Genomic DNA, 225,087 nt, shown 5'->3' with positions numbered 1-225,087 from the left:
CGGCACTCCGTAATGGGAGCGCCGGTCTTCTTTATTACGTTTCTTTCAGAAGGCTTATCGTATGCGGCAGCAGACGGTCATCCCCCGGACTGCCATGCCCCGGAACGACAATGCTGATGTCCTGATATCTTTTCATGACTTTGCGGACGGCGCGCGGCCACTGATCCGGATAAAAGCCGGGAGTAGGCACGATTTCCTTTGTTTCTAAAGCCTTGATTAAGCAACCGCCGAATAAGAGCTTATCCTCAGGCAGCCAGACGGTCATATTGTCTTCCGTATGCCCTTTTCCCGGATAAAACGTTTCAATTTTCATATCGCCAAACTGCAGCTTTGTCACGTTTTTCAGATCTCCGAGCGGCCGGTCATATCCCTGCTGTCGGGCGAAGTCGGCGGTCAGCTTCGTGCTGTGCACCTTTACACCGTATTTGTACAGGGTGTTCAGACCGCCGATACGATCATCATGGGCGTGTGTCACAATGGCATCGGTCATCCTTTTGCCGGGAAACCGCTTTTTTATTTGTGTCATTAATTGCTCTGTGAGACTGTCATTCCACGGAGTATCAATCAGTACGATTCCTTTGGAAGTCTCAAGAAGCAATCCGTTCGCAGGGACGGGACTTCCGTCTGCCGTACCGATGCTTGTATGCATCCAGACATGCGGCGCCAGCTGTGTGAGAGTGACACCTTTTGCTGCGGAGCCCTCCGCCGCGTCTGCCGGTTTCATTCCGGGAGTAAAGAGGCCGAAAAGAAATAACCCCGCAATTAATAATGAAAGCTTTCTCAAATTGAATCATTCCTTTCCGCATCTTTCATATATACGACTCAAAAAAACCCGGATATATCCGGGCTTTTTCACACGTATTGATTTATTAACCGGCCTTTTCCCATGATTTGCGGCAGACGGGAAAGAGAGCGCTTACGTTTTTCCTCATGTACTTTCTTTTCTGCGGCTGCGGTGTTTTCCTGGCGGCGCTCCACCTCTCTGTACACCCTGTCATTGGCGAGGGCGGCCGCTTTCGTAATGCCGGCGTAATCAGGCTTATAACCCGCTGCCCGGTTTGCGTATTGAGAATACTGCTGGTTTTGAATCCGTCCTGCATAAATCATATGTACCCCTCCCCTTCGCTTTTTATTTCCCTTAATCTTACTTTTTGAAACGCGGTTCTTTTGTTATGATATTCTTTGTCTATCAAATGGATGAACACCTTTTAATGGGAGGACCCCTTTTTGAAATGCGCCCGACTGAATAACCGAACGATACATTTACATACATATTCAAGAGAACATTACCAATTCCTTTTTGAAGAAGCCCAAAAAGGGAATATTTTTTGCGCACATTGTGACCAGCCCGTCTTGATGCGGCTTTCGATTTTAGAGCAGCCGGCATTTTATCACCGGCAAAAGGGAGACTTCACCGCCTGTGAAAAAGCATGCGCGGCCAAGGAACCACTAGCGGAGAAAGAAACAGAAGAGTATAAGGAAGCCGGCATGTTCCGCCTGCCGAAAGGAAAAGCGATTTCAGAGAATCCGAAACCGATCGTCTCAGAATGGAAAAGCCCGAAAAAAGTGCCTGCGACCGAACCGTTTTCACCAACATCCGAGGCGGCTGATACATCTTTGTTCCCCGGCATCGGCCTGAACCGTGAACAGATGAAGGCAGTTACTGAAACGGACGGGCCTTTATTAGTGCTTGCCGGAGCGGGAAGCGGAAAAACAAGGGTGCTGACAGCACGCGCCGCCCATATGATTGAACACCTCGGCATTTCACCTGAGAATATGCTGCTTGTGACCTTTACGACAAAAGCCGTCGCCGAAATGAAAGAGCGGATGGCAAATGAGTACGGTCTGGCAGCCGGAAAAGTCTCCCGTCTCGTGACAGGAACATTCCACAGCTTTTTCTATAAAATACTCTATCACTATGATTCTTCAAAATGGAACGGCAGCCAGCTTTTAAAAATGGAGTGGCAAAAAGAGCAATATGTGAAAAAGGCGCTCTATGAAGAACATTTGGATGAAAAAGAGTTTCCCGTCGACCAGGCGCTTCAGCTTATCGGCTGCTGGAAAAACACGTATCTCCCCCATGAGACCATTCCGCTTGCGGACGACTGGGAGAAAAAAGTGTACAGGCTCTACGAACATTACGAACGGCAGAAGCGGGAAAAACGGCAATTTGATTTTGATGACATGGCCCAAGGCTGTTATGAACTGTTTCAAAGCCGGCCTGATATTCTCGCGCAGTACCAAAACAGATTTTCTCATATTTTGATTGATGAATTTCAAGATATCAATCCTGTCCAGTACAACATTATGCAAATGATCGCAAGCCCAGGGAATAACCTGTGCTGCGTGGGTGATGACGACCAATCCATTTATGCGTTCCGCGGCAGCAGCCCGTCTTTCATTCTTGATTTTCAAAAGGATTATCCGGGAGCAAAGACCATTTACTTAACGGCAAATTACCGATCGCCGCATCCGATCGTCTCAAGCGCTCATGCCGTCGTAAAGAAAAATAAAAAACGGTATGAAAAAACACTTTCTGCCGTCAAAGACGGCGTTCACAATCCCGTGATATTTTATCCTTACGATGAAGAAGAAGAAGCGACCATGATCGTTTCGGATATGAAAGAGAAGATTCAAAACGGGGCGAGCCCTGACGATTTTGCCGTGCTTTACCGGACAAACAGCGCCGGACGGGCCATTTATGAAAGACTGCACCAATCATCGATTCCTTACCATGCCGACAGGGGCGTGCAGACGTTCTACAGCCGCAGAATCGTGCGCCAGATCCTCGCCTACTTATATGCGAGTCAGAATGAAGATGATCCGGATGCGGTGAAAGACCTGCTGCCCGCCTTATTTTTAAAGCAATCCGCCCTGCAAACGTTAAAGGCGCTGTCAATCACGGAAGATTGCACGATGATTAAGGCACTGACGAAACTGCCTGATCTGAAGCCTTTTCAAATAGGGAAGATCAAGCAGATCGTTCCGTTTTTCGCAAGCATCCGGACAATGAAGCCGGTTGAAGCCATCACCTTTGCAGAAAGCAAAATGGGTTTTTCCGAGTATTTAAAAAAACGGGGCAATGAGGGAAACAAACTGGAAAAAGGCTCTGATGATCTCAGGGATGTCAAAGTGGCCGCCAAAAAATTCAAAACCATTCCCGATTTTCTTGCGCATGTCGATCATATGCGCGCCGCTGAGAATCTGAAAACCGATGAAAACGGCGTCGAACTGCTGACCATTCACCGCTCTAAAGGTCTTGAATTCAATACGGTCTATATTTTAGGCGCGGCTGACGGCTCTATCCCCCATGACTTCGCGCTTGAGACGGCGAGACAGGGCGATCCCGCTCCGCTCGAAGAAGAAAGACGGCTTCTGTATGTCGCAATGACAAGGGCCATGCAGCATTTATATGTATCTTGTCCCGCGTACAGGCGGGGAAAAACAGCGCGCAGCTCAAGATTTCTCGAGCCCCTTCTTCGGACGGACAGACGGAGCGCACTCAGGATATAAAGAACCCGGCAGATCACTGCCGGGTTCTTCTCACATAAAAAGGCCTTTTTAGCAAGGCCGGCTGACGCCTATTTATTGTTCAGCATTTTAGAAATGGTGCCAAAATCAAGTTTCTCTTTACCGCTTGTAATAGATTGAACGATTTTATCTTCCAATTCTTTCGGAACACGCTTGTTAGCCAGCTGGGACACCTTCTGAATGACGCCTCTCACCGTGTTTTCATCTTTGAAATTGGCATTTTGCAATGATCCTGCAAGGTTCATGACATCCTTCATGCTGACGCCTGTTTTCTTCTCAATATTTTTGAAAAATTGATTATCCATGGTGTGCCTCCTTTTGTGGAGTAATACGATATTGTATGAATAAAGAGCGGAACATGTGCCCGTAAGACAAGGAAAAAATTCCGAGTGCCCCGTCTCTATACTCCTTCATACATCAGGGAAGCACGGGACTGATCGGTCCCGCGCTTATCCAAGGTCTTGCTAAGGTTTAGCCAAAAAAGGATGCACCGACAATGATCAGAAGGATGAACAATACGACAACAAGAACAAATGTTGAGCCGTATCCGCCTCCGACATAGCCGCCGCCGTATCCGCCGCAGCCGCCATAACCGCCGTAGCCGCCGCCGAATCCGCCATATCCGAATCCCATATCTAAGCACCTCCTTTACTCTCTATACTCTATGTGAGCCGACTTGTTTGGCTTGGATAAATGCATAGGGCCGGTGCGGATTTCGTTCATTTTAGTGAGAATGCTCATTTTTCTTCAGTTTTGCTTCTGTTTCGGCGGCAAACACATCTATCCATTCCTCAAAGCGCGATCCCGCTTCATCAAACTCAGACAGCTGCTTTTCAATAGATAAGATATATTTGTCATGCTCCCGCTGGTTTTGATTGTGCCGGCGGTATTTACCGTTTATGAATGATTCAAATATATTCATAACATCCCCTCCTCCTATGATCTATGCCGAACAGAGGCCGGCGTTCGGCAAAAAACAAAAAAACCGGAAGCTCCGGTTTTTTAGAAAACGGCTATTTCGGTTTTTTCTTTTGGCCGCAGCCGCAGCCTTTTTTCTTAATTTTTTTTTCGTAAGGCTGATGCACAGTTGATTTGTATGGAGAATGTTGGGAAGGTTTGCTTGATTGATTCATGGTGATCCTTCCTTTCCTTATGTCATATATGCCAGTTTATGCCGAAAGTGACGGTAAGTTGCTGGTGGAACCGCCTTATTCCTGCAGAAGACGGGAAACCGCAGCTTCAATGATTCCGGCCGCGCCGGCTATGGCTAACAGCAAAATCAGCCATTGTGCGGCCCCGGGTATCACAATCTGCGCCGCAATTAGAAAGGCGGCACACCACACGCCCGTACACCAGTAGCAGCTGAGAAGTTCACCGATAAATGCCCTGATGCCTTTCCCTTTTATGACAATGTAGGTTTCTGTCGTGCCGTCGGGTGCGGTTTCTGTTTTTTCCTCGTGAAAAAGGCTCCGAAGCGGCGCCATAATGGTGTCAAATACGAAAAGCCTGGCCAGCCGGAAAACGGCAAACGATAACAGAATAAATGAAAGCCAATTGATAACCACCTGTTCACTCCTTTTCAAAACTTGACCTCTTTATACATATGCGAAAACCCTGATCTTCATGAATCGCACCTTGTCCGGTAAAAAAATAGGTGCGGTTTAGTTGTTTTTCTTATTCCGCTCGGCGTTTCATTTGCATTATATAAAGTATGAATGAGAAAGGAGTGAAGGTTATGTCGTTTGAAGAAAAAGTCGAAACACTGCAACCGCAAATATACGAACAATTATCCAACGAATTCGAGCAGACGATCGAAGTGATTGATTGCGAAAATGTCACAATAGATACAACACATATAACGGCCGCTCTTTCTATACAAGCCTCAGTTACTACGGCGATTATCCTTGCGACACAGCTCGCGATCGCAGATGAAGACACAGCCGACCAAATAGCAACCGAACTGCTGATCCTGGATGATTGCCAAATAAAAAAGAGGACCGTCATTCAAGTCCTGAACAGCCGCAATATTAAAATCACACTGACTGCAGACGATATTATGGCCTTTGTACAAATTTTGTTTCAATTATTAAATATACTTTTTGCTGAACTAGACATCCTTTAACCTTTCTTTTCAAATATTTAAATAGAGGTGAGAACAAATGGCAGATAACGAAAAATTAAAAAAAGAACTCGAAAATCTACCAGAAGTGGATCCGCTTTTAAAGGTGCTTGTCAGCAATGTCTTCAAAAAACACGGCGTGACAAAAGATAAAATGCGGGAAATACCTGATGAAGAAAAAGAAATGCTGATCGCATTAGTCAAAGACATGCAGGCAAAAACAGAAGCTTTTCTTGAAAGCCAGAAACAGAAAAAAGAGCAGGAAAAAGCGCAAGATCAGCAGACCAATCCGCAAACCCGCAGAGAACAATTAATCGAACAGCTCCGGCAAAGACGCCAAAATCCCGGTCAATAACTAAAAAATAGTGATTTTTATCAGGATAGATGCCTGAGTCAAAGTAAGGGGCCGGCTCATTTAATATTAGTAAAAGAAAAGGAGGAATAGATATGGAAAGCAGACCATACTCTTGGGTTGCACTTGATCCTGAATGCGAACATCCGCGAGAAGAAAAAGAAGAAAAAGAAGGCAGAAGATGCAGTGTTTGCTGTAACGGAAACGGATTCGGCGAAGATAATGCCTTCCTTGACCAAGACCTTGCTCAAGCGAATATCAACAAACAAGTTTCTGAAGAAGCGATTATTATCAGAGACTCTTGTGATATCAACGTAACGTCAACAGACGTTCAAGCAGTCGCTTCAGTCATGACAGCGATTAATGCAGCAGTCGTAACGGCCACTCTCACTTCAATCGCTGACGGAGTCATCGCTGAATTGGTCGCACAAGACTTATTGCAGCTAACAGCTAACAAACAAATCAACCGTCAAAAACTGCTCATCGAAAACTCCCGCGGCGTAAACGTGACAACAGTAGATGCCGATATCGCAGTATTGATCTCAACAGCGACAAATTTACTGATTGCTGTCTTAGTCATCACCCTTGTCCTCTAAAAAGAAAAAGCAGAGCTAAAAATGCTCTGCTTTTTCTTATTTTCTCCGCATATGATGAATATATAGACGTTCACCCACACCAAGTGAGGCTCGCGTACATATGTTGTTAAAGACAAAAGTCAAATACCCTAAAAGAAGGAGCTGAAATCCATGAGCTGCGGAAAACACCATGGCCGAGATGAAAGTTGTGTATGCGATGCAGTCGAGAAGATTTTAGCAGAACAAGAGGCTGTTGAAGAACAATGCCCGACTGGATGCTATACGAATCTTTTGAGCCCGACGATTGCAGGTAAAGACACCATTCCGTTTCTCGTATTTGATAAAAAAGGCGGATTGTTCTCCACATTCGGGAACGTCGGAGGATTTGCGGATGACAGCCAGTGCTTTGAGTCCATTTTCTTTCGTGTAGAAAGACTATGCGATTGCTGCGCAACGCTTTCAGTATTGCGCCCCGTAGATGTGCACGGCGACACCCTCAGCGTCTGCCATCCTTGTGATCCTGATTTCTTCGGTTTAGAAAAAACAGAATTTTGCATTGAAGTTGATCTGAGCTGCTTCAGCGCCATTCAGTGCCTTTCACCCGAGCTTGTTAACCGGCCTGCGCCGCACAAAGAGAAAAAGCATCACGGATAGTCATTGATTCGCATCTTTCCTAAAGAAGAATCCCCTTCCAACCTTCTATTACAGATGCAATCATCAGCCCGCCCGGACTTCCGGGCGGCTGACTCTCCGATATCGTTTAAACCGGTACCATTTAAAACGTGAAGTCAGGAGGGATATTATGAGCAAGCATACAACATACTGTGTGCGTGAAGCGGTAGAAAATATTGAAGACCTGCAAAATGCGGTTGAAGAAGATTGCCCGACAGGCTGTTATTCTAAACTTTTATCTCCGGCTTATACATTAGGCGATACAGTGCCGTTCGCCATCTTCACCTCAAAATCGAAACCGTTCACCGCATTCGGAAACGTCGGCGAGCTGGATAACGGTCCGTGCTTTAATACCGTTTTTTTCAGAGTTGAAAGGGTCTGTGACGGCTGTGCCACATTAAGCCTGCTTATTGCTTTTGACGAGCATAAGCACATTCTTGATTTTACAGATAAAGACTCTCTCTGCGATGTATTCCGTTTAGAAAAAACGAACTATTGCGTTGAAGTCGATCTCCATAGCTTCTGCGCCATCAATTGCCTGAACCCGAGACTGATCAACCGCACACATTCTTAAATCAAAAAGCATAAAAATAAGCTGCCGGATGAAAGAATTCAGGCAGCTTTTTGTATGGTTAAAATCCAAGCGGATGCAGCGAGGTAATATCGTCTATTGCGAGTTCTGCCGGCGCTCCGTTGCTTGTCGTCCGCAGGAAGATCGCATTATTTTTTCTGCCGACGATTACGCCTCTGTAGGTTTTCCCGTTGGCTTCTATCAGACAAAGGGTCCGCGGCATATTATGCGGCAGCTTCGTTAAGAAATCAATTTTTTCAAGAATGGACATTCTGCTCATCGGCTTTTTCACGCGCTTTGGCGGAACCTTTTCCTCTGGGGCGGCATTGTGAACCGCTTCAGGCTCTTTTTTAGCGGCGTCGGGCTTGGCAGTGTCCTGCTCCGCTTGCGCCGGAACTTCTTGAACGGCTTCTTCTGCGCGGCTGTGCTGTTCAGGTACTTGCTTTTCTGGTTCGACAGCCACTGCTCCTTCAGGCTGAGTTTGACATTCTTCCTCCCGCTTTCCATGCATCGGCTCTTCTTCCGGCAGCTGAGGCGCTTTCCTTTTTTTGATTAATATGTCCTGCATTGATGATTGCGTGTCTGAATAATCCGCCTGAACAATATACATGAGCGGTTTTTTTTCCGCGTTTCTGTTTTGTTTTGACATCTTCATCCCTCCGATTCTGTCATGTTTTATTTATATGACGGAATGATTAAAATCAGAAGAAAGAAAAAAGCAATCCCTGAAAGGGACTGCTTGTTATTTAACGTGCGGTAATATGGAATCCTGAATCAACGTGAAGATTTTCGCCCGTGATGCCTCTTGACAGGTCACTGAACAAGAATGCAGCCGTGTCGCCCACTTCTTCAGGTGTTGTCGTGCGGCGCAGCGGCGCGCGCTCTTCAATTTCTTTCAGGATAGAGTTGAAATCACTGATTCCTTTTGCAGACAGCGTACGGATCGGTCCTGCTGAAATGCTGTTGACGCGGATGTTTTCTTTTCCTAAGTCAGCGGCTAAATATCTGACGCTCGCATCAAGAGACGCTTTTGCCACACCCATTACGTTATAGTTTGAAACGACGCGCTCTCCGCCGAGGTAAGTGAGTGTAACGATGCTTCCGCCTTCAGTCATAATCGGACGCGCCGCTTTTGCGACCGCTGTCAGAGAGTAAGAACTGATGTTATGCGCAAGCAGGAATCCTTCGCGGTTCGTATTTAAATATTCGCCGACAAGCTCTTCTTTGTTTGCGAACGCGATGCAGTGCGCGATGCCGTGAATCACGCCGACCTGCTCTTTAATGCTCGCAAAGCAAGTTTCGATCTCAGCGTCATTTGTCACATCACACGGAAGGATGATGGAATCATTTCTTTCTAATGTAGCCGCAAGGTCATGAACTGATTTTTCCAAGCGCTCTCCCGCGTAAGTGAAAATGAGGCGCGCTCCGGCTTCATGCAGCGAACGGGCGATTCCCCATGCGATACTGCGTTTATTGGCAACGCCCATCACAACGATGTTGCGGCCTTCAAGTGAGAAATTCATATGTATAAAGCCTCCTGTAATCGTCTTAAAGACATAGTTTTAGTACCTGATCTTAATTTTTATCATATCATAACCTTGTCCAGATTGAAAGCATGGGAAAAAGACCGCGGATGTTGAAGCGGTCTCTTTTTTATCTCGTCTGCAGACTGTTCCTTTTAAAGGCAAAATGATTGGTCGGGCCGTGTCCCTCTCCAATGCCAAGCGTATGTTCCACGGCTTCCCGCACAAAATTGACGGCTGTCTCAAACGCGGTCTGAATGTTTTTCCCCTTTGCCGTTTCCGCCGTCAGCGCGGCTGCGAACGTGCAGCCTGTTCCGTGGGTGTGTTTGGTGTCAATATAAGCGTGGCTGATTTGGGTAAAAGACGAACCGTCAAATAATAAATCAACGATCCTCCCCTGTTCAGGCTGGTGTCCGCCTTTTATGATGACATGCTTTGCACCAAGCTTGCAAAGGCGTTCGGCCGCTTTTTTCCGGTCCTCAAACGTGCGGATTTCCATTCCCGTCAATACCTCAGCTTCCGGAACATTCGGCGTCACCGCATAGCTGCGCGGAATTAACAGCTCTTTTAACGCGGCCTGAGATTCCTCACGCAGCAGGGAAGCACCTCCTTTGGCAATCATGACGGGGTCGGTGATGACATGATCAAGCCCGTACTGATCCGTTTTTTCCGCAATTTCCGCAATCATTTCCGCGCTCCACAGCATTCCCGTTTTTACAGCGTCAGGCCGCAAATCTTCCGCCACCGCGTCAATCTGGCTGCCCAGCGCTTCCCGGGTGAGCGGATAAATGCCGTGAACACCCAAAGTGTTCTGGGCGGTTACCGCTGTAATGGCTGACATCCCGAAAACGCCGAGCTCCTGAAAGGTTTTGAGATCCGCCTGTATACCGGCGCCGCCTCCTGAATCTGATCCGGCAATCGTCAATGCTTTGCATATGCTCATGATGTTTTTCTCTCCTTTCGCATTATCCGATCCATTTATGATAAAAGGATTTCGCTCTGCTGATATCACTTGTGCCGTGTATTAATGCTCTGCCGTCACGAAACAGTACCATCTTGAAATTGTCTGTGCAAAACGAAATTAAATACGGGTTGGCTGAAACATCAAGCCCTGTCCGTCTGAGCTGTCCCGCAAGTTTTTGCAGATCAACCTGCTCGGAGATCCCCGTTCTGATCTGCACCGTGTTCCGCCCGCACAGAACCGCCGCTTTTGTCTGATTTTCATAGGATAAAAACGGAAAATCGTTTGTGCCGCAGCTTGGGCAATCAGCCGACTTAAGACGGGCGACGTTTATTTCTGACCGTTCATTTTTCCATAAATCAAAGGAACGGAGAACATGCTCGATAGATCCGCCCGTTAACAGCTTCAGCGCATCTGCTGCCTGAAAAACGGCCGTCTGCAATACAGCCGGGCTGATGATTCCCGCCGTATCGCATGTCATACCGCCTAAAGGCAATGTTTCAAGCAGACAGTGAAGGCACGGCGTGACACCGGGAATGACGGTAAAAGAGAGCCCGTAGCTGCCGACACAGGCGCCGTACAGAAAGGGAATCCCTTTCTGTACAGCCGCATCATTCACAATCAGCCTCGTTTCAAAGTTGTCGGCGGCATCCACGATGAGGGAGGCATCACGAATCAATCCGGGTGCGTTTTCCGCAGTGACATCCATGACAAATCCCTCGACCTCTACATCACTATTTATAGATCGAAGCCGTTTTTCAGCCGCCGCGGCTTTCGGCATTTCCTGTCTGACATCGTCTTCGGTATAAAGCTGCTGGCGCTGGAGATTACTCCACTCCACATAATCTCTGTCAGCGATCGTTATCTTCCCGACCCCTGCTCTGACAAGCATCTCCGCACTTGCCGTCCCAAGCGCACCCGCGCCGATAATCACGGCATGAGACGACCGGAGCTTCTCTTGGCCGGAGGGACCGATCGGCTGAAACAGCTCCTGTCTGGAATATCTCTCCGTCATACCGGAAGACCGTCTCGCGGACTGCTTGCAGTTCCGTAATCTTTCACCGGAATTCTCCCGGCTTCATAAGAAAGGCGGCCCGCTTCTACGGCAAGCTTCATCGCCCGGGCCATCTTGACCGGATCATCAGCGCCTGACACAGCGGTATTTAACAGCACGCCGTCTGCCCCGAGCTCCATCGCGTAGGCGGCGTCTTTTGAAGATCCGACGCCGGCATCGACAATGACCGGCACCTTCGCCTGTTCAATGATAAAGGAAAGATTCAGCGGATTTAAAATTCCCTGACCGGAACCGATCGGCGAAGCGCCCGGCATAATGGCATGCACCCCGAGCTCCTCAAGACGTCTTGCGAGCACGACATCATCTGACGTATACGGAAGCACGATAAATCCCTCTTCGAGCAGCTGTTCTGATGCTTTCAGCGTTTCAACCGGATCAGGCAAAAGTGACCGGCTGCATCCGATGACTTCTACTTTTATCATGTCACAAAGCCCTGAAGCTTTGGCAAGCCTTGCGATTCGGACCGCCTCTTCAGCCGTTGCGGCGCCGGCCGTATTCGGCAGAAGCGTGTATTTAGACAAATCAAGCTGTTCGAGAAAGTTAGGCTGAGACTCTTCAAAGATGTTCATCCTCCGCACCGCAAAGGTTAAAATATCTGATTCCGAGACGGCCACCGCCTCTTTCTGAATCTCAAAACTCGGATATTTTCCCGTTCCTAACAGCAATCTTGACTGAAACTGTTTTCCGCCTATTGTTAACATCCTCATCCGCCTCCTACAAAATGGACAATTTCTATGACATCGCGGTCACACAAACTCGTCTTTTCATAATTCTTTTTTTCAATGATTTCTTTATTTCTCTCCACAACTACGATTCTTTGATCAAGCTGGTACGATTCAAGCAAATCCTGAACCGTCCCCTCATTTTGATTCCAATCAATTTGTTTTCCGTTCAGCTGAAGGATCATATATGAACAGCCTCCTTGCGATCAATTCGAAACGCTTCTTCCCATTCCTGTTTAATCTGTCTTTCCAGGATCATATCCCGCACCATTTCAGCAGTTGCCGGCGCCAACAGGATGCCGTTCCGAAAATGGCCGGCGGCGAATATGATCCCGCTGTCTTCAGGATGCCGCCCGATAAACGGCTTTCCATCTCTTGTTCCCGGCCTGAGTCCCGCCCAAAACCGGTCTATTTTCATATGTTCGATGGCGGGAAGCATGGTTTTCGCTTTTGCAATGACGGCCTCAATTCCTCCGATGTCAGGCGTATCGCTCCAGTCGCCCTGTTTCATCGTGGCGCCGATGACAAGCCGGCCGCTTTTTCTCGGGACGACATAACAATGATCATGGTAAAGGGTTTTGGTCAGCGGGGTATCGTCATTCCACACGGAAAGGCATTCTCCTTTTACAGGAAAAAAAGGCTGTCCCAAGCCGAGCTGGCTGAAAAACCGGCCGCTCCATACACCGCTTGCAACTGCGACTTTGTCAGCATAGACATCCCCGCCGGACGTTGTGATGCAATATTCTCCGTTCACTCGTTTTACGGAGGTGACTTGTGTATGCTCATATATGTCAGCGCCATAGCGCCGCGCCCCTTTTGCATACGCTTTGCAAACATAGTACGGTTCGACATGGACATCGTCTTTTATAAAACTTGCGCCTAGAATGTCTTTTGAAGCGTAAGGCTCTTTTTCAAGGGCATCTTCCGCTGAAAGCCAGGTGACGGAAGGTAGATCATCCATCTTCCGCAGACGGGCGATATCTTCTTCGGTATACGCCAGTTTAAGCATTCCGCCGTTATGGCGCCTGATGTCAATGCCGCAAGCTTCCTCAAGCTCTTGCCCCGCCGCTTCATACAGCCTTTGACTGTGCATGGCAAAATCAAAAAACGCATCCCGGTTTTCACATTCCGCATGAGCGCCCAGCATTCCCGCGGCAGCGCTTGTCGTTTTTCGGCCGACTTCTCCGGCTTCAAACAAGACAACGTTTTGCTGCGTCTTCGCCAGCTCATAAGAAATGGCGCACCCGATAATTCCGCCGCCGATCACCGCCGTATCATAGTGCTTCTTCATAATCGGCCTCCCTTACCGCGCGTGCATACCGTTTTGCCGCCTCCTCAGGATTTTCAGCTGAGAAAATGCCTGACATGACGGCAATTCCGTCCGGCTTCGCCTGCTTTGTGTGTCCGATCGTCTGCAGTGTCATTCCGCCGATTGCGATAACGGGGATGGAAAGCGTGCGTTTGATCTCTGAAAGCAGGCTGATGCCTCTTGCTTCAAGTCCTTGTTTACATTCGGTTTCAAATACATGGCCGAACACCACATAATCCGCATCTTCCTTTTCAGCTTGGATGGCTTCTTTCAGCGAATGAACCGAACGTCCGATATGAAGATGGGGAAATCTGCTTCGCACCTGCTTTACGGAAAAGCTGCGGGACGGAAGCTGAACACGGTGTATATTGGCAAATAGCGCGATATCCGCCCTGTCATTGATGATCAATTTGTCCTTATCCGCACCGCCCTTTTTCAAAAGGGACAAAAGCTGCATGATTTCTCCCGCTGTTTTATCCCGCTCACGGATATGGATAAAGCTTACTTCGCGCTGAATCGAAAGAATATCCTCGGCCAGCTCGGCAACGGATTTGCGATTATCAGTTACCGCGTGCAGCTCCAAAAGATTCCACCTCTTTTCCGCCCTTCTCGGACCAGCCTTCTTTTTGATAGGCCATTCCCCAAAATTGATATTCATAATAGCTTGAAATCACAAAATTCTCTTTCATTTTCGCGCGGATGTCCTCTGTGCTGTTTTCAGCAATCTCGTCAAAACGGCTGATCTGTTCTTCGACTTGCTGTCTGAACCAGTCTCCGCCGTATGTACCGATCCATTTTTCATAAATCGGATGCTCCGGTTTGCACTCCTTTAAGTGTTCGCCGACTTCATAATATAGCCAATAACAGGGCAGAAGCGCAGCTAATATTTCTCCAAAATTGCCGCTCATCACCGATCTGTACATATGAGACGTATAAGAATAGGCGGTCGGTGCCGGTTTAAATGCCGCACGCTCTTCTTCCGTAATCCCTAAAAGCTCCGTAAACTCGCGGTGCAGCGCCATTTCCGCTTCATATGTCCCTTGAGCGTGGCCCGCCATCCTGCCCGTCGTAAACAAGTCTTCGGCATATGCGGCGCCGAACGCCTGAACTTTTGCAAAATGCGTCAAATAGTAGGAATCTTGCAGCACGTAATAGCTGAAACGGTCTATCGGCAGGCTTCCGTCACCGATTCCCGTTACAAACGGATGAACAAAACTTCCGTCCCACCATTCGGCAGCCGCCTGTCTGCATTCTTCAGAAAATGTCATTATGTCTTCCCCCCTGATAAAATAAAAAAAACCACCTTCCCGCATCGGAAAAGTGGTTTGGAATTTAAATGGATAAAAGGAACCCCCAAAAAATACCGCTCCACTTCCCTACGCAGGTCTGAACCTGTTCAAGTTATGAGGGTCTAAAAGTCTCACTTTTATCTCAGCCCTTATGAAGGACACCCCTAGTGGTCATACGATTATTGATTTATTTGTTATGCCTTCTATATTATCACGAATTGCAATTTGGTCAAGCTTCAAGGATTTTTCTCAGTTCCGACACGTAGTTGCGCGAGCCCGTGACGATGAGACGGTCTCCTGTTTTCAGCCGCGTGTCTCCGTGCGGAACGATGCTGTCCACACCTCTGAAAATCCGGACGAAAATCACATCGCCCATCAGCGGAAATTCTCGCAGAATGATGCCGTTATACGCCGGGTTTTCCAGATTGATCTGATATAACGAAGACTCCTCATTCGTCAGGAGGCTCATCACGCCCGGCGCCTCAATTAATGCGCGCAAGAGCGTCTTTGTAGACAGAAGGATAGAAAAAATACTGATGCCCTCTTCTTTCAGTTTTGTTTCATGCTCAACCGAGCCGACGCTTGCGATGATACGCTCAGTCCCTTTCTCTTTCGCTATTAAGGCGATTTCAGCGTTCACATCTTCATTTCCCGTCGCCACGACAAGAATATCCGTTTTGAAAATACCGTGCGACTCAAGCGTTCCGGGCTCGTAATCAGAAATCGTGTCAACCGAAAAAACGGATTCCGCAAGCGTTTCCCCGGCATTTTCCTGATACACATGGACGACCCGTACTTCATATTCCTCATCGGGCAATTCCAGCGTAACCGGAAGCGTCATCTGGTTGGCGCCGATAAATGTAATGCGCTTTTTTTCCTGCGGCGCACTTTGCCGTTTGTATAATTTCTTAAAGCCGATCGGCGTGATGATGCTGGCAATAACCGCAACTAAAGTCAGCGCGCCGGACATATTGGCGCTGATAATGTGGAGCCTTTCTCCGATCGTAGCCGCCGCGATAACAAGCGACAGCGTGGACGTCAGCAAAAAGCCCGAAGCAAACACGGTTCTTTTGTCATACCATTTCTTTAAATAAAACACCGGGAACATTTTGCTGATAAACAGCGCAAGCAGAAGCAGCGGAATCATCGTTAACGTTTTCGGATCTTGGAAAAGCGTCCAAATGTCCAATTTCACCCCGACCATGACGAAAAAGATCGGAATTAAAAACCCGTAGCCGAAGGAATCAAGCTGTTCCACCATTTCTTTATTCGGAGACAGAAGCGATACCAGAACGCCTGCCAAAAACGCGCCGAGAATATTTTCCGCCCCGAGAGATTCCGATAAAGCGACAAGCACGATAATCAGTGTGAAAATGGCTCTCGTGCCGATCTGCACGGTGCCTTTAGACATCGACTGCACAAATGAACGGTGTTTAAAGATCCTGCCGAAGAAATACAGCACGACCCCCGCGGCAAAGAGAATCAACAGAAGCCACATATTTCCGCTGTCTTCTCCGTAAAGAGAAGAGAAGAAAGCGAGCAGAATCATCGTAGCCAAGTCCGCGATAACGGCGACAAGCAGGATGATCTGGCCGATATTGGAGTTCATAATCCGTTCTTCCTTTAAAGTCGGGACCACCACACCGAGTGATATCGTCGAAATAATAAGCGTCATTAAAAATGCGTTTTGAATAAAACCGGCTAATACAAAGGCATAGGACAGCAGCAATGATAAAATAAAGATGCCGAAAAAGATAATCAGTGCGGCAGAAAACGTGTTGGGCGCTTCCTTGCCGTTCGGAAGGAATTGTTTTTTCTTCCCTTTCTCAAATGAAGAAAAATCAATTTCCAAGCCGCTTAAAAACATTAAAAAGATAAAGCCGAGAACAGACAGCGTCTCCAGCCACGTGTCTCCCTGAACGACAAGATTCAGGCCGCTTTTTCCGATAATAAGCCCCATGATGATCTCCGCGACGACGACGGGGATGCTGAGCTTAAACCGATGTAAAAGGAGCGGCGTCAAAAAAGCGACGATCAGAACGACGACTAAAGATGCGACTGATGTGTGTTCCATTCGTAAATACCTCCTTAAAACAAGGGTTATAAAAGCCCGCTTTAAGCGGGCGAAACCTTACTTTTTTTTAAAAACATAACGCATATTCTAACAAGGCTGAACGCGAAAAAAAAGTGATAAGGCTTTATTTCTTCAATTCTTTTTTTAATTTGTGCAAAAACAGCGTAATTAGGTATAGGAATTAGCCCCATAATAAATAAAAAACCGTTAATAAGGAGGCTGACACGAATGGCTTACGACATCATCAGCGATATACACGGATGTTATGACGAAATGATCGCGTTAATGCAAAAGCTCGGATATGAAGTGAAAGACGGAACGCCCGTTCACTCTGAAGGCAGGACGCTTGTCTTTGCAGGGGATTTAACGGACAGAGGCCCAAAATCCGTAGAAGTGATGCGTTTTGTGGCAAAAGCATATGAAAAAGGAGCCGTCCGTTATGTCCCGGGAAATCATTGCAACAAACTGTACCGTTACTTAAAAGGAAACCCCGTAAAAGTGATGCACGGACTGGAAACGACGGCAGCCGAACTGAAAGAGCTGTCTCCCGCCGACAGAACGGAAGTCTCCAGACAATTTATCCGCTTATATGAGTCAGCGCCGCTTTATGACATTTTACATAATGGCGATCTCGTTGTCGCCCACGCCGGCATAAAAGCTGACGATATCGGTAAATACTCGCGTAAGGTAAAAGAATTTGTTCTGTACGGCGATATCACGGGTGAAACGCATCCCGACGGCAGACCCGTCAGAAGAGACTGGGCCGCCGCTTATGAAGGCAAGGCATGGATTGTTTACGGCCATACCCCGGTAAAACGCCCACGGATCGTCAACCGTACAATCAACATTGATACAGGATGCGTCTTCGGCAATCAACTGACAGGCTTTCGCTTTCCGGAGCATGAAACCGTCTCTGTGGAAAGCTCAATGCCCTATGATGCCTCACGATTTCGCGAGGATCACGGAAGGCAGGCATGAAAAAAAGCCCGAAACCGGCAAACGGTTCGGGCTTTACATGTGTTCAATTAATGTTTTCATATCGTCAGGCACCGGAGCGTGAAAAACGAGCGTTTTTCCGGTCATGGGGTGTACGAATGAAAGCCGCTCACTGTGAAGAGCCTGCCGGGCAATTCCCTCATTTTTTCCGCCGTACAGTGTATCACCGACTAACGGGTGGCCGAGGTAGCTCATATGCACCCGGATTTGATGCGTCCGCCCCGTTTCCAGCCGCAGGGCTGCAAGCGTAAACGCATGTCCCGCTTTTTCCGTTTGAAAATGCGTCACCGCTCGTTGTCCCTCCGGCGTTACCATCCGCTCAATAATACTGTCGTGTTTTCTTCCGATGGGCGCGTCCACCGTTCCTTCCTTCTGCAGCATGATCCCGTGTACGACAGCGAGATACCGCCTGCTGACAAGCCCCTTTTTCTGCGCTGCCGACAAAAGAGAATGGGAAAGCCGATGTTTGGCGATCAGCATCGCCCCCGATGTATCCCTGTCAAGGCGGGTGACAAGATGAACCGTTGATTGTACGCCGCTTTTTCGGTAGTGGCTGATCACTCCGTTAGCGATGCTTTCCGACGGGTGTTCTCTTGATGGAATTGAGGAGACATACGGCTGTTTATTGACCACAAGCACATGGTCATCTTCATAAAGAATATCAATAGGAACCGGCTCAGGCAAAAGCGTTTCACTCACATGCTCCTTCGGAAATTCAATCTTAAGCACGTCTCCTTCCGCTAACACGGCGCGGACGGTTACATGCTCTCCGTTCACAAGCAGGTCTCCCCCGCCGAATTTAATGTCAGCGAGAAGCCGCTTTGAAATGCCGAGCTGCGCCGTATATTCTTTTACCGTCATGCCGGCTTCCCGGGCAGTCATGTTCTTTTGGATAAAAAAGTTGTCCAATCCGTTTCCTCTTTCTATTCGCCTTTTCCGATAAAGGAGTCCTGCACCCTTTTCCAAAACGGAAAAGGACGGAATCTTGCAAATCTGACTTTTTCATTTGCCACACGGCATAGAATGGACTTGACATCCTTATGCAGCAAGGTTAAATGATCAATTGTGACTTGAAAGTCGACGTCGTTTCTCGGTTTGATGACACAGTTATGATGATCGGGAAGCAAAAGCGGCGAGCCGACAGTCCTGAACACTCTGTTGTTGATGGATGCCATTTCCGCAAGCTGAATCGCTCTGATGGAAGGGTGGATGATCGCGCCGCCTAACGCCTTATTATAAGCCGTGCTTCCGGAAGGCGTGGACAGACATAAACCGTCTCCCCTGAACGTTTCAAACAGCTGGCCTTTAATTTCCACGTCAGCGACGAGACTGCCTTCTATGCTTTTGATCGTACATTCGTTCAAAGCCAGATACCGCTCCTCACGCTCTTCATCATGATAAGTGACAATCACCTCAAGAAGGGGATACTCCACGGTATGATACGGCGTTTTGGCGATGGCCAGAACGAGCTTTTCTATCTCCTGCGGAACCCAATCGGCATAAAAACCCAAATGCCCCGTGTGAACTCCGACAAACGCCGTTTTATCGAGACGGTCGCTGTACCTGTGAAATGCGTAAAGAAGCGTTCCGTCACCGCCGACGGAAATCACGATTTCCGGCTCTTTTTCATCCAAGGTCATATCAAAATCGAGTAAATACGCCTGTATTTTGCTTTTCAATGTATCTGAAACCTCGTCTCCTTTTGAAGAAACGGCAAATTTCATGCCATTCCCCTCCTTTCCTACTGGCGGTCTCCCGCTTTTTTCTTTCGCGAGAACGCGGCTTGGGCTTCCTGGATTTCTCCGCGGATTTCTGACATTTCTTCATCGAGCCGGGATGCGGCTTCTGAGGCCCGCTGCAGCCTCAGCTTTACTTTTTCGGGAATGTTCCCGCTGTATTTGTAATTCAGTGAATGCTCAATGGTTGCCCAAAAGTTCATGGCAAGCGTCCGAATCTGTATTTCCACAAGAACGTGCTTTTCACCGGACGTTGTTTGTAAAGGATATAAAACGACAAGGTGGTAAGACCGATATCCGCTTTCCTTATGCTCTGCTATGTAATCCCGCTTATCGACAACGGTAAAATCTTTTCTGGCAAACAGCATATTTTTGACGATCTGGATATCATCGACAAATTGGCACATGATACGCAGCCCCGCGATATCCTGCATCGTTTCAATCTGATGAAGCGGTATGCTTTTTCGTCTCGCTTTTTCAAGTATGCTCGCCACCGGCTTCACGCGGCCTGTCACAAACTCAATCGGTGAGTGGTCATCTTCATACTCATAAAGGGTTCTGACGCCTTTCAGCTTCACCTTTAATTCTTCAACAGCCTGGCGGTATGGCGCTAGAAATTGCTCCCATTGTTTGTCATCCATCGTACATCCCCCAATTCCGAACCTGTTCTAAAGAAATACGTTTTTCACTTTTTCTTCCATATCTCCGTAGTTTGCATTATCTTTAATATTTTCAAGAAGATAATCGAGTTCTTCATGCAGCCCTGAAAGTTCAACCGTTTTTCCGCCGGCCTCAAGGACCGCCGGTTTTCTTTGGTCTAAGGCTTCTTTCAGATCCGGCCAGACATGTTCTTTTATAATGACATATTCAAAAGAGTCAGCTGATTCAAGTATGTATACAAAAGCAAAGTGATCGGAATCAACAAGCATTTGACCTGAGGCTTTGCGTTCCGCTCCGCTTAAGTCCTCTCCGCACTTCAAGCGGAGCGCGTCTTCTGTTAATGATGCATTTTGGATTTCAATTCTCTTTTGCATAATGTTCTCCTTTTTTAACAAAGTACAGCATTTATTTTATCATATCAAGGTCGATATTGATAAACGTAACCTCTAAAGAGATAATGGGAATTATACAATTTTTCGTCCTGAAAGGAAGACTGTCATGACCCAAGAAATAGAAATTGAATTCAAAAACCTGCTGACAAAATCAGAATTTCTGAAGCTGAGTGAAGCACTCTGCATGAAAGAACATGATTTTAAACAGCAGGTCAATCATTATTTCGACACGAAAGATTTTTCCCTGAAACAAAAAAAATCAGCACTCCGCATCCGAGAAAAAGACGGCGCGTTCGTTCTGACGTTAAAAGAGCCTGCCGCGGTCGGTCTGCTGGAAACCCACCAAGAGCTTGCGGCACCTGATCTTGACGTCTTCAAGATTCCGGATGGCCCCGTCAAACGTCAGCTGGAAGGTCTCGGAATCAACTCAGAACACATTTGCTATTTCGGGACGCTGTCGACCGCACGCGCGGAAAAAGAATCAGAAAAAGGCTTAATCATTTTAGATCACAGCCGATATTTAGAGAAAGAAGACTTTGAATTGGAATTCGAGGCTGCTGACTGGGATGAAGGAAAACGGGCGTTTGAACAATTGCTCAAGCAATTCGGCATCCCAGAGCGAATCACGAAAAATAAAATCCAGCGTTTTTATGAACAGAAACAAAAAAAGGTGGAATGACACAGTGAATATAACGAATTGGGCGGCCCTTCTCCAGCTGCAATCAATGGCGCTGCAATCAATCTCTCATACAAGCACGGCTTCAGGCGGACAATCTTCAGAAAGCCCGCTTGCAAATTTCAGCGCGCTGCTCAGCCAGTATACGGACACAGCCGTCCGGCAGCAGCCGGAATCGGGAATTTTAAACGGTGTGCGGACCGCTCACGCTTCATATTCACCGAGAATTCCCGTTTCATCCGGCTCCGCGGCTGCTTCACAGACCGCTTCCCCGGGCATCAAGTCTCCGGATGCGGCTTCTGATATCAGCACCGGAAACTTTTCAATAGACAGCGCCATTCAGAAAGCAGCCGAAAAATACGGAGTGGACGAAAAGCTGATCCGCGCGGTTATTAAACAGGAATCAGGCTTTAATCCGAAAGCGGTCAGCGGTGCGGGGGCAATGGGACTGATGCAGCTTATGCCTTCCACGGCAGAATCACTCGGGGTGTCAAACCCGCTTGATCCCGTCCAGAACGCTGAGGGCGGCACAAAGTACTTAAAGCAGATGCTCACGAAATACGACGGAAATGTATCTCTGGCGTTAGCCGCCTACAACGCAGGCCCCGGCAACGTAGATCGGTACGGAGGCATTCCGCCGTTTAAGGAAACACAGCAATATGTCAAAAACATAACCAAACAGTATTACGCGTAAACCAGAGAGGCTTCCTTCGCCCTCTGGTTTTTTTGCGGAGTGAAATCTTACACATGAATGAAGGCGATGTGATATGATATGAAATACAAGCGCCTGACAGAAAGGCACTTTGTTTGTAGAAATAAAATGTTATTGCTAAAATATACAGTAACTGAAGATAGTAAAACTGAAAGATAAATTCGCAATGGGAATTATGATTCCTATTAGCCATATAAAGGAGTAGTCAACATGGGACAATCGTTTAACGCACCATATGAAGCGATTGGAGAGGAACTTCTATCGCAACTTGTTGATACTTTTTATGAGCGTGTCTCGTCTCATCCCTTGCTGAAGCCGATATTTCCAAGTGATTTGACTGAAACGGCCAGAAAACAAAAGCAATTTTTAACCCAGTATTTGGGCGGACCTCCTCTTTATACTGAAGAGCACGGACACCCCATGCTCAGGGCAAGGCATCTCCCCTTTCCGATTACGGACGAGAGGGCTGATGCGTGGCTAAGCTGTATGAGCAAAGCGATGGATCAGGTCGGGCTGGAGGGCGATATTCGTGAATTTCTGTACGGGCGTCTGGAACTGACGGCCAGGCATATGGTAAACCAGTCAGAAGCGGAGGATCGATCATATTGACGAATTATCAGCATGAGCAATACTTCGCCCATTGCCACGGACATCCAAAAAAACCGCTCGAAATTTACATGTTTGTCGACCCTTTATGTCCTGAATGCTGGTCGCTGGAGCCCGCCATAAAAAAATTAAAAATCAAATACGGACGTTTTTTTACGCTGCGGATCATAGTTTCCGCGAGCATTACATCGCTGAATAAGCAAAAGCGGAAAAAACACCTCCTTGCCGAAGCTTGGGAAAAAATTGCGAACCGTTCCGGGATGCCCTGTGACGGAAGCCTTTGGCTTGAGCAGGATCAGCCTCTTTCATCGCCCTACCTTGCCGCACTCGCTTTAAAAGCGGCCGAACTGCAGGGAAGAAAAGCGGGCATTCTGTTTCTCCGCAGCATGCAGGAAAGCCTGTTTGTTTCCAAGCAGAATATTACGGATGAAGACGTTCTTTTAGAGATTGCCGAAAAGACGAAATTGGATGTTGAAGAATTCAAGCGCGACCTCCATTCGCAAAGCGCGGTAAAAGCGCTTCAGTGCGATATGAAAATCGCGGCGGAAATGGACGTCACCGTCAACCCGACATTGACGTTCTTTAACAGCCTGCATGATGATGAAGGGCTGAAGGTTCCCGGCAACTATTCTTATGACGTATACGAAGAGATCTTATTCGAAATGCTCGGGGATAAACCGAAGCCTTCTGAAACGCCGCCTTTGGAATGTTTCATTGAATATTTCCGGTTTGTCGCATCGAAAGAAATCGCACTCGTTTATGATTTGAGTCTAGAAGAAGTTGAAAAAGAAATGAAAAAACTGGCATTCGCCAAAAAGGTCGCCAGAGTGGAAGCAAAGCACGGTCTGTTTTGGAAATCTCTGGCCGGCACTCAGGAGGATGTCACCTGTTGTGATCATTAAAAAAGCTGATTCCTTACGGAGCCGGCTTTTTTTTGTACAAATAAAGAAACCGCGCCGGGATAAGCGCGGTTTCATATGTCTTAACGACAACAAAGGGGATGGGAGAAATTTTTCACGGTCAAACAAAGGGGTAATGTTTGTTTGTGATCAATTTCACATCCTTATCATATCAAATCTTGTCGAGTTTTGACAAGCCATAAGATTAATGTTCATATTTTTGTCACAAAACATAACTGACTGCTTGTTTTCATAGAATATATCAATGAAAAACAAGGAGGGAAATCAATGCTCCGCACCGTATTGATCATCGGAATGATTGTGTTTTTCTTCTTTTTAAACCTGCTGGCCATGATGCACATGCTGCCGATTTACATTACATCTCCCCTGCTGTTTCTTTCCATATTGTTTGCCTTGTACCGGCTGAATCACCGAAAAACGTTTAAGGGATTTTAGAAAAAGCCTGCGCATCTAATGCACAGGCTTTTTTGGTTACGAAGGGTTCACTTTCGAAAGAAGCTCTTCCATTTCGTTCAGTTTCTCTTCAAACATTTTGCAGGCCGCCTCGATCGGTTCAGGCGATGTCATATCAACTCCCGCTTTTTTCAGTATGTCGATCGGATATTCCGAGCTTCCCGCTTTTAAGAATTCGGTATAGCGCTCCACCGCAGGCTTGCCTTCTTTTAAGATCTGGCTGCTCAGCGCTTGGGCCGCACTGTAGCCTGTCGCATATTGATACACATAATAATTGTAATAGAAATGCGGAATTCTTGACCATTCCAGACTGATTTCTTTATCAATCACCATGTTGTCACCGAAATACTTTTTATTCAGATCATAATAAAGTTCGTTCAGCAGTTCAGGCGTTAGCGGCTCGCCTTCCTGCGCTTTCGTATGAATCAGATGCTCAAATTCAGCGAACATCGTCTGTCTGAACACTGTGCCTCTGAATCCTTCAAGCATGTGGTTGAGCAGGTACAGACGCTGTTTTTCATCCTTTAAGCTGTTCAGCATATATTCACCGAGCAGCGCTTCATTAGTCGTTGAAGCGACTTCAGCGACAAAAATGCTGTAGTTACCGTACGGATACGGCTGATATTTTCTCGTATAGTAACTGTGCACGGAATGGCCGAACTCATGAACGAGCGTAAACAGATTATTGACATTGTCATGCCAGTTCATCAAGATGTACGGATTCGTGCCGTATGTACCGGACGAATAAGCACCGCTGCGTTTTCCTTTATTTTCGTATATATCGACCCAGCGGTTTTCAAGTCCTTCTTTTAAAATAGACGCGTATTCCTCGCCCAGCGGAGCAAGTCCTTTGAGCATATAATCTTTCGCTTCCTCATATGTGACCTTCATTCCCGAATCTTTTACGAGCGGTGTGTACAGGTCATAAATATGGACTTCATCAAGGCCGAGAACCTTTTTCCGCAGGTCAATGTAACGGTGTAATAACGGAAGATGTTTATTGATCGTTTTAATCAGGTTATCGTAAACTTCTTCAGGGATGCTGTTATTGGATAAAGCCGCTTCCCGTGCTGATTTATACTTTTTCACACGGGCGTAAAAATTATCTTTTTTCACAGTGCCGCTGAGTGTAGTCGCCATCGTGTTTTTATACTGTCCGTATGTTTTATATACGGCTTCAAATGCGTTTTTGCGGACTTCACGATTGCTGCTTTCCAGGAAATTAATAAAGTTGCCGTGTGTGATTTGAGTTTCCTTGCCGTTTTCATCTTTAATCGACGGAAATGTAATATCGGCGTTATTTAAAACACTGAATGTATTGGAAGGCGACGACAGCGCTTCTGAGGCTTCCGCAAGCAGGGCCTCTTCTTGTTCGCTCAGCACGTGCGGACGCTGTTTTGTAATTTCTTCAATTGCATGGGAGTAAAGTTTAAGCTCCTCTTTTTCCAGAATAAACTGGTGCAGCTTGTCCTCCTGAATCGCCAGAATTTCCGGTTCAATGTAAGCAGTCGCGCTGGCAGCCTGGGAATACAGGCTTGCGGCTTTGTCGTTCAGCCCTTGGTAGAAAGAATTTCCCGTATCCTGGTCTGAGCGCATATGCGCGTATGCATAAAGTTTCCCAAGGCGGTTCGTCACTTCATCCTGTGCCGTAAGCGCCGCGTATAAATTATCAGCCGAATGAGCAAGCGTGCCTTTAAAAGAAGATAAATTCGGGATTAATTCTTTAACTGCTTGAAATTCTTTATTCCAGGCCTCATCACTAGGAAAAATATCCTCTAGTCTCCATGTATGCTCTGCCTTTACTTCACTTCTGTCAGGCAGCTGTGCTGCTTTATTTTCCTCAGTCATGGTGATCCCCCTCGTTTTCTTTACTTCAAGCCAATTGAAAAAACGATTGTTTCTCCAAAAACTTGTGTTGTGATTATCTTCCGGCTTTTCACTGCCTTTTGTCAAATCATATGCGGCATATAAGACCGAGCATACCAATAATACAGTGAAAAAACGAAAACAAAATGCTTGTACGCCCCTCACATTCGCCACCACCTTGACGTTAGGGTGAACGAAATGAAGCATTCTCATTCCCCAAAAAAGAGCAGATCCCTCCGGCGCAGCTCTTCTGCCGTTTGAGGGAGCTTCCGTTGAGATGAGGGCATATATACTTCATTCTCAATTTCCCTTAAAAAATCCTGCAAGCATAAGAAATCAGCATATTGTTTTACCGCCATTCTGATAAGGCTATCTTGTGAACCATACCGCATCCGAATCTCCTTACGCCTGATTTTTTGCCGCAAATCATGAACCATGCCGGATAATCGGATCGGCGCGCCTTTTTTAGAAAGTTCCGCAAGCCGCAAGTATAAATGGCTCTGCCACACAAAAACGGGACTGGCAAACACAAAGCCCGCTGAAACGGGAATAAACACTTCAGATGGGAGAAATGGAAATGCAACCTGATGTCTTTCGTAAAAAAGACGCCGGATAAGACCGGCATCTTCAGATAAAAACCGCCCGCTTTTGCTGCGGAAGCCGACTACGGCACGTCCCCACGAGGGAAGTCTGACGCTGTGCCGCCCTTCCGGATGACAGATGTCTTTCAGGTTTGCTTTGTGAAGAGGGATTGTGGTTAAGCCGGCATAAGAATAGCCGGTGTAAAACGGAGTGATGGAATGCAGCCTGTAAAAGGAGCGGGCGTCGGGGCAGTAAAACAGTAAGGAGGAAAATGAATGGACTTCAAAGAACTGCCAGTGAAAAGCAGAAAGCCGGAAAAATTGCGCGGCCATCCGTTTTAACCGTTTTGCCCCGATGATCCAGACCGGCCGGTACCCGGCGTTTTTCAGGCCTGCCGTCCGGCTCTTTAAAGAGTCCGCCGAAAGATTCGCACATTGAAATTCAAAAGCCAGCCTCTCTTCTCCGCTTTCCGCCGTCAAGTCAGGCCGCTGTCCAGCGGAAGTCAGATACGGTTCCAGGCTGACGCTGCACCCTTGTGTCTTCAGCCAGAGAAAAAGCTGTCTTTTTCCCTCCAGATGGTATTCGCTTTCAGGTTCGGATTCCCCGGGACACAGCCTGCTTTTTTTATGAGCGAAGTGCGGCAGTTTCTCCCGCCCCAGTTTGATATCAAGCTCACTTTTGCAAACGGGGCAGAACCAGCGTTTCTTTCTCAGCTCCGCCGCTTTTTCCTTTGAATAGCTTCCGGCCAGCTGAATGAGCCGTCCGTCGGCAGTCACAGCACTGAACATGTTGCATCTTCTCCTTTCCTGAATCTTGTTATATTCAGCAGGAAGAAGATATAATCCTGTTTGCGGATGAGAGCCGTTATACGGTTTTCAGCCGTTCATCCTGTCATTCAGAACAAAAAAAACCGATTTCTGCTGAGAGAAATCGGTTTGTTATGATGCAAAGTGTTTTTTTATTGTATATAACGCATGATCAGCGATCACCAATTTTCCGTATTCTTCAAGACGGTGAATGCTGACTGATGATTCGTGCGCGTACTCCAACAGGATGCTTAGCTGATTTTCAACCTCTTCATCAGTTTGCTCATAAAAATCTGCATATAAATAATATCGGTCTTCAAACGAATACAGGGTCGTTTTGATTCCGTTAAGATTCAATTTTGATAGCGAGATGAGATCCTCAAAATCATCGAACCGCAAAGTGAACTGAAGCTTTTGCTCCTTATCTTCCCGGCTCTCGGCCTGCTCTTCTTTCTGGAAATCATCAAGTAAAGCATCGAGATTTTCATCTGCCGGCTCTTGTTTTTTATCTTCCGGGATCGGCAGTTCGAGTTTTTGTCCGTCCTTGGAAAGCTGGGCTTTTGTTACGATTATTTCCAGTCCTTTGTCCAATGCCTGAACCTGAATCCAAAGAGGACCCTCGACAGCGAATTCCTCTTCATCATGCACTTCATCCATGACTTCCCAGAACAGTTCTTCACTGCGCTCGCGATTGTACCAGATTTCTTCTCTGTCAAAACCGCGATCTTCAATATCACCATAAGACATATAAAATTTTACAGTATGCTCATTAATTCTTTCTATTTCCATTTTGCCAACCTTCCCTTCTTTATAAGATGTTGAAGGGACATCTAAGCTCCCGATGAATAGTACTTTACTACACTTTACCCATTCCGTCCACATCTTAACCTTATAGAGGACAGCGCAAATTCTTTATATTTCTATTTTATGATAAAACAGTTATAAAAGAAATAAAAAAGCATTTTCACACCGAAAAACAGGCTTTCTCCCGGTTCCCATCATAAATAGCGCACTGCTTCATATATTAGCTGTACAAGCAATCGATCTATAAGCGAGGTGTTACCATGCCGCACGATTACCTGCTGTCCCTTCTGCTTATTATCGGGATTGACCTTATTCTCGGCGGTGACAATGCCGTCGTCATCGCGATGGCCAGCCGGAACCTGGCCCATAAACAAAGACAGCAAGCGATCATCTTCGGAACGTTTATCGCAGTCGTCTTGAGAATCGTTCTGACGAGCGCTGCGGTCTATTTATTGAATGTTCCTTTTTTACAATGCGCAGGCGGGGTATTTTTATTGTATCTCGGCTATCAGCTTCTGATTGAGAAGAAAGATGCGCAGCATGTGAAAAGCAGTTCTTCTCTTTGGAAAGCCATCCGCACAATCGTTATGGCTGATATCTTTATGTCGCTTGACAATGTCATCGCAGTAGCCGGCGCTTCTCACGGTGAGCTGACACTTGTAGTGATCGGTCTCTTCATCTCGGTGCCGATTATCATTTGGGGCAGCAAGCTCGTTCATGCCGCCATGGACAAAATGCCTTTATTGATGTACGCCGGGAGCGGCCTTCTCGCATTTACCGGCGGTGAAATGATTGCCGGAGACAGCAAGCTGTCATTTTTCATGGCAGAACACGGCATTATACAAATGACGCTGCCGATTTTGACCGTCGTATTTGTTATCCTCGCCAGTATGATTTACCAGCAGACTGAAAAATAACAAAAAGCCCAAACCGCGATGGTTTTGGGCTTTTTCCATGCTTATCGTAAGCTTATATCAGTTGGCAAGACGCTGTGCTTCTCTTAATTGGAAAGAACGCACTTTTCTTGGCAGGAATCGTCTGATTTCATCTTCGTTATAGCCGACTTGCAGACGTTTTTCATCAATGATAATCGGACGGCGGAGCAGTCCCGGATGCTCATTGATCAAAGTATATAAGTCTTGAAGCGGCATAGATTCAACATTTACGTTCAGTTTCTGGAATACTTTAGAACGGGTAGAGATAATTTCATCCGTACCGTCTTCAGTCATACGCAGAATCTGCTTGATCTCATCAATTGATAACGGCTCGGAGAAAATGTTTCTCTCTACAAACGGAATCTCGTGCTCTTCAAGCCAAGCTCTTGCTTTTCTGCATGACGTACAGCTAGGTGATGTGTATAATGTAACCATTAATCTTCACTCCTCTAATTAGTAGGATGAACATGTTGTATTCTCAAATTGAAATAACTTTAAAAAAGGAATCTTTATAGGTATTATACTATAAAAAAGTAAGTGTGAACAGTCTCCTGAGAAAAAAATGTGTCAATCCGGCAAATTTACGGCTGGCGGATGTTTCCCCATTCTCAATTAGCTCAGCTGATCGAAAATGTTTTTTCGTTTTTTCTCATCAATGACTTTGAGAACTTCATCCGTTTTTTCGTATGATTCTCCGTACCATTTTTCATCTTTATAAGTGTGAATGTTTTCATATGTCTGTTTCATCGCTTCAAACATTTCTTCTTCTGATTCCGTCTTAGGTGACCAGTACAGAATCTCCATTTTGTTCACTTCATTCGTAGCCAATGACCGGCGCCGATACCCGATTGACTGCGCGTGCTTGAAATGCTCTCTTTGATAAAAACGCAAGCGTTTCTGTGTATCCGTGTCATCCTCGTCAACAGGCTCCACCTCAAGCAGAATCGGCTTGTTTTTCTTTTTCAGCCTGCCGATCAGCTTGCTTCCGAGGCCTTGTCCTCTGGATTTCTTTGACACAAACAGGTAATCAATAAAGATGAAAGAGTCAAATTCCGCATACATCAGCACGTGGTACTGCCCCTCTTCTTTATGATAAACATCGCTTTGCTCCTTTAACAGAGCTTCCATATGCGCTTTTGATTTCATTTCTTCAATCGGAAAATATTCACTCAGCTTTTCGTACCAGTTCATTCATTTGCTCCTTATGGGTTCGTTGTCTTCACACTTTTAGATATACCCCATTTCCGATTGTTTAAACAATCTTACATCTATTAAGACGTGTGATCCTTTAACATGGTTTCAATTTTTTTAAAATGGTGTGTAATCGACGTTTTTGGTATAGCGGTTTGCCGCGTCCCACAATAAAAATTCGTCAATTCCTTCATCATGCAGCGCTTTAACCTGGTCTTCCACCTGGCGTTTTCCGTACTTTTGATAATTTCCGCTGCCGAGATATGATGCCGTGAAGTCCTGAAGCCACGGACGCGATACAGGCGGGTGTTTCAGCTTAGACAGTTTTTTATGTTCCACCTTCGCGTATTCTTTGACGACTTTGTAAGGCTCAAGATCCGGTTTATCAATGCCGAAATAGCTTGTCCAATGGCTCGGATAAATCATGGATGAAATGACATCGACCTGTTCTGAAATTTTGCTGAAATTCTGGCCGATCCCAGGCGCTTCCGGCAGCGTGGCTGAATAGCCGAAAATATCAACCGACACATCCGCGCCGTACGGCTTGAGTTTTTTCTTCGCATAACCGACAAAATCGGTGACGGCGTGAACGCGTTTTTGCACATTGCTGTCTGCTGTTTTTCCGTAATCGCCGTGTCCGTATGTCAGTTCGTCATCACGTTTTTCAAATCCTTCAGGAAAACGGACATAATCAAATTGAATTTCTTGAAAACCCATCTTTACGGCTTGTTTTGCAATCTTTACATTGTAATCCCATACTTCTTTCATAAACGGATTGACGAACGATTCGCCGCGGCCGTTTTTCCAGACACTTCCGTTTTTTTCTTTAAAGGACCACTCCGGCTTTTTGTTCGCGAGTTCGCTGTCTTTAAATACGACAATACGCGCGATCGGATAGATCTTTTTTTCCTCCAGCTTTTTCATCATCTTTTTTGGGTCTTTGATGTACGGCTTGGCGATTTTGGCATACTCAGAATGGCCGTCCGGCTTAAAGGTGAGGTTTCCGTTGTCATCCTTGACATCAATCACCATTGTATTGAGCTCCGTTTTGTCCACAAAGTCTGTCAGCTCCCCGAATTTGCTTCCTCCCGCTGAATGCCCTGTGACGTAAATGCCCCGCACCTTATCAGGATGTGAAAAATGCAGCCCTGACGGATAAGCGAACCGTGCATTTGATTTCGGCAGTTCTTTTTCGGCCAGCGCTATTTTTACAAGCGGCTGCTCCTCTTTCGCAGCGGCGTGGGCCGGATAAGCACCTGCACTGATAAACAGTCCCGCACAAATGGCGCACAAAATGGTTTTCATACTGATCTCCCCCTTTTTTTCCATTATAGAAAAACGGGAGCAAGCTTAATAAACTTGAATGTGCGCAAAAAAATCCTCCAAGACTGAGTCTTGGAGGATGATACGTTTATAGGTAGGTTTTAAATTCATCTTCAGTGCACATAACAAAGTGTCCCGGTTTCACTTCTCTGAATTCCATCTTTTCTCCGTCTTGCAGCTGATGAATGGACGGATCGTATTTCTTTCGCGTACGATTTCTTTCATAGTCCGGATCAGGGAGCGGGATAGCGGACAGCAATGATTTCGTGTATGGGTGAAGCGGGTTTTCGTAAAGCTCATCCGCCGGCGCAAGCTCCACCAATTTTCCGAAATACATGACGCCGATGCGGTCGCTGATGTATTTGACCATTGATAAATCATGGGCGATAAACAGGTAAGTGAGCCCTTTTTCTTTCTGCAATTCTTTCATTAAATTGACGACTTGCGCCTGAATGGAGACATCAAGCGCCGAAATCGGTTCGTCCGCGATGATAAACTCCGGATCAACCGCCAGCGCTCTGGCGATTCCGATACGCTGGCGCTGTCCGCCCGAAAATTCATGCGGGTAGCGGTTGGCGTGCTCTTTATTTAAACCGACCGTTTCCAGCAGTTCGTGAACCCGCTGCATCCGCTCTTTTTTCGTTTTTGCCAGGCGGTGAATATCTATTCCCTCGGCAATAATGTCGGCGACTGTCATTCTCGGATTTAAAGATGCGTACGGGTCCTGGAAAATCATCTGCATTTTCCGGTTAAACTCCAGCAGCTTCTTGCGGGATTTTTTCCCGTGCACATTTTCCCCGTTAAAGAGAACTTCCCCGCCGGTTGCCTCATACAGCCGGATAATACTGCGGCCCGTCGTTGATTTACCGCAGCCCGATTCTCCGACAAGGCCGAGCGTTTCGCCTTTATAAATATCAAATGACAAATCATCTACGGCTTTTACCGTTCCTTTTTGCGTGAAAAAATGCTGTTTTAAGTGTTTGATTTCGAGAAGCTTCTCAGTCATTTTTTTCACCTTCCTTCATTAAAACAGGATGCTGATACGTATTCGGAAGCTGACGGATTTTAGCCTTCACCGCTTCAGGCGGCTCGACCTTAGGCGCATCAGGATGCAGAAGCCACGATTTCACAAAATGCGTATCAGACACTTTATACATCGGCGGTTCCTGTTCAAAGTCAATTTTCATCGCATATGAGCTGCGGAGCGCAAATGCATCCCCTTTCGGAGGGTTCGTCAGATCAGGCGGCGTGCCCGGGATGGCCGTCAGTTTTTCCTGATCGGTGCTGTCCAGGCTGGGCATTGAGGCAAGCAGCCCCCACGTATACGGATGGCGCGGATCATAAAAGATTTCATCCACCGTGCCCGATTCGACGACCTGACCCGCGTACATGACAGCGACCCGGTCGGCGACATTGGCGACAACGCCGAGATCATGCGTGATAAAAATGATAGACGTATCAATTTTCTTTTGCAGATCTTTCATCAGCTCAAGGATCTGTGCCTGAATCGTCACATCAAGCGCTGTTGTCGGTTCATCGGCAATTAACAGTTTCGGATTTGCCGCAAGCGCCATCGCGATGACGACACGCTGTCTCATCCCGCCTGAAAATTCATGGGGGAATTGGCCGATCCGTTTTTCGGGCATCGGAATCCCGACGAGATCAAGCAGCTCTATGGCGCGCTTTTTCGCGGCTTCACTTGAGATTTTTTCATGTTTGAAAAGCACTTCCGTAATTTGTTTGCCGACTCTCATCGTCGGGTTCAGAGAGGTCATCGGATCTTGGAAAATCATTCCGATGTCCTTTCCCCTGATGGCCTGCATTTCTTTTTCAGACATCGGCACGATATCGCGTCCGTCAAAAAGAATCTGTCCTCTTTTAAAGTAGCCCGGCGGCATCGGGATCAGCTTCATAATCGCTTGGGAGGTCACACTTTTTCCGGAACCTGACTCCCCCACGATCGCAAGCGTCTCTCCTTTATTCAAATGGAAATTCACGCCGCGGATTGCCTGTACCTCTCCGCCGTATGTTTTAAATGAAATGGCTAAGTCTTTTACTTCTAGCAAACGTGTCACTCATATCACTCCTTATTTGCGTAACTTAGGATCCAGCGCGTCTCTTAACCCGTCGCCGACAACGTTAAAGCCGAACATCGCCAGGCAGATAAAGCCGGCAGGGAAGAACAGACGCCAAGGGTAATAGGTTAATGCAGGCAATCCGTCTGAGGCCATCGTTCCCCAGCTCGCAAGCGGCGCAGGTACGCCGAGGCCCAAATAACTTAAAAACGCTTCTGTAAAAATCGCCGTCGGAACCGTCAGTGTCATCGTTACGAGAATAGAGCCCATCGCGTTCGGAACGATATGCTTAAACAAAAGCCGGCCGGTTTTGGCGCCGAGTGTCTGTGAAGCAAGCACATACTCCTGATTCTTTAATTGCAGCACCTGTCCGCGGACGATCCTCGCCATATTGATCCAGCCCGTGATCGTCATGGCGACGATAATGGTCAGCAATCCTTTCGGCAGGACAACCATCAGCAAAATAACCATTAATAATGAAGGAACAGCCCACAGAATGTCGGCGATGCGCATCATCACTTCATCTGTGCGTCCGCCGCGGAATCCGGAAATGCTGCCCCAGATTACGCCGATTAATAAATCAAGCACGGCAGCTGCGACACCGATAAAGATAGAAATCCGCGCGCCCACCCATGTCCGGACGAATATATCCCTTCCAAGGTCATCCGTGCCGAACCAATGATCTTTCGAGGGCGCTTTATCCGCATTTAATAGATTGGTAGTGGCATAATCATACCTTGAAAAGACAGGCGCAAAAATCGCCATCAGAATAATAAGAACGATCAGAACGAACCCGACCATCGCAAGCTTATTGCTGCGGAAGCGGAGCATGGCGTCTTTCCAGAGGGAAAGGCTTTTTTTATTTATTTTTTCGGCATCGCCGGCATTAGCTGAAGCTGGTTCAAACATATTTTCAGGAATGTTCTGCATGGTCTAGGCTCCTTTCTTTGCTTTGGAAAGCTTGATTCTCGGATCGATTAATCCGTACAGCACGTCAACAATTAATACGCATAAAAGCAGGAGCACGCTGAAGAACACGGTAACTCCCATAATGACCGTATAATCACGGTTTGTAATGCTGTTTACAAAATGCGCGCCTAAACCGGGAATTCCGAAAATGGATTCAATGATGAAACTCCCCGTTAAAATGGATGCCGCCATCGGCCCCATATATGTCACGACCGGCAAAAGCGCGTTTCGCAGCGCATGGCGCACGGTGACTGACGGACGGGAAAGTCCTTTAGCTTTTGCAGTCCGTATGTAATCGCTGTTTAACACTTCAATCATGCTTGAACGGGAGAGTCTGGCAATGAACGCCATCGGCATGGAAGCGAGCGCAATAGAGGGCAGAAAGGTGTATGCCCAGGATTCCCACCCTGCGACCGGGAACAGTTCTAATTTAATTGAGAAAATATATTGCAAAATCGTCGCCAATATAAAGCTCGGAACTGAGATCCCAAAGATCGTTAAAATCGCAATGGTATAATCCTGCCATTTATTATGGTACAGGGCAGCAAGCACCCCGAAAAGCACACCGAACGCTAAAGCGAGGAGAATAGCTTCTGCACCGAGAGTGAATGAGACGGGGAAGCCTGAATTGATTAAATCATTAACACTTTGGCCTTTATATTTAAAAGAAGGTCCGAAGTCCCACATCGCCACAGATTTTAAGTAGCTGACATATTGAACGAAAAGAGGCTTGTCCAGGCCATAGTGTTCGTTTAAGTTTGCCTCAATTTCAGGCGGCAGCTTTCTTTCGCCGGAAAATGGTCCGCCCGGCGCTGCCTGCATTAAGAAGAATGTGGCGGTCACAATCACAAACAGCGTGATGATCATGTAAATGAATCGTTTACCGATATATTTCAGCAAGGTGAACACCTCCATGTTTTTTACAATTTTATACTTAATCAGTAAGAAAGGTATATGGGGACATCCTCCCCATATACCTTGGGTCTTTTGTTTTCAGAACCGTCTTTTATTCAAAAGAAGCATTTCTGAAGTAAACTTCGCCTGTTCCTGTCAAGATCACATTTTTGAGGTTTTTATCCTGCACCCAAGGATCCGTATAGAAATAAACTGGCGCGACCGGCATTGCGTCAATAAAGATCTTTTCTGCTTTTTTCAGCTCTTCGATACGTTTATCCGGATCCGTTTCAAGCTGAGATTGGTTCAGCAGCTTTTTAAACTCAGGATCTTCCCATCCGGTATCATTGTTTCCGCCTTCTTTATCACGGAACAATTCTAGGAAGTTGATCGGATCGTTGAAATCGCCGAGCCAGCCCATACGCCCGATTTGGTAGTTCTGGCTGTGCAGCTTGTCGATGTAAACATTCCATTCGGAGTTATCAAGCTCAACTTTGACGCCCAAGTTCTTTTTCCACATTTCCTGTACGGCCTGCGCAATTTTCGCATGCGCGTCATCCGTATTGTAGGACAGTTTGATCGCCGGAAGGTCAGAGGCATTCTTGACGCCTAATTCCTTCAGTCCTTTATTTAAGAATTCTTTAGCTGATTTGACGTCATTGTCTTTGAAATAACCTTTTGTGTTATCCTTGAATCCCTTCATTGACGGCGGCACCGCAGCCATGGCCGGGATCTGTTCGCCCTGCGTTACATTTTTCACGATGGACGAGCGGTCGATCGCATAAGCAAGGGCTTTACGGATGTTAACATTGTTCAGCGGTTTCGCTTCTGTGTTGAATTTGTACCAATACACGCCTGCGATCGGTTCAACGTGAAGAGATCCGTCTTTTTTCAATGTCGGCAGAGATTCAGTCGGAAGCTGTCCGAGCGGCATTCCTGCCCAGTCAAGCTCACCGGCCTGGAATTTTTTCAGTTCGGTGTTGTTATTGTTAATCATCACCATGTTGATTTTCTTCAATTTCACAGCGTCTTTATCCCAATATTGATCGTTCTTTTCGAGCGTGATGGAACCGCTGTGTTTCCAGGCCGTCATTTTGAACGGGCCGTTTGACACATAATTTTCGCCCGCGTTTGTGTTCCAGTTTTTATGTTTTTCCGCGATTTTCTTGTTGATCGGCATATACGTATAGAATGAAGTTAATTGCGTGAAATAAGGTGTCGGGTTATTCAGTTCAACCTTTAATGTTTTGTCATTTACGGCTTTTACGCCTACATCATCAATCTTGCCTTTTCCTGTATTGGCAGCTTCAGCGCCTTTGATGTAGTAGAGCTGATAAGCGTATTGTGATTCGTTGTTCGGGTCAAGCGCCCATTTCCACGCATATTCAAAATCCTGCGCCGTCACAGGGTCGCCGTTAGACCATTTCGCACCGTCACGAATCGTAAATGTATAGGTCTTTCCGTCTTTGCTTGTTTCAATTTTAGATGCCATTCCTTCTTCAGGCTCACCTTTGGAGTTTACGCGTGTCAATCCTTCAAAAGTCTGGCGGATTACGCCTCCTGACACGGAATCATTCGCTAAACCAGGATGCAGTGAGAACGGCTCGGTTTTAATATTGATATTAAGTGAAGTCTGTCCTTTTGTGTCTTTTTTACCGCCGCCTGATCCGCCGCTGAATCCGCCGCACGCACTTAATACAAGCGAGAAGATAAGCATCAAACCTACAATAGACCAACGCTTTTTCATGCACTAACCCCCTAATCAAATTTTTCAGCCTTTACTACTAAATACTCAGAAATATCAGACAAAATAACTTAATATTTTTCTAAACTTTAATTGTGTTCCGTCTTTTCTGATTATTTTATGTAAAGAAGCTGTAACAATAGAGTGAACAAGTTCATTATAATGAAATGAATAATTTATTGCAATACTATTTTCTCAATTTAAAATATTTAAATTTGGTCAGTTTTTCTGTCAAAAAGGTGATACACTTCTATAGTTTAAAGCATGACCTAACTAAATTTTTTTATTGCAATTTCCAGTTCATATTGCTTTTTACATATAATATTCGTTATACGAAATGTTGATATACGTTATCATTTAAGCATTTTCAGTTCTTTTTGAGGATTTCCAGCCCTTAAGCAAACTGGAAATAAGCTTGTATTCCTCTGATGACATTTGGCTATAATTGATTTATAATAGATCAATCAAATACATTTGTTGTGATTGCGATGATGAAGAGTAGTACACATTTTCATCCGTTTGAAGAGAGTCTGCGGTGCTGGGAGCAGGTAACGGGCGATGTGGAATGGACTTCTGAGCAGCTGACCGAACGTTAGTAGGCCCAGCCGGAGCAGCCTCCGTTACCAACGTCTCGAGCGATTCCATTGTAATGGAATAATCAGGGTGGCACCACGGTTCATTCGTCCCTTTTTTCTACGGGAAGAATGGGCTTTTTTTATTATGTTTTAAGAAATGAGGTAAGAAATATGAAGAAAACGATTTTTTCAGGCATTCAGCCGAGCGGTTCCGTTACCCTCGGCAACTACATCGGCGCAATGAAACAATTTGTCGATTTGCAGCATGACTACAACGGCTACTTCTGTATTGTCGATCAGCATGCGATTACGGTACCGCAGGATCGGCTTGAGCTGCGGAAGAACATCCGCAATCTCGCGGCTCTTTACCTGGCCGTCGGACTTGATCCCGAGAAAGCGACCCTCTTTATCCAGTCGGAGGTTCCCGCTCATGCCCAGGCGGGGTGGATGCTCCAATGCGTCGCATATATCGGCGAGCTTGAGCGGATGACGCAATTTAAAGATAAGTCAAAGGGCAAAGAAGCCGTCGTGTCAGGACTGTTAACCTATCCGCCGCTGATGGCCGGCGATATTTTACTGTACGGAACGGACCTTGTTCCGGTCGGGGAAGACCAAAAACAGCATCTTGAACTGACCCGCAACCTGGCGGAACGCTTTAATAAAAAATACAATGACATCTTCACGATTCCTGAGGTGAAAATTCCTGAATCAGGCGCGCGCATCATGTCACTGGCTGATCCGCTCAAAAAAATGAGCAAATCAGATCCGAACCAAAAGGCATTCATCACGCTGCTTGATGAACCGAAGCAGCTCGAGAAGAAAATCAAGAGCGCCGTGACTGATTCTGAAGGCATTGTAAAGTATGATAAAGAAAACAAACCGGGCGTTTCTAATCTTTTGACGATCTATTCTATTTTAGGAAACACATCAATTGAAGAATTAGAAGCTAAATATGAAGGCAAAGGGTACGGTGAATTCAAAAGCGATTTAGCCGAAGTCGTTATCGGCGCATTGACACCGATCCAAGAGCGCTACCGTGAATTAATTGAGAGCGACGAGCTTGACCGCATTCTCGACGAAGGGGCGGCGCGCGCAAACAAAACGGCCGGCAAAATGGTGAAGAAAATGGAAAACGCCATGGGTCTCGGACGGAAAAGAAGATAAAGAAAAGAGGCGGGAGAATCCCCGCCTCTTTTTTAGTTCACTTTTGATTCCTGCTCCATTTCCCAAAGCTTTTCGAAAAACGGCTGCCCTTTAATCAAATTTTCACAGAACGCAAGATGTTTATCCGACCAGCCTTCAATTGTTTCATTGTAAAGCATGTCCCAGATCTCTTCAAAACTCATCCGTTTGATCTGCTCGTACATATGCGGATTCCACTCCGTGTACCAATACACAATTTCCGCACGGTTTTTCAGCCCTTTCAGCTGGTCGAGCGCCATAAACATCAGCTGCTTGATCTGCCGCTCTTTTCTCGTCAGCCCTCTGACGTGCTCCGGCGCCAATGACAAAATGTGATATTCCTTTGAAGACTCCAATTGCGCCGGCTCAAATTGAAACGATTCCGGTTCTACATCCTTTACCATTTCATAAACAAGCTGCTCCTGTCTCGGAATCAGGCGGCTCTTTCTGACCGGAATGGTATACCCGATCGTATCCACGGCAATGATGCCGATCCCGTCTGTCACGACAAAACAATACTCCAGCTTTGTCCGCTCATGATTTTTTCGCACGTATGACTTTTGGTGGACTTGGTCAAGCAGCTCTTTCGGAAGCTCTGATAAGTCGTTTTCTATGTAATGAAATAATACCGACGGCACTCTGAGCAGCGGCGTCTGATCCAAAAGTTCAACCGTGTCTTCCTTCCGCCATTCATGAAAATGGCATACATTGTAGCCGTTTTCTTCCCCTTCAAACCAATTGACCCATACATCATGAAGAAATAACATATTCGACCCCTCACTTTATAAAAACTGTTGTCCACAGTATAGGCAAGGGATAGATAAATTATTCCATTTCGATATGAGATTTCCGCAATACGGAGCTGGATTTCCGACTGCATCGCAACAAAAAAATCTCCCGTTCCGTCCGGGAGATCATTTCACATTTTTCGGATCAAGCGCATCACGCAGCCCGTCTCCGACAAAGTTAAAGCACAATACGGTAAGAAGAATCAACAACCCTGGGAATAACGGGTACCACCAAGCCTGAATCATAAGCGTAAAGTTCTGTGCATCCTGAAGCATATTGCCCCAGCTTGCGATCGGCGGCTGAATCCCGAAACCGAGATAACTTAATGTAGATTCCGCCAAAATAACCGTTCCTACCTTTAATGTGGCTGAAACAATAATCGGTCCGAGCGCATTCGGCAATATATGAGAAAAGATGATGTGATGATTTTTTGTACCGATCGTCTTTGCAGCTAATACAAACTCTCTGGAACGAAGCGATAAAAACTCCCCTCGGACAAGACGTGCCGTTGTTGTCCAGCCTGTAAGGGAGAAAATTAAAATTAATTTATCCATTCCGGGCTGGAAAATCGTAACAAGTGTAATAAGCAAAAATATATCAGGTATGGATAATACGATATCAACGGTTCTCATGAGAACGGCATCGACAATCCCTTTAAAATATCCGGCAACGGCTCCGACAACTGTCCCGATTGTAATCGCGCCGATCACAGAAGCGAATCCGACAAGCAAGGAGACGCGCGCCCCGTACAGAACCCTCGTAAAGATGTCTCTTCCGAATTTATCAGTTCCCATTAGATGTTTTAAGCTCGGCGGCTTCAAACGATTGATAAGAGATTGACTCTCCGGAGAGTAAGGAGCGATTACCGAAGCGAATAAGGCTGACAAGATGATGATGGTTAATATAACGGCTCCGATTACAGCTAGTTTATTTTGAAAGAACTTTTCGAAAAAAATCTTCGTCATTGTTTCCGGTTTGGATTGAATATTTTCCTTTAATTTTACTTCGCTGGGGGGTGTGCCGGTATTTGGCTGTAACATTTGACCTCTCACCTCTCTTTGTTAATATTCAATGCGGGGATCAACCAGCGCATATAAGATGTCCGCAATTAAATTCCCCACCACAACCAAAACAGCTGAAATGACCGTCATGGCCATGATAACCGGATAATCCCGCGAAAAGGCTGAATCAATAAACAATTTGCCGAGACCCGGCCAAGTAAAAATCTGTTCTACCACTACCGCTCCCCCGATAAATGACGGTATCATCAGACCAAAAATAGTGATGACAGGAAGAAGTCCGTTTCTCAAACCGTGTTTAAAAATCACTTTATTATCTCGGAATCCTTTCGCACGCGCCGTTCGTATATAATCCTGTTTTAACACATCAAGCATACTGGATCTTGTGTATCTCGTTATCCCTGCCATGTCTGCCGTGGCGAGCACAAAAGCAGGCAGAATCAAGTGATGCAATCGGTCAAATATGTTAAAGTCAGCATTCAAAGTGCTTACTCCGCCAGTGGGAAACCACCCCAGATTTACAGATAAAACCATGATTAAAATCAAACCGAACCAAAAATTCGGAATGGCAAGCCCTAAAAATGAAGTAACAGTTATCCCGTAATCCAATTTTGAATAAGGACGCTTCGCTGACAGAACACCAAATGGAATAGAAATAAGAAGAGCGACAAGGGTTGAGAAAAGCATAAGCACAATCGTATTCGGTAAGCGGGATAAGATAAGTTCAGAAACTGGAGTGCCTTTCTTGACGATAGAAGTCCCGAAATCCCCTTGCAGCATATTCCCCAGCCATTTCACATATTGAACAGGTTCCGGATCATTCAGCCCGTATTTTTCAATGAATTTTGCCCTGTCCGCTTGACTGATTGTAGGGTCCATCATAAGTGACATCGGGTCTCCCGGCGCTGCTTTCATGATGGCAAACGACAAAATTGTAATGCCTAAGAGAATCGGCAAGGACATTAATGTTCGCCGTAAAATATATGTAACCATGTTCTTGTCCCCTTTTTAAATAGGATAAGAGAGGAAAGGAACCTCCTTCCCTCTCCAGGGCTTTTGCTATTTTTGATCCAGCCACCATTTTTCAATATTGTACAAGTCATTTTTAGGGTGGAATACATAGCCTTGTAAATTATTCGGCATCGCTCTGTGGTAATTGTAATAGAATAAGAAGCTGTACGGCTGATCTTCAGCAATCAATTTGTATATCTCTTCATACTTCTTTTGGTATTCTTTTCTGTCTGTAATTGTCTTCGCTTCTTCAAGCAGCTTGTCGACTTTCGGGTTTTTATACCAGATATTATTCAGCCCGTTTTTCGATTGGCTTGAATGGAAGATAGAGAACTGATCCGGGAACGTTGCAAGACTCCATCCGAGAAGAAGAGCGTCATAATCCCAATTAGGGGCACTTGTCTGTTCGATTAACGCACTGAATTCAACAATTCGCGGTTTAGCCTCGATTCCCACTTCTTTTAATTGCTGCTGAACGACAACAGCTAAATCTTCACGAATTTTATTGCCTTGATTCGTTTTAATTTCAAATGAGAATTTTTTTCCGTCTTTATCAAGGTAGCCGTCACCGTCATGGTCTTCCCATCCGGCTTCTTTTAGCAGCTGCTTTGCTTTTTTCGGATTATAATCAAATGTCGGCACTTTAGACTTCGGATAATTCCATGACAGCGGACTCTCAGGAACATCCGCTACCTTACCGTCTCCGTTCAGCACTTGATCCACCATTGCCTGCCTGTCAAGAGCGTAAGTCAATGCCTGACGCACTTTTTTGTCCTTAAAGATCTCTTTTTTCTCATTCCAGCCGATATAGCTGTAGTTTAAGCCAAGGTCAGATTTGACCTTCACATTTCCAAACGTTTTAACCGTATCAAAATCTGTGCCCGGCACAACGAAGAAATCAATATCTCCCGCTTTTAACTGAGCCACGGCAGCGTTAGAATCAGGTATTGTTTTTACTGTCACTGTATCAAGGTAAGGTCTGCCGCCAAAGTAATCATCATTTGCTTCCAGTTTGACATACTCGCCCTTTTTCCACTCAACAAACTTAAACGGACCGGAGCCGATTGGATTTTTACGGTTAAATTCATTCTCTCCCAGATCAGCAACCGGGACCTTACCCAATATATGTTTAGGCAAAATGCCGTAACTGTCGAGAACGACATTATAGAAATAGGCATCTTTTTTCTTCATTTTAAACTGAATTTCATATTTTCCTTTTTTCGTTACGGATTTAAGGGACTCAAAACCCGAGCCACGCTCACCGTTGTAATCTTTGTTAAGAGGGATGCTGTAGGTGAAAACAACATCATCGGCCGTCAGCTCTTTTCCATCATGGAATTTAACGCCTTTTTTCAGTTTTACATCATACGTTAATCCCCCGTCAGCTTCTGTTACTTTTTCAGCCAGCGACGGCTTGACGTTTAATTTCTCATCAGTTTCCAATAATGTGCTGTAAAGCATTCCTTCAATATCAGAACTTGCAACATCGGTAGAATAAAGTGGATTAAAAAGTGTGGGTTCCCCGGTTGACCCGACAACCAAATCTCCGCCTTTTTGCGGTTTTCCTGCCGGTTTGGATTCGGTGCTTGTGGATTTTGAGCCGGAGCAGGCTGACAGGAAGATGGCGAGCGCCATAAAAACACTTAGCATCATCAGTGCGCTTTTACGTAATTTCATATCAATTCCCCCTTTGTGATATATATGCAGCAAACTGGTTATGTAATCCGGCATACCCCCTCTCGATGCTTGTCATTTCAGGCATATAAATGGCAGGCAACGTAATGGCCAGGAGCGGCTTCTTCAAATGCCGGGATTTGTTCCTTGCAGATCGGTTTGGCCATCGGGCACCGCGTGTGGAACACGCAGCCTTTCGGCGGGTTTGCCGGGCTTGGCAGTTCTCCTTTCAGGATGATTCGGTCCCGCTTGACGGCGTCTTTTTTTCTCGTGACGGGCACTGAAGACAAAAGCGCTTGCGTATAAGGGTGAAGCGGATTGCCGTACAGCTCGTGTTTATCGGTCAGCTCCATCATTTTTCCCAGATACATGACGCCGACTCTGTCGCTGATATGGCGGACAACACTCAAATCATGAGAAATAAACAAATAGGTCAGGTTGAATTCATCCTGCAGTTCTTCCATCAGATTGATGACTTGGGCCTGAATGGAGACATCGAGTGCGGAAACGGGTTCATCCGCAATAATCAGCTCGGGATTCAACGTCAGAGCCCGCGCAATCCCGATCCGCTGGCGCTGTCCCCCGGAAAATTCGTGCGGATAGCGGTTTGCAAAGCTCGGATGAAGGCCGACTTTCGCCAGCAGCTCCTCCACTCGCTCGTTCCGCTCGCTCATGCTGTACATATGGTGAGTCTGGAACGGTTCTTTAATAATGGAACGCAGCGTTTTCCTCGGGTTAAGGGATGCGAAGGGGTCTTGGAAGACCATCTGGATGTTTTTGCGGACGCTTTTTCTCAGCTTTTCTTCAGATAAGCCGGAGATATCCTGACCCTTAAATAGAATCCGGCCGTCTGTCGGCTTGTATAAACGGATCATCGTCCTTCCCGCCGTGGATTTGCCGCATCCTGATTCACCGACGATGCCGAGCGTCTCCCCGCGCTTCAGTGAAAAAGAAACACCGTCAACAGCCTTTATATCACCGACTTTCCTTTGAAAAAAACCGGAGCGGATCGGGAAATATTTTTTTACGTCTTTCAGCTCTAAAATCGTTTCTTGGCCTGCAGCTGTCATTTTGATTGGGCACCCTCTTCCTCATATAAAAAACATCTTACAGAACGGCCGCTTTCATGCGTTATCAGCTCCGGCTGCCCTGTTTTGCATTTGTCCATCGCTTTTGAACACCTCGGGGCAAATCGGCAGCCTTCCGGAAGATTATCCGGTGTCGGGACACTGCCTTTGATCGCTTTTAATGTATCAATCTCTCCATCTATCACCGGTATGGAGTTTAACAGCCCTTCGGTATACGGATGAAGAGGGTTTAAAAATAAGTCCTCCACACTCGCGCTCTCTACGACTTGTCCGCAGTACATCACGATCACCCTGTCGGCGGCTTCGGAAACCACACCTAAATCGTGAGTGATCAGCAGAATGGAAGTATCGAATTTTTTGCAGAGGTCTTTCATCAGCTCCAATACTTGGGCTTGTATCGTCACATCAAGCGCCGTCGTCGGCTCATCAGCGATCAGAAGCTTCGGATTGCAGCTGAGCGCAATGGCGATCATCACCCTCTGTCTCATCCCTCCGGAAAGACGGTGCGGATATTCTTTCATTACTTGTTCCGCTCTGGAGAATCCGACGAGTTCCAGAAGCTCAACGGCTTTTTTGGACGCTTCTCTTTTATTCATTTTTTTATGGTATTCAAGCACTTCGGTAATTTGTTCGCCGATGGTCAGCACCGGATTCAGGGAAGTCATGGGCTCCTGAAAGATCATAGAGACGTCATTTCCGCGGATTTTGCAATATTCGTTTTCGGTGAAGGAGGCCAGGTCCCTGCCTTCAAGCTTAATCGAGCCGTCCATAATTTTTCCGCCCGAGCCTTGGACAAGTCCCATAATAGAAAGCGAGGTGATGCTTTTGCCCGAGCCGGATTCTCCTACAAGAGCGACGGTTTCGCCTTTGTTAATGTGAAAATCAACCCCGTCGACTGCGGGGATCGGCTGTTTCTTTCTGAAAAAATAGGTCTTTAAATTATTCACTTCTAATAGTGTGCTCATGATACGCCCCTTTCTCATTCCGCTGAAGCAGAGGGAAACATACGTTTCGCTATCACAAAATATAGAATAGTCGAAAAATTTTATAGTTGTATATTATTACATCATTATTACAAAAGCAAGAATTTTTTAGGATAAATGTAATATCCTTAAATAATTTCCATTCTTTTAATCTATTAAAGCGTTGCCTCCAGAAAGGTTTTTGAAGGGATGGCCAATGCTTCTTTTACTGTTTTTTGATGGCCGGTTAAATATTTTTTTACTATATTGAATCCGACGGCATAGCCGAGCATTGAGGGGAAGTACCCTTTTCCGTATAACAGCTGGGAAAACATTCTGCTGTCTCTCGTTAAGCGGAGGTTCGGCTTGACTCTTTTTTCAAACAGAAAATCAAGCTGCTCGGGCGTATAGTAGGACGTCCATTCCGCCGTAAGACTTGAGCCGAACCGCTCATATACAGCATATTCTGCCAGCCCCTCCATCATGATTGTATCAAGAAATGTCTCGTCTTTTTCGTCCTTTGTCACATGTTCTAACCGGCAGACGTGATTATATTCATGTGTCATAAGGGCGGATACAGCTGAATTGGAACTATCCGACGATAGAAAGAGGAACATTTTGTCCCGAAAGGCCAGACCGGATTTTGATCCGAATTCCTGACGGATTTTCCGGTTTCGTTCATCGACGGGCAAAACTACGATCGGCACGTCCGGCCCGTTCCACTTCTCCTTTAAATAGGCTTCCTCCTTTTGAATATGGCTGTAGCATCCTTTTTCTTTCAGCCGTTTACTGGTCCTAACGCCGTCCTTCAAATGGCGGAACATGCCGTGGTTTTGCAGCATCCCGAGTATCGGCTTCCACTCTTTCTTATCGGCCCCTGAAAAAAGCGGCAAAAGATGCGGAGCCAGATCATTTACGGATGCCGCCTTTTCCATCCATTGATATGTCTGCTTGACGCTCATACGGTTCGCCTCCTCTTGTTGTTATCATATGCACACACAAAAAAACCGGCCACCTTTTTCAGGCAGCCGGTCAAAAACTGTATTATTGATATTTTTTAAAGATCAAAGTGGCATTATGTCCGCCGAAGCCGAGCGAGTTGCTGAGAACGATGTTGACATCCTGCTCGCGCGCTTTGTCCGGTACATAATCTAAATCACACTCTTCATCAGGTGTTTCGATGTTAATCGTCGGCGGGATAATGCCGTCTTTAATGGCCATGACGGAGAAGATTGCTTCAATTCCTCCGGCAGCGCCTAACAAATGACCCGTCATTGATTTTGTCGAACTGACGGCAAGCTTGTACGCATGATCACCGAAAACGGTCTTAATGGCTTTTGTCTCGTATTTATCATTGTAGTACGTGCTTGTGCCGTGAGCGTTGATGTAATCAATTTCTTCAGGCTTGATGCCCGCATCTTTGATTGCTTCCTGCATCGCTCTTGCACCGCCTTCCCCGTCTTGGGCAGGTGCGGTAATGTGGTAGGCATCACCCGTTGAGCCGTAGCCGACAATTTCCCCGTAGATTTTCGCACCGCGGGCAAGGGCATGCTCAAGCTCTTCAAGCACGATGATCCCCGCGCCTTCTCCCATGACAAAGCCGTCACGGTTTTTATCAAACGGGCGGCTTGCCGTTTTCGGATCAGGATTTGTAGAAAGGGCTTTATTTGCGCTGAAGCCCGCAAATGACATTCTTGTCAGCGGTGCTTCCGTTCCGCCCGTAATCATCGCATCGGCATCGCCGCGCTGAATGACTTTAAACGCGTCACCGATAGAGTTCGTTCCCGTCGCACATGCCGTCACCGTACAGGAGTTGACTCCTTTTGCTCCGAGAGCGATTGAGATTTGGCCTGTCGCCATATCCGGAATCATCATCGGAACAAAGAACGGGCTGACCCTTCTCGGCCCTTTAGTCAGGAAGATTTCGAATTGGGATTCAAGCGTTTCAAGACCGCCGATTCCGGACCCGACCCAAACGCCGACTCTCGGCGCGATCTCGTCTGTGATATTCAGACCGGCATCTTGAACGGCCATTTTCGCGGCTACGACAGCATATTGCGTGAAGCGGTCCATTTTTCGCGCTTCTTTTTTATCCATGTGATTTTCAATATTGAAATCTTTCAGTTCAGCAGCTACTTTCGCCGGATACTCGTCCGATTCCACACGTGTGATCGGTCCGATTCCGGATACGCCGCCGATTGCATTTTTCCAGCTTGTTTCGGCGTCGTTTCCAAGCGGAGACAGGGCTCCAAGCCCTGTAACGACTACTCTTTTTTTACTCATCTTGTGTGCACCTCACCTTTTTTTATCGTCCCCAGCGTATTGCTATGGCGCCCCATGTCAATCCTCCGCCGAAACCGACCATGACGATGACGTCGCCGTCTTTAATTTTGCCTGCTTCCAGTTCCTCTACTAATGAAATCGGAATGGATGCTGCGGATGTGTTTCCATATTTATGGACTGTTTTAGACATCTTTTCAACCGGAAGCTCCAAACGTTCCCGTGCCGCTTCCATGATGCGGATGTTTGCCTGATGCGGAATCAAAAAGTCTACGTCCTCTTTGGAGAGGCCGGCTTTTTCAATGACATTTACACTCGATTCACCCATTTGCCGGACGGCGAATTTGAATACTTCTCTTCCATGCATGATTGTATGCCCTTTTTCATCTAAGTACAAGTGCTGACCGCCTGTACCGTCTGCTCCGAGCTCAAATGACAGTATGCCTCTGTCGTCGCTGACCGGTCCGATGACCGCCGCTCCGGCTCCGTCTCCGAACAGCACAGCCGTATTGCGGTCGTCCCAGTCGGTAATGCTTGAGAGCTTTTCCACGCCGACCACGAGGACATGTTTGTATGTTTGCGATTCAATGAATTGTTTGGCGGTTACGATACCGTACATAAAACCCGCACATGCGGCGCTGATATCCATCGCGCACGCTTTTTTGGCCCCGAGCTTCTCTTGTATCATACAGGAAACGGTGGGGAAAGACTGGTCAGGAGTAACCGTCGCCACTAGGATCATATCAAGCTCCTCAGCGGAAATGCCGGCCTGATCAAGCGCTTTTTGCGCAGCCTCAGCGGCCATGCCGGATGAATACATATCTTCCGCGGCGATTCTTCTTTCTTCTATACCTGTTCTCGTACGAATCCACTCGTCCGATGTATCTACCATTTGTTCAAGATCATGATTTGTCAGCACTTTTTCCGGGATGTAACGGCCGACGCCAAGAATTCCAGCTTTCATTGGAAAAGACTCCTTTTTTATAATGAATTTAAAACTAATTAGTTATGATCAATTATTAGTATCAGGTACTAATTCTACCCTATTTTTTTTCTGTTGGCAATATATTCGTCTAAACTATCGGACGCTGCTCCTCATAGAATAAAAGGAAGACGAAAGGAGGCTTCACTATGGATATTTTCTCCAAAATGATGTTCGGCGATTCCAGAGACCGGGATAAAGAACCGGAAGAAAACCCGGAGCAGCCTCAGGCTGAAAACGAAGAAGAGATCGATTACAACCACGTGATGAATCAGCTGGGGTCCATCATGAACTCTCTGGATCAATTAAAGCCCGTATTTAAAGACTTCGCGCCGATGGTGTCCGCTATAAAGAAAAAAATCATGTGAAAAGCCACTTCATGAAAAGTGGCTCTCTTTATTTATTCAGCTCCCCGGCATCAGATCTGCCAAGCTCATACGCTTCTGCCATGACCGATGTAAACAGGTCCATAAACGGCTGAATCATTTCCATAGACAGATCTATGCCGGATTTCTCAAGCTCCGCCTTTGCTTCCGGCAGGTATTTCATCGCGATCTGCATAAATTCAAGAGACTTTTCATGCTGCATGTGTATCCACCTCTATTCATTTGACGGCAGTTCATTTGTTCGGTTATACGTTTTTACAAGGTCTGAGATTTTGTCTTGAAATGCTTTGTCCACCAGAGGGCTGAACGTCCCCATTTCAACGACTCCTTCCCTGAAATCAAAGTTGTGATCTCCGCTCTTGAGCGTACCTTTATTATATTGCTCGGCAATTAATGTATAGGCTTTATCTACGTTTTGCACCGTGCTTGTCAGCACCGTGTTTTTGCCGAGATTCGATTGTTCGGCGACATAGCCGATGGCGTAAAGCCCGTCTTTTTTGATTTGCTGAATGACAGGAACATTATACCCGTCTCCGGCCGGATATACAACATCCGTGCCTTCCGCTTTTAACTTCTCGTAAAGATGCAGCGCTTCATTGCCGTTATCCCAGTGGTCCGTAAATTCAGTATTGACGGTGATATCGGGTTTTTCATATTTCGCCCCTTTGATAAAGCCGTCTACTTCAGGCTGCCACAAAAAGGAGGCGATGACGCCGACCTCATTGGTTTTTGACATATGGGCGGCTGTCATTCCCCCGAAAAAACCCATTGCTTCTCCCATAAGATGAACGCTTGTGACATTATCGCTTTTCGCCGTTCCGTTTGCGACGACGAATTCCATGTCGGGATAATCCTTGCTGATCATATTGAAGATTTCCTCGTATTCATTTCCGTGCCCGTATAAAAGATTGACTCCTTTTTTATGAAAATCATCTATCGCTTTTAAAATATCTTCATCGGATCTGATATTTTCTTTATAATAAACGTCAACGTTAAATTCAGATTGTATCGCTAATAAACCTTTGTAACCTTTTGTGCCCCATACCAAGTCACTGATGGTATCGGGAAAAAGCATTCCGACCTTCTCAATTTTTCCTTTAAACGGAGTTTGTGCGCATCCGCTCAATAAAAGGAGGACAGAAAAGATCATGACAAGCCTGGTGATCAAGCCATGTTCAACCCCTTTTCAAACTCATAACATGTATAATTGATATACGTTTATTGTAGCGGTAATGCACATAACATGGAAGGTATTTCTTAAAAAATGTCGAATATTGATGAAAATTGTCTTTTCCATTCTTTAATTTTTTCTTCCGCTTCCGTTTTTTGCGTTTTTTCTTTTATTTCCAGGGTAATAATCTGATTTTCGTCTTCTGTGCCGTCAGCTTCAAGCTGATTCATCAGCCCGCAGACCGCGTCTTCTAAAAAGATCCTGCTTTCGCCATCTTCTTTTTCTTCCGTCCACGGACCGTAAAGGGGAGGAAGGATAATCGCTTTGGCTGTATCCCGCTGAGCGTTTTTCTCCCAGTCTCCGTGATCCTCACTGTAAACAATCCAATATAAAGGCTCAGCCCTTTCTTCAGGCAGACACCCGCTCCCGTATTGAACGCAGATACGATCGTATTCCTTTTCACCGATTTCATCTATTATTTGAAAAAGCCCGTTTCTCGCGAGCCACATTAAACGTTCTTCTAAATACAGCTGCCTCGTTTTGTCCTCCGGTTCTGCCAAAATGACATCAACGTGCACACCCTCATCCATCAACCGTTCGCACAATGAAAGGCCGAGAAATTCATCTGCTCCAATGATCAGCGCTGTTTTCATCACATCTGCCGCCTTTCCGGTTTTTCATTCACACACAAGCCAAACAGCCCTCTGAAAAGAGATGGCTGTTGTATTCTATTCATTACAGGTCTTTTTCATGACTGCGGAAAAACCGGCAGATGGCTCTGTAAATACGCGCAGGGTTCTCAAGCAGGTGATACGTGATATCAGTCTTGCTTCCGGTCTTTTCCCGGGCTTCTTTATACGCGTTCGCATGCAGGGTGTACGGGTACAGCGCTCCGGTCGTTCTTTGCCATATATGTACCGGCGCCCGGGTGCGGCAGCCGGTAATGGTCTGATAGCTCAGTGAGCTTGCCTCTTTTTCAGAAACACCGAAGCTCTGTGCCGTTTCCCTCAGAAACTGCTTATAAAAGAACTTATTTTCTTTCTCTGATTCAAAATGGGCTTGAAGGTCAAGACAAGGATCTAACATTGCGGCTGAACGGATATGCTCCGCTGAAGACTGCAGCAATTGATCGGCGATAAGGGCACCCATGCCTTCTGCGAGCAAGTGTATTTTCGGATTGAGGGTTTCTTGTTTCAGCACATAATGCATCAGCTGTCTGGCGTAAAGGACGGCTTTTTCCGAACCCCAATGCCGCCCGTATAAATTGCTGTTAATAATGGTGTACCCTCTGTCAAGCAGCACATGTAACAGCTGGTTTCTCCCTTCATGTTCGAGCCAAAAGCTTGAGTCCCGGCTGACAAAGTGGGTTCTGTCCCCCAGAATAAAGATACAGAAGCCATTCGGCCGATACGGCAGATGGATGACGTTCAGCTCAGATCCGAATTGGAAAAATCTTTCCGTAATCCCCATGCCTGCCCGCCTCCTTTTACTCCTAATCTCTCTATTGGCTATCATATGTAAGAAGAATGAAAACGGATCGGATAAACTCCTATTTGCTGCTATGTTTTGGCTATTATCCCAAGCACAGGAACCGAATTTTCCATCAGACGGCCGGACAGGCGGGCACATGTCAGTTTCAGGCGCGCTTTTTGATGAGAAAATGACCTTCCGCCCGCGCTTTATGTATGGTATGATACAACGTAGAATAAAATGAAGGACGAGGTGGAAACGTGCGGTTTATTATCGGTTTTATTTGGACGTTCCTTTTAACACATATGGCCTGTTATCTGGTCGCCTCCATGAACAGCGCGGCGTACAATTTCAAGCAATCATCCGTTATTGCCGTGGTTATTGCGGTGCTAGTCTTTGTTCTTGCGGAGATCATGCCTGTCAAACAGGATGCAAACCAGCATTAAATAAAAAAACCTGCTATTCAGCAGGTTTTTTTGTGTTCACGGTTTTCGTTGATACGTCCACAATCTGTTGTGGTTTGAAGTTTCAGGGAACATTTCTCCAACCGTAAGCTTGATTTTTTGCGGGTTTTTGACCATGCTTCCCGTTTCGCCGATTTCAACGTACACACCGTTATTCGGCGCTTTTTGTCCCGGGCGGAATTGATGCTGCTGTCCCACGTCATTTCCTCCTCTTTCTTTTTTATGTAGTATGCGCTTGTATGCGGAGAAATATCAAAAACCGCTGAATGAGATTCAGCGGTTTTTTTGTTCATCCTGTTTGTAAAGAAGAGCTTTCAGGAGCGCTTTTTGCGCGTGAAGCCGGTTTTCCGCCTGCTGAAATACCGCAGAGTTCGGACCGTCGATAATCTCGGACGTGACCTCTTCTTCCCGATGCGCGGGCAGGCAATGCAAAAATGTATAGTCGGGTTTGGCGAGACTGACGAGTGAGGCGTTGACTTGATACGGGGCAAACACATTCAGCCGCTGCTGCGTCTCTTCCTCCTGCCCCATGCTCGTGAAGACGTCGGAGTAAATCACGTCTGCATCCCGCACCGCTTCCTGCGGATTTTCGGTAAGGGTGATTTTCGCTCCGGAAACAGCCGCCGCTTCTTTTGCGGCATTTACCGCCTCTTCCTCTACTTCATAGCCTTTCGGCGAAGCAATCGCAATGTCACAGCCCATTTTTGCGCAGCCGATCATTAGTGAATGCGCTACATTATTTCCGTCACCGATATAGGCGGCTTTTACTCCTTTTAATTTTCCTTTTATTTCTTGTATCGTTAACAGATCCGCGAGTGCCTGACACGGGTGATACCGGTCGGTCAGCCCGTTTATGACGGGAATGTCTGCATGCTCGGCAAGCTCTTCGACTTTTTCATGCTCAAAGGTGCGGATCATAATGGCATCAACGAAGCCGGACAGCACCTTCGCCGTATCCGCGACTGTCTCCCCCCGCCCAAGCTGCAGGTCGCTGCTTGAAAGAAATAGTCCCGTTCCCCCGAGCTGGGCCATTCCCGCTTCAAAAGACACACGTGTGCGGGTTGAAGATTTTTCAAAAATCATCGCCAATGTTTTCCCTTGGAAAATCGGCTGTATCGGATGTTGTTTTAATAATGAAGCTTCTGTCAGAAGCGCATTGATGTCTGACGGGCTGATATCTTTTAAGGAAAGAAAATCTTTGCCGTACAAATGGGTTAATGTGTGTTCCGCTTTTATTGTGTGCATGATGCCACTTCCTTTTGATAAAGATCTTTGAGCGATACAGGCTGAGGTTTGCCGGAGCCGCTTGCTAAAAATGCCTTTACGGTTTCCGGTTCAGTAAAGACCGTCACACCGTGCGTCATGGCTTCAATCCGTTGTTTACGCGCTTCTTCAGAGTGATTGAAATTGATATGGACCGCTTTATCCTTTCGCTCTGCCCATGCCGGGAACGCATCTTTGCATACCGTAAATCCCGCCTCTTGAGCCTGACGTTCCAATTCCGCATCACAGCCTTCCAGATAGATGCTGCCTTTTTTCTCCCAGACGTGCGCGTAGATTTTTTTCAGGGCGCTTTCTGCGTCAAACGCGACACACATGCCTTCTCCGGTCGACTTCATTTCCGGCCCGGGCTTTACGTCCACATCCTGAATGGCGTGCGAAGAAAAAACCGGGAATTTCACTGCCGTTCCGTGCTGATTTTGAACCTCGGGCTTGATGTCTTTAAGGGAAGCGCCGGCCAGCAATCTGGCGGCAAGCGGGATCATCGGCACCCCCATCACCTTAGACACGACAGGAACCGTGCGGCTTGCCCGCGGATTCACTTCAAGAACGAGAATATCCCCTTTGTCATCAATGACAAACTGAATGTTCATGATGCCTTTAAAAGCCAGTTTTACCGCGATTTTTTCGGCGGCCTCTCTTATATTCCGCTGCATATCAGGTGTGACAGACGGACCCGGAAGAATCGCAAAACTGTCGCCCGAATGGACGCCGGCGCGTTCAATGTGCTCTGTGTAAGTCGGCACGAATACTTCATGTCCGTCGGAAATCAGATCGATCTCCAATTCTTTTCCTGTAATGTACTGATCGATCAAAATCGGATACGGCATGCCCGCTTCATTTTCCAGCAGTTCTGACATTTGCGCTTCTGAATCAACGATGATCATGCCCATCCCCCCGATGACATAAGACGGACGGATCAGCACGGGGTAGCCGATTCGGCTTGCTTTTTCCGTTGCTTCTTCTTTTGAATAAGCGGTTTCGCCTTTGGCATGTTTCAGGTCAAGGTCATCAAGCAGCTGATAAAACAGATCCCGATCCTCCAGCGCATCAAGGGTTTCAAAGGATGTTCCGAGCAGCGGAATGCCCGCTTTTTCCAGCGGTTCAGCGGCATTGATCGCGGTCTGCCCCCCAAACTGGACGATGGCAAAATCAATGTTTTCATGTTCCGCCACGTTCAAAATATGTTCTGTCGTCAGCGGTTCAAAATAAAGCCGGTCAGCGATTTCATAATCCGTGCTTACTGTTTCCGGATTGTTATTGATCATAATCGTTTCATACCCCAGCTTTTGCAGGGTCAGAACGCCGTGGACGGCACTGTAATCAAATTCCACTCCCTGACCGATGCGGATCGGGCCTGAGCCGATGATGAGGGCGCGTTTTTTCTCTTTTCGGCTGATATCTCCGTCGCTTTCCCCGAGGTAGGTGGAGTAGAAATAATTCGTCTTGGCATCAAATTCAGCGGCGCATGTATCTACGATTTTAAACGACGGGACGATGCCTGATTTCTTTCTGAGAGCACGGATGTCTTCTTCCGTTTTTCCCGTGAGAGATGCGATCATGACATCCGTGAAGCCTTTTACCTTCGCCTGCTTTAAAAGCGGCATTGACAGATGATCCCCTTCTTCCATCAGCTTGTTTTCCAATGTGATGATATTTCGGAATACATGGAGAAAAAACGGGTCAATTTTCGTTTTGGCATGGATGTCTTCTATCGTTTCACCGCGGCTTAACAGTTCCATGACGACGAAAAATCTCCGGTCATCCGGCGTTACCGCTAATTCCCACAGCTGATTGATCGTACAGCCGCCGAGTTCAGGCAGGCGGGTGCCGATCGTTTTCAGCTCAAGGGAGGCCGCCGCTTTTTGAATGGCCGCTTCCATATTTCTTTCGATCGCCATGACCTCTCCCGTCGCTTTCATCTTCGTTCCGAGCGTGCGGTCGGCATGTTTAAATTTATCAAACGGCCAGCGCGGGAATTTGACAATGACATAATCAAGCGCCGGTTCAAAGCTTGCATAAGTAGAGCCCGTCAGCGGATTTTTCAGTTCGTCGAGCGTATAGCCGACGGCAAGTTTCGCCGCCATTTTGGCAATCGGGTAGCCGGTCGCTTTTGACGCGAGGGCCGATGAACGGCTGACACGCGGGTTCACTTCAATGACATAGTACTGTTTGCTGAACGGATCCAGCGCAAATTGAATGTTGCAGCCGCCGACCACATCCAGCGCCGAAATAATCGCCAGGCTTGCTGAACGCAGCATCTGATATTCTTCATCCGTTAACGTCTGGGATGGTGCGACGACGATGGAGTCTCCTGTATGCACGCCGACGGGATCGATGTTTTCCATATTGCAGACGGTGATGCATGTATGATTGCTGTCACGCATGACCTCATATTCGATTTCTTTAAATCCGGCGATGCTTTTTTCGACGAGGCATTGGCTGATCGGGCTTGCTAACAGCGCCTGTTTAATAAGCGTCTGAAACGCTTCTTTCGTTTTCGCGATTCCGCCTCCCTTTCCGCCTAACGTGTACGCCGGTCTCAGAATAACCGGAAATCCGATAGACTCAGCGAAGCGGAGGGCGTCTTCTTCGTTGTCGACGATTTCGCTTTCCGGAACGGGCTGGTCGAGCTCTTTCATCAGGGCGCGGAACTGCTCCCGGTCTTCGCCTTTTTGAATGGTTTCCACCGATGTTCCTAAGAGCTTGACGTGATGCTTCTTCAGCACGCCTGCTTCTTCAAGCTTAACGGCTAAATTCAATGCCGTCTGACCGCCCAAATTGGCAAGCAGACCGTCCGGTTTCTCTTTTTCAATAATGGCCTCGATGCTGTCGGTTGTGAGCGGTTCAAAATATATTTCATCGGCAAACGCCTCATCCGTCATAATCGTTGCCGGGTTGTTATTGACTAGAATAACGCGGTATCCTTCTTCTTTCAGAGCCATGCAGCCCTGCGTTCCTGAATAATCAAATTCTGCCGCCTGGCCGATGATGATCGGGCCGGAGCCGATGACTAATATGCTGGAAATGGTTGTATCTTTAGGCATGAGCGATTTCTCTCCTTGCTGGTATCACTTTCTCTAGAAATTCATCAAATATCCACTCGCTCTCAGCCGGTCCGGGATGAGCTTCAGGGTGGAACTGGACGCTTAATACGGGAAGGCGCTTATGAATGAGCCCTTCCACTGATGTATCATTGACATGATGAAATCTGATGGACAGCTCGTTTTCGTCAATTGATGCTTCATCGACGACATAGCTGTGGTTCTGGCTTGTCATAAACACCCGTTTCGTTTTCCGGTCAATGACGGGATGGTTGGCACCCCTGTGGCCGAACGGCAGCTTATACGTATTTCCTCCGAAAGCCAAGGCAATCAGCTGATGCCCGAGGCAAATGCCGAGTGCGGGGAAATCACTGAGTAAAGATGTAATCCGGTTCATGTACGGCGCAATCGCTTTCGGGTCGCCCGGGCCGTTTGAGAGCACGATTCCGTCAGGCTGAATGTCATAAACAGCGTTCATCTGCTGATACGGAATGACCGTTACTTTACAGCCGCGCTTTACCAGTGACGAGGCGATTGATTTTTTATAACCGAAATCAATGAGCGCAATATGCCGGTCTCCGTTCCCCATTGACGTGATGTCTTCAGACTGCGCCAGCTCCGCCGGGTTTTCTGTTCCGGATGCTGTGGGAATTTCTCCTGTTGTTGACACGGCAGCGTTCATCGTGCCGCCGGAGCGGATGGTTTTGACGACGGCCCGTGTGTCCACTTCGGTTAAGAGCGGGATGTTCCATTTATTTAAATACTCTCTCAAGCTTGAGACTGCTTCATGGTGAGAAAAATGTTCACACGCTTCATAGACGGCAACAGCCTTGACTTGAGGAATCTTACTTTCAAGGTCTTTTTCATTAATTCCGTAGTTTCCGATCAGCGGATACGTAAAGACGACGATCTGACCCTTATATGACGGGTCTGTAAGCACTTCCTGATAACCCGTCATTCCGGTGAAAAAAACCGCTTCGCCAACACAGCGGGCTTCTTTTTCAAGTTCACCGCCGAATGATGTTCCGTCTTCCAATACTAAATAGCCTTTCATCTAAAGCCCACCTCTTGATGAATAATTAATTAAAAATATGAATTTTTATACTTTTATATCGAAAAAAAATTACCGTTTCACTGCCGAATGCGCTTCGATCGCTGCCTTAAGCATACTGACGGCCGACAGCATTTCTTCTTCAGAAACCGTAAGCGGCGGGAGCAGCCTGATGACATTCGGTCCGGCCGGAAGCACGAGAAGCCCGCGTTCCTGCAGATCTCCGATGATGCCGGACACGGGACCTGCGCATTCAATGCCGATTAATAACCCTTTTCCGCGGATTTCTTTTACAAAAGGCCCTGTCAGTTCACGGTTCAGCTGCGCTTTTAAAAATGATCCTTTGTCTGCCGCCGCCTGGAGAAAGTCCGGCTGAAACACAATGTCCAAGGTTGCTTTCACAGCTGCCATGGCAAGCTTATTGCCGCCGAAAGTCGTACCATGCGTACCCGGCGTAAAGGCGTCGCCAAGCTTCTTTTTGCCGATCACGGCTCCGACGGGAAAACCGTTTCCAAGCCCTTTCGCAGCAGTGATGATGTCCGGAGAGATGCCGAAATGCTCATAGCCGAATGCCTTGCCCGTCCGGCCGATTCCGGTTTGAATCTCGTCTGCGATAAGCAGCGCCTGTTTGTCTTTGCAAAATGTCTGTAAGGCTTCGATGAATTCCGGATCGGCGGGATTGACTCCCCCTTCTCCCTGCACCGTCTCAAGCATGACGGCGGCGATATCATCCTCTTTTGAAAGCGTGCTGAATGCCGACGGATCATTGAACGGAAGATAGTGAAAGCCTTGAAGCATCGGTCCGAAACCGGTCTTGATTTTGTCTTGTCCGGTGGCGGCCATCCCCGCATAGGTCCGTCCGTGAAAGGATTGATGGAACGTTACGATTTTTGTCTTTCCCGTTGCTTTACGGGCAAGCTTAATGGCGCCTTCATTCGCTTCGGCCCCGCTGTTGCAGAAGAAAACGAGATCCCCCGCGCTATGTTCGGCAAGCTTTGCCGCGGCTTTTTCCTGAAGATCATTTTCAAACAGATTGGAAACGTGCCATACGCTGTCAAGCTGTTCTTTCACCGCTTCTGTGACCTCATCATGACAATGGCCGAGATTGGAAACGGCGATGCCCTGAATAAAATCGAGATACGTTTTTCCGTTTTCATCCTCTGCAATTGTCCCTTTCGCTTTTTTGATATCGATGGGCCAGCGGCTGTAGGTTTGAAATAGACTGCTCATGACACGCTCTCCTTTTCTTTGACAATTTTTGTTCCTTGGAAGGCTTGATCGGTAAAAAACGCTCCTTTTCCGTTTACGATCATCACTTCCTCGACATCTTCACTCAGTGCCGATAATGCCGAGTTTACCTTCGGAATCATCCCTCCTGAAATCACGCCTTCATCTATGAGGGCGTGAGTCTCTTGCGGCGTCAAAGTATCCAGCCTGCTCTCTCCGTCCATAATTCCTTCGACATCCGTGACAAATAAAAGTTTGTCGGCGTGTAAGGCTGAAGCGACGGCCGATGCCGCGGCGTCTGCGTTGACGTTCAGCGTTTCGAAATCACTTGTCATGGAAAGCGGAGCGATAACGGGAATGATGCCTTCTTTCATTAATGCGTGAATGATTGACGGATCGGTTTTTTGTATTTCGCCGACTTCTCCGTATTTGTCTTGATTAAGATAGGATGCTTGAAGGAGACCGCCGTCCTTTCCTGATATTCCCGCGGCTTTCAGCCCGTTTTTCGCGAGTTCGGTTACGAAAAATTTATTGATCGTCCCTGACAAGACCATTTCCGCTGTTTCCAGCACCGGTTTGGTCGTTTTCCGCTGTCCATCGACAAATTCCGTTTCAATCTGCAATGTTTTCAGCATTCTTGAAATGTCCGGCCCGCCTCCATGGACGACGGCAATGTTCCAGCCGGATTGCATAAGCTCTTTTACATTTTGAAAAAAATCGGCGGATAACTCGCGGATTACGCTTCCGCCGCACTTAAAAACGATCGTTTTCTTCATGCCGCTCCCCTTTGTTATGTGCGATAGCTCGCATTGATTTTAATATAATCATAGGTTAAGTCACAGCCCCATGCCCGGCCGCTGCCGGAGCCTTCCTGCAGGCGGACTGCAATCGTAATTTCATCACCTGATAAGTACTCCTTGGCATCAGTTTCCGAAAACGGCTGAGGTTCGTTGTGTTTAAACAGACACTGGCCGCCGAGGAAAACTTCCACTTGTTCGGCTGTTACGCTTGCCGCACTGTGCCCGATTGCGCCGATGATGCGCCCCCAGTTGGCGTCTGTGCCGTAAACGGCGGTCTTCACAAGGCTTGAGCCGACGATTTTTTTGGCGATAATATTCGCCTCAAGGTTATTTTTCGCGCCTTCGACTCTGGCTTCAATTAATTTCGTCGCTCCTTCACCGTCTCTGGCTATATCTTTGGCAAGGTCTTCGCATACAAGCTTTAATCCCTTTTTAAAAGCCGGCCAGTCAGGGTGCTGCTCCGTCAGGCAATCATTCCCCGCGCAGCCGTTTGCCATCACAAGCACCATGTCATTCGTCGATGTTTCTCCGTCAACGGTGATTTGGTTAAATGAAACATCCGTAATCTCTCTGAGCGCGTTTTTGAGCGCCTGTTCTTCCACGGCCGCGTCCGTTGTGACAAAGCCGAGCATTGTCGCCATGTTGGGGTGGATCATGCCGGAGCCTTTCGCCGCTCCGCCGATCGTGATGATGTCTCCGCCGATCACCAGTTCATAACACGTCTGTTTCGTCACTGTATCCGTCGTCAAAATGGCTTCTTCAAATGCTCCGGACACGGACGGCGCTTGACCGAGCTGTTCAATGCCCGCTTGAATTTTTTTCATGTCTAAAAGCTCGCCGATCACCCCGGTTGACGAAACCGCAACAAGCTCCGGCTCAATGCCGAGCTGGCTCGCGAAGCCGTCCCGCATTTCATAGGCGTCCTTTAATCCTTGGTCTCCCGTACAGGCGTTGGCAATCGCGCTGTTGACGATAACCGCCTGAAGCACACCCTCTTTTTTCAGGCTGGCTTGCGTCACTTTCAGCGGCGCTGCCTGAAAATGGCTCTGCGTATATACCGCTGCACTGACTGCAGGCGCTTCGCTGATAATCGCTCCGAGATCTTTTTTTGAATAGCGCAGACCGCAATGCACGCCCTTTGCCTCAAACCCTTTCGGCGAGGATACGCCGCCTTTTATTTTCGTGATTTCCTCACTCAGCTGAATCATATTTTTGAATCCCTCTTTCGTTCTATGGATAGACTGGCGTCATCGTAAGTCCCGTTTCTTCCTGCCAGCCATTCATGATATTTAAATTTTGAACCGCCTGCCCTGCGGCGCCTTTCATCAGATTATCTATGACAGAAACGATGGTGGCACGGTTTGTTCTTTCATCCACGGTGACACTGATATCACAAAAATTGCTGCCGTATACCTCTTTCGTCGCCGGAAATTCACCTTCCGGCCTGATTCTGACAAAATATGAATCTTTGTAGAATTCGGAATACAATTCTCTTACCTGTGCAGCAGACATACCCGGGGGAGCCTCCGTATACATCGTCGCCATAATGCCCCTTGTCATCGGCGCCAAATGAGCGGAAAACGTGATCGGGCCTGTGCCGGGCTGCCAAGCCGCTAATTGCTGTTCAATTTCCGGAGTATGCTGATGCTCATTAACCTTATAAATTTTGAAATTATCATTCAGCTCAGAATAATGAGTGCCCATGGATGCTTTTCGGCCGGCGCCGGATACGCCCGTTTTCGCATCAACAATCAGAAATGAATCTTGTAAAAGCTTATTCTTCGCCAGCGGGGCGAGCCCGAGCAGCACAGCCGTCGGAAAACATCCCGGATTGGCAATCAGCTTTGCAGTCTGAATCTCTTCTTTTTGCAGTTCAGCTAAACCGTAAACCGCGCTTTGAATCGTTCCTTTCGGAGCGGCCTTCCGCTTATACCACTTTTCATACACGGCCGGGTTTTGAATCCGCAGATCACCGGATAGATCAATGACCGGGATGCCCGCCTCCGCCAGCTTGGGCGACCACTCTCCGGAAACGCCGGGCGGCGCGGCTATGAACATGACATCAATTTCGTTTCGGATCGTTTCTATATGAAGCGGCCGAAGTGATTGTGACGCTATACTCCTCAAATGCGGATATGAAGCGGCATATTCTTTTCCTTCGTCGCTCGATGAATATAATATACAATATCCTGCATAAGGGTGATGGTTAAGAATCCTGACAAGTTCGGCGCCTCCATAACCAGTCGCGCCTATAATACCTATTTTCAACGGGTTCACCTTCTTGGTTTTTGTGAAATTATTTAACATTATAACATGAATAAAAATTAATTCAATTGTATATTTAATATTTTTTCATTCATTTTCCATCTGTTTTCGCTGACAAAAAACCCCCTCTCGATCGAGGGGGGCATAAGAAAAACAGGCTGATCGGATCAGCCTGTTTTTTTCAGCATCATCAGCCCGCTTATAAAAAACAGCACGGAGCTGGCGTAAAAAATAATATAAACCGTAAAGAAATCAGCGAGAAACCCGCCGAGAATAATGGCGGCAGCTGAAAATACAGCCGTCCAGAAATGATAGCTGCCGACTTTTTTCCCCCGCTCCCCGCCGTCGGTGTAATCGGCGATCATGATTTTCTCGCCGTGTTTTTGCATCGCGCCGAACAGGCCCAGAAGCACCTGCACAACATAAACCTGGTGCACGCTGGTAATGTGCGGGAGCGTCAGAAGAAGCACCGCCATCCCCCACGAATTTGCCATAAGGAACCAGCGGGAATCCAGTCTTGCCGACAGCCGGCCGAGCAGCGGATGAATCAATGCGCCGCTCAGGCCGAACAAGCCGTATGAGAGACCGAATTGCGTGTAGCTGGAACCGATGTTTTTAATAAATAAAATATAAAACGGAAAGATCAGGCTGCCGGCAAAAAAGACACTGCTCTGAGACAGGATCAGCCATTTTAAATGGTTGTGTTTCATGATTTGTACCTCTGATAAAAATAATTCATAAACAAGTCATCCGGATCATATTTGTGTTTTTTCTGAAAGAACATATCGCTTTTCGGATATGCCTCGCGCATCTGCTCTTTCGTTTGATACAGCATATACGGGAGATAATAACTGCCGCGGTGGCGCAATGCCGTATCCGTCATTTTTCTGACAATCCGCGCAGCACTCGCCTGGCTGTCTGTTGAAAACCCTTCATTGATTAAAAGAACGAGTGAAAACATGTCTTCCTTTGCGTATGACAGATCGGCTTTTTCATTTTTTTGCACGTAGCGGATCGTAATATTTACGAGATTGAGATCTTCATGTGACAGCGTCTTGCGTAAATCATGAATGTACGGCGCAAATTCGCCGACGGGCACGAAGTATTCTTGTAGCACGTCGGTGTTGTCCGTGCTTTCATATTCCAAAAATTTCGATTCTGACCGCATGACATTGTTCCTGGAGACTTTCACGCCGTTTTGGCTGAGAAAATAAGACTGCTGGGTTGACCAGAACCAATTTCTTCCCCAGTCATACCGGCGGGAGAGGCCGAGCGCGAATTTCGTCAGCGCCGGATGCTCATCTTCTTTCAGTTCATTGTGCCGCTTTAATTCTTTCTGATTGTCTGAGAGTGTGTAATCAGTCACATACATATCGTGCAAAAAGCCTTTATCCCCTGTTGCGATCCGCGCGAGATGCATGCGCACGGCGGGGTTGCGCCGAACATGCTGCGTAAAATATTGACTGTATGTATCAGCGTTCATGCGTTTCGTTTTCATTTCATAAAGCTCATCATCCGTCAGCTCAATATCCGCGTCAAGGATGACGCCGAACAGGCCGTAGCCGCCGATGACGGCTGAAAACAGGTCATCTTTCGGAGTAACGGTGATGACTTTGCCGTCCGCCTTTAAAAGATGAAACGATTTGACCGTATCAATCAGCGAACCGTACCGGATATCCCGGCCGTGGGCGTTGGCGCTCAGTGAGCCGCCGATCGTAAAAATGTTTTGCGACTGCATAACTTTTACCGCGAGCCCGTACGGATTGACATAGCGCTGAATATCATTCCACGTCGCTCCCGCCTGCACCCTGATGATTTTTTTCTTTCGGTCGAGACCGAGTATTTTGTTGTAGCCCGTCATGTCGAGAACGATACCGTCTTCATAATACGTCTGGCCGCCCATTGAGTGTTGGGCGCCTGCGATTGAGATCTTCAAATGCTTTCTCTTTGCTTCCTTAATCGTTTCGACCAATGTTTCTTTCTCTTTTCCTTTGACCGTCTGCTTAATTTTCACGGGCATGAGACGGCTGACATCCGTCATTGTCCCTGCCTGCCGCTCCGGCTCTTTGTGAAAAGCGGAAACAGCGAACAGCGCCGTATAAACAAGTATGCTAAGGATAATGAGAAGTAATTTTTTCTTCATGGATTCCTCCCTCGCATGCAGCCGGTCTATTATATCATGCCTCACGTCCGTTTTTTTCCTTTTTAACCCGATACCGCAAAAAACCCCGAATGGTGGGAAACTCGGGTTTTTTTAGTGACTTGCCCTTCTTTCCGCACGCCGGTCTCTAGCGGCAAAGCAGACAGAACGGCGCCCGACAGAAGAATCATGTTTAGTACAGCTCGAAACGGTCAGCCGGAAAACACCGGGCATAAAAATCCACAGAAATCCTTAAAATGATTTTTTAGTCAGTATATAATCGATATATATGCAGATGTATTACCAAAGGGATTGTTTAAAACAAACATGTTAAACGAGGTGGGAAAAATAAACATAAAAGGAATCAATCATCTTCTTTTTTCTGTTTCAAATTTGGAAAAATCCATAGTATTTTATGAAAAAGTATTTCATGCACAACTCCTGGTTAAAGGGCAAAAAACAGCATATTTTGATCTGAACGGGCTTTGGCTTGCACTTAACTTAGAGGCGGATATACCAAGAAATGAAATACATAAATCTTATACGCATATGGCCTTTACAATTGACCCAAAAGATTTTGATGCAATACATCAAAGGTTAAAAAATCTAAATGTAAATATATTAAATGGGCGTCCTAGGGATAAGCAAGATCATAAGTCAATTTATTTTACTGATCCCGATGGACATAAATTTGAATTCCACACAGGTACACTCCAAGACTGACTGTCCTATTACAAAAAAGATAAATCTCATATGAAATTTTATATTTAAAGGTTTGTTTGCGATCCAAAACAAACCCTCACTGTCGCTTATCCGCGTTGATTTTTTCCTTGTAAATGCAGACAAAAGAAAAGCACCTCCAAACTTTAGGATGTACCTAAAATCCGAGGTGCATTTTCTTATTACTGAATCCCTAATGCGATTTTTGCGTAGCGTGACATTTTGTCTCTTGTCCAAGGCGGATTCCAGACGATGTGGACCTCCGTCTCTTTTACATCCGGAATGTCGGCGAGCGCTTTTTTCACCTCGTCGACGATGATCGGAGCGAGCGGGCACCCCATTGATGTCAGTGTCATCGTAACATGCGTCAGGCCGTCGTCATCCATATCAACGTCGTATACAAGGCCGAGATTGACGATATCGACGCCGAGCTCAGGGTCAACAACCTGCTCCAAGGCGCCCATGATGTTTTCTTTTAATGCTTCTTCCACGTTCCATCACTCCTTTTTCCTCAGTATAACGTAAAAGCGGGTTTTGTTAACACCTTTGTGCTTTATAAATGCTTATCGAACCAGGCGACGGTTTCTAAAACGGCGTATCTCGGGACTTTATGATCAGCCCGTTCGTCTTTCAGAAACTGAAGATGATCAGGCCGGCTGCTGTAATGAGGTTTAATCGTTTCATAAAAGCCGCGGGTCGGTGCATACGGAACGACTTTGTCTTGAACGCCGTGCCAGAACAGCAGCGGGCGGCTGCGGAGTTTTTCCGGTTCCAGACTGAGATCGAACGGTTTGAGCCGCGCAAACAGTTCATCGACCTGTTCTTTTGTGACGTCAATGTCGATGTCCTGCTTTTGAATGTGGTCAATCTGCTGCTGAAAAAACGCTGTATAGTTCGGGCTTCCCATCAGGCTGACGCCGGCTTTGACCCAATCATACGCGGCCATCGCGCCGAATGTCGTAATTCCGCCCATTGACGTACCCGCAAGACCGATCCGCCCGTCTTCAATCAGACCGCGCGCTTCAAAATCCTTTTTCAGCACGTCAAGCTCCTCGATTTCATTTAATACAATGTCCCAAAAATGGACGGCGAGCTCTTCTGCTGACAGCTGTTCAGCGCGTTCACCGTGGTAAAGAGCTTCCGGCAGCACCGCCCTGAAGCCCTTTTCAGCAAGCAGGTAAGCGAAATGAAGATTATGCTCCTTCGCGCTTGTAAAACCGTGAATAAAGAAAACAAGGGGAGCGGGACGGTCCCGATTTTCTTCTTTTACAATATGTAAAAACGGAATGCCTGATACGGTTTGATGATCAATAAGAATCACGTTGACTCCCTCCTTAGGATAACCATAATCATAAGTGTAACATGTAGACAATAAAGATGGTAAAAAGCTACACTGTACATAAGTGAAAAACAGCAAATTATATGACAAAAGGAGTTATTTATGGAGACAAAACCTTATCTCATCGCCTTAGATCTGGATGGAACTTTATTAAAAGACGATAAAACCATTTCCCCTGAAACGGCACGGACGATTCAGAAGCTGAAAGAAGCGGGCCATCATGTCTGCATCTCAACCGGGCGCCCGTTCCGTTCCAGTTCGATGTATTATGACGAGCTTGGGCTGACAACGCCGATTGTCAATTTTAACGGGGCGTTTGTCCACCACCCGAAAGACGAATCATGGGGACGCTACCACACGTCTTTATCGGTCGATGTGGTCAGACAGCTTGCCGAACTTACAGAGACCTATCAAATACATAATGTGCTCGCTGAGGTCATTGATGATGTGTACTTCCATTATCATGATGAGCATTTAATTGAGGCGTTTCATATGAATACGGCGAATGTCACATTCGGCGATCTGCGTGAAACGGTCAAGGAGGATGTAACGTCCGTATTGATTCATGCAAAGGAAGAGGACGTCGCGGATATACGCGCGCATTTATCCGATGTGCACGCCGAGGTCATTGACCACAGAAGATGGGCGGCTCCGTGGCATGTGATTGAAATCATTAAACACGGGATGAATAAAGCGGTCGGCCTGAAGAAAATCAGCGACTATTACCAAGTGCCGAGAGAACGGATCATCGCGTTCGGCGACGAAGACAACGATCTTGAAATGCTCCGGTTTGCCGGGTGCGGCGTAGCGATGGGAAACGGCACGGATGAAGTCAAACAGGCCGCCGACCGCGTCACGGGATCAAATGAAGCGGACGGAATCGCCGAATTTTTAAAATCCTATTTCTCCCTGTGAGGTTTTGCCGCTCATAACACAAAGCCTTCCGCCCATACTAAAACAGACGACTCATCTCGTCTAAATATGGAAGGGGGACATTGCAATGGGTAAACGAAACAAATCAAAACGGTTTATTCAGCAAGGCAAGGACTCTGTCAGTCTTCATGATGCAAGATTTCCATATCGGTCTACATTAGAGGAAGCACAGCATGACGCAGCAAAAGATTCGGCTGAAAGGCAGGTTGACTTTTAATGAGAAACGAACTGTTTTCTCAAGCCAAGTCATTTGTCCAGCAGGCCGTCATGATTGCTAACGGTTTCGAGGACGGCGATCAGGAAAAAGCTGTCTCACGCGCCAAAAACGCCGTGTCTTCCGCGTACGCCAATTCGACGGATGCAGAACGTCAGCAGCTGCACCAATTTCAGGATCAGCTGGAGAAATTGCAATAAAAAAAGGCGCCCCGTTTAGACGAGGGCGCCGCTTTTTTATTTCACTTCAAATGTTTTTACCGTTTTCAGTCTTTTTCCGATCTGATCGGGCTTCCCTAAAAACGTCACCGTCACCGTGTATGTTCCCGGACCGGGCACGTTCTTCCACACATCTGAAAAGTCATACGTTTCATTCGGCATTAAGGTCACGGTCTGAAACGCCTGAGTAAACATTTTGTCTTTTGAATAGCGGTACAGTTCTTTGTGATGTTGGTCATGTACGGTCAATTCGAATTTCTGCCCTGAGCTGAATGTGAAATCGATCGGGCTGCCGCTCTTATTTTTTAAAGACATTTGAAATTCGATCTGCTGATCCGTCTGCACAGGGTTTACGGCTAATTCCGCTTGCTGTTCATTCATCTCTCCGGATACCTCCTCAGCGGGCTCCTTCTGCCCGGATTGACTGCTGCATCCGATCAGTAAAATGACCGGTAATAACAGGCCAAACAGCCACTTCATTCTATCCGCTCCTATCAGTCTTTTCTGAAGAAACCAAAGATCCCCGTCGTTTGCACGATGTTTGTGAAGGCTTTCGGGTCGACTTCTTTCACGATTTTCTCAAGGTCATACAATTCGTACCGCGTGATGACGATGATCATCATTTCTTTCTGTTCGTTTGTGTAAGCGCCTTTTGCCGGCACCGTCGTAATGCCGCGGACCATTTTCCCGTAAATCGCTTCTTTGATTTCATCGGCTTTTTTTGTAACGATCATGGCGGTCAGTTTCATGTGGCGGGTGTGAATGGCGTCAATCACCCTTGTTGTGACATACAGAGCGACAAGGGTATATAATGCTTTCTCCCATCCTTGCAATAATCCTGCCGTCAAAATGATAATCCCGTTCAAAATGAAGAAATATGTGCCGACCGGCTTATCCTTCCATTTGGCCAGCACCATCGACACGATATCAAGGCCGCCTGTCGAAGCGCCGAATTTCAGCGTTAAACCGATGCCGATAGCTGAGATGACTCCTCCGAATACGGTATTCAGAAGAATATCGTGTGACAGTCTCATTTCAGGGAGAATTCCCATAAAGACGGACGTCATCGCTACGCTTAATATGCTGTATACGGTGAATGATCTGCCGACTTTCAGCCACCCTAACACACCGATGGGAATATTTAAGAGGAACATGAGAACTCCTGTCGAAATATAAAAGGGGGCGTATTGATCAACGACGCTTGACAGCAGCTGGGCGACACCGGTAAAACCGCTGGCATATACATTCGCCGGTATCAGGAATAAATTCAGTCCCGCCGCATACAGAAACGCGCCGATGACGACGATTGCTAATTTTTTTGCTTGTTCTAGTACCATGGCTTGCTCCTCCGCTCATTTTCATTATTAGCTTTTCCCTTAAAATAAAGTTTTGAACACTATTTTGCCACATTTATATGATATAGTTGGCATCACTCTCACCATTCGGAAAGAAGGGAATTATGATGACAGTTCACCTTATTGCTGACAGCGCCTCTGATCTGCCGAAATCTTATATTGAAGAAAATCGGATCGGGTTCATTCCGCTGCACGTAACACTTGACGGAAACGAATATGAGGACGCGGTCACCATTCAGGCGGATCATATATTTCAAGCGATGCGGGACGGGAAAGTTCCGAAAACATCACAGGCATCACCGGATACGATAAAAAAAGTATTTTTACAATACGCGGAACTGGGAGAACCGGCGATATACATCGCCTTTTCCTCAGGTCTTTCCGGCACCTATCAGACGGCCGTAATGATCGCCAATGAAGTAAAAGAGGAATTTCCCGATTTTGATTTACGGATTGTAGATTCCAAATGCGCTTCATTGGGCTGCGGACTCGCAGTGATGCACGCGCAAACACTCTGTGTTAACGGGAATACAATACAAGAAATCGAAACGTCTGTAAAGAGCTTTTGCGCACGGATGAAACATATATTTACGGTCGATGATGTCGCTTATCTCGCGCGGGGCGGCAGAATTTCAAAAACGTCCGCTTTTGTCGGGGGGCTTTTGAACATTAAACCGATTCTGCATGTGGATGACGGCAGGCTCGTGCCGCTCGAAAAATTACGCGGACAAAAGAAACTGTTTAAACGGATTATAGACATGATGAAGGAAGAAGGCGGCGATTGGGCGGATCAAACCGTGGGGATCAGCTATGCAGATAACGAGGAGACGGCGCTTCGGATGAAGGAAATGATTGAAGAAGCGTTCCATCCGAAAGAGATCATTCTTCATTCAATCGGCTCTGCGATCGGCGCGCACTCCGGGCCGGGCACGCTCGCGATTTTTTTCCTGAAGCCATAATTTCAATGCGGGCGGGCATCCTAACGGACAGAAGGGAGGCTTTGCCGCATGAAAGATGATGACAAAAAACCGTTGGACAATAACGCCGTAAATCAGAAAAAGAACCGGCTTGCCGAAAAAAACCGGCAGGCGGGAAAAAACCAGAATTCCAAAAAACCGGACCATCTGTAAAAGCAAAACAGCCCTCTTGTGTATGAAGATAGAGGGCTGTTTTTTGTTCTATATGCGTCTAACATCACTTATCACGAATCCGCTTTCAGGCAATGCCGGCATTCTGGACAGGCTGAAGCTCAAATCTTGGGACGGAACATCGTACTCTATTTCATTGGCAAGAAACGCAAGTGAAGTTTTCATGACTTCCACGGTCATTCCCTCACCCGGACAGCGGTGGCCGTTAGCCGGATCACCTCCGCCCTGGGGAATGAAATCAAATTTATTTTCCTCCCGCCCCTGAAAACGTTCCGGGCGAAATTCATTGGGATTCTCCCAAAGCCGGGAATCATGGTTTGTCCCATATAGGTCAAGCATGACGGATGCACCCTTTTTAAACTCACAGTTCTTCCATACGAAATCTTTTTTCACAACGGCTCCTAAAAACGGGGCAAACGGGTAATACCGCCGAACTTCATGTGCAAATCTTTCGGCCTCCTGATCATCTCTCGATCTCAGTTTGCCCCGATATTCAGGGTAATCATGCAATGCAAGAGCTGAAAACGTAATGAAGTAAGAAATGGCGGCAATCGGGCGCAGAACATTAATAAGCTCAACAGCAGCCATGTGAGAATCAAGTCTGTTCCCGTCAAGTTCTGTATGAAAAGCCATTTCATACAAGGCTGAGCCCTCCGGTGTTTGCAGCTTGCCGGACCGCACATCCTCAATGACCTCCTCTATCCATTTCTCCGTTTTCAGCCTCGCCCTTCTGCCTTTCCAATGACGCGGTCCGACAGCGCCGAATGCGTCTACCATATCGGTGAAATCCTCCGCCCGCTCTTTCACTTCTGAGTCTTTCAGCGGGACGCCGGCCCACTCACAGGCAGCCCGGCACAGCACTTTCTTCGCTTCATCAAAAAGGACAATTCGGTTTGAACCCTCCCACTTTTCCGCAGATGCTTTCCACTGTTTTGCCACCGCTTCCGCAAGCCGTTTTTGCCGGGGCGGCGTCAACAGCGACATAAATAGAAGCTTCCTGTGCTTATGCCGTTCACCGTCCATTGACTGGATTGCCCCTGTTCCGAATAACGTTTTCTGCACCCGTTTGGGGAGGGCATGCTCCCGCTGAAATCGTTCTGTGTCATAAAAAAGCTTTGCGGCTTCCGCTCCGCTCATACAAATGAATGTCTTCCCTAATAAACGGGCGCGAAACACATCCGAGCGATAATTCTCCGCTCGGTTTTTCACAAATACATAACCATCGCGTAATAAAGCCAGACTATTATCAAGACCCTTATCATGCGGAATTTGTTCATTCATCCCGATTCCTCCCATCTTTTTTCACCTTTCACGAAAAAGAATAAATATAAACACAAGTATATTCAGTATTTGTGTTTCATTCAGAAGTTACTCATGTCAGGCTGCAAAAATCAGGGGGCGGGCATAAGCCCGTTACAAAGTAAACCGGCGGACCTGATCGTTTAACCGCTCTGTCAGGCTCACCAGATTATTTACGCTTTCCGCCATTTTATGAAAAGAAGACAGCTGCTCAAGCGCGGAGGCAGAAATCTCTTCGCTTCCCGCAGCCGTTTCCTGAACGACGGCGCTGATGCTTTCGGCATGATGCAGCACTTGCTCACCAAGCTGTTTCGATTCGATGATCCGTCCGTCCAATTGAGTAAGCTCCGCTTTAATATGGGCGGCTTTTTGTTCAATATGGACGAATGATTCTGACGTTTTCTCCATCAGCTCCTGCTGTCTGTCCGCTAAAGCGACGCCGGTCGTGACAGCTCCGGTAATAGACGTGATGCCGTCTTCAATTTGCTTTACCATATCGAAAATCTGCGCGGTCGCTTTGGCTGATCCGTCTGCGAGCTTCCGTATCTCCTCGGCAACGACGGCAAATCCTTTTCCGGCCTCGCCTGCTCTGGCCGCCTCGATTGCGGCGTTTAATGACAGCAGATTGGTCTGGCCCGCAATGTCAGAAACGGTCTGCGCCATCATACTGATGCCTGCCGCATGCTCTATGAAGAGATCGGCGGCTTCGGAAATCTCTTTTGATGTCTCATTGCTTTTATCAATGGCTTGCTTGGTCTCGGCTAAAGCACCGCGCCCCGCAGCCACCGCCGCAATCGTCTCTTCGCTGCTTCTCGTCGTTTGTTTTGAACGTTCGGCGTTCGCCTTTGAATGTTCATCCATTTGTTCAATGAATTGCACCGCATGCTGCAGATCTTCTGAAATGGTTTGGGAGCCTTTCGCCATTTCTTCCGTCGACACGGACACCTGCTCGGTCATGTCCTTCAGCGTCTGGTTTTCCTTCGTCAAACCTTCCGCGAAAGTCTCGACTTCACGGCCGACCTCTCCGATCGCCTGAATTAAGGTGCGGAGCTGTTCAGCCATCATTCCGAATGAGTCATTCAGCTCTTTCAGTTCGTCCTTCCCTTTATAATCAAGCATTTCAACAGCAAGGTTTCCTCCTGCAATACGACGGGCATTTTCAGCCATGCGGCGGATCGGCCCTGCAATTCTCTTCGTCAGCCTGATGGAAGATATGACGGTGACGGCAAGTATCACGATGGTCAGCACGGCTGCGCTGTAAACGATAAACTGAATCTGGTCAGCCGTCTGCTTCTGCATGTCTTCATAGTGATCCCGGCTTTTCAGATTCAGCATATAAATATCATTCAGAAGACCGTTGATGCGGGCCGCCGTCCTTGTCGCTTCAGCCGGGCTTTTCGAATCAAGAGCAGCGTCCGCCTCCGCCTGCCATGATTTGTATTTTTTGGCGAGTTTGTCATAAGCGGCTTTGTCTGCACCGTCCGTCATCGTTTTTTTGAGCGCCGCCAGTTTGTCCGAGCTGCTTTTCATATAGCTTCGCACATCTTCTTTCTGGGCGTCTGCGAGCGTATTGGAATAGCCGGTGATGCTTTCTTTTAACGTATTAAGGTCAGCTTTTGCTTCCTGGACGTTTAACAGCGCGTCCACTTCATCTTCATTTGAAGCCTGAATCTTCATCATGTTTACGATGGTAAAGCCGATGACGGCGGCGAAGCAAATCATCGTAACAGCTGCGTTAACGAGCAGCCTTGTCCGTAATGTCACTTCAGATCGCCTCCTTTTTCAATCAGACTGTTTTTCATATCCGTGATCTTTTTCGTCAGCCCGCCTGCGTTTTTGACAACTCTGATCTTGGCTAAGTCCATGCCGTTTTCCTTCAGTCCGTAAACGATCTCACCGCTTTTGATCTCCTTGTTGTCTTTTAAATCTTTCGCCAATTCATAGATGACATGGTCGACGTTTTTCACTAAAGAAGAGATAACGGCGTGCTCGGCGGTGTAATATTGATCGCTGTCAACACCGATGGCGTATACTTTTTGCGCCTCCGCTTCTTTCAGTGCGCCGACACCCGTGAAGCCGGCCGCCGTAAACAGGACATCGGCTTTTTTTCGGATCATGTTTTGGGCGATGCGCTTCCCGAGCTTATCATCGTCAAACGTACCGCTGATGTCCGACAGCACGCGGATTTTCGGTTTGACTGATTCCGCGCCTTTCAGATAGCCTTTCTTAAACCGTTTAATGACGTCGGCATCTGAACCGCCGATAAATCCGATCGTGCCGGTTTTGCTCGTCATAGCCGCCAGCGCTCCGGCTAAGCAGCTTCCTTCATCTTCTTTAAACGTGACGGAGGTGACATTATCCAGGTCTGATACGGAATCAATCAGCACAAACCGCTGCTTCGGATATTTTTTGGCGACCTTTTCTAAATCCGCCTGCATGCTGTAACCGAGCCCCACCACAAGATCATTGCCTTCCCGGACAAGCTGGGTCAGTCCTTTTTCGTATGTACCGGTATCTTTTATTTCCCGATAGTCAAATGTGATGCCGAGCTCGTCTCTTGCTTTCATCAAACCTTGAAAGCCTGAATCATTAAATGATTGGTCGCCGAGGCCGTTGTCTGTCAGCATGATACCGATTGTTTTCGTTTTTTCGGCCGCTGTTTCCTCAGATCTGCCAGCACATCCCGCCGTGCTGAGCGCAATCAGCAGTACAGCCGCAAATATCGCCATTTTTCTCATTGAAACTCTCCTTTTATTTTTTTCTATAGTTATATATCGGTTCGGATGTCAGAATATTTTATTTCAATAAAATATGTATGTTCGGCATGGTGTTAAACAAATGAGGGTCATAGGAGCTTTTGAGAAAATAAAAAACATCGGTTTTGGTTCACCGATGTTTTTGCAGAAAATTTATTGTTTTTCGTATGTCCAGCCGTCTTCCTGATAGACCTTGCCGTTTTTCATCAGATGCCCGAGCGCCCGCTTAAAGGCGGCTTTGCTTAAATGAAACCGTTCGCGGATATCGTCAGGATGGCTTTTGTCTCCGTAAGGCATCGCGCCGTTTCTTGATCTCAGATAGGTCAGAATTTCTTCCGCGTCAACCGAAAGCGCATCCTGCTTTCTCGGCAGCAGGGACATGTTGACGGAGCCGTCTTCCTTCACCTCGATGACACGCCCTGTCACGCGGCTGCCGAGTCTCGGCTCTTCTTTTCTTTCTGAAGGGTGAATAAACGCGCGGATGCCTTCATCGGTAATCAGAAAAGAGCCTGATGCAATCAGTCTGTACACCGTACCCGTCAGGTCTTTATTCATGACGTCTTCCTCTGCATCCGTAAATAATTCACTGATGATATCCTCGGGCGCCGGCTTGGCAAACATGCGCCCGCGGCTTGTCACCTTCAGCATGCAATACAGTCTGTCTCCTTTTTGCGGCCAGACGGATTTGTACGGAGGCAGGTGCTCCGTTGCGACGAGCGCGTCTTTTGACAGACCGACGTCGACGAATACGCCCATATCCTCCACAGCGTCCGTCACTTCCACCCATCCGTAGTCATAAAAGCTGATGAGCGGCTTTTTCATCGTCGCCGCGAGTCTTTCCTGATGATCGACGTAAATAAATACGTCCACTTCATCTCTGTCTTCGATATCCTCTGTGATTTCACTGTTATGTAAAAGAACCGTATCCTCGCCGTCGGTTAAAAAATAACCGAAATCGGTTTGGTGATCTATACTAAGCGTGAGCTGCTGCCCTGGTCTCATGTTATCGTCCTTCCTGATTCGCCCGTATGAGGCTGATGTTTTTCTCATTTTTTCCAACATGCATAAATTCATGCTTTATGCTGTTGGACATTTCTCTTTATTCTACTATAATCAACTCATAAGTGAAATGTTATAGGAGGTTTTCTCATGGCAAAAGAAAGTTCTTTTGATATTGTATCCAAAGTTGAATTTCCCGAAGTGCAGAATGCGATTCAGATGACGCTGAAAGAAATCGGCACGCGCTATGACTTTAAAGGATCGAAAAGCGATGTAACTTTAGAAAAGGAAGAGCTTGTCCTGATTTCTGATGACGAGTTTAAACTGAATCAGCTCAAAGATGTGCTGAGCGGCAAGCTGATCAAACGGGACGTGCCGACGAAAAACATTGAATACGGCAAAATCGAAAATGCATCGGGGGGCACGGTGCGCCAGCGCGCGAAGCTTGTACAGGGCATTGATAAAGACAACGCCAAAAAAATCAACGCGGTGATTAAAAACTCCGGCTTGAAGGTCAAGTCGCAGATTCAGGACGACCAAGTGCGCGTCACCGGAAAAAATAAAGATGATCTGCAGCAGATTATTGCAGCCGTCCGCGGAGCAGACCTGCCGATTGACGTTCAATTTATTAATTTTAGATAAATTATGTGATTCCTATTGATTATTGTCTCTATTTTCGGTAAATTTGGAGAAAGGGATTTTCACAGTTAAGTTTTGGAAACCCATGACAATTACATGAACGTTCTTATCAAGAGAAGCCGAGGGACTGGCCCGACGACGCTTCAGCAACCGGTGTAGTGGTTTACCCAAACCATGACCAAGGTGCTAAATCCAGCAAGCTAAAAACAGCTTGGAAGATAAGAAGAGAGACAAATGATTACAAAGTCTTCTTCTTAAGAAGACTTTTTTTATTTCTCTTTTTTCCTTGCTGAATGTGACGAAGGAGGCAAACAATGGGACTATTACAAGACTTAAAAGAACGGATTTTAATCGGAGACGGCGCGATGGGCACTCTCCTCTATTCCTACGGCATTGACAGATGTTTTGAAGAACTGAACGTATCAAAGCCCGAAGAAATCAAGCGGATACATAAGGCTTACGTGGAAGCCGGGGCAGACATCATCCAGACAAATACGTACGGCGCGAATTTTATTAAGCTCTCAAGATACGGACTTGAGGATGAAACGAAAAAAATCAATCAGGAGGCGGTCAGAATCGCGCGCGCTTCCTCAGACGGCGCTTATGTATTGGGAACGATGGGCGGCATCCGCACCTTTAACAAAAACGCCTACAGCCTGGAGGAGATTAAACGCAGCTTTCGGGAGCAGCTTTATTTATTGCTGCACGAAGAGCCGGACGGTCTGCTTCTGGAAACATACTATGATTTAGAAGAGGCGCGCGAAGTGCTGAAGATCGCGAGAAAAGAAACGGAACTTCCGATTATGCTGAACGTATCCATGCACGAACAGGGCGTGCTGCAGGACGGAACGCCGCTTCGGGAAGCCCTCAGGTCAATTGCCGATCTCGGCGCTGACATAACGGGAATCAATTGCCGGCTCGGCCCGTACCACATGATTGAAGCGCTCACCGAAGTGCCGATTTTCAGTGACGCTTATTTATCGGTCTATCCGAACAGCAGCCTTCCGTCATTAGAAGAAGGCCGGCTTGTTTATGATACGGACGATGCCTATTTCCGGGAGAGCGCCGTACAGTTCCGCACTCAGGGCGCGCGCATTATCGGCGGCTGCTGCGGTACGACGCCAAACCATATCAGAGCCATGGCTAAAGCGGTTCGCGGCCTTTCCCCCGTCACTGAGAAAGAAGTGAAAATCAGACGGGAAGAAGAAGTCATCTCAGTCCGCAACGAACGGACCGAGCCGGGTTTAAACGAAATCGCCGCTCAAAAACGGTCAATTATCGTAGAGCTTGATCCGCCGAAAAAATTGAATTTTGACAAATTTCTGCAAGCGGCATCTGAATTAAAAGAAACCGGCATAGAAGCGCTGACGCTCGCCGACAATTCATTGGCGACACCGCGGATCAGCAATGCAGCCTGCGGTTCATTGCTGAAAGAGCGTCTTGATATCCGTTCTCTCGTTCACATTACATGCAGAGACCGCAACATCATCGGCCTTCAGTCACATTTAATGGGGCTGGATACGCTCGGGCTCACCGACATTTTAGCCATCACGGGTGATCCTTCAAAAATCGGCGACTTTCCGGGGGCTACCTCCGTCTATGATTTAACGTCCTTTGACTTGATCAGGCTGATTAAACAATTCAACGAGGGCATTTCTTTATCTGGGAAACCGCTCGGCAAGAAAACGAACTTTTCCGTAGCCGGAGCATTTAATCCGAATGTCCGCCACCTTGATAAAGCAGTAAAACGGCTGGAGAAAAAAATAGAGTGCGGAGCTGACTACTTCGTGTCCCAGCCTGTCTACTCGGAGCAGCAGCTCATTGACATTCATCATGAAACGAAGCATCTCAAAACACCGGTGTATATCGGAATCATGCCGTTAACGAGCAGCCGCAACGCAGAGTTCATCCATCATGAAATCCCGGGCATTAAGCTGTCAGACAGCATCCGCGAAAAAATGGCGCTCGCCGGCGAAGACAAGCGGAAGCAGAAAGCCGAAGGCCTCGCCATCGCCAAGTCGCTTCTCGACACGGCGTGCGAACTGTTTAACGGCATTTATTTAATCACCCCGTTTCTCCGTTCTGATTTGACGTCAGAGCTTGCAGCTTATATTAAGCAAAAGGATGAAAAGCGGGCTGATGTATATTTGCATTGACGCGAAAGAGGCCGCCTGATATGACAGGCGGCTTTTTCATGGTACGATACAGAAAAAGAATCAAGCAAAGGAGGATTTTTTCATGGTTGAAGTAAAACCCATCACCGCAGAAGACACATACGCGATCAGACACAGCGTGCTGCGCCCCCATCAGACGATTGAGGATTGTAAATATGATCAGGACAGCGTCAAAGGAGCCTTTCATCTCGGAGGTTTTTACGACGGGACATTGATCAGCATCGCTTCTTTCTACCCGCAGAACCAGCAGGCTTTACAGGCATCGCCCGCCTATCAGCTGCGCGGCATGGCGACGCTTGAGGAATACCGGACGCAAAAAGCGGGAAGCACGTTAATCGCCTATGCAGAACGGAAACTGGCAGATATGGGGGCGGCGCTTGTCTGGTGCAACGCCAGATGTCACGTAAAGGGATATTACGAAAAGCTCGGCTGGAAAAGCACGGGCAGCCCCTTTGACATACCCGGCATCGGCCCGCATGTGATCATGTATAAAGAACTCGCCTGAAACAGACAAATGCCCTTGGGGACATGTCTCTAAGGGCATTACCTTGAATGTCACGCCTGCTTTTATATGCGGTACTATTGACGCCCTCCCGCTTTTTTAATACCCTTTGTACATTACGCAACAGCAAGGATGGCAGGCAGAAAACGATATCTGTCAATTGCCGTTTTCAGCTATTAATTCAGAAAAGGAAGTATGAGATGAATACGATCCAAAAACCGAAAATCCCGAAAGAATTGCCGGTGCTTTCTTTCACAGAAGCGCTTCAGGACGACCTCATAAAAGAAGTCGTCATAGAGAACGCCGTCGTAAACAGCAAACTGGACGGCCTGCGCGCCGAAAAAGTCATTTTCAGAAACACCGTTTTTACGGATGTCTCTTTCAGACATATGGAATGTACGGATGTCCTGTTTGACAAATGTGATGTCTCAAACGCTGATTTCAGCGGAAGCATCATCCATAGAACAGCGTTTCAGCATTCAAAACTTCTCGGCTTGAATCTGGCGGATTCCGCCATGCGTCATGTACGGTTTGAAGACTGCCTCGCAAATTACAGCTCCTTCAGCTATTCCAATATGAAGCATGTCCGGTTTGACACGTGCGCTCTTACAGAAAGCGAGTGGAATGATGCCGTTCTTGAATACACAGATCTTGACGCCTGTGATTTGAACGGCTCAAATTTTATCGGCACGTCTCTTTTTAATATGGATATCAGCACGTGCACATTTGATCATCTGCATGTCTCACTTGAGAAGCTGAAAGGATGCCGCATCTCTCCGGCGCATGCCGTTACATTCGCAGAAGCGCTCGGAGCCATTGTGACGTGATCTTTTATTAAACGAAACGGCGGGCGGCATCCTGAATAAATGCTCGGCATTGGTGATGTGGGGTGCTGCTTTTTATTTTGCGGCGCTTTTGTTTCGATAAAAGGAATTCGGCCAGGCCATGTTGAATGTACCGGAAGGAAGAGGGGGAATTGGAATGTCAGACATTTTAAAGCTGTATCACTACCACAGATGGGCAAATGAGCAAGTTATTCAGCATCTGAAGACGCTGCCCGCGGTCAGCTTACAGCAGAAACTGAAAAGTGTTTTTCCGACTGTGAACGCCGTGCTTGTGCATATATACCGGGCTGATTACATTTGGCTTCACGTGCTTTACGGAGAAACTTTCGAACAAATCGTCTCGCAGTTTGATCAATTTGAAAAGCTTGACGGAGATTTTGAGGCGATTGAACATAGAATGACTGAACTGGACAAAGAATTCAGCGAATTTTTAAAAGAAATGGAGAACCCGGAAGGTCCGATCTCTATTTCTCATCCGCGCCTGGGGACGCTTCAGACGACATATGCCGATGTGATCCGGCATGTTGTGAATCACGGCACATACCATCGCGGCAATATCACCGCGATGCTTCACCAAATGGGCTATAAAGGCGTGCCGACTGACTACATTTTTTTCTCATACGAATCATAAAAAAGCAAAGGCCTCCCGGGCCTTTGCTTTTTTACTTCGAATCTATCATAATCCGATATAGCTGGAGACGCCCGCTTTTTCGGCCACATCGTAAATTGTCATTTTCATGGCTTACTGATCCCTCTTTTGTTCTCTGGTTTTAGGTCAGTCCGTTTTCCGGCTTACGAATTTGCGGTATTCAAGCGGCGAAATGCCTTCAATCTGTTTAAACAGTTTGGAAAAATAGGTTGGGTCCTCCATACCGATGGCGTCCGCGATCGCCCCCATTTTGTCATTGGTTGCGGACAAAAGACGTTTCGCCTCCGTCATTCTGACTTTGTTCGTATACTGGCCGGGCGTGACGCCGAGCACCTGCTGCATGCAGCGGGTCACGTAGTCTTGGTTGTAATGAAGAGCCGAAGAGAGCGCTTTGATGGTTGTTTTCTCCTGATAGTGCTCCTGCAGGTACCGGGCGGCCTCCCATGCGACTCTTTCCTTTGCGGACGGGATTTGGAACGCTTCTTTCTGAAGATGGAGCAGCAGCTCTTCAAACAGAATCTGCTTTCTGAGCGGCAGATCGGAGTTCTCGGCGCTGTCATCTGTCAGCACACTGAATTGCCCGGCCATAAACTGCGGGCGTCTCACCTTCCCTTTTTGCGGCAGGGACAGCCGGTAGCGGGACGGCTCTTCAAAGCTCCCTTTTTTTCGCCTCAGCTCCGACCAATTGTTCCCGGTTGTTTCCGCCATCTCATAAGCCGCTCCCTCAAAATGAAGCCACGAATAGGATGTCGTTTCTTCACTGCCTTTTGTCCCGTAATGTTCAAGGCCGGGAGAAAGCAGAATATATTCTCCGGCTTCAACGGAAAAGGCGTTTTCGTCTTCTGTAATGTAGAGGACGCCTTCTTTCACATACAGCAGATCAAACACCGGGAAGACCCGTCTCACATGGGTTTCGCCTTTTTTGAACACTCCTTCTCCCGCAGCGATAAAGACCGGGAACGGAGGAACTGTGAACTCGAGAAAGGACATATTTTCGGCCCTCCTTTTTAAGTCGGATTTTTGCAAGAAGTTTCGTTTCTCTCCCTTTTTATTATAAGAAAATGGAGGTACACTTTTAAACGTTGATTTTGTCAGGAAAGGGGTTAAAAGAAATGAAACAAGCGATTTTAAAACGGGCTGCGTTCAAACAATCCTCTGATCACAAACTCTCATTATACGCGCTGACTTGGCCGATATTTATTGAGGTTTCATTATATATGTTTATGGGAAACGCCGACACTCTTATGCTTAGCCAATACTCTGACAACAGTGTGGCGGCCGTGGGTGTCAGCAATCAGATTTTAAATTTAATTATCGTGATGTTCAGCTTTATCGCAACGGGTACGACAATTGTGATTTCACAGTTTTTAGGATCTAAACAGAAAAAAGAGGCGCAGGAAGTCGCTTATGTATCAATAGGAGCGAACTTTGTCATCAGTCTCGCCATCAGCGCCGCCATATTTTTTGCGGCCGTTCCGCTGCTTCATGTGATGGGTCTTTCCAATGAATTAATGCCGGATGCTAAAGTCTTTTTGCAGGTGGTCGGCGGGCTGTCCTTCATTCAGGCTTTGATTATGACGTTCAGCGCCATTTTAAAAAGCTACGGTCATACGAAGGATACGATGTTCGTTACGATCGGGATGAATATTTTAAATATTGCCGGAAACTTTCTTGTCATTTTCGGGCCGCTCGGCCTTCCGGTGTTAGGCGTCGCCGGTGTTGCGATGTCAACGTCCTTCGCGCGGATCATCGGACTGGTCGCGATGATTGTGATCGTCAAAAAACGCATCGGACTCGGTCTGACATGGCAAAAGATTTTTCACGTCCATAAAGAGCACTTGCGGAAACTCCTGAAAATCGGGATTCCGTCTGCCGGCGAACAGCTGTCTTACAACATTTCGCAAATGGTTGTCACTTATTTTATCGCCATTATGGGCGCTCAGGCGCTTACGACAAAGGTTTATACACAAAACATCACCATGTTTATCCTGCTGTTCGGAACGGCGATCAGCCAGGGCACACAGATTTTGATCGGCAGATATATCGGCGCCAAACGGTTTGACGACGCTTATGACCGCTGCATGAAAAGTCTGTACTGGGCGCTTGGCATTGCCGCTTTGACATCCGTGATCATGACCTTGTTTTCAAAGCAGCTGATCGGAATTTTCACAAGCAGCCCTGACATTATTGCGACGGCGAGCATGCTGATCGCCATGACGATCATTCTTGAGCCCGGCCGTTCATTCAATGTCATTATCATCAACTCGCTGCGGGCTGCCGGAGATGCAAAATTCCCCGTCTACATGGCAATGATTTCCATGTGGGGTATCGGACTGCCGCTCGCTTATCTGTTCGGCATCCATTTCGGATTAGGGCTTATGGGCATCTGGATTTCATTTATCGCGGATGAATGGGTCAGAGGCATCCTTATGTACAGAAGATGGCGGTCGCGGATTTGGATTCAAAAAGGGATTGCATAAACGCCCGAAGCTTCGTTATGAAGCCGGGCGTTTTTTTATGCTTGTGAAAGCTGTTGTCTCATGTCACCGAGCTCTGACCGGTAATGTGCCGCTAAACCGGTAACGGCGGGCCTTGAGTATAACGGAAACAGCTCCAGCTCTTCAGACGCCTCCTCGAAATACGCCTCGGCCTCGAATGCGATGTACTCCCATACATTCATAAAAGCTTTGTTGACGGTATGGCTCTCCAGCTCTTCTTCCGTATAGCCGAATTGCTTCATCACCTGGCGCGGGAGACGCTTTTTCGCCCGCTCGTCCGTATGGACCTCCAGAAGCACCCGGGTCAGCTGAATGGCTGCTCCTAATGAAACGGCTGCATGGCGGAGTTTCTCTTGGTTCCGGCGCGCGCAAACCGGCAGCAGAAGCAGGCCGAGGGCTCCGCCTGTTTGGCCCGCGTACATCAGCAGGTCATCAAACTCTTGATACGTTACTTTTTCTCTGTCAGAGATTTGGCCGGCGATAAACTCACGTAACGGCTCTTCTTCAAGCGCAAATTGCTGCCGCGCATCGGTGAGCGCCTCCCACAAAAAGCCGTCGGCGCGGGACCCGTTCAGAAAGTCTTGTGCCGCCTGTTCAAATCCTCCAAGTTCCTGCACATCAAGCCGGTCAGCTTCGTGAAACAAAGCAAGCACCGCCCATGCGGCCCGCCTGTTTTTTGGCGGCAGGGATGAGAAAGTCCGTTTATATAAAGGAAAGTGCGCCTCGGCAAGCTGGGCGCATGTTTCGTATTCGGTCATGGTATCACTCCTCTGTTTTTTAGTGTACCATATGTTTCACAATAAAAAGACCGATATCCTTCAGCGGAAACCGGTCGCGGCACTGTTATTCTTCTATATCGATACGATACGCCTCAAACCATGTATGGATCTGGGCAAGATGGGCGATCAGCTGCGGGCCTTTCATCAGCTGGCCGAACCACGGAACCTGAAAAGATGAACCTTCTGTCTCCAGCAGCATTTCCAGCTTCTTTCTGTCAAGCAGGGTGTGAAGCACGGAATCTTTCTGTTGTAAAATCGTTTTCAGCCATTCTGTGACCCCCTGCGTGTATTTCGGGTGATGCGTTTTCGGATAAGGGCTTTTTTTGCGGTACAAAATATCTTCAGGAAGCAGTCCTTCAAGCGCTTTCCGCAAGATGCCTTTTTCCCGGCTGCCATGCATTTTCATTTCCCAAGGAATATTCCAAACGTATTCCACAAGTCTGTGGTCGGCGAACGGCACCCGTACTTCAAGACTTGCGCCCATGCTCATGCGGTCTTTGCGGTCGAGCAGATTTGTCATAAACCAAAGCATATTTAAGTAAAACAGCTGCCGTCTCGCTTTATCTGTTCCCGTCTCACCGTCTAACAGCGGCGTTTCCGCAATGGTTTCTTCATATCTCGCATTCACGTATTCTCTAAGATTCAGCCGTTTTTGCCACTTTTCATCCAAGAGCGTGATCCTTTCCTCAGTCGACCTCATCCAAGGAAATCCGTCTTCTTCTGCCGCGGTGTGAAACCACGGATATCCGCCGAAAATTTCGTCCGCGCATTCTCCGGAAAGGCTCACGACAAAATCTTTTTTAATTTCCCGGCAGAACCATAATAGCGAGGAATCAACATCAGCCATGCCCGGCAGATCTCTGACGAGAACGGATTCCTCCAGATGTTCAACCAGCTGATCCTGCGTAATCACGCACTTATGATGCTGTGTGCCGAATGCATTTGTCATTTTATCGATCCACGGGCCGTCATCATTCGGCTGAAAGGCGCTCGCTTTAAAAAATTTGCTGTTCTCCTCATAATCAATGGAATAAGTATGAAGGGGATCTCTGCCTTGTTTCTCAAAATGAGCGGCGGCTATCGCGGTTATCGCGCTCGAATCAAGCCCCCCTGATAAAAACGTGCAAACCGGCACGTCAGATACGAGCTGGCGTGTCACTGCATCCTGAAATAAGTACCGAATGTGAGCCGCGGTTTCATCGAAGCTGTCTGTATGCTTTTCGCTCTTTACATTCCAATAACGCCATATGGACAAACCGTCCTTTGAGAAAGTGAACGCATGGGCGGGACGCACCTCGTGAATTCCTTTAAACACTCCGCAGCCCGGAGTTCTGGACGGCCCGAGTCCGAATACTTCCGCAAGTCCGCCGCTGTCTGTGCGGGCTTTCACATCAGGATGAGCAAGGATGGCTTTCAATTCCGACCCAAACAGAAAGGAAGAGCCGTGTTCTTTATAAAAAAACGGTTTGACGCCGAGCCGGTCTCTTGCCCCGAACAGCCGCTTGCGCTTCTCATCCCAGATGGCAAAAGCGAAAATACCGTTCAAGCGGTCCACGCACTCCTCCCGCCACTCAATATAGCTGTGCAGCAGCACTTCTGTATCAGAGGTCCTCTCAAAACGGTGGCCCCTCGCCTGAAGCTCCTTCCGCAATTCCTCCGTGTTATACAGCTCGCCATTATAAATGATGGTGTACGTTTCCTCTTGATGCGTGCAGGCCATCGGCTGGCGGCCGCCTTCAATGTCAACGACCGAAAGTCTTTTATGTCCGAATAAAACATGGGGCTCTCCCCAGACGTTTGAATCATCAGGCCCTCGTTTTGAAAGAGTGTCTATCATATTGTTCATAATATGTTTCTCTTGGACGAGCTGCTTTTGAAAATCGACCCAACCCGCAATTCCACACATGTGATATCAGCTCCAATCCCGTTTCTGTCGGTATCAAATTCGTTTCTATCAGCACTTTACCCAGTTTATGCAAAGAAACGCAGATAGTTGATTTGTCCCACTAAGAGTTGTATGAGACAAGCCCGATTTGGAAAGAACGGAAGAGAAGAAACAAACAAAGGAGACCGGCACGGTTATGAAACGAAAACAGCTTTTCTCAGAAAAAAACAAATGGGGGCGCGGCACCCTGATGATAGAGGACGGCATCTGCCTCGTCGAAAACGATGAAGGCGATATCCTGCTGGCAGACAGTCTAGGAAACGCAGACGTATTGATGAAACGCGGCGGCAGATGGCAGCCGGCACGGATTTGCGGCGGTGCGGCCGAAATCGGCGCAGACACCATCCCCCTGCTCGGCGGGGAAGAAATCCGTTATGAAAAGGCGGTCAAACGGCCGCTGTTAACCTTGCTCGATTCGCTGGACGATGAAACGTTTCTGCTGTTTCTCAGCCATCTTCACGGGTTCGGCCTGTCTGTATATGATTGCGTATTTTCCTACAATCAGGCGCTGTTTTCCGGTGAAGGCGTTTCGTTTTATCACTTCTCGGCGGATGACGCACAATGCGCCCTGCAGCATCACCGCGGCAGCTCGGGTAAACACGACAGATTTGAATGGACGGCATCTGACGGGCGGCGCTCCATTATGTATTCAGCGGCAAGACAAGACGGCACCGCGTAACAAACAGGCGGCACCTTTTAAATAGGTGCCGCCTGATGTATTCAGCTTTGTTTTTCACGCTGATTGACGCCCGGCGTTTGCTTTTACCCTTCACAGCCGCAGCTTTTGCGGTAACAAGAGTGATTGACGCTTTTGGCATCCTGCAAATCTCCTTCGCCTCATCAACATCCCCCTGCCACGGCATTTCTCATTCAGCGGCACAGTTGCGCAGAATGTATGCGCAACTAAAAAAACCCGGATGCATCCGGGTTTTTCAAGCGATTGATTAAAATACGTGAAAGCCGATCGGCAAGTGTAGGCCGAGCAGCACCGTCAGGACGAGCACGATAATAAAACCGATCCACAGTCCGCCGGTTGATTTGCCTTTTTTCTTGCGGATGACGAGCATTTCCATCAGTCCGATGGTAATGATGCCGAGCAGCATTTTTCCGGCGTACTCTCCGTTCCAATTCGCAAAACGGACAAAAAGCTCAGCTCCGGTCAGAATAATAATAATGTAGAATAAGCGCAGAATCATATGCGTAATTTTTGCGCCCTTCGCTTTTCCGGAACCGTACAGCCCGTAGCTGACAAACACCAGGATAAGCGCAACGACCCATGAAGTAATATGCCAATGTGTCATTATGTTCAATTCCCCCTATCAGATCAATCTGCCTCACTTATGGTACCACAACAAGCCGCTCGGAGCATTATCAATCGTGCGATGGACACACAATTATCCGATTTGGTTCGACAGCGTGCCGATCGGTTCAATTGTAATGTCAATGCGGTCCCCCAGCTTTAAAAATTTCGGCGGCTTAAACCCTTTTCCGACACCGGACGGCGTCCCCGTCGCTATAATGTCACCGGCTTCAAGCGTCATCCCTTTTGACAGCGTCTCGATTAATTCAGCTATCGGAAAAATCATGTCCCCCGTTGATCCTGATTGGCGCAATTCTCCGTTCACCCGCGTTTCAACTTTCAGGCTTTGCGGATCACTGACGGCCGACTTATGTACAATGACCGGGCCCATCGGGCATGTCGTATCGAGGCTTTTGCCGATAAAAAACTGTTTATGTTTCTTCTGCAGATCGCGCGCTGTTATATCATTTACAATTGTATAGCCGAATATATGATCAAGCGCATGTTCTTTGGAGATGTGCGATCCGCTTTTTGATATGATGACCGCAAGCTCCCCTTCATAATCAAGCTGCTCCGTTACGTCCAAGTGGCTGTTCACTGTTTCTCCGTGACCTGTAACGGCAGCGGGGGCTTTCGTAAAAACCATGGGATGCTCCGGTATATCAGCCTCACTCCCCATTTCAACAGCATGATCACGATAATTTTTCCCGATGCAGATCACGTTCTTTGAAGGTCTCGGAATAGGCGCGCAAAGCTTTACGTCAGACAGCGCATACATAAATGAACCCGACTCGTCATTCGGTTTTTTCGCCCATTCCGCAAGCTGTCCGGCATGCGCGACAAACTTATCTCCTTTTTGAATGCACTCGATCAGCGAACCCGGAATCGTCTCAAGTTCAAACAATTTTTTTTCAGCCTTTTGCAGATCTAAGATTTTGTCATCATCAATGATCAGACCGACAAATTTTCGGCTGTTCAGTTCCCCTGTCGCAAATTTCATGTTAATCCCCCATCATTTTTAAATCTGGCATTCCTTTATGTATTCTTCCTCCGGGCGGGAAATTCCTCTTTTAAACAGGCTGAAAATAAGTGTAAAAGAGTATCAAAAATTGTCACTTTTTTAGTCATATTGACGAAATAAAACCTTCTTGGCCAAAATGGGTTATACTATTATCATCCTATGTTTTCCAAAATAATCGAGAATTGGAGATCACACGATGAACAAAATTGAAGAAAAAAGATTAACTTTATTCGAGACAGCGCAAAAATTAGGAATCAATGCGACGGAGACCATCAGGTGCAGCCAGGAGCTGGACAGCCTTTTAAACGGGTGCCGGGGCGGGCTCATCCAACAAACGAAAGACAGCGGGCTGAACCCGGCCGCACAGATTGAGCACGGCCGCACCGCAGGAAAAAAAGAGGCTTTCTCATAAACGTGATATGTATATAAATCTGTATCATTTATGTATAAGACCCGGCATGCGTAAAGCGCCGGTGTTTTTACGTCTAAAGTTTTTTCCGCTCACAAAAATGTGCATTTGTCATAAGCTATTTTAGGCAGGCAGCCCAGATCAGCTCTTGGAGTGTAGTCATGAAAATCTTCACGAAAAGGATGTGCTCGTATGCCCGCAATTGTCGGAGCGTTTAAAATTAATGCCGTCGGTACGAGCGGAGTCGTTCATATAGGCGACTGCATCACCATTTCTCCAAAAGCAGAGGTTAAGACATTTGCCGGAGCGGGCAGCTTCAATACCGGAGACAATCTCACACTGACGAATTACAGGAATTCAACGAATGTGTACGATAATGATGTAATCGATCAGCCGATGGCAGGAAACGCATAAAGGAGGCGCCGTATGAATTTTTACGTCAATCAGTCGATCCATATCAATTACATGCGTGTAGAATCTGTCAGCAATTCCTCCATACTGCAAATCGGAAGCGCCGGTTCAATTAAATCTCTTTCCAATCTGTACAACACAGGGAGTTATGTTGAGCCGGCGCCGCCTGTCACCGCGGGGCAGCAGACTGTAACAACAGGGGGAGGTCCCGGCACCTCATCATTTGTACCGCTCCAGCCGCCAAGCCGGTAGTTTTAATGAAGGAAACGAGACGCGAGGTGAATGTCATGTATGATCAATCCGTTTCATCCTACCTGCAGAATTTAAATTCTTTCGTCCAGCAGCAGGCGCAGCAGATTCAGGAGCTCGAACGGCAGCTGAAAGAATTCCAAAATGAAATTTCAACGCTGAAGCAGCAGCCTTCTACAAGAATCGATCGGCTCGAGTATAAATTTGATCAGCTGAAAATTGAACGGCTGGAAGGAACGCTGAATATCGGATTGAATCCGACTGATCCGAATGCCGTGCAAAACTTCGAAGTCGGCCAGACATCTCCGCAGGTCGGAATGATGCAGCAGGAACAGGCGGGCCAGCAAATGCAGCAAATCCGCCAAAACGTCGATATGTACCTGAATGAAGAAATCCCCGCGCTTTTAGAACAGCTCGAAACTCAGTATGAGAGCAGGCTGGACGAAGCGAACAAATATCATATTATTGAAGATATCAGAAAGCAGATGGACAGCCGGATTCAGTATTATCTGTCCCATGTCCCGAAAGAAGAAAATACGGCGCCCGCGCAATATGCCGAGCAGATTGCCGAACATGTGAAGCGTGATATTGTCAGGGCCGTCGAGCACTTTATTAAGCACATACCTGGTGAAATGAAAGGTGATGATCCGTCATGATTTTTACAGTGATTAACCGGAATATTGAAGTCGGCGACATCCGGTCTACCGGTGTATCCAGTTCTTCCTTATTATTAATCGGCGACACCGATTCCGTCTATCTGTCTTCCATCTTTGACACGCCTCCGGAATCTCTTATTATCGGGCCTTATGTGCCGCTGGCGCCGGAATAATGTTAAAGCGCATTTCACGCCTCCGGAACGCCAAAATCAATTCAGTCGGGATTGCGAGTGTCTTTCAAGCAGGCGATACAAATGAAATCAATATGCGGATCAAAGTATTGGCCGATCAGCGTAGTCTTGCTGTATACAGAGATGATGAAGGCTCATTTAACAAAAAAGAATACCAGATTTTTCGGCAGCCAGCCGTCATGCCGTTACCGGAAACGGGAGTCCAAAGCGCATTCTGCCATGAAAACCCTTCAATTCGGGTAAGGAATGTGAAAGTTCAAGGGGTATCGTCAGCGTCCGTGGTTCAAATCGGATCGACGTCGATCGTTCTGGGAGATTCGCGGCTGAAACATATTAGGCAGATCTTCACGCCAAGCTCACAATCACAGCAGCCCTGACATATAATGACGGTGAGACTTCTATAAAGGGTGTCGTTTATGCCAGCAATTACCGGACCTATAGCTATCAATTCCATATCGGGCGGAGTCGTAAACTTTGGTGATTCCTTTTACCTTTCTCCAAAAAGCTCTTCTAAATCTGCGCTCGGTTCGGGAGCAGGCAATACCGGAGATTTCCTGTTATTAAACAACGTTGTCAATGCGACAAACTATATAGACCCCGATGTCAGCGATCAAAATGTGGTCGGAAACGCCTAAAAAGCAGCGCTCTTTCAGAAGAGGGCTGCTTTTGGTTCAGCGTTATTTTCGTTCATTTGCTTTTTTTGTTTTTACAAGCTTTTCCGGCGGCTGTTTTCTGATCCATTTCACAAACCGCGCGAGTTTCGGGTCACGCCGCAGCTCTTCTATTCCCGCGAGCCTTGCCGCAAGCTCCTGATTCGTATAGAGCGCGTGAACCTGTTTATGACAAGGGATGCAGAGCATTGCGGTCGGAAGGAATGTCCCGCCTTCTTCCTTAGGCGTTAAGTGGTGCTCCGTCAGCCGCACATGATGGCGGCCGCATAATTCACATGTGCCCTCGGCAGAATCGGCCATGATTCCTTCTCCTTTCTACATGATCTCCAATGTGACCCGGGTGCCTTTCCCGCCCGGTTCGGACGGATGAACGATTAATTTTTTCGGCAGACGCGCTCTCAGCTCCTGCACATGGCTGATCACTCCGACGGATAAGTTGTCCGATTGCAGCTTTTCGAGCGCTGTGACAACGGTGTCTAAGAGCCCTTGGTCAAGAGTCCCGAATCCTTCATCTAAGAAAAAGAATTGCAGCGGGTATTGCCCCCGCAACTGAATCTGGGCGGACAAGGCAAGCGCAAGCGACAGCGATGTCAGAAACGTCTCTCCGCCGGAAAGGCTTGATACGGGCCGTTTGACGCCTCCGTTCGCGTCATCACGCATGACGAAACCGCCTTCTGAATCGACTAATATGGCATACCGCTGCCTTGTCAAAGCTCCGAGACGGGCAGAGGCGTCTCGAGCCACGCTTTCCAGCTGTTCTTCCGCTAAAAATTCGACGAATGTATTGCCTTTACATACAGACTGGAGCTTATCAAGCCTGTCAATCTGTGTCTGCCAGCTTTTCAGTTCGGCTTCAATCTCTTTAAAGCGCTTATGCTGTTTTTGCATAACCGCGAAGGCTTTTGCCTGCGCTCCTTTTTCCTCCATGGCGGCGCCTGACTCAGCCTCTGCCTGCTTCAGCAGAGAAACGGATGCTGTCCATTCTTCCTCCGATATCCGGCGCTCGGCTAATTTATCAGTAACACGGCTGATATTTGCCGATAGCTGTTTTGAGGTGTCCAAGAACTCATCTATTTCTTTTTTCATTTCCTCTGCACGCCCTTGCGGAAGCAGACTTTTTTTGACTTGGTCCGGGTCGGCAAACCCGGTGTCTTTTGACCTCACGCGCCAGTCGTTTTGCGCTTTCTCAAGGGAGGTCTCAGCATCCCTGAGTGACATGAGACTCCCGGATTCCCGGCCTTTTGCGTCATTCAGTGATTGCTGCGCCTGCTTCAGCGCGTCGAATAGGGACTGTTCTTTGGATTGTAACAGCTGTAATTCCTGCCGCACCGCTTCAAGCTTTGCGGAAATTGATGTTTCTTCGGCTGCTGTTCCGAGCTCTTGTTCATACCCGTCAATCACCTGCTGCAGGCGCTCAGACGCATAGTGAAGCTCGAGCCGTTCCCGTTCAAGCCGATGCTTCATCTCCTGCAGGCGTTCTTTCTCCTCTTCATGTTCCTTGAGGAATGCGATGCTTGTTTCAATGCGCTTCTCACATTCTTCTGCCTGCCTGTCCTTCTCATCTATCGAAGCCTGCCAGGCGTCAATCCGGTTTGGCGGAATATCACCGCAGACTTCATTGTACTGATTCAATCGGCTTTCTGACAGCGATTCAAGCTCTTCTAATGAATGTCTGAGACGGTCGGCTTCTTTTTCCTCGTAGCGGATTCGTTCGGCAAGCTGCTCAGCTTGTTTCACCGTCTGCTGATGCGCGCTGATCAGTCTTGTGACCTTCTCTTTTACCGACAGCATATCCTGTTTCATTTGTTTCCATTCCAAGCGGACGGCGCTGAACGCTTCATCAAGCGGGCGTCCGCTGATGGAGGAAGCGGCTTCCAGCTCCGGAACCCGGACGCTTTGCAGAAACGGACATTCTTCGGTAAAACGCCCCGACTGTTCTTCTAATGCAACCTTGGCTGTCAGCACTTCCTGAGAAAGAGCCGCCGCCTCAGAAAGCAGCGCTTCAACCTGCTGCAGCTGTTCCTGTACAGCCGTATCAGGCGAGAATGTTTCATGAGCGGAACGCGGGCGGTCATGCTGCGTCGAGCCGCATACAGGACAAGGCTTTCCTTCGATTAGTTTTTCCGATAATTCTTTTGTTAATGCAGCCGTTCTCGCTTCCTCTGAGCGCCTGCGGAGATCGGCTTGCGTTTTGTCAGCCCGTTCGGCTGCGGCTTTCAGTGAACGTTCCGTTTCACAGACCATATGGTAAACGGTTTGAAGCGTTTGATAAGCGTGCGTAATATCTTCCTCTTCCGTTTTCGCTTTCGCTGTGAGCGACTCGCTTTCTCCGTTCAGCTTCTCCACGTTTTTCAGCTGCGTTGTCAGATTGGCCCGTTCTTTCGTGATTTGTTCCTGTATCTGCTGAAAGCCTGCCGCCAGCTGTGCGGCGGTCTGGCATTTTTTCCGTTCATCGGCGGTCACTTGAACTGCTTTCAGCTCTTCTTTCAGCTCATTCTGCCTGTTTTGGCCGCGGGTCAGGCGGTCTTTCACTCCGGCCAGCTGTTTCGAGGCGGCTTCGTATTCTTCCTCTTTTTTGCTGTGTTCCGCATTTGTTTTTTCCGCTTCTTTTTTCGCTTCAAACAGTTTTTGTTCAATGGCTGAAAGTCTTTGATACAGCTCTTCTTCCTTGACAAGCTTCGGCTCCTGTTCGGCCTTATGGGCCCGCCATGCTTCATAGGCTTCATTTTGCCGGGTAAATGAAACGGTTTCCGCCTCTGATTTCCGTTTGGCCAGTTCGTGTTCCTGTTCGGCGCGCTGCTTCCGGCGGACGGCTTCTGTGTAACGGTCTGCGTACGGCTCAAGGGCGAGAGCTGTTTCCGCCTCTTTAAGACGCTCAGTCAAATCCGTGATGTACGGGCGTCTTTCCTCAAGCTTTTTCTCCCGGCGCTCATATTCATCTCTTTCTGTCTGCAGGTTCCAAATTTCCTGGTGATTCTCAAAGCGCTCTTTTGCCCGGACCCGTTTCTTCTCAGCTTCTTCAAGCCGTTCGTTCGCTTCGTGAAACTGCTGTTCAGCCTGCTTCAGCGCATCTTCTCCTGCGTCTCCGAGGCCGGATTGTTCGGCCAGCATTTCATTTTTTTTCGCTGCCGCTTCCTGCGCCCGCCGCCGCAATTTTTTGACAAGCCTGTCCCCGTACTGTTCCAGATTAAACAGGCGCTGGAGCATATGTCTTCTTTCCGCGCCTTTAAGCGACAGAAACTCGGCAAACTTTCCTTGCGGCAGCACGACGGCTCTTGTAAAGTCGTCAATGGTCAGGCCAAGAAGCTCTTCCACCTTTTTGTTCACTTCATTCGCTTTATCGGCCAGCACCGTTTGTTCGTCTTTGATTTCAATCAAGCGGCAGAGGGCGGTTTTTACTTTCGTTTCATCCGTTCTCTTAAAAACGCGCTCGACCTTGTAGGAAACCCGGTGGCCGGATTGAAGCGCGAATGTAAATGAGACGGCGAGCTGATCTTCGGCATGATTCAGGATGCCGTGCGTATTATTTGCGGCGCGCTCCACTTTTCCGTATAAAGCGAGTGTCATGGCATCAAGGATCGACGATTTTCCGCTTCCGGTCGGCCCGAAAATCCCGAACACCCCGGCTCCTGACAGTCCGGCAAAATCAATGGTCTGTTCCTCCCTGAAGCTGTGGAGCCCTTTTATCGTTAACAGAATCGGCTTCATGTCGCATCCTCCTCATCATCTGCTGACGCAAGCTCTAAAAACAGCTTGACCATCTCCTCATCCGGCACGCCGCCGCCCGTTTGTTTTTCATAAAACTTCTTAAATCGATCCTCAATTGATGTGTGTTTCACTTCAATCCGGTCATTTTCGGTCTCTTTTTCTTCAAAAACCGGCCTGATATGGATAAAGCCGGGATGCGCCTTTCTCAGCCGATGAATTTCCTCGAGAGAAAGCTGATCCGTCAAATGGATATCAAGATCGATCCAGGCATTCCGGTCACGCCCTTCATCGAGCCAGCCGTGAACCTCGCTCAGCCCCTGCGCTTTCCATTTGACGAGCGGTTTACCGGAAGACAGGAAAATCTCTTCCCACTTCGCTTCTCCGCCGGGCTTCGCTTCTACCACCGTCACCGATTTGGCATAACCGGCTTCCGAAAAGCTGTATGCGAGCGGAGAGCCTGAATAACGGGCAGCCGTCTTGGCGCGCTTGATCGTTTGCGGACGGTGGAGATGGCCGAGAGCCACGTAAGCCGCATCAGCCGGCAGGCTGTCAGCGGCAACTGTGTAAGCGCCCCCGACTTCAATCGGACGCTCTGAATCGGTCTGGTTTCCCCCCGCGACATAAATGTGGCTCGCCGCGATTTTCACGGCATCGTTCCGGCACAGTCCGCACATGTGAGCAAACGCCTCTCTGATTTTGACATCGTAATGATCGCGAAGAAGCTTTTCCTCAAACGTATCAGAAAGCACTTCGTTTAATCTCGCCTCTGACGGATATGCCAGCGCGGCTACGGCTAACAGCTCGTCCGCCGACGGCACCTCAATATGCACGGGTTCTGTCCGCGGATAGCCGATTAAATGAATGCCGCGCTCATTTGTTAACGGAGAAGCCGCCGCCAGCCTGTCGGGATTGTCATGGTTTCCGGCAATGACGACAACCGGGCGCTTTCCGCCGTCAGAAAGCGCGGAAAGACTTTCGTAATACAATTGTTCAGCGAGCGCAGGCGGGTTGACCGTATCAAATACATCCCCCGCCATAATGACCGCATCAATATTTTCTTCCTTGACAATGGTATTCAGCTCTTCCAATACCTCGGCCTGCTCGCTCAGCCGGCTTCTGCCTTCCAGCGTTTTGCCGAGGTGCCAGTCAGCTGTATGTAAAATGCGCATACCGCATTCACCTCACTTTTTGATAGAAAAAAAGATCCGCTCCAAAAAGGAGCTTCGGATCTTGTTACAGTGTAAGAACGTGACCTCCATCGAAGAAATAGAGCGCACGCCCTTTCACTTTCGTTTTTGTAATTTGTTCAACCGCTTTTGTATACAATTCGATTTGTGTTTCATACCTTTTTTGCAGAATCGGAGCCGCGCCTTCAAATCCGTTCCGGAATTTCCCCTCTATCCGATCTGTTTTATAGTCCAGCAAATAGAGACCGTCCGCAGTTTCGTAGAGGCAGTCAATAATCCCCTGCACGAGCAGCGGTTCACCGGCCGTTTCGGCATCCTTGTACACCTCGCCGGCCGGAAGCGCCATACTGAACGGCACTTCCCGGTCAATACGCAGCGCCCCGAGAAGGTCTTTCCCGATTTCAGTTCCGAAAAACTGGACAATTTCTTCTATATCAATAGCTTCCTGCTGTTCTTCTGTCAGCAGCTCTTTTTCGTAAAGCATCCGGACCGTCCGCTCCGCTTCTTCGGCAGTCGGAACGTGCGTCAGCGGTATGTGCTGCATCACCGTATGCATCGCCGTCCCTTTTTCGGCGGCTGTCAGCCCTTTTTTCATCATAAAACCGGGACGCCTGTATAAAAGCGTGTCTCCTGACGGTTTGATGAGAGAGCGGCCGCTGTATTCATCCTCGTATTCTTGCTTTCTCTTCAGCTCAGAAACTGACTGCTTCGTTCTGATAGCCGTCAGCTCTCGGTACGGATATTCCCATTCAAGCAGACGGCGCGCCTGATCATCAAATGAAAACGAATCAGGAATCGGCTCGCCCTGCTGAATCGCTTTGAGACGTGTGCTCTTTTCTTCAGCACGTTCTTTCGGATTCTCTTCCAGCAATTCACTTTGCTGCAGCATCCGGATGTGAAAACGCGACGGGTCGCGCGCGATATCCTCAGATGAGGAAAGTCCCGGCGTCCTGTGCGCCTCCATGTCACGGTGGCGGATGAGCGCCGGCCCGATAAAGTCCAAATAAGATGACGCCTGATAGCGGTCGAATTCAGAAAGAAGCCAATCGGCCCGGTCTGCTTGCGCCTGCCATTTGGCCAGCTGTTTTTCCCGGTTTTTGCAGGAACCGACGAGAAACAGCTTTTCCTTCGCTCTGGTCAGCGCCACATACAATACGCGCAATTCTTCGGATAAGAGCTCTCTGCGCATCTTTTTCTTCATCGCCACAAGCGGAAGAGTCGGATAGCTGATTCTGAGTTCCGGATGAATATACTTCGTGCCGAAACCGAGCTCTTTATCAAGCAGGTATGATTTGTTGAGATCCATCATATTAAAACTTCTGCCGAGTCCGGCGGTGAAAACGACGGGGAATTCAAGTCCTTTGCTGCTGTGGATCGTCATCAGCCGAACGACATCCTCCTGCTCGCTGAGCGCCCGGGCCGTCCCCAGATCATCGCCGCGCTCCTGCATCCGTTCAATAAACCGCAAAAAGCGGAATAACCCGCGGAACGCCGTCGCTTCGTACGAGCGCGCCCGGTCATACAAGACGCGCAGATTGGCCTGGCGCTGCTTTCCGCCAGGCATGCCGCCTGCATAGTCAAAATATCCGGTATCGCGGTATACTTCCCAAATCAGCTCAGACACCGAATGATTCGTCGAAAATGACCGCCACTTTTGCAGACTGTCATAAAAGGTTCTCAGTTTTTGATACAGGTCATCATGCCTGTCAGCGTTCGCTATATATGCTTTCAGCGCTTCATAAAACGGCGCTTTTTTCTTTTCAAGGCGTATCAGCGCAAGTTCATTTTCGTCACAGCCGACGATGGGCGAGCGCAGCACGGAAGCAAGCGGAATATCCTGATACGGATTATCAATCACCTTCAAGACTGAAAGCGCCGCAGCTACCTCCACGGCTTCAAAGTAACCCGACGTCAAATTGGCGTACACCGGAATGCCCTGGTTTTTCAGCTCTTCCATTAATTGCGGCGCCCACGGCATGGAGCGCAGCAAAATTACGATATCCCGGTACTGGATATTCCGGTGTGTTTTTGTTTTGCCGTCATATACCTTAAACGGAGATGAGACAAGCTTTCGGATCTCCCCGGCTATCGCTTTCGCTTCCCAATGCACAGTTTCAAAGTCTTCGGCATCCTCGGAGCTGTCTGCGCCATCAGCGCTGTCAATGAGCAGCAGTTCCGTTTTTGCCGCGTCATTCGGCGGATACGATGCGCCGAGCTTCAATGCCGCCTGTTCATCGTAATCAACTTCGCCGATTTTTCCGCCCATCAGCTGCTTAAACAAGAAATTCGTACTGTCCAAAATATCGGAGCGGCTGCGGAAATTTTGGTTCAGGTCAATTTTCTGCCCCGCGCCTTCCCCGCTTTCTGTAAACCTTTTATATTTCCCGAGAAACAGCAGCGGCTCAGCAAGTCTGAAACGGTAGATCGATTGTTTAACGTCGCCTACCATAAACAGATTTCCCGTCTCTTCATTCCCGCTTTTAACAAGCTGCAGGATAGACTCTTGCACAAGATTCGTATCTTGATATTCATCAACCAGAACTTCATGGAACTGGTCTTGATAATAAACGGCCGCTTCGCTCGGCACTCGCCGGCCTTCTTCATCAACCGCAGTTAAAATCGCCAGGCAGTAATGTTCCAAATCTGAGAAATCAATAATTGATTTTTCTTGTTTCGCCGCTTCAAATCGTTTTCCGTACGATATCACGAGCTGAACGAGCGTTTCGATGACAGGCTTCATATCTGTTAAACTCTTTAAGTGATCTTGCGGACTTCTTGTAAAGTAATCGGTCTTTACCTTTTCGATCAGTTTCTTCGCGCCGTTTCGCAAATCGGTCGCTTCGTCCAAAAGCGCTTTGTCAAATTCATCGCCCTTTACCGCCTTCGCCCGCTTAAAGGAGACTGCGGGAACCCGTTCATACAGCGCATCGAAGTCATGCCGGCAGCTGATCAGCTCTTCTATCTGCTGAAGGTCATCCAGAAAATTATCAGCGCGCGGGGCCGGCCCGCCGGGCGCTTTTGTCAGTTCAAGCGCCTTCTCAAGCTTTTGTTTTGCCCCGAAGAGCGCCATTTCAGCATCTTCTCTCACATATTGGTAAAACGGAAGCTCTTCCATTTTGCTTTCTTCCGTCACGTCATACAGGCGGACAAAGCTTTGCAGCCACGCTTCCGGGTCAGGATGCGACCGGGAATACTCGTACACCCGTTTGACAAGGTCTTGAAGATCCAGATCATGCCTGTCTGTCGTGTATCTGTCTGCAAGCTCAAAAAACGCCTGATTCCCTTTTGCGTATTCATCTTCAAACAGCTCATCAAGCACTTCGTCTCCGAGCAATTCGCCTTCCGTCTGGTCAGCCATCCGAAAACCGGGGTCAAGATCAATCATATAATAATATTTTTTAAGCACTTGCAGACAGAAAGAGTGAAGGGTCGAAATGCTCGCCCGATTTAATAGAGAGAGCTGCCGTCTGATATGCAGAGATCCCGGATTTTTGGCGAGCTCTTTTTCTAATGCTTCCGCGATCCGATGCTTCATCTCCGCTGCTGAGGCGTTTGTAAAGGTCACCACAAGGAGCCGGTCAACATCAACCGGATCTTCCTCCGCGGTTATCTTTCTGATCATCCGTTCCACGAGCACGGCCGTTTTACCTGATCCGGCTGCGGCAGCGACCAGAATATCGCGGCCGGAAGAAACGATGGCGCTCCATTGGTCATCCGTCCATATGCTGTCTTTCGGTTTAGGAATTTGCATCATCATCCGCCTCCTTCTTCAGCCAATCCAGTATGGTGCCGTCTTTTTCCGCTTTCAGGCTGCGGTATTCATTTTCCTTAAGCGACTCATCAAACTGGCACACCGATTGAAACGCACAGTACGTACAAGGCGTCTTATCTTTCAGCTTATACGGGGTAATGGACACAAGTCCGTCCGTTATTGCTTCGCCCGCCTGTTCAAATGTCCGCCGCACATGGTCTGTCAGCAGATGAAAGTCCTGTTCGCTGACCGCGGCTGAGTCGGATCTTAAAGACCCGTCCTTTTTCAAACCGGCATTGATGATATTTGAACGCCCTTCCTCCAAGGTCGTGTCCATCAGACTGATCGCCTCCCGGTCACCGAGGAGAAGGCCTTTCATTTTAAATTTCTTGAAAATTTCCTGCTCGATTTCATCAAGCCCCATCGGCAGACTGGCCTGAATCATCGGATCGTGGATATGGAAATACAAAACGCCTGCCGGTGTCGCTTTCATGCCGAGCCAATCCGCGGAATGTGTAATCGATAAGTCAAGATATGTGAGCATTTGCAGAGCGAGCCCGTAATACACCTCAGCCAGATCAAGCCCCCTGTCGCTTGATTTATAATCAACGATTCTCAGCAGCAGGCCTTTTGAACTTTCCGCTTTATCCACGCGGTCGATCCGTCCGACGAGTTCCATCGTACAGCCGTTTTTCAGCGTGAAAGTGAGCGGAGGCAGCGGCCCGCTTCCGCCGAAACCGAGTTCAAGACCGACCGGGACGAAACCGCTCGCCTTCGCATGCTCGCTTAATATGCCTGAAACACGCGTGACGATCTTCTGCAGTTTTTCCTTCACATAAAAGTGTCTGTTTGAGCTGAGCAGAATCTCTTTTTGCAGCTTTGGCGCAAGCCGTTCCACCGCTTCATAGGAGAAATTCCGGCATTGATCTTTCGTCAGATCGCGCCATTCCAGCTTCTGCTCACGAAGCCGGTCTGAAATCAGCTTCAGGCTGGAGTGAAACAGCTGGCCGATATCCGGCGCGTCCAGCTTGAAAAACTGCCGCTCTTTTAATTGAAGCCCGTGAGATGCAAAATGAGAAAACTGGCAGGCATTAAACGCCTCCATCCGGGAGACGCTTCCTTTAATATGCTCGCCGTAAAGCTGGCGCGAAACAGGCCGTTCAAGACGCTTCGCCTCATTGCGGAAAAACAAGCTTGAAAACAGCTTTTTCGCACGCCGGTGATCAGACTCTTTCATCAGCACATTGTATGCGCTCCACCATACGTCACTGATCTCGTACTCTCTTGTCCACAGCCTGAGCTGACTTGCCGTATATGTCTGAGCCACCTGTTTATTGACGAGATACTGAAGCTGCTCTTCTTCGCTTACCTGCTCGGGATCAGCCGCTGACAGCTTTTCCTGATGATCGGGAAACAGCTCGCCAAGCCTGTTTACAACGATTGACGGCAGGAGCGTTTTTCCTTCCGCATCGGCAATCGGGTATGACACATAAAGACGGTCAGACGGACTCGACAGCGCCATATAGATGAGAAAATGCTCATCAAGCAGCCGCTCACGCCCCGCGGAAGACAGCTCCACTCCGACTGCTTTCAGCCACTCCCGGTCATCATCAGACAGCACGCCGTTTTCATCCGGACGCGCCGGAAGAACGCCGTCATTGGCACCGATGACGAATGTACAGGACGTGCCGTACATTCTTGAGAGATCCATATTCCCTACAAATACTTGGTCAAGCGCAGGAGGAATTAAAGAAAAATGAAGCGATTCCGTTCCCGTTTCAAGCATTTGCTGGAACAGCGCCAAAGATATTTCATCTTCACCCATCATGCCGGCAAACTCCTCGAGAAGCTGGATAACGGCATCCCACGCCTGGCCGTGCTGCTGCGCTTCGATCATGTTTCCGGCCTCTTCGGCCCGCTGCCTTTTCCGGTCCAGCTTCAGGGGAACATCGGTATCTTCCAAAAAGAGATAAAGAGCCTCCGCCATGCTTTGAACCGTTTTCGCTTTTTTCATCCGGTTTTGAAGCCGGACAAGGGGCGCGGCTATCCACTCTCTCGTCTCATTCAGCATGTGTTCCATCTCTATTTCCTGATCCGTCTGCGCGAAATCCTCATCGAGCGATACGAAGCGCCTGTATACAAACCGCTCGCCGCTCGTCCAGCGCTCCCCTTTAATGCCGTAGGCGATACAGTAATTTTCAAGCTGATCAACCTGCTCCCTTATTTTCTGCTCCGGCTGATCAAGCGGGAATAACAGTTCGGTTTTCGCACAGCGGAACACCGCTTCATATCTCCAGTTCCCCTTCACGACATCGAGGCTTGAACGGATGAATTCAATAAGCGGGTGATGCTGCATAGAAGCTTTTCCGTCAATAAAATAAGGAAGCCCGTAATCGGCAAACACTTCCTTCAGCAAATCTTTATAATCTTCCGGCTGACGGATGAGAATCGCCATATCTTTGTACCGGTATCCTCCGTCCCGGACAAGTGATTGAATTTCCCGGGCAATACCTTCAAGCTCAGCTCTTCTGTTTTGCGCCTGCATGACGGTAAAAGCTTCCTGTCCGCCGGTATACGCCGCGGCGGGACGCACATCGTACTGCGACTCTATACAGGCAAGCTCCGGCGCATGCTGATGCCGCTTCGTGCCATGCAGTTCCTTGCAGGAAATATCGGCATTCAATTCCTTTGCCGTCTGATAAAGCTTATAATATGTGCTTCCCGTCATTCTGAACAGATCGAGCTCATCCGGTGCCTGTTCCGCCGAAGGGCTGTCCGCCGTCAGCGAGAATGTGACATGTTCAGCATGCATGATCAGCTGCTCCAGCACCCTTAATTCCTGCGGCGTAAATTGATAGAATCCGTCGACGTAAACACGGGCGCCTTTTACAACGTCCGCCAAAGGAATCTGCTGAGCGAGCAGCGTCAAATAATCCTCTGAATGCAAATAGTGTCCGGCGAGGCTTCTTTCCATCTGCTGATATAAAATGCCTAAATCATGAAGTTTTTCAGACAGCATCCGCTCTCCGCGATATTCTGATGCCGTTCCGCTTTCCGCCATGCGGCGGACGTCTTCAGGCTCAATACAGTACCGCTTAAACTCTGTCAGCATCCGTTCCACCTGCTCAGTGAACCCGGTTTTGTCACTCGCTTTTTGATACACTTTAAACTCGTGCTTATGTTCTTCAATCAGTTTCCTTAAAAGCATCTGCACACCCGTCGTCGTCACAAACGGGCGGTTCATGCCCCCGGTATGCTGAAGCACGCGCCACGCCAAACGCGAAAAACTGAACACTTGAGCGCGTATCATGCCGCCGATATCCGGCGTTTTAGCAAGCTCATATTCCATTAAAAACGTCATTTGATCCGGGACTAGAAAAATGATCGGTTTCCCGAACGGCTCCCGGCGCAGTTCATCTTGAATGCTGTCGATAATCAGCCTCGTTTTCCCACTCCCCGATCTGCCTACTAAAAACTCAACACCCAAATTAGAAGACCCCTCTCTTTTTATCTTTCTACATTTTATCGAAAGTTGACGAAAATGACCAATCTCATCTGCTGGTAAAAACGGGATGACTGTTTTAAAACATATCGTTTTTGACCAAAATAAAGAAAAAAGGACTAATGATGATGTCAGAATATCCCGAAGTAATTGTACGGACGGCTCTGTCGTTCAGCATTCTGTTTATCGGCGCCCGGATACTCGGTAAACAAACCATTTCACAGATGACGCTTTTTGATTTCATTGCGGCCATCTCGCTCGGCGCCATCACGGCAAATCTGTCATTTAATACAAAGCTGCCGATTCATTATCATGTCATTGCCTACATTATTTTTGTGGCAATCATTTACCTTGTCGCATATCTTTCTATGAAAAACAGGGCCCTTAGGGGTTTCTTTGCAGGCAAACCGACCATTATCATTCAAAACGGTAAAATACTTGAGCATAATATGAAAACGATGCGTTATACCATCGACTACTTGAACCAGCAGCTGCGTGTAAATGACGTATTTGACATTTCTCAGGTTCAGACTGCCATCATTGAAACAAACGGCAGCATGTCAGTGGAGGTCAAACCGGAATTTGCGCCCGTTACAAGACAGGATCTCGGCATCTTTGCCGGACATGAAAAGAACTTTGCCGTTGAGCTGATTATGGACGGCCGGCTGGTGATGAAAAATCTGGAAGAAAACCACGTATCGGAAAAATGGCTGAGAGAAGAATTGGACAAGAGAAACCTCAAACCGGAAGACGTTGTATACGCTGTGCGCGGAAGCAACGGCCGGCTTTTTGTCGACACATACGACGACCATATTACATCGCCGCTGGATCAAGAATAAAAATGACATCCGCACATGTCACGGGCTGCCGCCGTATAATACCCTATAAACATCCGGGGGTGAGTCCAATGCACGAGAATTTTTTTCATTATACAGCCATCTGCAGTGACGATTCTGTGCTTATAAAGGATCTGGTAAAATCCATAAACGGTGAATACAGCGCTGTGATTTGCTACTCAATATTAGCCGAAAAAGCGCCGACCGCAGAAATCAGAAGACGAATCGAACATATCAGAGAAGAAGAAGTGCGCCACCTGCACGCTTTTTCTTCACTGTATACGTCAATTACCGGAAAACAGTTGACGCCGAAACAGACGGAGCATTGTCCGCACACATACAGAGAAGGACTGAGGGCGGCGTTTTATGATGAGCAGAAAACGAATGATTTTTATTTGCAGGCATCCGATAGAGCGGTGCATCCGGAAGCGAAGCGGTTATTTGCCCGCACGGCATTTGACGAACAGCGTCATGCCGTCTGGTTTTTATACGATATGGCCCACTCTCCCTCCCACCATACAGGGGGAACGGTATCAAACGCGCCGAACACAAGCTACACCGAGGTAAATACCGGCAAATAACGGTTCAGGCAGATCACGCTCCCCCGCCGGGAGTCTTCAGACCGCAGACAAACCCCGTTCTTTCAATAGGAGAGAATGGGGTTTATTTTTCGAGCCGTTTTATACTCCCTCTAAACAATGGATACCTTCTTCATTGTATAATCAGCAAAAACCCTTTATAATAAAATAAACCAACTGGTCGGTTTTAAACGAACCGAGCCCCGCTTTGCGGGACAACGATATGAATGAGGCGGAAAGGATCTGTGTAAAGTGACAAATACAAAAGGCGGTGCCGGAAAGAGCGAAAAGACGAAGAACAGGCTCGTATCCGCTTCGCGTGACTTATTTGCAAAAAAAGGATATTCAGAAACATCGATTCGGGATATTTTAGAGGCGGCCGAAATCAGTAAAGGCAATCTATATCACCATTTTAAAGGAAAAGAGTTTCTGTTTCTTCATATCATGGAAGAGGATCACCGCGTGATGATCGAGACGTGGAGGGAAATGGAAGCTGATCTGAAAGATGCTGCCGAAAAGCTGGCGGGCTTTGCGGAGCTGCTCAGCCGGATGAGCATCAATTACCCGCTTATGAGAGCCAGTGAAGAGTTTTATGCGAGTGCGTTTACGTCAGAGGAGGTCGTAAAGCGGCTCAACAAAATTGATATTGAATATGACGATGTGATGAGGGAGATCTTAGAAGAGGGAAATCAAGACGGCAGCTGGTCCATTCATCATGTCGAATCAAAAGTAAAAATCCTGCTATCCGTCTTCTACGGTTTAGATGTGTTATATAAAAACGATACCATTCAGCAAAGAATCGAATTGCAAAAAGAAGCCATCTCCGTGTTTATTCACGGGTCGATCAGCGCTGATAAACAGAATGACAGCTGACAAAGGAGAAACAACATGCAAAAACCGATCAGAGAACAAAAGGCTGTACTCATCATCTTATTAAGCAATATATTTATTGCGTTTTTAGGCATCGGATTGATCATTCCCGTTATGCCGCTGTTTATGAATGTGATGCACTTGACGGGCAGCACAATGGGATACCTTGTCGCTGCCTTCGCCGTTGCGCAATTAATTGCATCCCCCATTGCGGGGAGATGGGTTGACCGCTTCGGCAGAAAAATCATGATTCTCGCCGGACTGTTTTTGTTCGCATTATCCGAACTGACCTTCGGATTGGGCACACATGTCTCCATTTTATATTTCGCAAGGGTGCTGGGGGGCATCAGTGCCGCTTTTATCATGCCCGCTGTTACAGCGTATGTCGCAGATATTACGACGGTGCAGGAAAGATCGAAGGCGATGGGCTATGTATCTGCCGCCATCAGCACAGGGTTTATCATCGGGCCCGGCATAGGAGGATTTATTGCCGATCACGGCGTTCGTATGCCGTTTTTCTTTGCGGCGGGAATTGCATTTATCGCAGTGATTTCCTCTGTCTTTATGCTGAAAGAGCCGTTAACTAAAGAAGAACGCGCAAAGCAGATGGAAAGCGTCAAAGAATCAACTTTCTTAAAAGATTTGAAAAAGTCGATTCATCCAAACTACTTGATTGCCTTTATCATCGTTTTTGTTTTGGCATTCGGACTGTCGGCGTACGAAACGGTATTCAGCTTATTTACAAACCATAAATTCGGCTTCACGCCAAAGGATATCGCCATTATTATTACGTTCAGCTCCATCGTGGCGGTCCTCATTCAAGTACTCGCGTTCGGCAGACTTGTCAACTTCCTCGGGGAGAAAAAAGTCATTCAGCTTTGTCTGATCATCGGCGCTGTGCTGGCTTTCGTTTCTACGGTGATGTCAGGATTTTTGCCCGTGCTCGCTGTCACCTGCATCATTTTCCTTGCGTTTGATTTACTGCGCCCGGCACTGACTACTTATCTATCGAAAATCGCAGGAAATCAGCAGGGGTTTGTTGCCGGTATGAACTCAACATACACGAGTTTGGGCACCATTTTCGGCCCGGCTCTGGGCGGTATTTTATTTGATATGAATATTCACTTCCCGTTTCTGTTCGCAGGTGTGGTTTTATTTCTCGGTCTGGGATTGACCTTTGTGTGGAAAGGAAAAGCGGGCGAGGTTTCGGAGTAGGGTGCACTCACCCATCTCCGGAGCTTTTTTTGCGTTTGCGATAAGAAAAATGAATGGATTATGAGAAATAATTCATTATTTATTTATCTCAAAATCTATACTATAGTAATAGTAAGGTTAACGAGCTTAACAATTTAATATGAATGTTTCAGGAAGAAGGGTTTTCATTGAAGAAAGACAAACATCTCCTTACGGATATCTGGTTTATTCTCATCAGTGCGGCAGGGGGGTTTCTTCTTTCGCTTACAGGGATGTCGATCGCCTGGATGCTCGGAACGCTGGCCGCCGGCTGCATCCTCTCCATGACGAGGCCCCGCTGGCTGTTCATGGCGCCTGACAGAAGAGGGATTCACCGCAGATGGCTTGCCGCGGGACAAATGATCCTCGGCATCGAACTCGGCCAGAAACTGAACCTGTCCGTTCTGTCGGTTTTACGGGAGCATTGGCTTCCGGTAGGCTTCATGCTGATTTTTTCTATCGTGATGGCGCTTGTTTCCGGATATGTGCTCTTTCGGTTCAGCCGGACGGACATGATGACAAGCTTTGTAGGCACGGCGCCGGGCGGTTTATCTGCCATGCCGGGTATCGCCCAGGAAGTCGGCGCAAACACCGCGATTGTAAGCCTTATTCAGCTGACGCGCGTCCTTTTGGTCGTCATGACAATACCGTTTCTCGTCATTTTCTTATTTACCAAACAAAACGGTGCAGCTCAGACATCAGCCGGAGCCGTTTCAGCAGGAGCTTCACATCCGGGCCTTACTCCCGTCTTGTTAACGGCCGGATTTATTTTGGCTGCCTGGCTTGCAAGCAAAGGCGCAAAACGGCTGAAATTCCCCGCCCCTTGGCTGCTCGGCAGCATGATCGGCGTTGCTGCTGCGGAAATCGGCGTGTCCGCCTTAGCGGGCAAAGACATGCTGGCCTGGTGGCCGCCGGAAGCGAACCAGCTGTCACAAATTTTTCTCGGCGCCACAATCGGATCAAAAATGTACAAAAGCATGTTCACCGGCGTGACGAGAGTGCTGACCGTCGGATTTATTTCTTCCGTCGGATTAATTGCCGCCATGATTCTGAGCGCGATTGCGGTTTCTAAATTAACGGGCATCTCCATGATTACATCTGTTCTCGCCTTTTCTCCCGGCGGGATCGCCGAGATGGCGGCGACTTCGATCACCCTGCACGAAGACTCGACTTTCGTCGTCGCGGTTCAGGTCATCCGGATCGTTCTCGTCATCGCCATGCTTCCGCCCTTCTATCGGCTGCTGCACCACCTTTCTCAGCTGAAACGGGCACACGGTGAAAGAGGCCGGGCAGAAAGAGGAACATGATCCGAATAAAAAAACACGCATCCATATGCGTGTTTTTTATTTGAACAGCTCTCCGCCGCCATTTACAGACCGCCAGTTTGCTGAAAGATCACGGAACAGCCGTTCAGCAAATAACAGTTCTTCATCTGTATAGCGGTCTAAAAACGCCAAGAGCCGCTTTTTTATCAATTCATGATATTCATGATGAAGAGAATGCAGCTCTTTCCCGGCAGGAGTCAGCCGGAAATAGACTTCTTTTTTATTGTCGCTCAGCCGGGTCCTGCGCAGAAAGCCGGCTTCCAAAAACTTCGCGCAGCTTCTCGACACGGTCGGCTTTGTCGTCTTCATTTTTTCCGCTATTGACGTGACATTGATCGGTTCATGATCTCCGATACACGACAAAATGTGAATTTCCGTCAAAGTCAACTGTAATTTTTTTCCGTTTTCTTCACGGAGTTCGTCCATCCGTCCGGCCAACGACGCCCTGATGTCCTCCTGACACCTCTCCTGCTCGTGAAAAATATCTGTCAGCCCTTCAAGAATCATGTGTTTTGCATGGTCTGGCTGTCTTCTGTCCAACTGCTGAATCACCCTTCCGTATTGATTGTTTCTTTTACTATAACGTTTTGTTACACAAGAAACAATCACACAGGCGCATAAAAGGGTATCAGATGAATCCCCATCTCTCCAAACCGGCCAGAACAGCTTCTTCCGCTTCACGTCCCGAGCCGCCGGCTGCCCATGCCGCGTGGCCGTCCGGCCGGATGAAAACGGTGTGGACGTCATCCCAATCGGCACGTGTTTCAGCAAACTCCGCCCTGACAGCTGCCACGCTGTCCGTATCAATACCGGCGGGAAGGCTCCCTCTTAATGACAAAAGCACAAAGGCGCCCTTATGAAGAAAATCATACAGCCGGGCCGGCCGCCCGTCATGAAGGGTCAATTCGATATCCGGCAGGCGTTTTCCGTTCAGGATATGCGGCGGCAGCTCCGCATCCGGTTCATAATGCAGATCAAGCGCGGATACTTTTCCCGCCAATAAACGGTTGGACTCCTGAAAATCCAGCAAAGCGGCCATCGTTTCTCTTAATGCCATCCCCGACTCGGTAAAATCCATGAGCTTTATCTGGGTTCTTATATTGTGCAACACTTCTTTTCCTGTGCTGTGCCTTTCCTGATGATAGCTGTCCAGAAGATGAGGCGCCGCTTTCCCCTTCATTTGCGCCGCCAGCTTCCAGCCGAGGTTGAAGGCATCCTGAAGCCCCGTGTTCAGCCCTTGGCCGCCTGCGGGAAAATGAATGTGCGCCGCATCCCCGGCCACAAAAACCCGGCCGGAGCGGTACTGCTCAGCCTGACGCTCGGCATTGCCGAACCGCGACATCCATACCGGATCACTCAATCCGAAATCAGTGCCGCATATCCGCCGCAGGTCTTCTTTCAGCTCATTTTCAGTGACCGGCTCTTCCTTCCGCTTTTGCGGAGCGTGCGGAGAAACGATGAGGATGCGGAAAAGTCCGTCCGTAAGAGGGACAATCACAACCGATCCCTCCAGGCGGCACGTTGACAAAAAGGAAGATTCGGGCGGATGTTTCAAAGCGGCATCACAGAGGGTTCCTGTTAAGTCGGCATCAGTGCCCGAAAAAGCGATGCCCGCCTGTTTCCTGACAATGCTCCCCGCTCCGTCTGTACCCGCGGCATATAAACTGTGAAGAGTGCGGATCCCGCTTTCGTCCCGGAACACCGTCTCCACTCCGTCATCCGTCTGGGTGACAGCCACCGCTTCCGCCCCGCGGATGATGTCTGCGCCGAGACTTGATGCATACTCCTCCAAAATCCGCTCCGTTTCTGCCTGAGGCAGCATTAACGAATAATTCTGCTTCGTATCCAGCCGAGAAAAATCCAGCCGTGTATCCAGCATGGAAAAATGGCCGGAAGACACCTTCGTCCCTTTTTCCAAAAAGCGTTCCAATATGCCTCTCATGGCAAAAAGCTCAAGTGTGCGCGGATGCATGATAAGCGCTTTGGAATATGGCACCGTCTTCTTCAATCGTTCAATAACAGTCGTTTTCACTCCGGCCAGCGCCAGTTCTGATGCAAGCATAAGCCCGACCGGACCTCCCCCGATAATGGCAGCCTGTGTTTTCATCTCATCAGCCCTCTTTCATATTTTTTGTTACACACGTAACAAAATCACCAAAAAATAAAACGACTCCTTTTTGTTTCGCACGTAACAATTTTCATTATAGTCTTTCCTCTGCTTTTTTACAATCATTTCCGAAAAAAAAGACGCCGTTTACCTGGCGTCTGATTCACTGATGACTCCGACAATGTCTTTATCCTTAATCGGACCGAAATGACGGCTGTCGAGGCTGTATATGCGGTTGTCGCCAATAACAAAGTATTGTCCCTTCGGTATGCTTTTGCGCCCGGTCGTTTCCTTCAGCGTATAATCACCGGTCACATGGCTCCCGGCGGACAATGATGACTTTAACGGTTTTAAAAACGGTTCCGCCACCCGTTTTCCATTCACATACAGCTGATCCTCCCTGTATGCGATTGACTCGTCGGGGAGCCCGATGACACGTTTGATCAGCACTTTGCGGTGCGGGCCTTTGAACAGGACAATATCGAAACGGCGGATCGTTTTGTAACGATGGGAAAACTTGTTGACCATCAGCTCATTTCCTTGTTTAAAGGTCGGATTCATGCTGATTCCTTCGACTTTATAATCAATAAAAATGGCATTCTTTAATTGTATGGCCAAAACAACGATAAGCACGCCGGCTATAAACCAAAATCGTTTTTTCAAGATTCCTGTCTCCCTCCGTCTTTCTCATGCTGACTGATTCTCATCTGTAAACGCCGTTCGATATGCTTCCCGGCATACCACAGCACCGCGATCACCATTATGGCGCCCGCCATCCTGAAAGGCTGTGTCATGAGTGCATGTAGATCATATCCGATAAAGCTGATCATAAAAATCATGACCATTTTCCCCATAGCGGCTGCTGATATAAACTGCAGCGCCCCGACCCGTGACAGGCCGGCAACGATATGAACCGCAGCGGACGGCGTAAAGGGGAAGCAAAGTAAAATAAACAGCGGACCGAAACCGTGCCGCTCAACCCAGAGCATCATCCGCCTTATGGTCTGATGCCTGCGGATGAAACCGAAAGCTCTTTTCTGTCCGAAACGGCGGACGGCATAAAACATCAGCATCGATCCTGCCGCAGATCCGAGCCACGACAGAAAAAAACCTTCCCATAACCCAAATGCATTCGTATTCGCCACCACAAATACAACAAGCGGCAAAAACGGAAGAAACGCTTCAATAAAAGGCAGTGCAGCCGCAGCCGCCGGGCCGAAAGCTCTATAGCTTTGGAACCATTCCGTCAGCTGTTCCTCAGTCAAATATGATAAAAATTGCTCCAACGTTTATACTCCTTAACGAGTTTGTCTATCCTTATTCTACACATTATCTCCAAAAAACGAAAATGTTTACGAGATTTTCCGACTTGAAATATCGTGTAAGCGAGTATAAAATAAGAACAAACGTTCTCTTTTTTAAGAAAGAAGGAGTATTTATGCCTGACATCCGGAGCGGCACCCGCGATCTCATCGAAAAAGGGCTGTTTCTGCCCATGGCGGCTGCCATCCTGAACCGGGACCTCGAAGCGCTTGATTCGTGCCCGTTTAAATTAAAACAACCCTATAAACAGCTTATCGGCTGCTCTTTAAAATTAGCACAAAAGGATTTGAGTGATGTTCGAAAAGAGTTAAGAAAGCGTAAAATTAAAATATACGAAGCGGAAAGAGACGAAGCATTTACGCTTTATATATGCACCATTAACGGCTATGAAGAAAAACACCGTTATTTCAACCCGAGAATACGGGAACAGGTAACCGCCTTATTAGAATATTACCTGTCTCTTGCGACCATTTAAAAAGCAGCCGGGACTGCTTTTCCTTTTCAGTCGATAAATTTCAGACTATTCACACTATACATTCGACATGATTTTCTTTATAATCGGGACACGCTGTTTTCAATGAAAAGGAGGAATGTTATGAAACTGATTCATGTTCTCGCCGCCCTGCCCTTTTTCGGAATTCTCGCCGGCATTCCATTTGCCAACCGGGTGACGCCTTATGTTTTCGGAATGCCTTTCATTCTCGCGTATGTCGTCATCTGGGCGGTGCTGACTTCCGTTCTGATGGCCGCCGTTTACAAATTGGACAAAGAAAACAAGGCGGGTGAGGCGGAATGAACGCAGCATTTCCCGTAATGGCCGCCGTGCTCCTGTTTTGTGTGTATCTCGGAATCCGGGCCCGAAAAGGAAAACATATGGACCTTGAACAATGGACGGTTGGCGGACGCGGCTTCGGCACGATGTTTGTCTTTTTATTAATGGCGGGAGAAATATACACGACCTTTACATTCCTCGGCGGAAGCGGATGGGCTTACGGAAAAGGAGGCCCCGCCTTTTATATTATCGCGTACGGCTGCCTTGCCTACATTTTGTCATATTGGCTTCTGCCAGCCGTGTGGAATTACGCCAAACAACACAAACTGATGTCGCAATCAGATTTTTTTATTTCAAAATACAACAGCCCGCTCCTCGGCATTCTCGTATCGCTCGTCGGCATCGCATCCCTCATCCCCTATCTCGTCCTGCAGCTGAAAGGGCTCGGATTAATTGTTTCAGCAACGTCATACGGACAGATTCCGCCCTCAGCCGCTGTCTGGATCGGCGCTGTCTCCATCACGATTTATGTGATGATATCAGGAATCCACGGTTCAGCGTGGATATCAGTCGTTAAAGATATCATGATTTTAGGCATCGTCCTGTATTTAGGCATTTATCTGCCCATTCATTACTATGGCGGGTTTACGGAGATGTTCAAACAAATTGACGCCGCAAAACCCGGTTTTCTCACGCTGCCGGAAACCGGACAGAGCGTTTCCTGGTTCAGCTCAACGGTTTTGCTGACCGCCCTCGGCTTTTATATGTGGCCCCATACCTTTGCCGCTTCCTATTCGGCGGAGCATCCGCGGGTGTTTCGGAAAAACGCGATCATCATGCCTCTTTATCAGCTCGTCCTGCTGTTTGTCATCTTTACCGGATTTGCGGCGATTCTGCAGGTGCCCGGTTTAAAAGGGGCGGACACGGATCTCGCCTTATTAAAGCTGTCTGTGAAAACCTTTGATCCCTGGTTTGTCGGACTGATCGGATCGGCGGGCATTCTGACGGCGCTTGTACCCGGTTCAATGATATTAATGGCCTCAAGCACGCTGTTCGCCAAAAATGTGTACAAAGCCATTCTGCCCGGCACGACTGACGACAAAGTCTCACGGCTCGCAAAATACGCCGTACCCGTCATCGCGCTGATATCCGTATATTTTACGCTGAAAGGCGGAAATACCATCGTCACCTTGCTTTTAATGGGATACAGCCTTGTCACCCAGCTTTTCCCCGCCCTCTTATTCAGCCTGCCGAAGCGGCGTTTCATCACAAGCCACGGCGCTTTTGCCGGCATAACGGCCGGGGTCGGAACGGTGGCCTTCATTACGCTGACCGAATCAACCATCGGAACCCTCTTTCCGTTTCTTCCGCAGATCGTTAAAGATATGAATACAGGCATCATCGCACTGGTTCTGAACATTGCCGTCATGTTTGCAGTCAGCGCCGCAGTCAGAAAAAAACAAATCAGCGCAGCCGAAAAGGCGGCTTAAATGGTAAGATAGCGGTAAGATACACGAAAGGGGAAAAACGCATGATCATGACAACGACCGAAACTGTCGCCGGAAAACAGATTACGGAAGTGAAAGGCTTGGTGACAAGCAGTATCGTCCAGTCCCGTCACATCGGCAAAGACTTGCTTGCAGGCTTAAAATCTGTCGTCGGCGGTGAATTGAAAAGCTATACTGAAATGCTGGAAGACTCCAAAAAAGCGGTGAAAGAGCGGCTGATCAGAGAGGCGGAGCAGCTCGGAGCGAACGCCATCGTCGGCCTGAGGTTCGAACTGACCGCAGGACAGAACACATCCGAATTAATCGGATACGGAACCGCCGTCACCGCCGAATCCATTTAAAAAAACAAGCCTCTTTAAAGAGGCTTGTTTTTTTATTTCTCACATGCGATATAGTCTTTATCTCGGTCAAGTCTTTTATTTGCATTGTAAAGCGCTTTTGATACATACGGCTTGTACTTTGTTCTGCCGCCCTTGTTTTTCACTTTCGACGATTTGGCCACGCCGCCCTTATACACCTTGTTCAGCGCCTTGCAGTTTTGATACGTTTTTACCTTTGTTTTCGCTTCTGCCGTCTGCCCCGCTCCGTATGAACATCCGAACACAAGACCGAAAGACAAAAGCACAGCTGACGTCTTTTTCATCTCTATCCTATCCCCTCTCCTAAGTTATGCGGTATTGCTGAACATATCATAGTTCAAATAATCTCCATTTACAAGATAAATAGGAAATTAGTTTTAATTTACGTCCGACTGTATATCTTTTATGGAATTTTTCCCAAAACCTTTTATAATATGAATTGATAGCGCTATCTGACTATGATGATAGGAGGAGAAATGATGATGAAAAAAGGGCTTTTTGCGGGTGTGCTCACTACAGCCGTTCTATTCGGCACATGTACGGCGGAAATTCCGGGGGTGATCAGCCCCAATACGGCGGAAGCGGCGTCCCAGCTCAGCAAAGGAATCGGCGGAAGGGCCTACCTGAATAGCACGGGTTCTGTACTCGTCACGAAAATTCAGCTTCCAAGCTCAATTCAGGTGTCAAATGGGACAGCCTATATTTACTCAGGATTTACCGGAGGCACAGAGGCTGATATCGGACTTCAGTACAGTGACACCTATCATGTATGGAAACCGATCATGAAAGTCGGTTCAAAGGGACAAGGCCAGGTCCGGTATCTGGAAGGAGAAAGCCAATTCACCTATACGAAAGGCTTCCGGCCCGGCAGCACCGTACAGCTGACCATCTACAAAAATCTGAACGGCAATACCCGCGCCACATACTGGGGCACGAATAATGACGGATACACCGGCCGCATCATCTCAGAACTCGCCCAAACAAATGTAGGCTCTGTCTCAAAATGGAAAGCGCTCGCCACCGTCGCGGTCACATCAGAGGATCAGCGCCCTTACATCAAATCAAACTTCTCAACAGCCTTTACGAACATCACGATTGACAATAAAGCAGTCACACCTGTGATTGATACACAGGATTTTGCCAAATTGACAGTGTCAGGCAGCAGCGTCAGCATGTCTGTCGTCAAATAAAGAATTTTGAACGCACGATTTCTTGCATCGTGCGTTTCGTGAGGGTCTGCCGGATACGCAAATCCCTTATTTTTCGGATGACGTTTAATAAACAAACTCTGTTACATTCAAAATGTCGATTTCTATATAACAATTAGAGGAACCTCATTTGTTGAGGTTCCCCGTTATTCTCCAACTCACGCACCGGTTAACTTCACATACTGTCAGCCGGCTCAGGGCTGTCCAATTTTAGTTAGAATATAGCTTTAACAGGTCTTGTGCTGGAAAACGATCTGCATCGTTCGCCTCAACAAAATATGCCAACTGCCATTTTTGTGTTTCGATAGCTTGTTTGCTAGTGGGATTTTCCCATTCAGGGTAAACTCTAATTGCCATTTTTCCTTTTGTAGCGGCTGTTTTAAGGATATTTTGCTTTACAAGAACTTCTTTTGGAAAAACAAATTGTCCAAAATGATGATTACTGGCAAAAGTATTGATAACCAATAAATCAGCAGCTTTTTCATATGAAAAGGCTTGGTTTTTACCATCTCCATCTTTTTCCCAAAAAGCAACAAACTGTCCTATCTTGTTAGGCGTTATTTTTGCGACTCTGAATCGAACTGATTTTGAATGCAGTTGAAACCTACCGGCCCCATACTCTGAGTTTTGAGCTTCTTCTTGAATATCATGTATCGTTAAGTGATTTGGTTCATAAAAAATTTTATTTACATGTGTTAACGCCTTATAAAATTCATTCACTGCTTCGTACTCCTTATTTTTTATAGTACGTCATCCATTGCTTCTTGATTAAAATGGGCTGATCATGTGTTTCCAATAAAAAAACAGCCCTCCTCAGGGTTGTTTTTTTAACATTTCTTTCATTATTTCCGCCAAAATGCTGAGCAGTCCGCCTTATCCTGAATATTGAATTGAATCATGCGTTCAAGCAGCTCATAATGCACCGGTTCAGTCCATTGAATTCTGAACAAACGGGAAGTGGCGCTGTAGCCGGCACAGGCAATGTCGTCGGCAAAATGCGCAATTCCCGCTTCTTCGGGGGAAACACTTACATGATGCTTTGCTGCCGCAAAGCCGATAATATAGGTGCCGTGATCGGTAAACATTGGCGTGTTCCACTTGATCTGCGCTTCTAAGTTCGGAAATTGGCCAGCCGTCCACGAGAGGATTTCCTCCATTCGCAGACGATGATCAGGGCTGTCGATACTTGATAAACAGTCTTTGAAAACGTCCATGTCTGCCTCCTTCAACATCACGTCCGCTAGCGCCAAAACCCCGGATTTTCAGCTTTTTCCTTGATGTTAAATTCGATGATCTTCTTAAGCAGATCATAGTGCACCGGATCAGTCCATCGAATTCGGAACAGGCGCGAAGAAGCGCTGTACCCGGCTTGAGCGATGTCATCGGCAAAATGCTCCATCGTCTCTTTTTCAGGTAAAATGCTCAAATGATTTTTTGCCGCGGCAAACATAATGATATAGGTGCCGTGATCGGTAAATGTCGGTTTGTTCCACTTGATCTGCGCTTCTAAGTTCGGAAATTGGCCAGCCGTCCACGACAAAATTTCCTCTGCTTTGAGACGGTGATCCGGGTTATCGATTCCTGATACATATTTTGCAAACACATCCATGCCCATCTCTCCTAAAATGAAATATCATTACTCTTTACATCATCATAGCCAACAGACGGACACGATACAACTCTGGCCAGGCATGTAAATCAAAAAAAGCCCTCCCCAAAGGAGAGGACCCGCCCCTTCACATCACAGCTTTCTCTAATATCTCTCCCCCAGCTCCCGCAAAATAAAGTCGTAGATCATTCTTGTCCGCTCTTCTTTCGGATACAGCATGAATTCCTGCCGCTTCGGGATATGACTGCCCATCCTGTCCTGAAAAGTGGTTCTGAGATAGGCGGTTCTGTAAACCTGATTTTCAAAAGAATGATAGGATACTTCCAGCTCCATCGTTTTGCCGTTTGAGAACGTGACCGCTGTGTCATCAAATGCCGTCGGTTGAAAATCTTTAACGTGCACATGAGATATCCAGCCGCATTGAGGCCTTGCAGAAGAAAGTGTAGGGAATAAAAAGATGTGATTTGAAGGGTCCACCATAATCGGCGGCTTGTGAGAAATTTTAATCGCTTCATATGTTCCCGCTTTTCTCCCGGCATAGCTGGAGCCAAAGTAGCGGCAGCTTCTGTCGATGATGTGAATCGGCTTCATACTGACATACAGAATGCAGTCTTTTTCAATGACCTTCGACCCCATTTTACCGTCTATTTCCTCAGGCAAAACAGCGATGGTTGAACGATTTACTTCATAGCTTTCTAAGGGTGCGTGTGTTTTCTGGCACATAATGTGCAGCCTCCAATCCTTTTCTTGAAAATTTATACTAATAATCTATCATCTGTCATTGGAAAACGACAGGTTTTTTTTGAATATAGCTAAAAATCACCTTTTAAAGATGTAATTTAGTCTTAAATTACTATTTAAATATTATTTTTCTTTTTCATTTCACCTCATTTATACAATGCTAATTTTCGTTTTTTCGTCAATTTGCAGGATATGTCGATATATTTCCAAGTATTAGTTGTCTAAAGATTATAAAAATTAATTGATTTTTCCGGTCGTTATCCATATACTATAAAAAAGGCATTGGGGGGATTCTTTATGAAAGAGAAAAAGTCGTACACTGAGCTCATGAAGTCCCGCAACACGCAAAAAGCAAACGAATTCGATGTGACAATGGCCGATATTTACATTCAAATGGTGCTTGATGAATCCTTGTATAAACGCCGGATCGCCATGCTGACCATGCAGATTAATAAGGCGCTTGATGATAAAAATAAAGAAGCGTTCCTCACGCTTTCAAAAGAATATGCCGCACTCAAACAGAGTGAATAAGCCAATCCATATGGATTGGCTTTTTTTACATTATCCGTTTACGATGGTGCCGCCGTTCACATGAATCGTCTGTCCCGTGACATAGGAAGAATCATCGCTTGCTAAGTACAAATAGCTCGGCGCCACTTCAACAGGCTCTCCCGGGCGCTGCATCGGCACGTCTGAGCCGAAGACTTCCACTTCCTTCGCCGAGAAGCTCGCCGGGATCAGCGGCGTCCAGATCGGCCCCGGAGCCACTGCGTTTACCCTGATGCCCTGAGTGACAAGAGATTGGGAAAGAGATCTTGTAAACGTGACGATCGCCCCTTTTGTCGCTGAATAGTCAATCAATGTTTTGTGGCCTTTATAGGCGGTAATGGAGGCCGTATTAATGATTGAACTTCCTTTTTTCAGGTGAGGGAGCGCGGCTTTCGTTAAGTAAAACATTGAAAAAATATTCGTCTGAAACGTTCTGATGAGCTGGTGGCTCGTGATTTTCTCAATCCCCGGCTGCACGTGCTGCTCACCTGCGTTGTTGACCAGGATGTCAATGGAAGGAAAGGCTTGGCCCGCCTGGCGGATGACATCGTTGCAAAAGGCTTCGTCGCCGACATCCCCTGCGATCAGCAGACACTTCGCCCCCTCTTTTTCTACATATTGCTTCGTCTCTTCGGCATCCTGATGCTCATCAAAGTAAACGATGACCACATTAGCGCCTTCCTTCGCGAATAAAACGGATACGGCGCGGCCGATTCCGCTGTCTCCGCCCGTGATGATCGCCGTTTTCCCTTCAAGTTTTTTCGCCGCTTTCGGTTTGTCAAAAACGGGGCGCGGGTCCATTACATATTCAAAGCCCGGCTGCCGGTTTTGATGCTGCGGCGGCAAGGTTTTCTTCTTCTGGTTAGCCATTTTGATCACTCCTTTACATTAATTACTATATTATGAGTAATTTGAGCATCTTATACGAATTTCATGTATGAACAGAGTCTTATTGGAAAAATTAAGAATATACAACAGAGGAGGTAAATCTGAATTGACTACTTTTTCAAACGAGGAACCGGCTTCCTATTGGAAAGCAACAGCTGACATTCCTTCCTTCCCCGCTCTCACTGAAGATACGGAATGCGATATTGCGGTTATCGGCGGAGGAATTACGGGCCTGACAACGGCATACGAACTGACGAAAAGAGGTTTCCGTGTCGCTGTCATTGAAGCAGACCGGATTTTAAACGGGACGACCGCGGGCACGACCGCAAAAATCACCGCCCAGCATGATTTCATCTATGCCGATCTTATTCAGCAGATCGGTCTGACCAGCGCAAGGCTGTATTTCGAAGCCCATCTCCGCGCCATGGAAGACATGAAGCAGATCATCAAGGACCTTTCGATTGACTGCAGACTGATTGAACAAGACGCATATCTTTACACCAATACAGAATCAGGCGTCAAAAAAATCCGCAGTGAGCAGGAAGCTTATACCAAGCTCGGTATTGAACACGAGCTTGTGAAAGAACTTCCCGTCCCCGTTGCTTGCAGGCTCGGCCTCGCCATGAAGAATCAGGCGCAATTTCATCCGCTTTTATATGGTGCGGCGCTCGTTAAAGAGATCGTTAAAAACGGGGCGCGGATTTTTGAACAGACGGCTGCGATCGACATAAAAAAAGAACCGCAGCCGGAAGTGGTCACGAAAAACAGACACGGCATCAAGTGCAGCTATATTGTCTGCTCTTCCCACTTTCCTTTTTATGACGGAGGCGGGCTTTACGCCGCCAGAATGTATGCCAGCAGATCCTACGTACTCGCGGTAAAACCGAAACAAGCGTATCCGGACGGGATGTATCTCAGCATAGACAAGCCGTCCAGATCACTGCGATACACCGATTTGAACGGTGAAAAACTGGTTCTTGTCGGCGGCGAAAGCCACAAAACAGGCCAGGGAAAAGAAATGTCCGAGCATTACGAAGCGCTGAAACAATTTGCGGAAGACACAATCGGGGTTGAAAGCATCCCATATCATTGGTCTGCACAAGACCTTGTCACCATTGACAAAATTCCGTTCATCGGTCCCATCTCAGGAGATGAAGAACATATTTTGGCGGCGACCGGTTTTAAAAAATGGGGCATGACAAGCTCAGCGCTCGCCGCGAAGCTTTTTGCTGATCATATTCAAAACAAAAAGAACCCGTTTTACGGCCTGTTTATTCCGTCACGCTTCCACGCAGATCCGGGACTGAAAAAACTGATTTCCTATAATGCCGACGTGGCCAAACACCTTATCTCGGGCAAACTTGAGAGGCCGGACGCTTCACCTGAGACTCTTCGGCCCGGGGAGGGAAAAATCGTAACGGTAAACGGCAAACGGGCCGGCGCCTATAAAGATGAAAAAGGCTGTCTGCATCTTGTCGATACGACATGCACCCATTTGGGCTGTGAGGTCGAATGGAATGACGGCGAACGGACGTGGGACTGTCCTTGTCACGGGTCCCGGTTCACACCCGACGGCGGGGTTGTCGAAGGTCCCGCCATCAAGCCGCTGAAGCGCCTCAGCCAAGATTAACTAAACCATTCTGTACGAATGGTTTTATTTTTTTGCATTAAAATATTTTTATCAGATTCCTTCATTCAAGTTCCTTCCATACCGATAAAAAGAAAAAGAGAATATCTGGGGGAACTTATATTGTTATTTAAAAAAGACCGCAAAAAAGAAACAGCTTATTTTTCGGAAGCCGATGGAAAAAAACGCATCGCGCTTTCAAATCAATATGCAGATGTCCAAAAACAGCTGAAAATGGTCAGGCTGGGAAACGAAGAACTTCATGTGCTTGAAGAGCTGCAGCCGTTAATTAAAGAACATATCTCAACAATCGTCGATTCCTTTTACCGAAACCTGGATCACGAAAAATCATTAATGACGATCATTAACGACCACAGCACGGTCGAGCGCCTGAAAAAAACATTACGGCGTCATATCCATGAGATGTTTGCCGGCACGATTGATGATGAATTCATTGAAAAAAGACAGCGCATCGCTTCCATCCATTTGCGGATCGGCCTTGAACCGAAATGGTATATGGGAGCGTTTCAGGATCTGCTTCTGTCGATGATGAACATATATGAAGCAACCATTCCGGATTTGCATGAGCTTTTAAAAGCGATCAAAGCGACGACGAAAATATTGAATCTTGAACAGCAGCTCGTCCTTGAAGCATTCCAGAGCGAATATAACTGTCAGCGTGACGAACAAGAGGAAAAGAAAGCCCGTCTTCATCAAAAAATCCAGGAAACATCCGGATCACTCGCTGATTTGTTTTCAGAAACGAGCAGAGCCGTGCAGGAGCTGGTCGATAAATCCGAGGGCATTTCCGAGGCGTCAAAAGCCGGCACTGTCACTTCCGTACATGTCGAAGAAAAATCAATCGGCGGGAAAAAAGAGCTTGAAAGCCAGCAGAAGCAGATGAATAAAATCGACGCCAGTCTTCTGCAGATTGAAGAAGAAATGGACAAGCTGAATGACATCGCCCAGCAGATCGAAAAAATCTTCGGCATCGTGACGGGGATCGCCGAGCAAACGAATCTCCTGTCACTCAACGCTTCAATAGAATCCGCGAGAGCCGGGGAGCACGGCAAAGGGTTCGCCGTTGTCGCGACGGAGGTAAGAAAGCTTTCAGAGGATACGAAAAAAACCGTTTCCACCGTATCAGAGCTTGTGAACAATACTAATACACAAATCAACATCGTGTCCAAACATATTAAAGATGTAAACGGACTTGTAAGTGAAACGAAAGAAAAAATGGCGCAGATCAACCGTCTGTTTGATGACATCGTCCAAAGCATGAAAACGAGCAAAGACCAGACAGGCAAAATCGACGTTGATTTGCAGGCCTTTCTCGGCGGCCTTCAAGAAGTCAGCCGCGCCGTTTCCCACGTTGCATCATCCGTTGATTCACTTGTTATCCTTACAGAAGAATAAAGACAAACCGATCGGCCTTTTTCATAAAGGGCCGGTCTTTTTAATGTTAACTTAAAATATAATAGAGTTGACATATATAAAGACTCGCTTTATTGTATAAACATATTTTGATAAGCTGGAGGAATACATAATGAAATTGACAGAAATGATGCATATTGCCGTGTTTACCGCCATTATGGGACTTTTGGGGCTGCTCCCGCCGCTTTTCTTATCCTTTACGCCGGTTCCGATTACGCTCCAGACGATCGGAGTGCTCTTATCGGGAAGCATCCTAAAACCGAAAGCGGCGTTTTTAAGCCAATTGCTTTTTTTGCTGATTGTGGCATGCGGAGCGCCTCTCCTTTCAGGCGGCAGAGGCGGGTTCGGGGTTTTTTTCGGGCCGAGCGCCGGATATCTCATCGCATATCCGCTGGCGGCATTACTGCTGAGCCTCAGCATCCAAGGCCTTCGCTCAGCTGCTGTCCCCCATTTGTTTATCAGACAGTTCTTGTTCGGCGTGCTGTTTTTGTATGTCATCGGCATTCCCGTTCAGGCTTTTATGATGCACATTGATATCTTAACTGCCGTAAAGCTCAGCCTCATCTATGTGCCCGGAGATCTGCTTAAAGCGGCCGCAGCCTCATTCGCAGCCGTAAGAATCAGAAAAACTCTTCAAGCAAGCCGGCTTTTGCCGACGAAAGGAAGCTGATTTTATTCATCATGATTACATCATCATATTCAGATACAGCCGGACAAGCGCCGGAACAGATCGCAATTCAGACAGAAACAGAACAGATCACCTATCAAACTTGGAACAGGCTGGTTAACCAAACCGCAAACTGGCTTGGCAGCCTTTTAGGTAAGCCGGAAAACATTGCAATATTACTGCCGAACGGCATCCCTTTTTTACAACTTTTCGCAGGGGCGGCGCATGCCGGCTGCACGGCGGTTCCGTTAGATCCCCGCTCGGCAGCGGCGGAACTCGCGGACCAGCTGAACATCAGCAAAACCGGCCTCGTCATCTGTGACCGCCGGCTGAGCGGCAGACTGGACGGCGTCAAAACGCCTGTCATCCTGTGGGATGAATGCAGGCCTTTGATCGAGGCGGAAAAAACGGAAGGCGCTTTGATCAAAAACGCCGGCCTGCCCTTTTATACCGGATTCACCTCGGGATCGACCGGTAAGCCGAAAGCCTTCACCCGCTCTCACCGTTCGTGGCTGGAGAGCTTTTCTTGTACGAAACGTGAATTCGGCATTTCCCCTGATGACAAAGTGCTGGTACCGGGCACGCTTCGCTCGTCACACTTTTTATACGGCGCCGTCAGCACTTTGTTTATCGGCGGAACCGTCATCCTTCAAAGAAAATTCAATCCGGCCGGAATGAAAGACCGGCTCAGACAAGCTGACGTTCTATATACCGTTCCGACAATGACGGACGCCCTGCTCTCACTAGAGGCGTTTCCGGATACACCGCTCAAGGTGATTTCTTCCGGTGCAGACTGGCCCGCTTCGTCAAAACAAGCGCTGTCAGAGCGCTATCCCCATTTGCGGTTGTACGATTTTTACGGAACGTCTGAGCTGAGTTTCGTGGCGTTCTTATCGCCTGAAGACAGCGCCCGAAAGCCTGACGCGGCGGGCCGCCCGTTTGAAAATGTTACAATCGAAATCCGCCGGCCCGGCGGAGAACGCTGCATGCCGGGCGAAACGGGGAAGATTTTTGTGAACAGCCCGATGAAATTTTCCGGATACATCAACGGCGCAAAACCTGATGATTCCGGCTGGATGACGGTTGATGACATGGGATATATTGATCGTGAAGGCTATCTTTATATCGAAGGACGTGAAAACGGGATGATCGTATCAGGCGGCCTGAATGTATTCCCGGAAGAGATAGAACGTGTGCTCAACCGCTGTCCGGGCGTCAGAAAAGCGGCCGTCATCGGCATTCCTGATGATTATTGGGGCAGCATCGCCGTTGCGGTGATCGACGGACATGCAAATGTAAAGGAACTGAAGAAACAGTGCCGCGAGCAGCTGGCGGCATATAAAATCCCGAAAAAGTGGCTGTTTTCAGAAATACCGGAAACAGCCGGCGGAAAGATCGCCCGTGCCGCCGTACAAAAGCAGGCAAAGGACATGATGGAATGGAAGCTGTAATTACGGATGCGAAACGGACGATTTTCGCCCGGGAAAACGGCCTGTTAAAAGACTGTCTCCCAGAAGATTTGGCAGCTCCGCTGATCCGCCATTTGAGCCGGAACATGCCCGAAGACATTGATGAAGTCCTGATTGGAAACGCGACGGGACGCGGCGGGAATCTCGCCCGGCTGTCAGCCTTGGCCGCCGGGCTTCCTTTGAGCGTGTCCGGTACGACCATCGACAGGCAGTGCGGCTCCGGACTGGACGCCGTGAGGGTCGCGTGCCACTTTGTCAAAGCCGGCGCGGGGAACACGTACATCGCGGGAGGAGCGGAAAGCAGCAGCCGTTCCCCTTTCTCATCCCGGGCGCGCTTTTCTCCTGAACACATCGGCGATCCTGATATGGGCATAGCAGCCGAGTATACGGCACAGGCTTACGGCGTAACGAGAAAGATGCAGGACGAATATGCCCTTCTCAGCTATGAACGGAGCGTCAAAGCGCACGAAGACGGCTTGTACCGCCGGGAAATTCTTCCCTGTCACGGATTCGCCGCTGACGAAAACATGCTGAAAAAGCGGAACATGGAGCCTCTCATCTCCCGCGCCAAACCCGTCTTTCAGTCCGGAGGCTCTGTCACCGCCGCCAACAGCTGCGGAATTTCTGACGGGGCGGCGGCAGTTTGTGTGATGGAAGAACAAAAAGCGAGGTCTCTCGGTTTAAAGCCGGGATTGCGTTTTATCGGAAGCGCGGTAAGCGGCGTCCATCCGCATTATCCGTCAGCAGCCCCGGTTTATGCCGTCAAAAAGCTTTTAAAGGAACGGAACCTGTCACCGGATGATATTGATATATACGAAATCAACGAGGCGTTTGCCGTCAAAATATGCGTCTTTTCACAGCAGCTTCAAGTGCCGTATTCTAAAATAAATGTCCGGGGCGGGGCTCTGGCGGTCGGGCATCCGTACGGGGCTTCCGGGGCGGCGCTTGTCACCCGGCTTTTTTATGAAGCAAAAAGACGCCCGGATGCCCGCTACGCCGCAGCAGCGATCGGCAGCGGAGGCGGAGTCGGACTGGCGCTTCTCTTTGAAGTGTTAACGTAACGGCAGTATAATAGATGATATCGATAAAAAATGATCGGAGTGGAGACTTTATGACTGCCGTTTGTTTAGTAAGACATGGAGAGACTGATTGGAATGCCCAAAAGAAGCTTCAAGGCAAATCGGATATTCCGTTAAATGCGACGGGAGAGCGTCAGGCGAAAGAAACAGGAGAGTACTTAAAGGGGTCCGAATGGGATGTCATCGTCTCAAGCCCGATGAAACGGGCCAGAAAAACAGCTGACATTATTAACGGGTTTTTGAATCTTCCCATTGTGGTCATGGAAGATTTCAGAGAACGGAGCTACGGTGATGCGGAAGGAATGTCTTTACCGGAACGGTCGAAGCGCTACCCGGATAAAAACTACCCGAACATGGAGACAGCAGAAGAGCTGACAGACAGAATGCTTGCCGGTTTAGTGAAAGTTCAGGAGCGGTTTCCTGAGCAAAAAGTACTGATCGTCGCTCACGGCGCAGCCATTCACGCCCTCTTGTCGGCCATTTCTGACGGTGATACCGACATCCAAAACGCAAAGCTTGTCAATGCGTGCCTAAGCAATATCGAACGAATTGAAAATAAATGGCGCGTCAAAGATTACAATGTAAGCAGCCACCTGTCAGAATCATAACAAAAAGGCCCGAATTCAGTTTTGGGCCTTTTTGGCGAGCATTTTTTTCTGAAGATCATGTAATATGGCGTCCGCCCCGTCAATGCTCCGGCGCTCCGTCCATACCGCCCTGTCCGCGCGGTAAACGTGTCCGTTTTTTACGGCTGTCAGCTGTTTCCAGAGGTGATTTTTTTCGAGTTCTTTCTCACCGTCCATCAGTACGATGTAATCAGGATCGATATGCAAAAGCTGCCCGGGCGTCATCTTGATAGAGTCTGATTTCCCGCCGGAATCCGTCTGGACCGCATAGGTAAACCCTGCGAGCGTCAAAAGCCGGGACGTAAAAAACTGATCATCCTTTACGGAAATGCTGTCATTTGCAGCGTCAATTAATAAAATCGTGCCGCCTTCTGCATCCAGCTTTCTTTTGATGTCATTCAGCTTTTCTTCCTGAGCCGACAATTGTTTCTCTATGATGCCATCTTTACCGACCGCCTTTTCAATAGTAAGGGCAGCGTCAACCGCATCCTGATAATCCGCAGCTTCATTTTTTAAAGCGATTGTCGGAGCGATCTTTGTCAGTTTTCGGTATATCCCCCTGTGAAGGCTTGAGTCTGCAATGATGAGATCGGGCTTTAACGAAGTGATCTTTTTCAAATCAGGGTGTGACGGTGGTCCGACAGACGGACTGCCGTCTTTTCGCTCTGTCCGGTTATCCGCCGCGGCCGCCGGCTTTATGCCGAGATCATGGAGGGTATCAATAAAGCCTTCATTCAATACGGCGATGCGATGCGGGTGCGCAGCCACATGCGCCGTCCCCAGATCGTGCCTGACGGCGGTTTCATGTTCCTGTTCTGAGCATGCCGTTATGAAGAGAACGGATAAGATCATCAGCATACTGAAAATTTGTTTCATCTGTTCCCCCTCTTTCGTTTTTCCGCAATTATATCATTGACAATATAAGTATCAATGATATTCATTATCATTATTTTTATAAAATGGTTTCACAGCTTTTCTCCGTCAAGAAAGCCGAAGACTGATTCATGCCGGCCGCTTTATTTCATTCCGCTTCCGTTTCCATCAGACTTCTGCATTCAACAAAAGGTGACATTTATCCTGTTTTTGCCGCAGCTTCCAAAAATGGAATCAAACCGTTCGACCCAGCAAACAAGAGAGCGATTGCGGCTGTGTACAAATACTCATGTCCTTCCATCGGTTTTTTCCATTAAAATTTAAATATTTCGGGTTCCTATTAAACGAAAGAGAGATGATATACCTAAATAGAAATAAAACAAATTGAAAAAAATTGGGTCTACTAAAATATTATTCCATGCTATACAATTAATCCACAGAATAATCTGTCTATTGGTTGTTCTGCAAATGAAAAAAAGGAGAGGATAAAGAGTGAGAGGCAAAAAGGTATGGATCAGTTTGCTGTTTGCTTTAGCGTTAATCTTTACGATGGCGTTCGGCAGCACGTCTCCTGCCCAGGCGGCAGGGAAATCAAACGGGGAAAAGAAATACATTGTCGGATTTAAACAGACAATGAGCACGATGAGCGCCGCTAAGAAAAAAGATGTCATTTCTGAAAAAGGCGGGAAAGTGCAAAAGCAATTCAAATATGTAGACGCAGCTTCAGCTACATTAAATGAAAAAGCTGTAAAAGAGCTGAAAAAAGACCCTAGCGTCGCTTACGTTGAAGAAGATCACGTTGCAAAAGCGTACGCGCAGTCCGTGCCTTACGGCGTATCACAAATTAAAGCCCCTGCTCTGCACTCTCAAGGCTTCACTGGATCAAATGTGAAAGTAGCGGTTATCGACAGCGGTATCGATTCTTCTCATCCTGATTTAAAAGTAGCAGGCGGAGCCAGCATGGTTCCTTCTGAAACAAATCCTTTCCAAGACTACAACTCTCACGGAACTCACGTTGCCGGTACAGTTGCGGCTCTTAATAACTCAGTCGGTGTATTAGGCGTTGCGCCAAGCGCATCTCTTTACGCTGTAAAAGTTCTCGGCGCTGACGGTTCCGGCCAGTACAGCTGGATCATTAACGGAATTGAGTGGGCGATCGCAAACAATATGGACGTTATTAACATGAGCCTCGGCGGACCTTCTGGTTCTGCAGCGTTAAAAGCGGCAGTTGACAAAGCCGTTGCTTCCGGCGTCGTAGTCGTAGCGGCAGCCGGTAACGAAGGCACTTCCGGCGGCTCAAGCACAGTGGGCTACCCTGGTAAATACCCTTCTGTCATTGCGGTAGGCGCTGTTAACAGCAGCAACCAAAGAGCATCTTTCTCAAGCGTAGGTTCTGAGCTTGATGTCATGGCACCAGGCGTCTCTATCCAAAGCACGCTTCCTGGAAACAAATACGGCGCGTACAATGGTACGTCAATGGCATCTCCGCACGTTGCCGGAGCGGCTGCTTTGATTCTTTCTAAGCACCCGAACTGGACAAACACTCAAGTCCGCAGCAGTTTAGAAAACACCACTACAAAACTTGGTGATGCTTTCTACTACGGAAAAGGGCTGATCAACGTACAGGCGGCAGCTCAGTAAAACATAAAAAACCGGCGTCGGCCATGGCCCCGCCGGTTTTTTTATTATTTTTCTTCCTCCGCATGTTCAATCCGCTCCATGATCGACGGGTGGCTCCCTCTGAAAATTTTGACGAGAAACGGCGGGTTGACCCGGCTCAGTCCCGTATCGGCCAAGTCCTGAAACGTCTCAATCGCCGCTTCCCGGTTTCCGGTCAGCTCGATGCCGTAGCGGTCGGCGGCGTTTTCCTGATACCTGGAGACGGCATTCGTAATCGGATCAGAAGCAAAACTGAGAACGGATATGAGCAGCAATAACAGCGGGAGGGCGGCCAGATCTTCAGGCCCCTTTATATGAAGCATTCGGCCGAAGAATTTGGACAGCCGCTTATAAAGCTTGTCAATGATATAGAACCCGGCTAATGACAGCAGCAGATACCCGGCCAGTCCGATGTACACGTGCTTCATCACATAATGCCCCATCTCATGCCCCATAATGAACAAAATTTCCCGATCCTCCAGTTTGTTAAGCGTCGTATCCCACAAAACGATCCGCTTATTCGAACCGATGCCCGTCACATACGCATTCAGCGCATTCGTTTTCTCCGACATATTTACTTCATAAACATGGCTGGCCGGAATATCGGCCTTGTCGGCAAGCGACAAGATTTTGCTTTCCAGCTCCTTGTCTTTCAGCGGATAGAAATCATTGTATAAAGGATCAATCACGACCGGCTGCAGGAAAAACAAAAACAGGGTAAACGGCACAGTAAGACACCAAGCGTAAAACCACCATTTTTTTGTATGCTTTGTGATCAGCCAGTAAAACACAAGCACACACACGGCAAACAGCGGAAAACTGATCCAGAAATCAATGACATGGTCTCTTATCCAGCTTGCTGCTGTCTGCGTCGAAATATGATACGCAAGCGAAACCCGATATCCGATCCATTCAAGCGGAAGCGAAGCCGCCGTTACGATGAGTGAAATCACAAATACGAAGCTTACGATTTGCAGCACCCGAAAGCGCACCGCTGCTTCCAGCCAATGCTTTATTTTTTTGGCAAGCCCCGTAATGAGCAGCAGAAAAAATAAAAACCAATCTAACGGCGCACCGATGAAAAATAAAAAATCCTTTACATTTGAAAAGTTTTCAGCGGCTTCCAGGCGGCCCGAGTCCATAAACGAGGACGGATCGGCTTTCGTTCCCTTTACGGCCTCCGGGACGGCGGAGTCGCCTGTCATAAAGAAATACCAATAGAAAAAAAGGCCGTACAGCACATAGGCAAGTCCCGCTGCCGCTATCCATTTGCGCATGGAAGTCTCCCTCCTTAGCCTTATGACTTACTCCTATTGTAAGCATAAATGCAAATAAATAGAACCAAGCCTCCGAAACGGATGTTAATCTTTTCACAACAGAAAAGAATGGAACAACAGGAAGCGGGAAAGACTAAAAGACGGAGTGATGAATATGAAAAAAATAATCGCGTTTATTGTAGTAATCGCCCTTTTGGTTATTGCTTTCTTCTATGTATACAGCCGGACCGGCGATGTGTTTCCATCAAGCAACGCAGATCTGATTATTCTGTCTGAGCACGGAAAAAAAGAAATCAAAATTAAAGACAGGCAGAATGTAAAAGATATGCTCGATATCTTGAACCAAGGAAAACAAGTCAAACTGACCAAAAGCGTATCTCCCGATTACGACGGAACGGTCAAATACCATGAAGACCGTTTTGATTCATTCAGCATGTGGCTCGAAAGCGGCAATTATATGATGTACAAGTATAAAAACACGTATTACAAACTGACCCGGCATGATACGAAGCTTGTGCAAAGCATCATTAAGGAAGAATCGCAGAGCTGACCGGATCAGCATGTAAAAGCGAAGCCCCCGGCTTCGCTTTTCGTCCGTCATTTCGGAAGCATGTCCCGGACCGCCCGCCTCAGCAGCTTCCCGGTCGCGTTCTTCGGAATCTCATCAAGAAAAACCACTTCCGCCGGCCGTTTATATTTTGCCAAATGTGTTTCACAGTAATCAAAAACCGCCTGCTCTGTCAGCTCACCGTCCCCCGGCACTATATAAGCATGCACCGCTTCCCCCGTTTTGGCGTCAGGAACGCCGATGACCACGGCTTCTTTAATGCCCTCATGGCTGTAGAGCACTTCTTCTACTTCGCGCGGATAGACGTTGTATCCGCCGACGAGAATCATATCTTTTTTTCTGTCGACGATATAAAAATAACCGTCTTCATCGCGCTTCGCCAAATCACCCGTGTACAGCCAGCCGTCTTTCAGCGCGTGCTCCGTCTCCTCGGGCATCTTGTAATAGCCTTTCATCACATTCGGCCCTTTCACGATCAATTCTCCCACTTGATGGTCGGGCAATTCGCGTCCGAGCGTATCGACGACTTTATTTTCGACATGTAAAATATTCGTCCCGATCGAGCCGGGCTTTCTCCCCCGGTCAAACGGATTAAAACAAGTAACCGGAGACGCTTCAGAAAGTCCGTACCCCTCCAGAATGGTGACGTCAAAGGTTTGTTCAAACGTCTGCAACAGAGCGACCGGCATGGAGGCCCCGCCTGAAATGCACAGTCTGACGGACGCAAAATCCTCCGCCTTGCCGTGCTCGTATTGATACAGATAGTTATACATCGTCGGAACGCCGGCAAAAATGGTTGCCTGACGGCTTTTAATCAGTTTAAACACAGAAGCCGGGCTGAATTGCGGCTCGATTAAGACACACGCTCCGCTCATCAGAGGCGCATTCATACAAACGGTTAAACAAAAAACGTGAAACATCGGCAATGCCGCCACAATTTTGTCTTTCTCATTCATTCCTAAGTATCCGGCGACATCATTTGCATTGGAGAAAAGATTCTGATGGGTGAGCATGGCGCCTTTCGGTTTTCCGGTCGTCCCTGAGGTGTATAAAATGACGGCAGTATCATCTTTGGACAATGTCGGATAAGTTCTGCTGCGCTCCGCCGGGCGAAGCATTTTTGTAAACGTTATCATTTTTAAGCGCAATTGAGGGTCTTCTGTCGATGGAGCGTTCTCTGCTGTCTGGCTGATAATGATATGCTCCAGCAGCGGCAGCGAGCCGTGCAGGCTTTCAAATACGGGAATTAAAAGGTCGATGCCGGCGATCGCTTTGACATCGCCGTTTTTCAGCATGTATGCGATTTCTGAAGGTGTATATGCCGGATTAACAGGTATGACGACAATTCCCGCTTTTAACGCGCCGAAAAACGCAATAACAAAATCAGGCGTATTTCCGAGCAGCAGCGCGAGATGATCCCCTTTTTTCAGTCCCCTGTCCTCCAAGCCGTTTGCAAATGCTTTGATTTTACCTGCCAGCTCCTCATACGTCATGTACTGATCTTGAAACAGACAAGCTGGTTTTTCCGGTTTCTGCGATGCCGTTTCTTCCAATTTGGAAACCAGATTCATTTTCCCACCCCTTTAAAAATTGTAATGAATGAATAGTCATTCATTTATCCGGAATAAACGTTCACTTTTATTATAGAAAAATATAGAAAAACACTCAAGGGCAAAAAGCCCCGAGTGCCGTAAAACCGGAAACTATAATTGTTTCAGCGCTTCACTGACCGGCGTGCCGCCCGCCGTCAGATCGAATGCTTTTTCATACGTATTCGGTTCATCAAGGGATGCGATAACGGTCTTGGCGACATCGTCTCTTGAAATGGAGCCTCTTTCCCAATCGGCCGCGGCTTTGATATTTCCCGTGCCGGGATCATTTAATAACCCGCCCGGCCGGATAATCGTATACGTCAGACCGCTCGCTTCAAGAATTTTATCCGCATAATGCTTTGCGGCGTAATACGGCTTCAGCGCTTCATTCCAATTGCCGCGGTTATGAGCCTGAAGGGCGCTTACCATAATGAACCGCTTGATGCCTGCTATCTTTGCCGCTTCTATCGCTTTCGCGGCTCCGTCAAGATCAATCAAAAGCGTCTTATCGTATCCGGTGCTTCCTCCTGATCCGGCGGTAAACACAATCGCGTCACAGCCTTCAGCGGCTTTCGCGATGTCTTCCGGGCTTCCTTCCAAATCTGCAAGAACGGCTTCTGTTCCCGCGGCTTGAAGCGCTTCTTTCTGCTCTTGTTTCCGGACCATCGCCCGCAGCGTATGCGTGCCGTCTTTTTGAAACAGCCCGGTCAGCCGCTGTCCGATCTGTCCGTTTGCTCCGATGAGAAATACTTTCATCATGATCCCTCCCCATTCATTATGGTTCTATCATTTCACAAAAACGGGCGCTGATTCAAATCATGCGTTCGGCAAATGTTCTAATAAATCAGCTCGAGGAAATCTTCCAGCTCTATTTTGCCGAAATACTGTTTCAGATCGATTCCGGCCAGCGCCTCCTTGATAGCGGTTCGGTCATACTGTTTTCCGGTCAGCGCCTGTTCGACTTCACTCACATCTTTCGCACCGAAGAAATCACCGAAAATTTTGCAGTCCTGAATGATTCCTTTTTTCACTTCAAGACGCAGATCAATCGATCCGACCGGATAACGTTTCGAATGCTGAAGATTAAATGCGGGCGACCTTCCGAAATTCCAGTCCCAGTTTTGATAGCGCTCTTCGGAAATCTTCCGGATCGCTTTCCAGTCTTCATCGGTCAGTTTATATTCCGGCACTTCGGAAAGATCATTTGTATTAAAAATATGGTGAAGCAGGTGCTTTTTGAATTCATCCGCCGTCATTTTGTCATCAAGAAACTCGCTGATGTTGGCGACACGGCTTCTGATCGACTTAATGCCTTTTGATTCGATTTTGTCTTTTTTCACTTTCAAGGCTGACACAACATGATCAATGGCGGAATCCAGCATTAATGTTCCGTGGCTGAAAATACGCCCTTTCGTCGAAAATTGAGCGTTGCCGGAAATTTTTCTGCCGTCCGCGACGATGTCGTTTCGGCCGCTTAATTCAGCTTCCACACCGAGCTGGCGCAGCGCCTGAATAACGGGTTCGGTGAATTTTTTAAAATTGTGAAAGCTGTCGCCGTCATCCTTAGTGATAAAACTGAAATTCAGATTCCCGAGGTCATGGTAAACCGCACCGCCTCCTGACAGCCTGCGGACGACGATAATTCCGTTATCTTCTACGTATTTCGTATTGATTTCTTCTATTGTGTTTTGGTTCTTCCCGATGATAATCGACGGCTGATTGACATAAAACAGCAGGTATGTCTGTTCAGGGTCGAGATGCTTCACGCAATATTCCTCGATCGCGAGGTTGATCCTCGGGTCGGTTATGTTTTGGTTGTCGATAAATAACATGGTGCTCCTCCTTTATTTCTCCCACTTCAATCCGGAAGCGGCGATTGTCACTTCGCCCCCGAACTCGGATTCCGCTTCTTCTTTCAGCTTCCGGTGCTCGCCGAAATGAGGCAGATGCGTGAGAATCAGCTCCCCCGCTCCGGCCTCCTTCGCGATCCGTCCGGCTTCCAAACTGTTCATATGGCCGGCTGACGTGCCGTCCTGGTCTGCGTAAAAATTGCACTCGCAGATCAGCAGATCGGCATTTTCCGCAAACGGGATAAACGCGTCCTGGTAGCTTGAATCAGCCGTATACACAACAGAAGCTGAACCGTCAGTAATCCGCATCGCATAACAAGTGACCGGATGCACCGTTTTCAGAAAGGTAATGGTGAACGGACCTAGAGAAAGCGGGCGGTCCGGCTGATAGGCCACTCCTTTTGTATGCGTTTTATATGTAAGGCGCTCAAACTGTTCTATATCAGCATCATGCCCGTAAATCGGCAGTGCATGCGTCCCTTTTCCGAGAAAGGAGCCGACCTGTTTGGCAAATTGAAGCGGCCCGATATCAGCGATATGATCATGGTGATAATGGGACAAAATGACGGCATCAAGCTCTTCTGCCGGAACATAGGCAAACAGCTTTGATAATACGGCGCTTCCGCAATCGACGAGCAGAGAATAGCCGCCGGACTGAAACAGATAGCCTGAAGTTGCTTCGTTTGCGGCCGGAAACCCGCCGCAGCATCCAATAACTGTAACTTTCATATAATCCTCCGAATGTTTATGATAAAAAGATCCTTTCCTCCAATATACCTATTTTTCGTACAAATTGCATGTTTTAAACATTGTGCCAAAACAGCCGTTGATTTTCTTAAACTGTTATAATACAATGTAGAGACAAAACAATGAAAGAGGGATGGGTATGTTGGAAAAGATGTCGGATTTTTTCAGAAATTTACCCGGTAAGAAATGCGAAGAATGCGGAAATGAGATTGTTGAGCAGTATGAGTGTCACATTAATCTTTGCAATGACTGCTTGAAAATTAAGGATATGTGACAATAGGGCGCCGCACAATTCTAAGTTGTGCGGCGCCCGTTTTTTTCGGCCGTCATCATACTTTCTGAATAGGGAGTTATTCACCATTATTAGCAATTATCTGTACGTTTTAAAAGATTCAGTATATTCAATCTATATTTTTCTATAGACGGATTGTTTTCTTTTCTATTATAATTTGTTCTAATAGCTATCTTTTTAGATACTTATTGCACTTTTTTCTTCGGGAGGTAATCTATGAAAAAATTACGCTTTGGACTAGCGACGCAAATTTTCGTCGGACTCATACTAGGGGTTGTAGTCGGTGTCATCTGGTACGGCAATCCCGCCATTCCAACATATTTACAGCCTATCGGCGATTTGTTTTTACGCTTAATCAAAATGATAGTGATTCCAATTGTCGTCTCCAGCTTAATCATCGGCGTTGCCGGCGCGGGAAGCGGAAAACAAGTCGGAAAATTAGGCTTCAGAACGATTTTGTATTTTGAGATCATTACCACTTTTGCCATTATTCTCGGGCTGGCTTTGGCGAATCTGTTTCAGCCGGGAGCAGGCGTTAATATACATGAAGCTCAAAAGACAGATATCAGTCAATATGTTGAAACAGAAAAAGAACAAAGCGGGAAATCCGTTGCGGACACATTCCTGCATATCGTACCGACAAACTTCTTCCAATCATTAGCCGAAGGAGATCTGCTTGCCATCATCTGCTTTACGGTGCTGTTTGCACTCGGCATCTCGGCAATCGGTGAAAAAGGAAAGCCCGTCTTGGCCTTCTTTGAAGGTGTTTCTCATGCGATGTTCCATGTTGTGAACCTCGTCATGAAAGTTGCGCCGTTTGGTGTTTTTGCGTTGATCGGTGTTACCGTTTCCAAATTTGGGCTCAGTTCCCTGCTTTCACTCGGTAAACTGGTCGGTTTAGTATATGTAGCTTTGGCTTTCTTTCTCATTGTTGTATTCGGAATCGTCGGAAAGCTTGCCGGTTTAAACATTTTCAAATTCCTCGCCTATATGAAGGATGAAATTTTATTGGCGTTCAGTACGTCAAGCTCCGAAACCGTACTCCCCCGCATCATGGAGAAGATGGAGAAAATCGGCTGTCCGAAAGGTATTGTTTCCTTTGTTGTGCCGATCGGATATACCTTTAACTTAGACGGATCTGTGCTGTACCAATCAATCGCCGCTTTATTCCTCGCTCAGGTATACCACATTGACTTGACCATTTGGCAGCAGATTACCCTTGTGCTTGTCTTGATGGTCACTTCCAAAGGAATGGCTGCCGTGCCCGGGACTTCTTTCGTCGTCCTGCTTGCGACACTCGGCACAATCGGCGTTCCTGCAGAAGGCCTTGCATTCATCGCCGGTGTTGACCGGATTATGGACATGGCCCGTACGGTCGTCAATCTGACCGGAAACGCGCTGGCATCCGTTGTGATGTCAAAATGGGAAGGCCAGTATGATCCCGTTAAAGGCGCGAAGGTCATGAGCCTCGCCAAAACAGAACAAAACACAACCATCTCAGGTTAAAATGAAAACCCTGCACGGAATGATTTCCGTGCAGGGTTTTTTATGCCATCGGCGATAAAACGTACCGGTGCAAAAGCTTCGCCGTATTAAGAAGCGATAATTCATGTGTGCGTTCAAAAGCGTGTGAAGCATCAATTCCCGGGCCGATCAGCCCGTGGACGATGTCATGGCCCGAACGGATGGCTGCGGAGGCATCAGAACCGTAATACGGATAAATATCAAGCTGATAATCAATGCCATAGCGCTCCGCAAGGCCGGCCAGATGTTTCCTGAGCTGATAATGGTACGGGCCGCTCGCATCCTTCACGCAAATGGAGACGGTATATTCATCCGTAGACTGGCCGTCGCCGATCGCCCCCATATCAACAGCCAAGTATTCGACGGTCTCAGGAGGAATGTTGGAATTGCCTCCGTAGCCGATTTCTTCATTATTAGAAATCAGAAAATGCGTCGTATACGGAAGTTCGATTTTCTCTTCCGTGATGCGGCGGATTAAATTCAAGAGCAGAGCCACGCTCGCTTTGTCATCAAGATGACGGGACTTAATAAAGCCGCTCGGCGTAACCTGCACGCGCGGGTCAAATGAGATGAAATCGCCGACCCTGATACCGAGATCGGACGTCTCTTCCTTCGTCCGGACAGGCTCATCAAGGCGGACTTCCATATTCTCCTGATTCCGCTCTGCCTTGCCGGCGTCCTTGTAGACGTGCACTGAAGTCTGATGCATTAAGATGGTGCCTGTATAGGTTTTGCCGGAAGAAGTTTGGATCTCGCAATATTCCCCTTCAATCGAGTGATATCGGAAGCCGCCGATCAAGTCAATCTTCAGCCGGCCGTCCGCCTTTATCTCCTTTACCATCGCGCCGAGCGTATCAACATGCGCCGTCAGCAATCTGTGTTTCTTGTCATCACGGCCGGGGATTGTGACAAAAAGACCGCCTTTGCGGTTTCTGTAAGAGGAGACGCCCCATTCTTTTAAAAGACTTTCTGTATAGGCGATAACCTCGTATGTATTGCCCGTCGGACTCGGAATCGACACCAATTCTTTAATCAGTTCCATCGTATGTTTCATATTTGCCACAGGTCATTCCTCCTATCAATTTTATTCTTCTTAAAATATACTCTTTTGATCCACAACCCGTCCAATCTTTTCCTTCTCTTTTTTCATAGAATGAAGGGAGCATGAGCATAGGAGGGAAATGTATGATCAGCCGTAAACCGCACAAGCGGAAAAGGTTTCATAATGATTGGTTTGAGGATTGGTTTGAGGATGATTGGTCTGGTGCAGCCTTCTGGGGCTGTAAAAAAGAAAAAGATCACTGTAAAAAGAAAAAAGAAGACCCTTGTAAAAAGAAGAAAGAAAAAAAGAAGAAAGATAAAAAGAAGCATCATCATTCATGCCGCCGCTGCTGCCGTCATTGGTAATCGTTCACACAAGCCCGTTTTACAAATAGATATCTCATGCTCCCCAAACAGCGGATGCTGCTTGGGTTTTTTTATTAAAATTAGTACCAAGTAATAATATCAGGTGTTATAATCTGATATAAAGGAGTGATTTTTCATGTCAAAATCTAAAATTACAGCAATCGGTACATATGCTCCGGCACGCCGATTAACAAACGCGGATTTGGAGCGCATCGTCGATACATCTGATGAATGGATCGTCCAGCGCACCGGTATGAAGGAAAGACGCATTGCCGGCGAACATGAATTCACATCGGATTTGTGTGTGGAAGCGGTGAAAAACCTTGCAGAACGATACAGCGGAACTCTTGATGATGTCGATATGATCCTTGTCGCCACAACGACGGCGGACTATGCGTTTCCAAGCACCGCGGCACGCGTGCAGGCTTACTTCGGCTGGCCGCACACGGGGGCGCTTGATATTAACGCCACATGCGCCGGACTCACTTACGGCCTTCAGCTCGCAGACGCATTAATTACCGCCGGTTCCCATCAAAAAGTGATTGTCATTGCCGGTGAAACATTATCAAAGGTAACGGATTATACTGACCGGACGACCTGCGTTCTTTTCGGAGACGCTGCAGGCGCCCTATTGGTGGAACGCGATGAATCAGCGCCGGGCTTTTTGGCAGCCGTGCAAGGAACAGCGGGAGGAAGCGCGGACGTGCTGTATCGCACGGGACTGAGCACAGAATTAAACGGCGAGCCTCTTAAAGGCGGAGGAAACATGGTGCAAAACGGGCGCGAAGTATATAAATGGGCGGCCAGAACCGTGCCTGAGGAATGCAATGCCCTTTTAGAAAAAGCCGGCTTTTCAAAAGACGATCTGGATTGGTTCGTTCCTCACAGCGCCAACATGCGGATGATCGAATCCATCTGCGAAAAACTGCCCTTCCCGCTTGAACGGACGTTGACAAGCGTTGAATATTACGGCAACACTTCATCGGTTTCTATTATTCTCGCATTGGATGAAGCTGTGAAAGCAAAAAAACTGTCGGAAGGCCAGACGCTGGTATTATTCGGGTTCGGCGGCGGATTGACGTATACCGGACTGTTGGTGAGATGGGGATTTTAATAGTACGACGATCGAAATCTAAAAAAAAGAGGCCCTGAGCATCTGCTCAGAGCCTCTTTTTCTTATGCTGTTATTTCTTCTTCCGTTTTGTGTTCTTTTTTGCTTTGCACCGTAAAATACACGATGGTCAGCGCGATCATGACAACGGCGATGCCCAACAGAATGGATGCCTGCTGCCACATATAGCCGTAATCGCCATTTGAAATGACGGCGCGGAACCCGTTGATGCTGTAAGTCATCGGCAGTGCCCCGTGAATCACTTGATAGAATCCCGGCAGGAGTTCAAGCGGGAAGGTTCCTCCGCTTGCCCCGAGCTGGAGCACCAGAATGATGACAGCGATAAAGCGTCCCGGATTCCCCATCGTTGTCGCCAATAATTGAATCATGGACAGGAACGCGATGCTGGTAATCATCGTAAAGAGATAGAATCTCCACGTGCTTTCCACATCAAGCCCGATTCCTTTTAACAGAACCGTGGCAACAATAACGGATTGAATCAGTCCGACAAGAAGAATAACACTGAATTTGCTGAGGAACCATTCAAAACCGTTTCTCGGACGCCCTGAAGCTTCACTCAGAGGGAATACGACCGTCAGCATCAATCCGCCGACATACAAGCCCATAGAGAGAATATAAGGCGTCAGTCCGGTACCGTAGTTAGGCACGGAATGAATCGCGTTATCGTCCGTTTTTACCGGATCGGCAAACATGCTGTACGTTTTGTCATCTGTCTTAATGTCCCCGGTTTGATCAGCCGCATCTTTCAGCTGGCTGGACAATTGTCCGGTGCCGTCTAAAAGCTTGCTTAAACCGGTGCCGAGAGACGCTTGACCCTGCTCAATTTTGGACGAGCCGTCATGGATTTTGTTTTGCGCGTCCAGCAGTTTCGTTAAGCCGCCTGACACTTGGCCGCTCCCTGACACTAACGCTTCTGATCCTGATTTGAGCTGTCCGAACTTGCTGTTGTATTCGCCGATGCCGGCCGTCAGTTTGTTTTGGCTTTCAAAAACAGTCTGCGCTCCGCTGTATAATTTATCAGTTCCCGCTGTCAGCTGGTTAATCGCGTCTTGTACCGCCGCTGCGCCGTTATACAGTTTCGATGTGGACTGAGGCAGTGCTTTCAGCTGATCAGCCTTCGCTTTTACATCTTTGAGCGCGCTTTTTATGACTGACATATCCGGAAGCTGAATATCTCCGCCGGACGGAAGCTGGCTGACGATATTGTCTAAATCCGGAAGGTCAGCCTTCGGAAGCTTCTCATTCAGAAGCTGAACAAGTTTCGCTTTTTGCTCATCCGTTAAGAAATCACTGTCCTTAATCACCTTTTTGACCGCGTCATCCCGGGCATCCAGGCTGTTTTTCAGATCAGAAAGCTTCTTCTTAAACTGCTGCAGGTCCTTTTCAGTCTGTTCGAGCTGCCCAACCGCGTTTTCAATGTCTGACAGGTTGACTGAATTGATCGCATCTTCAAATGCCGCCGCTTTTTGCGACACTTCCTGCGCCTTGCTGTTTAACGCGCTTAATCCATTCGTTAAATCCGGAAGCTTTTGCTGGAGCTGCTTTTGTGCGTCAAGGCTTGTTTTCAGCCCGCTGGCCACTTGGCCTCCTCCTGAAGCAATCTGTCCTGATTTATCTTGAATTTCGGCGCTTGCGCTCTGAAGTTTTGCGATAGAGCTGTCAAGCGTTTGAATTCCGCTTGTCACTTTCGCCGCGCCGTCTGCAAGCTGCTGTGTTTTATCGCCGATGGTGGCGGTGCTTTCAGTAAGCTTCGCTAAATTTTCCTTCAGCTTGGCGCTGCCGTCTTTCGCGTTTTTCGTGCCGTCGTCTATTTTCTTGGCTCCGCTGCTGGCTTTGCCGAGCCCTTTGGCAATATCTTTAAAGTTATCAAAAATGACTTTTGCGTATTGCTCTGTCACTTCTTTCGACACGGAGGCTTTCAGTTTGTCGATCGCCTTTTCCCCGATTGTCGCACCGACATAGTTTGATCCGGCATTCGTATGATATTTCAGATCCAGCTTCTTCGGATTTTTATCCATTACCGTGCTGGCGTTTTTAGAAAAATCTTCAGGAATCTCGACCAATAAATAATATTTAGCATTTAATAAGTCCTTTAACGATTGATCAAGATCGCTTGAAAAATGCCAATCAAAATTATCATTTTTCTTTAACTCTTTCACAAGGTCGTCACCGATCTGAAGATGTTTCCCTTCGTAGTCCGCCCCTTTATCCTGGTTGACAACGACAACCGGCAGCTGATCCACCGTGCCGTACGGATCCCAGTACGCCTTCAAAAACACTCCGCTGTAAATCAGCGGAACGAATAATATGGCAATGATGGGGATTAACAGTTTCTTGTTCGTTACAATGTCTTTCCACTGGCTTTTTATTGTATTCAACCCTGTTGCCTCCTTCCGCAAACTGACTCATTTGACAAAACGGTCACGGCACCTAAAAAGTGAAGGATCATCTATTATTTAGATAATCCTTGACCAACATACATTTCCAGCAATTCGGCGATCGTCTCTTTTTCAAGAGGCGGATGGTTTTTTTCCCAGTCAAATATCAGCGCGATGTAGAGCTTGAGCATCACAAAAGCGGTCAGTTCCGGATCACACGGTTTAATGCTTCCGTTTTCAATGGCTGTTTCTATCTTTTCTTTAATGTATGACAGAATGGCCCGCTCCATTTTCGCAATGACATCCTGAACGGCTATTGTACCAATCTCGGCGTTCTCCTGAAAAATTTTAATAGTCAGCTGGTGTGTTTTTCTGAATTCCAAGATCGCGACAAGCGCCCGGTGGACATTTTCGTGAAATGAAAGCTCCGGTTTCATCGCTTCGTCTGCGTGTTCCTTCATTTCTCTTAAAATAGTGGTGAAAATATCATCAAACAGTTCTTCTTTGTTTTTGAAAAACGTGTAGATGGTTCCCTTCCCCACATTTGCAAGCTTTGCCACCAGATCCATTGTCGTTGCTTTGTAGCCGAATTGTGTAAAAGACTTCGTTGCCGCTTCCAGAATGAGCTTTTTCCGATCGACGGACATGTTTCCCACCTCGTTAAATTGACCGTTTGAACGTTTTAGTCATTTTGTACATAAGATAACTTATCACAGTCACAAAGAAGATTCAAATGTTTTCTCTTTTATTGGTGTTCCCTTTACAGAACGGGAACATGCAAAAAAACCTCCGTTTTACGATAACGGAGGCTGGTACGTTTCAAATAAATAAGCCAGTGAATCGTATACGGCGGCTTTTCCCTGGTCGATACAGTCGGGGATGCCCACCCCTTCGAAAGACGCGCCCGTCGCGTATACGCCCGGATAGGAAGCTTTCAGCGCATCTCTGAACTCTTTGATGCGCTCCTTATGGCCGACATGGTATTGCGGCATGCTTTCGTTCCAGCGGGTCACACAGGTCATTTCCGGTTCGCCATTTATTTTCATTACTTTTTTCAAATCTTCCATTACGATTTTAATGATCTCGTTATCTGAAAGATCTACGATGGATTCATCTCCGGCCTTTCCGACGTACGCCCTGAGAAGCGTTTTGCCCTCCGGCGCCGCGTGCGGCCATTTTTTATTCGTCCATGTGCAGGCCGTGATGGAGAAGTCACTGTTTCTTGAGATAACGAATCCCGTACCTTCATGCTCCATCTTGACGGCTCCCTCAGGAAAACCTAAGGCGACGTTGGCAACGGACGTAGAATGCATGTCTTTAAGACATGAAACCGCCGGCAGATCAGAAAGCATTTTCGCCGCGGCTTTATGCGGGGCTGTTACTATGCATCCTTCCGCATAGAGCACTTTGCCGTTATCAAGCGTCACGGAATATCCTTTCTCCTCGCGGCCGATATGGGTGACTTTCGTTCCTTTCATCACCTTTGTCAGCGTAAGCTGCTTTTCCAGCTCCTCCACCAACGTTTGAAGCCCTGTCGTCAGCGTTAAAAACTGGCCCTGCTTTTTGGCCGTCAGCTGCTGTCCCGAAGGCTGCGGACGTGATTTTTTCATACCGAGAATCAGGCTTCTGTGCTTCTGCTCAGTCTGATAGAATTGCGGAAACGTGGACATGAGGCTCAGCTTATCAATATCTCCGGCATAAATCCCTGATAATAGCGGTTCTATTAAATTCTCAACGACTTCGTCACCGACGCGTCTGCGGAAAAATTCACCCAGAGACTGATCTTCCTTCGGTTTGCTCGCAGGCAGGACAAAGTCAAGCGCCGCCCGCGCCTTTCCGGGAACAGAAAATAAACCGGTGGAGATGAACGGAGCGATTTTGGTCGGAATGCCCATCACCGCGCCCTTCGGCATCGGATGGAGCGTCTCGTTGACGAGCACGTAAGACTGGCCGGTCGCATTGTTGACGAGCAGATGCTCAAGCCCCAAATCTTTGACGAGCTGCGGCGCGCTTTTTTTCCTTTCCAAAAAAGAATCCGGCCCCCGCTCAATGATGTAGCCGTCTTTATGCGCCGTCTGAATTTTGCCGCCCGCTCTCGGGCCCGCTTCAATCAGGGTGACCTCAAGCGGCAGCTGTTTTTCTTTGATTTCTTTTTCCATGTAGAAGGCGGCGGCTAATCCCGTTATGCCGCCGCCGATGATGACCAGATGTTTTTTATCGCCACTCATTTTTATCGCCTTCTTTACCGTTTAATTCTACTTGTCCAGCTCTTTCAGCACGACCGCTGCAAGCGCGTCGATAAATTCAGGCTGTGCGTTCGGCATAGCCGGACGATAGTAGCTTGCGCCGACTTCTTCGGTCACAGCTTTGCATTCATAATCATTATCGTAAAGCACCTCTAAATGATCGGCAACGAAGCCTGCGGGCACGTATACAAATGCTTTATAAGGATGCTTTTGGTACAGATCGCGCGTGAGATCCTGCACATCCGGCCCGAGCCACGGATCAGGGGTATTCCCTTCACTTTGCCAGCCGACTGCGTAATCGGTAATTCCGGCGCCTTCGGCAATCAGTTTTGCGGATTCCTCCAGCTGGTCAGGATACGGATCGCCGTATTCTTTAATTTTTTCAGGAAGGCTGTGCGCTGAGACGATCAGCATCGCGTCATCCCGTTCTTCTTTCGGCATTGATTCATACGTTTTCTTCACCTGGCTGACCCAATAATCAACGAATTTCGGTTCATCATACCAGCTTTCAACAGACTTGATGGTCAAGCCGCCGAGCTTCTCCGCTTCTTCTTTCGCGCGTTTGTTGTATGACTGGACGCTGAATGTTGAAAAATGAGGGGCGAGCACAAGGCTGACAGCTTCTGTAATGCCGTCTTTATGCATGTCCGCCACCGCGTCTTCAATAAACGGTTCAATATGTTTTAATCCGATGTACACTTTGAATGTTACGTCATCCTGGATTTCATTTAAACGCTGTGCGAGCTTCTCCGCCTGCTCCTGCGTAATTTTTGCAAGCGGCGAAATGCCTCCGATCGCTTCATATCTGTCTTTTAAATCTTGAAGCATATGAGGCTCCGGCTTTCTTCCGCGTCTGATATGCGTATAATAACGTTCTATGTCCTCTTCTTTGTAAGGCGTTCCGTAAGCCATGACAAGAAGTCCCATTTTCTTTTTGCTGCTCATTTTGTTACACACCTCTTTTGATGGTCTGTCCACCTTGATTTTGACAGGAAAATCTTCTTATAACCAACGATCTGCTCAGGAAGATTGTTCCGTTTTTTTGGCCGCGGAATATTCATGTACAAACGCCGTCAGCTTTTTCAGCGTTGCCGGATTGACATCAGGGAATACACCGTGCCCTAAATTGAAAATAAACCCGTCCGTTTTCATGCCTTGATCAAGTATCGCTTTCGCTTTTTTCTCGATGACTTCCCAAGGCGCAAGAAGAAGCGACGGATCAAGATTGCCCTGAACCGTTTTTGTAATGCCTTGTTTTCTGGCGTCATCTATGCCGAGTCTCCAATCAAGACCGACGACATCAAGAGGAAGGTCATGCCAATCCCCGGCCAGATGGCTTGCGCCTACGCCGAACATGATCAGCGGAACTTGTTCTGCTGAAAGCTCCCGGAATATTCTGTCCATCACCGGTTTTATAAACTGCCGGTAATCTTCGCGGTTCAGCGCGCCGACCCATGAATCAAAAATCTGAATGGCTTTTGCGCCGGCGTTAATCTGCGCTTTCGCATAAACGATAATCATGTCCGCGAGCTTGTCCATCAGCATTTGCCACGCTTGCGGCATACTGTGCATAAACGCTTTTGTTTTGTTGTAATTTTTAGAAGGCCCGCCTTCAATCATATAACTGGCCAGCGTAAAAGGCGCTCCCGAAAAACCGATGAGCGGAACATTCAGCTGTTCGTTTACGAGTAATCGGATCGTTTCCAGCACGTAAGGAACATCCTGTTCGGGATTCAGTTCGCCGAGCTTTTCAATATCCGCAGCAGAGCGCACCGGCTGATCGATCACCGGGCCGATTCCGTTTTTTATTTCAACATCCACTCCGATATAAGGAAGCGGCGTCATAATGTCTTTATATAAAATGGCAGCGTCCACTCCGTACTGCTCGACCGGGAGCCTCGTCACATACGCGCACAGCTCGGGCTGATGCGTAATTTCGACTAAGCCGTACTTTTCCTTCAGCTTGCGGTATTCCGGCTGAGACCTCCCCGCCTGTCTCATGTACCAGACAGGGACGTGATTTGTTTTTTCTCCCCGTGCCGCTTTTAAAAACGTATCATTAAACGCTTCTCGTTTACTCATCTGAATTTCCACCTTTCCTCCTGCAACCATACGTTCGTGTTCTTCGCCCATTACACTATACCTTGTTTTTTCAAAAGCGTATAGAATTGAGGCTTAATGTTCAAAAAATCGCCGAATTCACGATTATGAAGAAAAAAGCTTCGGCTGAACGTATTCCGTTCCCTCTCCTTCTTGATCCGTCTGTGAATTATATGGAACGACTTTGTATGAAGCCCCTGAAAACAGATTGGCGTACGGTATGTCAAAGCTGCCTTTTCCTTTCACCGAATCCAGAAGTTTGTCTTTTCCGTCTTTCTTCTCATATATTCGGTAAACAACCCGATCATCCTTTTGAATATCCCATTTTAATTGAACCGTAATCAGTCCCATCGCCTTAAATGTATAACGGGCCGACAGGGACTTTACCGCCTCCAGCTCAATCGGGCTGCCCAGTTCCTTCACATTTTCAGGCTTTTTGAATGTCCGGCCGTTTTCCCCCGCTTTTGTGACGATATCTTTAAAGAGTCTGACCGGGTATTGGCTTCCGCCTTTCAGGTAATGGGTTTTATCCGTTTTGTCATAGCCCATCCAGACGGCTCCCGTCAGTCCGGGAGTGTATCCCGCAAACCAGGCGTCCTTTGTCGCGCCGGGGACGCCGGGAAATGTGGTCGTGCCGGTTTTCCCCGCCAGGTCACCTTGATAGCTGCCTTGTGAAGCGGTTCCTTCTTTCACGACCTGCTGAAGCATTCTCGTCATATTCCATGCCGTCTGTCCGCTGAAGACGCGCGTTTTGCCGTTTTTAGGCCCGGATAACGTTTCTCCGTCTTCGTCCGTGATGTTCTCTATAAAAAATGGCTTCGTATACATTCCGTTTGCCGCAAAGGTATGATAAGCTCCGGCAAGCTGAAGCGGGGTGACGCCTTCTGACAGACCGCCAAGCGCAATCGCGAGTCCGTTGTCAGAAATGTTCATGCCGTTTTTCTCAAGATACGATTTTCCCGTATCTACGCCGATCTGCTTCAATGTCCAGACAGCGGGCGCATTTATGCTGTAAGTGATCGCATCCTGCATCGTCACTTCCCCCTTGTACTGTCCGTCATAATTTTTCGGTTCATACCCGTCGTAGGACGTCAGTTTGTCTTGGAGAAGCGAATACGGTTTGAACTTGTCTTCCTGCATGGCGGGCCCGTATACGGCAATCGGCTTAAACGTTGAGCCCGGCTGCCGCTTCGCCGTAACCCTGTTGTATCCTTTTGTCACGTAGTCGCGTCCGCCGACCGCCGCGCGCACGCCTCCGGTTTTATTATCAATAAAGACGGCGCTTCCCTCTGCCGCCTGATCCGTCCCCGGAAAATAGCCGCTTTCCTTCATGAGGGTGTATGCCGTTTTCTGCAGCTTGGAATCAAGTGACGTCCGGATCGTATAACCGCCTTGAAGCAGCTGTTCACCTGACATCGAATAACGGTCTTCCGCCTCCTTGATGACAAGATCAATATAACTGTCAAACCAAGGCGTTTCTGATGTTTTCTTGACATGAAGCCCCAATGTCCGGCCCTGGGCTCTGACGGCTTCCTTGGCGCTGATATAGCCTTGGTCGTTCATCATTGCAAGAATCGTATCGCGGCGTTCTTTATTTTTATCTGGATGCTGAATCGGCGAATAAAGAGATGGCGCCTTCGGAATCGCTGCCAGAACGGCTCCTTCCGCAACGGTTAAATCTTTTACTTCTTTATTAAAGTAGTAGTGGGACGCGGCTTGAATGCCGTAAACGCCATGGCCGAAATAAAGCTGGTTCAGGTACATTTCAAGCAGCTTGTCCTTGCTGTAATCACGCTCAAGATTGATGGCGATAATGACTTCCTTCGTCTTGCGCAAAAATGTTTTATCATGAGTCAGAAAAATGTTTTTCGCCAGCTGCTGGGTGATCGTGCTGCCGCCCTCCACCTTGCCGCCTGCTAAAACATCCCGGAACACCGCCCGGCCGACAGACTTCACATCAATGCCGTGATGTTCGTAAAACCGTTTATCTTCAACGGCGATAAAGGCATCTCTCACATCTTCCGGAACCTGCTGAATGGATACCGGCTCGCGATTTTCCGTATAGAGGCTCGCGATTTCATCACCGTTTTGATCGACGATTTTTGAAGATGCGTGCAGTATTAATTTCTTTTCATCGATGACATAATGGCCGAGAAATATAATGATAATGTATCCGATTAACGCGAGAAAAGCGGTTGCCGCCGCAATTACAGCCGGAATAAAGAATCTTTTTTTCTTTTTCAGCATAAGTCACCTCGCCTTTCTTAACTTGTAGTATGGGAAATATTGTTTCGAATTATGTCAGAATGAGTCGCCAATAGAAACTTATACCACTCTTTTGATATACTAGCAAGCAGGAGGTGGCTGATATGAAGGTTTATATTACATACGGGACAGCCGATTTTTTAAAGACGATTGCAAAGAAACACCCGAGTGAGAATATGGTGCTGATGCAAGGGGAGGATAATGCGGTTTTAATTCATGAAACAAATGGAGAAACCGTTTTTCAGGCGCCCCATTCCTATGAAAGCATCGACAGCGTCGGGGAAATCAAAAATCCGGGCTACGCCGTCCTCAACAACATCGCCGTTACCCAGGAAGGCCGTCCGCTGTTTGAAAACCGGTTTAAAAACCGCGCCGGCAAAGTGGAAAATGAACCCGGTTTTGAAGCCATCCGCGTATTAAGACCGCTCGAAGGCGATACGTATGTCATTTTGACCCTGTGGGAAGAGGAAAAAGCCTTTCAGGGCTGGCAGCAGTCAAACTCTTATCAGGAAGCTCATAAAAAACGCGGAACATCTGCTGGCATCGACACGACGTCTATTTTCTCCCGCCCGTCTTATGTAACCGCTTATTACGCAATAGACTGAAAACCGCCGGAGATTCTCCGGCTTTTTTGATGTCCCGATTTTACGCATCCTTCTTTGCACCTTCCGCCCGCCTATGAATAATCTGTAGCAATCCTATTTATAAACGGAGTGGTTCAATTGGGGATCGGCGTCTACTCGGTACATCTGCTTTATGTTGCTTTTATCGCGGCCATTATCGTTTTTATGCTCCTCAGGAAAGATACAACCTTTATTTCACTCGCCGGCATTTTTGTGATTGCGCTATGGACGACGCATTCATTCTCCGCTTCGGTCAGCAGTCTGTTTCACAGCTTCACGTATGCAGCCGGAGAATTGCTGCCGACGATTTTTATCATTTGTTTTATCGTGGCGATGAGCGGCATTTTGACCAAAACCGGTATTAATGAAGAGATGATTTCTCCGTTTGCAAAGCTGATGAAGGGGCCGGCAGTCGCGTATTGGGTTATCGGCTGTCTGATGTTTGCCATCTCTCTTTTTTTCTGGCCGTCACCAGGGGTGGCGCTGATCGGCGCTGTGCTGCTTCCCGCAGCGATCCGGGCGGGCCTTTCTCCGATCGCCGCGGCAATGGCGATGAACCTGTTCGGCCACGGATTCGCTTTATCGGGGGATTACGTCATTCAGGCGGCCCCGAAATTAACGGCCGATGCCGCGGGCATTCCCGTGAGCGATGTCATGCAGGCAAGTATTCCGCTCGTTTTGATCATGGGGTTAACGACGACAATCACCGCCTTCTTCCTCATCATGCGGGATCGAAAAAAAACGAAGGCCCCCCTCTCCTTGGACAGCTCCGGTTCTTTGGACACAAGTATGTATCTGCCGAAAAACCTCAGGGTGGTCCTGGCGGTTTTCATTCCGCTTGTTTTTCTCGCCGATATTATCTGCATGATCGTATACCGTTTGCAAGGAAACGATGCGACGGCACTCGTCGGAGGAACCGCGATCGGCATTCTCCTGATCATTCATTTCATTGTATATAAAGAGCGGCATTTAGAAAAGATCACCGAGTATTTTATCGGCGGTTTTCAATTCGGCTTTAAAGTATTCGGCCCCGTCATTCCGATCGCGGCCTTCTTTTATCTCGGTGACGCGGGGTTTAAAAGTATTTTGAACACCCCGCTGCCGAAAGGATCTGCGGGGATCGTCAATGACCTCGGATTGGCCCTGTCCCATTCTTTTCCGATGTCCGGAGAATTCGCCGGCATCGCCCTGGCCGCAGTCGGTGCCATTACCGGGCTCGACGGGTCAGGGTTTTCCGGTATATCTCTTGCAGGCTCGATGGCAAAGCTGTTTTCCGCCGCGCTTCATACGGACCCGGCCGTTTTAACGGCGCTGGGCCAGATTTCAGCGATCTGGGTCGGGGGCGGAACATTGGTCCCTTGGGCACTGATCCCCGCTGCGGCTATTTGTAAAGTTGATCCGTTTGAGCTTGCCAGGAAAAACTTTATCCCGGTTGCGGCCGGGCTAGTCGTCACAACGATCGCCGCCATCATCATTCTCCCGTAGCAAAAGGATTGAAATCTTCTGACATTTTCTATACAATCATGGGAAAAGCAGACGAGGGGGCATCGCTTTTGACGTTAACGAGACTTCAAAAAAGCTTAAACGCTCAGCTTGACGGGCTGTATGAGGAAATGGTTGAAATCAGGCGTCACCTTCACATGAATCCCGAGCCATCGTTTAAGGAGAAAAAAACACCGGCGTTCATCGCCTCATTTTATGAAAAGCTCGGCGTTCCCATCCGGACGAATGTCGGGGGCAACGGTGTCACAGCCTATATTGAAGGGAGTGAACCGGGACCGGTCGTGGCACTCAGAGCTGATTTTGACGCTTTGCCGATACAGGATGAAAAAGATGTGCCCTATGCTTCACAAATTCCCGGCGTCATGCACGCCTGCGGGCACGACGGCCATACGGCGGCTTTGCTAGCGGTCGGAAAAGTGCTGTACCGCAACCGGGAAAAACTGAAAGGGTCATTTGTGATGATCCATCAGCACGCCGAAGAATTATCTCCCGGCGGAGCAAAAGCAATGATTGAGGATGGCTGCCTCGAGCATGTCGATGCCATTTTCGGCACTCACCTTTGGGCGACTGAACCCGTCGGGACGGTCTTATGCCGCCCGGGCGCAGTGATGGCCGCCGCTGACGGCTTTACGATAAAAGTCATCGGCAAAGGCGGCCACGGCGCGATTCCTCACGATACGAAGGACGCCGTTTTAATCGGCTCACAAATCGTCACGGCTCTTCAGCATATCGTCAGCCGGCGGGTAAATCCGGTGCAGCCGGCCGTCATCTCAGCCGGCTCGTTCACCGCTGAAAATCCGTTTAATGCGATTGCCGATCAGGCAGTCATATCAGGCACCGTCCGCTCGTTTGACGAAAGTGTGCGCAGCCTGCTCGAAGCAGAAATAGAAGCCGTCGTAAAAGGAATCTGTTCCATGCACTCCGCTTCCTATGAATATCGTTTCAAGCGCGGTTATCCCGCCGTCGTCAATCATCCCGAGGAAGCAGCGCACGCGGCGGCAGCCGCAGCGGAAACAGAGGGCGTCACGAAGGTCATTGAAGGAGAGCCGCAGATGGCCGGAGAAGATTTTTCTTATTATCTGCAGCATACAAAAGGCGCATTTTTCTTTACGGGCGCCGCTTTAGAAAACGCGGAAACCATTTATCCTCATCATCATCCGAAATTTGATTTTAATGAAAAAGCGATGCTGACGGCCGCCAAAGTGCTTATCGGCGCCGCGGTGAGCTACCCCCGATAGGGCATAAAAAACAGCCGGTACATTACGTACCGGCTGCTGTGATTCTTAAATGAAAAACGTGCCTTGCCGTCTCACCGAGCTGTGACAGCAGTTTATAATTGGCCGCTCCGCCCACGGCGGCTCCGACGACCGGCAAAAGCTGAAACAATTTCACCACGTCCAGATAATCGCGGTATTCCTGCTGAAAAACTCTCCAATCGACATCATGCTTTTTCGAATCCCACTGTTCAATCATTGAGTATATGCGTTTCCGCTGTTCACCGCTTGAGAAAGCCAGCTGAAAAATAAACAGCAAAAACAATCGTTCATCCCTGTCTTTCACATCATACCCGTAAATAGAGGCAAGATCGAACAGACATTTCATTTTAATGGATAACAGCAAAGGAAAATCAGCCATCCCTAAAAAAATTCCGCCGGCCCCCGTACCGATACCTTCGGCTGCCGCGACCTTTTGGTACGATGCGATGGTTTGTCTGGCGAGGGCATCTTTTTCAGCAAGCGTCATACCGTTTGTATCCCGCTTGCTTTTCACCAGATTTGAACCCGCCATTGTTGCTTCGGTCATTTTTTTAATGCTTTCTGTGATGACGGCATGAATTTTATCAGGAATCCGCTCATTTATTTTCGCCTGCATTCCTTTAGAAAAACGTTCAAGCATAGAATCTTTGCGTAAAAAACGCGCTTTCCATTGCAGTGCTTCCTGTATCAGCTGCTGATCGTCGGTCATCTGTGTCTCCTTCTTTCATTGAGGTTTCAAAAACCCGATTGATTACAGCTTGCCGTACTTTTTCAATCTTCCGCCCATATACGAAGGCATGATCACAAAAATCAGAACGGCTGAAGCAACAGCCGCATACAGCGCCCCGCTGACTCCCGCGGCATAGGCTGACGCTGCACAGAACAGCAGCGCCTGCACGGTTAATGCCGATTTCATCAGCGAAAAGAAACTTTGCAGCTTCGCTTTCTGATTGACCGGGTAAAGCTCCTGCAGAGAAAGATGATGAAAATGCCCGAACAGCGGCAGAAGCTGTATTCCCGTAATAAAGACGGTAAATACGGTTAACGCCGCCGTTATCCACGGATTGGCGGAAACGAGCATAATAATCAGGATAAAAATAATCGTGAGCCTGACCTGAATGCCGAGATAATCATTTGAACGCAGAAAGGCCCGCGCATACATATAGGAGAACGTTTTCCGCTGTTCGAACGGAATCATTCTGAGCAAAAAGTCGAGATACGCCCGCCGTTTTGCCTGTTTTTTCAGGTGAGGCACATCGGTAAACAGATTGGCGATTCTGTAAAACCGCTGCTTCCTTCTTAATTCATATTCAATATGGGCTTCCCATTTTAATGATTTATGTTTTGCGGCCGATGTGAAATACACATAAAGGCCGGCCATCACAATGTAGACGGCGGCAGCGTACACATAAAACGACTGTAAGACGAAGTATAAAAGCAGCATATTGCAGATAAAGCGTATGACCGCATCCATCATTTTCATGCTTCTGTCATTCATAAACGTCATCCGCCACTCCATGGCCTGATTCCACGCTTTTACCGCCAGCATCTGAATAAATACGGCGGCATACGACGCAAGCGACGCCCCCGGACTTACAGCGAAAAACAGAGGCATGCATACAAGCGACAGAGCAATAAGCGGAAACAGCTGTGACAGATAGCTGTACTTAAATGAATGCTTAAAGTATGTCCCCATTTTCGGTTCAAGCGGCAGCAGAAACACGAGGTCCGCTTCCTTTAACAGCGTCCGGACGTATGAACCGGTCAGCACAAATGAAAAGAGCACCGCCATCACCCAAAATGACGGAAAATGAACGGGGATGTCTTTGACCCACTTGCTGTACCAGCTTGCCGCGCCGGCAATAAAAAAGATCAGCACAATGACGAGATGATCATTGAGCATATATTTCATATACATTCTGGTTTCCTTTATATGCTCTTCAAGCCGGGACTGCCAAATCGTAGACATATTATTCATGGCCGGCGTCTTCCTTCGTCAGTTCGATATACAAGTCATCAAGAGCTGCGTCTTTCATGCCGAACTGCTCTCTCAGTTCTTCCAGTGTGCCGCTTGCCCGCACTTCGCCGTTATGTAAAATAATGAAAGCGTCACAGTAGCGCTCTGCCGTAGCCAGGATATGCGTTGACATCAGCACGCTTGATCCGGCTTTTTTCGCGGCGTCCATCCGCTCCAGCAATGCATTGATCGCAAGCGGATCAAGGCCGAGAAACGGCTCGTCAATGATATAAAGCGAAGGCTCCGCGAGAAACGCGCACATGATCATGACTTTCTGCTTCATCCCTTTAGAAAAGTGAGCGGGAAACCATTTCAGCCTTTTTTCCATTCTGAATTCTTTCAGAAGCGGAGGAAGCCTTTTTTCAAGCGTTTCTTTGGAAAGGCCGTACGCCATGGCCGTCAGCTCCAGATGCTCTTTGAGCGTCAGTTCTTCATACAGCACCGGCGTTTCGGGGATGTACGTAAATTGCGAGCGGTAGCTTTCCTTATCCTCCGAAAACGTCTTGCCGTTCAGCTCGATCGAGCCTTTATGCGGGTCCATTAATCCGATAATATGCCGGATCGTCGTGCTTTTGCCCGCGCCGTTTAATCCGATGAGTCCGACAATCTGGTTCGGCTCAAGGGTGAATGAAACATTTTTTAAGACCGGGTTTCTCGTATAACCGCCGGTTAAGTCTTTTACCGATAGCAGAGACATAATTTCTCCCCTTCTGATTCGTTTTTCTTCATAGTACCAAAAATAAAGTCTGATTTGAAACGATTCCCTTTTTTTCTCACGTGAAAAGTGTGCATAGTTATCGTTTTGGCGGACATCATAATGTATGTAGAAGGAAACAGCTTTAATCAACTGAAAATGAGGTGTTTATAAAAGACGTCTTAGAACAGTTGGATGAAAATCAACATGTCCTGTGCTTACAATTTCTTCACACACTGCTTTGATGATGTTCTTCATTCATGATGAAATAATCAAATGAGGTGTTTGTCCCAGGAATGATTAAGCAGACCCATAAGTCTTCATTTTAAAAACAAATGAGGTGCTTACAAAAGGCATATTCAATTTTCTGTGATAAAGCTCGTACTTCTGCATCAGGGTGAACGCGCAGCCGTTCATCCTGTTTTTTGTTTTGGCCGTTTTTGTGGTACGATGAGAATATACATATATTTCTTTTCAGGGAGGAAACCCATCTATGCACAAAGCGGACGATTGTATTTTCTGCAAAATCATTGCCGGTGACATTCCGTCTTCAAAAGTATACGAAAATGAACACGTCGTGGCGTTTCTTGATATCAGCCAGGTCACAAAAGGCCATACGCTCGTGATTCCGAAAACACATATCGAAAACGTGTACGAGTTTACGCCTGAGCTTTCTAAAGAATATTTTGAAGCGGTGCCGAAAATCGCACGCGCCATCCGCGATGAATTCGAGCCGATCGGGCTGAATATTCTCAATAACAACGGTGAAAAAGCGGGCCAATCGGTGTTCCATTTTCACATGCATATCATTCCGCGTTACGGAAAAGGCGACGGTTTCGGGGCTGTCTGGAAGACCCACGCCGAAGACTATACGCCTGACGATCTTCAGGAGATCGCTTCAACCGTCAGAAAACGGCTTGCCTCATCTTAAAGATGAGGTTTTTTTGCGTCCGGAAACACAAAAAACATAAATTATATTTTTTTATATCAAAAAAATCAAAAAATTGTGATAGGATAATTGTATTATTTCTTACACTAAAGCGGAAAACAGGGAGAGATCGTAAACATGGAACGTACAACGAATTTCAATGCAGGACCCGCAGCCCTTCCACTGGATGTGCTGCAAAAAGCACAAAAAGAATTTGTCAACTTCAAGGATACCGGCATGTCCGTCATGGAGCTGTCCCACCGGAGCACGGAATATGATGCGGTGCACCAAAAAGCAAAAAGCCTTCTGAAAGAACTGATGGATATTCCCGACAATTATGATATTTTATTTCTTCAAGGCGGCGCAAGCCTTCAATTCTCCATGCTGCCGATGAACTTTTTAACGCCGGAAAAAACGGCGCACTTCATCGTAACGGGCGCATGGTCTGAAAAAGCACTCGCCGAGGCGAAACTGTTCGGAAACACAAACGTCACGGCAACAAGCGCAGATTCAAACCACAACCACATACCGGAAGCGGACCTCTCAGGAATCAAAGACGGCGCCTACCTGCATATTACGTCAAACAACACGATTTTCGGAACGCAGTGGAAAGAGTTCCCGAATTCACCGATCCCGCTCGTAGCCGACATGTCAAGCGACATCCTGAGCAGAAAAATTGATGTCAAAACGTTTGATGTCATCTATGGCGGAGCCCAGAAAAACCTCGGGCCGTCCGGCGTCACGGTCGTCATCATGAAAAAATCATGGCTTGAAAACGAAAACGCCAACGTCCCTAAAATGTTGAAATACTCCACTCACACAAAAGCCGATTCATTGTATAATACGCCGCCTACATTTGCGATTTATATGCTGAGCCTCGTCCTTGAATGGCTGGCTGAAAACGGCGGTGTCGAAGCGGCTGAACGGCGCAATCAGGAAAAGGCCGACGTCCTGTACGGCACAATCGACACAAGCGGCGGGTTTTACGCGGGGCATGCCGCAAAAGACAGCCGTTCTCACATGAACGTCACGTTCACCCTCCGCGACAGCAGTCTCACGAAAAAATTCGTTGAAGAAGCGAAAGCGGCTAAAATGACCGGACTCGGAGGCCACCGCTCAGTCGGAGGCTGCAGGGCGTCTATCTACAACGCCGTCAGCCTGGCTGATTGTGAAAAACTGGCTCAGTTTATGAGAAAGTTCCAGCAGGAAAACGAATAAATTTCTTCTAACATAACGGTTCCTTTGATATACTGTTTGCATATCAATTTTTCCGGCCATCGCAATAAATGACGAGCATATTATTGGATGGCGAAAAAGCTTAGCAGAGGAGAGCTTAGTATGAAAACAAAAGAATTAGTCATTATGGCCCTGTTTGCGGCAATCGGAGCGGTGCTTCATTCCATTATGCCGCCGGTATTATTCGGAATGAAACCCGATATGATGCTTGTGATGATGTTTATGGGTATTCTGTTATTCCCCCGTGTGCAGAACGTGCTGATGATCGGGATTGTAACAGGAATCATTTCCGCACTTACGACATCTTTTCCGGGCGGACAGCTTCCGAATATCATTGAAAAACCGGTAACGGCGTTTCTGTTTCTCGCGCTGGCGCTTTTGGTGAAAAAGAGCGTGAAAACAGCGCCCGCCGCCGTCATTACGATAGCCGGCACCTTCATCTCCGGTTTGCTCTTTTTGGCGCTGGCCCTTCTGATTGTCGGCCTGCCGGGCGGATTCACCGCATTGGTGCTCGCGGTCGTCCTTCCGGCGGCTGCGCTGAATACGATCGCCATTATCATTATGCATCCGATTGTGCAGACGATCTTAAAACGGTCCAATATGATTGAAACGGTGAAATAACCGCATACCGAAACCTCTTCCGGCCGGAAGAGGTTTTTTAATGTGTTTCAGCATGTTTTATACGAGAAGTTTTGTGAAAAAAATAAGGAACAATGCGAGGGCGGTTCCTGCTGAGCAGACGATGGCCTTTTGGCGGACGACCCGCTTCGGCGGATAAGAAGCGGCCTGGCCGAGCAGTTTCAGGTAATAAACGGCGCCCGCCGCAAAGACAAGAGCCATACAAGATAAAACAATCATAAAGACAGACAACCTTCTCCCTCCTTTTCCCTTAAAAAATATGCTAAAATAAAGCAAGCTATGTATAGAAGTTTATTCTTCTGAACAAAAATGATAAAAGTTATGAGAAAAAAAACGGGGTGATTTCAAATGGCTGACGGACGTTCCCTTTTAACAGGCCTTTTCGTAGGCGGATTGATCGGAGGCGCAGCGGTGTTACTCTCGGCTCCTTCATCCGGAAAAGAGCTGCGGGGCAAAATCAAAGCGAATTGCAATTCAATTGAGGACACAATCAAACGGTTAAAAAAAGACGGAATGGCGCTTAAGGACCAGCTTGTCCAAACGGCGAAAGAAAGCGCAGAAGTCATTAAAGACGTAGGCGGAGAGCTTCAGACCAACATTAAAAGGTGGCAGGAGGAAATCAAGCCGCACCAACAGGATCTCCAAAAGGAAATCGCTGATATCGAAGAGAAAATCAGACAGCTGGAGAAAACCTTACAAAACTAATATCCTATACAACCAAAAAAAAGTGCGGACATATTGCGTTCCGCACTTTTTTTTGCGGTTTAAAGCCTTTCCCAGCAACGGATCAAGAATTTATTATAAAATTCTTAAATTTTCATCTTTATTAATCTTTATTTTATTGGCATAATAGAGGAAAAGAAAATGTGAAGCAGGTGATCTGTATTGAATCGTGTTGAACCGCCTTACGATCTAAAAGAAGCTTTAATCTATACCCAAAAAATGGCGCAGCTGTCCAAAGCGCTCTGGAAATCTATCGAGAAAGACTGGCAGAATTGGCTGAAGCCGTACGACCTTAATATTAATGAGCATCATATATTATGGATTGCCTATCAGCTTAAAGGAGCTTCTATTTCAGAAATCGCCAAATTCGGCGTTATGCACGTATCAACTGCATTTAACTTTTCAAAAAAGCTTGAAGAACGGGGATATCTGAAATTTTCCAAGCGGCTGAATGATAAACGGAACACGTACATTCAGTTAACAGAAGAAGGGGAAAATGTATTCGAAAGCCTGCTTGAGGAGTTTGATCCGTCGAGAAACGCTGTGTTTAAAGGCTCACAGCCGATCTACCACTTATTCGGGAAGTTTCCTGAGGTTGAAGAATTAACCTGTGTCATCCGCCACATTTACGGCGAAGATTTTATGGAGATATTCGAGAAATCATTGACAAACATAAACAATGATTTTGATAGTGAAGACGGAAGGCTGAAGAAAAAAACGGACGAATCGGCTGTCCATGAAACGGCTGAAGAGCTGGAACCGATCAACAGTTAATCAAAGTGCTTCATAATCTCAATAAATTCTTCCATCAGCGCTGTATAAAGCCCCTGCTCATACAGAGCAAAAATCGTTTCATGAACATCTAATTTTTCGTTCAGCTGTCCCGCAAAAAGCGCAAGGAGCTTGTCAAACGTCACAAAGCCTTGCGCTTTTTGCGACTCCAGCTCGTCCTCCAATTCGCGGCAGATCCGCCCGACCTCTTCTCCTTCTTCTTCGGTCAGCCCTTTTTCAATCATCATCGCATAAAAAGGGTACTTATCCATATCCACCGTTTTCACCAGCAATTGTATGTAATATTCTAAACGCCCGATACGCTGATCCATTGAATCCATCCGTTTCACTTCTTTCTATCTTTAATCTTATTTTAGCTGATAATGAATGGAGAAGAAAGGTTAAACCGTACATTTCCATGTTTCACCGAGCTCTTCTGTTCTTCTCTTTCCAGGTTTATTTTTTTCTTTAAAAAAGGATTGATTTTTTCTCCTGAAGAGAGTAAATTATTTTGAGATTGTATTCCATCTTTGTACGGAAGGATGACTCTGATGAATTGCTGGAAAACCATTAATCTGATCAAAGATTATGGTGCGGTTCGTTTATTATTGACTGCTGTAGGTTTTATGATCCTGTTTTTTATATGCAACTTCTTGGCATTCGGGCTGCTGCGTCCGAATATCAGTTTAAGTGACGGGCACGTGTTTGCTTTTTGTGTGCTGCTCGTTGTTACTTTATTTGTACATAAAGTCATACATGTCCTGCCGATGATCTGTAAAAAAAGAAAAAAGGAAATGAAAATGTACTTCTTGCGGATGCCGACATGGAAAGGCATACCGAAAACGACGATGCTGATTTCAACGATCAGCCCGTTTTTATTCATTACGCCGTTATTGTTTTATGCCGGACTGGCATTTCCGAGACACGCTCATTACTTTTATATGATTTCGAGCATCCATGCGGGGTACTGCCTGCCTGATCTTCTGTTTGCGCTCCATCTGGTCAAAGCGCCCAAATCATGTCTGATTGACCAGGAATCCGACGGTTTTGATATTTTAGTAAAAAAAGTGCCGGAGTCTTGATGTCCCGCTGATTTTTCAGGTTACATTCTATCTTTTTTAATAAATATTTGGTAATGTAATATGGGAGCAGTTCAGAGAGAGGGGGAATCTCCCATCATTTTATTCTATTTTATCGTGGCTGCCCTGTTTATTCTTTATTTCATAAACAGGCTCACAAATACATTATGCCTTGTCAGAGAGATTCCTGAAGACCGGCAGGATAAGGTATTCCGTTTTATTAATGTATCTATTTTAATTTTACTGATCTCTTCATTCGTCGAGATCTCCTTTACTGTGTAAACAGGCAAAAAAATATGGCTGACGGAGGTCTGACCCCCGACAGCCATATTTTTTTCTTAATAAAGCCAAGAAGCGCCGATGATGATCAATAAGATGAACAGAACAACCAATAATGCAAAACCGCCTGCAAATACTTCACCCATCTCCAAAAGCACCTCCTACAAAACGTTTTATTTTTCCAATTACATCATATGCAATTTACTTCTGAAACGATTAGGCGCCCGGGTAAGAAAACGGACCGCTTTTGGAAAAAGCGATCCGTTTCGCTTAACAAATGTAAGCTGCACCTACGATGATAAGCAATATGAACAGTACTACGAGCAGTGCGAAACCGTTTGAATATCCTCCGCCCATGGTTCATTACCTCCTTTTCATGATCAATATATTTGTATGTATCAGGAAAAAGTTTGACTAGACGAATGCCCTTTATTTAAAATCTTTTTACAGAAAGCCACAATATGTTATGATACGCATATGCAATTTAATTTGGATGATTAGGAGTGTTTAATGGAATGAAGAAAATCGCGATAGCAGCTATTACGGCAACGAGCGTCCTGGCTCTCAGCGCTTGCAGCAGCGGCGACAACGACGTGATTGCCAAGACGGATGCCGGAAATGTAACAAAAGGCGAGCTCTACACGAACATGAAAAAAACCGCGGGCGCAAGTGTGCTGACACAGCTCGTACAAGAAAAAGTATTAGCAAAAAAATACAAAGTAACGGATAAAGAAATTGATACCAAGCTGAAAGAGTACAAAACGCAGCTCGGCGATCAGTACAGCTCCCTTAAACAGCAGTACGGCGAAGATTACCTGAAAGATCAGGTGAAGTACGAACTGCTTGCACAAAAAGCGGCGAAAGACAACATCAAAGTGACTGACTCCGATACGAAAGAATATTACGACGGCTTAAAAGGTAAAATCCGCGCGAGCCACATCCTTGTCGCTGACAAAAAGACAGCTGACGAAGTGGAGAAAAAGCTGAAAAAAGGCGAGAAGTTTGAAACGCTTGCGAAAGAATACTCAACTGACACATCAAAAGACAGCGGCGGCGACCTTGGCTGGTTCGATAAAAAGTCAATGGATGAAACATTCAGCAAAGCTGCATTCGGCCTGAAAGTCGGACAAGTCAGCGATCCGGTCAAAACAAAATTCGGTTATCATATCATCAAAAAGACAGAAGAACGCGGCAAATATGATGACATGAAAAAAGAACTGAAAGAAGAAGTTCTTAAACAGAAATTAAACGACAACTCAGCTGTACAGGCGGCAATTCAAAAAGTCATGAAAAAAGCTGACGTAAAAGTGGAAGACAAAGACTTAAAAGACACGTTTAACACTTCAACTTCTTCTGAATCTAAATAAAAAAACTGTGCGGGCTCTCGGCGAGCCGCACAGTTTTTTTATGCGATGGAATGATTGGAGTTTTCTTCCGCATCCGCGTTTTCACTTGCGGGCGCCGCCATACGGCGCTCGCGTTCCTGTTCCATCCGTTCAATATACACCCTTCCTTCTTTTTCAATAAACGACTGGTCAAGCTTTTCCTCTTCTTTAGCTGTTGTGAAAAGCTTATAAGCGCTGAAAATAATTCCGATAATGCAAAGGTATACCCACCAAGGAAAAAATAGCACGTCGGTTTCCTCCCTTTTTCACCCAGAGTCTTTATTCTAAGCTATGCTTGATAAAGACAAGTTATGAGAGCTGAACGTAAAAAAGACCGATCATAGAGAATCGGTCTTTTTTATCTTATTGATGGAAAGTCGGTTTGTAGAAAGAACGGTTTTCAAGCGCAAATACACGCTCTGTGTATTCGCCCGGCTTCACCCGTTCCAGCGCTCTGTCCATCATGATCATTTTTGCATCCAGATTGTCAATGTAGTGCAGAATTTCCGCTTCTTTCACCATCGGCGGTTTCGGGCTTCCCCATTCCGCTTTTCCGTGATGGCTTAAAATCAAATGCTTCAGAATCAGCACTTCTTCAGCGTCAATCTGAAGCTCTTCGGCTGCTTTTGAAAGCTCTGTCACCATGATCGAAATGTGCCCGAGCAGATTCCCTTCCACGGTGTACGTTGTGGAGACGGGGCCTGAAAGCTCTTTTACTTTGCCGAGATCATGCAGAATGACTCCGGCATAAAGTAAATCCCGGTCAAGAGACGGATACAGATCGGCTATCGCTTTTGCCAGGTTCAGCATGGACACTACATGATACGCGAGCCCGGAAACGAACTCATGGTGGTTTTTAGCCGCCGCCGGGTAATCCATAAACTCAGCCGCATATTTTTTGACCAGATGTCTTGTGATCCGCTGGATGTTTGGATTTTTCATTTCAAAAATGTATTGAGTGACGGTTTCCATCATTTCATTTTTCGGAATCGGCGCCGTTTCCAGAAAATCATCAATGCTGACATTTTCGTTCTCGCCGGCCGGCCGGATGTTTCTCAGCTTAAGCTGGTTTCGTCCGCGATAGTGATGGACATCTCCGATCACCTTCACGATCGTCTGCGCCGCGTACGTTACTTCATCAGTCGGCTTGGCATCCCACAGCTTCGCTTCGATATCTCCCGATTGGTCCTGCAGCATTAACGTCAGGAATGGTTTTCCGTTGCTTGCGATTCCCTTAGTCGAAGATTTAATCAGAAAGTATTGATCGACCTGCTCGCCGACCTCGTGCAGCATAATACCTTTTGCCATTCTATTAAAAGCTCCCTCCATATCTTACATAATACCAGTATAGCACATACCTCTTTTTTGAAAATAAACTCTTTTATGACAGGAGGCGCATGACTTGTCCGCTGTGAAAAGACCGGCTGACATGCTCATGGCAGGTGAAATAAAGTATCTGCCGCCCGCCTTCTGAAAGCTGATTCAGCACATCAAACAGCCGCTGCAGCCGCTGCCTGTCAAAATGGACAAAACTGTCATCAAGTAAAAACGGCAGTGATACCGCAGATTCCCTCTCTGACGCAAGGGCAAAACGAATCGCCGCATAAAGCTGCTCGCATGCCGCCTGTGACAGTTCGCCTGCAGAAAACACCGTTCCGTCTTTCCGCATGACCATAATGGAATCATCAGCCTCGGAAAAATACAATTTGTGATAGCGTCCGTCCGTAAGCGGCCCGTATAATGCACCGGCGGTTTCTAACAGACGGGGAAGCGTCACTTTTTTATGCCGCTCCATTTTTTCCCTGATAATGTGTCTGACCGTCTGTAATGCGGCCCACTCTTTAGCGGTTTTTTTCACGCGCTCCTTCTGCATTTCTGTCTGCTGTTTTAAATCGGATACAAGCCCCGAGGACTCCAGCTGCTCTTGCTTCACCGTTAATAAAGCAGTTTGCTCACGGAGCTGGGCGCTTTTTTCCTCAAGCGTTTTTTTCTCTGTTTCCTTCTGAACGACTGTATGTTCAAGTTCGGACACTGTGCGGCTCATGTACGGCTCCAGCTGTTTTCCGCCTATGCCGGACAAGTGCGTTTTGATTTCGCGCAGCTGCCGCTCTGTTTCCCGGCGGCTTTCAGTCAGCCTGGCGAGTTCACAAAAGTGTTCGCGGTTTTTTGCGCCTGCCGCCATGAAAAGCTGTTTGACCTGCTGTTCGTAGTAATGAACTTCTTCATTTAATTCACGCATTTGCTCTTGTGCATGCAGCAGATCCGTTTCGAGCGCCTGTTTTCGTTTTGCTTCCTCACGGGCCCGTTCCGCCTGCGCCAGCAAAACGTGCAGTCTTTCTTTTACGGACAGCTCCCTTCCGTCTGAAGGACTCAGCTTTTTGACCCGGTCCTCAAATGCTCTTTGCAGCTTTTGCAGCCTGCCCGCTTCAATGGTCAGCTCATGCTTGTTAAGGATTTCTTTTTTGACATCTTTCATTACATGATATGCGTCAAGAAGATGGGAAGGACTTCCTGAAAACCCCAGTTCATTCATAAAAAGTTCCGCCTGTTTTTCAGACGGCGCCATTTCGGCCTCCCATTCTTCATATTGGCGGATGACTCTTTCATATGCCGCTTCTTTCTGTTCAAGCACGGCTTGATCCGCAATCAGCTGCTGCCGGTGCCGGCCGTCACGCCAAAGCTCTTCCTGCAGAAGATCAGCCGTTTCTTTAGAGATCGCCGGCTTCTTTTTCTTGTGTCCGGGCCCTCCTCTTTCTGACGGCAGCGGTTTTTGCATGCCGGACAGCATATACAGCAGCAGAGCACCGGTAAAAAGGGCGGCGGGCAGCCATTCCTTTAACATAGCGAAAATCGCAATGAACAGAATGCCCGCACCGAGAAAGAGCTTTTTTTGTTTGGCGCGCTGTTTTTCCAGATGCTGAACATGTGCCTGCCATTCGTTTCCTTCTGTATCAGCCGTTTGCTTATATGATTGTAAAGCGGCTTCTTTTTCTTTCCTGACAGCGGGGTCCAAAATGTTTTCCGCCGTCACGGCATGTTTTCGTTCGGCTTCTTCCAGCTCCAGCCGCGCTTGTTCGAAAATCGCATCAAGCTGTGTCTTTCTTTCTCTTGCCTGTCCGGCGCTCTGCACGGCTTCCTGCAGCCGCCATTCATATTCATAATCGGTGTTCAGTGAAAGAATGCCGTCCTCCTCATGTCTTCCGAGCTGCTGCAATCCTGACGAAACGCGGGCAGATGTCTGCCGGATCTGTGATTGGATGGCGGCAAGCTGTTCGCCGCGCGATTCGTACATATGCTGCTCGCCGGAAAGCTCCTGCAGCTGCCGCTCTTTTTGCAGCAAGTCCTCATTTGGAGCGAGCAGATCAGCCTGCCGCCTGAGTTCAGCCGCTTTTGCCCGAAGCCCCTCAAGACGGGCCGCTTTCGGATGGAGATGCGATTCGTATTTTTCAAGCTGATGCATTCCATCCTTCGGGAATTGCTTCAATGCTTCCGGATAAGAAGAAAGTTCGCTTTCCAAGGCTGTTTTTTTGTCTGCGAGCGGCTTTGCTTCTATCGCCGATTTTACTGTTTTGATTTCTTCAGTTATGTCTTTCAATCGTGCTTCGGCATCCTGCAAACGGCCGCCGGCGCTTTTTTTCTCTTCCAGAAGGCTGTGATAGCCCGCTTCCGCAGCTTCCGCCTGTTTCAGCTGGGCGCTGAGCCGCTTTAATGTATCCAACTCCTGATTTAAGCGGGGGTTCCGCCCGTTCGGCTTATACATCCTGTCAAGTTCTTTTGCCAGCCGCCCGTCAAGCTTTGCCGCCGCTTCCGACCCGAATAAGCTCGAATACAGGAGAAACTCGCCGATTTTGTCCCGGTTAAAAGCTTGAATCTCCTGCAGTCCGAATACATCGAACGAATAGATCGCTTCGTACAGCGCCCGATCTGTATCGGAAAGAAGCTGTTTGAGCCATTCTCCGTCCTTGATTTCGCCTGAAGCCGTATACACTCTGACTTTTTCGGCAGCGCCTTTTGTCCGTTCGATTTTGACAGCGCCGTGATCGCCATGCTTCAATTCCACAGTGCCGCCGTAAACCCCGCCGTTTTTCGGTTCGTATTTTTTTGATTTCGGAAAACCGAACAGTACGCTTTTGATAAAGGACATCAATGTCGTTTTGCCCGCTTCATTTAACCCGTAGATCACTTGCACGGGAGAATCTGACAGCTGAAAACTTCGGTCTGAAAATTTTCCGTATTGGTAAATATGCATCGCCGTTATTTTCATCGCTGAAGCTCCTTCATCTGGCGTCTTAAAACGGCTTGAGCCTGCCGCTTAATATCCAGTATCTCTTCATCTGTAAATGAAGCCATCTGACGCCGGTATACGGGATGACGCTCAAGGGCTTCAAACACACCGCTCATGTCCGCGCATTGTTCTATGTCCTGAAGGAGCCCTTTAAAAAACGGATCGGGCGGCACGGTGTCTGTTTCATCCGTCCGATCCTCAAGCGCAAGCGGCCAGACGAAACATTCCTCTTCGGCCTCTTCCTCCTGTAAAGCGGAAAGAAGCTCCTCCGCGATGCCTGCGGGCGCCTCCGTCCAAAAGCGGGGCGCCGCGCCGCGAAGCACCAGCCTGACACATGCCGGGCGGCCCGCCGCGCGCAAGCCGGAGAATGTATCCGATGCGGCTTTCAGAAGTGAAGTCATATGTTCAGCTCCGGAGATATCAAGATCAATTTCCTCCCATAACACATCATGCGCTTCTTTGAATTCCCAAGACATCTCACCGTTTGCCGCCCGGACGAGATAATATCCCTTAGGCCCGGTTTCTTTTAAATGCCGGGCTTGAATATTCCCGGGGTAAATGGCGGCGGGATGCCGGGCGGACAGAACCTGCCGTTTATGAATGTGTCCGAGCGCCCAGTAATCCATGCCGCTTTTTTCAAGGTCTTCTTTCGTAAACGGGCAGTACGGGTCATGCCCTTCCGCTCCTGATAACATGCCGTGGAGCATGCCGATATGATAAGGCGCGCCGGTCACTTTCCGGTAACGGGCCGCCTGATTGACCGTTACGCTTCTTTTCTGATAGCTGCATCCGTATATGCTTGCCGCAAGCTCTCCGTTTTTAAAGAAAGATTTTTCCTCCGGTGTATCCGAGGTGAAGATATGTACATTTTCCGGCCATTCAATCGGCGTCCACTTACCGCCCAAATGATCATGGTTGCCGAATATGACGAACACTTGGATATCCGCTTCCTGTAATCTCGTAAACTGTTTTCTCAAAAACAGCTGGGCTTTTAAACTTCTGTTGGCTTCGTCAAACAGATCCCCCGAAAGCAGCACGAAATCTGCCTGCTCCCGGAGTGCCCCGTCCGTCAGTCGGCGGACGCTGTGAAATGTGCTTTCTTTAATACGCGCATATACCGGTTCAGGCAGATTCGAAATACCGTAAAACGGGCTGTCCAGATGCAGGTCAGCGGCATGAATAAACGTCAGATCAGCCATCTCGCCCTCCCCTTTCTGCAGATTGAATTACCCTTATTTTAGCACCGTTTTTATACGAATGCACGTTCTGCAAAATAAAAAAACAGCCCGGCTGTTCCGGGCTGTTTCACTTATTTTTTGGAGATGCGCAGCGCTTGTTTGATCGCTTTGAATCCGCTGGCGTTTCCGTAAATCAAAACGCCGCCTTTGTAAATTTTCGCGCCGACCGCCGCAAAGATCACGATAGTGACCAGTGTCAGGGCGATTCCGGCCGCAGCCTGCCAAAACGGGATATCGAGCATTCCGACGCGTAAAAACATAATCATCGGCGTGAAAAACGGAATGTAAGATGTAACGGTAATAAAACCGGCGTCAGGATTGCCGATGCCGAACATGGCGATCATAAAACCTGCCACGACTAAAAAAACCATCGGCTGAATCGTCTGCTGTACGTCCTCTATCCGGCTGACAACACTGCCGAGAAACGCGGCAAGCGTCGCGTAAAGAAAATAGCCGAGCAAATAGAAAATGACAGCATAGACTATCGTCGAGACGGGAACATCCGTAAAATTGAGAAATGCACTGATCGGCGACGACGCATCATTTTGAGGGTTCAGCTTCAGTGAGAGATAACCAGCCGCAATCAGCACCGCAAACTGTGTGATCCCCACGAGCGCGATACCGAACAGTTTGGCAAACATCTGCTGAATCGGCGGCATGCTTGAAATTAAAATTTCCATGACGCGGGACGATTTTTCCGTCGCCACTTCCATCGCAATCATGCTTGCGTACATGATAACTGAGAAGTAGATGACAAACAGCATGATGTATACAAGCCCCATTACCTGACCGAGCTCTTCCTCAGATTTCGCCCCTTTTTCCAGCGCGCTTTTGCTGACTTCCGGCGGAGTGTAGAGGCTGCTGACTTTTTCTGCCGAAATGCCGAGCTTGGCGGTTTCGACAGCGGTTTTTGTCTGGGTTAAAGCCTGCTTGAGCAGTTTATACGCTGATTCATCGGAAATGGTCAGCGCCTTGTATGCTCCTGTTATCGTTCCTTTTTGATCTTGTCTGATGATAAACAGTCCGTCCCATTCACCGTCTTTGACACGCTTTACGGCATCTTTTTCGGACTCCTTCGTCTCCATTGCCTGCAGATCATTGTCTGTATCCGCCGCTTTAAGCTGTTTTGCAAACGCCGGGTACAGCCCGCCCGTTTCATCAATCACCGCAATTTGCTGCTTGCCGTCATCCGATTGAAACACGGATATAATCGATTGCAGGTTGGTCACCGCTAATACTAATAAAACGGTAATGGCGGTCGAAATAATGAATGACTTTGTCGCGATTTTGTTTTTATATGTATGAAACAGCATAATCCAAAATTTATTCATATACGGCCCCCACCTTTTCTATAAAAATATCATGCAGTGACGGCTCTTCCAATTCGAACTTCCGTATAAAACCTTTCCCTTGCAGCGCCCGGAAAATATCCTGAGAAACCGGTTCATTCGCGACCTGCAGTCTGATCCCGTCATTTGTTTCCTTCCATTTCACGACACCTTCATGCGTTTTTAAAAAGCTGAGGTCATCATCTGAATGAACGGTGACATTTTTTTTGCCGAAAGACCGCTTAATGTCTTTCAGATTGCCTTGAACGACGGGTTTTCCCTTCTGGAGAATGCACAAATTCTCACAAAGTTCTTCCACATGCTCCATTCGGTGGCTTGAAAAAACGATGGAAACGCCGCTGTTTTTCAAAGAAATAACCGCTTCTTTCAGCAGCTCGACATTCACCGGATCAAGACCGCTGAAAGGTTCATCGAGAATCAGCAGTTCAGGCTTATGCAGGACGGCCGAAATGAACTGGATTTTCTGCTGGTTTCCTTTAGACAGCTCTTCGACTTTCTTATTCTTGTAATCTGTAATGCCGAACCGCTCGAGCCATGTCATGAGCTCTTTTTCCGCCTCTTTTTTGCCCATTCCTTTTAATCTCGCCAAATAGACAAGCTGGTCACTCACCTTCACTTTCGGATACAGCCCCCGCTCTTCCGGGAGATAGCCGATTTTTTCACTGATGGAATAATTGACCGGCTGCCCTTTCCAGGTGATATGCCCGTCAGTCAGGCTTAAAAGACCTAAAATCATCCGAAAGGTCGTCGTTTTTCCCGCGCCGTTTGCGCCGAGAAGCCCGAACATTTCCCTTTCAGGTATTTGCAGGTTCAAATTGTCAACAGCGGTAAAGCTGCCGAATGTTTTCGTTACGTTTTCAATTGTAAGCACGAATCCAACTCCTTCCTTGACCCATTATATACTAATAATGGGTAAAAATTAATGGAGGATTTTAAATTCTTTATCAGAATATCATTCTATAAAGGGGGTGACATGATGGGACAATATGTATTGACCGCATTCCATGCGTCGGGAGAAACGCTGCTGGATGAACGGATCGAAGCGGATAATGAGGCGGAGGCGAAGGCCGCCGGAGAGGCTTTGTTAAAGGAAAAAAAACTTGAGAACAGTACTCATCGCTTGGTAAATGAAGCCGGAAAGCTGATTTTATTCCACAGATAACAGAAGCTTTCCGGCTTCTGTATTTTACCGGTTAAATTGCGGCGTCCGTTTTTCTAAAAAGGCGCGGATGCCCTCTTTATGATCATCCGTTTTTCTCATATTTTCCTGGGCCTTTCGTTCAAGAGACAAAACATCTTTTAACCGGCTGATATGGAGGCTCTGATAAATAGCCTTCGTTTCAATCATCGCTGACAGCGGCGTATGCAGCAATCGGTCGATATACGGTTGTGCCCCCTCCGCAGGGCCGCCGCTGAACAGCCCGTCGGCAAGCTTGAGCCGCACCGCTTTTTCAGCCGGCAATTTTTCACCGCTCCAAATCAGTTTTTTCGCTTCGATCTCACCGACGCGTCTCATTAATAAATAATGGCCTCCTCCGTCGGGGACCAATCCGATGCCGATGAAATTCATCGCGAGTCGGGCGTTTTCTTCAGCGAGCACCACATCGGCGCACAGCGCGAAACTCAGTCCGAGCCCCGCCGCGGCTCCGTGGATGGCGGCTATCACAATTTTTTTCATATCATAGAGCGTCAACGTAATGGATTCGATCATTTTCATGAGCCGTTCATATTCTCCTGAATCATGATCAGACGTCATCATCTGGATATCACCGCCCGCAGAAAATCCCCGGCCTTCCCCCCGCAAGAGGACGATAAGCGCTTCGCTGTCGGCTGCCATCACGCATGCATTTTCTAATTCCCGGAGCATTTGTTCATTCAGCGCGTTGTAACTGTCAGGCCGGTTCAGCACAATCTCTGCGATCTTTCCCTTTTCTTCATAACGAATATACTGCATGTTTACACCCTCCTTGTATCCGCTTACATATTTTGTTCAAATGATATATTCCTTCCGCCGAAGCGAAATCCCTTTATTTTTCAAGGTCAATAGATACCGAAAAATGCATATCATTTGAAACTGAACATACATTTTTATATAGTGAAATTGATATACAAAACAAAAGGGGGGAAAAACGCCGATAATGAAATATGTGATACTCAGCTTGTTACTGAGCTTTTTTATGGTGCTGTTCCCCCCTTCGGATGTCGCTCTTCCTTCCCAATTGGTGACAGAAACAGACAGCCATGTACAAATTTCGGTTTACCCGCAGGAAACGGAATCGGCAAAGACGCCGGTTCAAACCAAAACCGCTCCGCAAGGCCTGTCAAAAGGATACGGTGCGTTATCCCGGATGATCTCCCTGTTATCTGTCAAACCTCTTGATCAATTCATTGATTCCACAATGGAAAGGACATGCGCCATTCCGATACAATACCAGTCAAATTACCTCCGGCATCAGACAATTTCTCATTGCCAATCTGTATTTACGATGTAAAAACAGTATATTCCGGAGGGATTTTTTATGAATATTAAAGAAAACGATCTGCCCGGCATCGGGAAAAAATTCGAAATCGAAACGAGAAATCATGAAAAAATGACGATCATCATTCATGATGACGGCAGGCGGGAAATTTACAGATTTGATGACCGCGACCCTGATGAGCTTCTGGCAAGCATTTCACTTGATGATGCGGAAGCAAGACAGATTGCCGCGATTATCGGCGGGATGGTGTATAAACCGCAGGCGCTTGAATCGATTGAAATGGCGTTCAACGATCTGATTATCGAATGGTTTAAAGTTGAAAAAGGGGCAAAAGCGGCAGGGCGGACGCTTGGCGAACTGGATGTGCGTCAGAACTATGACGTGACGGTCATCGCCATCATTAAGCATAACCAGAAAAAGCTTTTAAACCCGGGCGCTGATTCGCTCCTTGAAGCAAACGATACACTCGTCCTCTCAGGTGAAAGAAAGCATCTGAAAAAGCTGATCCAAGACTTCCTCTCCAGAGACGGAGTGTGATCTGTTTATGGACCATCTCGTATTTGAAGTCGGTACGGCGTTAGTTCTTGTAGCCATTGCGAGTGTCATCGCCAATAAAATTAAATTCTCGATCATCCCCTTCCTGATCATTTTAGGAATGCTCGTCGGGCCGCACGCGCCCCAAGCGGGCATCATTGACCTGACGTTTATCGAAAGCCGGGAAGTGATTGAATTTTTCGGACGGATGGGCGTCCTGTTCCTCCTCTTTTACCTCGGGCTTGAATTCTCGGTCGGAAAATTAGTCAAATCCGGACGTTCAATCGCCGCCGGCGGAACGATTTATATTCTGATTAATTTCAGTTTAGGGCTGATCTATGGCTTTATCACGGGCTTTTCCTTTTTGGAAGTGCTTGTATTGGCGGGCGTCATCACGATATCATCAAGCGCCATTGTCGCAAAGGTGCTTGTCGACTTAAAGCGCACGGCTAATCCGGAAACGGAGCTGATTCTCGGCATCATTATGTTTGAGGATATCTTTCTGGCGGTTTACTTATCCGTCGTTTCCGGGCTTGTTCTGGGAGACGCGACGTCTGTCGGAGGCGCGCTGATGTCAATCGTGATCGCTTTCGGATATATGCTGCTGTTTTTCATTGCCGCCCGAAAATTGCCGCCTCTGCTGAACAAGCTGCTTGATATCCGTTCAAACGAGGTATTTGTCATCGTCATTTTCGCCGCGCTCTTTTTCATTGCCGGCTTTTCCGAAACGATTCATGTCGCTGAAGCGATCGGCGCGCTCTTGCTCGGACTCGTGTTTTCGGAGACGGCCCATTCTGACAGGATTGAGCATCTTGTCGTGCCGTTCCGTGACTTTTTCGGGGCCATGTTTTTCTTCAGCTTCGGTCTCAGCATTGATCCGTTTTCACTCGGAGATGCGGTATGGCTTGCCCTTGGCGCCGTTCTGCTGACGATTGCCGGAAACTTTATCGCCGGCATGATCGCCGGGCGCCGGGCGGGGCTTTCTCATAAAGCATCGTCTAATATCGGACTGACCATTGTGTCACGCGGCGAATTCTCCATTATCGTCGCAAATCTCGGCATCGCCGGCGGCCTGTCCGCTTCACTTAAACCTTTCGCCGCCTTATATGTTTTGATACTGGCCATCTTCGGCCCTTTGCTCACGAAAGAATCGAAGCGGATATATCTCCTGTTGAACAGCGTGTTCAAATGGAAGACGCCTGAAAAGAAGCCGCAGAAATCATAAAAAACTGACCTCTTCATAAGGGGTCAGTTTTTTTGAGCGGGAAGAAATTGCTGAAAAGCCGTTTTTTTATTAATGGAGAAATGCTCTTTTCCCAGAATGGTATTGATGATTTTTTGGTTTCTGTAAACAGACAGCTTCAAATTCGTAGCGCCCGTTCCGTGAGCATGATCAAGATTCGTTAATGTGAAAAAATGATGCCGCCTGTCGTCCTTAAAGACAAGACGGGAATCTGCCGTCACTTTAAAGCGTTTCTCATCCTCCCATTCGATATCGGGGGCAATTGCCGTAAACCATTCCGGAATATGAGGTTTAAAACCGGTCGCCAATATCACTTTTTCTGAATCGGCCGTAAAGGTTTCATCCATCTGCCATTGATGAAAGCTCAGTACGCAGCGCCCGTTTTGCTTTTCAATTTTTTCAAGCTCCGCCATCGGCTGAATATACACGTCAGGCGAACCTCCGCTGATCGATCTGTGATACAGGGCATCGTAAATGGCGGCAAGTGTGTCAGAATCAATGCCGTGGCGCAGTCCGTCCAGCTCAGGAAGTGTGTTCAGCCGTTCTTTAAAAGGCAGGCGGTTAAAATATTCCACATAATCAGGTGTAAACATTTCCTGCCCGAGCTTGGCGGTTTCTAATTCTCGGAATCCGGCGGAGCGTGTCACCCATTGCAGCCGGCTGCGGCGGTATTTTTCATCGTGCAATAAGTCAGAAAAGATCTCCGCGGCGCTCTGTCCGGAGCCGACCACTGTAATTGATTCGGCGCCGGCGAGCTCGTCTTTCCGAAACAAATATTCCGTGCTGACCATCGTGTCCTGACGCGCTTCGGCAGCAATCTCTGCGGGAATAAGCGGTTCAGACCCCGTCCCCATGACGAAATGCTTCGTTTGATAGACACTGATGCTTCCGTCCTCAATGTTCTTGACGCTGACGTCATAATGTCCGCCGGCATTTTTCACGCCGATTACCTCTGAGCCGAAACGGCATGATTTGATTTCTGAAGCCGCCCAGCTCAAATAGTCGTTAAATTCCCGTCTCGGAATATCAAATTCATTAAACGTATAAAACCGGTACAGCCGGTCATGTTCATGGAGAAAGTTTAAAAACGTGTAGCGGCTTTTCGGATCGGCGAGCGTGACCAGGTCCGCCAGAAACGCCACCTGTAAATCCGTCCCTTTAATTAATAGACCGGGATGCCACGCAAATTCTTTCTTTTTATCGAAAAAAAGAGCATCTGTTCCGGGTATATCCTCTAACAATGCGGCAAGCCCTAAATTAAACGGCCCGATTCCCGCTCCTATGACATCATACATATTATGCACCTCTTACGAATAACAGTCTGATGGTCTTTTCCCGTTTTTACAGACGGTTAAACATAAAAAAACGGCACGCTGATTCCGTGCCGTTTTTGATATTATAATGCAGATTTGACGAACATCTCATCTAAGTATTTGATTTTCTCTTCTGTATAATGCTCGAATCGGTCATTATATGATTTCGGATCTTTCGGATTGGCGAAGTGCGTGATTTTTCCGGTTTCCGGATGAATGAATTTGCTTGCCGCGCCGCAGCCGATACCGATAATCGTCTGCACTTCTTCCATAATCATAATGTTGTAGATGCTTTCCTGACCAGGGAAGGAGTAGCCGACATTTTCAAGGTTTCCGAGAATGTTTTTCTGCCGGTACAAGTAGTACGGCGTATAGCCGTGCTCTTTTGTCCAGCGGACGGCGTCATCCATCATGCGGGACACTTCCTGTCTGTCGGCAACTTTATACTTATGCTTGTTTCTCGTCATTTCTGACGCCCGTTTAAAAGAAAGCGTATGAACGGTCAAAGATTCAGGCATCAGCTTTTCCGTTTCCTCAAGACTGTGCCTGAACTCAGCCGTCCCTTCTCCCGGCAGGCCGATGATCAGGTCCATGTTGATATTATTCATGCCGTGTTTGCGGGAAAGATGGTATTTTTCGATGGTTTCTTCAACTGTATGGTGTCTGCCGATGGCCTTAAGCGTTTCGTTTTCATAAGATTGCGGGTTGATGCTGATTCTGTCAATCTTATACTTATTTAAAACGGCAAGCTTTTCCTCCGTAATCGTGTCGGGACGGCCCGCTTCAACGGTAATTTCCCTGATATTTGCGACATCCGGAAAAGAGCGGACCATTTCTTCATATAAAAGATCCATTTCCTCAGCGGTAATGCTTGTCGGCGTGCCGCCGCCGAAATAAATGGTCGTCACTTTGATATCATGCCGCTTCAGCCATTCTCCGATTTTCTGCATTTCATAGTGAAGCCCCCATAAAAAGGAGCCGACTCTTCCCGCCTGTCCTTGAATGGCATAAGCCGGAAACGTGCAGTAGGCGCACTTCGTCGGGCAGAACGGAATGCCGATATAAATGCTGACTTCATCTTTGACCCGGTACAGATCGGGAACCGCAGCGAGCTGGCGGTCGACAATCTCCTGCATCAGATTGATTTTTTCATCATGGATCAGATAATCTTTTTTCAGATCGGCATGCGCCTCTTCTTTTGTCAGGCCGCTCTGCAGCTTTTTATGAAGAAGTTTAGTAGGCCTGATGCCGGTTAAAATTCCCCATTTTTGTGTCATGCCCGTATGCGATTGAAGAAGATTTAAGTAGACATATGACAGCGTGTTTTTCACCTGTTTAAATACTTCTTTTTCGTTCCATCCGGCAAGAAGCGGTTTCGTATGATGTTCCTTTTCGCCGGTTCCTTTGATTTCTCCGGATACCGACACGCTGTCTGCATCTTGAGAAATGGCAAGTGAGATGACGAGATCAGAGGGTTCCTCCGTTTCGCCGTATGCAAGAACACACTCTTCAAAAAATAAATTTGCGATGTTTTGCAGCGGACGATGCAGCCTGTCATCCGTGATGCCGTCTATTTTTATTTGCAATGTGATCACCTTATTTTTCAGATTCAAAACTTTCTTTAGTGTACAGAAAGAACAGGCTAAAATCAATCCGCGAAAAAGCCGCAGACCGGCGTTTCGCGTCTGCGGCTCTTGATTACGGCCGTTTCATATGGAACTTATCGAGAAAGCCTTTGCGGTGCTGCATGCGGAAATATTCCTTAATCATATAGGCGACTCCCTGTTCATCATTTGACCTTGTCACCCAATCCGCTTTTCTTTTTAATTCATTTGAGGCATTCCCCATCGCAACGCCGAGACCGGCCAGCTCGATCATCGGCAGATCATCATCCTGATGGCCGATAGCCACAACCTCTTCCATTGAAAGCCCGAGATCAGCGGCGACCATCGAAAGTCCGCTTTCTTTTGAAACCCCTTTAGGCACGATGTTCAGTTTTTCTCCGTTGACGCGGATCACATCGACGGCCGGGAATGCTTTCATTATCGTATCCGTTATATCAGCCTGCAGGCCATCTTCGGCATGCACTTCAATGACGGGCGCTGAAACCGGCTCATCCAGGAGCAGGTCACTTAATGATTCGACAAACTGCACCGGATAAAAAATCGGGTCGGACGGATGAATCATCGTTTTCCCGACCAGATTGGAGTTCACTTTCTTCTTGTTTCCGATCGAATATTTTTCGTGAAGAAGCCGGATATTGCATGGATAGCTTTCCAGCACCTGAACAATATTAAACGTGTGATCTTCTGATATTTTCTTTTCAAAAAACGGCTCATCTATTTTTTCAGAAATGTATGCGCCGCTGTGGGTAATCAATTTTGCATTCAGCTTTAATATTTTCGCCACTTTTTGAGCAGAGCGAAAATGGCGGTTTGTGACCAGTGTGACGTAAATTCCTTTTTTCTTGACGTATTCGATGGCATCCTTTGTCGTCTGATGAAGTTTGCCGTTGGAGCGAAGAAGCGCTCCGTCTATATTTAACGCCAGCATTTGTTTTGACACAGAGAAGTCCCCCTCCTTGATGACTGTACTTGTCATTAGGATATGACCCTGTCTCTTTGTTTAGAACAACCTTTTCTCCGCAGCAAAAAAGCCTGCCTCAAGCAGACTTTGAACTGTCGTTTTGTTGGGATACGATCGATTTGCTGCCTTCTCCCCAATGTGTATTTCTATTTACGAAATATATCAGGAACCCCTTATTTGACCGTTGATGCGCTCGTTTCACTTACTCTCTGTTGCTACCCCTTAACATACCAGGCAGTATAGGCGACCGTATCCTTAGATCATCTGTAAGTGTAGGCGCTTTCAGAGTTATTATCTCAATTATATTGTTAAAAAACAAGGGTTTTTTTAACTAAAAAAATCAGAGGAAATATCTATGCTGAATGTATGATAAAGTTGCAAGGGAACATACATTCTCATATAATAAAAGAAAAAAAGCGGTGACTGTCATGTCTCTATTAAAAGATATTTATAACGAAGAATTTGCAGAAGCACTTCTGAACAGAATCAAATCGGCGTATCCGGCTTTTGAGCGGGGCAAGTGCCGGGCGCTGATGTTTCAGGAAGATTGGCCCGGACTGACGTTAAAACAGCGGATGCGCCGGATCACAGACTCTTTATATGAAACACTGCCGAAGGATTACATACGGGCGCTTGACGTCTTATATGAGACAGCTCCCCGCTTCTCAGGGCTCGCCGGGATTATTTTTCCCGATTATGTCCAACAGTACGGAACGGATCACTGGGACGAATCAATGAAGGCGCTTCAGTATTTCACTCGTTTTTCCACTTCCGAATTTGCGGTCCGCCCGTATATCAGGCTTGACCGGGAGCGGATGTTCAAAGAGTTCCTTTCCTGGACGGAGCATCCGGACGAACATGTCAGAAGGCTTGCCAGCGAAGGCTCAAGACCGCGCCTGCCATGGGGAATCTCCATTCCGGCTCTTCTTGAAGATCCTTCTCCGATTCTCCCTGTTCTGGACCGCTTGATGCAGGATGACTCGTTATATGTCAGAAAAAGCGTGGCGAATAACCTGAATGACATCTCCAAAACACATCCGGATCTTCTGGCACAGATCGCAGCAGAGCGGTTCGGAAGCTGTCCGCACACGGACTGGATTTTGAAGCACGCCTGCAGGACACTGTTAAAAAGAGGAGACAAACAGGCGCTTGCGGTTTTCGGGTTTGAAGACGCCTCCCGGATTTCATTGGAACGTTTTACACTGAATTCGGAAACGGCCGCTATCGGAACCAGCATACATTTTTCTTTTCAGATCCGCTCATCCGCCCGGCAAAAAGTCAGGGTTGAATACGCGATTGATTTTGTAAAGAAAAGGGGGCACCGCAGCCGCAAGGTGTTTAAGATGTCGGAGTCCGCCATGGATAACGGAGACGTAAAAACCTTCAGCAAACATCATTCCCTTAAAGATTTAACCACCCGCAAGCATTATCGGGGAATTCACACTCTGTCTGTCATCATTAACGGAACGGTAAAAGGTTCGCTTGATTTTTCTGTTGAATAAAAAAACCCCTCCATTTCATAGATGGAGGGGTGTGGAGCTTATTCCGGGCTGCCGTAAAGCTCTTCAAGAGGTTTCATAATGATTTTGTTTAACTCGCCGATCAGCATGCTCATGCGCTGTTCCGCTTCCATCAGCTGAGAAATCAATTCATGCTGCTGTACGAGAGCAACCGTTTTTTGTGCCTGCTCTACCTCTTCCTGAGTGATTTCTTCACCTGACATCTGTTTCTGCTGCAGCTGCATCTGTACATTGCGGAAGTTATCAAACATGCGTTTTGCGGATTCATCTGCGTTTACTTGATCATAAAGCCCTCTCAGACGGCTGTATTCATCACTGTTTCGCAAAGCTTTTTCAAGATCATATGCTGCATCATAAAAATGAACTGCCATAGTAACCGCTCCTTTCTTCCTTTCGGACATACCACTCCACTATAACAGACTGCGGAGCGACTTTCATCATCGGCGTATGTTTTCCTTAGAAAAGAATGACAAACAAAGCCTGAATTGCTCCGATTATCCCGCCGAGCAGACCGCCTAAATACGTTATCATCTTAAATTCTCTCTTGGAAATCGACAGCACCATTTCCTCCAGCCGTTCAACGGGAAACTGATCAACCTGCTCTTTGACCACTTCCTCAAGACGCAGCCGTTTCAGCACATCCTCCAAATGAGCGGCAATACTGCCGAGCGCCGCATCAAGCAGCTTCGGCGCGTACGTTCCCGTAATCTCCCCTTCATAACGGGAGATGATGTCACCGAGCCGGCATTCGAAAAAGGGCGCGGTTTGAAGTGCGGCCAAAGCCCGCTTTTTCATGCTGAACAGCAGATCTTTCGCATTCCACTTTTCATCGGCCTCATAAAGTGTATAAGATTTGAGCTTGCCCCATTCTTGAGAAAGCAGATCAGCCAGAAGCTTTTTCGTTTCCTCATTGCGCAAAAACTTTAACAGCTCAGGCAGCACACGGTCTGCCAAGCTTGAATTGCCGAGGAACATCTGCACCATGCCGCCGAGCATCCCCCGGGAATTCAAAAAGTCGTCAATCATATTTCCGAGCCTGTCTTTCCCTTCTTCGCTCTCAAAATAATCAATGCTCCGCTTCAGAATATAATCTGCGGCCAGCGGGACTTTTTCATCCAGCTTTTCCTGAAGCTCATCAGGAAGCCAGTCTTTTATGGCGTGGTGCTCATATTTCCGGTACAGGTCCGAAAGCTTTTCATCGGTAAAACGGTCAATCCAGGCATCCGTCTTTTCCTGCGGATTCCGGATGCCCGCGGCGGCCAAAGCTTCGTGCACCGTCATCTCGGAAGCGGCCATTTTTTGCGTGAATTGTTCGGCGAAAAGAAGCGCCTGGTTTTTAACGGTATCTGATAAAAGCCGCTTTTTTATTCCTTCCGGGGTTAAAAGGTGGTTCGTCACCATGAGCCCCATTTGTTTTGCCAATTCATCCCGTCTTTTCGGGATCAGCCCCGGCGTAAACGGAACCCGTTTTCCGAACAGGTAATACGGCCGGTACGGACGAAATAACATCTGAATGGCAAGATGATTCGTCACCGCGCCGATCGCGGCTCCGATCACAATCATAAATAGAAACGTTCCTGCTATGCCCATTCCTTTTCTTCTGCCTCCATCTTATGTTCTATTTTCTTGATGATATATCTATTCGTATTATAGAGGCTGGCGGGCATGCGGGCAAATGAAGAACCTGAATTGTTGTTTGTGAGGAATAAGGCAAGATGCTGTTTCGTACTCTTTACAGTAGATCATCTTTTATGATGCGCTTAGCATATTTATTGGATGGAAGGGCCGTTCCATCAGCGGCTTTTTGAATAAAGGGGGAGTAATAATATGACAACACTCGGTTTTATGTCTGTATCCCGCCGGCACGAAGAAGATTACGCCGGGGAATTGGCTGAAAGAGCGCCTCAATATAATGTGCGCTTAGCCCGCTTTACACCGTTTGATATATTTCCGGATTCTTTGCGCGTGAAAGCGCTCGTCTATCACCCGCAAAGCGGAAAGTGGAACGAAACGGAAATCGATATTCCCGAATATATTTACGACCGCTGTTTTTACGGAAAATCCGCTGAAGCGCAAAAAGCCAAACCGATCGTCGAATGGCTGAAAAAATATCCGAAAACGGAATTTATCGGCCGGGGGCTTCCTGATAAATGGACGATCACGGATGCGCTCCAAAAGCATCATCTGATCAGTCCCTATATTCCTGAAACGGCCGAAGTCAGCCGCTATGAACAGGTGCAATCATACTTAGCCAAGGAAAAAGCATGTATACTTAAGCCCGCTTTCGGCGCGGGAGGCAGAGGCATCATCCTGCTTGAAACAGGCAAAAAATCAATTACGGCCACTTACTATATCGGAAAAAACAAACAAACAAAATCATTTTCCAATCACGTGTCTTTTAAGTCTTGGTGCAAAAAAGTGCTGCAGCACCGCTATTTGCTTCAATCCTACTTAAATATCCAGGATAAAGAGCGGCATCCGTGCGACATCCGCATTTTCATGCGTAAAACTGAGTCAGGCGTTTGGGAAACGGTCGGAAAAGCGGTCAGAAGGGGTTATCAGAACGGTCTTTTATCTCATTTGCCCGGAGGATCCGAACCGATTAAGTTTGACACATGGTTTGAGGAAATTCCGAGAAAGCAGCAGGCCGTTTTATTAGATGATGTCTTTTCGATCACCCAATCCGTCCCTTATTTCCTTGATGAACGGTTCGGGCCGCTGTTTGAGCTGGGGCTCGATATTTGTTATGCCAAAGACGGACGCATCTGGCTTTTGGATGTCAACTCAAAGCCGGGACGGAAAGCTATTTTAAGCGTGGCTCCGGAGGCGAAAGAGGATTTGTATACGAGTCCGCTGAGACGCTTCCGCGAACTTCAGTCACAGGAAAGCCGGAAAGGAGTATTACCGCGTGAATCATAAAGGGATGATTGTCGGCATCGATAAAAAAAGCAAAAATACGCTGTTTCTCCCCTCCTCCATGAAACGGGAAGGGCTTTTATCCGCTGCCTTCGGGACCAAGGTTGTCAAATGCCGTGTAGCCTTTTCTCAATCACTTGAAAAAAGCGCGCTCCTTTCTGAAGATTTGTTTGAGGAGCTGTTGATACCGCATAAAAGCCGGGCTGACTTTCTCATACACGGCCAGACGGTGCACATCGGACCGCTGATCGGCGTTTTCACAGCCGGGTTCACATCATCGCCGTCCCGCCCGTTAAGAGACCGTACAGCCTTCTTTTCCAAGATGCTCTCTCTTCATGAACAGGCGAACGGATATTGTTTCGTTTTCGGGGCCCATCAGATCAACTGGGAAGAAGGCACCGTCCAAGCGCTGATTTATAAAGAAAACAGCTGGAAACGGACGGCCGTCCCGCTTCCGAATGTCGTATATGACAGGCTCCCGAGCCGAAAAACGGAAGAAGTTCCGCTTTTACAGCAGACAAAACAAAGGCTGATGAATGACTATCAGATTCCGTGGTTTAATCCGCAATTCTTTAATAAATGGGACATTCATAAGCTTCTGGAAAAAAACAGTCTCACCGCTTCACTTCTGCCAAAATCTGTCCTGCACCCGAATGCAGAAGCGTTAGAAACGTTATGCAGCACGTTTGACACCGTCTATATCAAACCTGCAGACGGCGCACTCGGCACGGGGATTTACAAGGTGGAAAAAACAGATGCCGGCTTATCTGTCAAACACACGAATGAGGAAAAAACGGTGGTGACGGCAGAGTATTCAGATGCGGCATCCTTCATGACATCATTTAAAGAAAACAATGACCCGTCCGCATTTTTAATTCAGCAAGGCATTGACCTGATCCGGCTGGATGGGCGCCCCGTCGATTTCAGGGTGCACACGAATAAAAACGCCGAGGGGAAATGGACAGTGACGGCCATTGCGGCAAAAATTTCCGGTGAAAACAGCATCACGACGCATCTCGCAACCGGCGGAGAAGTCAGGACGTTAGCTGAATTATACGGCGATCCGAGAGAGAGAGTCGGCATGATGCGGAAACTTTCAAAAGCCGCCTTGGCGGTCAGCCGCGTGTTAAATGAGCACATTGAAGGCTTTATCGGCGAAATCGGTTTTGACCTCGGCGTCGATCATTCAGGGAAAGTTTGGATGTTTGAAGCCAATTCCCGCCCCGGGCGCAGCATTTTTTCCCATCCGAAGCTGAGATCGGTCGATTACCTGACAAAACGGAGAAATTTTGAATACGCGTCGTATTTATCAGAACGGTCCATCACCGCCCCGGAAAAACTTTGGCGGTGAGGCTGTCTTTTTTTAGGTTTACCCGGGACAGGCATTGAACGATGAGCTACAATGAACAAGATCAACATTTCCCATAAGGAGCGTGAACGTCATGATTTCGCACTTCAGCTGGAAACCGTTATTCAAAAAAGAGAAACTGCCCGGATGGCGGATTTCATTTTACTGGCAGGGTACGCATTACGAAGGGATTTACCATAAGTCCGGAGACATTGAATGGGGACACACACATCCGGGAAAAGAAGAGCCGGCTCTTGTAAAAGAGCTGCATGAATTAATGCTTTATCACATATATGACTGAAAGCTAAAAGCTCAGCCGCACCAGGCTGGGCTTTTCTTTTTCCTTCCGCTATTTACCACACCGTTTTCCGAATGAGATGCCGTTTGATTCACCATAATACGTAGTACAAAGCGGCAAACAGCATTGGGTGAAGCCGAGCTGGCAATGGTTTTCGTTCCGAAAATCATCGGCTGGTGCAATTCCAGCAAACCCAACCATACTACTTTATAAAGGAGATCATACAAATGGCAAACAACAACTCTTCAAACCAACTAGTAGTACCCGGCGCTGCTCAAGCAATCGACCAAATGAAATACGAAATTGCTTCTGAGTTCGGCGTAAACCTTGGCGGAGAAACAACTTCTCGTGCAAACGGTTCTGTCGGAGGAGAAATCACGAAACGTTTAGTATCTTTCGCACAGCAGAACATGGGCAGCCAAGGCGTACAATAACTCAATAAATGGCTTACAGAAGGCGCGGGATACCGCGTCTTCTTTTATGCCGTCACCCTTTTTTCCTATTCCACATACCCTAGGAAAAAAGGAGGGAAAACATGTCATTCATTGCCTCAGTCAATTGGGAGCTGTTTCAGTTCGTAAGTGTCTCTTTGGTCAATGAATATGTTGCCCACCATTTCCCGTTTATTCACAGGTATTCTTTTCCCCGCTGCTTTGAATGATATAATGAGCGGCGAGGAGGTTTTTTACATGAACATCGCTTTACTCGGAGCAACGGGAAGAGTCGGACAGGCTTTTATAAAAGAAGCGCAGAAACATGGACACATGGAGATATTCGCTCTTGTCAGATCAGCCGGAACAGTCCTTCCCATTCCTGAAAAACAAATCATAACAGGGAATGCGAAGCGGCGGGAAGATGTAAGCCGATTGATTTCCACAGCGGACACAGTCGTGAGCTGTCTCGGCACGGACGGTGACGATACCCTTTCAGCCGCTATGACCCATATAATAGACAGCATGAAACGGCATCATGTTCATCGTCTGATTACGATCGGCACCGCGGGTATCCTTCAATCACGGCTTATGCCTGATCAATACCGTTTTGAATCGGCAGAATCAAAACGAAAATCAACAAGAGCCGCAAAGGAACACGCCCGCGTATACGAAATGCTGCTGGCAGAGGATCTTGACTGGACGATCATCTGTCCCACCTACCTTCCTGACGGAGACGCTGCCGGAGTTTACCGGTTCGAACAGGATCGCCTTCCTGAAGACGGCGCTGAAATCACCGTTGGAGACACGGCGCACTTTCTGTACCGTGAGCTGATCAGCCCGCAGTTTGTCAGAAAACGGGTGGGACTGGCTTACTGAATGAAAAAAAGGGCGAATCTTTAGATTCACCCTTTCCGATTACACCGCGGACTTCGCCGTTCCTTTCTGCAATTCATACATTTGGTGGTACTGCCCCTTTTGCGCCATTAATTCGTCATGGCTTCCCTTTTCAATAATGCGGCCCTTTTCCAGCACGAGAATCTGGTCTGCGTGTCTGATCGTGGAAAGCCGATGGGCGATAATAAATGTCGTGCGCCCTTCTTGAACGACTTGCAGCGCTTTTTGAATGACTGCTTCTGTTTCGGTGTCAATGTGCGCCGTCGCCTCATCCAAAATTAAAATGGCCGGATCGAACACAAGCGCTCTTGCAAAAGAAATCAGCTGACGCTGGCCTGAGGACAGTGTGCCGCCTTTTTCGGTGACGGGCTCTCTGATGCCCTTCGGCAAAGATTGCAGAAGACTTGCGGCGCCGACTTGGCGAAGCGCTTCTTCCGCCTGCTCCAAAGAAATACGCTGATCATCGAGTGTCACATTGGAGCCGATCGTGCCCGAGAAAAGATACGGGTCTTGCAGCACAATGCCCATATGCGACCTCAGCTCCTGCCTCGACATGCCGTATATGCTTTTATCGTCCAGCAGGATATCTCCTTTTTGGGCATCATAAAAACGGAACAGAAGATTCAGGATGGAGCTTTTGCCGGACCCCGTATGGCCGACGAGGGCGACCGTCTCCCCTTTTTCAGCTGTAAAGCTGATCTGTTTCAGCACCTCTTCTCCCTTTCGATACCCAAAAGAAACATCGCGGAATTCCACTGTCCCTTCCGCCTTTCTGTCTGCGAGAGCGCCTTCTTCTTCCGTTTCCTCCTCCTGTAAAAGCTCGAATACCCTGGCGGCAGAGACACGGGCCAATTCAAGCTTCGAAAATTGGTTGACAATCCCCGTAACCGGCTGGAACAAACGGTTTAAATAATCAACAAATGCATATAAAACACCGATCGAAACAATTCCGGCCGCACTCAGACTCGCGCCTCCGAAATACCAGATCAGCCCGACAAACGCCAGATTGCGCAACACATTGACAAGACTGTGGGACATGAGGGAATTTAAGGACAGCATTTTGTTCTTATAGCGAAAATGAGCTTCATTCAATTCTTCAAATTCCTTCATCGTTTCCTTTTCGCGGCGGAACGCCTGAATAATCGGCATTCCTTGAATGGACTCGTTCATTTTCGCATTGATGTTACTGTTAATGGAACGGATTTTTTGGTTGAAGACGGATGCGTATTTGCGGTACACAACCGACCAGATCATTAAAATCGGAATAATCAGCAGGCAAACGGCGGCCAGCCTGACGTCAAGCATAAACAGCGCCGTAAAAATGCCGAGCATATAAACGCCGCTTGTGATAAATGTCGACAGCACCGTTACATATAAATCCCTGACCGCTTCTGTGTCATTCGTAATGCGGGCCACGACTTTTCCGGCAGGCAGATTATCAAAGTAGCGGATCGGCATTTTCTGAATGTGTGAAAATACATCCTGCCTCATGCGCTGTATGATCCGGTTCGCTCCCATCTGCAGCAGATAATGCTGACCGTAATGAAAACATACGGAAAACATGAGCAGTCCCGCGTAAATGGCGGTCAGCGTCAGCAATCCTTTTATTTCGGGACGGTAAAATTGAAAAATCTCCTGTCTTGATAACGTAATGGCGGGATATGACCTGCTTTCTTTACCGTTTGATATTGTCAGCCGGCCGTCAGACACCGAACGGTTTCCGTCAAAACTGACGGGACGGTCAACAAAATAGTAGCCCGCACCGACTTGATAAATGTGCGCCTCTCCGGTTTTGTCCGCCCCCGGTTTGAGCCGGTCTTCTCTGACATAATCATGCCCCCGGAACCTGACGGCGCCCGGATCGTCCGCAGAGGCTTTAACCCATGTTTTTTCAATGCCGAGAATGTGGTCGTCAATCATTTTTTTTCCGATAAACGGGCCGGTCAGCTCAGTGCCGACCGCAATAATGAGCAGGACGACCGCCCATATCAGCAGCTTCTTATATTGAAGCGCGTAATTCCATAATCTTCTCCCGGTCTTCATGCGCCCGTCCCCCCTTCTTCAAGAGAGGACAGCTGCTGCCTCTCATATTGTTTTCGATACCAGCCGTTCTGCGCCAATAGCTCCCGGTGCGTGCCTCTTTCAGACACCCGGCCTTCATCCATGACGAGAATGAGATCTGCGTGTTCAACTGCCGAGAGCCGGTGGGTGGTGATAATCGTTGTTTTATGCCGGCGTTTTTTACGGATGCTGTCAATGATGGCGGCTTCCGTTTTCGCGTCTACGGCAGATAGCGAATCATCTAATATGAGAATGTCAGGATCGGTCAAAAGCGCTCTCGCAATTGAGATGCGCTGCTTTTGTCCGCCAGAGAGCGCTACGCCCTTCTCGCCGACAAGCGTCTCAAGCCCGTCGGAAAGCATGCCGATATCGTTTTCAAAATGCGCATCTTTCAGCGCGCTGCCGATTTCCTCTTCGTTTGCATCCTGCCGGCCGTAAAGCAGATTCTCTTTTACAGTCTTCGAAAATAAAATATGATCCTGCGGCACATAGCCGATCCACCCGCGGAGCTCCTCAAGCGGAATCTCCTGAATCGGAACGCCTGTAAACGTGATTGCTCCCGCACCGGGCGGATATTCGCGCAACAGCTGCTTAATGATCGTCGTCTTTCCGCTTCCCGTCTTCCCGACGATGCCGAGCGTCTGCCCTTTTTCTACGGAAAAAGATACATCAGAAACCGCCGGTCCCGCTCCGCTCGGATACGTGAAAGTCACTTGTTCAAAAACAAGACGCCCGGGCTCCTTGATGCCGGCGGGGTGCTTGGGTCCTGTCACGTCTGGCTCATAGGAAAGCGTCTCATTGACACGATCCAAGGAGGCATTTCCGCGCTGCATGATATTGATTAATTCTCCGATCGCAAACATCGGCCAGATCATCATTCCGAGGTACACGTTAAACGATACCAGCTCTCCCAGCGTCAGCCGGTTTTGAAAAACGAGATAAGCGCCGTAGCCGAGACCGATGAGATAGCTGAGGCCGACGAGAAGTTTTACAGTCGGTTCAAAAAGTGAATCGATAAACGCCACCTTCATGTTTTTCTCATATACATCCGCCGTCATATCACCGAACCGGCTGACATCATTTTTTTCCTGTACGAAAGCCCGGATGACCCGGACGCCGGATACCGACTCCAGCACCTTGTCATTTAATGATCCGAAAGCATCCTGCGCTTCCGTAAACCGCTCATGGATCTTTTTTCCGTACAGGCTGACCGCAGCCGCCATTATCGGCAGCGGAATAATCGCGGCAAATGTCAGCTTCCAGCTGATGAGAAGCCCCATTGTCAAAAATATCGTCAGCATATACATCGTCGAATCAACGAGCGTTAAGACCCCAAAGCCCGTCGTCATACTGACGGCCTGCAAGTCATTTGTCCCCCGCGCCATTAAATCGCCCGTTCTGTATTTCTCGTAAAACGGCGGTGACATTTGAAGAAGCCTTCCCATCAGCTTTGAACGGAGAATCTTCTCCATGACATTCGCCCCGCCGAAAAGCTGATACATCCAAAAATAAGACAGTAAATAGACGGCTGCCGTTAATGCGAGAAAAACACATATGTAAAACAGCATCCCGCTTTTTGTAAACACGCCCGCCTTCATATCGTCTATCGCGTTACCGAGAAGTTTAGGCGGAAACATTTCAATGACATTCACAATCAATAACAGAACAATCGCTGTCGTATAGCGCAGCCAATAGGCTTTAAAAAACCATGCGAGCTTTTTTAATACAGTAAACAAATACCGTCATCCCCTTTCATCAATCAGCCGCCCTCAAGCTTTTCCGGATTGTTTTTCATTGTTTTCGCTAATACCGCCACATGCATCACACCTGTCTTTCTTTCATTTTTTTGTATAAAAAAAGACATGAAGCCTCAGCTCCATGCCTCTTATTATTATAAATAAGGTACAGACCCGCCGTTTATGCGCGACTGCCCCGTTTTTAAGCAAATGTTCAGAAAACGGAAGCTGTATGGGAGTCACGCCGGTATTCAGCTGAAGATGAGTTGACAAGCTTTAGTTTTGACATGATCCATACCTCCTTTTTCCCTATATTGTTCCTTCATCATATAAACAAATCCTTTTTTTGTCAATGCAGGTTTTACATTTCTGCCATTCGGGTATTGTAAAACAAACCTTTTTTACTGAAAGGATGAGGCCGATGTTTCATGCGGACCGGTTGATAGCAGCTTTTGACGGAAGTGATGATAGTAAAAAAGCGCTCCAAAAAGCCATAGACCTTTCAAAAACATTTCACGCGGATTTAACGGTCGTACATTCCCACAATGCAAAAGATACCCAGACGATTGTTGATCCCCCGAGGCCGGGAGCCGGGGCAACGTATATCGGCGGCGGGATTGCAAGCGTTCCTGACCCGCTCCAGGCGGAAAGAATCTCCCCTGATCCGATGATTTATGAAGACCGTACGGAAGAAATCGTTGCGGAAGCGAGAATGCTGATGAACGACAGCCAGATTGACGGGGATATCGACATTTTAGAAGGTGATCCCGCTGATGCCATTATCGAGCATGCCGACCGTATATCGGCGGATTTGATCGTCATGGGGAGCCGGGACCAGAACAGGCTGAAAAAACTTTTATTCGGAAGCGTCAGTGAAAAACTGTCATCGAAATCCGATATTCCCGTGCTGATCGTAAAATAATTCTTTCTGTAAAAGCAGCTTAATCAAAAGCTGCTTTTTTTTACAGCTCCCGGCTGTTTCTTCTTTTTTTCGGCATCACAAAAAAACTCGCCATGATTAAAAAATCGATGCACAATACGACAGACCAGCCCTTTAACAGCTTGCTGAGAGCTTCGGTGCGGGAAGCGTCCTGAATGAGAAATACCGTTCCGGCTAAAAGAACGCCGCCGATGACAAACGCTAATACATGTCTTCCCCATCCTTTTGCATAATGTTTGGCATAATCCAGCCCGTACCGCTTGACCGGTCTTGCCCCTTCCTTGACCACATAATAGCGGAACCGCTCATCCGCCCATTGAATCATGCTTTTCCCGAAGGCGACAGACACTCCGATATAAATGGCCGCCACCGCATGCGCTATAGTCGCCGCCGCCCCTCTGTATAAATCAGCTGCGGCCGCCAGAAACAGTACGGCATCCAATAAAGGAATGAGAGCGAAAAAAAACATTCCGAGCTTTTGCCGCCTGAATATATAGCGCGCCGCCAATCCGAAGATGACAGCCGCCCAAAAAGCAGCCTCACAAATGACAATCAACCAAGCAATCGCGTTCAATCCGGTTCCCCCTTATCGTTTTCTAAAATGCATTGTATCACTGCTTTTTATTTAATACAACTGTATTACAAAATTGCAAGAAAAAATATTTCCTGTTACACTGGAACCATGCCTAAAATAATCGATCATGAAAAAAGAAGAAAACAAATAGCCGAAGCCACTTGGCGGACGATTTTGGAGCGGGGAATGGAAGGAGCGACAGTGAGAAACATCGCCCAGGAAGCGGGTCTTTCTTTAGGCGCGCTGAGGCACTATTTCACCACCCAGGATGAGCTTTTAGGGTATGCGATGACACTCGTAAAAGAAAAAGCGGCCGCCAGAATTAACGAAGTTGCCATGAAAGATCTGCCGCCGAAAGAAAAAGCGGTGCGTCTGATGCTTGAAATCATCCCGACAGACGAAGAAACGATGGCTGAAATGGAGGTATGGTTCGCTTTCACAGCTTATGCCAGACATAAGGGAGAAGAGTTTCAACCCCAGCAGGACGGGATCTTAGCATATATCCGCGGTCTGATTGACTGGCTGGATGAAAATAAGCTTCTGAAACCGAATCTTGATAAAGAGATCGAAGCGGAGAAAATGTACGCCATCGCCGACGGATTGGCGCTGCATGCCATGCTTGAACCTGAGCGTCTTTCAAAAGAGAAGATCTCCCGTGTGCTCGTTCAGCATATCGAATCTCTTTTTATCTGACTGAAGTAAAAAGGCCGGATGTGTTCCGGCCTTTTTTCAGCTTATGACTGAACCCCGAGCTCCTGCTGAATGTGCGACTGAAAAGCGTCCTGAATCGTTTTGGCTACAGGTCCCGGCGCTCCGCTTCCGACCGGTTTTCCGTCAAGGGTTACGATCGGGATTAATTCAGCCGTCGTTGACGAGATGAAAATTTCATCCGCATCCCTGAGCTCGTCTTCGGTAAGAGCCTTCTCCCGCACCTCAATCCCGTTTTCTTTCATCAGCTCTAACAGTTTCATCCGCGTAATGCCGTTTAAAATCAGCTCATTTGCAGGATGCGTCCGGACAGTGCCGTTTATGACGGCGTATACATTGGAAGAGGTTCCTTCCGTGACCGCTCCGTCCCTTATCAGCACCGCTTCATAAGCGCCTGCTTCATAGGCTTTTTGTTTAATCATCACATTATACAGTAAATTCAGACTCTTAATGTCACACCTCAGCCAGCGTTTGTCTTCCGCCGTTATGGCCTGCGCTCCGGCTTTTTGTTCATTTTCCGGTTTTTTCACTGAAAAGGTGTATGCCGTCGTCTGCGGTTCCAATCCTTCGTCATACTGGTGCTTCCGCGGCGCCTTCCCTCTCGTCGTCTGTATATAGACCCCGCCGTCAATGAGTTTGTTTTCCTGTACAAGCTTTTGCAGATCCCATTCTATGTCCTCTGCGGAGAACGGCAGGGTGATGCCGATTTCTGCGGCGCTTCTGAAAAGACGGACAATATGCTCACGCAGACCGAATAAGGCACCGTTATACACTCTGATGACCTCATACACACCGTCACCGAATTGATATCCGCGGTCCTCAATATCAACTGCCGCTTCTTCACGATCAATCAACTGGCCGTTTACTAATGTCTTCATGTAAACCCTCCTCATCGTTATCTGCCGTGATGTGCATTCTCAGCTGTTATTGTCAACTATTCTATCATACTGAACGAGCCGGCTGCGGAGTTTATTTTTTTCTTAAAATCTTATTATTCGACATCTTTTCTATGTCTTTTCCAGTTTTGTTCCTGTATACTTGATTCGACATACATATGCTGTTAACTTATGGCACTTCGCAAGCCTCCGCTGTTATCGGCATTATGCAGAAACTTATGCTACTGGAGAGATTGTTATGCGCAACACAAAAGAAGGTGCTTCCCCTTCCCTGTTTTCATTGGCTTTTAAACTTACGAGTTTAGCAGTTTTGTGCGGACTGCTTCTGGTAATCGTCATAATGGGATATTCCGCTTCCGCCGCAAAAAACAAACAGATCACCGTGACCGCAAACGGGCAGCTTCGGGATGAAGCAGAAAGCCTGCGGCTGAAAAATGATTCTCCCGACGTCTTAATGAAACATTTGCAGAGAGAGCGTGACCCAGGGAAAAAAACGGTATATTTAACCTTCGACGACGGGCCGTCTCCATATACTGAACAGCTGTTGAATGTATTGAAGGCAAATGGCGCAAAGGCCACTTTTTTTATGCTTGAACCGCGGATGAAAGCCTATAAGCATTCCGTGCAAAGAGCGAAGCAGGAAGGAATCGCGCTCGGCCTGCACGGCGTGACGCACGATAATCACCTGTTTTATCAAACACCGACATCACCGCTGAACGAAATGCAGCAGGGACGCGATACACTCGAGGCAATCACCGGAGTAAAAACGGATCTTGTCCGCACGCCTTACGGCAGTAAACCGTCATTGACGGATGCCCAGATTAAGAATCTCGAAAAAGGCGGATTCGTGTACTGGGACTGGACGATAGACAGTGAAGACTGGAAGTACAAAAACGCACGGTACGTGCCGGAAGTATTGAATCAGCTCGCATATTTGGAAAGCGTTCATACGAGCAGGCCGCACGTCATTTTAATGCACGATCTGCCTGCGACGGTGCGCGCTTTGCCGAGCCTGATCCAAAAACTGAAAGCCCAGGGCTACTCCTTTGATGTTCTGACGGATCAAATGATTCCCGTCCATGAATAAGAAAAGCCGGATCTGTATATGATCCGGCTTTTTTTATGTCGCGGCGCTGATCCGTTTTGCAAATTCACCGATCTTCTCATGGATGACAAGATCAAATAAATGGTCGCAATATGTCGGCTCAAGGTTAATGATCACCTGCTTCAAACCGGGAATCCGTCCCGCATCCTCAGGGACAAACCTTGCCGGCGCCACTTCAAGCGAAGTGCCGATTACAAGAAGAAGATCAGCTTTATCAAGCTTTTCATAAAGGGTTTCAAAATGCTGAACGAGATCGCCGAACAGCACGACATCCGTTTTTAATACGGTGCCGCATACCGCATGATCACCGATTTCCGCCGTACATTCCGGCACTTCGTCCTTCAGCAGATGAGAAAGCCCGTAGCGCGCTCCGCAGCGGGGGCATGCGGCGGTCTGAATTGAACCGTGAAGCTCATAGACACTGCTGCTTCCCGCTTTCTTATGCAGCCCGTCAATATTCTGCGTGAAAATGTCTACCTGCTTTCCCCGCTTTTCAAGATCCGCCAAATACGTATGGCCGGCATTCGGCTCATAGCTTCCGCTCATTTTCATCTGAAAGAGCTGTTTGAATTTGGGCCAGAATTCACGCGGACGGCGTTCAAAGTATTCCCTGCTCATCGCTTCCATTCTGGAGGTGTCTTCGGTCCATATACCGCCCGCCGAACGAAAATCAGGAATGCCGGATTCCGTGCTCATTCCCGCTCCCGTCAGCACCACGATACGTTCCGCCTGATTGATCAATGTCATAAACGCTTCCACTCTTCCACCGCCTTTTCTTTTTATCATATCATGAAAAAAGAACGGCGCCTGTTATGCCCGTTCTTTTTCTCCGGAATGATCCTTCACATGAACCGGATCATCGTGGCTTTTCTGTTTTACGAATACATTCTGGCCCGGATAGGCGAATTCCACGCCTTCCTCAGCAAAAATATCAATAATCCGGCGGTTGATATCCTGCCGCACGTCCAAGCTTTCCGCCCAGACGATGGTCTTTGTGTAAAAGTTGAAAAACAGATTGTAATAGCTGTCCGCAAACACGTCAAAGTTAACCATAATCGTATCATCATGCACGCCTTCATGTTCACGAAGCATTTCTCTGAGCCTTGTGATGCACCGCTCTAAACGATCAATCGGCGTCGCATAAGAAACACGAACGGAAAACGTGACCTGGCGCTTCGTCATCCTCGTCCAGTTTGTGATGGCTTCCATGGACAGCGTTGAATTGGGCACGGTAACAAGCGCCCCCTGCGCCGTGCGGAACCTTGTGCTTCGGAAAGTGATATCTTCAACGCCTCCCGTCACAGATGACGTCTCGACCCAGTCGCCGATCGTAAACGGCTTTTCCGTAATGATGATAATGCCGCCGAAAAAATTGCTGATCGTATCTTTAGCCGCGAGCGCGAAGGCCAATCCGCCAAGTCCGAGTCCGGCCACGAACCCGTTTACATCATAATTGAATTCCTGCGCGATCACACTGACGCTGAGCGCGAGAATGACAAAGCGCAGCACCTTGGATAAAAACGGCGCCAAAATGTCATCCATATCAAGCTCAAAGCGCTGATTGACTTTATGAAATAAAAACGAAGACGCCGATGTCAGATTGCAAAGCCCCCAGGCGATCAGCGCAACGATCAGAGAGCGGTACAATTTTTTGACAATGTCCATCTGCCCGTCTAAAAACGGCGAATACTCAATCGCCAAAAACAGACCCAGCGCCACGAAAAACCATCTGGCCGGCTTGTCAAACGCTACGGCAATCTGTTTGAATATGTCGGTTTTCGGCTTGTTTGCCAATTTGTAAATGAGCTGAAAAAAGTATTTGACAAACAGTTTTCTCAAAACGAGAAAAGCCGCTAAAATTCCGATGCTGATACTGATCTGCGAAATATGGTCAAGCGTAAAAAAGCTCTGAAATTGTGTCATCATGGCATATGCTCCTTTGTTTTGTCGAAAATCTATTATACTAAAACATTCGGACATCAGCTTTTTTTAATGTCTTTAGGCAGCCTAAAAAACCCCGGCATCAGAGTACAGCCGGGGTTTTCACACATTCGTTCATCTTTCAGCCAGATACAACAGGGTCAGGCACTATTTCTTCTTTGATTGTGTCTGTTTCAGGAGAGTCGCTTTTTGGATTTCAGCATCGGTTTCGGCCTTAATTCTTTCTTCCACTTTCAATCTCCCTTTTCCCATGATCTCGCCTCCTTTTTGCCATTATAAATCATCACTGCGGATTGTAAACCGAAAAAAGCACTATCTTTATTCCAATAAAATACTGTTTCGCACATTCACCAGTTTGAATCGCTGAGCATATACGAATCTGATATAATAACAGAAATGCCCATGAGGGGAGCTGACAAGCTTGTATACCATCGCTCATCGCGGCGCATCCGGTTACGCGCCCGAAAATACATTTGCGGCATTTGATATCGCTGCCGAAATGAACGCTGATTTCATTGAGCTTGACGTCCAGCTCACAAAAGACGGCCAGATTGTCGTCATCCATGATGACAAAGTCGACCGGACGACGGACGGCTCCGGTTTTGTAAAAGATTTTACGCTGAAGAAGCTGCAGTCTCTGGACGCCGGCAGCTGGTATGGGGCTGAGTTTAAAGGGGAGCGGATTCCCCTGCTCGAAGAGGTCTTGAAGCGTTATCATTCTGAAATCGGTTTTTTAATTGAACTGAAAGGGCACGTTTCTCAAGTCGGTCTTGAAAAAGCAGTCGGCCAGCTGTTAAGCAGGTTTTCCTTTTCCATCCGCCCTATCGTTCAATCATTCAGCCTCAAGTCAATTCAGACCTTTCACGACATGTATCCGTCCGTTCCGACTGCAATAATTGCAAGACCCAGCTTCGGGATGTTTTCCAAAAGCCAGCTGGCCGCCTACAAATCAGCCGTAAATTATGTCAATATTAAATATACCCGTCTGAATCGGTTCTTGATTTCCACCGCTCACAGACACGGCCTGAAAGTATTTGCCTGGACGGTCAGAAATCAAAAGACGGCCGAAAAACTGCAAATGATGGCAGTAGACGGCATTGTAACTGATTTTCCGGATTTTATTTCTAAGGATGGCTGATATGAAACAATACATCGCAATTTTTATCGGAGGCGCGCTTGGCGCATTGCTCCGCTTTGAAATGAGCGCGCACATTCACAGCGGTTCTTTCCCGGCGGCCACTTTCCTCGAAAACGCGGCGGGAAGCCTTTTACTCGGTCTTATTACGGGTTATTTCATCATTCGGGCTAAACGCCCTCTTTTGACCGCCTTTTTAGGAACCGGTTTTTGCGGAGGTTTCACGACGATGTCAACCTTCGCAAAAGAAACCATTTTTCTGCTGCAATCGTCTCCCGCAGCGGCTTTTTGTTATGCTGCCGCGACTTTATTCGCTGGTCTTGCCCTTGCATACGCCGGCATTTTTTTGGGACGGCGGATTGCCCTTCACGCAGCGGGAAGGGGGCATGATACACCATGACGATTGTCCTGATGCTAATCGCAGCGGGTATCGGAGCGGTATTACGTTCTCTTTTGGGTAAAACAATTTCAGAAAGAACAAAAGGTTTTCCGATGCCGCTTGGAATGGCTGCGGTCAACCTGCTCGGCTCCTTCGGCCTCGGCATGTTCACCGGCCTGGGCCTGGATAATCCTTCTGCCGGCATCATCATCGCGACGGGCTTTTTCGGTGCGTTTACGACCTTTTCCACGTTCAGTATTGAAGCCGTGCAGCTGATGATGAACAACCGCATTAAGGAAAGCCTGCTCTACATCGCTGTTTCAGCAGCCGGAAGCCTTTTGGCGTTCTGGTGCGGCTTTGTTATGATATCCATTTAAAAAACCTTGAGCTTATTTTTCGCTCAAGGTTGCGTTATGAAGCATGACCGTTTCAGGCACGGGAAGCTGGCGGTTTATTGTTCCCTGACCGCCCGGGCGGCCCTGTTCTTCTTTGAGTTCAAGCTGTTTAATAAACCGGCCGTCCATTTCTACTATGAGGGCAGTGTATCCCCCGATTTGTATCGACTCACCCGCACAGATGTCAATATTCCGTTTCAGCACAAGACCGCCGATCGTGTCGACTTCCTCTTCAATCCCTGCGCCGAGAAGATGATTCACCTGATCAATCCGAACCTTTCCGTCCAGCACATAATGGCGTTCGGACAGCTTTTGAATCTGCGGCTGTTCATCTTCATCAAATTCGTCTCTGATATCGCCGACGATTTCTTCAAGGATGTCTTCGGTCGTCACAAGACCGGACGTTCCGCCGTATTCATCAGACAATATCGCCAAATGAATCCGTTCTCTCTGCATTTTTATCAGCAGGTCGTGTATCGGGATCGTCTCGATGACTTCAATCACCGGGCGGATGTAAGACGTGATAGATACTTCCGCTTTTTCATCTTCTGTCATAAACAGCAGATCTGAAAAGAGATGCTTCGTATTGATCATGCCGATGACATTGTCTTTGTCCCCGTCCGTTACGGGCCAGCGCGTATATTTGTCTTTCAGCATCATATCAAGCATTTCCGGCACGTCCATATCAGTGGAAACAGCCGCGATTTCTTTTCTCGGGATCATGATTTCCTTGGCGATCCGATTATCAAAATCAAAAATTTTATTCACAAATGTATATTCAGACGGATTGATTTCTCCGTTTTTTAAACTTTCTGACAGCAGGATCCGCAGCTCTTCTTCAGAGTGGGAGCCTTCATGCTCAGATGCCGGCTTTAATCCGGCCAAACCGGTCAGAATTCTCGCGGAGCCGTTCAGCACCCAAATAAACGGGAACATGAATACGTAAAATAACCGAAGCGGTCCGGCAATCCATAACGTCAGCTTTTCCGCTTTTTGAATCGCAACCGTTTTAGGCGCAAGCTCACCGACGACGACATGCAGAAACGTAATCAGCCCGTACGCCGCAGCAAAAGCAATCACATGCTCAGCAGAATCCGGCAGCCCCATGCCCTGAAACACAGGATGAAGCATCCGCTCAAATGCAGGCTCTCCCAGTACGCCGAGCCCGATGGATGTGAGTGTAATGCCAAGCTGCGAGGCGGATAAATACTCATCAAGATCCGTAATGATACGCTTTGCGAGCACCGCCCGTCTGTTCCCTTCTGAAATGAGCTGATCGATTCTGGATCTTCTCACTCTGACGATCGCAAATTCACTCGCCACGAAAAATGCCGTTAACGTAATGAGCACACCGATTAAAATCAAACTGTCAATATCGTCCATTTCACCTTATCCCGAATTGAAGGATAAGGACGTCACCTCCTGATTTCATCGTTTTTTCTTAAGCGAGAGGAACGAAATGGGTGATTGACTACACAGAGGGCCCCATCCTGCCACCTCCTAAGTCAAAGCATGATTGTCATTTGTATAGTTTATTGTATCACAACTCCATTCTTTCATCATTTTCAGATTTTTATGATATAAAAAACAGCCTTCAAAAAGAAGGCTGCCGTTATCTGCTTCGGAAATGATTTTCTAAACAAAGCGCCGTATTAATCCCCCCGAATCCCATGCTTAAGCTTAACGCATGGTGTACGGTATGGGCGCTCGGCCCGTCGGTCACCCACTGAAATGAATCGTCAATCGGCTCCGTTAAGTTTCGGATCGGATGAAGTTTGTTTTCCCGCATTTGCAAGAGAGCAGCAATGATTTCCACCGTTCCGGCCGCACTCAGACCGTGTCCGGTAATCGATTTTGTCGCATTAATCCGCGCGTGCGACAGGCCGCTTTCAGAAAGCGCCCGGCATTCAGTCTTATCACCGATCGGCGAACCGGTGCCGTGCGGGTTGATGTAATCGATCTCTTTTGCTGAAAGACCGGCCCGCTCCAGCGCCTGGCGGATCACCGTCATTTCGCCCTCTGCTGAAGGATTCGGGTTGCGGTTCGCATCAGAAGCCATCCCCCAGCCCTTTAAGCCGGCCCACGATCGTGCGCCCCTCTGTTCGGCAGATTCAGCGCGTTCCAGCACAATCGCCCCGCACGCCTCTCCGAATATAAACCCGTCCGTATGCCGGTCAAACGGGCGGCAGGCGGCTTCAGGCCGTTCAGCGTATGTATCAGTGCCCATCGCTCCCAAAGAACGGAGAGCATGACACTCCATGTACGACAGATCGGCCAGCGCCCCGATCACGATGCACCGGTCAAACAGGCCGCCTTTGATTCCTTGAGCAGCCTGAATAACCGCCGCCTGGCCGCTTGCCGACGCGCCGCCGACCGTAAAGGCCGGCCCTTTTATCCCGAATTGCTCCGTACAAAGCCCCGACAAATCACTATCCATAAAAGAAAGCCCGTATGTCGGATTTACAAATTGCGGCGTTTCACCGTTTTTCTCAAAGGCCTGCAGCAATTCGCGCTGCGTCATATTCGAGCCGCCGATGATCAGACCGGTGCGGCTGTGGTCAGCGCCGTCTAATTGAGCGTCATGCCACGCTTCATATAAAGCGATAAGCGCCGTCTTTCCCGATAATGCGGCCCTTCGGTACAAGCGCTTCGACAGCGCGTCCGGCGGCGTTAATTCGCTAAGCTCCGCGCCGATAAACGAACTGCCTTTCTGCCGGCCGGGCCGTTTCATCACATCAAAGGCGTGCCGCCCCTCCATGAGCGCATCGAGAAACGCCTCCTTGCCTTGTCCGACCGCGGTTAAGACTCCGATTCCTGTAATGCTGATGTCTGACGTGCCATTATTTCTCCTCGACATTTGTCCGTTCTCCCATCTTTATGTATTGGAAGCTATGAAGAAAAATCTTGATACAGTGCTTTGAAAATATCGCGCGACTGTCTGATCTGTTCTGAAGGCACGCTGAAAGATAATCGGAAATAGCCGCTTTTTCCAAATCCGCTGCCGGGTACGATCAATAGTTTGTATTTCTGTGCGGCATGCATGCAGAATGCCACCTCGTCTTCAATCGGTGATTTCGGAAAGACGAAAAAGCCTCCTTTCGGCATTTCAAATTCGAAACCGGCTTCTGTGAGGATGTCCACCATAAGGTCTCTCCGCTTTCTGTAAGGTTCAGCGTCAATCGAAAGATCATCCATTTTCGCCACGGCACGCTGCATCATGACCGGAGCGTTCACAAAGCCGAGCGTCCGGTTGCAGAAAACGAACGCATCCGTCAGAAGATCGCCCTCAGGCATTTGGGCGTCTGCCGCGATATACCCGAGCCTTTCCCCCGCAATGCCGAGATCTTTACTGAACGAACTGACTAAAATCACGCGGTGATACGCCTGAAACGGATTCGCCTGCTCTTCTCCGTAGATCAGCTGGCTGTACGGTTCATCAAATAAAATAAATATGCTTTGGCCGTTCCGCTCTTCGGCTTCTTTTAATAAGGCGCCCAATTCGTTAAGGTTTTTCTGGCTGAGCACAGTCCCCGTCGGATTATGCGGCGTATTAACGATCAGTCCTTTCGTACGGGGGGTGATCGCACCTTTAACCGCTTCAATATCAATCTCAAATGAGTCAGTCAGCGGGCAGATGACGGGTCTGCCGCGGTAATTTTCAACATACGCTTTATATTCCGCAAAATAAGGCGAAAGAAGGATGACTTCTTCCTCGGGGTTTAAAATGCTTTTCAGCGCGACATTCAGCGCCCCGCCGGCTCCGACCGTCATGACTGTATGCCTGGCGGAAATTTCTGTCTGAAACCGCTCTGACAAAAAGCGCGCAACCTTTTCTCTCGCCTCCGGAAGCCCCTGGTTTTGTATGTATCCGTGCCGCCCTGTTTCAGCCGCTTCGCAAAGCGCCTTTTTAAATGTTTCAGGCGGCTCCGCAACCGGATTTCCTATTGAAAAGTCAAACACCTTATCGGCGCCGAACTCTTTTTTCAGCCGAGTGCCTTCATCAAATAGTTTGCGTATCCATGACCCTTTCTCCAGATTCTGTGTCACTTCCCGTGATAAACCGGCCACTGTCATCTGTCCCTTCTGTCTTTTTCTTCCGTTTCTATTTACAATGATTATGAAAGATTTACATGGCGCAGTCAACGCTTTTTCAGACAGCCCGCCGCGCCGTTTCAGGAGAAAGACGGAAAACAATAAACTTGTGCAAACTCCCCTTCATATATTAAACTATTCTCATAACTATAACGTGATGGTTGGGGAGGGATTTAGATGGGGCTGAGACTTATCGCATCAGTGAATTAGCAGAGCTTGCCGGTGTAACGAAACGCACGGTGGATTACTACACAAACCTCGGGCTTTTAAAGCCTGACAGGTCTTGTTCGAACTATCGTTACTACGATACACTTGCACTTAATCGGTTAAAGTTTATAGTCGCTTGTAAAAAGCAGCGATTGGCCCTGTCTGATATAAAAGATCGACTGGAGAACCAGTTTCCCTCTTCAGCCCTGCCTGACGATATTGGAAATCTGGCATCGGAAATTGATCACATGAATCAAAACATCTCCGTGATCTTGAATCGGTTTGAAAAGCTTGAACCAGAGGAGCGTGCCCAGCTGAAAAAAAGGCTGGCTCCTGAAAAGCTTGCAGTGCTTCAATCATTTATGCTGCTGTTAAGTTAAACCATTATCTTACTAACAGGAGGTGTTACCTTCATCTTCCCAAAAGAAGTGAAGGTTCTAATTGGACATTGTGAATTTGATTTTAGTCGCGGTTTTAATCGCGCTGACGGCATTTTTCGTAGCATCTGAGTTTGCGATAATCAGAATCAGAGGCTCACGGGTTGACCAGCTTATAGCAGAAGGAAATAAAGCCGCAATCGGTGTCAAAAAAGTGACCACGCATTTAGATGAGTATTTATCGGCGTGCCAGCTCGGCATAACATTGACTTCCATCGGTCTTGGTGTCTTAGGCGAATCAACGATTGAACGCTTGCTTCATCCGCTTTTCACAAAGATAAACGTACCAAGCTCATTATCGCATATTATTTCATTTATTCTCGCCTATGCGATCATTACATTCTTACACGTGGTCGTGGGAGAGTTGGCGCCGAAAACAGTCGCCATCCAGAAAGCGGAAGCCGTTTCAATGCTGTTTTCGAAACCGCTCATTTGGTTTTACCGCATCATGTTCCCGTTTATCTGGCTTCTGAACAACTCCGCCCGTCTTTTAACGAAGACGTTCGGTCTGGAGACGGTATCTGAAAATGAGCTTGCCCACTCTGAAGAAGAGCTGCGCATCATTTTATCGGAAAGCTATAAAAGCGGTGAAATCAACCAGTCTGAATTTAAATACGTGAACAAAATCTTTGAATTTGACGACAGACTTGCAAAAGAAATCATGATTCCGCGTACGGAAATCGTCAGTCTGCCGCATGATATCAAAATTTCTGAAATGATGGACATCATTCAGATTGAAAAATATACCCGGTACCCTGTCGAAGAGGGTGACAAAGATAATATTATCGGCGTTATTAACATTAAAGAAGTGCTGACCGCCTGCATCAGCGGCGAAGTATCAGTCGACTCGCCGATTACCGATTTTGTTAATCCGATCATCCATGTGATTGAGTCGGCACCGATTCACGATCTGCTTGTAAAAATGCAGAAGGAACGGGTTCATATGGCGATTCTGTCGGATGAATACGGCGGAACCGCGGGGCTTGTCACCGTTGAAGACATTATTGAAGAAATCGTCGGGGAAATTCGTGATGAATTTGATATCGATGAAATCAACGAAATCCGTAAACTCGGCGACGGCCATTACATGCTTGACGGCAAGGTCCTGATTGATCAAGTGAACGAACTCCTCGGCATCCATTTGGAAAATGACGAGGTCGACACCATCGGCGGCTGGTTCCTTACCCAGAAATACGACGTCGAACAATACGACTCGATTATCGAAGAAGGCTGTGAATTTATCATTAATGAAATTGACGGCCACCACGTCGCATATATCGAAGTGAAAAAACTGGCGTTTGATGAACTGCTGGAAACCGCCGAACAAAAAGAAGCATAACAAAAAAGCTTGCGCGTCTGATACAGACGGCAAGCTTTTTTTCATTTACAGTTGTTCAAGTTTTTTCTCAAGCTCTTTAATTCTGGCATTCAGCTCTTCTGTCATGGCCGCAAGCCTCTCCTTCGGCGCAAGATCGGAAAAGTCCTCCAAAAAAATCGGCTCGCCGATGATAAGCCGCATTTTTCCCTTTTTAAACAGCGCTTTTCCCGTAGACGGCCCTTTATATGCGGCCGGAACGAGCGGCGCTTTTCCCATTTGGGCGATGGTCACGGCCCCTCTTTTCAGCGGGACGTCTTCTGATGTTCTCGTACCGCTCGGAAAAATCCCGACAATCTTTCCTTCCTTCAGAAGCTTAATCGGCGTTTTAATGCTGCTCGGGCCCGGATTTTCACGGTCAACCGGGAATGCGTGAATCTTCTTCAAAAAACGTCCGATCCACTTTTTCTGAAACAGCTCTTTTTTCGCCATATAATGAATCTGATGGGGCAATATCCCGACACCGAGCGTGAGGACGTCCACCCAGCCCGCATGCGTGCACGCGATAACGAATCCTTTATCAGACGGAAGATTCTCTTTATTGTACACTTTCACTCCTCCGCGCAGGGATAGAATGCATTTGATGGCATTTGCACAAAACTTATACATAACGCACTTCCTTTGTTGTAATGATCAAAAGTGTTCTCTCTCTCTATTATAACAATATTTTTTATTACCTGGTACTAATAATTATATTTTTCCTCCGCCGATCTCTATCTTTTATGACGGATTTTGGGTACTATAGAGAAATGGTGTTTGATGAGGTGAAAATGAATTTAAGCCGTTTGCATGGAACGTGCAACTTTAAACCTTTCTTATGCGTGTATAACATAGAGGGGAGAAAAGGCAGTGACGATCGATGAAATTTACCAAATGTATATGAATGATGTTTACCGGTTCCTGCTCTCCATGACAAAAGACAAGCATCTCGCTGAAGATTTGCTGCAGGAAACCTTTATGAGGGCATACATACACATTCACTCCTACGACCACAGCAAAGTAAAGCCATGGCTTTTTCAAGTGGCGAGAAATGCGTTTATAGATTATGTCAGAAAACATAAAAAGGAAGTGACCATTTCCGATGACTTAATTGGGAGCCTTTTTCAGACGGCTGTTCAAAGCCCGGCTCATCAGATTGAAATCAAGGAAGTGCTGACAGGGTATATGTCCGAACTTCCCGACAATTATCGGGAGGCCTTAACACTGTATTATTTAAAAGAACTGAATTACAAAGAAGCATCCCATATTATGAATATTTCAGAGGCTAATTTTAAAAGTGTTTTATTTCGTGCCAGACAGCGGCTGAAAGCACTTTATAATAGAGGTGTTAATGATGAATGAAGAATTTAAAAAGCGTTTTTACCAATACAAAAATGGAGAAATGAGCGACCGGGAAATGGCCGCCTTTGAAGAAGAGCTGGAAAAGCTGGAAGTCTATCAGGAGTTGATTGAAAGCGAAATGCAGGACGACCGGGAATGGGACGTCGGCATCAGCCCGGAAAAACAGAAGGCCATTTTATCATACGGAAAACGCAAATCGTATTTGCGGATTTCAGTTCTCGCCGTCATCTCCACTTTGATGATTTTGCCGCTTTGCACATTAGGAAGCTACCTCTATTACGGTCTGGGAGGAAAAGAAAGCACCGGCAATCAATTAATGGAGACCGCGGCAGTGACGGTGGCGACCACAATGCCGAACGTCCTCGTCGATACCTCCGGACTGAAAAGCCAGGTGAAGCTGTTTGGAATGAATACGGAATTTCCGCTGCAAAAGCAGATCGGCACAAAAACGAAATCCGTCGGCGGAGAACGGATTGAAATGTTTTTAGATACGGTCAAATCGCCTGCCGTTAACTACTATGATTTAGACGCGGCACAGGCAAAGCATTATTTCGCCCATCCTTCCGGCTTAAAGGAACGCACGATTGAAAAAGCCGGACAGACATTAAAAAAATTGCCTGAAGGAAGCGTGGCGGAGGTCTATCTTTCTTATGACAGGGCCTACCCTTCTTCTCAAGTATATTCGACTTTTAAAAAATACGATGTGAAGTTTTTATGGAACGCGGTCGAAACGGAGAAAAATCTGAAAGACAGTCCTTATGCTGAGCCGTTAGGATTTCCCGGGAAAGATTCCAAGATGGTGTCCTCTTTCGAAACGCAAGGACAGACAGACCGTGAACAATTTATCAATGCCCTTGAATTTATGTCCCGCCATAAAAAATGGGCGCATGCAATATCGAAACGCAAAGACATGAATCTTGGCAGCCGAATCGACTATGTTGAACATCACGGAATGAACGTATACGGCTCTGTCGTGACGGGGCCGACAAAAGAAATCGAACGTCTGCTGAAAAACAAAACAGTAAAAGCAGCAAACATCGGTGAGGTGGAATTATGGAATTGGTAAGAATTTTTAAAGAGCATAATGTTTTCGGCTGGATATCAGTCGGTACCGCGATTTTGTCGCTGCTGCTTTTGAACGTGGCAATCATCAGCAATGTGACTTTCTATTCTTATCAGATGCTGCCGTTTGCGATGGCCGCCGTGCCGTTCGGCATCATTGAGCTGTTTATTAAAAAAGGACGGACGGGCCCGGGACTGCTCGGTGTCATTCTCAATCTGTTCGTCATTGTCTGTGTATATACGATCGTTGCGGTTGATACGAATCTGCAATTCGGTTTTTAAACATAAAAACAGGCCCTTTTACGGGGGCCTGTTTTTTTAAAATGAAAGAACGCCGATTAAATGCAGCAATACGACGATGATAGCCAGCGGCACGAGATATTTCAGAAGGAAATACCACAGCTGAAAGAAACGATAGCCGATGGCGGAACCGCTTTTCATCTCGGCAAACAGCTCCTGCTTCGGTATTTTCAGCGGGACGAAGATTGATATTAATAAAGCGCCGAGCGGAATCAGCACATTGCTGACGGTGAAATCCGCAAGATCAAAAAACGTTTTTCCGAACAAATGAACATCACCGAGAACACCGTATGATAAACAGGACGGAATTCCGACTAAGAAAATGAGCAGACCGCTTGTCCACGACAGCTTCTTTCTTTTCGTTTCATCACCTTTCCCGACAGTCGCCACGATAATTTCCACCATCGAAAAGGCCGAAGTCAGCGCGGCGAAGAAAAAGACCGCCAAAAAGCTGATAAAAAACAGCGAGCCGAACGGCAGCCGGTCAAACACAGCCGGCAGCACGGTAAACAGCAGTGTAGGCCCTTCATCCGGTTTAAAGCCGAACGAAAAAACCGCCGGGAAAATGGCCAGTCCCGCAAACAGCGTAACGAGCACATTCATCATAACAATGGAACCCGCCGAACCCGGAAGATTTTGGGTTTTCGGCAGGTACGAACTGTATGTCACCATGACCGAAACACCGAGCGTTAATGTAAAAAACGCCTGTCCTAAAGCATATAGGATGGATTCCGGCGTCAAATCTTCAAAGTGCGGAACCAATAAAAATCTAATCCCCTCAACGGCATGATCGAGCGTGACTGATCGCAGCACAAGCAATAGAAACAGCACGAATAAAATCGGCATCAGCACCGCACTGACACGTTCAATCCCTTTCTGCACGCCTTTTGCGACGACCGCCACCGTCATGATCATAAATACAAGCTGCGCAATGAGAGTCTGGATCGGATTTTCAATGACCGTCCCGAACACCGTGCCGTACTGCTCCTGAGTGAGCCCGGATAAAGAACCGGTAACGGCTTTTAACACATAAAGCAAAATCCACCCGCCGACAACACTGTAAAAAGACAAAACTAAAAAACAGGCCGCCACACCCACATAACCCGTAAGGTGCCATACCGACTTCGGCGCGGCTTGTTTGTAGGCATCAATCGCATTTGTCTGGCTCCGTCTTCCGAAAATAAATTCACCGAGCAAAAGCGGATAGCCTAAAAGCACGGTAAAGAGGACGAATATAAGAAAAAAAGCGCCTCCCCCGTTCGTACCCGCTACGTAAGGGAACTTCCAAATGGCTCCCAGGCCGATCGCCGAACCGGCAGCGGCCATAATAAATCCTATTTTTGAGGCCCATTGAACCCTTTTTTGGTCAGACACGACTTTCCACTTCCCTTCCGCCCTATATTATCCCTTATTCGCTGCGATAACTTAAGCCCATTTCAATATGTTTCATTATTCCGAAAAATAAAAAGGAGCGGCGGGTGCCGCTCCTTACAAATCCCCGTTTAATTTCGAATGCTTTCTCGAATATAAGAAATAAATCACCAGACCGATGATCAGCCAGATAAAGAAACGGAATATGGTGGTGGCGCCGAGGTTAATAATCAAAAACACGCAGAACAGAATGGACAATATCGGAATAAAGGGAACCCCCGGACATTTAAAAGCCCTTGGCAGATCAGGCTGTTTCTTTCTTAATACGATAACTGCCACTGAAATCAGGACAAATGCGGCAAGCGTGCCGATGTTCACCAGCTTCGCCAGTTCATCAAGCGGGACGAGCGAGCCGAGTAATGCCGACAGGATGCCGAACACCCATGTCACCACGTGCGGCGTTTTATGCTTCGGATGGACTTTTGAAAGCGCCCCCGGCACCAAACCGTCACGGGACATGGCAAACATTACCCTCGTCTGGCCGTACAGCATGACGAGCATCACCGTTGTCATCCCCAACACTGCGCCGATATCAATAATCCCGGCCACCCAATTCTGTCCGGCCATCTGCAGGACGAGAGACACGGGATGGTCAACGCCTTCAAAGCGGGCAAACGGAACGACGCCCGTCATAATCGCCGATACGGTCACATACAGCACGGTGCAGACGATTAATGAAAAGATAATTCCTTTCGGCAGATCCTTCGCCGGATTTTTCGTTTCTTCAGCGGCGGAAGAGACGGCGTCAAAACCGATAAAAGAGAAGAAAACGAGCGCCGCGGCACTGAAAACACCGCCGAATCCCATCGGTATAAACGGCTGCCAGTTGTGAGGTTTGACATATACGGCCGCAACGGCGATAAACAATAGAACAACCAGAACCTTCAAAATGACCATAATATTATTGACCCGCTTCGATTCTTTAATGCCTAAATAGAGAAGGAATGTAATCGCAAGCACGATAACAAATGCGGGGAGATTAAAGAATGTGACCGTGCCTTTAATGGATCCCGGCGCGGCCGTTAATGCGGTCGGAAGATGAATGCCGAAGCCCGCCAAGAATGATTGAAAATAGCCGGACCAGCCGACCGAAACCGCGCTGACGGCGAGCATATATTCCAAGATTAAATCCCATCCGATGATAAACGCGAGAAGTTCACCCAGTGTCGCATAAGTAAACGTGTAGACGGAACCCGAAACCGGGACGCTTGAAGCAAATTCGGCATATGACAAAGCCGCAAATAAACACGCAAGAGCGGCGATGACAAATGAAACAGTCAGCCCCGGCCCCGCCGTGACAGCGCCTGTTCCGGTTAATACAAAAATCCCCGTTCCGATGATGGCCCCTATCCCCAGAAGGGTCAAATCAAAGGCCCCTAACTCTCTTTTCAGCGACTTTTCCCCGCTCGTTGCGGCAAGCAGGTCCTGAATGCTTTTCTTTCTGAATACGCTCCCCTTCATCTGCTTCACTCCTTGTAAACCAATATATGTTAGAATATTCAGATAACAATAGCAATAATGACTAAATTCTTATTTTTCGCATGAAATGTTTCAGCACATCATTCCTTTCTCCTATGTCATATTATAGCGAAAAATATAAAAATGAAAATAACTTTTTTGAAAATTCTATATATTATTTTTAGTTTTCATAAAACAGAACTCAGCGGATTCCCCACTGTTAAATATTAACATTAGTGATTCAGCTGGAGACTTCCATTTTTTGAAAATCGTATTCATATGTACGTTCAAATAAAAATCCCGCCCTTTTTAAAAGCGCGGGATAAGACTTGCGTATTATGTTGAAATAAATCTGCCGCCATTTACGTGAATGGTTTGCCCCGTCATATAGGAAGATTCATCTGAAGCCAGAAGCACGTAAGCTCCGGCGTGTTCCGCAGGCTGTCCCGGTCTTCCCATCGGAGTGTCCAGACCATGCTTTTCCACCTTTTCTTCAGTAAACGTTGCCGGAATCAGGGCGGTCCAGATCGGGCCAGGGGCCACTGCATTTACTCTGATCCCCTGATCGGCCAATGACATCGCCATTGAACGCGTAAAGGAAACGATGCCGCCTTTCGTGCATGAATAGTCGATCAATGATGTGTCTCCCTGATAAGCGGTAATAGACGTTGTATTAATGATGGCGCTCCCTCTTTGCAGGTGGGGCAGCACGGCTTTTGTCATATGAAACATAGAAAACATGTTTGTACGGAATGTCTTCTCCAGCTGTTCAGCTGTAATATCAAGAATCCCGTTTTGCGGATGCTGCTCAGCCGCATTATTAACGAGAATATCTATTTTTCCGTAGTGATCTAAGACTTGCCGGACCGCCTTCTGACAATGCGCCTCATCACCGACGTCTCCCGGAATTAACAGGCATTCGGCCTGGTATTCTTCCGCACGCTTTTTCGTTCTCTCGGCATCGGCATGTTCGTCTAGGTACAGGATGGCAAGATCCGCCCCTTCCTTCGCGTAAGCAATCGCAGCCGCTGCGCCGATGCCGCTGTCTCCGCCCGTGATGACGGCGACTTTTCCTTTTAATCTGCCCGATCCTTTTACATCCGGGTCCTCCAAGAGCGGTTTCGGCTCCATGTCTGACTCAATGCCGGGCTGGCGCTTTTGCACCTGCGGCTTTTGTCCTTCCGTCTGTCTGTCCATCGGATTCATATTCTCACACTCCTGCAATTGGTATTACTGAGACGATACCACGCAGCGCGGGGAGTTAAACGGACAAATATGCCGGTGATTAAAGCTGCTGAGCCGTTTCGGGAAAAGCGCCGGTGTATTTCGCAGACGGCCTGTAAATCATGTTGTCAGCGGACTGTTCAAGCACGTGTGCGCACCAGCCTGCCATTCTGCTTGCTGAAAAGGTCGGCGTAAATAAATCATTGTCGACATCAATGGCCTGCATCACAGCCGCTGCGTAAAACTCCACATTCGTATACAGCTTCCGTCCGGGCTTATATTGCTCTAACAGGCGGATGGCTTCCTTCTCCACATAAAGCGCCAAGTCAAGCGACGGATCATTTCCCGCCACTTCTTCAGCCTTTATGCGCAGCGCTTCCGCCCGCGGGTCTTTTGTTTTGTACACCCTATGTCCGAAGCCCATCAGGCGTTCTCCCTTCATAAGCTTCGCTGCCAAATATGCTTCTGCATTTTCTTTTTCCCCGATGTCTTCAAGCATTTTCGTGACGCCTGAAGGCGCGCCTCCGTGCAGCGGCCCTTTCATCGTACCCAGTGCGGCAGTGACGGCAGACACTAAGTCCGATTCAGTCGAAACGGTGACTCTCGCTGAAAAAGTCGATGCATTCATCCCGTGCTCCATCGCCAGAATCATATACGTTTCAAGCGCTTTCTTTTGGGCTGCGGACGGCTGCCTGCCTGTCAGCATATACAAATAGTTTTCAACGTGTCCGTATCGCGCCTCAGGTGACAACGCTTCCTGCCCTTGTTTACGGCGGTATCTGTACGCAATAATCGTCGGTGTGACGGCAATCAGTTTAATCGCTTCTTCCGGCTTGGGCGGATATGTAAATGAATCTGTGCCCAAACCTGAAACAGCCGTTCTCAGCACCGCCATGTCGTCCATTTCATCCGGAAGCGTTTCCAGTAAGTCGATCAAATGTTTCGGAAGCCCGCGCTCGGCTGCAAGTTCTTCCTGAAACGCAAGCAATTGCCGCTCATCAGGAAGCGCCCCGTTCAAAATGAGATACGCTGCTTCTTCAAAACTGGATTGCAGCGCGATATCCTTCGCGTCATAGCCGCGATATATTAAATGCCCCTTTTCTCCGTCAATGTGGCTGATCGCCGTTTCTGCACAAGTAATCCCTTTCAATCCACGATAAATCAATTTCATTCCCCCTTATCCTCTTTCTGTTATTATAGTAAATATAATATTTAAAAAATAATGAATATTTTTAAGGGAATTAATTAAAACTTTTAATCAGAGGAGTGCATCTATGGATTTTAAATGGCTTCACACCTTCGTCACCGCGGCAAAATATGAGAATTTCAGAAAAACGGCGGAAACGCTTTTTTTATCTCAGCCGACCGTCACCGTTCATATAAAATTATTAGAGAAAGAAATCAGCTGCAAGCTGTTTCAGCGAAGCGGCCGGAAAATACAATTGACGGAAGAAGGAAAAGCATACGTGCCGTTTGCCATGAGGCTTTTGGAAGACTATGAAAACAGCATGGCGGAGCTGCACAGGGTGCGCCAGGGCTACTCGCACACGCTGACACTCGCTGTTTCGCCGCTTATCGCCGACACCGTTCTCCCGTCTGTCATGAAGCGTTATACAGAGGACAATAAAGAAACCGAAATGACGGTCACCATTTTCGAATCGGAAGAAATCGCCTCTCAAATCAGAAACGGCTCAGCCGATATCGGACTGAGCTGCTTAAAGGTGCAATCATCTTCCCTCACTTGCCGCCCCCTGTACAATGACCCCGTTGTCCTCGTCGCGCCGCCCGGCCGAAAACCCGGAACAGGGAAGGCGGATGAAGTAAAAGACCTGTTCGGACAATATCTGCTTTTGACCCATAACCATCCTGACTATTGGGATGATTTGCTCCGCCAGGTCAGAATACAGTTTCCTTTCGTCAGGACGATGAAGGTGACACAGACGCATATTACGAAACGATTTATTAAAGAGGGGCTGGGTGTCTCATTTCTGCCGCTGTCAGCGGTACGGGCCGAACTCGCCGCAGGCAGCATGATTGAAATTCCGTGCGAATTCGCCCAGATGCCGAGCGCGGGCGCGTACGCCATCGCCCTCTATGAAAATGAAAAAAAGAAAACCTTTTTAGATTTTTTATCACATTTTCATTTTAGGTGAAACAAATGGAGCTCTGTCCCGTCTAAATAAAAAACCCGTTCTGATGAACGGGTTTCTATCGCTGCTAGAATCTTTTCGCGCCAAGGTAGCGAGGTTTCCAGTAGCTGTTATTCAGATCACTTGTTGCGACGCCGTCAGAACCGGCATGGATGAACTTGTTGTTTCCGATGTACACACCCATGTGTGAAGGGCCGGCCTGATATGTTGTAAAGAAGACGAAGTCTCCTCTTGACGGGCTGGACACGCTCTTCATTGAGCTCCAGTATCCCGCAGTGCTCGTTCTGCCGACACTCGTCTGTTTGTTTAATAGGTACCAGATAAATCCGCTGCAGTCAAAGCCGGAAGTCGTTGTTCCGCCCCATACATACGGCGTGCCGATTAAAGATTGCGCATCAGAAATCAGCTTGTTTACATTCAGGCTCGTCTGTGCAGCATTATGGCTGGATGAAGGCTGCTTTGATGACGAAGATCCTGAAGACGTTGAACCGGAAGTTGATCCCTTTACTTTAAGAACTTGTCCGATGCGGATCAGGTCCGTTTTTAAACCGTTTAAACTTTTTAATTGGTTTACCGTCATTTTATATTTATTCGCAATTTTCCAAAGGCTGTCGCCTTTTACGACTTTATATGTAGACGATGATGACTTGCTGCCGGAATTTGAACCTGAGGATGATTTACCGTTAATCGAAAGCGTCTGACCGATGTAAATGATATCCGATTTTAATTTGTTCTCAGATTTAATGGAATTAATTGACGTTCCATACCGATTTGAAAGTCCCCATAATGTATCGCCTTTTTTTACCTTAATCGTTTGCGCAGATGCCGCGCCCGCAAACAAAGTCGTCCCCAAAACCACTGCCGTTGTTGCTGTAACAAGTTGCTTTTTCATATTTTCCTCCCTGAATGATTCTATCTATTTTATGTGTCTCTTTTTTAAAGTTTTTATCTGTTTCCTATTATAAGGTTCAATTTCCACTAGAAATAGACTTGACTTCCCGTGACAAATTTCTTACTAATTCGTTTTAGAAAAAAGTTTTTAAGGGTATTAAATATTTCAATTTGATTTCAAACGTGACGAAAAACAAGTCAATTTGTCATGTTTTTTTCCTGTGATCCTCGTATTTTGGAAAAACAAAGCAGTTCATTTTCCAAATAACCCCTTGTTAAAAAAATCCTCGTCTTTTTCAAAAAAGTGAATGGTTTTCACTCTTTCTTGAAAACATAACATTACACCGGAATTTACATTTCTAACAATGTTTCACCTGAAATTTACAGGAGGAACAGGCGCTCTTTACAAACACCCCCTACCATTAGACATGCAGACACGATTAAAGGAGGACGAGTGAGAATGAGTCTATTTAAACAGGTTCGATCAAAACTTCTGCCGGCGGCAGCCGTATCCGTGCTGACAGCCGGTCTGATTGCGGGCGCGGGGCTTCAGCACTCCGAACAGGCTGCGGCAAAAAAACAGCCTGACAAAAACGAAATCAGAAACGTCATCTTCATGGTCGGCGACGGAATGGGCGCTCCCTATATGAACGCCTACCGTTCGGTCATTAACAAAGGAAAGCCTTCGGATGGTATGAAACTGACGGCATTCGACCCCAATCTCACCGGTATGATGATGACTTACCCTGACGACCCTGATTCCAATATTACCGATTCCGCGGCGGCAGGCACGGCAATGGCCACGGGTGTGAAAACGTATAACGCGGCGATCGGAGTCGATAAAAAAGGAAAGCGGGTAAAATCCGTCCTCGAAGAAGCGAAACAAAGAGGGAAATCCACCGGACTTGTCGCAACTTCGGAGATTGCCCACGCCACCCCTGCGGCATTCGGAGCCCATAATAAATCCCGAAAGAACATGGATGACATCGCAAGCAGCTACTTTGATGACCGCATCAACGGAAAACAGAAAGTCGATGTGCTCCTCGGAGGCGGCAAGTCAAACTTTATCCGTAAAGACCGCAATGTAACAAAGGATTTCAAAAAAGCGGGATACAGCTACGTGACATCAAAACAGGAGCTTAAAAAGGATCGTAACAAGAAGATTCTCGGCTTGTTTGCCGATGGCGGACTCGACAAAGCAATCGACCGCTCAAACGCCGTCCCTTCATTAGAAGACATGACAACGGCGGCGATCGACAGGCTGAACACGAATAAAAATGGGTTTTTCTTAATGGTCGAAGGCAGCCAAATTGACTGGGCGGGACATGACAATGATATAGTCGGCGCAATGAGCGAAATGAAGGATTTTGAAAAAGCGTATAAAGCAGCGATCGCATTTGCCAAAAAGGACAAACATACGCTTGTCGTTGCCACGGCTGATCATACCACCGGCGGATTGACGATCGGCGCGAATGACGATAAAAACTGGCATGTTGAACCGATTCTTGCCGCAAAAAAAACCCCGGCATTTATGGCTGACCAAATCAAAGCAGGCAAATCCGTATCTTCCGTGCTTGCGCGCTATACAGACCTGAAATGGTCAAAAGCTGAAATCAAACAGATCGAAACTGCCGCAAAACAGAATGCTGACAAGAGCATCTACAAAGCAATCATTAAGCTCTTTAATGCGAAAACCAACAGCGGCTGGACAACCGGCGATCATACAGGCGAAGAAGTTCCCGTTTACGCATACGGTCCGGGAAGAGAGTCATTTACGGGGCTTTTAAACAACACGGACCAGGCCAAAAAGATCTTTCACATCCTGAAACACGGAAAATAAAAAAGGATGCGGGGGTTTCCCCGCATCCTTTCTTCTTTTACAGATATCTCCGGTGCACTCCTTTGCCGTCATACGAAAACATCACTTCTCTGTCTTCAAGAACAGATTCGATGTGCACGCTCCTGCCCCACAGCTGGTACAGATACGGCAGCACTTTCTCCAAATATTTCAGATCAAGCTCAATTCCCTCATACCAATGTTTAATATAAAGCTCATTATTCTTCAGGTAATCCCCGTCATTGACGGTCAGATAAGGAAATCCCCCGTTGACCCGCATGTTCACGAGCTGGTCGCGCACGGCCTTCCATTCTTTGTCGATCACTTTATAGTCCCTGCCCTGCTTTTGGAATAAATACAAATCCTCACGCATCACGAGATCTTTCGTCAAATAATTGCGGATAAATGATATATCCGATTCAATTTCCCTGACCTCAAACATTTTCTCGCGTCCGGAACCGGGCTTTACTCCTGTTTTTTTCATTTCATCTGTCGGGTTGTCATAACGCTCTTCGATGTCTTCAAAAATTTTCAGCCCTAAATAATACGGGTTGATTCCCGTTTTTGACGGCTGGACAACGCCTGCGTTCAGTTTCGCAAATTCGATGGCTTCATCTGAAGTCAGGTCAAGCTCGCGGATAATCCGCTGATGCCAATAGGATGCCCAGCCTTCGTTCATGATTTTCGTTTCCAGCTGCGGCCAGAAATACAGCATTTCTTCTCTCATCATGGTTAAAATGTCACGCTGCCACGGTTCAAGCTCCCGCGAATGTTCTTCGATAAACAGCAGAATATCTTTTTCCGGCCGGGGCGGAAACGGTTTTTTCCCTTTTTTCTTTTTCACCTGCTTCGGCTTATCCATTCCCCATAAATCATCGTAAGGCGATGGCGCGGTTTCTTCTTCGTCCTCCTCTTCGTCATCGACGCTCCACAGCAGCTTCGGCCTGACGAGCGACGGATCGATATGCTCCTGAACCGCCAGAATGGCATCTAAAAAGGACTCCACCTCTTTTATCCCGTGAATTCTTTCATAATGCTTAATCCGCTCCGCCGCAGCCGCCATACTCTCAACCATGTCCCGGTTCGTATTTTGAAAGCGGCAGTTATGTTTGAAAAAATCACAATGGGCAAGAACATGGGCTACAATTAATTTATTTTGGATCAGCGAATTGCTGTCCAGCAAAAAAGCGTAGCAAGGGTTGGAATTAATGACAAGTTCATAAATTTTGCTCAAACCGAGATCATAATGGAGTTTCATCTTGTGAAATTGTTTGCCGAAACTCCAATGGCTGAATCTCGTCGGCATGCCGTACGCGCCGAATGTATAAATAATCTCAGCCGGACAAATTTCATATCTCATCGGGTAGAAATCAAGGCCGAAACCCTTCGCAATGTCGGTTATTTCCTCAATTGCCCGCTGTAAACCTTTTGTCTCCTCCGCGTTCAACCGAATCCCCCCTACTTGGACTTATTTATAATGTATGACCCCTCCTCTCAAAAGATGAAATAACAGACCGGTTTCCGTCTGAAAACTTTCGGCACATCCGCCCCGTTTGCTTTATATGTAAGTGGGTAAAACACACACCATACCCCAAAAAGAAAAGGAGCGATTCTACTTGAATACAGCAGACATGCTTACGACGTATCTCAGCAAACTCCCGAATCTGATCATCGCACTGCTCGTCCTGCTTATCGGCTGGGGCATTGCCAAAATCATTGAAAAAGCCGTATACAAAGGCCTGCAAAAAACAAAAATCGACGACAGGCTGTTCGCCGAAAAAAAGCCGGCGCGCTATTCCTCAGAAAAAGTCATCAGTAAAGTCATTTATTTTATCGCATTAATCATCGTTTTTATTCTATTCTTTAACATTCTGCATCTGACAACCGTGGCTTCGCCTTTTGTCAGCATGCTGTCAGCGATAACGGCGGCTGTGCCGAGCATTTTAAAAGCCGGCCTGATTCTGCTGTTGGGCTGGGCGGCCGCTTCGCTTTTCAGCTATCTCGTCAAAAAAGCGGGCATGAAACTCGCTGAAAACGGCCGGCTCAGAAAATGGACAATGGTGTCTGAAGAAGCGGAGATGAGCAGATCCGTTACGGCCGCTTCACGAATCGTTTTTTACTTCGTCTTGCTCTTGTTCCTGCCCGGCGTCTTGGCCGCTCTCCAAATCAGCGGAGTATCAGGGCCGTTTACAAATATGATCCAAAGCGTTTTGTCCTTTATACCGAAATTATTCGCCGCGGCACTGATTGTTTTAATCGGCTGGCTTGTTGCCCGTCTCGTCCGTGATATCGTCACAAACTTTCTGGCGAGTATCGGCACGGAAAGGCTCGCCGCACGTATGGGGCTTTCTATATACCTGAAGGATACAAGCCTGTCGGCAATCATCGGAACGATTGTCTACGTGCTGATTTTCATTCCGGTGATCATTTCTGCGCTTGACCGGCTTGATGTGGCGGGTATTTCTGAACCGGCGTCAGCCATGCTGCACACGGTCTTCACAATGCTCCCTAATATCATCATCGGTATCGTGCTGATCATCGCCGGCATCTGGATCGGAAAATGGGTCAACAGCATTGTATCCGGGCTCCTGCACCGGGCCGGTTTCGACTCTCTTCTCGGTAAAATGGGCTTTGAACAGGCGGGTACCCCGAAGCTGACGCTTTCTCAGACGGTCGGCATGATTGTTCAGATCATCATCGTCCTGCTGTTTACGGCAGAGGCGCTGCAGCTTGTTCATCTCGAATTTCTCGTCGTTATCGCAACAGGTATTATCGCTTACCTGCCTAATGTTCTGGCCGCTGTATTTATTCTCGGAATCGGACTTTTGGCCGGACAGCTCGTCAGCAGGCTGCTTGCCGGCATGCTGAGCGGAAAGGAATTCAGATTCCTGGCGCCGCTTGCGAAATATACCATTATCACTCTTTCAATCTTTATGGCGCTGGATCAGCTCGGTGTCGCCGACACGATCGTAAATGCCGCGTTTATTCTGATTCTGGGCGGTTTCGCGCTTGCCTTCGGACTTTCATTCGGTCTTGGCGGAAAAGATTTCGCCTCCCGTTATCTCGCAAAATTGGATCGCAAAATTGAAAAACATCAATCGGCTGACGATCGTAAGCCGCCGATGTCTTAACTCAAAAAAAAAAAACGTGCGCTCAGAAGGAGCGCACGTTTTTTTTTTTGAGTTAAGGGGGCAAATTCCTTTTTTTTCATTTTAGATTCATATATGATAGACTGTAACAGAAGCAAAATCTCTTTTTTCGAGGTCATTCTATGAAATTAACGAACTATACCGATTATTCTTTACGCGTTTTGATTTTTTTGGCTTCCAGACATTCCGACGAACTTTCCAACATAAAAGAAATCGCAGATACTTATTCCATCTCTAAAAACCACCTCATGAAAGTCATTTACCGCCTCGGCCAGCTCGGGTATGTCGAAACGATCCGGGGCCGGGGAGGCGGAATCCGTTTAGGAATGACACCGGAAGACATAAACATTGGAGAAGTCGTTCGAAATACAGAAGACGACTTTAACATCGTAGAATGCTTTGACTCCCAAAAAAATCTCTGTATCATATCTCCCGCCTGCAACTTAAAGAACCTTCTGAATGAAGCCCTGCAAGCTTACCTGGCCGTTTTAGACAAATATACGTTAAGGGATCTGGTCAAAAACAAAGAGGAGATTATGAGACTGCTCAGAAGCTGAAGGAATGCCCGCATTCCTTCTTTTTTTTATGCCGGCATAAGAAAAAAGGACTATTTCTATTAATATGATAAACGATTGCAGACAAGTGCCGATATAAAGATTATCATTACTGATATCCTCACCTTGCGGCTGCAACGAATGGGGATAGTAAAATCATCGCAGGAAAAGGGAGATTCATTATGAGAAAAAAGGTAGCGGTCGGTTTGACTGCATCTGCGATCGTCGGGTCTGCGTTAGCTGTAACACCGGCAGAAGCACAAACGATTAAGGTTAAAAGCGGAGATTCATTATGGAAGCTTGCCCAAAACTACAATACGAGCGTGGATGCCATTACATCAGCCAATCATCTAAAATCCACCGTTCTTTCTATCGGGCAGACGCTCAACATTCCTAACGGCAAATCAGATTCCGGCAGCAAAAATCCATCTTCAAAGAACAGCGGCACGACTAAAAGCGTTTATACAGTGAAAAGCGGCGACTCGCTGTGGCTGATCGCATCTGATTTTAAAATGTCCGTACAGGAACTGAAAAAATTGAACGGTCTGACAAGCGACTTAATCCGCGCGGGACAGAAGCTGCAAGTGACGGGGAAAGTTTCCTCAAGCACCGATCAGAAAAAAACCACGCCGGGCAGCAGCTCAAACAGCAGCAAAAAGCAGTCATCATCTTCCGGGACGTATAAAGTCAAACTCGGCGATTCACTATGGAAGATCGCAAACAGCGTCAATATGACCATTGCGGAACTCAAAGTATTAAACAACTTAAAAACGGATACGATCTACGTAAACCAAGTCCTGAAAACAAAAGGAACGTCTTCTTCGGGAAACACGCCGTCAAAGGACAATTCAAACCAAAATAAAAACCAGACGCAAACGTCCTCCTATACAGTAAAAAGCGGAGACTCACTCTGGAAAATCGCAAACGCATACAATATGACGGTTCAGCAAATCAGAAGCATCAACAAACTGACGTCAGACATGCTTCGGGTCGGACAAGTGCTTAAGCTGACCAAAACGTCATCTTCCGGCTCTTCGACTTCACCGTCAACTCCGAACCAGTCCGGAAATACAGGGAAAACCACTACATATACCGTGAAAAGCGGGGATTCTTTATGGGTGATCGCCCAAAAGTTCAATGTGACCGCCCAGCAGATCCGCGAGAAAAACAATCTGAAAACAGATGTTCTTCAAATCGGACAAAAGCTGACGATTACCGGGCAGCAGACAAACACGACTCCGAATCAGTCCGGCAACACAGGCGGCACAGGTTCAACAAGCGCGAAGATTAATGTAATGATCGATGCCGCAAAAGCTCAGCTGGGCGTACCGTATGTATGGGGCGGGACGACGCCGAGAGGCTTTGACTGCAGCGGTTTCATTTATTACGTTCTCAATAAGGTCACTTCTGTATCCAGACTTTCAGCCGCAGGCTACTGGAATACGATGACATCAGTCAGCCAGCCGGCGGTCGGTGACTTTGTCTTTTTCTCAACTTATAAAGCCGGACCTTCCCACGTCGGTATTTATCTCGGGAACGGCCAGTTTATTAATGCCAACGATTCGGGTGTCGTTATTTCCAGCATGAACAATTCCTATTGGAAACAGCGTTACCTCGGCGCAAAACGTTTCTTCTGATATCTGACAAGCTGTACGGCCTCAATAAGGCTGTGCAGCTTTTTTTACAGTCTGAAAATATTAATGCTGATCACGTGTTTTGTTACGGGATGGAAATACACTTCAGCACGGGATGAAAACGTTTCTTTTGCTGTTTGCACCGTTACGCGAAACACATCTTTCGTCTGTTCCCGGTTCACTTTTGTACGGCCCATGTACGAATAATCGGTAAGCTCGGCCCCCTTGTATTCACGTTCAAGCTGGTTCCATGCGAGCTGCTCCCATTTTTCAACTGACGGATCAAGGTGTTCTGTATGCCCTTTTTCAGCGATCGAGGCAATGAGAATGCCGCAAAACAAGAGGGCAAGCACAAATGGAAGGGATTTCATCTTTATGTTCTCCTGAGTCGTTTTTTGTCAATCTTAGCGTGTCCAAAGAAGAGACGGATATGCGGTTTTATTTTATGTCTCCCTCATATTGCTATGCCGCTGTGATAAGGCCACCAACTTTTCCCCCGTTGCATCGGTCTTCGGCGGCATAAACTAACGGAGAACTTCTCATTGAAAGGAGAAGCGTTAGATGGATCATGCCGATTATGACAAAGCCTTGTATTACACACACCGGTCTCAATGGGACAATTTGTTAATATTGATGGTTCGTACAAAAGATGATTTATTATCAAAGCGTATTGAGCACTTTCTGCACGCGTATCATTTCGAATATGATCATGCGGTGCTTGAAAAAGAGCTGTATTCTCTTCTCGGGTATATTGATCATGCGACAGAGCTCGCTTATGAAGATCAATTAGCCATGCTGACATAAAAACAATCCCGGCGTCAGACGCCGGGATTTCTTATGTTTGTGAACATATTCAGCTCTTCGATCATCTCTTTCAGGCTGACAGCCATATCCTCAGATACGGTCCGGCGCTCCATGTCGATGTGAATCGGGTCTAAGACCAGCTGTTTCGGGATGACATTTGCATAGACGCCCCGCATGACCGTCCGCATATTCGCCAGCGCGTTCATGCCTCCTTTTCCTCCGCCCGCCGCGGCCATGATTGCCACCGGTTTGTATGCCCAGTGATCGCTGCTTAAAAAATCAATGGCGTTTTTTAAAGCGCCGCTCATGCCGCTGTGATACTCGGGAGATAATAAGACGACGGCCGCCGACTTTTTCACCTGCCGCCTTAACTCTTGCACTGAAGGCAGCTCGTTCTGTTCTTCTTCACCGTTATAAAGCGGCAGATCACTTTCGCTCAAATCAATAAAATCGGTATGAAACCGATCTCTTATATAAGAAGCGGCAATTCTAGTCCGCCCGTTTTTTCTCGGTGTGCCGCTGATCACTAATATGCTCATGATTTTACCGCCTTTCCAAAAACATTATATTTTACCGCATACAATGCCGCCTGCGTCCGATCGGAAAGATTCAGCTTTGACAGCAGGTTGGACACGTGGGTTTTCACTGTTTTTTCTGAAATAAACAGTGCCGCCGCAATTTCCTTATTGCTTTTCCCTTTGGCTATTTCTTGAAGAACATCTTTTTCACGAGGGGTGAGCTGATCATATTTTTCCTTATCCTGATCATCCTGAACCATATGGGTCAGCACGTGAGGCACAATATCCGCCGACAGCCGGTAACGTCCGGAATACACTTCCCAGAGCGTTTTCACTAAATCATCGGGCTGGGCGTCTTTCAGCTGATACGCTTTTGCGCCGGCTTTAAGGGCGGGAATGACATGCTCCTGATCAGAATAGCTCGTCAAAACGACGATACTGATGTCCGGAAATCGTTCAGCCGCAATTTTTGCCGCTTCTATGCCGTCCATATCAGGCATTGATAAATCCATCAGAATGATGTCCGGCTCCGTCTTTTCAGCTTGCTGAAGCGCTTCAGCACCGGTGGACGCCTCACCGACAACTTCAATGTCTTCCTGAGTGGCGAAGAAATAGCGCAGTCCTTTGCGGACAACGTGATGATCATCAGCAATCACAATTTTCATCAATCAGACCTCCTGTCCCGAAACGGAAGCCGAACGGAGACAATCGTTCCGGCGCCAAGCTCGGATTGCAATGTAAAGCGGCCTCCGATTGCTTCGGCGCGCGCTTTCATGCCGGTCACGCCGAGCGACGGCAGCCCCGTATGCGTATCTGCGCTGAAGCCCGCTCCACGGTCGCTAATATGAAGCTCCGCGCAATCCGGCTTTTTAACGGCGGAAATGATAACCCGGTCCGTTCCCGCATGCTTTTTACAGTTATTCAAGGCTTCCTGGGCGATCCGCCAAAGCGCGTGTTCCTGTTCATCCGTAAGCTCCAGCTCATCCTCCATTTCACAAACGGCTTCCAGGCCGATAAGAGCGGCATAGCTTTTGATCGACGCATACAGCCCTTTCGTCAAACTTTCCGGCTTCAGCTGCCAAATAAGCGCCCTCATTTCTGTTAGCGCATCCTGAGACAGCTCTTGAATAAACGTAATCATCTGCCGGAGCCGATCATCATCTGTAAAGCTCTTTGCGGCTTTTGCCGTTAAGCTGACAGAAAACAGCATCTGATTGACGGAATCATGCAGCTCTTGCGCAAGTCTGCTTCGTTCCATCAACAGGGCGTTCTGCTGCTCAAATTCGGCCAATTTCATCCGCTGAATCGCCGTTCCGATTTGAAATGCAACCGCTTCAAGCAGATGCAGTTCTTCTTCGTTGAAAAATGTCTTTTCGCTTGCGGCGACGTTTAATAAACCGAACTTCCGGCCGCCGTCCTCAAGCGGTACGGTCGCATGATGGGTAATGCCCTCCGTATCGCGGCAGTTCGTCGTCTGTTCCGCAAATTCAATCCGTTTACAATTCATTATGTTTACGGCCTTTGTCAATCCGCCATTGCTGAATTTGGTCAGACAATAGCATTCCCCGCTGCACATGAGTGCATTTTCCCGCTGACCGAGAGCCGGCGGTAAATAAGCGGATGCGGCGAGCGTATAAGATCCGTCCGGCTCAATCAGAAAAATCCACCCTGTCTGCAGCCCGGTCAGGCTGAGCAGTTCGCGAAGCACTTTATCAAGCGCTTCCTTTAAATCGTGGCTTTGGTTTAAGGTTTCCGCAATCGCTTTTAACGTTTTTAACGTTTCTACCGTCGTTTTCGTCAATTTCCCTCACTCCGGCCAATCAGAATTATCCATATTATATCAATTCTTTTCTGTATATTCCTTTGTTTTCAGCATGAATTTTCCTCATACTTTCGGATGAGGCGTATAAAAAAACCGCCGGATGTCGCTTCCGGCGGTTTGTTGTTTATTTCGTTTTTTCCACTATGCCATCCACCGTTTTCATGACAGCTTCAGATAATGCGGCAAGACGCTGTTCGCTGTCTTGTAAAGAAGTTCCCTTCACGGCGAAATAGAACTTCACTTTCGGCTCCGTTCCCGATGGACGAAGGCAGAACCAAGAGCCGTCTTCAAGGAAATATTTCAGGACATTTGACTTCGGCAGATCAATATCTTCTTCATGATGATCGGCAAATACAGTCCGTTTTCCCGTTGAATAGTCTTCAGCCTGCGTGATTTGTTTTCCGGCCATCTGCTTCGGCGGATCGTTTCGGAAGGAAGTCAGGATAGCGGAAATCTGCTCTGCTCCCTGTTTTCCTTTTAACGTCAATGACTTCAAGTCTTCACGGTAATAACCGTATTCTTTAAAAATGGACAGCAGCGCGTCATAAAGCGACATGCCCTGCTTTTTATAAAAGGCGCATACCTCGACGGCTAACAGTGCAGCCTGTATCGCGTCTTTGTCACGCGCGAAATCGCCGATTAAGTAGCCGTAGCTTTCTTCATACCCGAACTGGAACGTGTATTGGCCTGATTTTTCATATTCTTTGATCTTTTCACCGATAAATTTGAAGCCTGTCAGTGTGTCAACCGTATCTAATCCGAACGATGAAGCGACGGCGCGGCCCAATTCGCTCGTGACAATCGTTTTCATGACGACACCGTTTTCAGGAAGGGCGCCCTGTTTTTTCTTCTCGGAAAGCAGGTAATGCAATAAAAGCGCGCCTGTCTGGTTTCCCGTCAGCACTGTGTACTTGCCTTCGCTGTTTTTTACCGCAATGCCGAGACGGTCGGCATCCGGGTCCGTAGCGACGAGAATATCGGCATTTTGTTCTTCTCCGAGCTTAATGGCATATTCGAATGCCGCGTGCTCTTCCGGATTCGGCGATTTGACGGTTGAAAAATCCGGGTCCGGCAGCTCTTGCTCCTTTACGACGGTGACGTTTTTGTAACCGAGTGCTTCGAGACCGCGGCGCACCGGTTTATTTGCCGTGCCGTGCAGCGGAGTGAACACGACGCTGACATCCACTTCATCCGAAAGCTCGGGATGTACGGAGATGGAAGTCAGTTTTTCAGTATATGGTTTATCAATTTCTTCACCGATTATTTTAATCAAACCTTTTTCTTTCAGCGACTGTTCATCTTCAACTTGAATCGTTAATTCATTTTCTATGGCATTCACTTCCGCAATGACGATGTCCGCTTCTTTCGGCGGCAGCTGTGCGCCGTCATCGCCATACACTTTATATCCGTTATATTCAGGCGGGTTATGGCTGGCCGTCACGACGATACCGGCATAAGCGTTCAGCTTTCTCACCGCAAAAGACAGCTCAGGCGTCGGGCGGAGCTCATCAAATACGTATGTTTGAATGCCTTGGGAAGCAAGGGTTTTTGCAGCTTCCATCGCAAACTCAGGAGATTTATGACGGGAGTCGTATGCGATCGCAACCCCTCTTTTTTTCGCGTCTTCCCCCTGTTTCGCGATATACGCCGCAAGTCCGGCGGATGCTTTGCGGACCGTGTAAATATTCATCCTGTTCGTACCCGGCCCGATTTCTCCTCTCATGCCTCCTGTTCCGAACTCAAGATTTTTGTAGAAAAAATCTTCCAGCAGCTGCTCGTTTCCTTCTGCGTCCGCCAATAATTTTTTCAATTCTGAATCTAATTGTTCGGCCTGATTCCAGCGTTCGTAACTCTTACTCCAACTCATGTTCGTCCTCCTATAATTTCAGCTTATGACCATATTTTAATATGAAGCGGCTGCCCGTGTCACTTGATAACTTAACCAAATGCTTTATGTAAAAAGATAAAAGAAGGGCTCATGCCTTTTCGGCACAGCCCTCCGGTTATTATTGTTCGAGCGGAACAACCGCGTCGTGCAGCAGCGTATTTAACCACTCAGTGTGTTTTTCTTTCGTTTCGTCATTCCATTGGAATCGGTCGCTCATGTAATCAATCACGGCTGTTTTATACGTTTGCACCCATTTGATGTCGAAGAACAGTCTTCCCGTTCTGCGGACGAAGAAATCGGCAGGTGTCGCAGCCATTTCTTCTTCGATGCTGTAAGCCGCTTCCGCCAGAATGTGAACCGGAATCTGGCGTTTTTCCGCTTCGTCTTTCAGACCTTCAATCCGGCTGAATACATTTTCAACGTTAGAGCCGTATCTGATGGCTAACTGCTTAGCGGTTTCCTGTGATAAACCGATTTTCAAGCCGTCTTTTGTCTTTGCTTCCACAAATGACTCGAAGTTTTTAGAGCCGCCGACATGTCCGCCGGAAATCGGCATCGTCTTCGTCTTGCAGCCGCCGAAGTCCTGGCCGCCCTCTTCTTTCAAGCGGTCGCGGACAAGATCGACAATGTGCTCAGCCATTTTACGGTAGCCCGTCAGTTTTCCTCCGGCGATCGTAATCAGGCCTGATTGAGATGTCCAGATTTCATCTTTACGGGAGATCTCAGACGGGTCTTTCCCTTCTTCGTGAATAAGCGGTCTGAGGCCGGCCCAGCTTGATTCAATATCGTCCGCCGTAATGTTCAGTTCCGGGAACATATAATTGATGGAGCTGACGACATAATCGCGATCCTGCACCGTCATCCGCGGGTGCTCAAGTTTTTGTTTGTAAACCGTATCGGTCGTACCCACGTATGTTTTTCCTTCACGCGGAATGGCGAACACCATCCGGCCGTCCGGCGTATCAAAGTACACCGCCTGTTTAAGCGGGAATACGGATTGGTCGAATACGAGATGGACCCCTTTTGTGTGCTGAAGATGTTTTCCGCTTTTGCTGTGGTCTTTTTCTCTCAGCTCGTCGACCCACGGACCTGTCGCATTGACGATTTTTTTGGCGTAAACTTTGTATTCCTTGCCTGACAGCAGATCTTCAATTAAAACGCCGACAACTTTTCCTTTTTCATAAAGCAGTTCTTTCACTTTAGAATAGTTGACAGGCTCCGCACCGAATTTAACGGCTTCTTTCATGACTTCAATCGTCAGTCTCGCATCGTCCGTCCGGTACTCTACATAATAGCCTCCGCCTTTTAAGCCGTCTTTTTTGACGAGCGGCTCTTTTTGCAGCGTTTCTTTAGCAGACAGCATGCTTCTGCGCTCTGATTTTTTTACTCCCGCTAAATAGTCATACACACGCAGGCCGATGGAAGTAGAGAATGAACCGAACGTGCCGCCTTTATGAAACGGCAGCAGCATCCATTCCGGCGTCGTGACGTGCGGGCCGTTTTCGTACACGATGGCACGTTCCTTACCGACTTCTGCAACCATTTTGACTTCAAATTGCTTCAGATAACGCAAACCGCCGTGGACAAGCTTTGTGGATCTGCTTGATGTGCCGGCCGCGAAATCCTGCATTTCGCTCAAAGCGACTTTCATTCCCCTTGAAGCAGCGTCAAGCGCCGTACCGGCACCCGTAATACCTCCCCCTATAATAAACAGATCGTATGTTTTTTTAGTCATGTCTTCCAGCATATGATCCCGTTCCAAACTTGAAAATTGGTGATTCATCATTACGTTTCCTCCTTGTTGTCACGGTATAGAAAAAGAGACCACAACAGCCAAAGCGCAGTTATCACTTTGGTGCTGTGGTCTCTCCTCATCTCAGGACCGTTCCTATTAACTTGTTTTCAGTATACCACATTTTTATCTTATTTAAAAGCCATAGCTGCATTTACTGCTTTTTTCCATCCGCCGTACAATTCATCGCGTTTTTCATCTTCCATTTCCGGTTTGAATTGCTTATCAAGGTTCCATTGATCAGCGATTTCAGTGCTGTCCTTCCAGTAGCCGACAGCGATTCCGGCCAAATACGCGGCACCGAGCGCCGTCGTTTCATTAATTTCCGGACGTTCGACCGGCACATCAAGCAAGTCGCTCTGGAACTGCATGAGGAAGTTATTTTTTACCGCTCCGCCGTCTACACGCAATGTTTTTAAAGAGATGCCTGAATCAGCCTCCATGGCATCAAGCACATCTTTCGCCTGATAAGCGAGAGATTCAAGCGTAGCCCGGATAAAATGCTCCTTCGTCGTTCCGCGTGTCAGGCCGAAAACTGAGCCGCGCACGTCACTGTCCCAGTACGGTGTGCCTAATCCGACGAAAGCGGGCACGACATAAACACCGTCAGCGGAATCCACACGCTCTGCGTATGTCTCGCTTTCTTTTGAATCTTGGAACATCCGCATGCCGTCTCTCAGCCATTGGATGGCAGAACCTGCGACAAAGATGCTTCCTTCCAGTGCATACTCGACTTTTCCGTCTAATCCCCAGGCAATTGTCGTCAGAAGGCCGTGATCAGAAGTGATGGCTTTTTCTCCGGTATTCATCAGCATAAAGCAGCCTGTGCCGTATGTGTTTTTCCCCATGCCTTCTTCAAAGCACGCCTGACCGAACAGCGCAGACTGCTGGTCTCCGGCCGCTCCCGCAATCGGAATGTT

At 47.6% G+C, this 225,087-nt stretch carries 236 protein-coding genes, 1 pseudogene, 2 riboswitches and 1 other annotated feature (1 of these 240 only partly in view); of the genes and pseudogenes, 99 read left to right on the top strand and 138 right to left on the bottom strand.

Features of this window, described 5'->3' with window-relative positions; genetic code table 11:
* Window positions 1-34: 34 nt before the first annotated feature.
* Both bla and NYE36_RS06015 read right to left on the bottom strand, forming a co-directional pair.
* Window positions 35-784 carry a subclass B1 metallo-beta-lactamase gene (gene bla / locus NYE36_RS06020; protein ID WP_094032352.1) on the bottom strand — a complete coding sequence of 250 codons (750 nt, stop codon included), beginning with the start codon at window positions 782-784 and terminating at the stop codon, window positions 35-37.
* 68 nt (window positions 785-852) lie between these two features.
* Entirely contained in the window at window positions 853-1,107 is a 255-nt protein-coding gene (locus tag NYE36_RS06015) for a hypothetical protein (protein ID WP_020955647.1), read from the bottom strand.
* Window positions 1,108-1,227: 120 nt separating this feature from the next.
* Here NYE36_RS06015 and NYE36_RS06010 point away from each other — a divergent pair, with 120 nt between their 5' ends.
* Entirely contained in the window at window positions 1,228-3,513 is a 2,286-nt protein-coding gene (locus tag NYE36_RS06010; protein ID WP_094032351.1) for an ATP-dependent helicase, read from the top strand.
* Between the two features lie 68 nt (window positions 3,514-3,581).
* Here the strand turns inward: NYE36_RS06010 and NYE36_RS06005 are convergent, their stop codons facing one another.
* The 4 genes from NYE36_RS06005 to NYE36_RS05990 form a co-directional block, all read right to left on the bottom strand.
* Window positions 3,582-3,836, bottom strand: coding sequence for a stage VI sporulation protein F (locus tag NYE36_RS06005; RefSeq protein ID WP_003154986.1), 255 nt, complete (start codon window positions 3,834-3,836; stop codon window positions 3,582-3,584).
* Window positions 3,837-4,002: 166 nt separating this feature from the next.
* The gene (locus NYE36_RS06000; protein ID WP_007610678.1) at window positions 4,003-4,164 is read right to left on the bottom strand and encodes a YjcZ family sporulation protein; all 162 of its coding nucleotides are present in this window, start codon (window positions 4,162-4,164) and stop codon (window positions 4,003-4,005) included.
* A gap of 91 nt (window positions 4,165-4,255) precedes the next feature.
* Complete coding sequence (locus tag NYE36_RS05995) at window positions 4,256-4,453, bottom strand: hypothetical protein (protein WP_012117306.1); 198 nt, start codon at window positions 4,451-4,453, stop codon at window positions 4,256-4,258.
* 286 nt (window positions 4,454-4,739) lie between these two features.
* The gene (locus NYE36_RS05990) at window positions 4,740-5,096 is read right to left on the bottom strand and encodes a DUF1360 domain-containing protein (protein ID WP_047936403.1); all 357 of its coding nucleotides are present in this window, start codon (window positions 5,094-5,096) and stop codon (window positions 4,740-4,742) included.
* Window positions 5,097-5,266: 170 nt separating this feature from the next.
* Here NYE36_RS05990 and NYE36_RS05985 point away from each other — a divergent pair, with 170 nt between their 5' ends.
* The 5 genes from NYE36_RS05985 to cotZ all read left to right on the top strand — a co-directional run bounded on the left by NYE36_RS05985 (window position 5,267) and on the right by cotZ (window position 7,823).
* Window positions 5,267-5,653, top strand: a complete 387-nt coding sequence (locus NYE36_RS05985; protein ID WP_003154992.1) for a spore coat protein — start codon at window positions 5,267-5,269, stop codon at window positions 5,651-5,653.
* Between the two features lie 37 nt (window positions 5,654-5,690).
* Window positions 5,691-6,005, top strand: a complete 315-nt coding sequence (locus NYE36_RS05980; RefSeq protein ID WP_015239584.1) for a hypothetical protein — start codon at window positions 5,691-5,693, stop codon at window positions 6,003-6,005.
* 92 nt (window positions 6,006-6,097) lie between these two features.
* Window positions 6,098-6,598 carry a spore coat protein gene (locus NYE36_RS05975; RefSeq protein WP_017417463.1) on the top strand — a complete coding sequence of 167 codons (501 nt, stop codon included), beginning with the start codon at window positions 6,098-6,100 and terminating at the stop codon, window positions 6,596-6,598.
* A 150-nt stretch (window positions 6,599-6,748) separates the two neighbouring features.
* Window positions 6,749-7,231: a spore coat protein CotY gene (gene cotY / locus NYE36_RS05970; protein ID WP_007409090.1), complete on the top strand. Its 483-nt coding sequence runs from the start codon at window positions 6,749-6,751 to the stop codon at window positions 7,229-7,231.
* Window positions 7,232-7,379: 148 nt separating this feature from the next.
* On the top strand, window positions 7,380-7,823 hold the full coding sequence (gene cotZ / locus NYE36_RS05965) for a spore coat protein CotZ (RefSeq protein WP_015417224.1): 444 nt from the start codon (window positions 7,380-7,382) through the stop codon (window positions 7,821-7,823).
* A 58-nt stretch (window positions 7,824-7,881) separates the two neighbouring features.
* Here the strand turns inward: cotZ and NYE36_RS05960 are convergent, their stop codons facing one another.
* From NYE36_RS05960 to NYE36_RS05915, 10 genes are all read right to left on the bottom strand, one after another.
* Entirely contained in the window at window positions 7,882-8,469 is a 588-nt protein-coding gene (locus tag NYE36_RS05960) for a CotO family spore coat protein (protein WP_094032349.1), read from the bottom strand.
* Window positions 8,470-8,566: 97 nt separating this feature from the next.
* On the bottom strand, window positions 8,567-9,343 hold the full coding sequence (gene fabI, locus NYE36_RS05955; RefSeq protein WP_003155001.1) for an enoyl-ACP reductase FabI: 777 nt from the start codon (window positions 9,341-9,343) through the stop codon (window positions 8,567-8,569).
* Window positions 9,344-9,473: 130 nt separating this feature from the next.
* Window positions 9,474-10,286 carry a bifunctional hydroxymethylpyrimidine kinase/phosphomethylpyrimidine kinase gene (gene thiD / locus NYE36_RS05950; protein ID WP_015417222.1) on the bottom strand — a complete coding sequence of 271 codons (813 nt, stop codon included), beginning with the start codon at window positions 10,284-10,286 and terminating at the stop codon, window positions 9,474-9,476.
* Between the two features lie 22 nt (window positions 10,287-10,308).
* A complete protein-coding gene (gene thiF, locus NYE36_RS05945) occupies window positions 10,309-11,319 on the bottom strand; it encodes a thiazole biosynthesis adenylyltransferase ThiF (protein ID WP_039251967.1) in 1,011 nt (336 codons plus the stop codon).
* Window positions 11,316-12,086 (bottom strand): thiazole synthase, encoded by a 771-nt coding sequence (thiG, locus tag NYE36_RS05940; RefSeq protein WP_007610655.1) that lies wholly within the window; start codon window positions 12,084-12,086, stop codon window positions 11,316-11,318. Before thiG ends, thiF begins: the two co-directional genes overlap by 4 nt.
* Window positions 12,083-12,286 (bottom strand): sulfur carrier protein ThiS, encoded by a 204-nt coding sequence (gene thiS / locus NYE36_RS05935; protein WP_039251972.1) that lies wholly within the window; start codon window positions 12,284-12,286, stop codon window positions 12,083-12,085. Before thiS ends, thiG begins: the two co-directional genes overlap by 4 nt.
* A complete protein-coding gene (gene thiO / locus NYE36_RS05930) occupies window positions 12,283-13,392 on the bottom strand; it encodes a glycine oxidase ThiO (RefSeq protein ID WP_061862072.1) in 1,110 nt (369 codons plus the stop codon). The genes thiS and thiO overlap by 4 nt, the downstream gene beginning before the upstream one ends.
* The gene (gene tenI / locus NYE36_RS05925) at window positions 13,376-13,993 is read right to left on the bottom strand and encodes a thiazole tautomerase TenI (protein WP_122503865.1); all 618 of its coding nucleotides are present in this window, start codon (window positions 13,991-13,993) and stop codon (window positions 13,376-13,378) included. The genes thiO and tenI overlap by 17 nt, the downstream gene beginning before the upstream one ends.
* Window positions 13,971-14,678 carry a thiaminase II gene (tenA, locus tag NYE36_RS05920; protein WP_015417218.1) on the bottom strand — a complete coding sequence of 236 codons (708 nt, stop codon included), beginning with the start codon at window positions 14,676-14,678 and terminating at the stop codon, window positions 13,971-13,973. Before tenA ends, tenI begins: the two co-directional genes overlap by 23 nt.
* An 88-nt stretch (window positions 14,679-14,766) precedes the next feature.
* Window positions 14,767-14,875: riboswitch (TPP riboswitch) on the bottom strand.
* A 53-nt stretch (window positions 14,876-14,928) separates the two neighbouring features.
* The gene (locus NYE36_RS05915; RefSeq protein WP_025284561.1) at window positions 14,929-16,773 is read right to left on the bottom strand and encodes a monovalent cation:proton antiporter family protein; all 1,845 of its coding nucleotides are present in this window, start codon (window positions 16,771-16,773) and stop codon (window positions 14,929-14,931) included.
* 228 nt (window positions 16,774-17,001) lie between these two features.
* Between NYE36_RS05915 and prpE the strand changes: the two genes are divergently transcribed.
* Window positions 17,002-17,751: a bis(5'-nucleosyl)-tetraphosphatase PrpE gene (gene prpE, locus NYE36_RS05910; RefSeq protein WP_064115911.1), complete on the top strand. Its 750-nt coding sequence runs from the start codon at window positions 17,002-17,004 to the stop codon at window positions 17,749-17,751.
* 33 nt (window positions 17,752-17,784) lie between these two features.
* Here the strand turns inward: prpE and NYE36_RS05905 are convergent, their stop codons facing one another.
* Genes NYE36_RS05905 through NYE36_RS05890 form a run of 4 tightly spaced genes read right to left on the bottom strand, consistent with a single transcriptional unit; the run spans window position 17,785 to window position 20,539 of the window.
* Window positions 17,785-18,678, bottom strand: a complete 894-nt coding sequence (locus tag NYE36_RS05905; protein WP_094032346.1) for an RluA family pseudouridine synthase — start codon at window positions 18,676-18,678, stop codon at window positions 17,785-17,787.
* Between the two features lie 14 nt (window positions 18,679-18,692).
* Window positions 18,693-19,493 carry an NAD kinase gene (locus tag NYE36_RS05900; RefSeq protein ID WP_003155018.1) on the bottom strand — a complete coding sequence of 267 codons (801 nt, stop codon included), beginning with the start codon at window positions 19,491-19,493 and terminating at the stop codon, window positions 18,693-18,695.
* Window positions 19,494-19,510: 17 nt separating this feature from the next.
* Window positions 19,511-20,146 carry a GTP diphosphokinase gene (gene yjbM / locus NYE36_RS05895; protein ID WP_003155019.1) on the bottom strand — a complete coding sequence of 212 codons (636 nt, stop codon included), beginning with the start codon at window positions 20,144-20,146 and terminating at the stop codon, window positions 19,511-19,513.
* Between the two features lie 27 nt (window positions 20,147-20,173).
* Window positions 20,174-20,539 carry a hypothetical protein gene (locus NYE36_RS05890; RefSeq protein WP_039062899.1) on the bottom strand — a complete coding sequence of 122 codons (366 nt, stop codon included), beginning with the start codon at window positions 20,537-20,539 and terminating at the stop codon, window positions 20,174-20,176.
* A gap of 124 nt (window positions 20,540-20,663) precedes the next feature.
* Between NYE36_RS05890 and NYE36_RS05885 the strand changes: the two genes are divergently transcribed.
* The 5 genes from NYE36_RS05885 (at window position 20,664) to NYE36_RS05865 (ending at window position 23,906) form a co-directional block, all read left to right on the top strand.
* Window positions 20,664-21,236, top strand: coding sequence for a CYTH domain-containing protein (locus NYE36_RS05885; RefSeq protein ID WP_014417426.1), 573 nt, complete (start codon window positions 20,664-20,666; stop codon window positions 21,234-21,236).
* 4 nt (window positions 21,237-21,240) lie between these two features.
* Complete coding sequence (locus NYE36_RS05880; RefSeq protein WP_007409105.1) at window positions 21,241-21,927, top strand: lytic transglycosylase domain-containing protein; 687 nt, start codon at window positions 21,241-21,243, stop codon at window positions 21,925-21,927.
* A 228-nt stretch (window positions 21,928-22,155) separates the two neighbouring features.
* Complete coding sequence (locus tag NYE36_RS05875; protein ID WP_003155023.1) at window positions 22,156-22,554, top strand: thiol management oxidoreductase; 399 nt, start codon at window positions 22,156-22,158, stop codon at window positions 22,552-22,554.
* Window positions 22,551-23,453: a protease adaptor protein SpxH gene (gene spxH / locus NYE36_RS05870; protein ID WP_015239573.1), complete on the top strand. Its 903-nt coding sequence runs from the start codon at window positions 22,551-22,553 to the stop codon at window positions 23,451-23,453. Before NYE36_RS05875 ends, spxH begins: the two co-directional genes overlap by 4 nt.
* A gap of 285 nt (window positions 23,454-23,738) precedes the next feature.
* A complete protein-coding gene (locus NYE36_RS05865) occupies window positions 23,739-23,906 on the top strand; it encodes a hypothetical protein (RefSeq protein WP_003155026.1) in 168 nt (55 codons plus the stop codon).
* A 36-nt stretch (window positions 23,907-23,942) separates the two neighbouring features.
* On the opposite strand, the gene pepF is transcribed toward NYE36_RS05865, so the two are convergent.
* The 3 genes from pepF to mecA form a co-directional block, all read right to left on the bottom strand.
* Entirely contained in the window at window positions 23,943-25,772 is a 1,830-nt protein-coding gene (gene pepF, locus NYE36_RS05860) for an oligoendopeptidase F (RefSeq protein ID WP_007409107.1), read from the bottom strand.
* 227 nt (window positions 25,773-25,999) lie between these two features.
* Window positions 26,000-27,160 carry a competence protein CoiA family protein gene (locus tag NYE36_RS05855; protein ID WP_094032344.1) on the bottom strand — a complete coding sequence of 387 codons (1,161 nt, stop codon included), beginning with the start codon at window positions 27,158-27,160 and terminating at the stop codon, window positions 26,000-26,002.
* 150 nt (window positions 27,161-27,310) lie between these two features.
* Window positions 27,311-27,967: an adaptor protein MecA gene (gene mecA, locus NYE36_RS05850; RefSeq protein WP_003155032.1), complete on the bottom strand. Its 657-nt coding sequence runs from the start codon at window positions 27,965-27,967 to the stop codon at window positions 27,311-27,313.
* A 275-nt stretch (window positions 27,968-28,242) separates the two neighbouring features.
* Here mecA and NYE36_RS05845 point away from each other — a divergent pair, with 275 nt between their 5' ends.
* Window positions 28,243-28,899, top strand: a complete 657-nt coding sequence (locus tag NYE36_RS05845; protein ID WP_007409109.1) for a TerC family protein — start codon at window positions 28,243-28,245, stop codon at window positions 28,897-28,899.
* Window positions 28,900-28,956: 57 nt separating this feature from the next.
* On the opposite strand, the gene spx is transcribed toward NYE36_RS05845, so the two are convergent.
* The 8 genes from spx to NYE36_RS05805 form a co-directional block, all read right to left on the bottom strand.
* Window positions 28,957-29,352, bottom strand: a complete 396-nt coding sequence (spx, locus tag NYE36_RS05840; protein WP_003155034.1) for a transcriptional regulator Spx — start codon at window positions 29,350-29,352, stop codon at window positions 28,957-28,959.
* A gap of 177 nt (window positions 29,353-29,529) precedes the next feature.
* The gene (locus NYE36_RS05835) at window positions 29,530-30,108 is read right to left on the bottom strand and encodes a GNAT family N-acetyltransferase (RefSeq protein WP_007409110.1); all 579 of its coding nucleotides are present in this window, start codon (window positions 30,106-30,108) and stop codon (window positions 29,530-29,532) included.
* 117 nt (window positions 30,109-30,225) lie between these two features.
* The gene (locus NYE36_RS05830; RefSeq protein WP_076982893.1) at window positions 30,226-31,413 is read right to left on the bottom strand and encodes a putative glycoside hydrolase; all 1,188 of its coding nucleotides are present in this window, start codon (window positions 31,411-31,413) and stop codon (window positions 30,226-30,228) included.
* Between the two features lie 106 nt (window positions 31,414-31,519).
* Window positions 31,520-32,437 carry an oligopeptide ABC transporter ATP-binding protein OppF gene (oppF, locus tag NYE36_RS05825; RefSeq protein WP_012117283.1) on the bottom strand — a complete coding sequence of 306 codons (918 nt, stop codon included), beginning with the start codon at window positions 32,435-32,437 and terminating at the stop codon, window positions 31,520-31,522.
* The gene (locus NYE36_RS05820; RefSeq protein ID WP_003155039.1) at window positions 32,430-33,506 is read right to left on the bottom strand and encodes an ABC transporter ATP-binding protein; all 1,077 of its coding nucleotides are present in this window, start codon (window positions 33,504-33,506) and stop codon (window positions 32,430-32,432) included. The genes oppF and NYE36_RS05820 overlap by 8 nt, the downstream gene beginning before the upstream one ends.
* A 12-nt stretch (window positions 33,507-33,518) precedes the next feature.
* On the bottom strand, window positions 33,519-34,436 hold the full coding sequence (gene oppC, locus NYE36_RS05815; protein WP_033574516.1) for an oligopeptide ABC transporter permease OppC: 918 nt from the start codon (window positions 34,434-34,436) through the stop codon (window positions 33,519-33,521).
* A 3-nt stretch (window positions 34,437-34,439) separates the two neighbouring features.
* On the bottom strand, window positions 34,440-35,375 hold the full coding sequence (locus NYE36_RS05810) for an ABC transporter permease (protein WP_003155043.1): 936 nt from the start codon (window positions 35,373-35,375) through the stop codon (window positions 34,440-34,442).
* A 106-nt stretch (window positions 35,376-35,481) separates the two neighbouring features.
* Complete coding sequence (locus NYE36_RS05805; protein WP_012117282.1) at window positions 35,482-37,116, bottom strand: peptide ABC transporter substrate-binding protein; 1,635 nt, start codon at window positions 37,114-37,116, stop codon at window positions 35,482-35,484.
* 476 nt (window positions 37,117-37,592) lie between these two features.
* Window positions 37,593-37,804 (top strand) — a binding site (T-box leader).
* A 55-nt stretch (window positions 37,805-37,859) separates the two neighbouring features.
* On the opposite strand from NYE36_RS05805, the gene trpS reads away from it, so the two are divergent.
* On the top strand, window positions 37,860-38,852 hold the full coding sequence (trpS, locus tag NYE36_RS05800) for a tryptophan--tRNA ligase (RefSeq protein WP_014304785.1): 993 nt from the start codon (window positions 37,860-37,862) through the stop codon (window positions 38,850-38,852).
* A 32-nt stretch (window positions 38,853-38,884) separates the two neighbouring features.
* On the opposite strand, the gene NYE36_RS05795 is transcribed toward trpS, so the two are convergent.
* The 9 genes from NYE36_RS05795 to NYE36_RS05755 all read right to left on the bottom strand — a co-directional run bounded on the left by NYE36_RS05795 (window position 38,885) and on the right by NYE36_RS05755 (window position 48,657).
* Window positions 38,885-39,637 (bottom strand): YjbA family protein, encoded by a 753-nt coding sequence (locus tag NYE36_RS05795; protein WP_007409116.1) that lies wholly within the window; start codon window positions 39,635-39,637, stop codon window positions 38,885-38,887.
* 147 nt (window positions 39,638-39,784) lie between these two features.
* Window positions 39,785-40,699, bottom strand: coding sequence for an oligopeptide ABC transporter permease (gene opp4C / locus NYE36_RS05790; protein ID WP_007409117.1), 915 nt, complete (start codon window positions 40,697-40,699; stop codon window positions 39,785-39,787).
* A gap of 21 nt (window positions 40,700-40,720) precedes the next feature.
* Window positions 40,721-41,671: an ABC transporter permease gene (locus tag NYE36_RS05785; protein ID WP_003155051.1), complete on the bottom strand. Its 951-nt coding sequence runs from the start codon at window positions 41,669-41,671 to the stop codon at window positions 40,721-40,723.
* A gap of 66 nt (window positions 41,672-41,737) precedes the next feature.
* Window positions 41,738-43,366 (bottom strand): peptide-binding protein, encoded by a 1,629-nt coding sequence (locus tag NYE36_RS05780; protein ID WP_015417208.1) that lies wholly within the window; start codon window positions 43,364-43,366, stop codon window positions 41,738-41,740.
* A 77-nt stretch (window positions 43,367-43,443) separates the two neighbouring features.
* Window positions 43,444-44,433 (bottom strand): dipeptide ABC transporter ATP-binding protein, encoded by a 990-nt coding sequence (locus tag NYE36_RS05775; RefSeq protein WP_060675046.1) that lies wholly within the window; start codon window positions 44,431-44,433, stop codon window positions 43,444-43,446.
* Window positions 44,430-45,416 (bottom strand): ABC transporter ATP-binding protein, encoded by a 987-nt coding sequence (locus NYE36_RS05770; protein WP_025284553.1) that lies wholly within the window; start codon window positions 45,414-45,416, stop codon window positions 44,430-44,432. The genes NYE36_RS05775 and NYE36_RS05770 overlap by 4 nt, the downstream gene beginning before the upstream one ends.
* A 173-nt stretch (window positions 45,417-45,589) precedes the next feature.
* Window positions 45,590-46,375, bottom strand: a complete 786-nt coding sequence (locus NYE36_RS05765) for a DUF2268 domain-containing protein (protein ID WP_061046904.1) — start codon at window positions 46,373-46,375, stop codon at window positions 45,590-45,592.
* 82 nt (window positions 46,376-46,457) lie between these two features.
* Complete coding sequence (gene fabF, locus NYE36_RS05760) at window positions 46,458-47,696, bottom strand: beta-ketoacyl-ACP synthase II (protein WP_015417206.1); 1,239 nt, start codon at window positions 47,694-47,696, stop codon at window positions 46,458-46,460.
* Window positions 47,697-47,718: 22 nt separating this feature from the next.
* Window positions 47,719-48,657 (bottom strand): beta-ketoacyl-ACP synthase III, encoded by a 939-nt coding sequence (locus NYE36_RS05755; protein WP_007409122.1) that lies wholly within the window; start codon window positions 48,655-48,657, stop codon window positions 47,719-47,721.
* 167 nt (window positions 48,658-48,824) lie between these two features.
* Here NYE36_RS05755 and NYE36_RS05750 point away from each other — a divergent pair, with 167 nt between their 5' ends.
* Window positions 48,825-49,043 carry a hypothetical protein gene (locus NYE36_RS05750; RefSeq protein ID WP_007409123.1) on the top strand — a complete coding sequence of 73 codons (219 nt, stop codon included), beginning with the start codon at window positions 48,825-48,827 and terminating at the stop codon, window positions 49,041-49,043.
* Window positions 49,044-49,071: 28 nt separating this feature from the next.
* On the opposite strand, the gene NYE36_RS05745 is transcribed toward NYE36_RS05750, so the two are convergent.
* From NYE36_RS05745 to NYE36_RS05730, 4 genes are all read right to left on the bottom strand, one after another.
* Window positions 49,072-49,263: a ComZ family protein gene (locus NYE36_RS05745; protein WP_003155061.1), complete on the bottom strand. Its 192-nt coding sequence runs from the start codon at window positions 49,261-49,263 to the stop codon at window positions 49,072-49,074.
* 12 nt (window positions 49,264-49,275) lie between these two features.
* The gene (locus NYE36_RS05740; protein ID WP_007409125.1) at window positions 49,276-50,229 is read right to left on the bottom strand and encodes a BMP family ABC transporter substrate-binding protein; all 954 of its coding nucleotides are present in this window, start codon (window positions 50,227-50,229) and stop codon (window positions 49,276-49,278) included.
* A gap of 89 nt (window positions 50,230-50,318) precedes the next feature.
* Window positions 50,319-50,885 carry an NAD(P) binding enzyme gene (locus NYE36_RS05735; protein ID WP_015417204.1) on the bottom strand — a complete coding sequence of 189 codons (567 nt, stop codon included), beginning with the start codon at window positions 50,883-50,885 and terminating at the stop codon, window positions 50,319-50,321.
* 82 nt (window positions 50,886-50,967) lie between these two features.
* Window positions 50,968-51,702, bottom strand: a complete 735-nt coding sequence (locus tag NYE36_RS05730; RefSeq protein ID WP_094032933.1) for a hypothetical protein — start codon at window positions 51,700-51,702, stop codon at window positions 50,968-50,970.
* A gap of 260 nt (window positions 51,703-51,962) precedes the next feature.
* On the opposite strand from NYE36_RS05730, the gene NYE36_RS05725 reads away from it, so the two are divergent.
* A complete protein-coding gene (locus NYE36_RS05725) occupies window positions 51,963-52,148 on the top strand; it encodes a YjzD family protein (RefSeq protein WP_003155069.1) in 186 nt (61 codons plus the stop codon).
* Window positions 52,149-52,184: 36 nt separating this feature from the next.
* Here NYE36_RS05725 and NYE36_RS05720 read toward each other — a convergent pair whose 3' ends face one another.
* The 10 genes from NYE36_RS05720 to NYE36_RS05675 all read right to left on the bottom strand — a co-directional run bounded on the left by NYE36_RS05720 (window position 52,185) and on the right by NYE36_RS05675 (window position 63,977).
* The gene (locus tag NYE36_RS05720) at window positions 52,185-52,364 is read right to left on the bottom strand and encodes a YjzC family protein (RefSeq protein ID WP_003155070.1); all 180 of its coding nucleotides are present in this window, start codon (window positions 52,362-52,364) and stop codon (window positions 52,185-52,187) included.
* Between the two features lie 75 nt (window positions 52,365-52,439).
* The gene (gene argF / locus NYE36_RS05715; protein WP_094032932.1) at window positions 52,440-53,411 is read right to left on the bottom strand and encodes an ornithine carbamoyltransferase; all 972 of its coding nucleotides are present in this window, start codon (window positions 53,409-53,411) and stop codon (window positions 52,440-52,442) included.
* The gene (locus NYE36_RS05710) at window positions 53,399-56,494 is read right to left on the bottom strand and encodes a carbamoyl phosphate synthase large subunit (RefSeq protein ID WP_265451282.1); all 3,096 of its coding nucleotides are present in this window, start codon (window positions 56,492-56,494) and stop codon (window positions 53,399-53,401) included. The genes argF and NYE36_RS05710 overlap by 13 nt, the downstream gene beginning before the upstream one ends.
* Window positions 56,487-57,545, bottom strand: a complete 1,059-nt coding sequence (locus NYE36_RS05705; RefSeq protein WP_172868802.1) for a carbamoyl phosphate synthase small subunit — start codon at window positions 57,543-57,545, stop codon at window positions 56,487-56,489. The genes NYE36_RS05710 and NYE36_RS05705 overlap by 8 nt, the downstream gene beginning before the upstream one ends.
* A gap of 69 nt (window positions 57,546-57,614) precedes the next feature.
* Window positions 57,615-58,772 carry an acetylornithine transaminase gene (locus NYE36_RS05700; RefSeq protein WP_007409133.1) on the bottom strand — a complete coding sequence of 386 codons (1,158 nt, stop codon included), beginning with the start codon at window positions 58,770-58,772 and terminating at the stop codon, window positions 57,615-57,617.
* Complete coding sequence (gene argB, locus NYE36_RS05695) at window positions 58,769-59,545, bottom strand: acetylglutamate kinase (RefSeq protein ID WP_251257077.1); 777 nt, start codon at window positions 59,543-59,545, stop codon at window positions 58,769-58,771. The genes NYE36_RS05700 and argB overlap by 4 nt, the downstream gene beginning before the upstream one ends.
* A gap of 14 nt (window positions 59,546-59,559) precedes the next feature.
* Window positions 59,560-60,777: a bifunctional ornithine acetyltransferase/N-acetylglutamate synthase gene (gene argJ, locus NYE36_RS05690; RefSeq protein ID WP_007409135.1), complete on the bottom strand. Its 1,218-nt coding sequence runs from the start codon at window positions 60,775-60,777 to the stop codon at window positions 59,560-59,562.
* A gap of 22 nt (window positions 60,778-60,799) precedes the next feature.
* The gene (gene argC, locus NYE36_RS05685) at window positions 60,800-61,837 is read right to left on the bottom strand and encodes an N-acetyl-gamma-glutamyl-phosphate reductase (RefSeq protein WP_144664077.1); all 1,038 of its coding nucleotides are present in this window, start codon (window positions 61,835-61,837) and stop codon (window positions 60,800-60,802) included.
* A gap of 164 nt (window positions 61,838-62,001) precedes the next feature.
* Window positions 62,002-62,544, bottom strand: coding sequence for an MFS transporter (locus NYE36_RS05680; protein ID WP_144464046.1), 543 nt, complete (start codon window positions 62,542-62,544; stop codon window positions 62,002-62,004).
* Window positions 62,541-63,977 (bottom strand): FAD-binding oxidoreductase, encoded by a 1,437-nt coding sequence (locus tag NYE36_RS05675; RefSeq protein ID WP_265451283.1) that lies wholly within the window; start codon window positions 63,975-63,977, stop codon window positions 62,541-62,543. Before NYE36_RS05675 ends, NYE36_RS05680 begins: the two co-directional genes overlap by 4 nt.
* A gap of 324 nt (window positions 63,978-64,301) precedes the next feature.
* Between NYE36_RS05675 and fosB the strand changes: the two genes are divergently transcribed.
* The gene (fosB, locus tag NYE36_RS05670) at window positions 64,302-64,697 is read left to right on the top strand and encodes a metallothiol transferase FosB (protein WP_265451284.1); all 396 of its coding nucleotides are present in this window, start codon (window positions 64,302-64,304) and stop codon (window positions 64,695-64,697) included.
* Between the two features lie 179 nt (window positions 64,698-64,876).
* Here the strand turns inward: fosB and NYE36_RS05665 are convergent, their stop codons facing one another.
* Entirely contained in the window at window positions 64,877-65,185 is a 309-nt protein-coding gene (locus tag NYE36_RS05665; protein WP_003155088.1) for a metal-sulfur cluster assembly factor, read from the bottom strand.
* A 62-nt stretch (window positions 65,186-65,247) separates the two neighbouring features.
* Entirely contained in the window at window positions 65,248-66,015 is a 768-nt protein-coding gene (locus NYE36_RS05660) for a prolyl oligopeptidase family serine peptidase (RefSeq protein ID WP_007409140.1), read from the bottom strand.
* A gap of 120 nt (window positions 66,016-66,135) precedes the next feature.
* On the opposite strand from NYE36_RS05660, the gene NYE36_RS05655 reads away from it, so the two are divergent.
* The 3 genes from NYE36_RS05655 to NYE36_RS05645 all read left to right on the top strand — a co-directional run bounded on the left by NYE36_RS05655 (window position 66,136) and on the right by NYE36_RS05645 (window position 67,380).
* Complete coding sequence (locus NYE36_RS05655; protein ID WP_007409141.1) at window positions 66,136-66,948, top strand: Cof-type HAD-IIB family hydrolase; 813 nt, start codon at window positions 66,136-66,138, stop codon at window positions 66,946-66,948.
* An 85-nt stretch (window positions 66,949-67,033) separates the two neighbouring features.
* The gene (locus tag NYE36_RS05650) at window positions 67,034-67,183 is read left to right on the top strand and encodes a hypothetical protein (RefSeq protein WP_003155094.1); all 150 of its coding nucleotides are present in this window, start codon (window positions 67,034-67,036) and stop codon (window positions 67,181-67,183) included.
* The gene (locus NYE36_RS05645; protein WP_003155097.1) at window positions 67,183-67,380 is read left to right on the top strand and encodes a DUF3813 domain-containing protein; all 198 of its coding nucleotides are present in this window, start codon (window positions 67,183-67,185) and stop codon (window positions 67,378-67,380) included. The genes NYE36_RS05650 and NYE36_RS05645 overlap by 1 nt, the downstream gene beginning before the upstream one ends.
* A 36-nt stretch (window positions 67,381-67,416) precedes the next feature.
* Here NYE36_RS05645 and NYE36_RS05640 read toward each other — a convergent pair whose 3' ends face one another.
* Window positions 67,417-67,878 (bottom strand): BsuPI-related putative proteinase inhibitor, encoded by a 462-nt coding sequence (locus NYE36_RS05640; RefSeq protein ID WP_152187246.1) that lies wholly within the window; start codon window positions 67,876-67,878, stop codon window positions 67,417-67,419.
* Window positions 67,879-67,892: 14 nt separating this feature from the next.
* Entirely contained in the window at window positions 67,893-68,735 is an 843-nt protein-coding gene (locus NYE36_RS05635; RefSeq protein ID WP_007610547.1) for a YitT family protein, read from the bottom strand.
* 125 nt (window positions 68,736-68,860) lie between these two features.
* Here NYE36_RS05635 and NYE36_RS05630 point away from each other — a divergent pair, with 125 nt between their 5' ends.
* Both NYE36_RS05630 and NYE36_RS05625 read left to right on the top strand, forming a co-directional pair.
* On the top strand, window positions 68,861-69,712 hold the full coding sequence (locus NYE36_RS05630; protein WP_015417195.1) for a DegV family protein: 852 nt from the start codon (window positions 68,861-68,863) through the stop codon (window positions 69,710-69,712).
* Window positions 69,713-69,760: 48 nt separating this feature from the next.
* Window positions 69,761-69,883, top strand: coding sequence for a hypothetical protein (locus NYE36_RS05625; protein ID WP_003155105.1), 123 nt, complete (start codon window positions 69,761-69,763; stop codon window positions 69,881-69,883).
* A gap of 48 nt (window positions 69,884-69,931) precedes the next feature.
* Here NYE36_RS05625 and NYE36_RS05620 read toward each other — a convergent pair whose 3' ends face one another.
* From NYE36_RS05620 to NYE36_RS05605, 4 genes are all read right to left on the bottom strand, one after another.
* Window positions 69,932-71,182, bottom strand: a complete 1,251-nt coding sequence (locus NYE36_RS05620; RefSeq protein ID WP_040238286.1) for a cytochrome P450 — start codon at window positions 71,180-71,182, stop codon at window positions 69,932-69,934.
* 132 nt (window positions 71,183-71,314) lie between these two features.
* A complete protein-coding gene (locus NYE36_RS05615; protein WP_265451285.1) occupies window positions 71,315-72,964 on the bottom strand; it encodes a methyl-accepting chemotaxis protein in 1,650 nt (549 codons plus the stop codon).
* On the bottom strand, window positions 72,961-73,938 hold the full coding sequence (locus tag NYE36_RS05610) for a BMP family ABC transporter substrate-binding protein (RefSeq protein ID WP_265451286.1): 978 nt from the start codon (window positions 73,936-73,938) through the stop codon (window positions 72,961-72,963). The genes NYE36_RS05615 and NYE36_RS05610 overlap by 4 nt, the downstream gene beginning before the upstream one ends.
* A gap of 171 nt (window positions 73,939-74,109) precedes the next feature.
* Window positions 74,110-75,006 carry a S1 RNA-binding domain-containing protein gene (locus NYE36_RS05605; protein ID WP_170936341.1) on the bottom strand — a complete coding sequence of 299 codons (897 nt, stop codon included), beginning with the start codon at window positions 75,004-75,006 and terminating at the stop codon, window positions 74,110-74,112.
* A 99-nt stretch (window positions 75,007-75,105) separates the two neighbouring features.
* Here NYE36_RS05605 and NYE36_RS05600 point away from each other — a divergent pair, with 99 nt between their 5' ends.
* From NYE36_RS05600 to NYE36_RS05580, 5 genes are all read left to right on the top strand, one after another.
* Window positions 75,106-75,597, top strand: coding sequence for a YajQ family cyclic di-GMP-binding protein (locus tag NYE36_RS05600; RefSeq protein ID WP_012117263.1), 492 nt, complete (start codon window positions 75,106-75,108; stop codon window positions 75,595-75,597).
* A gap of 100 nt (window positions 75,598-75,697) precedes the next feature.
* Window positions 75,698-75,819: riboswitch (SAM riboswitch) on the top strand.
* Between the two features lie 89 nt (window positions 75,820-75,908).
* The gene (locus NYE36_RS05595; protein WP_342496881.1) at window positions 75,909-77,750 is read left to right on the top strand and encodes a bifunctional homocysteine S-methyltransferase/methylenetetrahydrofolate reductase; all 1,842 of its coding nucleotides are present in this window, start codon (window positions 75,909-75,911) and stop codon (window positions 77,748-77,750) included.
* A gap of 82 nt (window positions 77,751-77,832) precedes the next feature.
* Complete coding sequence (locus tag NYE36_RS05590; protein ID WP_064107909.1) at window positions 77,833-78,273, top strand: GNAT family N-acetyltransferase; 441 nt, start codon at window positions 77,833-77,835, stop codon at window positions 78,271-78,273.
* 197 nt (window positions 78,274-78,470) lie between these two features.
* Window positions 78,471-79,097 carry a pentapeptide repeat-containing protein gene (locus NYE36_RS05585; RefSeq protein ID WP_031378479.1) on the top strand — a complete coding sequence of 209 codons (627 nt, stop codon included), beginning with the start codon at window positions 78,471-78,473 and terminating at the stop codon, window positions 79,095-79,097.
* Window positions 79,098-79,251: 154 nt separating this feature from the next.
* The gene (locus NYE36_RS05580; RefSeq protein ID WP_015239546.1) at window positions 79,252-79,746 is read left to right on the top strand and encodes a DinB family protein; all 495 of its coding nucleotides are present in this window, start codon (window positions 79,252-79,254) and stop codon (window positions 79,744-79,746) included.
* Window positions 79,747-79,890: 144 nt separating this feature from the next.
* Here NYE36_RS05580 and NYE36_RS05575 read toward each other — a convergent pair whose 3' ends face one another.
* Entirely contained in the window at window positions 79,891-80,754 is an 864-nt protein-coding gene (locus NYE36_RS05575) for an AraC family transcriptional regulator (RefSeq protein ID WP_015239545.1), read from the bottom strand.
* Window positions 80,755-80,876: 122 nt separating this feature from the next.
* Between NYE36_RS05575 and NYE36_RS05570 the strand changes: the two genes are divergently transcribed.
* A complete protein-coding gene (locus NYE36_RS05570) occupies window positions 80,877-82,244 on the top strand; it encodes an MATE family efflux transporter (RefSeq protein WP_033574567.1) in 1,368 nt (455 codons plus the stop codon).
* Between the two features lie 35 nt (window positions 82,245-82,279).
* On the opposite strand, the gene NYE36_RS05565 is transcribed toward NYE36_RS05570, so the two are convergent.
* Both NYE36_RS05565 and asnB read right to left on the bottom strand, forming a co-directional pair.
* On the bottom strand, window positions 82,280-83,020 hold the full coding sequence (locus NYE36_RS05565) for a squalene/phytoene synthase family protein (protein ID WP_094032926.1): 741 nt from the start codon (window positions 83,018-83,020) through the stop codon (window positions 82,280-82,282).
* Window positions 83,021-83,105: 85 nt separating this feature from the next.
* Window positions 83,106-84,947 carry an asparagine synthase (glutamine-hydrolyzing) gene (gene asnB, locus NYE36_RS05560; protein WP_025284535.1) on the bottom strand — a complete coding sequence of 614 codons (1,842 nt, stop codon included), beginning with the start codon at window positions 84,945-84,947 and terminating at the stop codon, window positions 83,106-83,108.
* A gap of 175 nt (window positions 84,948-85,122) precedes the next feature.
* On the opposite strand from asnB, the gene NYE36_RS05555 reads away from it, so the two are divergent.
* A complete protein-coding gene (locus tag NYE36_RS05555; RefSeq protein WP_038456447.1) occupies window positions 85,123-85,665 on the top strand; it encodes a DUF2777 family protein in 543 nt (180 codons plus the stop codon).
* Window positions 85,666-85,700: 35 nt separating this feature from the next.
* Window positions 85,701-85,934: a hypothetical protein gene (locus tag NYE36_RS05550; protein WP_195182938.1), complete on the top strand. Its 234-nt coding sequence runs from the start codon at window positions 85,701-85,703 to the stop codon at window positions 85,932-85,934.
* On the opposite strand, the gene NYE36_RS05545 is transcribed toward NYE36_RS05550, so the two are convergent.
* Both NYE36_RS05545 and NYE36_RS05540 read right to left on the bottom strand, forming a co-directional pair.
* A complete protein-coding gene (locus NYE36_RS05545; RefSeq protein WP_007409161.1) occupies window positions 85,931-86,287 on the bottom strand; it encodes a YisL family protein in 357 nt (118 codons plus the stop codon). The two genes, NYE36_RS05550 and NYE36_RS05545, sit on opposite strands and share 4 nt — an antisense overlap.
* A 93-nt stretch (window positions 86,288-86,380) precedes the next feature.
* Window positions 86,381-87,286 carry a fumarylacetoacetate hydrolase family protein gene (locus NYE36_RS05540; RefSeq protein WP_129004123.1) on the bottom strand — a complete coding sequence of 302 codons (906 nt, stop codon included), beginning with the start codon at window positions 87,284-87,286 and terminating at the stop codon, window positions 86,381-86,383.
* A gap of 217 nt (window positions 87,287-87,503) precedes the next feature.
* On the opposite strand from NYE36_RS05540, the gene NYE36_RS05535 reads away from it, so the two are divergent.
* The 7 genes from NYE36_RS05535 to NYE36_RS05505 all read left to right on the top strand — a co-directional run bounded on the left by NYE36_RS05535 (window position 87,504) and on the right by NYE36_RS05505 (window position 89,858).
* A complete protein-coding gene (locus tag NYE36_RS05535) occupies window positions 87,504-87,719 on the top strand; it encodes an aspartyl-phosphate phosphatase Spo0E family protein (RefSeq protein ID WP_342496880.1) in 216 nt (71 codons plus the stop codon).
* 189 nt (window positions 87,720-87,908) lie between these two features.
* Window positions 87,909-88,130, top strand: a complete 222-nt coding sequence (locus NYE36_RS05530; RefSeq protein ID WP_003155135.1) for a spore germination protein — start codon at window positions 87,909-87,911, stop codon at window positions 88,128-88,130.
* 12 nt (window positions 88,131-88,142) lie between these two features.
* The gene (locus NYE36_RS05525) at window positions 88,143-88,379 is read left to right on the top strand and encodes a spore germination protein GerPB (RefSeq protein WP_007409164.1); all 237 of its coding nucleotides are present in this window, start codon (window positions 88,143-88,145) and stop codon (window positions 88,377-88,379) included.
* 35 nt (window positions 88,380-88,414) lie between these two features.
* Window positions 88,415-89,032 (top strand): spore germination protein GerPC, encoded by a 618-nt coding sequence (locus tag NYE36_RS05520; protein ID WP_031378472.1) that lies wholly within the window; start codon window positions 88,415-88,417, stop codon window positions 89,030-89,032.
* Window positions 89,029-89,205 carry a hypothetical protein gene (locus NYE36_RS05515; protein WP_003155141.1) on the top strand — a complete coding sequence of 59 codons (177 nt, stop codon included), beginning with the start codon at window positions 89,029-89,031 and terminating at the stop codon, window positions 89,203-89,205. The genes NYE36_RS05520 and NYE36_RS05515 overlap by 4 nt, the downstream gene beginning before the upstream one ends.
* A complete protein-coding gene (locus NYE36_RS05510) occupies window positions 89,205-89,600 on the top strand; it encodes a spore germination protein GerPE (RefSeq protein WP_007409166.1) in 396 nt (131 codons plus the stop codon). The genes NYE36_RS05515 and NYE36_RS05510 overlap by 1 nt, the downstream gene beginning before the upstream one ends.
* A 39-nt stretch (window positions 89,601-89,639) precedes the next feature.
* Window positions 89,640-89,858 carry a spore germination protein gene (locus NYE36_RS05505; protein WP_003155143.1) on the top strand — a complete coding sequence of 73 codons (219 nt, stop codon included), beginning with the start codon at window positions 89,640-89,642 and terminating at the stop codon, window positions 89,856-89,858.
* A gap of 42 nt (window positions 89,859-89,900) precedes the next feature.
* Here the strand turns inward: NYE36_RS05505 and NYE36_RS05500 are convergent, their stop codons facing one another.
* The 5 genes from NYE36_RS05500 to addB form a co-directional block, all read right to left on the bottom strand.
* Window positions 89,901-90,194: a hypothetical protein gene (locus tag NYE36_RS05500; protein WP_003155144.1), complete on the bottom strand. Its 294-nt coding sequence runs from the start codon at window positions 90,192-90,194 to the stop codon at window positions 89,901-89,903.
* Window positions 90,195-90,209: 15 nt separating this feature from the next.
* Window positions 90,210-93,602 carry an exonuclease subunit SbcC gene (gene sbcC, locus NYE36_RS05495; RefSeq protein WP_265451287.1) on the bottom strand — a complete coding sequence of 1,131 codons (3,393 nt, stop codon included), beginning with the start codon at window positions 93,600-93,602 and terminating at the stop codon, window positions 90,210-90,212.
* Window positions 93,599-94,771: an exonuclease subunit SbcD gene (gene sbcD, locus NYE36_RS05490; RefSeq protein ID WP_003155146.1), complete on the bottom strand. Its 1,173-nt coding sequence runs from the start codon at window positions 94,769-94,771 to the stop codon at window positions 93,599-93,601. The genes sbcC and sbcD overlap by 4 nt, the downstream gene beginning before the upstream one ends.
* A gap of 64 nt (window positions 94,772-94,835) precedes the next feature.
* Window positions 94,836-98,540, bottom strand: coding sequence for a helicase-exonuclease AddAB subunit AddA (gene addA, locus NYE36_RS05485; RefSeq protein ID WP_241458333.1), 3,705 nt, complete (start codon window positions 98,538-98,540; stop codon window positions 94,836-94,838).
* A complete protein-coding gene (addB, locus tag NYE36_RS05480; protein ID WP_244805638.1) occupies window positions 98,527-102,027 on the bottom strand; it encodes a helicase-exonuclease AddAB subunit AddB in 3,501 nt (1,166 codons plus the stop codon). Before addB ends, addA begins: the two co-directional genes overlap by 14 nt.
* A gap of 140 nt (window positions 102,028-102,167) precedes the next feature.
* Between addB and NYE36_RS05475 the strand changes: the two genes are divergently transcribed.
* The 5 genes from NYE36_RS05475 to NYE36_RS05455 all read left to right on the top strand — a co-directional run bounded on the left by NYE36_RS05475 (window position 102,168) and on the right by NYE36_RS05455 (window position 106,866).
* Window positions 102,168-102,881: a DUF421 domain-containing protein gene (locus NYE36_RS05475; protein WP_079891285.1), complete on the top strand. Its 714-nt coding sequence runs from the start codon at window positions 102,168-102,170 to the stop codon at window positions 102,879-102,881.
* A gap of 68 nt (window positions 102,882-102,949) precedes the next feature.
* On the top strand, window positions 102,950-103,459 hold the full coding sequence (locus NYE36_RS05470; RefSeq protein ID WP_007409173.1) for a ferritin-like domain-containing protein: 510 nt from the start codon (window positions 102,950-102,952) through the stop codon (window positions 103,457-103,459).
* 249 nt (window positions 103,460-103,708) lie between these two features.
* Window positions 103,709-104,329, top strand: a complete 621-nt coding sequence (locus tag NYE36_RS05465) for a TetR/AcrR family transcriptional regulator (protein ID WP_012117247.1) — start codon at window positions 103,709-103,711, stop codon at window positions 104,327-104,329.
* 15 nt (window positions 104,330-104,344) lie between these two features.
* Window positions 104,345-105,541 carry an MFS transporter gene (locus tag NYE36_RS05460; RefSeq protein ID WP_012117246.1) on the top strand — a complete coding sequence of 399 codons (1,197 nt, stop codon included), beginning with the start codon at window positions 104,345-104,347 and terminating at the stop codon, window positions 105,539-105,541.
* Window positions 105,542-105,708: 167 nt separating this feature from the next.
* Window positions 105,709-106,866, top strand: coding sequence for an AbrB family transcriptional regulator (locus NYE36_RS05455; RefSeq protein ID WP_033574498.1), 1,158 nt, complete (start codon window positions 105,709-105,711; stop codon window positions 106,864-106,866).
* A gap of 36 nt (window positions 106,867-106,902) precedes the next feature.
* On the opposite strand, the gene NYE36_RS05450 is transcribed toward NYE36_RS05455, so the two are convergent.
* The 4 genes from NYE36_RS05450 to NYE36_RS05435 form a co-directional block, all read right to left on the bottom strand.
* Entirely contained in the window at window positions 106,903-107,424 is a 522-nt protein-coding gene (locus NYE36_RS05450; RefSeq protein WP_012117244.1) for a MarR family transcriptional regulator, read from the bottom strand.
* Between the two features lie 88 nt (window positions 107,425-107,512).
* Window positions 107,513-108,991: a monooxygenase gene (locus tag NYE36_RS05445; RefSeq protein ID WP_244805637.1), complete on the bottom strand. Its 1,479-nt coding sequence runs from the start codon at window positions 108,989-108,991 to the stop codon at window positions 107,513-107,515.
* Window positions 108,992-109,138: 147 nt separating this feature from the next.
* The gene (gene lepB / locus NYE36_RS05440; RefSeq protein WP_064115894.1) at window positions 109,139-109,654 is read right to left on the bottom strand and encodes a signal peptidase I; all 516 of its coding nucleotides are present in this window, start codon (window positions 109,652-109,654) and stop codon (window positions 109,139-109,141) included.
* The gene (locus NYE36_RS05435; RefSeq protein ID WP_012117242.1) at window positions 109,651-110,277 is read right to left on the bottom strand and encodes a TVP38/TMEM64 family protein; all 627 of its coding nucleotides are present in this window, start codon (window positions 110,275-110,277) and stop codon (window positions 109,651-109,653) included. Before NYE36_RS05435 ends, lepB begins: the two co-directional genes overlap by 4 nt.
* A 152-nt stretch (window positions 110,278-110,429) precedes the next feature.
* On the opposite strand from NYE36_RS05435, the gene NYE36_RS05430 reads away from it, so the two are divergent.
* From NYE36_RS05430 to NYE36_RS05415, 4 genes are all read left to right on the top strand, one after another.
* Window positions 110,430-110,789 (top strand): hypothetical protein, encoded by a 360-nt coding sequence (locus tag NYE36_RS05430; protein WP_029325958.1) that lies wholly within the window; start codon window positions 110,430-110,432, stop codon window positions 110,787-110,789.
* A gap of 120 nt (window positions 110,790-110,909) precedes the next feature.
* Complete coding sequence (locus tag NYE36_RS05425) at window positions 110,910-111,110, top strand: DUF3311 domain-containing protein (protein WP_007409181.1); 201 nt, start codon at window positions 110,910-110,912, stop codon at window positions 111,108-111,110.
* On the top strand, window positions 111,107-112,576 hold the full coding sequence (locus tag NYE36_RS05420; RefSeq protein ID WP_064115893.1) for a sodium:solute symporter: 1,470 nt from the start codon (window positions 111,107-111,109) through the stop codon (window positions 112,574-112,576). Before NYE36_RS05425 ends, NYE36_RS05420 begins: the two co-directional genes overlap by 4 nt.
* Before the next feature lie 41 nt (window positions 112,577-112,617).
* Entirely contained in the window at window positions 112,618-112,935 is a 318-nt protein-coding gene (locus NYE36_RS05415) for a YbjQ family protein (RefSeq protein ID WP_003155166.1), read from the top strand.
* 32 nt (window positions 112,936-112,967) lie between these two features.
* On the opposite strand, the gene NYE36_RS05410 is transcribed toward NYE36_RS05415, so the two are convergent.
* Window positions 112,968-113,237: an excalibur calcium-binding domain-containing protein gene (locus tag NYE36_RS05410; protein ID WP_265451289.1), complete on the bottom strand. Its 270-nt coding sequence runs from the start codon at window positions 113,235-113,237 to the stop codon at window positions 112,968-112,970.
* A gap of 195 nt (window positions 113,238-113,432) precedes the next feature.
* Here NYE36_RS05410 and NYE36_RS05405 point away from each other — a divergent pair, with 195 nt between their 5' ends.
* Window positions 113,433-114,143 carry a YrpD family protein gene (locus NYE36_RS05405; RefSeq protein WP_227051463.1) on the top strand — a complete coding sequence of 237 codons (711 nt, stop codon included), beginning with the start codon at window positions 113,433-113,435 and terminating at the stop codon, window positions 114,141-114,143.
* A gap of 228 nt (window positions 114,144-114,371) precedes the next feature.
* On the opposite strand, the gene NYE36_RS05400 is transcribed toward NYE36_RS05405, so the two are convergent.
* From NYE36_RS05400 to NYE36_RS05385, 4 genes are all read right to left on the bottom strand, one after another.
* Window positions 114,372-114,881 (bottom strand): mep operon protein MepB, encoded by a 510-nt coding sequence (locus NYE36_RS05400; RefSeq protein ID WP_015417169.1) that lies wholly within the window; start codon window positions 114,879-114,881, stop codon window positions 114,372-114,374.
* A gap of 122 nt (window positions 114,882-115,003) precedes the next feature.
* The gene (locus NYE36_RS05395; RefSeq protein ID WP_265451290.1) at window positions 115,004-115,375 is read right to left on the bottom strand and encodes an iron chaperone; all 372 of its coding nucleotides are present in this window, start codon (window positions 115,373-115,375) and stop codon (window positions 115,004-115,006) included.
* 26 nt (window positions 115,376-115,401) lie between these two features.
* Entirely contained in the window at window positions 115,402-115,770 is a 369-nt protein-coding gene (locus NYE36_RS05390) for an iron chaperone (protein ID WP_012117235.1), read from the bottom strand.
* Between the two features lie 144 nt (window positions 115,771-115,914).
* Window positions 115,915-116,493, bottom strand: a complete 579-nt coding sequence (locus NYE36_RS05385; protein WP_003155179.1) for a competence protein ComK — start codon at window positions 116,491-116,493, stop codon at window positions 115,915-115,917.
* A 315-nt stretch (window positions 116,494-116,808) separates the two neighbouring features.
* On the opposite strand from NYE36_RS05385, the gene NYE36_RS05380 reads away from it, so the two are divergent.
* Window positions 116,809-117,042, top strand: coding sequence for an IDEAL domain-containing protein (locus NYE36_RS05380; RefSeq protein WP_007610478.1), 234 nt, complete (start codon window positions 116,809-116,811; stop codon window positions 117,040-117,042).
* 30 nt (window positions 117,043-117,072) lie between these two features.
* On the opposite strand, the gene NYE36_RS05375 is transcribed toward NYE36_RS05380, so the two are convergent.
* Window positions 117,073-117,930 (bottom strand): SDR family oxidoreductase, encoded by an 858-nt coding sequence (locus NYE36_RS05375; protein ID WP_007610477.1) that lies wholly within the window; start codon window positions 117,928-117,930, stop codon window positions 117,073-117,075.
* Between the two features lie 124 nt (window positions 117,931-118,054).
* Here NYE36_RS05375 and NYE36_RS05370 point away from each other — a divergent pair, with 124 nt between their 5' ends.
* From NYE36_RS05370 to NYE36_RS05345, 6 genes are all read left to right on the top strand, one after another.
* Complete coding sequence (locus tag NYE36_RS05370) at window positions 118,055-119,578, top strand: FAD-dependent oxidoreductase (protein WP_265451291.1); 1,524 nt, start codon at window positions 118,055-118,057, stop codon at window positions 119,576-119,578.
* Between the two features lie 120 nt (window positions 119,579-119,698).
* Window positions 119,699-120,991, top strand: a complete 1,293-nt coding sequence (locus NYE36_RS05365) for a globin-coupled sensor protein (RefSeq protein WP_039252090.1) — start codon at window positions 119,699-119,701, stop codon at window positions 120,989-120,991.
* A 130-nt stretch (window positions 120,992-121,121) separates the two neighbouring features.
* A complete protein-coding gene (locus tag NYE36_RS05360) occupies window positions 121,122-121,679 on the top strand; it encodes a biotin transporter BioY (RefSeq protein WP_003155185.1) in 558 nt (185 codons plus the stop codon).
* 11 nt (window positions 121,680-121,690) lie between these two features.
* Window positions 121,691-123,127 carry an acyl-CoA synthetase gene (locus tag NYE36_RS05355; RefSeq protein WP_265451292.1) on the top strand — a complete coding sequence of 479 codons (1,437 nt, stop codon included), beginning with the start codon at window positions 121,691-121,693 and terminating at the stop codon, window positions 123,125-123,127.
* Entirely contained in the window at window positions 123,115-124,206 is a 1,092-nt protein-coding gene (locus tag NYE36_RS05350; protein WP_062623308.1) for an acetyl-CoA C-acyltransferase, read from the top strand. Before NYE36_RS05355 ends, NYE36_RS05350 begins: the two co-directional genes overlap by 13 nt.
* Before the next feature lie 50 nt (window positions 124,207-124,256).
* The gene (locus NYE36_RS05345; RefSeq protein WP_007610462.1) at window positions 124,257-124,832 is read left to right on the top strand and encodes a histidine phosphatase family protein; all 576 of its coding nucleotides are present in this window, start codon (window positions 124,257-124,259) and stop codon (window positions 124,830-124,832) included.
* 15 nt (window positions 124,833-124,847) lie between these two features.
* Here the strand turns inward: NYE36_RS05345 and NYE36_RS05340 are convergent, their stop codons facing one another.
* Window positions 124,848-125,726: an ABC transporter substrate-binding protein gene (locus NYE36_RS05340; RefSeq protein WP_327997707.1), complete on the bottom strand. Its 879-nt coding sequence runs from the start codon at window positions 125,724-125,726 to the stop codon at window positions 124,848-124,850.
* 489 nt (window positions 125,727-126,215) lie between these two features.
* On the opposite strand from NYE36_RS05340, the gene NYE36_RS05335 reads away from it, so the two are divergent.
* The gene (locus tag NYE36_RS05335; protein WP_007409199.1) at window positions 126,216-127,364 is read left to right on the top strand and encodes a S8 family peptidase; all 1,149 of its coding nucleotides are present in this window, start codon (window positions 126,216-126,218) and stop codon (window positions 127,362-127,364) included.
* 44 nt (window positions 127,365-127,408) lie between these two features.
* Here the strand turns inward: NYE36_RS05335 and NYE36_RS05330 are convergent, their stop codons facing one another.
* Window positions 127,409-128,659, bottom strand: a complete 1,251-nt coding sequence (locus tag NYE36_RS05330; RefSeq protein WP_265451294.1) for a M48 family metallopeptidase — start codon at window positions 128,657-128,659, stop codon at window positions 127,409-127,411.
* Between the two features lie 154 nt (window positions 128,660-128,813).
* On the opposite strand from NYE36_RS05330, the gene NYE36_RS05325 reads away from it, so the two are divergent.
* Window positions 128,814-129,209 carry a hypothetical protein gene (locus tag NYE36_RS05325; protein WP_003155199.1) on the top strand — a complete coding sequence of 132 codons (396 nt, stop codon included), beginning with the start codon at window positions 128,814-128,816 and terminating at the stop codon, window positions 129,207-129,209.
* Between the two features lie 47 nt (window positions 129,210-129,256).
* Here NYE36_RS05325 and NYE36_RS05320 read toward each other — a convergent pair whose 3' ends face one another.
* The 4 genes from NYE36_RS05320 to NYE36_RS05305 form a co-directional block, all read right to left on the bottom strand.
* Window positions 129,257-130,798 (bottom strand): fatty acid--CoA ligase family protein, encoded by a 1,542-nt coding sequence (locus NYE36_RS05320; protein WP_265451295.1) that lies wholly within the window; start codon window positions 130,796-130,798, stop codon window positions 129,257-129,259.
* 132 nt (window positions 130,799-130,930) lie between these two features.
* Window positions 130,931-131,575, bottom strand: coding sequence for an SDR family oxidoreductase (locus tag NYE36_RS05315; RefSeq protein WP_265451308.1), 645 nt, complete (start codon window positions 131,573-131,575; stop codon window positions 130,931-130,933).
* 80 nt (window positions 131,576-131,655) lie between these two features.
* Window positions 131,656-132,651 carry a lipoate--protein ligase LplJ gene (lplJ, locus tag NYE36_RS05310; protein ID WP_007409204.1) on the bottom strand — a complete coding sequence of 332 codons (996 nt, stop codon included), beginning with the start codon at window positions 132,649-132,651 and terminating at the stop codon, window positions 131,656-131,658.
* A 12-nt stretch (window positions 132,652-132,663) separates the two neighbouring features.
* Entirely contained in the window at window positions 132,664-133,398 is a 735-nt protein-coding gene (locus tag NYE36_RS05305) for an MBL fold metallo-hydrolase (RefSeq protein WP_015239517.1), read from the bottom strand.
* A gap of 157 nt (window positions 133,399-133,555) precedes the next feature.
* On the opposite strand from NYE36_RS05305, the gene yhfH reads away from it, so the two are divergent.
* Together yhfH and NYE36_RS05295 are read left to right on the top strand one after the other, a co-directional pair.
* Window positions 133,556-133,690 (top strand): protein YhfH, encoded by a 135-nt coding sequence (gene yhfH / locus NYE36_RS05300; protein WP_003155209.1) that lies wholly within the window; start codon window positions 133,556-133,558, stop codon window positions 133,688-133,690.
* Window positions 133,691-133,924: 234 nt separating this feature from the next.
* The gene (locus tag NYE36_RS05295; protein ID WP_007610442.1) at window positions 133,925-135,214 is read left to right on the top strand and encodes a cation:dicarboxylase symporter family transporter; all 1,290 of its coding nucleotides are present in this window, start codon (window positions 133,925-133,927) and stop codon (window positions 135,212-135,214) included.
* A 40-nt stretch (window positions 135,215-135,254) separates the two neighbouring features.
* Here the strand turns inward: NYE36_RS05295 and NYE36_RS05290 are convergent, their stop codons facing one another.
* The gene (locus tag NYE36_RS05290; protein ID WP_144464078.1) at window positions 135,255-136,295 is read right to left on the bottom strand and encodes a M42 family metallopeptidase; all 1,041 of its coding nucleotides are present in this window, start codon (window positions 136,293-136,295) and stop codon (window positions 135,255-135,257) included.
* Between the two features lie 122 nt (window positions 136,296-136,417).
* Here NYE36_RS05290 and NYE36_RS05285 point away from each other — a divergent pair, with 122 nt between their 5' ends.
* On the top strand, window positions 136,418-136,639 hold the full coding sequence (locus NYE36_RS05285; protein WP_007409207.1) for a hypothetical protein: 222 nt from the start codon (window positions 136,418-136,420) through the stop codon (window positions 136,637-136,639).
* Between the two features lie 136 nt (window positions 136,640-136,775).
* The gene (gene fabHB / locus NYE36_RS05280) at window positions 136,776-137,753 is read left to right on the top strand and encodes a beta-ketoacyl-ACP synthase III FabHB (protein WP_007409208.1); all 978 of its coding nucleotides are present in this window, start codon (window positions 136,776-136,778) and stop codon (window positions 137,751-137,753) included.
* A gap of 62 nt (window positions 137,754-137,815) precedes the next feature.
* On the opposite strand, the gene NYE36_RS05275 is transcribed toward fabHB, so the two are convergent.
* The 6 genes from NYE36_RS05275 to NYE36_RS05250 all read right to left on the bottom strand — a co-directional run bounded on the left by NYE36_RS05275 (window position 137,816) and on the right by NYE36_RS05250 (window position 146,742).
* Window positions 137,816-140,149 (bottom strand): YhgE/Pip domain-containing protein, encoded by a 2,334-nt coding sequence (locus NYE36_RS05275; RefSeq protein ID WP_007409209.1) that lies wholly within the window; start codon window positions 140,147-140,149, stop codon window positions 137,816-137,818.
* Between the two features lie 74 nt (window positions 140,150-140,223).
* Window positions 140,224-140,796: a TetR/AcrR family transcriptional regulator gene (locus tag NYE36_RS05270; protein ID WP_003155219.1), complete on the bottom strand. Its 573-nt coding sequence runs from the start codon at window positions 140,794-140,796 to the stop codon at window positions 140,224-140,226.
* 147 nt (window positions 140,797-140,943) lie between these two features.
* The gene (gene hemY / locus NYE36_RS05265; RefSeq protein WP_003155220.1) at window positions 140,944-142,377 is read right to left on the bottom strand and encodes a protoporphyrinogen oxidase; all 1,434 of its coding nucleotides are present in this window, start codon (window positions 142,375-142,377) and stop codon (window positions 140,944-140,946) included.
* 27 nt (window positions 142,378-142,404) lie between these two features.
* Window positions 142,405-143,340, bottom strand: coding sequence for a ferrochelatase (gene hemH / locus NYE36_RS05260; RefSeq protein ID WP_007409212.1), 936 nt, complete (start codon window positions 143,338-143,340; stop codon window positions 142,405-142,407).
* 75 nt (window positions 143,341-143,415) lie between these two features.
* The gene (gene hemE / locus NYE36_RS05255) at window positions 143,416-144,477 is read right to left on the bottom strand and encodes a uroporphyrinogen decarboxylase (RefSeq protein WP_029325967.1); all 1,062 of its coding nucleotides are present in this window, start codon (window positions 144,475-144,477) and stop codon (window positions 143,416-143,418) included.
* A gap of 123 nt (window positions 144,478-144,600) precedes the next feature.
* Window positions 144,601-146,742 carry a transglycosylase domain-containing protein gene (locus tag NYE36_RS05250; RefSeq protein WP_025284510.1) on the bottom strand — a complete coding sequence of 714 codons (2,142 nt, stop codon included), beginning with the start codon at window positions 146,740-146,742 and terminating at the stop codon, window positions 144,601-144,603.
* A gap of 122 nt (window positions 146,743-146,864) precedes the next feature.
* On the opposite strand from NYE36_RS05250, the gene hmoB reads away from it, so the two are divergent.
* The 3 genes from hmoB to NYE36_RS05235 all read left to right on the top strand — a co-directional run bounded on the left by hmoB (window position 146,865) and on the right by NYE36_RS05235 (window position 150,124).
* On the top strand, window positions 146,865-147,365 hold the full coding sequence (gene hmoB / locus NYE36_RS05245) for a heme-degrading oxygenase HmoB (RefSeq protein ID WP_032871115.1): 501 nt from the start codon (window positions 146,865-146,867) through the stop codon (window positions 147,363-147,365).
* 117 nt (window positions 147,366-147,482) lie between these two features.
* Window positions 147,483-148,868, top strand: coding sequence for a hypothetical protein (locus tag NYE36_RS05240; RefSeq protein ID WP_136396245.1), 1,386 nt, complete (start codon window positions 147,483-147,485; stop codon window positions 148,866-148,868).
* A 68-nt stretch (window positions 148,869-148,936) separates the two neighbouring features.
* Window positions 148,937-150,124: a M20 family metallopeptidase gene (locus tag NYE36_RS05235; protein WP_241458108.1), complete on the top strand. Its 1,188-nt coding sequence runs from the start codon at window positions 148,937-148,939 to the stop codon at window positions 150,122-150,124.
* A 22-nt stretch (window positions 150,125-150,146) separates the two neighbouring features.
* On the opposite strand, the gene NYE36_RS05230 is transcribed toward NYE36_RS05235, so the two are convergent.
* From NYE36_RS05230 to ecsA, 3 genes are read right to left on the bottom strand one after another with little or no spacing between them, the layout of a single operon-like run.
* Window positions 150,147-150,851, bottom strand: coding sequence for an EcsC family protein (locus NYE36_RS05230; RefSeq protein WP_020955586.1), 705 nt, complete (start codon window positions 150,849-150,851; stop codon window positions 150,147-150,149).
* Between the two features lie 42 nt (window positions 150,852-150,893).
* A complete protein-coding gene (locus tag NYE36_RS05225; RefSeq protein ID WP_007409219.1) occupies window positions 150,894-152,120 on the bottom strand; it encodes an ABC transporter permease in 1,227 nt (408 codons plus the stop codon).
* A complete protein-coding gene (gene ecsA / locus NYE36_RS05220) occupies window positions 152,113-152,856 on the bottom strand; it encodes an ABC transporter ATP-binding protein EcsA (RefSeq protein WP_003155231.1) in 744 nt (247 codons plus the stop codon). Before ecsA ends, NYE36_RS05225 begins: the two co-directional genes overlap by 8 nt.
* Before the next feature lie 490 nt (window positions 152,857-153,346).
* Here ecsA and NYE36_RS05215 point away from each other — a divergent pair, with 490 nt between their 5' ends.
* The 3 genes from NYE36_RS05215 (at window position 153,347) to NYE36_RS05205 (ending at window position 155,638) form a co-directional block, all read left to right on the top strand.
* Window positions 153,347-153,784, top strand: a complete 438-nt coding sequence (locus tag NYE36_RS05215) for an HIT family protein (RefSeq protein WP_007409220.1) — start codon at window positions 153,347-153,349, stop codon at window positions 153,782-153,784.
* 135 nt (window positions 153,785-153,919) lie between these two features.
* The gene (gene serC, locus NYE36_RS05210) at window positions 153,920-154,999 is read left to right on the top strand and encodes a 3-phosphoserine/phosphohydroxythreonine transaminase (RefSeq protein WP_265451296.1); all 1,080 of its coding nucleotides are present in this window, start codon (window positions 153,920-153,922) and stop codon (window positions 154,997-154,999) included.
* A 120-nt stretch (window positions 155,000-155,119) separates the two neighbouring features.
* Entirely contained in the window at window positions 155,120-155,638 is a 519-nt protein-coding gene (locus tag NYE36_RS05205) for a tryptophan transporter (RefSeq protein ID WP_007409222.1), read from the top strand.
* A gap of 57 nt (window positions 155,639-155,695) precedes the next feature.
* Here NYE36_RS05205 and NYE36_RS05200 read toward each other — a convergent pair whose 3' ends face one another.
* A complete protein-coding gene (locus NYE36_RS05200; RefSeq protein ID WP_007409223.1) occupies window positions 155,696-155,887 on the bottom strand; it encodes a hypothetical protein in 192 nt (63 codons plus the stop codon).
* 117 nt (window positions 155,888-156,004) lie between these two features.
* On the opposite strand from NYE36_RS05200, the gene NYE36_RS05195 reads away from it, so the two are divergent.
* Both NYE36_RS05195 and NYE36_RS05190 read left to right on the top strand, forming a co-directional pair.
* Window positions 156,005-156,361: a YtxH domain-containing protein gene (locus NYE36_RS05195; RefSeq protein ID WP_256683753.1), complete on the top strand. Its 357-nt coding sequence runs from the start codon at window positions 156,005-156,007 to the stop codon at window positions 156,359-156,361.
* 180 nt (window positions 156,362-156,541) lie between these two features.
* Entirely contained in the window at window positions 156,542-157,153 is a 612-nt protein-coding gene (locus NYE36_RS05190; RefSeq protein WP_003155240.1) for an HTH-type transcriptional regulator Hpr, read from the top strand.
* Here the strand turns inward: NYE36_RS05190 and NYE36_RS05185 are convergent.
* Entirely contained in the window at window positions 157,150-157,491 is a 342-nt protein-coding gene (locus tag NYE36_RS05185; protein WP_003155243.1) for a YhaI family protein, read from the bottom strand. The genes NYE36_RS05190 and NYE36_RS05185 overlap by 4 nt on opposite strands.
* A gap of 210 nt (window positions 157,492-157,701) precedes the next feature.
* Here NYE36_RS05185 and NYE36_RS05180 point away from each other — a divergent pair, with 210 nt between their 5' ends.
* Together NYE36_RS05180 and NYE36_RS05175 are read left to right on the top strand one after the other, a co-directional pair.
* Entirely contained in the window at window positions 157,702-158,232 is a 531-nt protein-coding gene (locus NYE36_RS05180; protein ID WP_007409225.1) for a DUF3267 domain-containing protein, read from the top strand.
* 60 nt (window positions 158,233-158,292) lie between these two features.
* On the top strand, window positions 158,293-158,511 hold the full coding sequence (locus tag NYE36_RS05175) for a hypothetical protein (protein ID WP_003155245.1): 219 nt from the start codon (window positions 158,293-158,295) through the stop codon (window positions 158,509-158,511).
* Between the two features lie 56 nt (window positions 158,512-158,567).
* Here NYE36_RS05175 and yhzE2 read toward each other — a convergent pair whose 3' ends face one another.
* Both yhzE2 and yhzE1 read right to left on the bottom strand, forming a co-directional pair.
* The gene (yhzE2, locus tag NYE36_RS05170; protein ID WP_003155248.1) at window positions 158,568-158,654 is read right to left on the bottom strand and encodes a sporulation protein YhzE2; all 87 of its coding nucleotides are present in this window, start codon (window positions 158,652-158,654) and stop codon (window positions 158,568-158,570) included.
* Between the two features lie 124 nt (window positions 158,655-158,778).
* Window positions 158,779-158,865, bottom strand: a complete 87-nt coding sequence (gene yhzE1, locus NYE36_RS05165) for a sporulation protein YhzE1 (protein WP_017417375.1) — start codon at window positions 158,863-158,865, stop codon at window positions 158,779-158,781.
* Between the two features lie 158 nt (window positions 158,866-159,023).
* Here yhzE1 and NYE36_RS05160 point away from each other — a divergent pair, with 158 nt between their 5' ends.
* The gene (locus NYE36_RS05160) at window positions 159,024-159,875 is read left to right on the top strand and encodes a peptidylprolyl isomerase (RefSeq protein ID WP_265451297.1); all 852 of its coding nucleotides are present in this window, start codon (window positions 159,024-159,026) and stop codon (window positions 159,873-159,875) included.
* Between the two features lie 38 nt (window positions 159,876-159,913).
* Here NYE36_RS05160 and NYE36_RS05155 read toward each other — a convergent pair whose 3' ends face one another.
* The 6 genes from NYE36_RS05155 to NYE36_RS05130 all read right to left on the bottom strand — a co-directional run bounded on the left by NYE36_RS05155 (window position 159,914) and on the right by NYE36_RS05130 (window position 167,636).
* A complete protein-coding gene (locus tag NYE36_RS05155) occupies window positions 159,914-160,141 on the bottom strand; it encodes a sporulation YhaL family protein (RefSeq protein ID WP_007409227.1) in 228 nt (75 codons plus the stop codon).
* Between the two features lie 115 nt (window positions 160,142-160,256).
* The gene (gene yhaM / locus NYE36_RS05150) at window positions 160,257-161,201 is read right to left on the bottom strand and encodes a 3'-5' exoribonuclease YhaM (protein ID WP_003155251.1); all 945 of its coding nucleotides are present in this window, start codon (window positions 161,199-161,201) and stop codon (window positions 160,257-160,259) included.
* A gap of 73 nt (window positions 161,202-161,274) precedes the next feature.
* Complete coding sequence (locus NYE36_RS05145; protein ID WP_265451298.1) at window positions 161,275-164,157, bottom strand: AAA family ATPase; 2,883 nt, start codon at window positions 164,155-164,157, stop codon at window positions 161,275-161,277.
* Entirely contained in the window at window positions 164,154-165,377 is a 1,224-nt protein-coding gene (locus NYE36_RS05140) for a DNA repair exonuclease (RefSeq protein ID WP_265451299.1), read from the bottom strand. The genes NYE36_RS05145 and NYE36_RS05140 overlap by 4 nt, the downstream gene beginning before the upstream one ends.
* A 110-nt stretch (window positions 165,378-165,487) precedes the next feature.
* Complete coding sequence (locus NYE36_RS05135; protein WP_064115876.1) at window positions 165,488-166,747, bottom strand: ABC transporter permease; 1,260 nt, start codon at window positions 166,745-166,747, stop codon at window positions 165,488-165,490.
* Entirely contained in the window at window positions 166,740-167,636 is an 897-nt protein-coding gene (locus NYE36_RS05130; RefSeq protein ID WP_007409231.1) for an ABC transporter ATP-binding protein, read from the bottom strand. Before NYE36_RS05130 ends, NYE36_RS05135 begins: the two co-directional genes overlap by 8 nt.
* Before the next feature lie 105 nt (window positions 167,637-167,741).
* On the opposite strand from NYE36_RS05130, the gene NYE36_RS05125 reads away from it, so the two are divergent.
* A complete protein-coding gene (locus NYE36_RS05125) occupies window positions 167,742-167,927 on the top strand; it encodes a YhzD family protein (protein ID WP_003155259.1) in 186 nt (61 codons plus the stop codon).
* 24 nt (window positions 167,928-167,951) lie between these two features.
* Here NYE36_RS05125 and NYE36_RS05120 read toward each other — a convergent pair whose 3' ends face one another.
* Window positions 167,952-168,719 carry an enoyl-CoA hydratase gene (locus tag NYE36_RS05120; RefSeq protein WP_064115875.1) on the bottom strand — a complete coding sequence of 256 codons (768 nt, stop codon included), beginning with the start codon at window positions 168,717-168,719 and terminating at the stop codon, window positions 167,952-167,954.
* Window positions 168,720-168,903: 184 nt separating this feature from the next.
* Here NYE36_RS05120 and NYE36_RS05115 point away from each other — a divergent pair, with 184 nt between their 5' ends.
* Genes NYE36_RS05115 through NYE36_RS05105 form a run of 3 tightly spaced genes read left to right on the top strand, consistent with a single transcriptional unit; the run spans window position 168,904 to window position 171,004 of the window.
* Complete coding sequence (locus tag NYE36_RS05115) at window positions 168,904-169,257, top strand: hypothetical protein (RefSeq protein WP_007409233.1); 354 nt, start codon at window positions 168,904-168,906, stop codon at window positions 169,255-169,257.
* A gap of 27 nt (window positions 169,258-169,284) precedes the next feature.
* Window positions 169,285-169,782 carry a cation:proton antiporter regulatory subunit gene (locus NYE36_RS05110; protein WP_012117200.1) on the top strand — a complete coding sequence of 166 codons (498 nt, stop codon included), beginning with the start codon at window positions 169,285-169,287 and terminating at the stop codon, window positions 169,780-169,782.
* A 7-nt stretch (window positions 169,783-169,789) separates the two neighbouring features.
* Window positions 169,790-171,004, top strand: coding sequence for a cation:proton antiporter (locus tag NYE36_RS05105; RefSeq protein ID WP_003155266.1), 1,215 nt, complete (start codon window positions 169,790-169,792; stop codon window positions 171,002-171,004).
* A 23-nt stretch (window positions 171,005-171,027) separates the two neighbouring features.
* On the opposite strand, the gene NYE36_RS05100 is transcribed toward NYE36_RS05105, so the two are convergent.
* The 3 genes from NYE36_RS05100 to NYE36_RS05090 all read right to left on the bottom strand — a co-directional run bounded on the left by NYE36_RS05100 (window position 171,028) and on the right by NYE36_RS05090 (window position 174,900).
* Window positions 171,028-172,317: a SidA/IucD/PvdA family monooxygenase gene (locus NYE36_RS05100; protein ID WP_007409235.1), complete on the bottom strand. Its 1,290-nt coding sequence runs from the start codon at window positions 172,315-172,317 to the stop codon at window positions 171,028-171,030.
* Between the two features lie 101 nt (window positions 172,318-172,418).
* Window positions 172,419-173,921: a coproporphyrinogen III oxidase gene (locus NYE36_RS05095; RefSeq protein WP_015417142.1), complete on the bottom strand. Its 1,503-nt coding sequence runs from the start codon at window positions 173,919-173,921 to the stop codon at window positions 172,419-172,421.
* Window positions 173,922-174,033: 112 nt separating this feature from the next.
* Window positions 174,034-174,900 carry a Cof-type HAD-IIB family hydrolase gene (locus NYE36_RS05090; protein ID WP_064115874.1) on the bottom strand — a complete coding sequence of 289 codons (867 nt, stop codon included), beginning with the start codon at window positions 174,898-174,900 and terminating at the stop codon, window positions 174,034-174,036.
* Window positions 174,901-175,283: 383 nt separating this feature from the next.
* On the opposite strand from NYE36_RS05090, the gene NYE36_RS05085 reads away from it, so the two are divergent.
* Window positions 175,284-176,423, top strand: coding sequence for a DNA alkylation repair protein (locus NYE36_RS05085; protein ID WP_199022449.1), 1,140 nt, complete (start codon window positions 175,284-175,286; stop codon window positions 176,421-176,423).
* Window positions 176,424-176,461: 38 nt separating this feature from the next.
* Here the strand turns inward: NYE36_RS05085 and NYE36_RS05080 are convergent, their stop codons facing one another.
* Both NYE36_RS05080 and NYE36_RS05075 read right to left on the bottom strand, forming a co-directional pair.
* Window positions 176,462-176,812, bottom strand: coding sequence for a YlbF family regulator (locus tag NYE36_RS05080; RefSeq protein WP_015417140.1), 351 nt, complete (start codon window positions 176,810-176,812; stop codon window positions 176,462-176,464).
* A gap of 85 nt (window positions 176,813-176,897) precedes the next feature.
* Window positions 176,898-178,031 carry a DUF445 family protein gene (locus NYE36_RS05075; protein WP_085341859.1) on the bottom strand — a complete coding sequence of 378 codons (1,134 nt, stop codon included), beginning with the start codon at window positions 178,029-178,031 and terminating at the stop codon, window positions 176,898-176,900.
* Between the two features lie 237 nt (window positions 178,032-178,268).
* Between NYE36_RS05075 and NYE36_RS05070 the strand changes: the two genes are divergently transcribed.
* From NYE36_RS05070 to NYE36_RS05045, 6 genes are all read left to right on the top strand, one after another.
* A complete protein-coding gene (locus NYE36_RS05070) occupies window positions 178,269-179,360 on the top strand; it encodes a YheC/YheD family protein (protein ID WP_025284495.1) in 1,092 nt (363 codons plus the stop codon).
* On the top strand, window positions 179,350-180,708 hold the full coding sequence (locus NYE36_RS05065) for a YheC/YheD family protein (protein WP_015239497.1): 1,359 nt from the start codon (window positions 179,350-179,352) through the stop codon (window positions 180,706-180,708). The genes NYE36_RS05070 and NYE36_RS05065 overlap by 11 nt, the downstream gene beginning before the upstream one ends.
* An 82-nt stretch (window positions 180,709-180,790) precedes the next feature.
* Window positions 180,791-181,006 carry a YheE family protein gene (locus NYE36_RS05060; RefSeq protein WP_012117190.1) on the top strand — a complete coding sequence of 72 codons (216 nt, stop codon included), beginning with the start codon at window positions 180,791-180,793 and terminating at the stop codon, window positions 181,004-181,006.
* A gap of 224 nt (window positions 181,007-181,230) precedes the next feature.
* Complete coding sequence (locus tag NYE36_RS05055; protein WP_265451300.1) at window positions 181,231-181,437, top strand: alpha/beta-type small acid-soluble spore protein; 207 nt, start codon at window positions 181,231-181,233, stop codon at window positions 181,435-181,437.
* A gap of 101 nt (window positions 181,438-181,538) precedes the next feature.
* The gene (locus NYE36_RS05050) at window positions 181,539-181,664 is read left to right on the top strand and encodes a hypothetical protein (RefSeq protein WP_007610363.1); all 126 of its coding nucleotides are present in this window, start codon (window positions 181,539-181,541) and stop codon (window positions 181,662-181,664) included.
* Window positions 181,665-181,692: 28 nt separating this feature from the next.
* Window positions 181,693-182,313 (top strand): NAD(P)H-binding protein, encoded by a 621-nt coding sequence (locus tag NYE36_RS05045; protein WP_039252156.1) that lies wholly within the window; start codon window positions 181,693-181,695, stop codon window positions 182,311-182,313.
* A 39-nt stretch (window positions 182,314-182,352) separates the two neighbouring features.
* Here NYE36_RS05045 and NYE36_RS05040 read toward each other — a convergent pair whose 3' ends face one another.
* Both NYE36_RS05040 and NYE36_RS05035 read right to left on the bottom strand, forming a co-directional pair.
* Entirely contained in the window at window positions 182,353-184,374 is a 2,022-nt protein-coding gene (locus tag NYE36_RS05040) for an ABC transporter ATP-binding protein (RefSeq protein WP_265451301.1), read from the bottom strand.
* Complete coding sequence (locus NYE36_RS05035) at window positions 184,371-186,128, bottom strand: ABC transporter transmembrane domain-containing protein (protein WP_007409248.1); 1,758 nt, start codon at window positions 186,126-186,128, stop codon at window positions 184,371-184,373. The genes NYE36_RS05040 and NYE36_RS05035 overlap by 4 nt, the downstream gene beginning before the upstream one ends.
* Before the next feature lie 421 nt (window positions 186,129-186,549).
* On the opposite strand from NYE36_RS05035, the gene NYE36_RS05030 reads away from it, so the two are divergent.
* Window positions 186,550-187,050 carry a universal stress protein gene (locus tag NYE36_RS05030; protein WP_003155289.1) on the top strand — a complete coding sequence of 167 codons (501 nt, stop codon included), beginning with the start codon at window positions 186,550-186,552 and terminating at the stop codon, window positions 187,048-187,050.
* A 40-nt stretch (window positions 187,051-187,090) separates the two neighbouring features.
* Here the strand turns inward: NYE36_RS05030 and NYE36_RS05025 are convergent, their stop codons facing one another.
* Window positions 187,091-187,642 (bottom strand): hypothetical protein, encoded by a 552-nt coding sequence (locus NYE36_RS05025; RefSeq protein ID WP_265451302.1) that lies wholly within the window; start codon window positions 187,640-187,642, stop codon window positions 187,091-187,093.
* 108 nt (window positions 187,643-187,750) lie between these two features.
* On the opposite strand from NYE36_RS05025, the gene NYE36_RS05020 reads away from it, so the two are divergent.
* Window positions 187,751-188,335: a TetR/AcrR family transcriptional regulator gene (locus NYE36_RS05020; protein WP_012117186.1), complete on the top strand. Its 585-nt coding sequence runs from the start codon at window positions 187,751-187,753 to the stop codon at window positions 188,333-188,335.
* A 41-nt stretch (window positions 188,336-188,376) separates the two neighbouring features.
* On the opposite strand, the gene dat is transcribed toward NYE36_RS05020, so the two are convergent.
* The gene (gene dat / locus NYE36_RS05015; protein WP_015417131.1) at window positions 188,377-189,228 is read right to left on the bottom strand and encodes a D-amino-acid transaminase; all 852 of its coding nucleotides are present in this window, start codon (window positions 189,226-189,228) and stop codon (window positions 188,377-188,379) included.
* A 256-nt stretch (window positions 189,229-189,484) separates the two neighbouring features.
* On the opposite strand from dat, the gene NYE36_RS05010 reads away from it, so the two are divergent.
* Window positions 189,485-190,333, top strand: a complete 849-nt coding sequence (locus NYE36_RS05010) for a polysaccharide deacetylase family protein (RefSeq protein ID WP_251257053.1) — start codon at window positions 189,485-189,487, stop codon at window positions 190,331-190,333.
* A 33-nt stretch (window positions 190,334-190,366) separates the two neighbouring features.
* On the opposite strand, the gene NYE36_RS05005 is transcribed toward NYE36_RS05010, so the two are convergent.
* From NYE36_RS05005 to NYE36_RS04995, 3 genes are all read right to left on the bottom strand, one after another.
* The gene (locus NYE36_RS05005; protein WP_012117183.1) at window positions 190,367-191,110 is read right to left on the bottom strand and encodes an NAD-dependent protein deacylase; all 744 of its coding nucleotides are present in this window, start codon (window positions 191,108-191,110) and stop codon (window positions 190,367-190,369) included.
* A gap of 51 nt (window positions 191,111-191,161) precedes the next feature.
* Window positions 191,162-192,277 carry a mechanosensitive ion channel family protein gene (locus NYE36_RS05000; protein WP_015239489.1) on the bottom strand — a complete coding sequence of 372 codons (1,116 nt, stop codon included), beginning with the start codon at window positions 192,275-192,277 and terminating at the stop codon, window positions 191,162-191,164.
* A gap of 162 nt (window positions 192,278-192,439) precedes the next feature.
* On the bottom strand, window positions 192,440-192,544 hold the full coding sequence (locus tag NYE36_RS04995; RefSeq protein ID WP_003155299.1) for a YhdX family protein: 105 nt from the start codon (window positions 192,542-192,544) through the stop codon (window positions 192,440-192,442).
* Window positions 192,545-192,713: 169 nt separating this feature from the next.
* Here NYE36_RS04995 and NYE36_RS04990 point away from each other — a divergent pair, with 169 nt between their 5' ends.
* Genes NYE36_RS04990 through crcB form a run of 3 tightly spaced genes read left to right on the top strand, consistent with a single transcriptional unit; the run spans window position 192,714 to window position 194,183 of the window.
* A complete protein-coding gene (locus NYE36_RS04990; RefSeq protein ID WP_015417128.1) occupies window positions 192,714-193,430 on the top strand; it encodes a glycerophosphodiester phosphodiesterase family protein in 717 nt (238 codons plus the stop codon).
* A 1-nt stretch (window position 193,431) separates the two neighbouring features.
* Window positions 193,432-193,827 carry a CrcB family protein gene (locus NYE36_RS04985; protein ID WP_029325977.1) on the top strand — a complete coding sequence of 132 codons (396 nt, stop codon included), beginning with the start codon at window positions 193,432-193,434 and terminating at the stop codon, window positions 193,825-193,827.
* Entirely contained in the window at window positions 193,824-194,183 is a 360-nt protein-coding gene (gene crcB / locus NYE36_RS04980) for a fluoride efflux transporter CrcB (RefSeq protein WP_012117180.1), read from the top strand. The genes NYE36_RS04985 and crcB overlap by 4 nt, the downstream gene beginning before the upstream one ends.
* Window positions 194,184-194,195: 12 nt before the next feature.
* Here the strand turns inward: crcB and NYE36_RS04975 are convergent, their stop codons facing one another.
* From NYE36_RS04975 to NYE36_RS04965, 3 genes are all read right to left on the bottom strand, one after another.
* Window positions 194,196-195,584, bottom strand: a complete 1,389-nt coding sequence (locus tag NYE36_RS04975; RefSeq protein ID WP_251257052.1) for a hemolysin family protein — start codon at window positions 195,582-195,584, stop codon at window positions 194,196-194,198.
* Window positions 195,585-195,813: 229 nt separating this feature from the next.
* Complete coding sequence (locus tag NYE36_RS04970; RefSeq protein ID WP_015417126.1) at window positions 195,814-197,058, bottom strand: beta-ketoacyl synthase N-terminal-like domain-containing protein; 1,245 nt, start codon at window positions 197,056-197,058, stop codon at window positions 195,814-195,816.
* 32 nt (window positions 197,059-197,090) lie between these two features.
* A complete protein-coding gene (locus tag NYE36_RS04965) occupies window positions 197,091-198,275 on the bottom strand; it encodes a pyridoxal phosphate-dependent aminotransferase (protein ID WP_327997395.1) in 1,185 nt (394 codons plus the stop codon).
* Between the two features lie 179 nt (window positions 198,276-198,454).
* Between NYE36_RS04965 and NYE36_RS04960 the strand changes: the two genes are divergently transcribed.
* Window positions 198,455-198,880, top strand: a complete 426-nt coding sequence (locus NYE36_RS04960) for a MerR family transcriptional regulator (protein WP_007409263.1) — start codon at window positions 198,455-198,457, stop codon at window positions 198,878-198,880.
* Between the two features lie 61 nt (window positions 198,881-198,941).
* Window positions 198,942-200,276, top strand: a complete 1,335-nt coding sequence (locus NYE36_RS04955) for a hemolysin family protein (protein WP_003155308.1) — start codon at window positions 198,942-198,944, stop codon at window positions 200,274-200,276.
* Window positions 200,277-200,321: 45 nt separating this feature from the next.
* Here the strand turns inward: NYE36_RS04955 and NYE36_RS04950 are convergent, their stop codons facing one another.
* Window positions 200,322-200,921 (bottom strand): 1-acylglycerol-3-phosphate O-acyltransferase, encoded by a 600-nt coding sequence (locus NYE36_RS04950; RefSeq protein ID WP_007409265.1) that lies wholly within the window; start codon window positions 200,919-200,921, stop codon window positions 200,322-200,324.
* 240 nt (window positions 200,922-201,161) lie between these two features.
* Between NYE36_RS04950 and sigM the strand changes: the two genes are divergently transcribed.
* From sigM to NYE36_RS04935, 3 genes are read left to right on the top strand one after another with little or no spacing between them, the layout of a single operon-like run.
* Window positions 201,162-201,653 carry an RNA polymerase sigma factor SigM gene (sigM, locus tag NYE36_RS04945; RefSeq protein WP_003155312.1) on the top strand — a complete coding sequence of 164 codons (492 nt, stop codon included), beginning with the start codon at window positions 201,162-201,164 and terminating at the stop codon, window positions 201,651-201,653.
* A complete protein-coding gene (locus NYE36_RS04940) occupies window positions 201,643-202,719 on the top strand; it encodes an anti-sigma factor (protein ID WP_087920756.1) in 1,077 nt (358 codons plus the stop codon). Before sigM ends, NYE36_RS04940 begins: the two co-directional genes overlap by 11 nt.
* Window positions 202,707-202,997 carry an anti-sigma-M factor gene (locus tag NYE36_RS04935; protein ID WP_003155315.1) on the top strand — a complete coding sequence of 97 codons (291 nt, stop codon included), beginning with the start codon at window positions 202,707-202,709 and terminating at the stop codon, window positions 202,995-202,997. The genes NYE36_RS04940 and NYE36_RS04935 overlap by 13 nt, the downstream gene beginning before the upstream one ends.
* Before the next feature lie 36 nt (window positions 202,998-203,033).
* On the opposite strand, the gene NYE36_RS04930 is transcribed toward NYE36_RS04935, so the two are convergent.
* From NYE36_RS04930 to NYE36_RS04915, 4 genes are all read right to left on the bottom strand, one after another.
* A complete protein-coding gene (locus NYE36_RS04930; RefSeq protein WP_108725075.1) occupies window positions 203,034-204,389 on the bottom strand; it encodes a sodium-dependent transporter in 1,356 nt (451 codons plus the stop codon).
* Window positions 204,390-204,503: 114 nt separating this feature from the next.
* Window positions 204,504-205,907 (bottom strand): amino acid permease, encoded by a 1,404-nt coding sequence (locus tag NYE36_RS04925; protein WP_012117176.1) that lies wholly within the window; start codon window positions 205,905-205,907, stop codon window positions 204,504-204,506.
* Window positions 205,908-206,240: 333 nt separating this feature from the next.
* Window positions 206,241-207,110, bottom strand: a complete 870-nt coding sequence (locus NYE36_RS04920; protein WP_007409269.1) for an SDR family oxidoreductase — start codon at window positions 207,108-207,110, stop codon at window positions 206,241-206,243.
* Between the two features lie 79 nt (window positions 207,111-207,189).
* Window positions 207,190-208,293, bottom strand: coding sequence for a citrate synthase/methylcitrate synthase (locus tag NYE36_RS04915; protein ID WP_265451303.1), 1,104 nt, complete (start codon window positions 208,291-208,293; stop codon window positions 207,190-207,192).
* Between the two features lie 109 nt (window positions 208,294-208,402).
* On the opposite strand from NYE36_RS04915, the gene NYE36_RS04910 reads away from it, so the two are divergent.
* A complete protein-coding gene (locus NYE36_RS04910) occupies window positions 208,403-209,281 on the top strand; it encodes a LysR family transcriptional regulator (protein ID WP_025649531.1) in 879 nt (292 codons plus the stop codon).
* Window positions 209,282-209,345: 64 nt separating this feature from the next.
* On the opposite strand, the gene NYE36_RS04905 is transcribed toward NYE36_RS04910, so the two are convergent.
* Window positions 209,346-210,170 (bottom strand): C40 family peptidase, encoded by an 825-nt coding sequence (locus tag NYE36_RS04905; protein ID WP_199022444.1) that lies wholly within the window; start codon window positions 210,168-210,170, stop codon window positions 209,346-209,348.
* A 459-nt stretch (window positions 210,171-210,629) separates the two neighbouring features.
* Here NYE36_RS04905 and NYE36_RS04900 point away from each other — a divergent pair, with 459 nt between their 5' ends.
* Complete coding sequence (locus NYE36_RS04900) at window positions 210,630-212,009, top strand: alkaline phosphatase (protein WP_007409273.1); 1,380 nt, start codon at window positions 210,630-210,632, stop codon at window positions 212,007-212,009.
* 37 nt (window positions 212,010-212,046) lie between these two features.
* Here the strand turns inward: NYE36_RS04900 and NYE36_RS04895 are convergent, their stop codons facing one another.
* Complete coding sequence (locus NYE36_RS04895) at window positions 212,047-213,453, bottom strand: SpoVR family protein (protein WP_007409274.1); 1,407 nt, start codon at window positions 213,451-213,453, stop codon at window positions 212,047-212,049.
* 104 nt (window positions 213,454-213,557) lie between these two features.
* Between NYE36_RS04895 and NYE36_RS04890 the strand changes: the two are divergent.
* The 3 genes and pseudogenes from NYE36_RS04890 to NYE36_RS04880 all read left to right on the top strand — a co-directional run.
* Window positions 213,558-215,137: pseudogene (locus tag NYE36_RS04890) on the top strand (mechanosensitive ion channel); the annotation flags it as partial.
* 140 nt (window positions 215,138-215,277) lie between these two features.
* Complete coding sequence (nsrR, locus tag NYE36_RS04885) at window positions 215,278-215,712, top strand: nitric oxide-sensing transcriptional repressor NsrR (protein ID WP_007409277.1); 435 nt, start codon at window positions 215,278-215,280, stop codon at window positions 215,710-215,712.
* A 179-nt stretch (window positions 215,713-215,891) separates the two neighbouring features.
* Window positions 215,892-217,346 (top strand): peptidoglycan endopeptidase, encoded by a 1,455-nt coding sequence (locus NYE36_RS04880; RefSeq protein ID WP_007409278.1) that lies wholly within the window; start codon window positions 215,892-215,894, stop codon window positions 217,344-217,346.
* Window positions 217,347-217,390: 44 nt separating this feature from the next.
* Here the strand turns inward: NYE36_RS04880 and NYE36_RS04875 are convergent, their stop codons facing one another.
* Complete coding sequence (locus NYE36_RS04875; RefSeq protein WP_031378436.1) at window positions 217,391-217,714, bottom strand: DUF3889 domain-containing protein; 324 nt, start codon at window positions 217,712-217,714, stop codon at window positions 217,391-217,393.
* Window positions 217,715-217,904: 190 nt separating this feature from the next.
* Between NYE36_RS04875 and NYE36_RS04870 the strand changes: the two genes are divergently transcribed.
* Window positions 217,905-218,147: a YhdB family protein gene (locus NYE36_RS04870; protein WP_003155335.1), complete on the top strand. Its 243-nt coding sequence runs from the start codon at window positions 217,905-217,907 to the stop codon at window positions 218,145-218,147.
* 14 nt (window positions 218,148-218,161) lie between these two features.
* Here the strand turns inward: NYE36_RS04870 and NYE36_RS04865 are convergent, their stop codons facing one another.
* The 6 genes from NYE36_RS04865 to glpK form a co-directional block, all read right to left on the bottom strand.
* Window positions 218,162-218,686: an NADPH-dependent FMN reductase gene (locus NYE36_RS04865; protein WP_007409280.1), complete on the bottom strand. Its 525-nt coding sequence runs from the start codon at window positions 218,684-218,686 to the stop codon at window positions 218,162-218,164.
* Window positions 218,683-219,330 carry a response regulator transcription factor gene (locus NYE36_RS04860; protein ID WP_047935530.1) on the bottom strand — a complete coding sequence of 216 codons (648 nt, stop codon included), beginning with the start codon at window positions 219,328-219,330 and terminating at the stop codon, window positions 218,683-218,685. The genes NYE36_RS04865 and NYE36_RS04860 overlap by 4 nt, the downstream gene beginning before the upstream one ends.
* On the bottom strand, window positions 219,330-220,466 hold the full coding sequence (locus tag NYE36_RS04855) for a histidine kinase (RefSeq protein WP_020955564.1): 1,137 nt from the start codon (window positions 220,464-220,466) through the stop codon (window positions 219,330-219,332). The genes NYE36_RS04860 and NYE36_RS04855 overlap by 1 nt, the downstream gene beginning before the upstream one ends.
* 145 nt (window positions 220,467-220,611) lie before the next feature.
* Window positions 220,612-222,354 carry a phospho-sugar mutase gene (locus tag NYE36_RS04850; protein WP_047935528.1) on the bottom strand — a complete coding sequence of 581 codons (1,743 nt, stop codon included), beginning with the start codon at window positions 222,352-222,354 and terminating at the stop codon, window positions 220,612-220,614.
* 139 nt (window positions 222,355-222,493) lie between these two features.
* Window positions 222,494-224,161 carry a glycerol-3-phosphate dehydrogenase gene (glpD, locus tag NYE36_RS04845; protein WP_003155341.1) on the bottom strand — a complete coding sequence of 556 codons (1,668 nt, stop codon included), beginning with the start codon at window positions 224,159-224,161 and terminating at the stop codon, window positions 222,494-222,496.
* A 137-nt stretch (window positions 224,162-224,298) separates the two neighbouring features.
* Window positions 224,299-225,087, bottom strand: the 3' portion of a protein-coding gene (gene glpK / locus NYE36_RS04840; protein WP_007409284.1) for a glycerol kinase GlpK. 702 nt of this gene lie beyond the right edge of the window; only the last 789 of its 1,491 coding nucleotides appear in the window; the start codon falls outside the window, past its right edge; it ends in the stop codon at window positions 224,299-224,301.

Source organism: Bacillus sp. FSL R5-0593 (assembly GCF_038603755.1).
In the GTDB taxonomy this organism is placed as follows: domain Bacteria; phylum Bacillota; class Bacilli; order Bacillales; family Bacillaceae; genus Bacillus; species Bacillus velezensis.
The sequence above is the reverse complement of the archived record's forward strand: the minus strand, read 5'-3'. Positions and strand labels throughout refer to the sequence as shown.

What these genes read in the sequence shown, in the direction of transcription:
- NYE36_RS05875 (WP_003155023.1), top strand. Translation starts at nt 22,156, where the DNA reads ATGGGACAATCGTTTAACGCACCATATGAAGCGATTGGAGAGGAACTT.
- NYE36_RS05305 (WP_015239517.1), bottom strand. Translation starts at nt 133,398, where the DNA reads ATGAAAGTTACAGTTATTGGATGCTGCGGCGGGTTTCCGGCCGCAAAC.
- NYE36_RS05355 (WP_265451292.1), top strand. Translation starts at nt 121,691, where the DNA reads ATGATTACATCATCATATTCAGATACAGCCGGACAAGCGCCGGAACAG.
- NYE36_RS05405 (WP_227051463.1), top strand. Translation starts at nt 113,433, where the DNA reads ATGATGAAAAAAGGGCTTTTTGCGGGTGTGCTCACTACAGCCGTTCTA.
- NYE36_RS05865 (WP_003155026.1), top strand. Translation starts at nt 23,739, where the DNA reads ATGCTCCGCACCGTATTGATCATCGGAATGATTGTGTTTTTCTTCTTT.
- NYE36_RS05505 (WP_003155143.1), top strand. Translation starts at nt 89,640, where the DNA reads ATGCCAGCAATTACCGGACCTATAGCTATCAATTCCATATCGGGCGGA.
- thiF (WP_039251967.1), bottom strand. Translation starts at nt 11,319, where the DNA reads ATGACGGAGAGATATTCCAGACAGGAGCTGTTTCAGCCGATCGGTCCC.
- NYE36_RS04935 (WP_003155315.1), top strand. Translation starts at nt 202,707, where the DNA reads ATGGAATTGGTAAGAATTTTTAAAGAGCATAATGTTTTCGGCTGGATA.
- NYE36_RS05550 (WP_195182938.1), top strand. Translation starts at nt 85,701, where the DNA reads ATGTATTCAGCTTTGTTTTTCACGCTGATTGACGCCCGGCGTTTGCTT.
- NYE36_RS05900 (WP_003155018.1), bottom strand. Translation starts at nt 19,493, where the DNA reads ATGAAATTTGCCGTTTCTTCAAAAGGAGACGAGGTTTCAGATACATTG.
- NYE36_RS05830 (WP_076982893.1), bottom strand. Translation starts at nt 31,413, where the DNA reads ATGAAAACCATTTTGTGCGCCATTTGTGCGGGACTGTTTATCAGTGCA.
- lplJ (WP_007409204.1), bottom strand. Translation starts at nt 132,651, where the DNA reads ATGTTATTTATCGACAACCAAAACATAACCGACCCGAGGATCAACCTC.
- opp4C (WP_007409117.1), bottom strand. Translation starts at nt 40,699, where the DNA reads ATGTTACAGCCAAATACCGGCACACCCCCCAGCGAAGTAAAATTAAAG.
- NYE36_RS05780 (WP_015417208.1), bottom strand. Translation starts at nt 43,366, where the DNA reads ATGAAATTACGTAAAAGCGCACTGATGATGCTAAGTGTTTTTATGGCG.
- nsrR (WP_007409277.1), top strand. Translation starts at nt 215,278, where the DNA reads ATGAAATTAACGAACTATACCGATTATTCTTTACGCGTTTTGATTTTT.
- NYE36_RS06015 (WP_020955647.1), bottom strand. Translation starts at nt 1,107, where the DNA reads ATGATTTATGCAGGACGGATTCAAAACCAGCAGTATTCTCAATACGCA.
- NYE36_RS05070 (WP_025284495.1), top strand. Translation starts at nt 178,269, where the DNA reads ATGACAACACTCGGTTTTATGTCTGTATCCCGCCGGCACGAAGAAGAT.
- dat (WP_015417131.1), bottom strand. Translation starts at nt 189,228, where the DNA reads ATGAAGACATTAGTAAACGGCCAGTTGATTGATCGTGAAGAAGCGGCA.
- NYE36_RS05415 (WP_003155166.1), top strand. Translation starts at nt 112,618, where the DNA reads ATGATCATGACAACGACCGAAACTGTCGCCGGAAAACAGATTACGGAA.
- NYE36_RS05595 (WP_342496881.1), top strand. Translation starts at nt 75,909, where the DNA reads ATGGGACTATTACAAGACTTAAAAGAACGGATTTTAATCGGAGACGGC.
- NYE36_RS05755 (WP_007409122.1), bottom strand. Translation starts at nt 48,657, where the DNA reads ATGAAAGCTGGAATTCTTGGCGTCGGCCGTTACATCCCGGAAAAAGTG.
- NYE36_RS05135 (WP_064115876.1), bottom strand. Translation starts at nt 166,747, where the DNA reads ATGAATAAATTTTGGATTATGCTGTTTCATACATATAAAAACAAAATC.
- NYE36_RS05000 (WP_015239489.1), bottom strand. Translation starts at nt 192,277, where the DNA reads ATGATGACACAATTTCAGAGCTTTTTTACGCTTGACCATATTTCGCAG.
- NYE36_RS05625 (WP_003155105.1), top strand. Translation starts at nt 69,761, where the DNA reads ATGAAAGATGATGACAAAAAACCGTTGGACAATAACGCCGTAAATCAG.
- NYE36_RS05845 (WP_007409109.1), top strand. Translation starts at nt 28,243, where the DNA reads ATGCCGCACGATTACCTGCTGTCCCTTCTGCTTATTATCGGGATTGAC.
- NYE36_RS05750 (WP_007409123.1), top strand. Translation starts at nt 48,825, where the DNA reads ATGGATATTTTCTCCAAAATGATGTTCGGCGATTCCAGAGACCGGGAT.
- NYE36_RS05530 (WP_003155135.1), top strand. Translation starts at nt 87,909, where the DNA reads ATGCCCGCAATTGTCGGAGCGTTTAAAATTAATGCCGTCGGTACGAGC.
- NYE36_RS05340 (WP_327997707.1), bottom strand. Translation starts at nt 125,726, where the DNA reads ATGAAACAAATTTTCAGTATGCTGATGATCTTATCCGTTCTCTTCATA.
- NYE36_RS05650 (WP_003155094.1), top strand. Translation starts at nt 67,034, where the DNA reads ATGGGTAAACGAAACAAATCAAAACGGTTTATTCAGCAAGGCAAGGAC.
- NYE36_RS05325 (WP_003155199.1), top strand. Translation starts at nt 128,814, where the DNA reads ATGAAAAAAATAATCGCGTTTATTGTAGTAATCGCCCTTTTGGTTATT.
- NYE36_RS05385 (WP_003155179.1), bottom strand. Translation starts at nt 116,493, where the DNA reads ATGTGCCAGAAAACACACGCACCCTTAGAAAGCTATGAAGTAAATCGT.
- NYE36_RS05430 (WP_029325958.1), top strand. Translation starts at nt 110,430, where the DNA reads ATGCCTGACATCCGGAGCGGCACCCGCGATCTCATCGAAAAAGGGCTG.
- argF (WP_094032932.1), bottom strand. Translation starts at nt 53,411, where the DNA reads ATGCACACAATAAAAGCGGAACACACATTAACCCATTTGTACGGCAAA.
- NYE36_RS04925 (WP_012117176.1), bottom strand. Translation starts at nt 205,907, where the DNA reads ATGAAGGGGAGCGTATTCAGAAAGAAAAGCATTCAGGACCTGCTTGCC.
- NYE36_RS05050 (WP_007610363.1), top strand. Translation starts at nt 181,539, where the DNA reads ATGTCATTCATTGCCTCAGTCAATTGGGAGCTGTTTCAGTTCGTAAGT.
- yhaM (WP_003155251.1), bottom strand. Translation starts at nt 161,201, where the DNA reads ATGGCAAAAGGTATTATGCTGCACGAGGTCGGCGAGCAGGTCGATCAA.
- NYE36_RS05100 (WP_007409235.1), bottom strand. Translation starts at nt 172,317, where the DNA reads ATGTATGATGTCATAGGAGCGGGAATCGGGCCGTTTAATTTAGGGCTT.
- NYE36_RS05285 (WP_007409207.1), top strand. Translation starts at nt 136,418, where the DNA reads ATGATCAGCCGTAAACCGCACAAGCGGAAAAGGTTTCATAATGATTGG.
- NYE36_RS05605 (WP_170936341.1), bottom strand. Translation starts at nt 75,006, where the DNA reads ATGAGAAAAACATCAGCCTCATACGGGCGAATCAGGAAGGACGATAAC.
- NYE36_RS05680 (WP_144464046.1), bottom strand. Translation starts at nt 62,544, where the DNA reads ATGAAACACAACCATTTAAAATGGCTGATCCTGTCTCAGAGCAGTGTC.
- NYE36_RS04970 (WP_015417126.1), bottom strand. Translation starts at nt 197,058, where the DNA reads ATGTCGAGGAGAAATAATGGCACGTCAGACATCAGCATTACAGGAATC.
- NYE36_RS05215 (WP_007409220.1), top strand. Translation starts at nt 153,347, where the DNA reads ATGCACAAAGCGGACGATTGTATTTTCTGCAAAATCATTGCCGGTGAC.
- NYE36_RS06000 (WP_007610678.1), bottom strand. Translation starts at nt 4,164, where the DNA reads ATGGGATTCGGATATGGCGGATTCGGCGGCGGCTACGGCGGTTATGGC.
- thiO (WP_061862072.1), bottom strand. Translation starts at nt 13,392, where the DNA reads ATGAAGAAGCACTATGATACGGCGGTGATCGGCGGCGGAATTATCGGG.
- NYE36_RS04965 (WP_327997395.1), bottom strand. Translation starts at nt 198,275, where the DNA reads ATGACAGTGGCCGGTTTATCACGGGAAGTGACACAGAATCTGGAGAAA.
- NYE36_RS05270 (WP_003155219.1), bottom strand. Translation starts at nt 140,796, where the DNA reads ATGTCCGTCGATCGGAAAAAGCTCATTCTGGAAGCGGCAACGAAGTCT.
- NYE36_RS05675 (WP_265451283.1), bottom strand. Translation starts at nt 63,977, where the DNA reads ATGAAGAAAAAATTACTTCTCATTATCCTTAGCATACTTGTTTATACG.
- NYE36_RS05250 (WP_025284510.1), bottom strand. Translation starts at nt 146,742, where the DNA reads ATGCTGAAAAAGAAAAAAAGATTCTTTATTCCGGCTGTAATTGCGGCG.
- NYE36_RS05460 (WP_012117246.1), top strand. Translation starts at nt 104,345, where the DNA reads ATGCAAAAACCGATCAGAGAACAAAAGGCTGTACTCATCATCTTATTA.
- fabHB (WP_007409208.1), top strand. Translation starts at nt 136,776, where the DNA reads ATGTCAAAATCTAAAATTACAGCAATCGGTACATATGCTCCGGCACGC.
- NYE36_RS05320 (WP_265451295.1), bottom strand. Translation starts at nt 130,798, where the DNA reads ATGAATCTGGTTTCCAAATTGGAAGAAACGGCATCGCAGAAACCGGAA.
- NYE36_RS05420 (WP_064115893.1), top strand. Translation starts at nt 111,107, where the DNA reads ATGAACGCAGCATTTCCCGTAATGGCCGCCGTGCTCCTGTTTTGTGTG.
- NYE36_RS05425 (WP_007409181.1), top strand. Translation starts at nt 110,910, where the DNA reads ATGAAACTGATTCATGTTCTCGCCGCCCTGCCCTTTTTCGGAATTCTC.
- prpE (WP_064115911.1), top strand. Translation starts at nt 17,002, where the DNA reads ATGGCTTACGACATCATCAGCGATATACACGGATGTTATGACGAAATG.
- NYE36_RS05445 (WP_244805637.1), bottom strand. Translation starts at nt 108,991, where the DNA reads ATGAAAACACAGGCTGCCATTATCGGGGGAGGTCCGGTCGGGCTTATG.
- mecA (WP_003155032.1), bottom strand. Translation starts at nt 27,967, where the DNA reads ATGGAAATAGAAAGAATTAATGAGCATACTGTAAAATTTTATATGTCT.
- NYE36_RS05225 (WP_007409219.1), bottom strand. Translation starts at nt 152,120, where the DNA reads ATGAATAATATGTCTACGATTTGGCAGTCCCGGCTTGAAGAGCATATA.
- NYE36_RS04860 (WP_047935530.1), bottom strand. Translation starts at nt 219,330, where the DNA reads ATGAAAATTGTGATTGCTGATGATCATCACGTTGTCCGCAAAGGACTG.
- NYE36_RS05380 (WP_007610478.1), top strand. Translation starts at nt 116,809, where the DNA reads ATGAAAGAGAAAAAGTCGTACACTGAGCTCATGAAGTCCCGCAACACG.
- NYE36_RS05710 (WP_265451282.1), bottom strand. Translation starts at nt 56,494, where the DNA reads ATGCCTAAAGATACAACCATTTCCAGCATATTAGTCATCGGCTCCGGC.
- NYE36_RS05500 (WP_003155144.1), bottom strand. Translation starts at nt 90,194, where the DNA reads ATGGCCGATTCTGCCGAGGGCACATGTGAATTATGCGGCCGCCATCAT.
- NYE36_RS05555 (WP_038456447.1), top strand. Translation starts at nt 85,123, where the DNA reads ATGAAACGAAAACAGCTTTTCTCAGAAAAAAACAAATGGGGGCGCGGC.
- NYE36_RS04900 (WP_007409273.1), top strand. Translation starts at nt 210,630, where the DNA reads ATGAGTCTATTTAAACAGGTTCGATCAAAACTTCTGCCGGCGGCAGCC.
- NYE36_RS05545 (WP_007409161.1), bottom strand. Translation starts at nt 86,287, where the DNA reads ATGACACATTGGCATATTACTTCATGGGTCGTTGCGCTTATCCTGGTG.
- trpS (WP_014304785.1), top strand. Translation starts at nt 37,860, where the DNA reads ATGAAGAAAACGATTTTTTCAGGCATTCAGCCGAGCGGTTCCGTTACC.
- NYE36_RS05075 (WP_085341859.1), bottom strand. Translation starts at nt 178,031, where the DNA reads ATGGGCATAGCAGGAACGTTTCTATTTATGATTGTGATCGGAGCCGCG.
- NYE36_RS05030 (WP_003155289.1), top strand. Translation starts at nt 186,550, where the DNA reads ATGTTTCATGCGGACCGGTTGATAGCAGCTTTTGACGGAAGTGATGAT.
- NYE36_RS05805 (WP_012117282.1), bottom strand. Translation starts at nt 37,116, where the DNA reads ATGAAAAAGCGTTGGTCTATTGTAGGTTTGATGCTTATCTTCTCGCTT.
- NYE36_RS05175 (WP_003155245.1), top strand. Translation starts at nt 158,293, where the DNA reads ATGGGAGCAGTTCAGAGAGAGGGGGAATCTCCCATCATTTTATTCTAT.
- NYE36_RS05040 (WP_265451301.1), bottom strand. Translation starts at nt 184,374, where the DNA reads ATGAAGACCGGGAGAAGATTATGGAATTACGCGCTTCAATATAAGAAG.
- NYE36_RS05640 (WP_152187246.1), bottom strand. Translation starts at nt 67,878, where the DNA reads ATGAAGTGGCTGTTTGGCCTGTTATTACCGGTCATTTTACTGATCGGA.
- NYE36_RS05115 (WP_007409233.1), top strand. Translation starts at nt 168,904, where the DNA reads ATGAAATATGTGATACTCAGCTTGTTACTGAGCTTTTTTATGGTGCTG.
- NYE36_RS05765 (WP_061046904.1), bottom strand. Translation starts at nt 46,375, where the DNA reads ATGAGCGTCAAGCAGACATATCAATGGATGGAAAAGGCGGCATCCGTA.
- NYE36_RS05610 (WP_265451286.1), bottom strand. Translation starts at nt 73,938, where the DNA reads ATGAGAAAAATGGCGATATTTGCGGCTGTACTGCTGATTGCGCTCAGC.
- spx (WP_003155034.1), bottom strand. Translation starts at nt 29,352, where the DNA reads ATGGTTACATTATACACATCACCTAGCTGTACGTCATGCAGAAAAGCA.
- NYE36_RS05160 (WP_265451297.1), top strand. Translation starts at nt 159,024, where the DNA reads ATGAAGAAAATCGCGATAGCAGCTATTACGGCAACGAGCGTCCTGGCT.
- NYE36_RS05510 (WP_007409166.1), top strand. Translation starts at nt 89,205, where the DNA reads ATGTTAAAGCGCATTTCACGCCTCCGGAACGCCAAAATCAATTCAGTC.
- serC (WP_265451296.1), top strand. Translation starts at nt 153,920, where the DNA reads ATGGAACGTACAACGAATTTCAATGCAGGACCCGCAGCCCTTCCACTG.
- NYE36_RS05350 (WP_062623308.1), top strand. Translation starts at nt 123,115, where the DNA reads ATGGAAGCTGTAATTACGGATGCGAAACGGACGATTTTCGCCCGGGAA.
- NYE36_RS05655 (WP_007409141.1), top strand. Translation starts at nt 66,136, where the DNA reads ATGGAGACAAAACCTTATCTCATCGCCTTAGATCTGGATGGAACTTTA.
- NYE36_RS05375 (WP_007610477.1), bottom strand. Translation starts at nt 117,930, where the DNA reads ATGGCTAACCAGAAGAAGAAAACCTTGCCGCCGCAGCATCAAAACCGG.
- NYE36_RS05995 (WP_012117306.1), bottom strand. Translation starts at nt 4,453, where the DNA reads ATGAATATATTTGAATCATTCATAAACGGTAAATACCGCCGGCACAAT.
- NYE36_RS05700 (WP_007409133.1), bottom strand. Translation starts at nt 58,772, where the DNA reads ATGAGCAGTCTATTTCAAACCTACAGCCGCTGGCCCATCGATATCAAA.
- NYE36_RS05055 (WP_265451300.1), top strand. Translation starts at nt 181,231, where the DNA reads ATGGCAAACAACAACTCTTCAAACCAACTAGTAGTACCCGGCGCTGCT.
- argJ (WP_007409135.1), bottom strand. Translation starts at nt 60,777, where the DNA reads ATGATTCAGCTGAGTGAGGAAATCACGAAAATAAAAGGCGGCGTATCC.
- NYE36_RS05890 (WP_039062899.1), bottom strand. Translation starts at nt 20,539, where the DNA reads ATGCAAAAGAGAATTGAAATCCAAAATGCATCATTAACAGAAGACGCG.
- hemY (WP_003155220.1), bottom strand. Translation starts at nt 142,377, where the DNA reads ATGAGTGGCGATAAAAAACATCTGGTCATCATCGGCGGCGGCATAACG.
- argB (WP_251257077.1), bottom strand. Translation starts at nt 59,545, where the DNA reads ATGAAGAAAACGATCGTTTTTAAGTGCGGCGGAAGCGTAATCCGCGAG.
- NYE36_RS05520 (WP_031378472.1), top strand. Translation starts at nt 88,415, where the DNA reads ATGTATGATCAATCCGTTTCATCCTACCTGCAGAATTTAAATTCTTTC.
- NYE36_RS05045 (WP_039252156.1), top strand. Translation starts at nt 181,693, where the DNA reads ATGAACATCGCTTTACTCGGAGCAACGGGAAGAGTCGGACAGGCTTTT.
- NYE36_RS05110 (WP_012117200.1), top strand. Translation starts at nt 169,285, where the DNA reads ATGAATATTAAAGAAAACGATCTGCCCGGCATCGGGAAAAAATTCGAA.
- NYE36_RS05360 (WP_003155185.1), top strand. Translation starts at nt 121,122, where the DNA reads ATGAAATTGACAGAAATGATGCATATTGCCGTGTTTACCGCCATTATG.
- NYE36_RS04850 (WP_047935528.1), bottom strand. Translation starts at nt 222,354, where the DNA reads ATGAGTTGGAGTAAGAGTTACGAACGCTGGAATCAGGCCGAACAATTA.
- hemH (WP_007409212.1), bottom strand. Translation starts at nt 143,340, where the DNA reads ATGAGCAGCAAAAAGAAAATGGGACTTCTTGTCATGGCTTACGGAACG.
- NYE36_RS04875 (WP_031378436.1), bottom strand. Translation starts at nt 217,714, where the DNA reads ATGAAATCCCTTCCATTTGTGCTTGCCCTCTTGTTTTGCGGCATTCTC.
- NYE36_RS05105 (WP_003155266.1), top strand. Translation starts at nt 169,790, where the DNA reads ATGGACCATCTCGTATTTGAAGTCGGTACGGCGTTAGTTCTTGTAGCC.
- NYE36_RS05580 (WP_015239546.1), top strand. Translation starts at nt 79,252, where the DNA reads ATGTCAGACATTTTAAAGCTGTATCACTACCACAGATGGGCAAATGAG.
- NYE36_RS05635 (WP_007610547.1), bottom strand. Translation starts at nt 68,735, where the DNA reads ATGGTACTAGAACAAGCAAAAAAATTAGCAATCGTCGTCATCGGCGCG.
- NYE36_RS05795 (WP_007409116.1), bottom strand. Translation starts at nt 39,637, where the DNA reads ATGTTATTTCTTCATGATGTATGGGTCAATTGGTTTGAAGGGGAAGAA.
- NYE36_RS05770 (WP_025284553.1), bottom strand. Translation starts at nt 45,416, where the DNA reads ATGAGCACACTATTAGAAGTGAATAATTTAAAGACCTATTTTTTCAGA.
- glpD (WP_003155341.1), bottom strand. Translation starts at nt 224,161, where the DNA reads ATGATGAATCACCAATTTTCAAGTTTGGAACGGGATCATATGCTGGAA.
- NYE36_RS05835 (WP_007409110.1), bottom strand. Translation starts at nt 30,108, where the DNA reads ATGAACTGGTACGAAAAGCTGAGTGAATATTTTCCGATTGAAGAAATG.
- NYE36_RS05205 (WP_007409222.1), top strand. Translation starts at nt 155,120, where the DNA reads ATGAAAACAAAAGAATTAGTCATTATGGCCCTGTTTGCGGCAATCGGA.
- NYE36_RS05585 (WP_031378479.1), top strand. Translation starts at nt 78,471, where the DNA reads ATGAATACGATCCAAAAACCGAAAATCCCGAAAGAATTGCCGGTGCTT.
- NYE36_RS04975 (WP_251257052.1), bottom strand. Translation starts at nt 195,584, where the DNA reads ATGGACGATATTGACAGTTTGATTTTAATCGGTGTGCTCATTACGTTA.
- thiD (WP_015417222.1), bottom strand. Translation starts at nt 10,286, where the DNA reads ATGAGCATATGCAAAGCATTGACGATTGCCGGATCAGATTCAGGAGGC.
- yhfH (WP_003155209.1), top strand. Translation starts at nt 133,556, where the DNA reads ATGTTGGAAAAGATGTCGGATTTTTTCAGAAATTTACCCGGTAAGAAA.
- yhzE1 (WP_017417375.1), bottom strand. Translation starts at nt 158,865, where the DNA reads ATGGGCGGAGGATATTCAAACGGTTTCGCACTGCTCGTAGTACTGTTC.
- NYE36_RS05390 (WP_012117235.1), bottom strand. Translation starts at nt 115,770, where the DNA reads ATGGATGTGTTTGCAAAATATGTATCAGGAATCGATAACCCGGATCAC.
- NYE36_RS05085 (WP_199022449.1), top strand. Translation starts at nt 175,284, where the DNA reads ATGTATGATAAAGTTGCAAGGGAACATACATTCTCATATAATAAAAGA.
- NYE36_RS05565 (WP_094032926.1), bottom strand. Translation starts at nt 83,020, where the DNA reads ATGACCGAATACGAAACATGCGCCCAGCTTGCCGAGGCGCACTTTCCT.
- NYE36_RS05120 (WP_064115875.1), bottom strand. Translation starts at nt 168,719, where the DNA reads ATGCAGTATATTCGTTATGAAGAAAAGGGAAAGATCGCAGAGATTGTG.
- cotZ (WP_015417224.1), top strand. Translation starts at nt 7,380, where the DNA reads ATGAGCAAGCATACAACATACTGTGTGCGTGAAGCGGTAGAAAATATT.
- NYE36_RS04865 (WP_007409280.1), bottom strand. Translation starts at nt 218,686, where the DNA reads ATGAGCATATTAGTGATCAGCGGCACACCGAGAAAAAACGGGCGGACT.
- sbcC (WP_265451287.1), bottom strand. Translation starts at nt 93,602, where the DNA reads ATGAAGCCGATTCTGTTAACGATAAAAGGGCTCCACAGCTTCAGGGAG.
- NYE36_RS05745 (WP_003155061.1), bottom strand. Translation starts at nt 49,263, where the DNA reads ATGCAGCATGAAAAGTCTCTTGAATTTATGCAGATCGCGATGAAATAC.
- NYE36_RS05410 (WP_265451289.1), bottom strand. Translation starts at nt 113,237, where the DNA reads ATGAAAAAGACGTCAGCTGTGCTTTTGTCTTTCGGTCTTGTGTTCGGA.
- NYE36_RS05620 (WP_040238286.1), bottom strand. Translation starts at nt 71,182, where the DNA reads ATGAATGAACAAATTCCGCATGATAAGGGTCTTGATAATAGTCTGGCT.
- NYE36_RS04950 (WP_007409265.1), bottom strand. Translation starts at nt 200,921, where the DNA reads ATGTATAAGTTTTGTGCAAATGCCATCAAATGCATTCTATCCCTGCGC.
- NYE36_RS05125 (WP_003155259.1), top strand. Translation starts at nt 167,742, where the DNA reads ATGGGACAATATGTATTGACCGCATTCCATGCGTCGGGAGAAACGCTG.
- NYE36_RS05315 (WP_265451308.1), bottom strand. Translation starts at nt 131,575, where the DNA reads ATGAAAGTATTTCTCATCGGAGCAAACGGACAGATCGGACAGCGGCTG.
- yhzE2 (WP_003155248.1), bottom strand. Translation starts at nt 158,654, where the DNA reads ATGGGTGAAGTATTTGCAGGCGGTTTTGCATTATTGGTTGTTCTGTTC.
- NYE36_RS05185 (WP_003155243.1), bottom strand. Translation starts at nt 157,491, where the DNA reads ATGGATTCAATGGATCAGCGTATCGGGCGTTTAGAATATTACATACAA.
- cotY (WP_007409090.1), top strand. Translation starts at nt 6,749, where the DNA reads ATGAGCTGCGGAAAACACCATGGCCGAGATGAAAGTTGTGTATGCGAT.
- NYE36_RS05140 (WP_265451299.1), bottom strand. Translation starts at nt 165,377, where the DNA reads ATGGCTGATCTGACGTTTATTCATGCCGCTGACCTGCATCTGGACAGC.
- NYE36_RS05475 (WP_079891285.1), top strand. Translation starts at nt 102,168, where the DNA reads ATGATGTCAGAATATCCCGAAGTAATTGTACGGACGGCTCTGTCGTTC.
- NYE36_RS05345 (WP_007610462.1), top strand. Translation starts at nt 124,257, where the DNA reads ATGACTGCCGTTTGTTTAGTAAGACATGGAGAGACTGATTGGAATGCC.
- NYE36_RS05080 (WP_015417140.1), bottom strand. Translation starts at nt 176,812, where the DNA reads ATGGCAGTTCATTTTTATGATGCAGCATATGATCTTGAAAAAGCTTTG.
- NYE36_RS05330 (WP_265451294.1), bottom strand. Translation starts at nt 128,659, where the DNA reads ATGCGCAAATGGATAGCGGCAGCGGGACTTGCCTATGTGCTGTACGGC.
- NYE36_RS05985 (WP_003154992.1), top strand. Translation starts at nt 5,267, where the DNA reads ATGTCGTTTGAAGAAAAAGTCGAAACACTGCAACCGCAAATATACGAA.
- fabF (WP_015417206.1), bottom strand. Translation starts at nt 47,696, where the DNA reads ATGAGTAAAAAAAGAGTAGTCGTTACAGGGCTTGGAGCCCTGTCTCCG.
- NYE36_RS05540 (WP_129004123.1), bottom strand. Translation starts at nt 87,286, where the DNA reads ATGAAATTTGCGACAGGGGAACTGAACAGCCGAAAATTTGTCGGTCTG.
- NYE36_RS05630 (WP_015417195.1), top strand. Translation starts at nt 68,861, where the DNA reads ATGACAGTTCACCTTATTGCTGACAGCGCCTCTGATCTGCCGAAATCT.
- NYE36_RS05525 (WP_007409164.1), top strand. Translation starts at nt 88,143, where the DNA reads ATGAATTTTTACGTCAATCAGTCGATCCATATCAATTACATGCGTGTA.
- NYE36_RS04940 (WP_087920756.1), top strand. Translation starts at nt 201,643, where the DNA reads ATGATGAATGAAGAATTTAAAAAGCGTTTTTACCAATACAAAAATGGA.
- crcB (WP_012117180.1), top strand. Translation starts at nt 193,824, where the DNA reads ATGACGATTGTCCTGATGCTAATCGCAGCGGGTATCGGAGCGGTATTA.
- hemE (WP_029325967.1), bottom strand. Translation starts at nt 144,477, where the DNA reads ATGAGTAAACGAGAAGCGTTTAATGATACGTTTTTAAAAGCGGCACGG.
- thiS (WP_039251972.1), bottom strand. Translation starts at nt 12,286, where the DNA reads ATGATCCTTCAGCTGAACGGAAAACAAATTGATTGGAATCAAAATGAG.
- NYE36_RS04910 (WP_025649531.1), top strand. Translation starts at nt 208,403, where the DNA reads ATGGATTTTAAATGGCTTCACACCTTCGTCACCGCGGCAAAATATGAG.
- NYE36_RS05980 (WP_015239584.1), top strand. Translation starts at nt 5,691, where the DNA reads ATGGCAGATAACGAAAAATTAAAAAAAGAACTCGAAAATCTACCAGAA.
- NYE36_RS05645 (WP_003155097.1), top strand. Translation starts at nt 67,183, where the DNA reads ATGAGAAACGAACTGTTTTCTCAAGCCAAGTCATTTGTCCAGCAGGCC.
- NYE36_RS05575 (WP_015239545.1), bottom strand. Translation starts at nt 80,754, where the DNA reads ATGTCCTTTCTCGAGTTCACAGTTCCTCCGTTCCCGGTCTTTATCGCT.
- NYE36_RS05535 (WP_342496880.1), top strand. Translation starts at nt 87,504, where the DNA reads ATGAACAAAATTGAAGAAAAAAGATTAACTTTATTCGAGACAGCGCAA.
- addA (WP_241458333.1), bottom strand. Translation starts at nt 98,540, where the DNA reads ATGCAAATTCCTAAACCGAAAGACAGCATATGGACGGATGACCAATGG.
- NYE36_RS04880 (WP_007409278.1), top strand. Translation starts at nt 215,892, where the DNA reads ATGAGAAAAAAGGTAGCGGTCGGTTTGACTGCATCTGCGATCGTCGGG.
- NYE36_RS04905 (WP_199022444.1), bottom strand. Translation starts at nt 210,170, where the DNA reads ATGAAAAAGCAACTTGTTACAGCAACAACGGCAGTGGTTTTGGGGACG.
- pepF (WP_007409107.1), bottom strand. Translation starts at nt 25,772, where the DNA reads ATGACTGAGGAAAATAAAGCAGCACAGCTGCCTGACAGAAGTGAAGTA.
- NYE36_RS05915 (WP_025284561.1), bottom strand. Translation starts at nt 16,773, where the DNA reads ATGGAACACACATCAGTCGCATCTTTAGTCGTCGTTCTGATCGTCGCT.
- thiG (WP_007610655.1), bottom strand. Translation starts at nt 12,086, where the DNA reads ATGAGGATGTTAACAATAGGCGGAAAACAGTTTCAGTCAAGATTGCTG.
- NYE36_RS05470 (WP_007409173.1), top strand. Translation starts at nt 102,950, where the DNA reads ATGCACGAGAATTTTTTTCATTATACAGCCATCTGCAGTGACGATTCT.
- NYE36_RS05395 (WP_265451290.1), bottom strand. Translation starts at nt 115,375, where the DNA reads ATGGACGTTTTCAAAGACTGTTTATCAAGTATCGACAGCCCTGATCAT.
- NYE36_RS04920 (WP_007409269.1), bottom strand. Translation starts at nt 207,110, where the DNA reads ATGAATCCGATGGACAGACAGACGGAAGGACAAAAGCCGCAGGTGCAA.
- NYE36_RS05230 (WP_020955586.1), bottom strand. Translation starts at nt 150,851, where the DNA reads ATGACCGACGATCAGCAGCTGATACAGGAAGCACTGCAATGGAAAGCG.
- NYE36_RS05295 (WP_007610442.1), top strand. Translation starts at nt 133,925, where the DNA reads ATGAAAAAATTACGCTTTGGACTAGCGACGCAAATTTTCGTCGGACTC.
- NYE36_RS05195 (WP_256683753.1), top strand. Translation starts at nt 156,005, where the DNA reads ATGGCTGACGGACGTTCCCTTTTAACAGGCCTTTTCGTAGGCGGATTG.
- NYE36_RS05975 (WP_017417463.1), top strand. Translation starts at nt 6,098, where the DNA reads ATGGAAAGCAGACCATACTCTTGGGTTGCACTTGATCCTGAATGCGAA.
- NYE36_RS05735 (WP_015417204.1), bottom strand. Translation starts at nt 50,885, where the DNA reads ATGAAAACAGCGCTGATCATTGGAGCAGATGAATTTCTCGGCCTTTCA.
- NYE36_RS05515 (WP_003155141.1), top strand. Translation starts at nt 89,029, where the DNA reads ATGATTTTTACAGTGATTAACCGGAATATTGAAGTCGGCGACATCCGG.
- tenA (WP_015417218.1), bottom strand. Translation starts at nt 14,678, where the DNA reads ATGACATTTTCTGAAGAATGCAGACAGGCGGCTGCCGAATGGTGGGAC.
- NYE36_RS05730 (WP_094032933.1), bottom strand. Translation starts at nt 51,702, where the DNA reads ATGGGGATTACGGAAAGATTTTTCCAATTCGGATCTGAGCTGAACGTC.
- NYE36_RS05785 (WP_003155051.1), bottom strand. Translation starts at nt 41,671, where the DNA reads ATGGTTACATATATTTTACGGCGAACATTAATGTCCTTGCCGATTCTC.
- NYE36_RS05590 (WP_064107909.1), top strand. Translation starts at nt 77,833, where the DNA reads ATGGTTGAAGTAAAACCCATCACCGCAGAAGACACATACGCGATCAGA.
- NYE36_RS05145 (WP_265451298.1), bottom strand. Translation starts at nt 164,157, where the DNA reads ATGAAAATAACGGCGATGCATATTTACCAATACGGAAAATTTTCAGAC.
- NYE36_RS06005 (WP_003154986.1), bottom strand. Translation starts at nt 3,836, where the DNA reads ATGGATAATCAATTTTTCAAAAATATTGAGAAGAAAACAGGCGTCAGC.
- sbcD (WP_003155146.1), bottom strand. Translation starts at nt 94,771, where the DNA reads ATGCGCATTTTACATACAGCTGACTGGCACCTCGGCAAAACGCTGGAA.
- NYE36_RS05570 (WP_033574567.1), top strand. Translation starts at nt 80,877, where the DNA reads ATGAAACAAGCGATTTTAAAACGGGCTGCGTTCAAACAATCCTCTGAT.
- yjbM (WP_003155019.1), bottom strand. Translation starts at nt 20,146, where the DNA reads ATGGATGACAAACAATGGGAGCAATTTCTAGCGCCATACCGCCAGGCT.
- ecsA (WP_003155231.1), bottom strand. Translation starts at nt 152,856, where the DNA reads ATGTCTCTGCTATCGGTAAAAGACTTAACCGGCGGTTATACGAGAAAC.
- asnB (WP_025284535.1), bottom strand. Translation starts at nt 84,947, where the DNA reads ATGTGTGGAATTGCGGGTTGGGTCGATTTTCAAAAGCAGCTCGTCCAA.
- NYE36_RS05020 (WP_012117186.1), top strand. Translation starts at nt 187,751, where the DNA reads ATGCCTAAAATAATCGATCATGAAAAAAGAAGAAAACAAATAGCCGAA.
- fosB (WP_265451284.1), top strand. Translation starts at nt 64,302, where the DNA reads ATGTTAAACGAGGTGGGAAAAATAAACATAAAAGGAATCAATCATCTT.
- NYE36_RS04870 (WP_003155335.1), top strand. Translation starts at nt 217,905, where the DNA reads ATGGATCATGCCGATTATGACAAAGCCTTGTATTACACACACCGGTCT.
- NYE36_RS04995 (WP_003155299.1), bottom strand. Translation starts at nt 192,544, where the DNA reads ATGGGAAAAGGGAGATTGAAAGTGGAAGAAAGAATTAAGGCCGAAACC.
- NYE36_RS05180 (WP_007409225.1), top strand. Translation starts at nt 157,702, where the DNA reads ATGAATTGCTGGAAAACCATTAATCTGATCAAAGATTATGGTGCGGTT.
- NYE36_RS05705 (WP_172868802.1), bottom strand. Translation starts at nt 57,545, where the DNA reads ATGAAAGGCTATTTAGTATTGGAAGACGGAACATCATTCGGCGGTGAA.
- NYE36_RS05960 (WP_094032349.1), bottom strand. Translation starts at nt 8,469, where the DNA reads ATGTCAAAACAAAACAGAAACGCGGAAAAAAAACCGCTCATGTATATT.
- oppC (WP_033574516.1), bottom strand. Translation starts at nt 34,436, where the DNA reads ATGCAGAACATTCCTGAAAATATGTTTGAACCAGCTTCAGCTAATGCC.
- oppF (WP_012117283.1), bottom strand. Translation starts at nt 32,437, where the DNA reads ATGACTGAGAAGCTTCTCGAAATCAAACACTTAAAACAGCATTTTTTC.
- NYE36_RS05600 (WP_012117263.1), top strand. Translation starts at nt 75,106, where the DNA reads ATGGCAAAAGAAAGTTCTTTTGATATTGTATCCAAAGTTGAATTTCCC.
- NYE36_RS05855 (WP_094032344.1), bottom strand. Translation starts at nt 27,160, where the DNA reads ATGTTCAGTGCTGTGACTGCCGACGGACGGCTCATTCAGCTGGCCGGA.
- NYE36_RS05885 (WP_014417426.1), top strand. Translation starts at nt 20,664, where the DNA reads ATGACCCAAGAAATAGAAATTGAATTCAAAAACCTGCTGACAAAATCA.
- NYE36_RS05775 (WP_060675046.1), bottom strand. Translation starts at nt 44,433, where the DNA reads ATGACAGCTGCAGGCCAAGAAACGATTTTAGAGCTGAAAGACGTAAAA.
- NYE36_RS04985 (WP_029325977.1), top strand. Translation starts at nt 193,432, where the DNA reads ATGAAACAATACATCGCAATTTTTATCGGAGGCGCGCTTGGCGCATTG.
- hmoB (WP_032871115.1), top strand. Translation starts at nt 146,865, where the DNA reads ATGAAGGTTTATATTACATACGGGACAGCCGATTTTTTAAAGACGATT.
- fabI (WP_003155001.1), bottom strand. Translation starts at nt 9,343, where the DNA reads ATGAATTTCTCACTTGAAGGCCGCAACATCGTTGTGATGGGCGTTGCC.
- NYE36_RS05010 (WP_251257053.1), top strand. Translation starts at nt 189,485, where the DNA reads ATGCGCAACACAAAAGAAGGTGCTTCCCCTTCCCTGTTTTCATTGGCT.